The organism is Enterobacter sp. RCC_40, from assembly GCF_041360735.1.
Classification (GTDB): Bacteria; Pseudomonadota; Gammaproteobacteria; order Enterobacterales; family Enterobacteriaceae; genus Enterobacter; species Enterobacter ludwigii.
This window is the reverse complement of the sequence record NZ_JBFUPR010000003.1, coordinates 230,687-461,372: the sequence shown is the minus strand read 5'-3', so window position 1 is coordinate 461,372 and position 230,686 is coordinate 230,687. Positions and strand designations below refer to the sequence as shown.

The 230,686-nt window shown below is 55.3% G+C and carries 210 protein-coding genes, 3 tRNA genes, 1 pseudogene, 1 riboswitch and 1 other annotated feature (2 of these 216 cut by a window edge); of the genes and pseudogenes, 104 read left to right on the top strand and 110 right to left on the bottom strand.

What is annotated here, in order from left to right; all coding sequences use genetic code 11:
- The 3 genes in view from mtnN to AB6731_RS14410 are tightly spaced (at most 27 nt apart) and all read left to right on the top strand, a layout consistent with a single transcriptional unit that may run on beyond the window.
- Positions 1-382 carry the 3' portion of a 5'-methylthioadenosine/S-adenosylhomocysteine nucleosidase gene (mtnN, locus tag AB6731_RS14420; protein ID WP_040018658.1) on the top strand. Its footprint begins 317 nt before the window's first position, so the window shows 382 of its 699 coding nt (coding positions 318-699); its start codon lies beyond the left edge, outside the window; the stop codon is at positions 380-382.
- Positions 375-1,175, top strand: a complete 801-nt coding sequence (gene btuF / locus AB6731_RS14415; RefSeq protein ID WP_025205196.1) for a vitamin B12 ABC transporter substrate-binding protein BtuF — start codon at positions 375-377, stop codon at positions 1,173-1,175. Before mtnN ends, btuF begins: the two co-directional genes overlap by 8 nt.
- Before the next feature lie 27 nt (positions 1,176-1,202).
- Positions 1,203-1,826, top strand: a complete 624-nt coding sequence (locus AB6731_RS14410) for a TRIC cation channel family protein (protein ID WP_014168690.1) — start codon at positions 1,203-1,205, stop codon at positions 1,824-1,826.
- A gap of 56 nt (positions 1,827-1,882) precedes the next feature.
- On the opposite strand, the gene erpA is transcribed toward AB6731_RS14410, so the two are convergent.
- Together erpA and clcA are read right to left on the bottom strand one after the other, a co-directional pair.
- Positions 1,883-2,227: an iron-sulfur cluster insertion protein ErpA gene (gene erpA / locus AB6731_RS14405; RefSeq protein WP_013095643.1), complete on the bottom strand. Its 345-nt coding sequence runs from the start codon at positions 2,225-2,227 to the stop codon at positions 1,883-1,885.
- A gap of 85 nt (positions 2,228-2,312) precedes the next feature.
- Complete coding sequence (gene clcA / locus AB6731_RS14400) at positions 2,313-3,713, bottom strand: H(+)/Cl(-) exchange transporter ClcA (protein WP_371006496.1); 1,401 nt, start codon at positions 3,711-3,713, stop codon at positions 2,313-2,315.
- A 177-nt stretch (positions 3,714-3,890) separates the two neighbouring features.
- Here clcA and hemL point away from each other — a divergent pair, with 177 nt between their 5' ends.
- Positions 3,891-5,171, top strand: coding sequence for a glutamate-1-semialdehyde 2,1-aminomutase (gene hemL, locus AB6731_RS14395; protein ID WP_032681635.1), 1,281 nt, complete (start codon positions 3,891-3,893; stop codon positions 5,169-5,171).
- A gap of 56 nt (positions 5,172-5,227) precedes the next feature.
- Here hemL and fhuB read toward each other — a convergent pair whose 3' ends face one another.
- From fhuB to hrpB, 6 genes are all read right to left on the bottom strand, one after another.
- On the bottom strand, positions 5,228-7,210 hold the full coding sequence (gene fhuB / locus AB6731_RS14390; protein WP_371006495.1) for a Fe(3+)-hydroxamate ABC transporter permease FhuB: 1,983 nt from the start codon (positions 7,208-7,210) through the stop codon (positions 5,228-5,230).
- Positions 7,207-8,097: a Fe(3+)-hydroxamate ABC transporter substrate-binding protein FhuD gene (fhuD, locus tag AB6731_RS14385; protein ID WP_014168686.1), complete on the bottom strand. Its 891-nt coding sequence runs from the start codon at positions 8,095-8,097 to the stop codon at positions 7,207-7,209. Before fhuD ends, fhuB begins: the two co-directional genes overlap by 4 nt.
- Entirely contained in the window at positions 8,097-8,894 is a 798-nt protein-coding gene (gene fhuC / locus AB6731_RS14380) for a Fe3+-hydroxamate ABC transporter ATP-binding protein FhuC (RefSeq protein ID WP_041162431.1), read from the bottom strand. The genes fhuD and fhuC overlap by 1 nt, the downstream gene beginning before the upstream one ends.
- A 50-nt stretch (positions 8,895-8,944) precedes the next feature.
- On the bottom strand, positions 8,945-11,164 hold the full coding sequence (fhuA, locus tag AB6731_RS14375) for a ferrichrome porin FhuA (protein ID WP_014168684.1): 2,220 nt from the start codon (positions 11,162-11,164) through the stop codon (positions 8,945-8,947).
- A gap of 229 nt (positions 11,165-11,393) precedes the next feature.
- Entirely contained in the window at positions 11,394-13,919 is a 2,526-nt protein-coding gene (gene mrcB, locus AB6731_RS14370) for a bifunctional glycosyl transferase/transpeptidase (RefSeq protein ID WP_149376208.1), read from the bottom strand.
- A gap of 176 nt (positions 13,920-14,095) precedes the next feature.
- On the bottom strand, positions 14,096-16,525 hold the full coding sequence (gene hrpB, locus AB6731_RS14365; RefSeq protein WP_079231399.1) for an ATP-dependent helicase HrpB: 2,430 nt from the start codon (positions 16,523-16,525) through the stop codon (positions 14,096-14,098).
- A gap of 73 nt (positions 16,526-16,598) precedes the next feature.
- Here hrpB and thpR point away from each other — a divergent pair, with 73 nt between their 5' ends.
- From thpR to panD, 9 genes are all read left to right on the top strand, one after another.
- Positions 16,599-17,153 (top strand): RNA 2',3'-cyclic phosphodiesterase, encoded by a 555-nt coding sequence (gene thpR / locus AB6731_RS14360; protein WP_014168680.1) that lies wholly within the window; start codon positions 16,599-16,601, stop codon positions 17,151-17,153.
- The gene (gene sfsA, locus AB6731_RS14355; RefSeq protein ID WP_014168679.1) at positions 17,143-17,847 is read left to right on the top strand and encodes a DNA/RNA nuclease SfsA; all 705 of its coding nucleotides are present in this window, start codon (positions 17,143-17,145) and stop codon (positions 17,845-17,847) included. Before thpR ends, sfsA begins: the two co-directional genes overlap by 11 nt.
- A 176-nt stretch (positions 17,848-18,023) precedes the next feature.
- Positions 18,024-18,479 (top strand): RNA polymerase-binding protein DksA, encoded by a 456-nt coding sequence (gene dksA, locus AB6731_RS14350; RefSeq protein WP_001155232.1) that lies wholly within the window; start codon positions 18,024-18,026, stop codon positions 18,477-18,479.
- A 59-nt stretch (positions 18,480-18,538) separates the two neighbouring features.
- Complete coding sequence (gene gluQRS, locus AB6731_RS14345) at positions 18,539-19,429, top strand: tRNA glutamyl-Q(34) synthetase GluQRS (RefSeq protein ID WP_014168677.1); 891 nt, start codon at positions 18,539-18,541, stop codon at positions 19,427-19,429.
- A 42-nt stretch (positions 19,430-19,471) separates the two neighbouring features.
- Positions 19,472-20,869, top strand: a complete 1,398-nt coding sequence (gene pcnB / locus AB6731_RS14340; RefSeq protein WP_071605427.1) for a polynucleotide adenylyltransferase PcnB — start codon at positions 19,472-19,474, stop codon at positions 20,867-20,869.
- Positions 20,866-21,345, top strand: coding sequence for a 2-amino-4-hydroxy-6-hydroxymethyldihydropteridine diphosphokinase (folK, locus tag AB6731_RS14335; RefSeq protein ID WP_014168675.1), 480 nt, complete (start codon positions 20,866-20,868; stop codon positions 21,343-21,345). Before pcnB ends, folK begins: the two co-directional genes overlap by 4 nt.
- 122 nt (positions 21,346-21,467) lie before the next feature.
- Complete coding sequence (panB, locus tag AB6731_RS14330; RefSeq protein ID WP_020882599.1) at positions 21,468-22,259, top strand: 3-methyl-2-oxobutanoate hydroxymethyltransferase; 792 nt, start codon at positions 21,468-21,470, stop codon at positions 22,257-22,259.
- A gap of 11 nt (positions 22,260-22,270) precedes the next feature.
- Positions 22,271-23,122, top strand: coding sequence for a pantoate--beta-alanine ligase (gene panC / locus AB6731_RS14325; RefSeq protein ID WP_025205376.1), 852 nt, complete (start codon positions 22,271-22,273; stop codon positions 23,120-23,122).
- 56 nt (positions 23,123-23,178) lie between these two features.
- Positions 23,179-23,559 (top strand): aspartate 1-decarboxylase, encoded by a 381-nt coding sequence (panD, locus tag AB6731_RS14320; RefSeq protein ID WP_014168672.1) that lies wholly within the window; start codon positions 23,179-23,181, stop codon positions 23,557-23,559.
- A gap of 40 nt (positions 23,560-23,599) precedes the next feature.
- Here panD and AB6731_RS14315 read toward each other — a convergent pair whose 3' ends face one another.
- From AB6731_RS14315 to AB6731_RS14300, 4 genes are all read right to left on the bottom strand, one after another.
- The gene (locus AB6731_RS14315) at positions 23,600-24,847 is read right to left on the bottom strand and encodes a polysaccharide deacetylase family protein (protein ID WP_014168671.1); all 1,248 of its coding nucleotides are present in this window, start codon (positions 24,845-24,847) and stop codon (positions 23,600-23,602) included.
- A gap of 63 nt (positions 24,848-24,910) precedes the next feature.
- Positions 24,911-25,351, bottom strand: coding sequence for a PTS sugar transporter subunit IIA (locus AB6731_RS14310; protein WP_025205377.1), 441 nt, complete (start codon positions 25,349-25,351; stop codon positions 24,911-24,913).
- Positions 25,352-25,456: 105 nt separating this feature from the next.
- A complete protein-coding gene (locus AB6731_RS14305) occupies positions 25,457-26,227 on the bottom strand; it encodes an ABC transporter permease (RefSeq protein WP_014168669.1) in 771 nt (256 codons plus the stop codon).
- Positions 26,224-27,150: an ABC transporter ATP-binding protein gene (locus AB6731_RS14300; protein WP_014168668.1), complete on the bottom strand. Its 927-nt coding sequence runs from the start codon at positions 27,148-27,150 to the stop codon at positions 26,224-26,226. Before AB6731_RS14300 ends, AB6731_RS14305 begins: the two co-directional genes overlap by 4 nt.
- Positions 27,151-27,257: 107 nt before the next feature.
- On the opposite strand from AB6731_RS14300, the gene can reads away from it, so the two are divergent.
- Positions 27,258-27,920 carry a carbonate dehydratase gene (gene can / locus AB6731_RS14295; protein ID WP_020882596.1) on the top strand — a complete coding sequence of 221 codons (663 nt, stop codon included), beginning with the start codon at positions 27,258-27,260 and terminating at the stop codon, positions 27,918-27,920.
- 101 nt (positions 27,921-28,021) lie between these two features.
- Here can and hpt read toward each other — a convergent pair whose 3' ends face one another.
- Complete coding sequence (hpt, locus tag AB6731_RS14290) at positions 28,022-28,558, bottom strand: hypoxanthine phosphoribosyltransferase (protein ID WP_025205381.1); 537 nt, start codon at positions 28,556-28,558, stop codon at positions 28,022-28,024.
- 207 nt (positions 28,559-28,765) lie between these two features.
- Here hpt and AB6731_RS14285 point away from each other — a divergent pair, with 207 nt between their 5' ends.
- On the top strand, positions 28,766-31,156 hold the full coding sequence (locus AB6731_RS14285; protein WP_371006494.1) for a glucose/quinate/shikimate family membrane-bound PQQ-dependent dehydrogenase: 2,391 nt from the start codon (positions 28,766-28,768) through the stop codon (positions 31,154-31,156).
- Positions 31,157-31,252: 96 nt separating this feature from the next.
- Here the strand turns inward: AB6731_RS14285 and cueO are convergent, their stop codons facing one another.
- A complete protein-coding gene (gene cueO, locus AB6731_RS14280; RefSeq protein WP_032679633.1) occupies positions 31,253-32,812 on the bottom strand; it encodes a multicopper oxidase CueO in 1,560 nt (519 codons plus the stop codon).
- A gap of 145 nt (positions 32,813-32,957) precedes the next feature.
- On the opposite strand from cueO, the gene AB6731_RS14275 reads away from it, so the two are divergent.
- From AB6731_RS14275 to speD, 3 genes are all read left to right on the top strand, one after another.
- A complete protein-coding gene (locus AB6731_RS14275; protein WP_014882582.1) occupies positions 32,958-33,305 on the top strand; it encodes a YacC family pilotin-like protein in 348 nt (115 codons plus the stop codon).
- A 116-nt stretch (positions 33,306-33,421) separates the two neighbouring features.
- Complete coding sequence (gene speE / locus AB6731_RS14270; protein WP_014168661.1) at positions 33,422-34,291, top strand: polyamine aminopropyltransferase; 870 nt, start codon at positions 33,422-33,424, stop codon at positions 34,289-34,291.
- Positions 34,292-35,086, top strand: coding sequence for an adenosylmethionine decarboxylase (gene speD, locus AB6731_RS14265; RefSeq protein ID WP_014168660.1), 795 nt, complete (start codon positions 34,292-34,294; stop codon positions 35,084-35,086).
- 31 nt (positions 35,087-35,117) lie between these two features.
- Here the strand turns inward: speD and yacL are convergent, their stop codons facing one another.
- Entirely contained in the window at positions 35,118-35,480 is a 363-nt protein-coding gene (yacL, locus tag AB6731_RS14260) for a protein YacL (protein WP_014168659.1), read from the bottom strand.
- A 188-nt stretch (positions 35,481-35,668) separates the two neighbouring features.
- Positions 35,669-38,266 (bottom strand): bifunctional aconitate hydratase 2/2-methylisocitrate dehydratase, encoded by a 2,598-nt coding sequence (acnB, locus tag AB6731_RS14255; RefSeq protein ID WP_020882592.1) that lies wholly within the window; start codon positions 38,264-38,266, stop codon positions 35,669-35,671.
- Positions 38,267-38,678: 412 nt separating this feature from the next.
- Between acnB and AB6731_RS14250 the strand changes: the two genes are divergently transcribed.
- Both AB6731_RS14250 and AB6731_RS14245 read left to right on the top strand, forming a co-directional pair.
- Positions 38,679-40,208, top strand: coding sequence for a DUF3300 domain-containing protein (locus AB6731_RS14250; protein ID WP_371006493.1), 1,530 nt, complete (start codon positions 38,679-38,681; stop codon positions 40,206-40,208).
- 10 nt (positions 40,209-40,218) lie between these two features.
- Complete coding sequence (locus AB6731_RS14245; RefSeq protein WP_134179270.1) at positions 40,219-41,010, top strand: DUF2950 family protein; 792 nt, start codon at positions 40,219-40,221, stop codon at positions 41,008-41,010.
- A 54-nt stretch (positions 41,011-41,064) separates the two neighbouring features.
- Here the strand turns inward: AB6731_RS14245 and lpdA are convergent, their stop codons facing one another.
- The 4 genes from lpdA to pdhR all read right to left on the bottom strand — a co-directional run bounded on the left by lpdA (position 41,065) and on the right by pdhR (position 48,149).
- On the bottom strand, positions 41,065-42,489 hold the full coding sequence (lpdA, locus tag AB6731_RS14240; protein WP_020882589.1) for a dihydrolipoyl dehydrogenase: 1,425 nt from the start codon (positions 42,487-42,489) through the stop codon (positions 41,065-41,067).
- A 198-nt stretch (positions 42,490-42,687) separates the two neighbouring features.
- A complete protein-coding gene (aceF, locus tag AB6731_RS14235) occupies positions 42,688-44,583 on the bottom strand; it encodes a pyruvate dehydrogenase complex dihydrolipoyllysine-residue acetyltransferase (protein ID WP_014168654.1) in 1,896 nt (631 codons plus the stop codon).
- Positions 44,584-44,597: 14 nt separating this feature from the next.
- The gene (gene aceE / locus AB6731_RS14230; protein WP_014168653.1) at positions 44,598-47,261 is read right to left on the bottom strand and encodes a pyruvate dehydrogenase (acetyl-transferring), homodimeric type; all 2,664 of its coding nucleotides are present in this window, start codon (positions 47,259-47,261) and stop codon (positions 44,598-44,600) included.
- A 123-nt stretch (positions 47,262-47,384) separates the two neighbouring features.
- Positions 47,385-48,149 (bottom strand): pyruvate dehydrogenase complex transcriptional repressor PdhR, encoded by a 765-nt coding sequence (gene pdhR, locus AB6731_RS14225; protein WP_013095596.1) that lies wholly within the window; start codon positions 48,147-48,149, stop codon positions 47,385-47,387.
- Positions 48,150-48,686: 537 nt separating this feature from the next.
- Here pdhR and aroP point away from each other — a divergent pair.
- The 3 genes from aroP to AB6731_RS14210 all read left to right on the top strand — a co-directional run bounded on the left by aroP (position 48,687) and on the right by AB6731_RS14210 (position 52,580).
- Positions 48,687-50,057 (top strand): aromatic amino acid transporter AroP, encoded by a 1,371-nt coding sequence (gene aroP / locus AB6731_RS14220; RefSeq protein WP_014168651.1) that lies wholly within the window; start codon positions 48,687-48,689, stop codon positions 50,055-50,057.
- A 164-nt stretch (positions 50,058-50,221) separates the two neighbouring features.
- Complete coding sequence (locus tag AB6731_RS14215) at positions 50,222-51,619, top strand: MFS transporter (RefSeq protein ID WP_309163743.1); 1,398 nt, start codon at positions 50,222-50,224, stop codon at positions 51,617-51,619.
- A 10-nt stretch (positions 51,620-51,629) separates the two neighbouring features.
- Positions 51,630-52,580, top strand: a complete 951-nt coding sequence (locus AB6731_RS14210; protein ID WP_050737498.1) for a family 43 glycosylhydrolase — start codon at positions 51,630-51,632, stop codon at positions 52,578-52,580.
- A gap of 18 nt (positions 52,581-52,598) precedes the next feature.
- Here AB6731_RS14210 and ampE read toward each other — a convergent pair whose 3' ends face one another.
- Entirely contained in the window at positions 52,599-53,453 is an 855-nt protein-coding gene (gene ampE, locus AB6731_RS14205; protein ID WP_371006492.1) for a beta-lactamase regulator AmpE, read from the bottom strand.
- Between the two features lie 9 nt (positions 53,454-53,462).
- Positions 53,463-54,014 carry a 1,6-anhydro-N-acetylmuramyl-L-alanine amidase AmpD gene (gene ampD / locus AB6731_RS14200; protein WP_371006491.1) on the bottom strand — a complete coding sequence of 184 codons (552 nt, stop codon included), beginning with the start codon at positions 54,012-54,014 and terminating at the stop codon, positions 53,463-53,465.
- A gap of 87 nt (positions 54,015-54,101) precedes the next feature.
- Between ampD and nadC the strand changes: the two genes are divergently transcribed.
- The 4 genes from nadC to hofC all read left to right on the top strand — a co-directional run bounded on the left by nadC (position 54,102) and on the right by hofC (position 58,173).
- Positions 54,102-54,995, top strand: coding sequence for a carboxylating nicotinate-nucleotide diphosphorylase (nadC, locus tag AB6731_RS14195; protein ID WP_371006490.1), 894 nt, complete (start codon positions 54,102-54,104; stop codon positions 54,993-54,995).
- 173 nt (positions 54,996-55,168) lie between these two features.
- Positions 55,169-55,606: a prepilin peptidase-dependent pilin gene (gene ppdD / locus AB6731_RS14190; protein ID WP_014168644.1), complete on the top strand. Its 438-nt coding sequence runs from the start codon at positions 55,169-55,171 to the stop codon at positions 55,604-55,606.
- Positions 55,607-55,616: 10 nt separating this feature from the next.
- Positions 55,617-56,999: a type II secretion system protein GspE gene (gspE, locus tag AB6731_RS14185; protein ID WP_371006508.1), complete on the top strand. Its 1,383-nt coding sequence runs from the start codon at positions 55,617-55,619 to the stop codon at positions 56,997-56,999.
- Positions 56,989-58,173 (top strand): protein transport protein HofC, encoded by a 1,185-nt coding sequence (gene hofC / locus AB6731_RS14180; RefSeq protein WP_371006489.1) that lies wholly within the window; start codon positions 56,989-56,991, stop codon positions 58,171-58,173. Before gspE ends, hofC begins: the two co-directional genes overlap by 11 nt.
- A gap of 33 nt (positions 58,174-58,206) precedes the next feature.
- On the opposite strand, the gene AB6731_RS14175 is transcribed toward hofC, so the two are convergent.
- Positions 58,207-59,250, bottom strand: coding sequence for a GMP reductase (locus AB6731_RS14175; protein WP_014168641.1), 1,044 nt, complete (start codon positions 59,248-59,250; stop codon positions 58,207-58,209).
- A 228-nt stretch (positions 59,251-59,478) separates the two neighbouring features.
- Between AB6731_RS14175 and coaE the strand changes: the two genes are divergently transcribed.
- The 3 genes from coaE to yacG are packed head-to-tail and all read left to right on the top strand — an operon-like array spanning position 59,479 to position 61,046.
- Positions 59,479-60,099, top strand: a complete 621-nt coding sequence (coaE, locus tag AB6731_RS14170; RefSeq protein WP_014168640.1) for a dephospho-CoA kinase — start codon at positions 59,479-59,481, stop codon at positions 60,097-60,099.
- Positions 60,099-60,842 carry a cell division protein ZapD gene (gene zapD / locus AB6731_RS14165; protein ID WP_014168639.1) on the top strand — a complete coding sequence of 248 codons (744 nt, stop codon included), beginning with the start codon at positions 60,099-60,101 and terminating at the stop codon, positions 60,840-60,842. Before coaE ends, zapD begins: the two co-directional genes overlap by 1 nt.
- A 9-nt stretch (positions 60,843-60,851) precedes the next feature.
- Positions 60,852-61,046: a DNA gyrase inhibitor YacG gene (gene yacG, locus AB6731_RS14160; RefSeq protein ID WP_020882580.1), complete on the top strand. Its 195-nt coding sequence runs from the start codon at positions 60,852-60,854 to the stop codon at positions 61,044-61,046.
- Between the two features lies 1 nt (position 61,047).
- On the opposite strand, the gene mutT is transcribed toward yacG, so the two are convergent.
- The 23 genes from mutT to leuO all read right to left on the bottom strand — a co-directional run bounded on the left by mutT (position 61,048) and on the right by leuO (position 88,231).
- Positions 61,048-61,440 carry an 8-oxo-dGTP diphosphatase MutT gene (gene mutT / locus AB6731_RS14155; RefSeq protein WP_014168637.1) on the bottom strand — a complete coding sequence of 131 codons (393 nt, stop codon included), beginning with the start codon at positions 61,438-61,440 and terminating at the stop codon, positions 61,048-61,050.
- Positions 61,441-61,497: 57 nt separating this feature from the next.
- On the bottom strand, positions 61,498-64,203 hold the full coding sequence (gene secA, locus AB6731_RS14150; RefSeq protein ID WP_014168636.1) for a preprotein translocase subunit SecA: 2,706 nt from the start codon (positions 64,201-64,203) through the stop codon (positions 61,498-61,500).
- 60 nt (positions 64,204-64,263) lie between these two features.
- Positions 64,264-64,767: a secA translation cis-regulator SecM gene (secM, locus tag AB6731_RS14145; RefSeq protein ID WP_072126512.1), complete on the bottom strand. Its 504-nt coding sequence runs from the start codon at positions 64,765-64,767 to the stop codon at positions 64,264-64,266.
- A gap of 283 nt (positions 64,768-65,050) precedes the next feature.
- On the bottom strand, positions 65,051-65,968 hold the full coding sequence (gene lpxC, locus AB6731_RS14140) for a UDP-3-O-acyl-N-acetylglucosamine deacetylase (protein ID WP_014168633.1): 918 nt from the start codon (positions 65,966-65,968) through the stop codon (positions 65,051-65,053).
- A 101-nt stretch (positions 65,969-66,069) separates the two neighbouring features.
- Positions 66,070-67,221: a cell division protein FtsZ gene (ftsZ, locus tag AB6731_RS14135; protein ID WP_008501978.1), complete on the bottom strand. Its 1,152-nt coding sequence runs from the start codon at positions 67,219-67,221 to the stop codon at positions 66,070-66,072.
- A 63-nt stretch (positions 67,222-67,284) separates the two neighbouring features.
- Positions 67,285-68,541, bottom strand: a complete 1,257-nt coding sequence (gene ftsA / locus AB6731_RS14130; protein ID WP_006173845.1) for a cell division protein FtsA — start codon at positions 68,539-68,541, stop codon at positions 67,285-67,287.
- The gene (gene ftsQ / locus AB6731_RS14125; RefSeq protein ID WP_014168632.1) at positions 68,538-69,380 is read right to left on the bottom strand and encodes a cell division protein FtsQ; all 843 of its coding nucleotides are present in this window, start codon (positions 69,378-69,380) and stop codon (positions 68,538-68,540) included. The genes ftsA and ftsQ overlap by 4 nt, the downstream gene beginning before the upstream one ends.
- A 1-nt stretch (position 69,381) precedes the next feature.
- Entirely contained in the window at positions 69,382-70,302 is a 921-nt protein-coding gene (locus AB6731_RS14120; RefSeq protein ID WP_020882578.1) for a D-alanine--D-alanine ligase, read from the bottom strand.
- Positions 70,295-71,770, bottom strand: coding sequence for a UDP-N-acetylmuramate--L-alanine ligase (gene murC, locus AB6731_RS14115; RefSeq protein WP_151888034.1), 1,476 nt, complete (start codon positions 71,768-71,770; stop codon positions 70,295-70,297). The genes AB6731_RS14120 and murC overlap by 8 nt, the downstream gene beginning before the upstream one ends.
- A gap of 58 nt (positions 71,771-71,828) precedes the next feature.
- The gene (gene murG, locus AB6731_RS14110) at positions 71,829-72,893 is read right to left on the bottom strand and encodes an undecaprenyldiphospho-muramoylpentapeptide beta-N-acetylglucosaminyltransferase (protein WP_371006488.1); all 1,065 of its coding nucleotides are present in this window, start codon (positions 72,891-72,893) and stop codon (positions 71,829-71,831) included.
- Positions 72,890-74,134: a cell division protein FtsW gene (gene ftsW, locus AB6731_RS14105; RefSeq protein ID WP_014168628.1), complete on the bottom strand. Its 1,245-nt coding sequence runs from the start codon at positions 74,132-74,134 to the stop codon at positions 72,890-72,892. Before ftsW ends, murG begins: the two co-directional genes overlap by 4 nt.
- Complete coding sequence (gene murD, locus AB6731_RS14100; protein WP_047955044.1) at positions 74,134-75,450, bottom strand: UDP-N-acetylmuramoyl-L-alanine--D-glutamate ligase; 1,317 nt, start codon at positions 75,448-75,450, stop codon at positions 74,134-74,136. Before murD ends, ftsW begins: the two co-directional genes overlap by 1 nt.
- Before the next feature lie 2 nt (positions 75,451-75,452).
- Positions 75,453-76,535 carry a phospho-N-acetylmuramoyl-pentapeptide-transferase gene (mraY, locus tag AB6731_RS14095; RefSeq protein WP_008501985.1) on the bottom strand — a complete coding sequence of 361 codons (1,083 nt, stop codon included), beginning with the start codon at positions 76,533-76,535 and terminating at the stop codon, positions 75,453-75,455.
- Positions 76,529-77,887 carry a UDP-N-acetylmuramoyl-tripeptide--D-alanyl-D-alanine ligase gene (gene murF, locus AB6731_RS14090; RefSeq protein ID WP_371006487.1) on the bottom strand — a complete coding sequence of 453 codons (1,359 nt, stop codon included), beginning with the start codon at positions 77,885-77,887 and terminating at the stop codon, positions 76,529-76,531. The genes mraY and murF overlap by 7 nt, the downstream gene beginning before the upstream one ends.
- Complete coding sequence (gene murE, locus AB6731_RS14085) at positions 77,884-79,371, bottom strand: UDP-N-acetylmuramoyl-L-alanyl-D-glutamate--2,6-diaminopimelate ligase (RefSeq protein WP_223398439.1); 1,488 nt, start codon at positions 79,369-79,371, stop codon at positions 77,884-77,886. Before murE ends, murF begins: the two co-directional genes overlap by 4 nt.
- Positions 79,358-81,124 carry a peptidoglycan glycosyltransferase FtsI gene (locus AB6731_RS14080; protein WP_014168624.1) on the bottom strand — a complete coding sequence of 589 codons (1,767 nt, stop codon included), beginning with the start codon at positions 81,122-81,124 and terminating at the stop codon, positions 79,358-79,360. The genes murE and AB6731_RS14080 overlap by 14 nt, the downstream gene beginning before the upstream one ends.
- A gap of 15 nt (positions 81,125-81,139) precedes the next feature.
- Positions 81,140-81,505: a cell division protein FtsL gene (gene ftsL / locus AB6731_RS14075; protein WP_008501989.1), complete on the bottom strand. Its 366-nt coding sequence runs from the start codon at positions 81,503-81,505 to the stop codon at positions 81,140-81,142.
- On the bottom strand, positions 81,502-82,443 hold the full coding sequence (rsmH, locus tag AB6731_RS14070) for a 16S rRNA (cytosine(1402)-N(4))-methyltransferase RsmH (RefSeq protein ID WP_014168623.1): 942 nt from the start codon (positions 82,441-82,443) through the stop codon (positions 81,502-81,504). Before rsmH ends, ftsL begins: the two co-directional genes overlap by 4 nt.
- Positions 82,444-82,445: 2 nt before the next feature.
- On the bottom strand, positions 82,446-82,904 hold the full coding sequence (gene mraZ / locus AB6731_RS14065; RefSeq protein ID WP_025205427.1) for a division/cell wall cluster transcriptional repressor MraZ: 459 nt from the start codon (positions 82,902-82,904) through the stop codon (positions 82,446-82,448).
- A 598-nt stretch (positions 82,905-83,502) separates the two neighbouring features.
- Entirely contained in the window at positions 83,503-84,510 is a 1,008-nt protein-coding gene (cra, locus tag AB6731_RS14060; protein WP_014168621.1) for a catabolite repressor/activator, read from the bottom strand.
- Between the two features lie 178 nt (positions 84,511-84,688).
- Positions 84,689-85,180, bottom strand: coding sequence for an acetolactate synthase small subunit (gene ilvN, locus AB6731_RS14055; protein ID WP_003856371.1), 492 nt, complete (start codon positions 85,178-85,180; stop codon positions 84,689-84,691).
- Position 85,181: 1 nt separating this feature from the next.
- Positions 85,182-86,906: an acetolactate synthase 3 large subunit gene (gene ilvI / locus AB6731_RS14050; RefSeq protein WP_047356979.1), complete on the bottom strand. Its 1,725-nt coding sequence runs from the start codon at positions 86,904-86,906 to the stop codon at positions 85,182-85,184.
- A gap of 380 nt (positions 86,907-87,286) precedes the next feature.
- The gene (gene leuO, locus AB6731_RS14045) at positions 87,287-88,231 is read right to left on the bottom strand and encodes a transcriptional regulator LeuO (protein ID WP_032669418.1); all 945 of its coding nucleotides are present in this window, start codon (positions 88,229-88,231) and stop codon (positions 87,287-87,289) included.
- A 635-nt stretch (positions 88,232-88,866) separates the two neighbouring features.
- Here leuO and leuL point away from each other — a divergent pair.
- From leuL to leuD, 5 genes are all read left to right on the top strand, one after another.
- The gene (gene leuL / locus AB6731_RS14040) at positions 88,867-88,953 is read left to right on the top strand and encodes a leu operon leader peptide (RefSeq protein ID WP_134179374.1); all 87 of its coding nucleotides are present in this window, start codon (positions 88,867-88,869) and stop codon (positions 88,951-88,953) included.
- Between the two features lie 91 nt (positions 88,954-89,044).
- Positions 89,045-90,616 (top strand): 2-isopropylmalate synthase, encoded by a 1,572-nt coding sequence (gene leuA / locus AB6731_RS14035; RefSeq protein ID WP_014168617.1) that lies wholly within the window; start codon positions 89,045-89,047, stop codon positions 90,614-90,616.
- A complete protein-coding gene (gene leuB / locus AB6731_RS14030; protein ID WP_020882572.1) occupies positions 90,616-91,707 on the top strand; it encodes a 3-isopropylmalate dehydrogenase in 1,092 nt (363 codons plus the stop codon). The genes leuA and leuB overlap by 1 nt, the downstream gene beginning before the upstream one ends.
- Before the next feature lie 2 nt (positions 91,708-91,709).
- Complete coding sequence (leuC, locus tag AB6731_RS14025; RefSeq protein ID WP_020882571.1) at positions 91,710-93,110, top strand: 3-isopropylmalate dehydratase large subunit; 1,401 nt, start codon at positions 91,710-91,712, stop codon at positions 93,108-93,110.
- 10 nt (positions 93,111-93,120) lie between these two features.
- Positions 93,121-93,726, top strand: coding sequence for a 3-isopropylmalate dehydratase small subunit (gene leuD, locus AB6731_RS14020; protein ID WP_014168614.1), 606 nt, complete (start codon positions 93,121-93,123; stop codon positions 93,724-93,726).
- A gap of 201 nt (positions 93,727-93,927) precedes the next feature.
- Here leuD and AB6731_RS14015 read toward each other — a convergent pair whose 3' ends face one another.
- Complete coding sequence (locus AB6731_RS14015) at positions 93,928-95,106, bottom strand: sugar efflux transporter (protein ID WP_032679619.1); 1,179 nt, start codon at positions 95,104-95,106, stop codon at positions 93,928-93,930.
- A gap of 119 nt (positions 95,107-95,225) precedes the next feature.
- A complete protein-coding gene (gene sgrT / locus AB6731_RS14010) occupies positions 95,226-95,378 on the bottom strand; it encodes a glucose uptake inhibitor SgrT (RefSeq protein WP_014168612.1) in 153 nt (50 codons plus the stop codon).
- Between the two features lie 88 nt (positions 95,379-95,466).
- Between sgrT and sgrR the strand changes: the two genes are divergently transcribed.
- From sgrR to thiQ, 4 genes are all read left to right on the top strand, one after another.
- Positions 95,467-97,122, top strand: coding sequence for an HTH-type transcriptional regulator SgrR (sgrR, locus tag AB6731_RS14005; protein WP_113656586.1), 1,656 nt, complete (start codon positions 95,467-95,469; stop codon positions 97,120-97,122).
- Between the two features lie 36 nt (positions 97,123-97,158).
- Positions 97,159-97,259: riboswitch (TPP riboswitch) on the top strand.
- 31 nt (positions 97,260-97,290) lie between these two features.
- The gene (gene thiB, locus AB6731_RS14000; RefSeq protein WP_371006486.1) at positions 97,291-98,274 is read left to right on the top strand and encodes a thiamine ABC transporter substrate binding subunit; all 984 of its coding nucleotides are present in this window, start codon (positions 97,291-97,293) and stop codon (positions 98,272-98,274) included.
- Positions 98,250-99,860, top strand: coding sequence for a thiamine/thiamine pyrophosphate ABC transporter permease ThiP (gene thiP / locus AB6731_RS13995; protein ID WP_040018612.1), 1,611 nt, complete (start codon positions 98,250-98,252; stop codon positions 99,858-99,860). Before thiB ends, thiP begins: the two co-directional genes overlap by 25 nt.
- Entirely contained in the window at positions 99,844-100,545 is a 702-nt protein-coding gene (gene thiQ, locus AB6731_RS13990) for a thiamine ABC transporter ATP-binding protein ThiQ (RefSeq protein WP_020882567.1), read from the top strand. The genes thiP and thiQ overlap by 17 nt, the downstream gene beginning before the upstream one ends.
- Positions 100,546-100,572: 27 nt before the next feature.
- Here thiQ and AB6731_RS13985 read toward each other — a convergent pair whose 3' ends face one another.
- Together AB6731_RS13985 and araC are read right to left on the bottom strand one after the other, a co-directional pair.
- On the bottom strand, positions 100,573-101,340 hold the full coding sequence (locus AB6731_RS13985) for a DedA family protein (RefSeq protein ID WP_014168607.1): 768 nt from the start codon (positions 101,338-101,340) through the stop codon (positions 100,573-100,575).
- A gap of 128 nt (positions 101,341-101,468) precedes the next feature.
- Positions 101,469-102,314: an arabinose operon transcriptional regulator AraC gene (araC, locus tag AB6731_RS13980; RefSeq protein ID WP_025205437.1), complete on the bottom strand. Its 846-nt coding sequence runs from the start codon at positions 102,312-102,314 to the stop codon at positions 101,469-101,471.
- A 336-nt stretch (positions 102,315-102,650) separates the two neighbouring features.
- On the opposite strand from araC, the gene araB reads away from it, so the two are divergent.
- From araB to rluA, 6 genes are all read left to right on the top strand, one after another.
- The gene (araB, locus tag AB6731_RS13975; RefSeq protein ID WP_032681674.1) at positions 102,651-104,360 is read left to right on the top strand and encodes a ribulokinase; all 1,710 of its coding nucleotides are present in this window, start codon (positions 102,651-102,653) and stop codon (positions 104,358-104,360) included.
- A gap of 10 nt (positions 104,361-104,370) precedes the next feature.
- Positions 104,371-105,873, top strand: coding sequence for an L-arabinose isomerase (gene araA / locus AB6731_RS13970; RefSeq protein ID WP_014168604.1), 1,503 nt, complete (start codon positions 104,371-104,373; stop codon positions 105,871-105,873).
- A 52-nt stretch (positions 105,874-105,925) separates the two neighbouring features.
- Entirely contained in the window at positions 105,926-106,621 is a 696-nt protein-coding gene (gene araD / locus AB6731_RS13965; protein WP_032679615.1) for an L-ribulose-5-phosphate 4-epimerase, read from the top strand.
- 74 nt (positions 106,622-106,695) lie between these two features.
- Positions 106,696-109,053: a DNA polymerase II gene (gene polB / locus AB6731_RS13960; protein WP_371006485.1), complete on the top strand. Its 2,358-nt coding sequence runs from the start codon at positions 106,696-106,698 to the stop codon at positions 109,051-109,053.
- A gap of 128 nt (positions 109,054-109,181) precedes the next feature.
- Positions 109,182-112,088, top strand: coding sequence for an RNA polymerase-associated protein RapA (gene rapA / locus AB6731_RS13955; RefSeq protein WP_040018606.1), 2,907 nt, complete (start codon positions 109,182-109,184; stop codon positions 112,086-112,088).
- A 12-nt stretch (positions 112,089-112,100) separates the two neighbouring features.
- Positions 112,101-112,760, top strand: coding sequence for a bifunctional tRNA pseudouridine(32) synthase/23S rRNA pseudouridine(746) synthase RluA (gene rluA, locus AB6731_RS13950; protein ID WP_014168600.1), 660 nt, complete (start codon positions 112,101-112,103; stop codon positions 112,758-112,760).
- Between the two features lie 29 nt (positions 112,761-112,789).
- Here the strand turns inward: rluA and djlA are convergent, their stop codons facing one another.
- Positions 112,790-113,605, bottom strand: coding sequence for a co-chaperone DjlA (gene djlA, locus AB6731_RS13945; RefSeq protein ID WP_014168599.1), 816 nt, complete (start codon positions 113,603-113,605; stop codon positions 112,790-112,792).
- 239 nt (positions 113,606-113,844) lie between these two features.
- Here djlA and lptD point away from each other — a divergent pair, with 239 nt between their 5' ends.
- From lptD to apaH, 6 genes are read left to right on the top strand one after another with little or no spacing between them, the layout of a single operon-like run.
- Complete coding sequence (gene lptD / locus AB6731_RS13940) at positions 113,845-116,196, top strand: LPS assembly protein LptD (protein WP_252068518.1); 2,352 nt, start codon at positions 113,845-113,847, stop codon at positions 116,194-116,196.
- 53 nt (positions 116,197-116,249) lie between these two features.
- The gene (gene surA / locus AB6731_RS13935; protein ID WP_014168597.1) at positions 116,250-117,536 is read left to right on the top strand and encodes a peptidylprolyl isomerase SurA; all 1,287 of its coding nucleotides are present in this window, start codon (positions 116,250-116,252) and stop codon (positions 117,534-117,536) included.
- Positions 117,536-118,522, top strand: a complete 987-nt coding sequence (gene pdxA, locus AB6731_RS13930) for a 4-hydroxythreonine-4-phosphate dehydrogenase PdxA (RefSeq protein ID WP_020882559.1) — start codon at positions 117,536-117,538, stop codon at positions 118,520-118,522. Before surA ends, pdxA begins: the two co-directional genes overlap by 1 nt.
- Positions 118,519-119,340 (top strand): 16S rRNA (adenine(1518)-N(6)/adenine(1519)-N(6))-dimethyltransferase RsmA, encoded by an 822-nt coding sequence (gene rsmA, locus AB6731_RS13925; protein ID WP_014168595.1) that lies wholly within the window; start codon positions 118,519-118,521, stop codon positions 119,338-119,340. Before pdxA ends, rsmA begins: the two co-directional genes overlap by 4 nt.
- Positions 119,341-119,343: 3 nt before the next feature.
- The gene (apaG, locus tag AB6731_RS13920; protein WP_014168594.1) at positions 119,344-119,721 is read left to right on the top strand and encodes a Co2+/Mg2+ efflux protein ApaG; all 378 of its coding nucleotides are present in this window, start codon (positions 119,344-119,346) and stop codon (positions 119,719-119,721) included.
- A gap of 4 nt (positions 119,722-119,725) precedes the next feature.
- Positions 119,726-120,574, top strand: coding sequence for a bis(5'-nucleosyl)-tetraphosphatase (symmetrical) ApaH (gene apaH, locus AB6731_RS13915; RefSeq protein WP_025205445.1), 849 nt, complete (start codon positions 119,726-119,728; stop codon positions 120,572-120,574).
- A gap of 39 nt (positions 120,575-120,613) precedes the next feature.
- On the opposite strand, the gene folA is transcribed toward apaH, so the two are convergent.
- The 8 genes from folA to AB6731_RS13875 all read right to left on the bottom strand — a co-directional run bounded on the left by folA (position 120,614) and on the right by AB6731_RS13875 (position 130,882).
- Complete coding sequence (gene folA / locus AB6731_RS13910) at positions 120,614-121,093, bottom strand: type 3 dihydrofolate reductase (protein WP_008502023.1); 480 nt, start codon at positions 121,091-121,093, stop codon at positions 120,614-120,616.
- A 114-nt stretch (positions 121,094-121,207) separates the two neighbouring features.
- On the bottom strand, positions 121,208-123,073 hold the full coding sequence (kefC, locus tag AB6731_RS13905) for a glutathione-regulated potassium-efflux system protein KefC (protein ID WP_232947305.1): 1,866 nt from the start codon (positions 123,071-123,073) through the stop codon (positions 121,208-121,210).
- Positions 123,066-123,596, bottom strand: coding sequence for a glutathione-regulated potassium-efflux system oxidoreductase KefF (gene kefF / locus AB6731_RS13900; protein ID WP_020882557.1), 531 nt, complete (start codon positions 123,594-123,596; stop codon positions 123,066-123,068). Before kefF ends, kefC begins: the two co-directional genes overlap by 8 nt.
- 105 nt (positions 123,597-123,701) lie before the next feature.
- On the bottom strand, positions 123,702-123,935 hold the full coding sequence (locus tag AB6731_RS13895) for a YgdI/YgdR family lipoprotein (protein WP_010427047.1): 234 nt from the start codon (positions 123,933-123,935) through the stop codon (positions 123,702-123,704).
- A 138-nt stretch (positions 123,936-124,073) separates the two neighbouring features.
- On the bottom strand, positions 124,074-127,298 hold the full coding sequence (gene carB / locus AB6731_RS13890; RefSeq protein ID WP_014168589.1) for a carbamoyl-phosphate synthase large subunit: 3,225 nt from the start codon (positions 127,296-127,298) through the stop codon (positions 124,074-124,076).
- Between the two features lie 18 nt (positions 127,299-127,316).
- Positions 127,317-128,465, bottom strand: coding sequence for a glutamine-hydrolyzing carbamoyl-phosphate synthase small subunit (carA, locus tag AB6731_RS13885; RefSeq protein ID WP_020882556.1), 1,149 nt, complete (start codon positions 128,463-128,465; stop codon positions 127,317-127,319).
- Between the two features lie 454 nt (positions 128,466-128,919).
- Positions 128,920-129,741 carry a 4-hydroxy-tetrahydrodipicolinate reductase gene (gene dapB / locus AB6731_RS13880; protein WP_032679609.1) on the bottom strand — a complete coding sequence of 274 codons (822 nt, stop codon included), beginning with the start codon at positions 129,739-129,741 and terminating at the stop codon, positions 128,920-128,922.
- A gap of 133 nt (positions 129,742-129,874) precedes the next feature.
- Positions 129,875-130,882, bottom strand: a complete 1,008-nt coding sequence (locus AB6731_RS13875) for a LacI family DNA-binding transcriptional regulator (RefSeq protein WP_073397157.1) — start codon at positions 130,880-130,882, stop codon at positions 129,875-129,877.
- A 188-nt stretch (positions 130,883-131,070) separates the two neighbouring features.
- On the opposite strand from AB6731_RS13875, the gene AB6731_RS13870 reads away from it, so the two are divergent.
- The 5 genes from AB6731_RS13870 to AB6731_RS13850 are packed head-to-tail and all read left to right on the top strand — an operon-like array spanning position 131,071 to position 135,374.
- Positions 131,071-132,813, top strand: coding sequence for a class I mannose-6-phosphate isomerase (locus tag AB6731_RS13870; RefSeq protein ID WP_371006484.1), 1,743 nt, complete (start codon positions 131,071-131,073; stop codon positions 132,811-132,813).
- Between the two features lie 2 nt (positions 132,814-132,815).
- Positions 132,816-133,244 (top strand): PTS sugar transporter subunit IIA, encoded by a 429-nt coding sequence (locus AB6731_RS13865; protein ID WP_025205457.1) that lies wholly within the window; start codon positions 132,816-132,818, stop codon positions 133,242-133,244.
- 9 nt (positions 133,245-133,253) lie between these two features.
- Positions 133,254-133,748, top strand: a complete 495-nt coding sequence (locus AB6731_RS13860; protein ID WP_047743385.1) for a PTS sugar transporter subunit IIB — start codon at positions 133,254-133,256, stop codon at positions 133,746-133,748.
- Positions 133,749-133,758: 10 nt separating this feature from the next.
- Positions 133,759-134,556, top strand: a complete 798-nt coding sequence (locus tag AB6731_RS13855) for a PTS mannose/fructose/sorbose/N-acetylgalactosamine transporter subunit IIC (RefSeq protein ID WP_371006507.1) — start codon at positions 133,759-133,761, stop codon at positions 134,554-134,556.
- Positions 134,556-135,374 carry a PTS system mannose/fructose/sorbose family transporter subunit IID gene (locus tag AB6731_RS13850; RefSeq protein ID WP_059306837.1) on the top strand — a complete coding sequence of 273 codons (819 nt, stop codon included), beginning with the start codon at positions 134,556-134,558 and terminating at the stop codon, positions 135,372-135,374. The genes AB6731_RS13855 and AB6731_RS13850 overlap by 1 nt, the downstream gene beginning before the upstream one ends.
- A gap of 26 nt (positions 135,375-135,400) precedes the next feature.
- Here AB6731_RS13850 and AB6731_RS13845 read toward each other — a convergent pair whose 3' ends face one another.
- The 8 genes and pseudogenes from AB6731_RS13845 to AB6731_RS13810 all read right to left on the bottom strand — a co-directional run bounded on the left by AB6731_RS13845 (position 135,401) and on the right by AB6731_RS13810 (position 142,886).
- Positions 135,401-136,171: a glucose-6-phosphate isomerase family protein gene (locus AB6731_RS13845; RefSeq protein ID WP_371006483.1), complete on the bottom strand. Its 771-nt coding sequence runs from the start codon at positions 136,169-136,171 to the stop codon at positions 135,401-135,403.
- Positions 136,164-136,718, bottom strand: coding sequence for a glucose-6-phosphate isomerase family protein (locus AB6731_RS13840; RefSeq protein ID WP_050737508.1), 555 nt, complete (start codon positions 136,716-136,718; stop codon positions 136,164-136,166). The genes AB6731_RS13845 and AB6731_RS13840 overlap by 8 nt, the downstream gene beginning before the upstream one ends.
- Before the next feature lie 158 nt (positions 136,719-136,876).
- Positions 136,877-137,827 (bottom strand): 4-hydroxy-3-methylbut-2-enyl diphosphate reductase, encoded by a 951-nt coding sequence (gene ispH / locus AB6731_RS13835; RefSeq protein ID WP_020882547.1) that lies wholly within the window; start codon positions 137,825-137,827, stop codon positions 136,877-136,879.
- 1 nt (position 137,828) lies between these two features.
- Positions 137,829-138,278, bottom strand: coding sequence for an FKBP-type peptidyl-prolyl cis-trans isomerase (gene fkpB, locus AB6731_RS13830; protein WP_020882546.1), 450 nt, complete (start codon positions 138,276-138,278; stop codon positions 137,829-137,831).
- A 92-nt stretch (positions 138,279-138,370) separates the two neighbouring features.
- Complete coding sequence (lspA, locus tag AB6731_RS13825; RefSeq protein WP_020882545.1) at positions 138,371-138,871, bottom strand: signal peptidase II; 501 nt, start codon at positions 138,869-138,871, stop codon at positions 138,371-138,373.
- Entirely contained in the window at positions 138,871-141,687 is a 2,817-nt protein-coding gene (gene ileS / locus AB6731_RS13820; protein WP_106503718.1) for an isoleucine--tRNA ligase, read from the bottom strand. The genes lspA and ileS overlap by 1 nt, the downstream gene beginning before the upstream one ends.
- A gap of 34 nt (positions 141,688-141,721) precedes the next feature.
- Positions 141,722-142,660 carry a bifunctional riboflavin kinase/FAD synthetase gene (gene ribF / locus AB6731_RS13815; RefSeq protein WP_014168574.1) on the bottom strand — a complete coding sequence of 313 codons (939 nt, stop codon included), beginning with the start codon at positions 142,658-142,660 and terminating at the stop codon, positions 141,722-141,724.
- A 7-nt stretch (positions 142,661-142,667) separates the two neighbouring features.
- Positions 142,668-142,886: pseudogene (locus tag AB6731_RS13810) on the bottom strand (DUF2575 domain-containing protein).
- A gap of 102 nt (positions 142,887-142,988) precedes the next feature.
- Here AB6731_RS13810 and rpsT point away from each other — a divergent pair.
- Positions 142,989-143,252: a 30S ribosomal protein S20 gene (rpsT, locus tag AB6731_RS13805; protein ID WP_008502037.1), complete on the top strand. Its 264-nt coding sequence runs from the start codon at positions 142,989-142,991 to the stop codon at positions 143,250-143,252.
- A gap of 59 nt (positions 143,253-143,311) precedes the next feature.
- Here the strand turns inward: rpsT and nhaR are convergent, their stop codons facing one another.
- The 4 genes from nhaR to dnaK all read right to left on the bottom strand — a co-directional run bounded on the left by nhaR (position 143,312) and on the right by dnaK (position 148,772).
- The gene (nhaR, locus tag AB6731_RS13800) at positions 143,312-144,211 is read right to left on the bottom strand and encodes a transcriptional activator NhaR (protein WP_014168572.1); all 900 of its coding nucleotides are present in this window, start codon (positions 144,209-144,211) and stop codon (positions 143,312-143,314) included.
- Between the two features lie 57 nt (positions 144,212-144,268).
- Positions 144,269-145,444 (bottom strand): Na+/H+ antiporter NhaA, encoded by a 1,176-nt coding sequence (gene nhaA / locus AB6731_RS13795; protein ID WP_371006482.1) that lies wholly within the window; start codon positions 145,442-145,444, stop codon positions 144,269-144,271.
- A 181-nt stretch (positions 145,445-145,625) separates the two neighbouring features.
- Positions 145,626-146,771, bottom strand: coding sequence for a molecular chaperone DnaJ (gene dnaJ / locus AB6731_RS13790; RefSeq protein ID WP_020882543.1), 1,146 nt, complete (start codon positions 146,769-146,771; stop codon positions 145,626-145,628).
- Between the two features lie 87 nt (positions 146,772-146,858).
- On the bottom strand, positions 146,859-148,772 hold the full coding sequence (gene dnaK / locus AB6731_RS13785) for a molecular chaperone DnaK (protein WP_014168568.1): 1,914 nt from the start codon (positions 148,770-148,772) through the stop codon (positions 146,859-146,861).
- A gap of 297 nt (positions 148,773-149,069) precedes the next feature.
- Here dnaK and satP point away from each other — a divergent pair, with 297 nt between their 5' ends.
- Positions 149,070-149,636 carry an acetate uptake transporter gene (gene satP, locus AB6731_RS13780; RefSeq protein WP_020882542.1) on the top strand — a complete coding sequence of 189 codons (567 nt, stop codon included), beginning with the start codon at positions 149,070-149,072 and terminating at the stop codon, positions 149,634-149,636.
- On the opposite strand, the gene AB6731_RS13775 is transcribed toward satP, so the two are convergent.
- The 3 genes from AB6731_RS13775 to tal all read right to left on the bottom strand — a co-directional run bounded on the left by AB6731_RS13775 (position 149,613) and on the right by tal (position 152,710).
- Positions 149,613-150,935 (bottom strand): MFS transporter, encoded by a 1,323-nt coding sequence (locus AB6731_RS13775; RefSeq protein WP_148576542.1) that lies wholly within the window; start codon positions 150,933-150,935, stop codon positions 149,613-149,615. The genes satP and AB6731_RS13775 overlap by 24 nt on opposite strands.
- Positions 150,936-151,057: 122 nt before the next feature.
- Complete coding sequence (gene mog, locus AB6731_RS13770; RefSeq protein WP_020882540.1) at positions 151,058-151,645, bottom strand: molybdopterin adenylyltransferase; 588 nt, start codon at positions 151,643-151,645, stop codon at positions 151,058-151,060.
- Between the two features lie 111 nt (positions 151,646-151,756).
- Complete coding sequence (tal, locus tag AB6731_RS13765; protein WP_014168563.1) at positions 151,757-152,710, bottom strand: transaldolase; 954 nt, start codon at positions 152,708-152,710, stop codon at positions 151,757-151,759.
- 262 nt (positions 152,711-152,972) lie between these two features.
- Here tal and AB6731_RS13760 point away from each other — a divergent pair, with 262 nt between their 5' ends.
- The gene (locus AB6731_RS13760; protein WP_371006481.1) at positions 152,973-154,403 is read left to right on the top strand and encodes an alanine/glycine:cation symporter family protein; all 1,431 of its coding nucleotides are present in this window, start codon (positions 152,973-152,975) and stop codon (positions 154,401-154,403) included.
- Between the two features lie 66 nt (positions 154,404-154,469).
- Positions 154,470-155,243 (top strand): peroxide stress protein YaaA, encoded by a 774-nt coding sequence (gene yaaA, locus AB6731_RS13755; protein ID WP_025205476.1) that lies wholly within the window; start codon positions 154,470-154,472, stop codon positions 155,241-155,243.
- Positions 155,244-155,274: 31 nt separating this feature from the next.
- Here the strand turns inward: yaaA and AB6731_RS13750 are convergent, their stop codons facing one another.
- From AB6731_RS13750 to yjjY, 7 genes are all read right to left on the bottom strand, one after another.
- Complete coding sequence (locus AB6731_RS13750) at positions 155,275-155,574, bottom strand: DUF2502 domain-containing protein (RefSeq protein WP_020882537.1); 300 nt, start codon at positions 155,572-155,574, stop codon at positions 155,275-155,277.
- 211 nt (positions 155,575-155,785) lie between these two features.
- The gene (gene thrC, locus AB6731_RS13745) at positions 155,786-157,072 is read right to left on the bottom strand and encodes a threonine synthase (RefSeq protein ID WP_032679598.1); all 1,287 of its coding nucleotides are present in this window, start codon (positions 157,070-157,072) and stop codon (positions 155,786-155,788) included.
- 3 nt (positions 157,073-157,075) lie between these two features.
- Positions 157,076-158,005 carry a homoserine kinase gene (thrB, locus tag AB6731_RS13740; RefSeq protein ID WP_014168558.1) on the bottom strand — a complete coding sequence of 310 codons (930 nt, stop codon included), beginning with the start codon at positions 158,003-158,005 and terminating at the stop codon, positions 157,076-157,078.
- A 1-nt stretch (position 158,006) separates the two neighbouring features.
- Positions 158,007-160,469 (bottom strand): bifunctional aspartate kinase/homoserine dehydrogenase I, encoded by a 2,463-nt coding sequence (gene thrA / locus AB6731_RS13735; RefSeq protein WP_032679597.1) that lies wholly within the window; start codon positions 160,467-160,469, stop codon positions 158,007-158,009.
- Positions 160,470-160,493: 24 nt separating this feature from the next.
- Positions 160,494-160,611 (bottom strand) — a sequence feature (Thr leader region).
- Positions 160,550-160,618 (bottom strand): thr operon leader peptide, encoded by a 69-nt coding sequence (gene thrL, locus AB6731_RS13730; protein WP_015572623.1) that lies wholly within the window; start codon positions 160,616-160,618, stop codon positions 160,550-160,552. Its footprint overlaps the feature before it by 62 nt.
- Positions 160,619-160,829: 211 nt before the next feature.
- A complete protein-coding gene (locus tag AB6731_RS13725) occupies positions 160,830-161,516 on the bottom strand; it encodes a tRNA/rRNA methyltransferase (protein WP_032679596.1) in 687 nt (228 codons plus the stop codon).
- 399 nt (positions 161,517-161,915) lie between these two features.
- On the bottom strand, positions 161,916-162,056 hold the full coding sequence (gene yjjY / locus AB6731_RS13720; protein ID WP_001541509.1) for a protein YjjY: 141 nt from the start codon (positions 162,054-162,056) through the stop codon (positions 161,916-161,918).
- A gap of 95 nt (positions 162,057-162,151) precedes the next feature.
- Here yjjY and arcA point away from each other — a divergent pair, with 95 nt between their 5' ends.
- Entirely contained in the window at positions 162,152-162,868 is a 717-nt protein-coding gene (gene arcA, locus AB6731_RS13715; RefSeq protein WP_003856501.1) for a two-component system response regulator ArcA, read from the top strand.
- A 42-nt stretch (positions 162,869-162,910) separates the two neighbouring features.
- On the opposite strand, the gene creD is transcribed toward arcA, so the two are convergent.
- Genes creD through creA form a run of 4 tightly spaced genes read right to left on the bottom strand, consistent with a single transcriptional unit; the run spans position 162,911 to position 166,918 of the window.
- On the bottom strand, positions 162,911-164,263 hold the full coding sequence (gene creD / locus AB6731_RS13710) for a cell envelope integrity protein CreD (protein ID WP_059306844.1): 1,353 nt from the start codon (positions 164,261-164,263) through the stop codon (positions 162,911-162,913).
- 56 nt (positions 164,264-164,319) lie between these two features.
- Positions 164,320-165,744, bottom strand: a complete 1,425-nt coding sequence (gene creC / locus AB6731_RS13705; RefSeq protein WP_371006480.1) for a two-component system sensor histidine kinase CreC — start codon at positions 165,742-165,744, stop codon at positions 164,320-164,322.
- Entirely contained in the window at positions 165,744-166,433 is a 690-nt protein-coding gene (creB, locus tag AB6731_RS13700; RefSeq protein ID WP_014168553.1) for a two-component system response regulator CreB, read from the bottom strand. The genes creC and creB overlap by 1 nt, the downstream gene beginning before the upstream one ends.
- A 14-nt stretch (positions 166,434-166,447) precedes the next feature.
- Complete coding sequence (gene creA, locus AB6731_RS13695) at positions 166,448-166,918, bottom strand: protein CreA (protein ID WP_014168552.1); 471 nt, start codon at positions 166,916-166,918, stop codon at positions 166,448-166,450.
- A gap of 211 nt (positions 166,919-167,129) precedes the next feature.
- Here creA and robA point away from each other — a divergent pair, with 211 nt between their 5' ends.
- Complete coding sequence (gene robA, locus AB6731_RS13690) at positions 167,130-167,999, top strand: MDR efflux pump AcrAB transcriptional activator RobA (protein WP_014168551.1); 870 nt, start codon at positions 167,130-167,132, stop codon at positions 167,997-167,999.
- Here robA and gpmB read toward each other — a convergent pair.
- A complete protein-coding gene (gpmB, locus tag AB6731_RS13685; RefSeq protein ID WP_014168550.1) occupies positions 167,996-168,643 on the bottom strand; it encodes a 2,3-diphosphoglycerate-dependent phosphoglycerate mutase GpmB in 648 nt (215 codons plus the stop codon). The two genes, robA and gpmB, sit on opposite strands and share 4 nt — an antisense overlap.
- A 50-nt stretch (positions 168,644-168,693) precedes the next feature.
- Here gpmB and yjjX point away from each other — a divergent pair, with 50 nt between their 5' ends.
- Positions 168,694-169,209 carry an inosine/xanthosine triphosphatase gene (gene yjjX / locus AB6731_RS13680; RefSeq protein WP_014168549.1) on the top strand — a complete coding sequence of 172 codons (516 nt, stop codon included), beginning with the start codon at positions 168,694-168,696 and terminating at the stop codon, positions 169,207-169,209.
- On the opposite strand, the gene trpR is transcribed toward yjjX, so the two are convergent.
- Both trpR and sltY read right to left on the bottom strand, forming a co-directional pair.
- Positions 169,200-169,529, bottom strand: a complete 330-nt coding sequence (gene trpR / locus AB6731_RS13675; protein ID WP_020885267.1) for a trp operon repressor — start codon at positions 169,527-169,529, stop codon at positions 169,200-169,202. The genes yjjX and trpR overlap by 10 nt on opposite strands.
- 54 nt (positions 169,530-169,583) lie before the next feature.
- Complete coding sequence (sltY, locus tag AB6731_RS13670) at positions 169,584-171,521, bottom strand: murein transglycosylase (RefSeq protein ID WP_014168547.1); 1,938 nt, start codon at positions 171,519-171,521, stop codon at positions 169,584-169,586.
- A 227-nt stretch (positions 171,522-171,748) separates the two neighbouring features.
- On the opposite strand from sltY, the gene ettA reads away from it, so the two are divergent.
- Positions 171,749-173,416: an energy-dependent translational throttle protein EttA gene (gene ettA, locus AB6731_RS13665; RefSeq protein WP_014168546.1), complete on the top strand. Its 1,668-nt coding sequence runs from the start codon at positions 171,749-171,751 to the stop codon at positions 173,414-173,416.
- A 63-nt stretch (positions 173,417-173,479) separates the two neighbouring features.
- Here ettA and AB6731_RS13660 read toward each other — a convergent pair whose 3' ends face one another.
- A complete protein-coding gene (locus tag AB6731_RS13660) occupies positions 173,480-174,379 on the bottom strand; it encodes a LysR family transcriptional regulator (RefSeq protein ID WP_025205491.1) in 900 nt (299 codons plus the stop codon).
- 108 nt (positions 174,380-174,487) lie between these two features.
- Here AB6731_RS13660 and AB6731_RS13655 point away from each other — a divergent pair, with 108 nt between their 5' ends.
- Positions 174,488-175,489, top strand: coding sequence for a zinc-binding alcohol dehydrogenase family protein (locus AB6731_RS13655; RefSeq protein ID WP_020885270.1), 1,002 nt, complete (start codon positions 174,488-174,490; stop codon positions 175,487-175,489).
- Positions 175,490-175,547: 58 nt separating this feature from the next.
- Here the strand turns inward: AB6731_RS13655 and nadR are convergent, their stop codons facing one another.
- Genes nadR through serB form a run of 3 tightly spaced genes read right to left on the bottom strand, consistent with a single transcriptional unit; the run spans position 175,548 to position 179,181 of the window.
- Positions 175,548-176,780 (bottom strand): multifunctional transcriptional regulator/nicotinamide-nucleotide adenylyltransferase/ribosylnicotinamide kinase NadR, encoded by a 1,233-nt coding sequence (nadR, locus tag AB6731_RS13650; protein ID WP_014168543.1) that lies wholly within the window; start codon positions 176,778-176,780, stop codon positions 175,548-175,550.
- A 35-nt stretch (positions 176,781-176,815) separates the two neighbouring features.
- A complete protein-coding gene (gene radA, locus AB6731_RS13645; protein WP_014168542.1) occupies positions 176,816-178,201 on the bottom strand; it encodes a DNA repair protein RadA in 1,386 nt (461 codons plus the stop codon).
- Between the two features lie 11 nt (positions 178,202-178,212).
- Positions 178,213-179,181: a phosphoserine phosphatase gene (gene serB / locus AB6731_RS13640; protein WP_020885272.1), complete on the bottom strand. Its 969-nt coding sequence runs from the start codon at positions 179,179-179,181 to the stop codon at positions 178,213-178,215.
- 117 nt (positions 179,182-179,298) lie between these two features.
- Between serB and AB6731_RS13635 the strand changes: the two genes are divergently transcribed.
- The 9 genes from AB6731_RS13635 (at position 179,299) to AB6731_RS13595 (ending at position 188,644) form a co-directional block, all read left to right on the top strand.
- Positions 179,299-179,943 carry a YtjB family periplasmic protein gene (locus AB6731_RS13635; protein ID WP_020885273.1) on the top strand — a complete coding sequence of 215 codons (645 nt, stop codon included), beginning with the start codon at positions 179,299-179,301 and terminating at the stop codon, positions 179,941-179,943.
- A gap of 39 nt (positions 179,944-179,982) precedes the next feature.
- The gene (gene lplA / locus AB6731_RS13630) at positions 179,983-180,999 is read left to right on the top strand and encodes a lipoate--protein ligase LplA (RefSeq protein ID WP_059306847.1); all 1,017 of its coding nucleotides are present in this window, start codon (positions 179,983-179,985) and stop codon (positions 180,997-180,999) included.
- A 408-nt stretch (positions 181,000-181,407) separates the two neighbouring features.
- Positions 181,408-182,100 (top strand): DUF1120 domain-containing protein, encoded by a 693-nt coding sequence (locus AB6731_RS13625; protein WP_047356952.1) that lies wholly within the window; start codon positions 181,408-181,410, stop codon positions 182,098-182,100.
- Between the two features lie 271 nt (positions 182,101-182,371).
- Complete coding sequence (locus AB6731_RS13620; protein WP_020885275.1) at positions 182,372-183,082, top strand: DUF1120 domain-containing protein; 711 nt, start codon at positions 182,372-182,374, stop codon at positions 183,080-183,082.
- 251 nt (positions 183,083-183,333) lie between these two features.
- A complete protein-coding gene (locus tag AB6731_RS13615) occupies positions 183,334-184,050 on the top strand; it encodes a DUF1120 domain-containing protein (RefSeq protein ID WP_014168534.1) in 717 nt (238 codons plus the stop codon).
- Between the two features lie 71 nt (positions 184,051-184,121).
- Positions 184,122-184,826, top strand: coding sequence for a fimbria/pilus chaperone family protein (locus AB6731_RS13610; RefSeq protein WP_044867940.1), 705 nt, complete (start codon positions 184,122-184,124; stop codon positions 184,824-184,826).
- Between the two features lie 15 nt (positions 184,827-184,841).
- Positions 184,842-187,256 (top strand): fimbrial biogenesis usher protein, encoded by a 2,415-nt coding sequence (locus AB6731_RS13605; protein WP_371006479.1) that lies wholly within the window; start codon positions 184,842-184,844, stop codon positions 187,254-187,256.
- Positions 187,253-187,822: a hypothetical protein gene (locus AB6731_RS13600; RefSeq protein WP_371006478.1), complete on the top strand. Its 570-nt coding sequence runs from the start codon at positions 187,253-187,255 to the stop codon at positions 187,820-187,822. The genes AB6731_RS13605 and AB6731_RS13600 overlap by 4 nt, the downstream gene beginning before the upstream one ends.
- A gap of 117 nt (positions 187,823-187,939) precedes the next feature.
- Positions 187,940-188,644 (top strand): DUF1120 domain-containing protein, encoded by a 705-nt coding sequence (locus AB6731_RS13595; RefSeq protein ID WP_025205508.1) that lies wholly within the window; start codon positions 187,940-187,942, stop codon positions 188,642-188,644.
- Between the two features lie 46 nt (positions 188,645-188,690).
- Here AB6731_RS13595 and deoD read toward each other — a convergent pair whose 3' ends face one another.
- From deoD to deoC, 4 genes are all read right to left on the bottom strand, one after another.
- The gene (deoD, locus tag AB6731_RS13590) at positions 188,691-189,413 is read right to left on the bottom strand and encodes a purine-nucleoside phosphorylase (RefSeq protein WP_013095492.1); all 723 of its coding nucleotides are present in this window, start codon (positions 189,411-189,413) and stop codon (positions 188,691-188,693) included.
- Positions 189,414-189,517: 104 nt separating this feature from the next.
- Positions 189,518-190,741, bottom strand: coding sequence for a phosphopentomutase (gene deoB, locus AB6731_RS13585; RefSeq protein ID WP_020885280.1), 1,224 nt, complete (start codon positions 190,739-190,741; stop codon positions 189,518-189,520).
- A 53-nt stretch (positions 190,742-190,794) separates the two neighbouring features.
- Complete coding sequence (gene deoA / locus AB6731_RS13580) at positions 190,795-192,117, bottom strand: thymidine phosphorylase (protein ID WP_014168528.1); 1,323 nt, start codon at positions 192,115-192,117, stop codon at positions 190,795-190,797.
- A 56-nt stretch (positions 192,118-192,173) separates the two neighbouring features.
- A complete protein-coding gene (deoC, locus tag AB6731_RS13575) occupies positions 192,174-192,953 on the bottom strand; it encodes a deoxyribose-phosphate aldolase (protein WP_226778119.1) in 780 nt (259 codons plus the stop codon).
- Between the two features lie 261 nt (positions 192,954-193,214).
- On the opposite strand from deoC, the gene AB6731_RS13570 reads away from it, so the two are divergent.
- Complete coding sequence (locus AB6731_RS13570; RefSeq protein ID WP_371006477.1) at positions 193,215-194,762, top strand: YjjI family glycine radical enzyme; 1,548 nt, start codon at positions 193,215-193,217, stop codon at positions 194,760-194,762.
- Positions 194,737-195,597, top strand: coding sequence for a YjjW family glycine radical enzyme activase (locus tag AB6731_RS13565; RefSeq protein WP_044866206.1), 861 nt, complete (start codon positions 194,737-194,739; stop codon positions 195,595-195,597). The genes AB6731_RS13570 and AB6731_RS13565 overlap by 26 nt, the downstream gene beginning before the upstream one ends.
- Here AB6731_RS13565 and AB6731_RS13560 read toward each other — a convergent pair.
- The 8 genes from AB6731_RS13560 to AB6731_RS13525 all read right to left on the bottom strand — a co-directional run bounded on the left by AB6731_RS13560 (position 195,592) and on the right by AB6731_RS13525 (position 201,959).
- Positions 195,592-196,374 (bottom strand): TatD family hydrolase, encoded by a 783-nt coding sequence (locus tag AB6731_RS13560; RefSeq protein ID WP_040018573.1) that lies wholly within the window; start codon positions 196,372-196,374, stop codon positions 195,592-195,594. The two genes, AB6731_RS13565 and AB6731_RS13560, sit on opposite strands and share 6 nt — an antisense overlap.
- Entirely contained in the window at positions 196,371-197,423 is a 1,053-nt protein-coding gene (locus AB6731_RS13555; RefSeq protein WP_025205520.1) for a patatin family protein, read from the bottom strand. Before AB6731_RS13555 ends, AB6731_RS13560 begins: the two co-directional genes overlap by 4 nt.
- A gap of 120 nt (positions 197,424-197,543) precedes the next feature.
- Complete coding sequence (locus tag AB6731_RS13550) at positions 197,544-197,705, bottom strand: DUF1328 domain-containing protein (protein ID WP_003856556.1); 162 nt, start codon at positions 197,703-197,705, stop codon at positions 197,544-197,546.
- A 129-nt stretch (positions 197,706-197,834) separates the two neighbouring features.
- Entirely contained in the window at positions 197,835-198,452 is a 618-nt protein-coding gene (gene osmY, locus AB6731_RS13545) for a molecular chaperone OsmY (protein ID WP_020885287.1), read from the bottom strand.
- A 303-nt stretch (positions 198,453-198,755) separates the two neighbouring features.
- Positions 198,756-200,345, bottom strand: coding sequence for a peptide chain release factor 3 (gene prfC / locus AB6731_RS13540; protein ID WP_014168520.1), 1,590 nt, complete (start codon positions 200,343-200,345; stop codon positions 198,756-198,758).
- A gap of 91 nt (positions 200,346-200,436) precedes the next feature.
- Positions 200,437-201,114, bottom strand: coding sequence for a pyrimidine 5'-nucleotidase (gene yjjG / locus AB6731_RS13535; protein WP_014168519.1), 678 nt, complete (start codon positions 201,112-201,114; stop codon positions 200,437-200,439).
- Between the two features lie 19 nt (positions 201,115-201,133).
- Positions 201,134-201,577, bottom strand: a complete 444-nt coding sequence (gene rimI / locus AB6731_RS13530; RefSeq protein ID WP_228176078.1) for a ribosomal protein S18-alanine N-acetyltransferase — start codon at positions 201,575-201,577, stop codon at positions 201,134-201,136.
- The gene (locus tag AB6731_RS13525; RefSeq protein ID WP_040018571.1) at positions 201,546-201,959 is read right to left on the bottom strand and encodes a DNA polymerase III subunit psi; all 414 of its coding nucleotides are present in this window, start codon (positions 201,957-201,959) and stop codon (positions 201,546-201,548) included. The genes rimI and AB6731_RS13525 overlap by 32 nt, the downstream gene beginning before the upstream one ends.
- A gap of 102 nt (positions 201,960-202,061) precedes the next feature.
- On the opposite strand from AB6731_RS13525, the gene rsmC reads away from it, so the two are divergent.
- The 4 genes from rsmC (at position 202,062) to AB6731_RS13505 (ending at position 203,584) form a co-directional block, all read left to right on the top strand.
- Complete coding sequence (gene rsmC, locus AB6731_RS13520) at positions 202,062-203,090, top strand: 16S rRNA (guanine(1207)-N(2))-methyltransferase RsmC (protein ID WP_014168516.1); 1,029 nt, start codon at positions 202,062-202,064, stop codon at positions 203,088-203,090.
- Positions 203,091-203,263: 173 nt separating this feature from the next.
- Positions 203,264-203,350 (top strand) — tRNA-Leu (locus tag AB6731_RS13515).
- A 28-nt stretch (positions 203,351-203,378) separates the two neighbouring features.
- A tRNA-Leu gene (locus AB6731_RS13510) sits at positions 203,379-203,465 on the top strand.
- Between the two features lie 32 nt (positions 203,466-203,497).
- Positions 203,498-203,584 (top strand) — tRNA-Leu (locus AB6731_RS13505).
- Between the two features lie 40 nt (positions 203,585-203,624).
- On the opposite strand, the gene AB6731_RS13500 is transcribed toward AB6731_RS13505, so the two are convergent.
- Complete coding sequence (locus AB6731_RS13500) at positions 203,625-203,894, bottom strand: DUF1435 domain-containing protein (RefSeq protein ID WP_059306528.1); 270 nt, start codon at positions 203,892-203,894, stop codon at positions 203,625-203,627.
- A 215-nt stretch (positions 203,895-204,109) separates the two neighbouring features.
- Between AB6731_RS13500 and AB6731_RS13495 the strand changes: the two genes are divergently transcribed.
- Together AB6731_RS13495 and fhuF are read left to right on the top strand one after the other, a co-directional pair.
- Positions 204,110-205,174, top strand: a complete 1,065-nt coding sequence (locus AB6731_RS13495) for a GGDEF domain-containing protein (protein ID WP_020885291.1) — start codon at positions 204,110-204,112, stop codon at positions 205,172-205,174.
- A gap of 94 nt (positions 205,175-205,268) precedes the next feature.
- A complete protein-coding gene (gene fhuF, locus AB6731_RS13490; protein WP_014168513.1) occupies positions 205,269-206,057 on the top strand; it encodes a siderophore-iron reductase FhuF in 789 nt (262 codons plus the stop codon).
- 47 nt (positions 206,058-206,104) lie between these two features.
- On the opposite strand, the gene AB6731_RS13485 is transcribed toward fhuF, so the two are convergent.
- On the bottom strand, positions 206,105-207,451 hold the full coding sequence (locus AB6731_RS13485; protein WP_025205610.1) for a PTS sugar transporter subunit IIC: 1,347 nt from the start codon (positions 207,449-207,451) through the stop codon (positions 206,105-206,107).
- A gap of 328 nt (positions 207,452-207,779) precedes the next feature.
- Here AB6731_RS13485 and AB6731_RS13480 point away from each other — a divergent pair, with 328 nt between their 5' ends.
- Entirely contained in the window at positions 207,780-208,238 is a 459-nt protein-coding gene (locus AB6731_RS13480) for a YbaK/EbsC family protein (protein ID WP_014168511.1), read from the top strand.
- 38 nt (positions 208,239-208,276) lie between these two features.
- Here the strand turns inward: AB6731_RS13480 and bglJ are convergent, their stop codons facing one another.
- Entirely contained in the window at positions 208,277-208,912 is a 636-nt protein-coding gene (bglJ, locus tag AB6731_RS13475; RefSeq protein ID WP_032681707.1) for a DNA-binding transcriptional activator BglJ, read from the bottom strand.
- Positions 208,909-209,646: a LuxR C-terminal-related transcriptional regulator gene (locus tag AB6731_RS13470; protein ID WP_014168509.1), complete on the bottom strand. Its 738-nt coding sequence runs from the start codon at positions 209,644-209,646 to the stop codon at positions 208,909-208,911. The genes bglJ and AB6731_RS13470 overlap by 4 nt, the downstream gene beginning before the upstream one ends.
- 411 nt (positions 209,647-210,057) lie before the next feature.
- On the opposite strand from AB6731_RS13470, the gene AB6731_RS13465 reads away from it, so the two are divergent.
- The 13 genes from AB6731_RS13465 to AB6731_RS13405 all read left to right on the top strand — a co-directional run bounded on the left by AB6731_RS13465 (position 210,058) and on the right by AB6731_RS13405 (position 220,394).
- Positions 210,058-210,834 (top strand): threonine/serine exporter ThrE family protein, encoded by a 777-nt coding sequence (locus AB6731_RS13465; protein ID WP_014168508.1) that lies wholly within the window; start codon positions 210,058-210,060, stop codon positions 210,832-210,834.
- Positions 210,825-211,298: a threonine/serine exporter gene (locus tag AB6731_RS13460; protein ID WP_020885295.1), complete on the top strand. Its 474-nt coding sequence runs from the start codon at positions 210,825-210,827 to the stop codon at positions 211,296-211,298. The genes AB6731_RS13465 and AB6731_RS13460 overlap by 10 nt, the downstream gene beginning before the upstream one ends.
- A 67-nt stretch (positions 211,299-211,365) precedes the next feature.
- Entirely contained in the window at positions 211,366-212,007 is a 642-nt protein-coding gene (locus AB6731_RS13455; RefSeq protein ID WP_014168506.1) for a TetR family transcriptional regulator, read from the top strand.
- Between the two features lie 41 nt (positions 212,008-212,048).
- On the top strand, positions 212,049-212,501 hold the full coding sequence (locus tag AB6731_RS13450; protein ID WP_020885297.1) for a MarR family winged helix-turn-helix transcriptional regulator: 453 nt from the start codon (positions 212,049-212,051) through the stop codon (positions 212,499-212,501).
- 84 nt (positions 212,502-212,585) lie between these two features.
- Complete coding sequence (locus AB6731_RS13445) at positions 212,586-213,014, top strand: organic hydroperoxide resistance protein (RefSeq protein ID WP_006174091.1); 429 nt, start codon at positions 212,586-212,588, stop codon at positions 213,012-213,014.
- Positions 213,015-213,162: 148 nt separating this feature from the next.
- Positions 213,163-213,708 carry a primosomal protein DnaT gene (gene dnaT, locus AB6731_RS13440; protein WP_025205613.1) on the top strand — a complete coding sequence of 182 codons (546 nt, stop codon included), beginning with the start codon at positions 213,163-213,165 and terminating at the stop codon, positions 213,706-213,708.
- Entirely contained in the window at positions 213,705-214,442 is a 738-nt protein-coding gene (gene dnaC / locus AB6731_RS13435) for a DNA replication protein DnaC (protein WP_014168503.1), read from the top strand. Before dnaT ends, dnaC begins: the two co-directional genes overlap by 4 nt.
- A gap of 85 nt (positions 214,443-214,527) precedes the next feature.
- Entirely contained in the window at positions 214,528-215,010 is a 483-nt protein-coding gene (locus AB6731_RS13430) for a DUF2501 domain-containing protein (RefSeq protein ID WP_020885299.1), read from the top strand.
- Between the two features lie 269 nt (positions 215,011-215,279).
- A complete protein-coding gene (gene opgB, locus AB6731_RS13425; RefSeq protein ID WP_032679575.1) occupies positions 215,280-217,571 on the top strand; it encodes a phosphatidylglycerol--membrane-oligosaccharide glycerophosphotransferase in 2,292 nt (763 codons plus the stop codon).
- A gap of 261 nt (positions 217,572-217,832) precedes the next feature.
- Complete coding sequence (locus AB6731_RS13420) at positions 217,833-218,384, top strand: helix-turn-helix transcriptional regulator (protein WP_025205614.1); 552 nt, start codon at positions 217,833-217,835, stop codon at positions 218,382-218,384.
- 258 nt (positions 218,385-218,642) lie between these two features.
- On the top strand, positions 218,643-219,383 hold the full coding sequence (locus tag AB6731_RS13415; protein ID WP_049023606.1) for a winged helix-turn-helix domain-containing protein: 741 nt from the start codon (positions 218,643-218,645) through the stop codon (positions 219,381-219,383).
- A gap of 1 nt (position 219,384) precedes the next feature.
- On the top strand, positions 219,385-219,858 hold the full coding sequence (locus tag AB6731_RS13410; protein ID WP_020885303.1) for a hypothetical protein: 474 nt from the start codon (positions 219,385-219,387) through the stop codon (positions 219,856-219,858).
- Positions 219,859-219,887: 29 nt separating this feature from the next.
- Positions 219,888-220,394: a GNAT family N-acetyltransferase gene (locus AB6731_RS13405; protein ID WP_047955013.1), complete on the top strand. Its 507-nt coding sequence runs from the start codon at positions 219,888-219,890 to the stop codon at positions 220,392-220,394.
- Positions 220,395-220,463: 69 nt separating this feature from the next.
- Here the strand turns inward: AB6731_RS13405 and tsr are convergent, their stop codons facing one another.
- The gene (gene tsr / locus AB6731_RS13400; RefSeq protein ID WP_032682055.1) at positions 220,464-222,128 is read right to left on the bottom strand and encodes a methyl-accepting chemotaxis protein; all 1,665 of its coding nucleotides are present in this window, start codon (positions 222,126-222,128) and stop codon (positions 220,464-220,466) included.
- An 85-nt stretch (positions 222,129-222,213) separates the two neighbouring features.
- On the bottom strand, positions 222,214-222,654 hold the full coding sequence (gene hpaR / locus AB6731_RS13395) for a homoprotocatechuate degradation operon regulator HpaR (protein WP_014168494.1): 441 nt from the start codon (positions 222,652-222,654) through the stop codon (positions 222,214-222,216).
- Between the two features lie 269 nt (positions 222,655-222,923).
- Between hpaR and hpaG the strand changes: the two genes are divergently transcribed.
- From hpaG to hpaA, 8 genes are all read left to right on the top strand, one after another.
- Complete coding sequence (gene hpaG / locus AB6731_RS13390; RefSeq protein ID WP_025205621.1) at positions 222,924-224,201, top strand: 4-hydroxyphenylacetate degradation bifunctional isomerase/decarboxylase; 1,278 nt, start codon at positions 222,924-222,926, stop codon at positions 224,199-224,201.
- Positions 224,198-225,664 (top strand): 5-carboxymethyl-2-hydroxymuconate semialdehyde dehydrogenase, encoded by a 1,467-nt coding sequence (gene hpaE, locus AB6731_RS13385; RefSeq protein ID WP_219372662.1) that lies wholly within the window; start codon positions 224,198-224,200, stop codon positions 225,662-225,664. The genes hpaG and hpaE overlap by 4 nt, the downstream gene beginning before the upstream one ends.
- 2 nt (positions 225,665-225,666) lie before the next feature.
- Positions 225,667-226,524: a 3,4-dihydroxyphenylacetate 2,3-dioxygenase gene (hpaD, locus tag AB6731_RS13380; RefSeq protein WP_219372661.1), complete on the top strand. Its 858-nt coding sequence runs from the start codon at positions 225,667-225,669 to the stop codon at positions 226,522-226,524.
- A gap of 9 nt (positions 226,525-226,533) precedes the next feature.
- Positions 226,534-226,914, top strand: a complete 381-nt coding sequence (locus AB6731_RS13375) for a 5-carboxymethyl-2-hydroxymuconate Delta-isomerase (RefSeq protein WP_020885308.1) — start codon at positions 226,534-226,536, stop codon at positions 226,912-226,914.
- Positions 226,915-226,992: 78 nt separating this feature from the next.
- On the top strand, positions 226,993-227,796 hold the full coding sequence (hpaH, locus tag AB6731_RS13370) for a 2-oxo-hept-4-ene-1,7-dioate hydratase (RefSeq protein ID WP_020885309.1): 804 nt from the start codon (positions 226,993-226,995) through the stop codon (positions 227,794-227,796).
- A 9-nt stretch (positions 227,797-227,805) separates the two neighbouring features.
- A complete protein-coding gene (gene hpaI / locus AB6731_RS13365) occupies positions 227,806-228,603 on the top strand; it encodes a 4-hydroxy-2-oxoheptanedioate aldolase (RefSeq protein WP_371006474.1) in 798 nt (265 codons plus the stop codon).
- A 21-nt stretch (positions 228,604-228,624) separates the two neighbouring features.
- Complete coding sequence (hpaX, locus tag AB6731_RS13360; RefSeq protein ID WP_183516784.1) at positions 228,625-229,977, top strand: 4-hydroxyphenylacetate permease; 1,353 nt, start codon at positions 228,625-228,627, stop codon at positions 229,975-229,977.
- Positions 229,978-229,986: 9 nt separating this feature from the next.
- Positions 229,987-230,686 carry the 5' portion of a 4-hydroxyphenylacetate catabolism regulatory protein HpaA gene (hpaA, locus tag AB6731_RS13355; RefSeq protein WP_219372659.1) on the top strand. 212 nt of this gene lie beyond the right edge of the window, so 700 of the gene's 912 nt are visible here — the first part of the coding sequence; it begins with the start codon at positions 229,987-229,989; the stop codon falls past the right edge of the window.

Sequence of the window (230,686 nt, the reverse complement as noted above, 5' to 3'; positions counted from 1 at the left end):
CTACGAATACGGCCAGCTTCCGGGTTGCCCGGCCGGGTTTAAAGCCGATGACAAACTGATTGCGGCGGCTGAAAGCTGCATCGCTGAGCTGAACCTCAACGCGGTGCGCGGCCTGATCGTCAGCGGTGATGCGTTCATCAATGGCTCCGTCGGCCTGGCGAAAATTCGTCATAACTTCCCTCATGCCGTTGCTGTTGAGATGGAAGCGACCGCCATTGCTCACGTTTGCCATAACTTCAACGTTCCGTTCGTGGTGGTCCGCGCCATCTCCGACGTGGCAGACCAGCAGTCTCATATCAGCTTCGACGAGTTCCTGACCGTTGCGGCAAAACAGTCCACCGTGATGGTGGAGCGCCTGGTGCAGAAACTGGCTCGTGGGTAACCCATACATCAGGGCGCTGGTCGCCCTGCTTTTTCTCGCACCGGCATGGCTATTTGCCGCGCCGCGTGTGATTACGCTCTCTCCGGCAAACACCGAACTGGCCTTTGCCGCCGGGATCACGCCTGTCGGCGTGAGCAGCTTTTCGGATTACCCTCCGCAAGCGGCCCATATTGAACAGGTGGCGACCTGGCAAGGGATGAACATTGAGCGCATCGTGGCGCTTAAACCCGATCTCGTGCTCGCCTGGCGCGGCGGTAACGCCGAGCGGCAGGTCAACCAGCTCTCCTCGCTTGGGATCAAGGTGATGTGGATTGATGCGGTGAGCATTGAGCAGGTCGCTCAGGCACTGCGTTCTCTGGCCCCCTACAGCCCTACCCCAGCAAAAGCCGAGAATGCCGCGAAACAGATGCTCAGCGACTATGCCGCGCTGAAATCCCGCTACGATACCCCCGTCAAAAAACGCATCTTCCTGCAGTTTGGCAGCCAGCCGCTGTTCACCACCGGGAAAGGATCCATTCAGAATCAGGTGCTGGAAATCTGCGGCGGTGAAAACATCTTTGCAGCCAGCCGGGTGCCATGGCCTCAGGTCAGCCGGGAACAGGTGCTCGCACGCCAGCCACAGGCCATCGTGGTGGTCGGAAATGCGAGCGAGATTCCTAAAATTGAACAATTCTGGCAACGTCAGCTAAAAATACCGGTGATCCCCCTCACCAGTGACTGGTTTGAACGCGCCAGCCCGCGTATTATCCTCGCCGCAAAACAGCTCTGTGCCGCGCTGGCAGAGAGTCACTAACAACATACCCCGCTCGAGGATTTAACGATGCTCGTTTATTGGCTGGATATTCTTGGCACAGCCGTTTTTGCTATCTCCGGCGTTTTACTCGCCGGAAAACTGCGCATGGATCCGTTTGGCGTACTGGTGCTGGGCGTGGTCACCGCCGTGGGTGGCGGGACAATCCGTGATATGGCCCTGGCGAATGGCCCGGTATTTTGGGTAAAAGATCCAACCGATCTGGTGGTGGCGATGGTCACCTGTCTGTTGACCATCGTGTTGGTTCGCCAGCCCCGCCGGTTACCGAAATGGATACTCCCGGTACTGGATGCCGTCGGTCTGGCCGTCTTTGTGGGCATCGGGGTCAATAAAGCCTTCAATGCGGGAACGGGCCCGATGGTGGCCATCTGCATGGGCGTGTTAACCGGGGTCGGCGGCGGGATTATTCGCGACATTCTGGCGCGTGAAGTTCCCATGATCCTGCGTACCGAAATCTATGCCACGGCGTGTATTATTGGTGGGATTGTTCACGCGACGGCGTATTACACCTTTGCGATGCCGCTAGAAAATGCAGCCATGCTGGGTATGGTGGTCACGCTGGGGATACGGTTAGCGGCGATACGCTGGCATCTGAAGCTGCCGACGTTTGCGCTGGATGATAATGCACGATAAGCGTTGTTTATAAGCCCGGTGGCGCTACGCTTACCGGGCTTACGACTGCATCCCTGTCAGATGCTGAACGAAGAGCCACATCCACAGGTACTTGTCGCGTTCGGGTTAGTCACAACGAAGCGCGAACCTTCCAGGCCTTCAGTGTAATCCACCGAACCACCCACCAGGTACTGCAGGCTCATCGGGTCAACCACCAGCGCAACGCCCTGCTTCTCGATAGTCATATCGCCGTCATTGACCTGATCGTCAAAGGTAAAACCATACTGGAAGCCGCTGCAGCCGCCACCGGTAATATAGACACGCAGTTTCAGATCCGGATTGTCCTCGTCGGCAATCAGGGTTTTCACTTTGTTGGCTGCTGCTTCGGTAAATTCCAGCGGCAACGCTACGTCATCACTCATCTTATGCTCCCATGAATACTGCTACTGCTATTGGGTAAAATTCACCCAATTCTTTATGTCATTATCTAATACCCTGGTAATTCATTCAAGTATTCTGCGTCTGGGCCCGCTCGGCCTCTTGTTTTGCCAGGGTACGGGCAAGAATGGTGGAGTATAGCGGTTTTCCACCCAGGAATTGGGCTAATAGTGTCGCGCCGAGACAGGTAATGATCATTGGCAAAATGAGCTGGTAATTATCCGTCATCTCCAGAACCAGTACGATGCCGGTCAACGGCGCGCGCAGGGACGCCGCCAGCAGCGCGCCCATTCCGGCAATAGCAAAGGTCCCGGCGTCCAGATGATAGGCCGGGAATCCGGCAGCAGCGCCCATGCCAAACGCGGTTCCCAGAAGCGTACCCAGCGCCAGCATCGGGGCAAAAATACCGCCAGGCGCACCGGAGGAGAAGCACAATACGGTGGTAATCACCCGCGAAATAAACATGAACAGCAACAGACCAATGCTGAAATTACCCGCCGCGGCAATCGGTATCAGCCCGAAGCCACCGCCTGCGGCATTGGGCTCAATGAAGCCGAGCACGCCGCAGGCGCCGCCCAGCAGTCCGCCGATCAATACCCAGCGGGTGGTATTCCCACCGTGAATGCGCTGGAACATATCCTGGGCGCGTAAGATAAGCGTGTTAAACAGCGGGCCAACCACGCCAAAAATCATGCCGAGGATCAGGTACAGCCACAGCGTATTCACCGGCGCATTGGTCAGTTTCCCCACCTCAATCACCGCCCCTTCGCCATTAAAAATGCGAAAGACAATGCTCGACATAATGACGCCGGTGAATACCGCTTTTATCGAGATAAGGTTGTAGCGAAACTGTGCCCGCATCTCTTCAATAATGAACAGGATCCCCGCGAGCGGTGCGTTGAACGCCGCCGAAAGGCCGGCCGCCGCCCCCGTTGCCAGCAGTGTATGTCGCGCCTCCGCACTGCGCATGCGAAACAGATCGCCGACCATGCGCCCAACGTTTCCGCCCAGCTGCACCGTTGGTCCTTCGCGCCCGAGCACCATGCCTGCCCCGAGCGTTCCCATGCCACCGATAAATTTTACCGGGATGACGCGCCACCAGCGAACCGGCCTCAGCTCTTCCAGTGCGCCTTCTATTTCAGGGATCCCGGAACCGCCTGCTTCCGGCGCAAATTTACGGACCAGGAAATAGCCCACCATGGCAAACAGCGCAGATAAGCCAAAGGCCCACACCCATACCCATCCACCGCTATAGGCAAAACCCGCCACGGTTCCAATTCGCCAGTTCATTATCGCGTTAACCGCTTTTTCGAAGGCGATACCCACCAGCCCGGCAATTGCGCCGACCACGGCAGCGGCCAGCAGGATAGCCAGCGGCGTTTTATCACGATTAAGCAAGCGCCGGATGCTGATACGGTGCTGCGCACGTCTGAACTGCTGTTCAGTATAAGAATGAGTGTCTGCTTTCATTACCGTTTCTTTTCGTCATACAAATAACCGCAGGGATTTTACCAGAGTGCGTAATATCATCCCGTGAAAAATACTTAACAATTGTTTGGGCATGAAAGGGGGCAAAAATTTCATTACCTTCCGAGGATCACTTAGAATAGTGTGCTTAATCATTTTATACGAACCAGGAACGACGCCATGAGCAAGTCTGAAAACCTCTACAGTGCAGCCCGCGAGCTTATCCCAGGTGGCGTGAATTCGCCTGTTCGCGCCTTTACCGGCGTAGGCGGTACGCCGCTGTTTATCGAACGTGCTGACGGCGCGTATCTGTATGATGTCGATGGCAAAGCCTATATCGATTATGTCGGCTCCTGGGGTCCGATGGTGCTGGGTCACAACCATCCTGCTATCCGCAATGCGGTGATTGAAGCCGCCCAGCGCGGCCTGAGCTTCGGCGCGCCAACCGAGATGGAAGTGAAAATGGCGGAACTGGTCACCGAACTGGTCCCGACAATGGACATGGTGCGTATGGTGAACTCCGGTACCGAGGCCACCATGAGCGCGATCCGCCTGGCACGTGGCTTTACCGGCCGTGACAAGATCATCAAATTTGAAGGCTGCTACCACGGTCATGCGGACTGCCTGCTGGTAAAAGCCGGCTCCGGCGCGCTGACCCTCGGTCAGCCGAACTCACCGGGCGTACCGGCTGACTTTGCGAAGCATACCCTGACCTGCACCTATAACGATCTGAACACCGTTCGGGCAGCCTTCGAGCAGTATCCGCAGGAGATTGCCTGCATCATCGTTGAACCTGTCGCAGGCAACATGAACTGCATTCCTCCGCAGCCGGAGTTCCTGCCGGGTCTGCGCGCCCTGTGCGATGAGTTTGGCGCTCTGCTGATCATCGACGAAGTGATGACCGGCTTCCGCGTCGCGCTGGCGGGGGCACAGTCTTACTACGACGTAGAGCCGGACCTGACGTGCCTTGGCAAAATCATCGGCGGCGGCATGCCTGTCGGTGCATTCGGGGGACGTAAAGAGGTGATGGAAGCGCTGGCGCCGACTGGCCCGGTCTACCAGGCGGGCACCCTTTCCGGCAACCCCATTGCGATGGCCGCAGGTTTCGCCTGTCTGACCGAAGTCGCGCAGCCGGGTATTCACGAAACCCTGACCGACCTGACAACTCAACTGGCCAACGGCCTGCTGGAGGCCGCGCAAGAAACCGGTATTCCTCTGGTGGTAAACCACGTTGGCGGGATGTTCGGGATTTTCTTCACCGATGCGAAAACCGTGACCTGCTATCAGGATGTGGTGAAGTGTGACGTTGAACGCTTCAAGCGCTTCTTCCATCTGATGCTAGAAGAAGGTGTCTACCTGGCACCATCCGCGTTTGAAGCAGGCTTTATGTCCGTCGCGCACAGCGAAGACGATATCAATAAGACTATTGATGCTGCGCGCCGGGTCTTTGCGAAGTTGTAAGACAGAAACGTTCTGCTGCCCTCTCCACCCGGAGAGGGCAATACCCCACCGTCCTTCTACCTGCTTTGCTTTCTCAACAAATAGATAAAGTACGGCGCACCGATAAACGTCGACAGCAACCCGGCAGGTATCTGGTACGGGAACAACACCATCCGCCCCAGCCAGTCGGCAACCACCAGTATTACGCCCCCCGTCAGCGCCGACATCACAATGTGCGGCATCGTGCGACGAAAGCCCATCATTCTGGCAATGTGCGGCGCCATTAAGCCGACAAAGCTCAGCGGGCCGATGGTCATGGTGGCCGTTGCCGTGAGGCATGCGGCCAGCAGCAGTAACCCGATACGGGACGGCGCCAGGGCCATCCCCACCGCACGCGCGGTCTCGCCGCCCAGCGGCAGAATGGTCATCCAGCGACGACACAGCGGCACCATCGCCAGCAATACGATCATTGCAATCCCGGAATGCACGACCTGGCTGGCGGTGGCGCTGTACGTTGAACCGGAGATCCAGGTCAGGATCTTGGCCATACGCGGATCGCCACTCGCCTGCAGCATCATCAGCAGCATAGTAAATGCCGTGCTGAGCGCCATCCCGGCAAGCAGCATCCGGTGAGGGGAAAACCCGCCACGCCCGGAGGCAATGAGGATGATCAGCAGCGTCACCGCCGCGCCAACGCTCCCGGCAGGCATCAACCAGCCGAAGGCATTTCCCGGCACCAGGAACAGCATCAGGACCACGCCAAAGGCGGCACCAGAACTGATACCCAGAACCTCCGGGCTGGCCATCGGATTACCGGTCAGACGCTGGATAATACAGCCCGCCACCGCCAGCATAACCCCGGCGATTAACGCCGAGAGAATGCGCGGCCAGCGCCACTGCATGAGTTCGTTAAGCAGATCCCCAGACGCCCAGTGCCAGCCCACCGCATCGCGTCCGAAAGCGAGCGCGGCAAATGAGATAACAATCAGCACTGCCAGCCCGGCAAGGCTGAACCCCAGCACTGACTGGCGCTCAGCATAGACCTTATCGCCAGCATCCATCGCTGGCGCGCTGATACTGCGCAGACGCGGCAGCAGCCACAGCAGCAGCGGTGCACCGATAAGCGCCGTCATCGAACCGGTAGACACTTCCATCCAGACGCGTGCCAGCCAGAGAATGATTTGATCGGAAAGCCAGAGGATCAACGCGCCAATCAGCGGGGCTAACATCAGGCGCGCCAGCAGGCGGCGCGCACCGAGCATTTTTGCCAGCAGCGGCGCAAATAGCCCGATAAACCCGATGATGCCTACCGCATTTACCAGCAGGGCACTGAGCACAATTGCCAGCGTCAGCGCCCCCAGACGGGCCAGCGACAACGCCAGCCCCAGGTTACGCGCCACGCCATCGTCAAGACCCATCAACGTCAGCGGGCGCAAGAGCAGCAGCGTCAACACGACGCCACCGGCGAGCTGCGGCCACAGACGCTGCACGACGCTCCAGTCGGTCTGGGTGAGCGTACCGGTGCTCCAGAGGAACATGCTCTGCAGCTGATCGTGATGGAACAGCACCAGCAGCTGATTAATCGCGCCGCAGTACAGGCTTACCACCAGCCCCGCAAGAATAAGCGTGACGGGGGAGAGACGTTTGCCCCAGGCGACGCCGAATACCAGCGCGCCCACCACACACGCACCGGCGAGGGCAGCAAACTGCGAGGTCAATGCCCCAGGCAACGCCCAGAGTGTGGTAATCGTGATCCCAAGCTGTGCCCCGGTCGCCACGCCAAGCGTCGTCGGCTCGGCCAGAGGGTTACGCAGTACCTGCTGGAATAAAACGCCCACCAGCCCTAATCCCGCACCGACCAGCAGCGAAATCGAAAGGCGCGGCAACAGACTGTAGTGGAACAGCATTTGCTGAATATTATCGATATCTGGCGTCACCAGCGCCGCACGCCACTGGTCGCGCGGTAAGGCCGTCGACAGATTGAACCAGGTCAATGCCAGCGCGCACAGGAAAATGAGGCAAAGTAACAGTGCCGGGAAACGGGCAATACGCTTACTCATGCCTGGCCTCCCAGCGCGTTGTCCAGCACGCGGGCAAAGTGCATGGCAGAAAGCGTCGCGCCGTAGAACCATACCGCAGGTGCGCGCAGGAACCGTTTTTCACGCACAAACGGCATCGCCTGCCAGAGCGGCGTCGCCATCAGGGTTTGCATCTCCCGCTCGTTGCCGTGGTCAAAGCACAACACATCGACATCGCGAAATGCCGCAAGACGGTCAATCCCCACGGCGGTGCTGCCCCAGAAGGTCATCTCTCCTTCCCAGGCATTACGAATACCAAAACTGTCGAGCACGTCCTGGAACAGGCAGTTTTTCCCAAAGACCAGCATATGGCGGGCATCCAGCAGCGTCACCATCAGCAGCGGGCGATCGCCCCGGTGAGCAAAACGCGGCTTCAGGGCGTTAATCAGGGCATCAAAATCGTCGAGATGTTTTTTGGCCTCAACCTCACGGTTAAGGAACAGTGCCATCTCGTGGAGGGAGTTTTTCGCCATCGCCAGCGGATTTTTACCGTCGCTGAAGGAGAAACCACGGCCGGGCGCAATCCGTGCCATTGTCTCTTCTGACGGGCCGTAACCTGCAGACCAGAACAGGAATGACGGCTTCATCTGGGTGAGCAGTTCGAGATTTGGCTCGGTGCGCAGGCCGATGTCGATTACCGAGTCCGGTAGCCTCGGCTCATTCACCCATAGCCTGTAGTTGGGAATATCCGCCACACCATAGGGCGTAACGCCCAGCGCCATCATCAGCTCTACCGGCAACCATTCCAGCGCCACAATGCGGTGTGGATCGACCGCAGCCGCACGCGCGGTATTCATTTTTAACAGCAGCGGTGAAAGCGCCATTGCCGTCAGCAGACGACGGCGACTCATCAACATAGAATCCAGCATCAGTACACAAAGCTCACCGGTGCAGCCCCGGCAGGGTGAGGCAAAATCCCCATTGGAATACCGTAAATGTGTTCCAGCGTTTCACTGCGCATCAGTTCAGATGGCGTCCCCTGGGCGATCATCTCACCGCCGCGCAGGGCAACGAGGTAATCGCAGTAACGCGCGGCCATGTTGATATCATGCAGGACCGCGATAACCGTCAGACCGCGCTGCTGGCTTAAACGATGCACCAGCGCAAGCACGTCGACCTGATGGGCAATGTCCAGCGCAGAGGTCGGTTCGTCGAGCAGCAGGCAGCGGCTGTCCTGGGCCACCAGCATTGCTATCCACGCGCGCTGACGTTCCCCTCCTGACAGGCTGTCTACCAGACGGTGGGCCAGCGGTTTTAGCCCCACCAGCGCAATCGCCTCTTCCACTTTCTCTCTGTCGGCCACGCCGAAACGGCCAAGCGCGCCGTGCCACGGATAACGCCCAATCGCCACCAGTTCACGCACGGTCATCCCCTCCGCCTGCGGCAACTGCTGCGGCAGATACGCCACTTTGCGGGCAAAGGCTTTACTGCTCCAGCTCTCCAGCGGCTGACCGTCCAGCAGGATATCGCCTTCTGACGGCAGCTGATGGCGGCCAAGCATTTTGAGCAGCGTTGATTTACCAGAGCCGTTGTGACCAATCAGGCCTGTCACTTTACCTGCCGGGAAGGTCAAAGAGAGCGGATGCAGCAGGGTGCGTCCGGGCACGCGAAAGGAGAGATTATTGAGCGTGAAGGTGGTGTCGGATTGCGTTTGATTATCCTGCATATCGGCCAACTTAAATAAAAAGGGCACGGCGAACCGTGCCCGAAGAGAGATTAGAAGCGGAAGGTCGCGGTGGCGACAACCTGACGTTCAGCACCCCAGTAGCATGCATAATCCTTGTAGCAGCTGGAGACATATTCCCGATCGAACAGGTTATTCACGTTCACCGCCACAGATGACCCCGGCAGACCCAGACGGGCCAGATCGTATTTCACCATCGCATCGGCAAGGGTGTAGCTCGCGACGTTAAACGGCTGATCTTTTTTGTCGCCGCTTGAGTAGTAGCTCACCGTGTTACCGATGTAACGGGTACCGGCACCAATCGTCAGGCCGCTTAAGGCCGTGTCGGTGAAGGTGTAATCTGCCCACAATGACGCCTGATTACGCGGCACTTCCGCCGGACGTTTACCTTCAAAGGTGCTGTCATGGGTGTACTCAGCATCAATAAAGCTGTACGCCGCGGTCACGTTGATATTGGCGTTAACCGCTGCCTTCGCTTCCAGTTCGAAACCGCGAGAACGGATCTCACCGGTCTGGATACTGTGAGTATTCGTTGGATCGTTCGGATCCGCCGTCAGGTTTTTATCCTTCGTCAGTTGGAACAGCGACGCGGTGACCACAACCGGCAGGTCTTTCGGCGCGTATTTCACACCCGTTTCATACTGCTTACCGCGGGAGGGGTCGAACGGTGTGCCGTTACGATCGGCGCCCGATACCGGCTCAAACGACTCGCTGTAGCTGAAGTAAGGCGAGATACCGTTATCAAAGAGATAGTTAATCCCCCCGCGCCAGGTGAAAGCCTGGTCGTGGTTTTCAGCCAGCGAATCGGCCGTACCGCGCGTCAGCGTTGAAGCCATCACGTAGTCGTAGCGTCCGCCCAGCGTCAGCACCCACTTATCCCACTCCGCCTGATCCTGAGCATAGAGCCCGGTCTGTTCATTACGGTTAACGACGGAATAGTTAGACCATGGCAGGTTGGTGTTGATGTTCGCGTTGCCGTAATCCGGGTTCTGGATATCAATAGGGTCGGCGGAACCGTACAGCGCATTGATATCATTACGCATACGCGAGTAATCAACGCCCGTCAGCAACGTGTGGTCTACGGCGCCCGTCGCGAATGTCGACTGCAGCTGAGTATCCACGGTGAACATATTCAGATCTTCATCTGAACGCACGTAAGCACGGTTAATCTTGCCAGGCTCAGCGTAGCCATTGCCGTAAACAGAGCGGTAGAGCGTATGCACTTTTGCGTAACGCAGATTCTGACGCACGGTGAACGTGTCATCAAACTGATGCGAGAAGCTGTAACCAATCAACTGCTGGCGACGAGCCATCTTATTATCCGCTTCACCTTCGTTGAAATCGGTTGGGATCTTATGCTCATTGCCGTTTGCGTCACGGTATGGCACCACGGTCCCTTCCCGTGGCAACCAGCCGTAGTAGCCCGCTTCCGGATCGTTCTGGAAATTGCTCAGGAAGGTGAAATCGGTTTTGTCATCCGGACGCCAGCTAAAGGAGGGCGCAATCGCATAGCGGGTTGATTTTGACATCTCCTGCTGTGCGTTCTGACTACTGCCAAGACCGGTCAGGCGGTACGACCACACGCCATCTTCATCGATTGCATCACTGAAATCGAAGCCCGTTTGCCACAGGTTATTGGTCCCCATTTTAAACTGGACTTCTTTCAGCGGCTCGGTCAGTGGGCGTTTGCTCACCATACTGACGATACCGCCTGGATTGCTGTTGCCGTAGAGCACAGACGTAGGTCCGCGCATCACTTCTACGCGCTCAAGGAAGTACGGATCCATGGAAGCTTCGGAGTAGTTATTCCCCATCAGCTTCATGCCATCGAGATACTGGTTGGTGTTCACCGTCGAAGGCGCGGTAAAACCACGAATTGAGACCACATCATAGGTGGTGGAGCTGCCGCGGGTCGCAAACACGCTCGGCGTATAGCCCAGCGCCTCTTTTACGGTCGCTGGCTGGCGGCGTTCCATTTCATCACGCGTTACCACGGAAATAGACTGCGGGGTCTTTTCAATCGCGGTATCGGTTTTGGTCGCCGTTGCCGTGCGTTTTGCTGCGATCGTTGGCGCAGGCCCCCACGGACTTTCCTGGGCGGCAGGCGCGGCAGTGACGGTGATGGTTTCTTCTTTTTTCTGGGTTTCAGCCGCATGTGCATACGTAGACATGCCGGCAACCGCTGTGGCTACGACGACCGCGATTTTTCGCAGCGACGTGTGAATTGGCTGAGCAGTATTGGAAAGCGCCATGTTTATCTCTGATGGAAAAGTGAATGATAACGTAAACGAGAATTATTATTATGACCGCAGAATAATATGCGAAACGCTGGCTGCATAGCAAGCAGTAAGCAGCCCTACGAGAATTAAGGGTTTAAGAAATAAACAAGAGAAAACGAAGGGTTAATCAGAATGAAAACGAGGGTTATGGAAATGGAAAGTACAGGTAAAAAAATCCCCCCTTTCGGGGGGATGTGAAGCGTTAGTTACCGCCGAACATATCTTTAATCCAGCCCGCGACACCGTCGCTGTCTTTTTTCTCATTCTGCTGCTGCGGCTGTTGTTGCGGCTGCTGCTGAGGCTGAGAAGACTGCTCGAACGGGTTACCCGTCGGTTGCTCTGGCTGGCTTTGCTGGCACAGCGAATCCGGGTTGGTGGTCCAGACAGGCAAGGTACGAATACCGCCGCCACAGACAAAGTTACCGGAACCGTCCACGCCCATATCGACAATATCTTCCGGCGCCACCAGATTCAGCGGTACCGGAGACTGATTCGCCAGATAGCGCTGGTAAATCGACATCGCCCCGCTCGCACCGTACAGTTTGGTTGGCTGGTTGTTATCGCGGCCTACCCAGGTGATCACCACTTCACGGCCATCGATACCGGCGAACCAGGTATCCACGTTGTTGTTGGTGGTCCCAGTTTTACCTGCCAGATGCAGGCCCGGATACTTCGCACCCAGTTGACGTCCGGTCCCCCGCTGCACAACCTGCTGCATCGTCCACAACGTCATATAGGCCGCCTGCGCTGGCACGGCACGTTCCGCTTGCGGGAAGCTCTGATACAGCACGGAGCCGTCCTCAGCAATCACCGAACGCAGGGCAGAGAGCGGTGCACGGTTACCCCCGCTGGCAATGGTCTGGAAGGCCTGAGCCACTTCGATCGGCGTCAGGTTAAGCGCCCCCAGGATCATCGCCGGAACAGGATGGAGCTGATCTTTCGGCACACCCAGTTTCTGCCAGGTGTCGACAATCGCCGGCAGACCGAGCGCCATACCCAGGTTCACCGTTGGCACGTTCATCGAGCGGGTCAACGCATCCACCAGCATGACCTGGCCGCTGAACTGTTTATCGTCGTTCTGCGGAGACCATACCTGGCCGTTAGGCTGGCGCAGGGAAATCGGCGCATCGGCAATCCAGGTATTCAGGCGATACTGGTTAGGCTGACTCAGGGCGGTAAGATAGGTTGCCGGTTTTGCCAGTGAACCAATCGAACGTCGCGCCTGCATTGCACGGTTGTAGCCTGCGAACTGCGGCTCAGCACCGCCCACCATGGCGCGAACTTCGCCGGTGTTACGGTCAACCACCACCATCGCGGTTTCAAGATCGCTCAGCTTACGCTGTTTCTTCAGCGCCGGGATGCCTTCCACCGCAGCTTTTTCAGCGGCTTCCTGCGCCACGGAATCGAAGGTAGTAAAGATCTTCACGCCGGAGAGATCTTTCACCTTATCACCGAGCTTGCTTTGCAACTCCTGACGCACCAGCTGCATAAACGCAGGCTGAGGCGAAATCACGCCACCGCGCGGCTGAACGCCGAGTGGACGTGCGCTCAGCATGTCGTACAGCTCCTGGTCAATCACCTGCTGCTGTTGCAGCAGACGCAGCACCAGGTTACGACGTTCCAGTGCCAGTTTCGGGTTACGCCACGGGTTATAAATGGACGCCCCTTTCACCATGCCCACCAGCAGCGCCTGCTGGTCAAGGCTCAGCTCTTCCACCGGACGACCAAAGTAGTACAGACTTGCCAGCGGGAAGCCGCGGATTTCGTTATCCCCGCTCTGACCGAGGTACACCTCGTTCATGTACAGCTCAAGGATACGATCCTTGCTGTAACGCGCATCCATCAGTACGGCCATGTACGCTTCGTTGGCTTTACGCCAGTAAGAGCGTTCACTGGAGAGGAACAGGTTCTTCACCAGCTGCTGGGTCAGCGTACTCGCCCCCTGCACCGTCCGTCCGGCGGTCAGGTTAGCCAGCACCGCACGGCCAATCGAGTAAAGGCTGATGCCATCATGCTCATAGAAGTGACGGTCTTCGGTTGCCAGCAGGGTATCAACCAGCAGGTCCGGGAAGCCGTTACGGGCAACGAACAGACGTTGTTCGCCGTTCGCCGACGAGAGCATGGTGATCAGACGCGGATCGAGACGGAAGAAACCGAACTGACGGTTGTTATCCATGTTCTCGATGGTGTCCAGACGATCGCCGTCAAAGGTCAGACGCGCACGCACCTGGCCCTCTTTGCTGTCCGGGAAATCAAACGGACGGCGGATCATCTCAATGCTTTTCGCCTGCACGGTAAATTCGCCAGGACGCGTCATTTTCGACACCTGACGATACTGGGTGGCTTCCAGCAGTTTCACCATCTCGTTCTTGCTGATGGACATATCTGGCTCAAGGTTCACCATGCGGCCATACACCGCCGCAGGCAGTTGCCAGACTTTTCCGTCGATACGGCTACGGATCTTCTGATCCAGATAGACGCCGTAAATCGCCATCAGCACAACAAATACAATGAACAGCTTCAGCAGCAGCCAGAACCAGCCGCGCTTGCCCCGAGGCTTACGCCCTTTGCCTTTCCCTTTACGCGGCATCGGTTCTTCATCCTCATAATCGTCTTCATAGTCATCGTCATAATCCTCATCTCTGAGGCGACGACGGCTTACCTTTTCTTTCGCCGGACGCGTTGGTTTTCCCTTACGTCCTATTGGCTCGCGGTCATTCCCCGCCATGCTTTTTCTCCGCAACTTTCAGGCGCAAGGGCCCGATTCTCTTTTCTTCCACTGGCCTGTGAAAGAAGAAATCTCTCAAAGTAAACAGCAAGACCTTCCAGACAGGAACGTCTTTAGTATTTTCTCCCGCACCCTGCGGGTGAGGGCATCAAGCCGCACGTTCCCAGCCACCCCCGTCACGAATACTTCTTCGTCCGTCGTGTCGGTGCTGTATTTGCCGGATCGTCCGGCCAGACATGTTTGGGATACCGCCCCTTCATCTCTTTTTGCACGTCACGGTAGCTCCCCGCCCAGAATGCCCCCAGGTCGCGGGTAATCTGTAACGGGCGATGGGCTGGCGACAACAGCTCCAGCACCAGAGAGACGCGCCCTTGCGCCACAGAAGGCGTGGTGGCCTCTCCAAACATTTCCTGCATACGTACCGCCAGCGCCGGAGGATTATCCTCGTGATAACGAATGGCAATCCGGCTTCCGGTCGGCACAGTGTAATGCCCTGGCAGTTCACTATCCAGACGTTGACGTAATGACCAGTCCAGTAAATTCTGTAACGCGACCTTAACATCAAGCGCTTTTAGCGCACGCAGCGAGTGTACACCGTGCATTTGCGGCAGCAGCCAGCGTTCCAGCGAGCCCAACAATGTCTCATCATCGACCGCGGGCCAGTCATACTCCGGTAGCCAGCGTGCGGCACAGTGAAGACGAATACGGTACTGTTCCGCCTCTGGCGTCCAGTTCAACACCCCTAACCCTTTGTCCCGGATGCCGTTCAGCATGGCCAGATGCAGCACCTCTTCCGACGGTTTTGCCAGCGGCGTGGTGCCGAGGATCAGTTTACCTGTCTGGCTGCGACGAAACGCCTTCAGCGTGCCCTGAGCCTCATCCCATTCCACGGTATCGGATTGCTGGACCAACTGCGGACAGGCACGCGTCAGGGCATCAATATCCACTGCGATAGCCTGTAAAATACGCGCGTCCGGGGAGTGGCTACCCTGTAACAGTAACGGCGCAATCAGCCATTCGTGACGCGTCATGGCGTCATCGCTGTCCAGCATCGCACCCATGCCATTGGCCAGTTGATATCGCCCGTCCAGACCGCGACGACGTGCGATCCTGTCGGGAAACGCCTGCGCTAACAGAGGCGCGATAGCCGCGCTGTCTGGCGACCCGGCTTTGCCGTTAAGTCGCCGGCAAAGCTGCTGCGCCCGCTGCTGCCAGTTCCCCTGATTGCGGGAAAAGGCCTGCGCCAGATCGCTGCTGCCACCGCGTGGTGGTTCCTCAAGAATAGCCGCCAGTTTCGCCGCCGTAGCAATTTCATCTTCCCCCTGCGCGGCCACCAGCATCGCCGCCAGGCGAGGGTCATTGCCCAGCGCGGCCATTTTTTGCCCGCGGGATGACAATCGCTCACCATCAAGCGCCCCCAGGCGGTTCAGTAAGGCCCGGGCAGCAGCAAGGTTCGCGGCGGGTGGAGGATTAAGCCAGGTCAGCTGTGCCGGATCCGGGCATCCCCACTGCAGAAGATCCATCACCAGCCCCGCCAGATCGCTGTGTAAAATTTCCGGCGTGCTTTGCTGTGCAGCGCGTTCAGCCTGCTCCGCGCTGGTCAAATGCAGGCAGATACCGGGCTCAAGACGTCCCGCACGGCCTGCTCGCTGAACCATCGACGCCTGGCTTATGCGCTGCGTCAGCAGTTTAGTCAGCCCGGTGCGCGCGTCAAAGCTCGCCACCCTCTCCTGCGCACTGTCCACCACCAGGCGAATGCCTTCTATGGTTAAACTGGTTTCGGCAATATTGGTTGCCAGCACCACTTTACGCTGCCCCGCGGGCGCGGGCAGGATTGCTTTACGCTGATCCGCCAGCGACAGCGCGCCGTAGAGCGGGCAAAGCAGCACGTCACTTCCCACCCGGGAAGCCAGTTGGTCCTGCACGCGCTGGATCTCGCCCACGCCGGGCAAAAAAAGCAATAGCGATCCCGATTCCTGGCGGAGCAATTCGGCGGTTGCGATGGCTACCGCGTCGTCAAAACGCTGATGGGCAGGCAACGGTTGATAGCGACGCTCAACGGGAAATGCTCTGCCTTCGGAGGCGATAACCGGCGCGTCGGGCAACGTCTGCTGCAGTCGCTCGTTATCCAGCGTAGCGGACATGATAAGCAACCGGAGGTCGTCGCGTAGCCCTTGCTGAACATCAAGTAACAGCGCCAGTGCCAGATCTGCCTGCAGGCTACGCTCGTGGAATTCATCCAGAATCACCAGCCCGACGCCGTTTAACTCCGGATCGTTTTGCAGCATGCGGGTCAGGATCCCTTCGGTCACCACCTCAAGGCGCGTGGACGGGCCAACACAGGTTTCGGCGCGCATACGGTAACCCACCGTCTCGCCCGGCTTTTCACCAAGCAGTTCCGCCAGGCGCTGCGCCACGTTCCGTGCGGCCAGCCTGCGCGGCTCCAGCAGGATAATTTTCCCGCGGACAGTGCCCTCTTTGAGGATCTGCAGCGGCAGCCAGGTGGATTTACCTGCGCCCGTCGGGGCGTTAAGTAAAACCTGCGGGGCATGGTGTAAGGCAGCAAGAAGCTCAGGAAGGACGACGGCGACCGGCAATGAGGACACTAACAGCTCCAGAGGGTTAACATTAGTCGGCGTACATTGTAGCATCGGCGCATACCATTACCGAGTCCCCTGTATGTCTGAGTCGAAACGGCTGTTTTTTGCCATAGAATTGCCCTCCACGCTGCAGCGAAAAATCGTTCGCTGGCGAGCCAGCCATTTTCCCCAGGACGCAGGCCGTCCGATCGCGGCGGCAAACCTGCACCTGACGCTGGCCTTTCTGGGCGATGTCAGCGCCGAAAAACAGCGCGCGCTGGCAGCAATGGCTGGCCGCATTTCTCAGCCGGCGTTTACGCTGCACCTCGACGACGCGGGCCAGTGGCTGCGCTCACGCGTGGTCTGGCTGGGCACGCGCCAGCCGCCCCGCGGGCTTTTACAGCTTGCCAGCATGTTGCGCGCCCAGGCGGCTCGCAGCGGATGTTACCAGAGTCCGCAGCCGTTTCATCCGCATATCACCCTGCTACGCGATGCCGGTCAGGCCGTTGCCATTCCGCCACCCGGCTTTCACTGGGACGTTGAGGTCAATACTTTCGCGCTTTACGAATCGGTCTTTACCCAAGGACGCACCCGTTACACGCCGCTACAGCGCTGGTCGCTGGGCGATACCCTAAGGAATTCTGATGAAGTTTAGTCCTGCCCTGCAGCACGCCACGCTGGTTCAACGCTACAAACGCTTTCTCGCTGATGTGATCACCCCCGAAGGTGAACAGCTCACGCTGCACTGCCCGAACACCGGTGCCATGACCGGCTGTGCGACGCCGGGTGACACGGTCTGGTATTCCACTTCAGAAAATACTAAACGCAAATATGCCCATACCTGGGAAATGACCGAGACGCAAAACGGGGCATTTATTTGCGTGAATACCCTGCGCGCCAATCAATTAGTTAAGGAAGCATTGACCCTTGGCACCCTGCCCGAACTGGTGGGATATGGCACGCATAAAAGTGAAGTTAAATATGGCGATGAAAGCAGCAGAATTGACTTCATGTTACAGGCGGAAGACCGGCCCGAGTGCTATATTGAAGTAAAATCAGTGACGTTAGCGGAACAGGAAAACGGCTACTTCCCGGATGCGGTCACGCTACGGGGGCAGAAGCATCTGCGGGAGCTGATGAGTGTTGCGGCGGCGGGCAAACGCGCCGTATTGCTGTTTGCGGTTTTACATTCAGCCATTGAACGATTTTCTCCAGCCCGCCATATTGATCTCAAATACGCGCAATTGTTGAATGAGGCACAAAAGCAGGGGGTGGAGGTTTTGGCTTATAAAGCGGAACTTTCTGCCGATAATATGACTCTGAGATCCTCTCTTCCCATTGTCTTATAAGGGATTAGACGATTGACTATTAAGTGTTCTGGCCGCGTGCGCAAATACGCTTTTCCTCACAGGCTTGTCAAGTGTTACGTTTAGATAATTGCCATACGGAAAAGCATCTGCTATTTATAGCGACCTGATTTTTCCCCCAACACGGGGATCGATAGTGCGTGTTAAGGAGAAGCAACATGCAAGAAGGGCAAAACCGTAAAACATCGTCCCTGAGTATTCTCGCCATCGCTGGGGTGGAGCCGTATCAAGAGAAGCCGGGCGAAGAGTATATGAACGAAGCCCAGCTGTCGCACTTCAAGCGTATTCTTGAAGCATGGCGTAATCAACTCAGGGATGAAGTCGATCGCACCGTTACTCATATGCAGGATGAAGCTGCTAACTTCCCGGACCCGGTAGACCGTGCCGCTCAGGAAGAAGAGTTCAGCCTCGAACTGCGTAACCGTGACCGCGAACGCAAACTGATCAAAAAGATCGAAAAAACGCTGAAAAAAGTCGAAGACGAAGATTTTGGCTACTGCGAATCCTGCGGTGTTGAAATCGGAATTCGTCGCCTGGAAGCGCGTCCAACCGCCGATCTGTGCATCGACTGTAAAACGCTGGCAGAAATCCGCGAAAAACAGATGGCCGGTTAATACCAGCGCTGTTTACACACTCCAAAGGCGGGAGTTTCTCCCGCCTTGTTACTGTTGATATGTCTGAATCACACTATATTGGGCGCTTCGCGCCATCCCCTTCTGGTGAATTACACTTCGGCTCATTAATTGCCGCCCTCGGCAGCTACCTGCAGGCTCGCGCCCGTCACGGTAAATGGCTGGTCCGCATTGAAGATATTGATCCTCCGCGTGAAGTTCCCGGTGCAGCAGATACCATTCTGCGTCAGCTGGAACATTACGGTCTTCACTGGGACGGCGACGTCCTCTGGCAGTCAAGGCGACATGATGCCTACCGGGAACGCCTGGCGTGGCTCCACGCACAAGGGCTCTCCTACTACTGCACCTGCACCCGCGCGCGTATTCAGAGCGTGGGTGGCGTCTATGACGGCCACTGCCGCACGCGCAATAACGGCCCAGAACTGGCCGCCGTGCGCATAAAGCAGCATGCCCCGGTGACGCACTTTACTGATTTACTCTCCGGCGAGATCCATGCGGATGAACGTCTTGCACGCGAAGATTTTATTATCCACCGCCGTGACGGCTTGTTCGCCTATAACCTGGCGGTAGTGGTTGATGACCATTTCCAGGGCGTGACGGAAATTGTGCGCGGGGCTGACCTGGTGGAACCTACCGTGCGACAAATATCGCTCTATCACCAGTTTGGCTGGAACGCGCCGGATTACATTCATCTGCCGCTGGCGGTCAATGAACAGGGCTTTAAACTGTCAAAACAAAATCATGCGCCCGCCCTGCCAGACGGCGATCCGCGCCCTGTTTTGATCGACGCGCTGCGATTTCTCAACCAGAATGTAACCAACGAATGGCAGGATTTGCGAATTGACGAACTGCTGAAAATGGCGATCGCCAACTGGACGCTGACGACCGTGCCAAAAATCCAGCATTCTCAAATGCGTTGCGCTGAGCTATGATTAGCCGCTTTTTTCATAACAAAACACACTACGAGGTGTACTATTTTTACCCGAGTCGCTAATTTTTGCCGTAAAGTGCTAAGCCGCGAAGAGAGCATGGCGAACGACGCTATTGCGCAAAACCGCATGTCGGTTATTCCACGTGAGCAGCACAATATTTCCCGCAAAGATATCAGTGAAAATGCCCTCAAGGTGCTCTATCGTCTGAATAAAGCAGGCTACGAGGCCTATCTCGTTGGCGGTGGGGTGCGTGATTTACTGCTGGGAAAAAAACCAAAAGATTTCGACGTGACGACCAGCGCCACGCCAGAGCAGGTGCGCAAATTATTCCGTAACTGTCGCCTTGTTGGCCGTCGTTTTCGTCTTGCTCACGTCATGTTTGGGCCGGAAATTATTGAAGTGGCGACCTTCCGCGGTCACCACGAAGCGGGCGAATCCGATCGCACCACCTCCCAGCGCGGCCAGAACGGCATGCTGCTGCGTGATAATATCTTCGGTTCTATCGAAGAAGATGCCCAGCGTCGCGATTTCACGATCAACAGCCTTTACTACAGCGTGGCAGATTTCACCGTCCGTGATTACGTCGGCGGCATGCAGGACCTGAAAGACGGTCTGATTCGCCTGATCGGCACGCCAGAAACGCGTTATCGTGAAGACCCGGTGCGTATGCTGCGCGCCGTACGTTTCGCCGCCAAACTGTCAATGCGCATCAGCCCGGAAACCGCAGAGCCGATACCGCGTCTGGCGACGCTGATTAACGACGTGCCGCCAGCCCGTCTGTTTGAAGAGGCGCTGAAGCTGCTGCAGGCCGGTTACGGCTACGAAACCTACAAGCTGCTACGCGAATACAGCCTTTTCCAGCCCCTGTTCCCGACCATTACGCGCTGCTTTACCGAAAACGGTGACAGCCCAATGGAACGCATGATTGCGCAGGTGCTGAAGAATACCGATACCCGCATTCACAACGATATGCGTGTGAACCCGGCGTTCCTGTTTGCCGCGATGTTCTGGTATCCGCTGCTGGAAGCAGCGCAGAGAATTGCGCAGGAAAGCGGTCTGGCCTACTACGATGCGTTTGCGCTGGCCGCAAATGACGTGCTGGATGAAGCCTGCCGCACACTCGCCATTCCAAAACGTATTACGACGCTGGTGCGTGATATCTGGCAGCTTCAACTGCGCATGTCTCGTCGTCAGGGTAAACGCGCCTGGAAGCTGATGGAGCATCCTAAATTCCGCGCTGCGTTCGATTTACTGTCTCTGCGTGCTGAAATTGAACGGAACCAGGAACTGCAGCGTCTGGCGCAGTGGTGGGGCGAATTCCAGGTTTCAGCACCGCCAGAGCAGAAAGATATGCTCGTCGACCTCGATGACGAACCGACGCCGCGTCGTCGCCACCGTCGTCCGCGCAAACGTGCGCCGCGCCGTGAAGGTACGGCATGACCCTGGCGTACATTGCCATCGGCAGCAATCTGGCCTCTCCGCTGGAGCAGGTTAATGCTGCCGTTCAGGCGCTGGGTGAAATCCCACAAAGCCGTATTGTGGCGGTCTCTTCTTTCTACCGGACACCGCCGCTGGGGCCACAGGATCAGCCTGATTACCTGAATGCCGCCGTGGTGCTGGACACAGCGCTGGATGCCGACACGCTGCTGGATAATACTCAGCGAATCGAACTGCAGCAGGGCCGCGTACGCAAAGCCGAACGCTGGGGGCCGCGCACCCTCGATCTCGACATTATGCTGTTTGGCCACGAGGTGATTAACACCCCCCGTCTCACCGTTCCGCACTACGACATGAAAAATCGCGGCTTTATGCTCTGGCCGCTGTTCGACGTTGCCCCTGACCTCACCTTCCCTGACGGCCTCGCGCTGAAGGCAGTGCTGGAAAGCCTCGACGCAGAAAAACCGGCCCGCTGGTGATCCGCGTTTTTACCGGTTAACCCTCACTGAATTGTGGTTAATCGGTTGCCTAAAATCATTGTTCCCTCAAATGTTACTGTTAGAATGCGCAAAGATTCGCTTTTGGGCTATCAGGAAACAGTATGAAACCAACCACCATCTCCTTACTGCAGAAATGCAAACAGGAAAAGAGACGCTTCGCCACCATTACTGCGTATGACTACAGCTTCGCTAAGCTTTTTGCCGAAGAGGGTATCACTGTCATGCTGGTCGGAGATTCGTTAGGGATGACGGTACAAGGCCATGATTCCACCCTGCCGGTGACGGTCGAAGATATTGCCTACCATACCCGTGCCGTGCGCCGCGGAGCACCTGCCTGTCTGCTGCTTTCCGATCTGCCTTTTATGGCCTACGCGACGCCAGAGCAAGCGTTCGATAATGCGGCAACCGTCATGCGTGCCGGGGCCAATATGGTCAAAATCGAAGGCGGAGCCTGGCTTGCAGAGACCGTGAAAATGCTCACCGAACGTGCCGTGCCGGTCTGCGGCCACCTGGGTCTGACGCCGCAATCCGTCAATATTTTTGGCGGCTATAAGGTGCAGGGCCGCGGTGATGCAGCACAGACACTGTTTGAGGATGCCCTGGCGCTGGAAGCCGCTGGCGCACAGCTGCTGGTGCTGGAGTGTGTGCCGGTTGAACTGGCAAAACGCATCACCGAGGCGCTGTCGATTCCGGTGATTGGCATTGGCGCAGGCAACGTTACCGACGGTCAGATTTTAGTGATGCACGACGCTTTTGGTATTACCGGCGGTCATATCCCTAAATTCGCCAAAAATTTCCTGGCAGAAGCAGGCGACATGCGTGCTGCTGTGCGGCAGTATATTGCCGACGTTGAATCCGGTGTTTACCCGGGTGAAGAACACAGTTTCCATTAAGGAGTCTTGTTGTGCTAATCATTGAAACCCTGCCGCTGCTTCGCCAGCATATCCGTCGTGCACGTCAGGAAGGTAAACGTATCGCACTGGTTCCCACGATGGGTAACCTGCATGACGGCCATATGAAGCTTGTTGATGAAGCCAGAGCGCGTGCAGATATCGTGGTGGTCAGTATCTTCGTGAACCCCATGCAGTTTGACCGTGCCGACGACCTGGCGCGCTATCCGCGCACCCTGCAGGAAGATTGCGAAAAACTCAAAAAACGCCACGCCGACATTGTCTTCTCTCCGGCACCTGCAGACGTCTACCCGCAGGGGACCGAGGACGCGACCTACGTGGACGTGCCGGGCATTTCAACCATGCTGGAAGGTGCCAGCCGTCCGGGCCATTTCCGCGGCGTTTCAACCATCGTCAGCAAGCTGTTTAACCTGGTGCAGCCCGACGTTGCCTGCTTCGGTGAGAAGGACTTCCAGCAGCTGGCGTTGATCCGTAAGATGGTCGCCGACATGGGTTATGATATTGAGATCGTGGGCGTGCCGATTGTGCGTGCCAAAGACGGTCTGGCGCTCAGTTCCCGTAACGGGTACCTTACCGCGGATGAGCGTAAAATCGCGCCGGGATTGAGCAAGGTCATGAATACCATGGCGGAACAGCTTGTGGCTAAAGAGCTGAGTGCAGAAGAGATCGTTGCCCTCGCCGAACAGGCGCTGAACGACAAAGGCTTCCGCGCTGACGATATCCAAATCCGTGATGCCGATACGCTGCTTGAGCTGACCGATACCAGCAAGCGCGCGGTGCTTCTGGTGGCTGCATGGCTCGGTCAGGCACGCCTTATCGACAATAAAGTGGTTGAGCTGGCATAACTCTCTACCTCCCCTCGTTCGCGGGGGTTAACGCATGATGATTAAAGGTAAACGTAATGATTCGCAAAATGCTGCAAGGTAAGCTTCACCGTGTGAAAGTCACTCAGGCCGACCTGCACTATGAAGGCTCCTGCGCCATTGATCAGGATTTTCTTGATGCAGCGGGCATCCTTGAAAACGAAGCCATTGATATCTGGAACGTGAATAACGGTAAGCGCTTCTCTACCTATGCGATCGCGGCGGAACGCGGCTCCAGAATTATCTCTGTGAATGGCGCTGCCGCTCACTGTGCCGACGTCGGTGATATCGTCATCATCGCCAGCTTCGTGATGATGTCTGACGAAGAAGCCCGTCGCTGGCAGCCAAAAGTGGCGTACTTCGAAGGCGACAACGAAATGAAACGCACCGCGAAAGCCATTCCGGTCCAGGTTGCCTGATATCCTGAAGGCTGTGAACCGTTCACAGCCTTCTCTCACCTCATCCCTGCGGCTGATTACTGATAAGCCGCGACATCGTCTCCAGCGAATCCGTCCTTAGAATATACAGTCGCTTAAGCAGGAACGGATTGTCCCCGGGCTTCACTTTGCCTTTTACCGTTGTCACCGCCAGGTGGAACCCTGCGTCATTCGCTGCTTTTACCGCTTTGTCATCATAGGCGCCAAACGGATAAGAGAGATAGAGCACGTGCGGGTTAAATTGCGCCAGCGCCCGGCGTGAACGCGCGAAATCGAACAAAATCACGTGATGGCTACGGCTCAGTAAGATCGGGTGTTTATTGCCGTCCACCCGATGCAAGAAGTGGGTATGAGACTGGATATCAAACACATCCTGGATCTGCTCAAGCTCAGAGACACTCATAAACTGCAGGTATTTCGGCGCCCACTTCTGCGGATGACGTTTTATACGCGACGAGATGATAAACGCCGTCGCCTTGAATCCATACGCTTTGAGGACGGGATACGCATAGCGGCTCACCGACTTCAGCCCGTCATCAAAGGTGATCACCACAGACTTCGCCGGCAGGTTCATTTTGTTACGCACATACCCTTCAAGCTGAGCCATCGTCAGCGTGGTATAGCCCTGATCGCGAAGCCAGGTCATCTGGTTGCTGAACGCACGCACGCTGGTGGTCGTGGAGGTATGTCGGAAACGGGTGTTCTCTTCATCACGCAGGATATGGTGATAGGTCAGGACCGGGATGCCGTTATCTTCCTGCGCATCCAGGCTGCTGATCCACGCCAGACGATTGCCGATGCGGATCTGATACCAGGTCTGGTTCAGACGGTCTTTAAGTTTATTCAGAATGGGGTAGCGAAGGTTAGCGCTCATCGTGCCGAAAGGGGCGCTTCCGCTGCTGGGGGCGTTAAAGACAGGCGTGTCTTTCCAGGTTATCAGGTTCTGGTTACTCAGCGGTTTATTTAAATCGCCAAGGCTGTCTTCCACGCGCTGTTTGCCCTGCACGTCTTCCAGGTGCTCTTTATCAATAAAGCCCGTGCCGAAGCCAAAACGAAACTCGTAGTAATCAGCGGATGTGGGGACGACGGCCAGGATTTGCCCGGCACGAATATTGCCGACATTGACCACATTGTTACCTACTTGCGCCCAGATAGCCGCATCTTCGGTGGTTTGCATATATCGGGCGGGAAGCCCTTGCTGAGCGATCAGGCTGGCAGATGCGCCGCCGGAAACCAGCAGCAACAGAAGGAACACAACGCGCATGAACATGGAATATTAATCGACACGAAAAATCAGCCACCATTGTAACAAAAGCAGCATCAATACCAATGTTTAATTCTTATACAAATCATGGAGCAAGACAAAGGGAGGATTTTTTTGCTGCTGATGCCACAGGCTGCTGACGCCGGCCACTTTTTTGTCGACGATCGCATGACGGAATTCAGCGCTGCTTAAGGTTTCCCGGAAGGGATACATGGATTCCAGCAGCAAAAAGTTAATGCCTGATATCACTTCACAGTTGTCGTGCTTGTGGCTCAACAATGCCGCAGAGCGATAAGGTGCCGCGCCGGATTTATCGGTCAGGAAGATGACGCCGTCACCGGTGTCGGTTTCATGCAGGGCATCGCACATCATGCGGCTGAGCATGTTGGTGCTCAATCCACGCCAGTAGTTAACCGCACGGCATTGCGCCAGCGGACCAAATCTGGCCTCCAGTTTATCCAGCATATCCTGCGCCTGTTCATCATGGCAGGCGATCACCCATCCCAGCATCACTCTCTCCTTAGCAGGCAAGTAGTTTAGCGGAGTGAAGGTTAGCGTACGGTGATAACAATCAAAGAAAAGCGCCCGGCAAACAGAATGTCGCCGGGCGGAAGATTAGCTGCGCAGACCGCGTCCACGCTGAATCAGAGACCAGCACAGCAGGTAGAAGGCGATAATAAACACCACCAGCACCGCAACCGTGGTAATCAGTGGCACATCCGTAATGCCGAGGAAACCAAAGCGGAAGCCGCTGATCATATAAACAATCGGGTTCAGGTGTGACAGCGCCTGCCAGAACGGCGGCAGCAGCGTCAGGGAGTAGAACACCCCGCCAAGATAGGTCAGTGGCGTCAGCACAAAGGTCGGGATCAGGCTGATATCATCAAACGTTTTAGCAAACACCGCGTTCAGCAGACCGGCCAGCGAGAACAAGATGGCCGTCAACAGTAACGTGAGCGCCACGAACAGCCATGAATGCACCTGGAACGGCACAAAGAACAGGGAGATCGCGGTCACCAGAATCCCCACACAGAGACCGCGCGCCACGCCGCCGCCCACATAACCCGCAATGATCACATGCGTTGGTACCGGCGCGACCAGCAGCTCTTCAATGTTACGCTGGAACTTGGCGCTAAAGAATGATGATGCCACGTTAGCATAGGCGTTGGTGATCACCGCCATCATGATCAGGCCCGGCACAATAAACTGCATATAGGTAAAGCCGTGCATTTCACCAATGCGGGAACCGATGAGGTTACCGAAGATGATGAAGTAGAGCGTCATGGTGATCACCGGCGGTACCAGGGTTTGCACCCAGATACGCATAAAGCGGTTAATCTCTTTCGCCCAGATGCTTTTCAGCGCGACCCAGTAAAGATGCGTCATGCCTTGTCTCCTTGTTTATCCTGCACCAGAGAGACAAACAGCTCTTCCAGTCGGTTCGCTTTGTTACGCATACTTAATACCTGAACACCCTGCGCGCTCAGCTGTGAGAACACGCTGTTAATGCCCTGCTCGCGCAGCACTTCCACTTCCAGCGTTGAGGTATCCACCAGACGATAGTTATAGCCTTCCAGCGTCGGCAGCGGGCTTTTCGCCGCCAGGTCGAGAATGAAGGTTTCGGATTTCAGCTTGGCGAGCAGGCTCTTCATCGAGGTGTTTTCCACCAGCTCACCGTTCTGAATGATGCCGATATTGCGACACAGCATCTCCGCCTCTTCGAGGTAGTGCGTGGTCAAAATAATGGTCGTGCCTTTGTCGTTGAGGTCCTTCAGGAAGCCCCACATTGAACGACGCAGTTCGATATCCACGCCCGCGGTGGGCTCATCAAGGATCAGCAGCTTTGGCTCATGCATCAGCGCACGGGCAATCATCAGACGGCGCTTCATCCCGCCAGACAACATGCGCGCACGTTCATTGCGTTTTTCCCACAGATCGAGCTGTTTGAGGTACTTTTCGCTGCGCTCAACCGCTTCTTTGCGCTCAACACCATAGTAACCCGCCTGATTAACCACGATTTGCTGCACTGTCTCGAACGGGTTGAAGTTGAACTCCTGCGGTACCAGTCCGAGCTGGCGCTTGGCATTCACCACATCTTTTTGCAGGTCGTAACCAAACACGCTCACCCGGCCGGACGTTTTGTTGACCAGCGAACTGATAATGCCAATGGTGGTGGATTTCCCCGCCCCATTCGGCCCCAGAAGCGCGTAGAAATCCCCCGCTTCCACTTTGAGATCTATCCCACGCAGCGCCTGAACGCCGCCTGGATAGGTTTTTTTGAGCTGCTCAAGCTCCAGTGCAATCGCCATGAATTAAACTTACCTTAGGTTCTGACACACGTTGTGTGGTTTCATTAAAAGTCGAGTTACCCTATATTAGCGCAACGCAATCACTCGGTTACAGGTCGCTAACCTCCATGAACGACATAGATACACTCATCAGCAACAATGCACTATGGTCAAAAATGCTGGTGGAGGAAGACCCCGGATTTTTTGGAAAGCTCGCGCAGGCGCAAAACCCACGCTTTCTCTGGATTGGATGTTCCGACAGCCGCGTTCCGGCAGAGCGCCTGACAGGTCTCGAGCCTGGCGAACTGTTTGTGCACCGTAATGTTGCCAACCTGGTGATCCATACCGACCTCAACTGCCTTTCGGTTGTTCAGTACGCCGTTGACGTTCTGGAGGTCGAGCACATCATTATTTGTGGCCACTATGGCTGCGGCGGTGTGCAGGCCGCGATTGAAAATACCGAACTCGGGTTAATCGATAACTGGCTGCTGCATATCCGCGATATCTGGTTCAAACATAGCTCACTGTTGGGTGAAATGCCGCAGGAGCGTCGTCTCGATACCCTTTGCGAGCTGAACGTGATGGAGCAGGTTTATAACCTTGGCCATTCCACCATCATGCAATCGGCGTGGAAACGCGGGCAAAAAGTCTCGATCCACGGCTGGGCGTACGGTATTCACGATGGTCTGCTTCGTAACCTGGAAGTGACTGCCACCAACCGTGAAACGCTTGAGCAGCGTTATCGTTCCGGGATCGCCAACCTGAAGCTCAAGCACGTCAACCATAAATAGCTGCCTGTAAGCGGTTCAGATAAAAACAAAACGGCAACCCGGGTTGCCGTTTTTACTGTGTGTCCCCTCGTCAGAGGGCAACAGACCGCACGTCACAAACCTTACTCGTCGAGCAGGATCACTTTACCCACATACGGCAGATGACGGTAACGCTGCGCGTAGTCAATGCCATAGCCCACGACGAACTCGTCAGGGATAGAGAAGCCGACAAACTCTACCGGCACCTGCACTTCACGGCGGCTGGGTTTATCCAGCAGGGTGCAGATCGCCAGGGATTTTGGCTCACGCAGGCTCAGGATCTCGCGCACTTTAGAGAGCGTGTTGCCGGAGTCGATGATGTCCTCAACGATCAACACATCTTTGCCACGAATATCTTCATCCAGATCTTTCAGGATTTTCACATCACGGGTTGTGGACATGCCGCTGCCGTAGCTGGAGGCGGTCATAAAATCGACCTCATGGGACACCTGCACTTCACGGCACAGGTCTGCCATGAACATGAAAGAGCCACGTAAAAGACCGACCAGCACCATTTCGCTGCCGCTGTCCTTGTAATGTTCGGTGATTTGACGACCCAGTTCGGCGATACGCGCTTTGATCTCGGCTTCCGGGATCATCACTTCAACAGTATGTTTCATATTACTAACCATATGATTTTAATGAAAATCTCTCAATGCGGATGAATGTTACTCCGGCATCGATACGCAAGCCAGCCATTATATCAGTAAATGGATACACCTGGCGCATGAGTTATAAAAAGCAAATATTGTGATTCCGATCACACTTGTTAATACCTATAATTAGTTGCTAGCAAATAATTAACAAAACTGACGAGTACACTTTCTATGGCTGAAATAAAAACTCAACAGCCACGTCTACTGGTGACATTAACAGCGCTATTCGCCGCCTTCTGCGGCCTGTATCTGTTAATCGGTGGCGTCTGGCTGGCCGCAATTGGCGGCTCCTGGTACTACCCTATTGCGGGTCTGGTTATGCTTGGCGTAACCGTCCTGTTGTGGCGTAGAAAACAATCCGCGCTATGGCTTTATGCTGCTTTACTCCTCGCAACCATGATCTGGGGCGTCTGGGAAGTCGGTTTCGACTTCTGGGCACTGACGCCGCGCAGTGACATCCTGGTCTTCTTTGGTATCTGGCTGATCCTGCCGTTCGTGTGGCGTCGCCTGATTGTTCCTTCAAGCGGTGCCGTTGCGGCGCTGGTGGTTGCCCTGCTGATCAGCGGCGGCATTCTCACCTGGGCCGGTTTTAACGACCCGCAGGAGATTAACGGTACGCTGAATGCCGAATCCACCCCAGCTGCGGCTATCTCGCAGGTCGCGGATGGCGACTGGCCAGCTTATGGCCGTAATCAGGAAGGTCAGCGCTACTCCCCGCTCAAGCAGATCAACGCGGACAACGTTAAGAACCTGAAAGAAGCCTGGGTATTCCGTACCGGCGACCTGAAGATGCCAAACGATCCGGGTGAACTGACCAACGAAGTGACGCCGATTAAAGTCGGTAACATGCTTTATCTGTGTACCGCGCACCAGCGTCTGTTCGCGCTTGACGCGGCCACCGGTAAAGAGAAATGGCACTTCGATCCACAGCTGAACTCCAACCCGTCGTTCCAGCACATCACCTGCCGTGGCGTCTCTTACCACGAAGCGCGTGCTGATAATGCGAGTCCTGAAGTCATTGCCGACTGTCCTCGCCGCATCATGCTGCCGGTAAACGATGGCCGCCTGTTCGCGATCAATGCCGAAACCGGTAAGCTGTGTGAGACCTTTGCCAACAAAGGTATCCTGAATCTGCAGACCAACATGCCGGACACCACGCCGGGTCTGTATGAGCCAACCTCACCGCCGATCATCACCGATAAAACTATCGTGATTGCCGGCTCGGTAACCGATAACTTCTCCACCCGCGAAACCTCTGGCGTTATCCGTGGTTTTGACGTGAACACCGGTAAACTGCTGTGGGCCTTCGACCCGGGCGCGAAAGATCCAAATGCGATCCCATCGGACGAACACACCTTTACCTTTAACTCACCTAACTCCTGGGCACCGGCGGCGTATGACGCGAAGCTGGACCTGGTCTACCTGCCGATGGGCGTCACCACGCCAGATATCTGGGGAGGTAACCGTACGCCTGAGCAAGAGCGTTATGCCAGCTCTATCGTGGCGCTGAACGCGACCAACGGTAAACTGGCCTGGAGCTACCAGACTGTTCACCACGACCTGTGGGATATGGACATGCCGTCCCAGCCGACGCTGGCTGACATTACCGTTAACGGCAAAACCGTTCCGGTGATTTATGCACCCGCGAAAACGGGCAACATCTTTGTGCTGGATCGCAGCAACGGTAAGCTGGTTGTCCCGGCACCAGAGAAACCCGTTCCGCAGGGCGCTGCCAAAGGCGACTATGTCACCAAAACACAGCCGTTCTCTGACCTGAGCTTCCGTCCGAAGAAAGATCTCAGCGGTGCAGACATGTGGGGTGCCACAATGTTTGACCAGCTGGTGTGCCGCGTGATGTTCCATCAGCTGCGCTATGAAGGTATCTTCACGCCACCTTCTGAGCAGGGCACGCTGGTCTTCCCGGGTAACCTGGGCATGTTCGAATGGGGTGGGATCTCCGTTGACCCTAACCGTCAGGTGGCGATTGCCAACCCGATGGCCCTGCCGTTTGTTTCTAAGCTTATTCCACGCGGTCCAGGCAACCCAATGGAGCAGCCTAAAGATGCTAAAGGCAGCGGTACTGAAGCGGGTATTCAGCCGCAGTATGGCGTGCCATACGGCGTCACGCTGAACCCGTTCCTGTCGCCGTTTGGTCTGCCGTGTAAACAGCCTGCCTGGGGTTATATCTCCGGCCTGGATCTGAAAACTAACCAGATCGTCTGGAAAAAACGTATTGGTACGCCTCAGGACAGCATGCCGTTCCCGATGCCAGTTCCTGTCCCGTTCAATATGGGTATGCCAATGCTGGGTGGTCCAATTTCTACCGCCGGTAACGTGCTGTTCATCGCGGCAACCGCCGATAACTACCTGCGCGCGTACAACATGACCAACGGTGAAAAACTGTGGCAAGGCCGTCTGCCAGCAGGTGGACAGGCAACGCCGATGACCTATGAAGTGAATGGCAAGCAGTACGTTGTCATCTCTGCGGGTGGTCATGGTTCGTTTGGTACGAAGATGGGCGACTACATTGTGGCTTATGCTTTACCCGACGACGCTAAATAACTAACACCGCCAACGGTAAAAAAAACGGCAACTTCGGTTGCCGTTTTTATTGCTTATCCCCTCTGGACCGGGGTCTGGGCATCAGGCCACACGATATTAAACCGTGAACCCCAGCATCATGCCCGTATCTTCATGCTCCAGCAGATGGCAGTGCGCCATATAGGCAAACGCCTTCGGTGCCTCGTGGTCAAATTTCACCAGCACCTCACTGACGCCACCTTCAACCCTGACGGTGTCTTTCCATCCCGCGCGATGCGCCTGTGGCGCGTTACCGTTTTCAGAAAGGATGCGGAACTGGGTGCCGTGAATATGGAACGGATGCAGCATCATGTCGCCTTCGCCTGAAATCACCCAGCGTTCAAACTGCCCTTTTGTGGCAGCAAACATTGGCGTGTTCATGTCGAACGCTTTGCCGTTGATCATGTTGGCATTGTGGAAATCGAAATCATGGCCACCGTGCCCCATGCCGCCCATTTTACCGTGGTCCATATTCATATGGCCCATCATCTCTCCGTGGTGCATACCCGCCATCGCCTGATTGCCATATTTCGCCATCAGTGCCTGCATGCCCATCATATCGAGCATCGGGTTCATGGACAGTTGCAGCTTGCGTTGGGTCAGGCCCTCGAGAGAAGGTAGCGCCGGGAGCGTGGTCAGGGTATCCGGCAGCATGCCCGAGGCCGTGACCTGCAGCGGCTGGATCTGCAGCACCGGGTGCGGCTTATCAAAGGGTGCAACCGCCATTCCCATCTGACTGACCGGAAGCGTGACCAGGTCAAACGGTTTGCCGTCGCTGATATCCACCAGCACCTCAAAACGCTCCCCCATCAGCATCGGTAGCGTATCCACCTTCACCGGTTCAGGCAGCAGCCCCCCGTCGCTTGCGACCACGTACAGAGGGCGTTTATCGCTGGTGGCGAAATTCAGTGAGCGGGCGTTACAGCCGTTGAGCAGGCGTAAGCGCAGCCAGCCTTTCGGTGCCGCATGCTGCGGGTAAATGGCACCGTTGGTCAGCAGGGTGTCGCCAAACCAGCCTACCGCCGCGCTCATGACGTCCAGCTGGTAATCAATTTGCCCGTCAGCGGTGAATTTTTTGTCCTGCACAATGACCGGCACATCGTCGATGCCCCACTGTTTGGGCAGGCGCAGCAAACGGCTTTCGTCATCTTCGATCAGCACCAGCCCCGCCAGCCCCATCGCCACCTGATGGCCCGTTTTGCCATGCTGATGGGGGTGGAACCAGCAGGTCGCGGCGCGCTGGTCCGGGGTAAAGGTCACGCTTCGCTTACCGCCCGGTTTTATGATGCCCTGCGGCCCCCCGTCCACCTCGCCCGGCACTTCCAGTCCGTGCCAGTGCAACGTGGTCTCCTCTGCCAGCGTGTTATGGATATCCACCGTCACCGCTTTCCCTTTACGTAACTGAAGTGCCGGGCCGAGAAGATTGCCGTTATAACCCCACGTTGTCGCACTGTGTGCGCCAAAGGTCGTTTTACCGGACTGGACAACAAGCTGGATGCGGCTTCGGGCATCCGCGGTGAGTAAATCAGGGATCGGTAAGGCAGGTCTGTCGGCCGCAAAAGCCGCGCGGCTCCACAGCGGTAAAGCGCTGGCTACGCCAAGCGCAACGGAATATTTTAAAAAATCACGGCGTTGCATGTTCATTTCCTTATTTCCAGCAGGCGATCTTTTGAGCATAAACCCTCCCCTTACCGGAAGGTCAAGTAAAGCGGCAATAATAAAGATCGTCGGCCTGGCATCAAGTATGCTAACGTTAATTTTCCGTGATGCAGTGGTAGAAGCAATGAAGACGTTTTTCAGAACAATTTTGTTCGGTAGCCTGATGGCGATGTGTGCGAACAGTTACGCGCTGAGTGAAAATGAAGCGGAAGATATGGCCGATCTGACGGCAGTTTTTGTCTTTCTGAAAAACGATTGTGGTTACCAGAATTTGCCCAACGGGCAGATTCGTCGCGCACTGGTCTTTTTTGCCCAGCAAAACCAATGGGATCTCAGCAACTACGATAGCTTCGACATGAAGGCGCTCGGCGAAGACAGCTACCGCGATTTAAGCGGTATTGGTATCCCTACCGCCAAAAAATGCAAAGCGCTGGCTCGCGATTCACTCAGCCTGCTCGCCTACGTGAAATAACTTTCCCGACGCCCCCTTGTTGAGCCTATAGCCGTGCAACCACGGTTATAGTTAGCTATCATGTTTCGCTCATTTTTTGTGAGCGTAACGGATGTTAACAAAGGAGGAGTCCGCGTATGGCCGACCACACGTTGTGGCATGAAACACTGCATGACCAGTTTGGTCAGTACTTTGCCGTTGATAACGTGCTCTATCATGAGAAAACCGATCACCAGGATCTGATCATCTTCGAGAATGCCGCCTTTGGCCGCGTGATGGCGCTGGATGGTGTCGTGCAAACGACCGAGCGTGACGAGTTTATCTATCATGAGATGATGACCCACGTCCCACTGCTGGCACACGGGCATGCGAAGCATGTTCTGATTATCGGTGGTGGTGATGGCGCAATGCTGCGTGAAGTCTCCCGCCATCAATCCATCGAAACCATTACGATGGTGGAGATTGATGCCGGCGTGGTCTCTTTCTGTCGTCAGTACCTGCCGAACCATAACGCCGGTAGCTATGACGATCCGCGCTTCAGTCTGGTCATTGATGATGGGGTTAACTTCGTTAATCAGACGACCCAGACCTTCGACGTTATTATCTCCGACTGTACCGACCCGATCGGTCCCGGCGCATCGCTGTTTACCTCCGATTTCTACGAAGGCTGCAAGCGCTGCCTGAAGCCGGGCGGGATTTTCGTGGCACAAAACGGCGTCTGCTTCCTGCAGCAGGATGAAGCCCTCGACAGCCACCGCAAACTGAGCACCTATTTTGGCGATGTCAGCTTCTATCAGGCCGCTATTCCGACGTACTACGGCGGGATCATGACCTTTGCCTGGGCGACAGATAACGACGTACTGCGCCATCTTTCCACCGAAATTATTCAGGCCCGCTTCCACCAGGCCGGTCTTACGTGCCGTTACTACAATCCGGCAGTTCATACCGCAGCGTTTGCCTTACCGCAGTACCTGCAAGACGCATTATCCACTAAGGGGGTGAGCTAATTGAAAAAGCTTAAACTGCATGGCTTTAACAACCTGACCAAAAGCCTGAGTTTTTGTATTTACGATATCTGCTATGCCAAAACAGCGGAAGAACGCGATGGTTACATCGCCTATATCGATGAACTCTACAATGCCAACCGTCTGACCGAGATCCTGTCAGAAACCTGTTCGATTATCGGCGCGAATATCCTGAATATCGCCCGTCAGGATTATGAACCTCAGGGTGCCAGCGTCACGATTCTGGTCAGCGAAGAGCCGGTCGACCCTCAACTTATCGATAAAACAGAACATCCTGGCCCGCTGCCGGAAGTGGTCGTCGCCCATCTCGATAAAAGCCACATTTGCGTGCACACCTACCCGGAAAGCCATCCTGAAGGCGGTCTGTGTACCTTCCGTGCCGATATCGAAGTGTCGACCTGCGGCGTGATCTCCCCGCTGAACGCGCTGAACTATTTAATCCACCAGCTGGAATCCGATATCGTGACGATTGATTATCGCGTGCGAGGCTTTACCCGTGACATTAACGGCATGAAGCACTTTATCGATCACGAGATCAATTCCATTCAGAACTTTATGTCCGACGACATGAAGTCGCTGTATGACATGATGGATGTGAACGTGTATCAGGAAAATATCTTCCATACCAAGATGTTACTTAAGGAGTTCGACCTTAAGCACTACATGTTCCATACCCGACCAGAAGATTTAAGCGAAGAAGAGCGCAAGGCCATTACTGACCTGCTCTGGAAAGAGATGCGCGAAATCTACTACGGCCGCAATATTCCGACCGTGTAAGCCGCGCTGGGAGCAAGGACGCTCCGGTGTGCTATTTCTGTTTCATGAACGCCCGGTACGCCGTCACGACTTGTAAAAAGTCTTCTACGCCGCACAGCGACAGACTCTCTTCATCGTAGTAGCTCATCCCCTCTTCCATCTCATCACCGGAGAATTCAAGCTGGTTGGCACGCACCATCACCTCTTCGCCATCCATCCACAGCGTGTATTCGTGCCCGGCACGTTGCCAGGAGCGTTCACTGCCTTTCACCGTATTTGCCGCCTGTTCAACTTCGTCCAGAAGGGCGAGATTCTCTTTCACCTCTTCGTTGAACCAGTGTCCAACGGCTTCGTGGCCCATCGACATACGCACTTTCACCACTCCGGTGATGTCGCGCAGAAATTCGTAATCCATAGTATTTTCCTCTGCAAAGCCATTACGCTAATTATCGCAGCAGAGAAGAAGAAAAAAAGCGTGGGAGGCAGGAGGAATGAAAATAAAAAGGTGAGAGCAAGACCTTGCGGTCTGATGCCCTCACCCTGTCCCTCTCCACAGGAGAGGGTGCAAACACAAAACCGCCTCCGCGGAGACGGTTTAGCTGTTTATACCGCTGTCTGGAAGATAACCCCGTCAGCCTTCTCGGTGTACTGAGAGAGCTGGTCGAAGTTCAGATAGCGATAGGTATCTACCGCCGTCTTATCCACCTGAGCCACAAAGGTCTGGTACTCTTCCGGCGTTGGCAGTTTACCAATCAGTGCCGCAACCGCCGCCAGCTCCGCAGAGGCCAGGTAGACGTTAGCACCGGTACCTAAACGGTTCGGGAAGTTACGGGTAGAGGTGGAAACCACCGTCGCACCGTCAGCCACGCGCGCCTGGTTACCCATACACAGGGAACAGCCAGGAATTTCGATACGCGCACCGCTCTTACCGAACACGCTGTAGTAGCCCTCTTCGGTCAGCTGAGCCGCATCCATACGGGTTGGCGGAGCCACCCACAGACGCGTTGGCAGCTGGCCTTTGTGGGTATCCAGCAGCTTACCGGCAGCACGGAAGTGGCCGATGTTGGTCATACAGGATCCGATGAACACTTCGTCGATCTTGTCGCCCTGAACGTCGGAAAGCAGACGCGCGTCGTCCGGATCGTTTGGTGCACACAGGATTGGCTCTTTGATATCCGCCAGATCGATGTCGATCACTGCCGCGTATTCTGCGTCAGCATCGGCTTCCAGCAGCTGTGGATCCGCCAGCCATTTTTCCATGCCCTGGATACGGCGCTCCAGCGTACGACGGTCGCCGTAGCCTTCTGCAATCATCCACTTCAGCAGCACGATGTTAGAGGTCAGATACTCAATAATCGGTTCTTTGTTCAGCTTGATGGTACAGCCAGCAGCAGAACGCTCCGCGGACGCATCGGTCAGTTCGAATGCCTGCTCGACTTTCAGATCCGGCAGACCTTCAATTTCCAGAATACGGCCAGAGAAGATGTTTTTCTTCCCTTTCTTCTCAACGGTCAGCAGACCCTGTTTGATGGCATACAGAGGGATAGCATGCACGAGGTCACGCAGGGTGATACCCGGCTGCATTTTGCCCTTGAAGCGCACCAGAACCGATTCTGGCATATCCAGCGGCATCACGCCGGTCGCAGCAGCAAACGCCACCAGCCCCGAGCCCGCCGGGAAGGAGATACCGATTGGGAAACGGGTATGGGAATCACCACCGGTACCGACGGTATCAGGCAGCAGCATACGGTTCAGCCAGGAGTGAATAACACCATCACCCGGACGCAGCGACACACCGCCGCGGTTCATGATGAAGTCAGGCAGCGTGTGGTGCGTCGTCACGTCAACCGGCTTCGGATACGCGGCAGTGTGACAGAAGCTCTGCATCACCAGGTCAGAAGAGAAGCCCAGGCACGCCAGGTCTTTCAGTTCATCACGGGTCATTGGGCCAGTGGTGTCCTGAGACCCCACGGAGGTCATCTTCGGTTCGCAGTACGCGCCAGGACGGACACCGGCGACGCCGCAGGCGCGACCCACCATTTTCTGCGCCAGGGAGTAACCACGATTGCTTTCCGCCACATCTTTCGCATGACGGAACACGTCGCTGTGCGGCAGACCCAGCGCTTCACGCGCTTTGGTCGTCAGGCCACGACCGATGATCAGCGGAATGCGGCCACCGGCACGCACTTCGTCAATCAGCACGTCGGTTTTCAGCTCAAAACTCGCCAGCAGTTCGTTGGTTTCGTGGTTGCGCACTTCACCTTTGAACGGGTAAACGTCAATCACGTCGCCCATATTCAGGTTAGAGACATCCACTTCGATCGGCAGTGCGCCCGCATCTTCCATGGTGTTGAAGAAGATTGGCGCAATTTTGCCGCCCAGCACCAGGCCGCCGCCACGTTTGTTAGGCACATGAGGGATGTCATCGCCCATGAACCACAGTACGGAGTTGGTCGCAGACTTACGGGACGAACCGGTACCCACTACGTCACCGACGTATGCCAGCGGGAAACCTTTTTCCTGCAGGGCTTCGATCTGTTTGATCGGGCCAACGCTGCCCGGCTGATCCGGCTCAATACCTTCACGGGCGTTTTTCAGCATCGCCAGCGCGTGCAGAGGAATATCAGGACGAGACCACGCATCCGGTGCCGGAGAGAGGTCATCGGTGTTAGTTTCACCGGTCACTTTGAAGACGGTAACGGTGATTTTTTCAGCCAGTGCAGGACGGTTCAGGAACCATTCGGCATCGGCCCAGGATTGCATAACCTGTTTCGCGTAGGCGTTGCCGGCTTTGGCTTTTTCTTCCACATCGTAGAAGTTATCGAACATCAGCAGCGTTGAGGAGAGCGCTTTGGCGGCAATCGGTGCCAGCGTGTCGTTATCCAGTGCGTCAATCAGCGGATGAATGTTGTAGCCACCCTGCATGGTACCGAGCAGTTCAATAGCTTTTTCAGGAGTAACCAGTGGAGAGGTTGCTTCGCCTTTGGCGACGGCGGCAAGGAATCCGGCTTTTACGTAGGCAGCTTCATCTACGCCAGGCGGTACACGGTTGATCAACAGATCTAACAGGAATTCTTCTTCGCCCTTAGGCGGGTTCTTCAGCAGCTCGACGAGCGCGGCCATTTGGGTTGCATCTAAAGGTTTGGGTACAATTCCCTCGGCGGCACGTTCTGCTACGTGCTTACGGTATTCTTCTAGCACGACGGTTCTCCTCGCTCTCATTGTCATATGCGGCGGGCGTTCTCTTCACGCTCCTGTGAGACAGCAGTTTGTAGGGTAAATGCCCGATACCGCGTCGGGCAGCATAGCAGGATTTCTGCACAGTGTTAATCCGTTTACAAAAAAGCAACATTAAAAAATTTGCTGAATCGTTAAGCATGGTGTAGCGGGCAGGTGCAACGAATTCTGACTGCAAAAACCGTGAGTGCGACCTTCTGAATATTCCGGCGGCATTTCAGCCATCCGATATAATTGTGTAATAAATACTCACACTCTTTATCCGGACGTACCGGATGATTCCCCACAAAAGTCAAAACAGTAAAAGACGGGTGATTGATACTCACGCCAACCGTAACGCCTCACGGCACAGCGCTTGTCTCGTTGGAGTCATTTTATGAAGTTGCCCTTTAAGCCACAACTGCTTGTCCTTCTGTGCAGTGCCGGGCTGTTTGCCGCCTCAGGCGTCATGTTCGTTAAAAGCCGCGCAACGGAGCCTGTGGCTCCTGCCCCCGTCGCACAACAACCGGCTGCGCCGCCTGCCGCTCAGCCAGCACCGGTCGTCGCGCCAGCCTACACGGCCGCGCAAATTGATCAGTGGGTTGCCCCCATCGCGCTCTACCCGGATGCCCTGCTATCGCAAATTTTGATGGCTTCGACTTACCCGGCCAACGTCATCCAGGCGGCACAGTGGTCAAAAGACAACCCTAAACTGCAGGGCGATGCCGCCATTCAGGCCGTGGCGAATCAACCCTGGGATCCGAGCGTGAAATCACTGGTGGCGTTTCCTCAGCTGATGTCCCTGATGGGCGAAAATCCACCCTGGGTGCAGAGCCTGGGCGATGCGTTTCTCGCGCAGCCGAAAGATGTGATGGATTCCGTGCAACGTCTGCGTTTGCTGGCGCAGCAAACCGGTGCATTGCAATCAACACCGCAGCAAACGGTCACCACCGAGACAAAACCGGCCCCGGCGAAAACGGCCACCAGCCAGACAACAAGCACCGCCACGACGTCAGCCCCGACGGTCATTAAAATTGAGTCTGCCGACCCGCAGGTGGTTTACGTTCCCACCTACAACCCGAATACCGTGTATGGCACCTGGCCGAACACCGCTTATCCGCCCGTCTATTTACCGCCCTCCCCGGGAGAGCAGTTTACGGACAGTCTGGTCAAAGGCTTAGGGTTCAGCCTGGGCGTGGCGACCACCTACGCTATTTTCAGCAACATCGACTGGGATGATGACGATGACTGGGATCACCACCATGATGACGACTGGGATCACCACGGCGGCTATAACCGCAACGGTGATAACAACATCAATATCAACGTCGAGAACTTTAATAAAATCAGCGGCCAGCGCCTGACAGACGCCAACCGCACCTGGCAGCATAACCCGGCCTATCGTGAAGGAGTGCCCTATCCCACCAACACGCTCAACAATCGCTTCCACTCAACGAACACGGCAACGGGGCTAAGCGCGACGCAGCAAAAACCGGTCAACCGGGACAGCCAACGGCAGGCTGCGCTGAGCCAGATGGAGAAATCGACGGGAAAAACCTTCCCGCAAACCGCGCGTCCGGGCACCAAAGATGCACAGCGTCAGGCGTCAACCGCCCAGCTGAAGCAAATTTCCCAGCGCAACAACTACCGGGGCTACGACACCAAACCGCAAACGTCACAGCGGACAGCCGCTAAGACGCGAGACAGCCGCCCGACCACCACGCAAAGGCAAGAGAAACGGGTTTCGCAGCCTGCGCGGAGTAGCCAGCCGCGCGCCAATGCGCTCAGCGGTAACGACAGTCGTTCCGCCAACTGGCAAGCCCAGCAGCAGCGAGGCGCCCAGAGCAGGCAACAGGCTGCCCGCCATCAGCAACCGCGCCAGACGTCTACCGGGCGTGCTGAACACCGTGAATTCCGTCACCGTTAAGGAAGCCGACATGAAAAGCAAATTACTCAGTGGGATCGCGTTATTCATGCTGTCGGCCGCCGCAATGGCGCAGCAATCTTTCAGCACGCCAGACCAGGCAACCGATGCGCTGGCCAGCGCCATCAGTGAGCAAAATGAAAGCGCGATGAACACCCTGCTCGGTGAGAACTGGCGTGATTTCCTGCCGCCGGAAGGGGTGGATCCTGATGCCGTGGATCGCTTCCTGCGCGACTGGAAAGTGCGGCACAATACGGTCGTTGACGGGAATAAGGCACATCTGGTGGTCGGTGCCAGCGACTGGCAGCTACCGATTCCGGTGATCAAAACCGCCTCTGGCTGGCAATTTGATATCAAAGAAGGGGCTGAAGAGATCCTGACCCGCGAGATTGGCCGCAACGAACTCGCCGCCATCGAGGCGCTACACGCGTATGTGGATGCACAGCAAAGCTATTTTGCGCTGAACCAGAAATATGCGCAGAAGATTGTCAGCTCAGCCGGCAAAAAAGACGGCTTATACTGGCCGGCGTCGCCCGGCGAAGCCCCCAGCCCACTCGGCCCGGCCTTCAGCCCGAAAGAACCCGGCACTGGCTATCACGGCTACCGTTTTCGCATCCTGCCGGATAAAAACGGTTTTGCCATGGTGGCCTGGCCAGTCAGCTACGGCCAGACGGGCGTGATGAGCTTTGTAATAAACCAGACCGACAAGGTGTACCAGTCGGACCTCGGCAGCGAGTCAGAGAAGAAAGCGCAGGCGTTACCTGCTTATCACCTGGATCACACCTGGCAACCGGTCGCCCCATAACGCAGGCAAAAAAAAAACGCCTCCGGAGGAGGCGTTTCGCAATCATGAAGAAACTTATTTCTTCTTCGCTTTCGCGTTAGGCAGGTCGGTGATGCTACCTTCGAACACTTCTGCCGCCAGGCCAACAGACTCGTGCAGAGTCGGGTGAGCGTGGATAGTCAGCGCGATGTCTTCAGCGTCACAACCCATTTCGATAGCCAGACCGATTTCACCCAGCAGCTCGCCGCCGTTGGTACCGACAATCGCACCACCGATCACACGGTGAGTCTCTTTGTCGAAGATCAGTTTGGTCATACCGTCTGCGCAGTCGGAAGCGATAGCACGGCCAGAAGCAGCCCACGGGAAGGTGGCGGTTTCGTAGCTGATGCCTTTCTCTTTCGCTTCTTTCTCAGTCAGACCTACCCATGCCACTTCTGGCTCGGTGTAAGCGATAGATGGGATCACTTTCGGATCGAAGTAGTGTTTCATGCCGGCGATAACTTCAGCGGCAACGTGACCTTCGTGAACACCTTTGTGCGCCAGCATTGGCTGACCGACGATATCGCCGATAGCAAAGATGTGCGGCACGTTGGTGCGCAACTGTTTATCAACGCGGATGAAGCCACGGTCGTCCACTTCCACGCCTGCTTTGCCCGCGTCGAGGTTTTTACCGTTCGGCACACGGCCGATAGCCACCAGCACGGCGTCGTAACGCTGTGGTTCGGCAGGGGCTTTTTTGCCTTCCATGGAAACGTAAATACCGTCTTCTTTTGCTTCAACGGCAGTCACTTTGGTTTCCAGCATCAGGTTGAACTTCTTGCTGATACGTTTGGTGAAGACTTTAACGATGTCTTTATCGGCAGCCGGGATAACCTGGTCGAACATTTCAACCACGTCGATCTCTGAACCCAGCGCATGGTACACGGTACCCATTTCCAGACCGATGATACCGCCACCCATAACCAGCATACGCTTAGGTACGGATTTCAGCTCCAGCGCATCGGTGGAATCCCACACGCGTGGATCTTCATGTGGAATGAATGGCAGCTGAATTGGACGGGAGCCCGCAGCGATGATCGCGTTGTCGAAGTTGATAACGGTTTTGCCGTTTTCGCCTTCCACTTCCAGGGTGTTCGCGCCGGTGAATTTACCCAGACCGTTGACCACTTTCACTTTACGGCCTTTGGCCATACCTGCCAGACCACCGGTCAGCTGAGTGATAACTTTCTCTTTCCAGGTACGAATCTTGTCGATATCGGTTTTCGGCTCGCCGAAGACGATACCGTGTTCAGCCAGTGCTTTGGCTTCTTCGATAACTTTCGCAACGTGCAGCAGAGCTTTAGAAGGGATACAGCCTACGTTCAGGCAAACACCACCGAGGGTGTTGTAGCGTTCTACGATTACGGTTTCCAGACCTAAATCAGCGCAACGGAAGGCAGCAGAGTAACCCGCCGGGCCTGCCCCAAGTACCACGACCTGAGTTTTGATTTCAGTACTCATCATGACCTCTTATTGATTTCCGGCGGTCCAGGTACTTGTCGCCCTTCATCCACCGGGACGTTCTATCCGCCCGCAGTTTACAAAATTGTTAACAATTTTGAAACAACAAACGGCTCACGAATTGTCGCTTTTCGCCAATAACCTCACAGACCACATGAGATTAACAGAAAAAAGCCGGCCGACTGGCCGGCTTTTCGATTACATCACCAGGCGGCGAATGTCGCTCAGGGTGTTGTTGATGATGGTGATGAAACGCGCACCATCAGCACCGTCGATCACGCGGTGGTCGAAGGACAGAGAGATTGGCATCATCAGACGCGGCACGAACTCTTTGCCATTCCATACCGGTTCCATCGCGGACTTGGACACACCGAGGATAGCCACTTCCGGCGCGTTAACAATCGGTGCGAAGTGGGTAGTACCCAGGCCGCCGATGCTGGAGATAGTGAAGCAGCCGCCCTGCATTTCGCCGGCAGTCAGCTTACCATCACGCGCTTTTTTGGAGATGGTGGTCAGTTCACGGGACAGCTCAGTGATGCTCTTCTTGTTCACGTCTTTGAAGACCGGAACAACCAGACCATTTGGCGTATCAACCGCAACACCGATGTTGATATATTTCTTCAGCGTCAGCTTCTGGCCATCTTCGGACAGGGAGCTGTTGAAGCGTGGCATCTGCTCAAGCGCCGCAGCAACGGCTTTCATGATGAAGACGACTGGGGTGAATTTCACGTCCAGTTTACGCTTCTCAGCTTCAGCATTCTGCTGTTTACGGAACGCTTCCAGATCGGTGATATCCGTTTTGTCGAAGTGCGTAACGTGCGGGATCATCACCCAGTTACGGCTCAGGTTGGCACCAGAGATTTTCTGGATACGACCCAGTTCCACTTCTTCGATTTCACCGAACTTGCTGAAGTCCACTTTCGGCCATGGCAGCATGCCCGGGATACCGCCGCCAGCGGCAGCAGCAGGGGCAGCTTCAGCGCGTTTCACCGCGTCTTTCACATAGGCCTGAACGTCTTCGCGCAGGATACGACCTTTACGGCCAGTCCCTTTCACTTTCGCCAGGTTTACACCGAATTCGCGCGCCAGGCGACGAATCAGTGGCGTAGCGTGAACGTAAGCGTCGTTCTCAGCGAACTCAGATTTACCTTCTGCTTTTGCAGCAGGGGCAGCAGCAGGTTTAGCCGCCTGAGCCGGTGCAGCGGCAGGTGCTGGTGCAGCAGCGGCTGCCGGAGCAGCAGCTGGCGCAGCGCCTTCCACTTCGAAGACCATAATCAGAGAGCCCGTAGACACTTTGTCGCCGGTGCTGATTTTGATCTCTTTAACGGTACCCGCGAATGGCGCGGGTACTTCCATAGACGCTTTGTCGCCTTCAACGGTGATCAGTGACTGTTCAGCAGCAACTTTGTCGCCCACTTTTACCATCACTTCGGTGACTTCAACTTCGTCACCACCGATGTCAGGTACGTTGACATCTTTCGCACCGCCAGCAGCAGGTGCAGCGGCCGGTGCCGGCGCAGCAGCCTGAGCAGGCGCGGCAGCAGGTGCAGCACCTGCCACTTCGAAGATCATGATCAGAGAGCCGGTAGAAACTTTGTCACCGGTGTTGATCTTGATCTCTTTAACCGTACCCGCGAATGGCGCCGGCACTTCCATAGAGGCTTTGTCGCCTTCTACGGTGATCAGGGACTGCTCAGCCGTAACGCTATCGCCCACTTTCACCAGGATTTCAGTGACTTCTACTTCGTCACCGCCGATGTCAGGCACGTTGACTTCTTTTGCCGCAGCAGCTGCTGGTGCAGCCGCCGCAGGAGCAGCTTCTTTCTTCTCTTCCTGCGCAGGTGCAGCAGCTGCTGCACCGTCGGCGGAATCGAAAATCATGATCAGTTTGCCAGTCTCGGTTTTATCGCCAACAGAGACTTTGATCTCTTTAACGATGCCAGCCTGAGGAGACGGAACTTCCATAGAGGCTTTATCGCCTTCTACAGTGATCAGCGACTGTTCAGCTTCAACTTTGTCGCCCACTTTGACCAGGATCTCGGTGATTTCAACTTCATCAGCCCCGATGTCCGGTACTTTGATTTCGATAGCCATTCTTCTTTTACCTCTTACGCCAGACGCGGGTTAACTTTATCTGCATCGATGTTGAATTTGGTGATTGCGTCCGCAACCACTTTCTTATCGATTTCGCCACGTTTAGCCAGTTCGCCCAGTGCTGCTACAACCACGTAAGATGCATCCACTTCGAAGTGGTGACGCAGGTTTTCGCGGCTGTCAGAACGACCGAAGCCGTCAGTACCCAGTACGCGGTAATCATCAGCCGGTACGTAAGTACGAACCTGCTCAGCGAACAGTTTCATATAGTCAGTAGACGCAACCGCAGGCGCGTCGTTCATCACCTGAGCGATGTATGGAACGCGTGGCGTTTCCATTGGGTGCAGCATGTTCCAGCGCTCACAATCCTGGCCATCACGCGCCAGTTCAGTGAAGGACGTTACGCTGTACACGTCAGAGCCAACGCCGTAGTCGTTCGCCAGGATCTGTGCCGCTTCACGTACGTGACGCAGGATAGAACCGGAGCCCAGCAGCTGAACTTTACCTTTGCTACCTGCAACGGTTTCGAGTTTGTAGATACCTTTACGGATACCTTCCTCGGCACCTGCTGGCATGGCCGGCATGTGGTAGTTTTCGTTCAGCGTGGTGATGTAGTAGTAAATGTTCTCTTGCGCTTCACCGTACATGCGCTGCAGACCGTCATGCATGATGACTGCCACTTCGTACGCGTAAGACGGGTCGTAAGAGATACAGTTAGGGATAGTCAGAGACTGAATATGGCTGTGACCATCTTCGTGCTGCAGACCTTCACCGTTCAGGGTCGTACGACCAGAAGTACCACCGATCAGGAAGCCGCGAGCCTGCTGGTCGCCTGCCTGCCAGCACAGGTCACCGATACGCTGGAACCCGAACATGGAGTAGTAAATGTAGAACGGGATCATCGGCAGGTTGTTGGTGCTGTAAGAGGTCGCAGCAGCCAGCCAGGATGCGCCTGCGCCCAGCTCGTTGATACCTTCCTGCAGGATCTGACCTTTCTCGTCTTCTTTGTAGTAAGCAACCTGCTCACGGTCCTGCGGGGTGTACTGCTGGCCGTTCGGGCTGTAAATACCGATCTGACGGAACAGACCTTCCATACCGAAAGTACGCGCTTCGTCGGCAATGATTGGAACCAGACGATCTTTGATCGACTTGTTCTTCAGCATCACGTTCAGGGCACGAACGAAAGCGATAGTGGTAGAGATCTCTTTGTTCTGCTCTTCCAGCAGCTGAGAGAAATCTTCCAGCGCTGGCAGTTCCAGCTTCTCGGTGAAGTTAGGCTGACGAGCTGGCAGGTAGCCTTTCAGCGCCTGACGACGTTCGTGCAGGTACTTATGCTCTTCAGAACCTTCAGGGAAGGTGATGTAAGACAGGTTTTCTACCTGCTCATCGGTCACTGGAACGTTGAAACGGTCGCGGATATAACGCACGCCGTCCATGTTCATTTTCTTAACCTGGTGAGCGATGTTTTTACCTTCTGCGGTATCACCCATGCCGTAACCTTTGATGGTATGGGCCAGGATTACAGTCGCTTTACCTTTGGTTTCACGCGCTTTTTTCAGTGCAGCGTAAATTTTCTTCGGATCGTGGCCGCCACGGTTCAGAGCCCAGATCTGTTCGTCAGTCCAGTCTGCAACCAGTGCTGCGGTTTCAGGATATTTACCGAAGAAGTGCTCACGAACGTAGGCACCGTCTTTGGATTTGAAGGTCTGGTAGTCACCGTCAACGGTTTCGTTCATCAGCTGGATCAGTTTACCGCTGGTGTCTTTACGCAGCAGTTCGTCCCAACGGGAACCCCACATCACTTTGATCACGTTCCAGCCAGCACCTGCGAAGATGCCTTCCAGTTCGTTGATGATCTTGCCGTTACCGGTTACCGGACCATCCAGACGCTGCAGGTTACAGTTGATGATGAAGCACAGGTTGTCCAGTTTCTCACGGGTCGCAATGGTGATTGCGCCTTTCGATTCTGGCTCATCCATCTCGCCATCGCCCAGGAAGGCGTAGACGGTCTGTTCAGAGGTGTCTTTCAGACCACGGTGTTCCAGATATTTCAGGAATTTAGCCTGATAGATAGCACCGATTGGGCCCAGACCCATGGATACTGTCGGGAACTGCCAGAATTCTGGCATCAGTTTAGGGTGTGGGTAAGAAGACAGACCTTTACCGTGAACTTCCTGACGGAAGTTGTTCATCTGCTCTTCAGTCAGACGACCTTCCAGGAATGCACGTGCATAGATGCCCGGAGAGATGTGGCCCTGGAAGTACACCAGATCGCCGCCGTCTTTCTCGTTAGCTGCACGGAAGAAGTGGTTGAAACACACTTCGTAAACGGTCGCAGAAGACTGGAAGGACGCCATGTGGCCACCCAGCTCCAGGTCTTTCTTGGACGCGCGCAGAACGGTCATGATGGCGTTCCAGCGGATTGCAGAACGGATACGGCGTTCCAGATCCAGATTGCCCGGGTATTCCGGTTCGTCTTCAACGGCAATCGTGTTTACGTAGTTGCTAGCCCCTGCACCTGAAGCAACCTTCACACCGCCTTTGCGGGCTTCAGAAAGCAGCTGATCAATCAGATACTGAGCACGCTCAACACCTTCTTCACGGATGACCGATTCGATCGCCTGTAGCCAGTCGCGAGTTTCGATCGGATCCACGTCATTTTGGAGACGTTCTGACATGGGGGTATTCCTTATCTATCTAATACGTTGATTTGTCTGGAACCTGTCCCATTGTGCTCTTGGGCAAGAACACAATAAGACAGGTTCTGCGTTTAGTTGCCGCGCTCTAAAAAACCCTGGCGCTTAATCCTTTCGTTGCTGTATGCGGCGTAATGAACGTTCGCGACGCGATTGTTCACGGCTGCGGTCCAGCAAGATTTCCTCAATGAAAGCCAGATGTCGGTGCGACGCTTCGCGCGCCTGCTCCGGTTCCCCGGCCATTATCGCCTCGAATACTCGGGTGCGATGGTTGCTTACCAATGGGAGCATGTCCCGACGGGCATACAACAATTCAAAATTCTGACGAACGTTCTGGGCCAGCATCGGCTCCATGCAGCGTAGCAGATGGAGGAGCACAACATTGTGTGCAGCTTCGGTGACGGCGATTTGATACTGGACAACGGCATTGGACTCGGCGTCTAAATCGCCGGATTGCTGTGCCCGTTCAATGGCCTGATGAAGTTCGCGGATACGCACGCGATCTTCATCAGTGCTACGAAGTGCGGCGTAATAGGCCGCGATACCTTCTAGCGCGTGACGGGTCTCAAGCAGATCAAACTGGGATTCTGGGTGGTCAGAGAGAAGTTCTACCAGCGGATCGCTGAAGCTCTGCCACAGGCTGTTTTGCACAAAGGTTCCGCCGCCCTGGCGACGAAGCAGCAAGCCCTTTGCTTCGAGACGTTGAATCGCCTCACGCAGAGAGGGACGTGAAACGTCGAACTGTTTTGCCAGCTCGCGTTCTGGCGGAAGTTTCTCACCCGGGCGCAGTGTCCCTTCGAGGATTAAAAACTCCAGCTGCTGCTCAATCACATCAGATAGTTTTGGTTGGCGAATTTTGCTGTAGGCCATATTCCCTGTCTTACGCCTTTTTGCCCGGAGTCAATTGGTCTTACCAATTTCAAGTTCGTATCGCTAAAGTAACAAAGTATTCACCTTCTGTCCATATTGGTTTTGATTGAAATCAGTAAACCCTGCACATTTTAACAACCTTACAGAAATAACGTTTCAGAAATGTAACTTCGCACAAATGAGTTAGTTACTCCCTTAGTGGGGGTTTTAACCTTAATGAAACGAGGGTTTTTGCAATCTGAAGCGATTCAACAACGCAAAATATGAAATTTTGCCCACTTACGGAGCATTTCTATTCTATAGGTTGGGGTATGAAGGGTTAGCGGGGTGATTTACAAATGCTTTCTTTTTATTCAACTCGTCATCGCCCCGTCATAAAGCAGGTGCATTCGCTGGCGCTTACCACTATTCTGGCGCTTACGGAAGACATCTCCGCTTTTTTCGGTCTCATTGACTGTAAAGAAATAAATACAGAAAACGGATATTCATAATTACACACGCGTCGCGTGAACATAACAACCACACACGAGGTTTCAAATGGAAGCTCAACAGCACGGCGATCAGCTAAAGCGCGGTCTGAAGAACCGCCATATACAGCTAATTGCACTGGGCGGTGCTATTGGCACTGGACTGTTTCTGGGAAGTGCATCCGTTATCCAGTCTGCCGGTCCCGGCATTATTTTGGGTTACGCCATTGCCGGTTTTATCGCTTTTCTGATTATGCGCCAGTTAGGTGAAATGGTCGTTGAAGAGCCGGTTGCGGGCTCTTTCAGCCACTTTGCCTATAAGTACTGGGGCAGTTTCGCCGGTTTCGCGTCAGGCTGGAACTACTGGGTGTTGTACGTTCTGGTTGCCATGGCTGAACTGACCGCCGTCGGGAAATACATTCAGTTCTGGTACCCGGAGATCCCCACCTGGGCTTCTGCTGCAGCCTTCTTCGTCATTATTAACGCCATCAACCTCACCAACGTTAAAGTCTTCGGTGAGATGGAGTTCTGGTTTGCCATCATCAAAGTGGTTGCCGTCGTGGCGATGATTATCTTTGGCGGCTGGCTGCTGTTTAGCGGCAACGGTGGCCCGCAGGCCACGGTACGCAACCTCTGGGAACAGGGTGGCTTCCTGCCTCACGGCATGACGGGCCTCGTGATGATGATGGCAATCATTATGTTCTCCTTTGGTGGTCTGGAGCTGGTCGGCATCACCGCAGCTGAAGCCGACAACCCGGAACAGAGCATCCCGAAAGCGACCAACCAGGTTATCTACCGTATTCTGATTTTCTATGTGGGCTCACTGGCCGTTCTGCTCTCTCTGCTGCCGTGGACGCGCGTTACTGCAGACACCAGCCCGTTTGTCCTGATTTTCCACGAGCTGGGCGATACCGTCGTGGCGAATGCGCTCAACATCGTGGTGCTGACGGCGGCGCTGTCGGTCTATAACAGCTGCGTATACTGCAACAGCCGTATGCTGTTCGGCCTGGCCCAGCAGGGTAACGCGCCGAAGATGCTGCTCAACGTCGACAAGCGTGGCGTTCCGGTGAACACCATCATCGTTTCGGCGATCGTAACGGCGCTGTGTGTCCTGATTAACTATCTGGCCCCGGAATCGGCGTTTGGCCTGCTGATGGCGCTGGTGGTCTCTGCCCTGGTTATCAACTGGGCGATGATCAGCCTGGCACACATCAAGTTCCGCCGTGCCAAGCATCAGCAGGGCGTGAAGACTCGCTTCCCTGCCCTGCTCTATCCGCTGGGCAACTGGATCTGCCTGCTGTTTATGGCGGGAGTGCTGGTCATCATGCTGCTGACCCCGGGTATGGCAATCTCGGTGTACCTGATCCCAGTCTGGGTTGCCGTTCTTGGTATCGGCTATCTGTTTAGCCAGAAAAGCCGCAACGCCCTGAAAGCTCACTAAGTCTCCCCCGCGGTATCTGCGTTTTGCAGGTACCGCGTGTTGTTACCTCCCTCACAGTTTCACGCCAACAGCGTATTTATCCATATCACCGCCCTGATACTGCAACGCATATATTCGTTTGCCAGCAAATAATTCTCTCCATACCGTAACCCGGAGAGCAGTCTATGGATAACGCTAAACTGTCAGTAAAAGAAAAGATCGGCTATGGGATGGGCGATGCAGGTTGCAACATCATCTTTGGCGCCATCATGTTGTTTGTTAATTATTTTTATACCGATATTTTTGGCCTGGCGCCTGCACTGGTTGGCGTACTGCTGCTGTCTGTCCGCGTAATTGATGCCGTAACGGATCCGATTATGGGGGCCATCGCCGACCGTACCCGCAGTAAATATGGCCGGTTTCGTCCATGGCTGCTGTGGATTGCCTTTCCCTATGCGCTGTTCAGCATCCTGATGTTCACCACGCCAGAGTGGAGCTACAACAGCAAAGTTATCTATGCCTTCGTTACCTATTTCCTGCTCTCTTTAACCTATACGGCAATCAACATTCCTTACTGCTCGTTAGGCGGCGTGATTACCAACGATCCGCAGGAACGTGTTGCCTGCCAGTCCTATCGCTTTGTGCTGGTAGGTATCGCCACGCTGCTGCTGTCGCTGACGCTGTTACCGATGGCCGACTGGTTTGGTGGCGACAACAAAGCCAAAGGCTACCAGATGGCAATGACCGTGCTGGCGCTGATTGGTACCGGTATGTTCCTGTTCTGCTTCTATACCGTTCGCGAGCGTGTACGCCCGGCGGTACAGACTCATGACGAGCTGAAAAACGACCTGAAAGACGTGTGGAAGAACGACCAGTGGGTGCGCATTCTGCTGCTAACCCTGTGCAACGTGTGCCCGGGCTTTATCCGCATGGCGGCCACGATGTACTACGTGACCTGGGTTATGGGCCAGAGTACCCATTTCGCCACTCTGTTTATCAGCCTGGGCGTGGTTGGCATGATGCTCGGCAGTATGCTGGCGAAAGTCCTCACCGACCGCTGGTGTAAGCTGAAAGTGTTCTTCTGGACCAACATCGTGCTGGCGATTTTCTCCTGCGCCTTCTATTTCTTCGATCCGAAAGCCACGGTCACCATTGTGCTGCTCTACTTCCTGCTGAACATCCTGCACCAGATCCCGTCTCCGCTGCACTGGTCGCTGATGGCCGACGTCGATGACTACGGTGAGTGGAAAACCGGTAAGCGCATCACCGGGATCAGCTTCTCCGGTAACATCTTCTTCCTCAAACTGGGGCTGGCGATTGCCGGTGCGATGGTTGGTTTCCTGCTCTCCTGGTACGGTTATGACGCGGGGGCGAAAGCGCAAAGTCCGGATGCCATCAACGGCATTGTATTGCTGTTTACCGTGATTCCGGGCGTCGGGTATCTCATTACCGCAGGCGTGGTACGTCTGCTGAAGGTTGACCGCGAAACGATGAAGCAGATCCAGGAAGACCTCGAGAAGCGCCGCAACAATTATCGCGAGCTGAATAATTATCAGGAACTCAAAGCCGCTGAGACGAAATAAGGAAAGCCGAATGCACACCTGGCCAAACCCGTTTATTGAACAACGTGCCGACCCCTACATTCTGCACCACGAGGGGCTGTACTACTTTATCGCCTCCGTGCCGCAGTACGACAGGCTCGAGATCCGCCGCGCCGACTCCCTGGAAGGACTACGCGATGCCGAAGAGGTCGTGGTCTGGCGTAAACCGGAGACCGGGCCGATGAGCCAGTTGATCTGGGCACCGGAACTGCACCACATTGACGGTAAGTGGTATATCTATTTTGCCGCCACCCATACCCAGGCGCTGGACAGCCTCGGTATGTTCCAGCACCGTATGTTTGCGCTGGAGTGTGCGGACCACGATCCCCTCACCGGGACGTGGATCGAGAAAGGCCAGATTACCACCCCGTTCGACACCTTCGCACTGGACGCCACCACGTTCGTCCATCAGGGAAAACGCTGGTATTTGTGGGCACAAAAAGCCCCGGATATCTCCGGAAACTCCAACCTCTATCTGTGCGAAATGGCGAATCCGTGGACGCTCAAAGGCGAGCCGGTGATGCTCAGTAAACCGGAGTATGACTGGGAATGCCGCGGATTTTGGGTCAACGAAGGTCCGGCAGTGCTGTTTCACGAAGATAAGCTGTTTATCAGCTACTCCGCCAGCGCTACGGATGAGAACTATTGCATGGGGTTACTGTGGATAGACATGAACGCCGATCCGCAAAATCCGGCGAACTGGCATAAAGCGTCGCGTCCGGTTTTCCGAACCAGCGTCGAGAATCGTCAGTTTGGGCCCGGGCATAACAGCTTCACACAAACGCCGGAGGGAGAGGACGTGCTGGTCTACCACGCGCGAAACTACACCGAGATTGAAGGCGACCCGCTCTATGACCCGAATCGTCACACGCGTCTTAAATGCGTGCGCTGGGACGAAAACGGGATGCCTGACTTTGGCATCCCGCCTGCTGATACGCTCTGACCGGTACGGCGCGCTGGCTTAGACCAGCGTGCCGTAAATGGTCAGCAACGCCACGACCACGACCACCACAAACGACGTTTTCTTCGCCATGGAGACAGCCGCTTTCGGCGTTTCAATCTTGTCGGTATGCGGCTCACGCGCCAGCGAGAACTGCGCCAGACGTGTTAATACCTGATACTGAGACATGTGGCGGTCGGCAAGCGAAGCAAACCATGCTGGCAGCGCTTTTTCACCGTGGCCAATTAACGCATAAACGACGCCCACCAGACGTACCGGGAGCCAGTCCAGCACATGCAGAATGGCATCGATTCCCGACAATAAACGTTCATGCGGGGTAAGGTAACGGGCAAGCCAGGTCTGCCAGGCGCGCAGAAACGCATAGCCCATCAGCAGTACCGGCCCCCACGGACCGCCCACTACAAACCAGAACAGCGGTGCCAGGTAGTAACGGAAGTTGATCCACAGCAGCGCATTTTGCAGTTCGCGCAAAAATTCACGCTCATCGCAATCCGGCGGCACGCCGTGGATCATCGTCAGCTCGCTCGCCATGGCGCCCCGCGCATGGGCATCGTCACGGGATGCGGCTTTCAGATAGGCGTGGTAGTGCATACGCACCTTGCCCGCGCCAATACAGAGCACGCCGAGCAGGATCCACACCACCAGCAGCGGCACGTTGAAAAAGAGGCCGTAAAGCGAACGCAGCAGTAAAAACGTTATAACCATCACGCCAGCGGTCATCAGCAGCGTGCGCAGCATGGAAAAATGTTTAATCCGGCGGAAAAGCACCTCCAGCCGGTGATCCAGATGCCAGTGCTCACCGAGTTTGAACAGGCGTTCAGCGATGATAACCAGCAGCATGGTAAACAACGTCATGTTATCTCCTTATTCTGACGACGCGGTAAGCATGGCGCGAAACCGGGGCCAGTCAAAAGCCGGGCCGGGATCGGTTTTTCTCGCCGGGGCAATATCGCTGTGTCCCGTAATATTCCCGGCTATCGCGGGATAGAGCTCGATCAGCGTTTGGGTTACAGCCACCAACTGTTGATACTGTGAATCGGTGTAGGGGGTGGTGTCAGTGCCTTCCAGCTCAATCCCGATGGAAAAATCATTGCAGCGTTCGCGTCCCTGGTACATCGACACGCCGGCATGCCAGGCGCGCTTATCAAAAGGGACGTACTGAACCACTTCGCCGTCGCGACGGATCAGACAGTGAGCCGACACGCGCAGATGCGCAATCTCAGCAAAGAAAGGATGGGCATCAGGATCCAGGGTCCCCGTGAATAACGCGTCGATCCACGGGCCGCCAAACTCACCCGGCGGGAGACTGATATTATGAACAACCAGCAGTGTGGGCTTTTCATCCTCCGGGCGGCAGTCGTGGTGCGGCGAGGGCACATCCCGCGCATCCACCAGCCATCCGTTTTCTAACAACATGCTGGAACTCCTTATGTATGGTGCTGTTACTCGGTTCAGAGTAGCATGTTTCAATATTATGATTCGTTACCAATTTGGAGTTTTATCATGCCGCCTCGCCGTTACAACCCCGACAACCGACGTGAAGCGCTTCTGGAACGTATTAGTATGGATATTCCGGCAAGCGTTGCCCATGCCCTGAAAGAAGATCTGGGCGGTGACGTCAGCGCCGACAGGGATATTACCGCACAATTATTGCCAAAAGAGACTCGCTCACATGCGGTCATTATTACGCGCGAAGAGGGCATTTTTTGCGGTAAGCGTTGGGTTGAAGAGGTCTTTACCCAACTGGCAGGCGATGAGGTGCAGATCACCTGGCATGTCGACGACGGTGATGCGATTACGGCAAATCAGCCGCTGTTCGAACTTCATGGACCTTCCCGTGTACTGCTGACCGGCGAACGAACCGCGCTGAACTTCGTGCAGACGTTGTCCGGTGTGGCAAGCGAAGTGCGTCGCTACGTTGACCTGCTGGCGGGTACCCGCACGCAGTTGCTGGATACCCGCAAAACGCTACCGGGTCTGCGCACTGCGTTGAAATACGCGGTGCTCTGTGGCGGCGGTGCAAACCATCGTCTGGGGTTGTCTGACGCGTTCCTGATTAAAGAGAACCATATCATTGCCTCAGGATCCGTGCGTCAGGCGGTCGAAAAAGCCTTCTGGCTGCATCCGGATGTGCCCGTCGAAGTGGAAGTCGAAAACCTGGAGGAGCTGGAGCAGGCTATCAAGGCCGGCGCCGATATCATCATGCTTGATAACTTCGAAACCGGGCAGATGCGCGAGGCGGTAAAACTGACCAACGGCAAAGCCCAGCTTGAAGTATCCGGCAACGTGACGTTTGATACGATCCGTGAATTCGCCGAGACCGGCGTTGATTTCATCTCCGTTGGGGCGCTGACCAAGCACGTTCGCGCCCTCGACCTCTCGATGCGCTTCAAATAATGTCCCTCCCCTCTCGTTGCGGAGAGGGGAAATTCACTCCCGCTCGCAAAACCATTGCCCTACCCTGCAACACGCCACGAATTCCCTGAAAGCCCCTTCACGTTCTTTTTTTTGCCCCTCGTTTCTGCGCTGTCTCACTGCCAGAGTAGCCCTACTTAACGTAAGGAGCAGACATGGACAGACAACAAGGATTCACACTCATTGAGCTGATGGTGGTGATCGGCATTATTGCCATTCTGAGCGCCATCGGCGTTCCCGCATACCAGAACTACCTGCGAAAAGCAGCGTTGACCGATATGCTGCAAACCTTCATTCCCTACCGTACCGCCATTGAGCTTTGCGCCCTGGATCACGGCGGCGTGGAGAGCTGTGACGGAGGCAGTAATGGCATCCCGTCCCCCACCACTACCCGCTACGTTTCAGGCATGAACGTGGCGAAAGGCGTCGTGACCTTAACCGGCCAGGAGAGCCTTAACGGGCTGGAGGTGGTCATGACGCCACAATGGAGTGATGGCAACGGCATGACGGGGTGGACGCGTGACTGCAACATCGGTACCGACAGCGCGCTCAAGCAGGCCTGTGAAGACGTTTTCCGCTTCGACACCCACTGAGGAGCGGATGATGAATACCGATCAGCTTGTCGCACTTTGTCTGCGTCATCATGCCCTTCTGCTGAGCAGCGATAGCGACATGATTAGCATTGCCGTCGTGGGAAACCCCGGCCCTGAACTGATGGAAGCCCTGCGTTTCGCTACCCAGAAACGGATTGATATCGAGTGCTGGAGCGCCGAGCGCATGGAAAAGCACCGGCAGTTAACCACACAAACGCATCTGCCCGTCGTTACGCCGACACACTCAGCGGTGGATATTCTTAACCACACGCTGCAGCAGGCGATAAACCAACGCGCTTCTGATATTCATATTGAACCGATGGAGCAGACTTGCCAGATTCGCCTGCGCATCGACGGCGTGCTTTGCCCGCAGCCCCCACTTTCAGCCGCGCTGGCCACCATGCTCAGCGCCCGGTTAAAAGTGCTGGGTAACCTCGATATTGCGGAGCGCCGCTTACCGCAGGACGGTCAGTTTACGATTGAGCTGGCAAACGAGCCGGTCTCATTTCGCATCGCCACGCTTCCCTGCAGCGGCGGTGAAAAAATTGTACTGCGCCTGCTGCATCAGGTTCAGCAATCTCTTGAGCCAGAAACGTTGGGGATGAATACTAAACAGCTGGCCGGCTTTAGCGAAGTGCTCCACCAGCCGCAGGGGCTGATTCTGGTTACCGGCCCCACCGGCAGCGGTAAAACCGTAACGCTGTACAGCGCGCTGCAGGCTCGAAACACGCCGGATGTGAACATCTGCAGCGTGGAAGACCCGATAGAGATCCCGCTTGCAGGATTAAACCAGACGCAGATAAACCCGCGTGCGGGCCTTACCTTCCAGACGGTGCTGAGAGCGCTGCTACGTCAGGATCCTGACATCATTATGATCGGCGAAATTCGTGATGGCGAAACGGCAGAGATTGCCATTAATGCCGCACAAACCGGGCATCTGGTGTTGTCAACGCTACACACCAACTCGACGGCGGAAACCCTGATCCGCCTGCAGCAGATGGGGGTGGCGCGATGGATGATCTCTTCCGCCCTCTCGCTGGTCATCGCCCAGCGGCTGGTGCGCCGTTTATGCCCCCATTGCCGCCAGGAAACCGACATGCGGGCAGAACTGCCTCGCTCCGTTTGGCCCCGGCCGCTACCGCGCTGGCAACCCACCGGCTGTGAGCGCTGTTATCACGGTTTTTATGGTCGCGTCGCCATTTTTGAAGTGCTCGTCATTGACCAGACACTCCGGCAGGCCATTGCCAGCGGAGCGGGGTCAGAGGTGATTGAGGCCAGCGCCCGTCAGGCAGGAATGACATCCCTTTTCGAACATGGCTGTATGGCTGTTGAACAGGGACTGACCACGCTCGAAGAGTTGCTGCGTATCCTGGGAATGCCCGATGGCTGCTAATCACCTCTGGCGCTGGCGTGCGCTATCCGTTGAAGGAGAGCCCCGAAGCGGGGCTCTATGGGCAACTGACCGCAATGCGGCTTTCGACAGGCTGATGCGCAAAGCGCTGCATCCTCTGACAATCACCCGCTGCACGCAGAGGTATCGCTGGCGACCACATCACCGCTACGAGGTATTTCACCAGCTCGCCACGCTTTTGCAGGCGGGCCTGACACTGTCTGACAGCCTGCAGATGCTGGCGGACCAGCATCCGATAACACCCTGGCAGGCACTCCTGCAAAGCCTTGCCGATGAGCTGAGTGAAGGATGCCCTTTTTCTGAGGCGCTGAAGCGCTGGCCCGCGGTATTTAGCCCACTGTATGTGTCGATGGTGAAGACCGGCGAGCTAACCGGAAAACTGGAAACGTGCTGCCGTGAACTTGCCCAGCAACAAAAATCACAGCAGCAACTCAGTGCGAAAGTGAAAAAGGCACTGCGTTACCCGATGGTAATCCTGGCTCTGGCAGTACTCGTGGTGCTAGCCATGGTCACTCTGGTCTTGCCCGAGTTCGCCGCCATCTACAAAACGTTTAATACCCCGCTCCCGATGCTGACACAGATAGTCATGGGAATGGCAACGTTTATACAGTCCTATGCCCTCGCGCTGTTCGCGGGGCTACTTCTTCCCGTGAGCATCGCCTGGGGTTTGCGGCAGGATCCGCGCTGGCAACACGTACTGCTGCATATCCCCGTCATGGGCGCGCTGGCTAAAGGACAAAAGCTGGGGCAAATTTTTACCGTACTGTCGCTCACGCAGCAGGCGGGCATCGCTTTTTTAAAGGGTCTGGAGAGTGCAGAAGAGACGGTTGAGAGCAGGTACTGGCAGGGGATACTCCGCGCCATCCGGGAAGACATTGAAAAGGGTTATCCCCTTTGGGCATCCTTTCAAAAGGCGGCGGTTTTTACTCCGCTGTGTATTCAGCTATTGCGAACCGGCGAAACGTCAGGTGCGCTCGACATCATGCTGGTAAACCTGGCGCGTCACCACACGGAGCAAACCTTTCAGTCAGCAGATAACCTGGCTGCCGTGCTGGAGCCTGTGCTGCTGATCGTGACGGGTGTGATTATCGGCACGCTGGTGGTGGCAATGTATTTGCCTATCTTCCATCTCGGGGATGCGATGAGTGCGGGATAACGCTGGCACACGGATGTGCGCCAGCTTACGCGATTACAGGCTATTGAAAACGCGGTTTTCCTGTTCCTGAACGCGAATAAAGGTCGTGCGTTTCGTCAACTCTTTCAGGCGGGATGCCCCCACATAGGTGCAGGCCGAACGCAGGCCACCAAGAATGTCACGTGCGGTATTCTCAACCGGACCGCGCAGCGGCAGCTTCACGGTTTTGCCTTCTGCCGCACGGTATTTTGCAACGCCACCCACGTGACGGGTCATCGCCGATTCAGAGCTCATACCGTAGAACAGCATAAATTTCTCACCGTTCTCTTCCACCACGGTACCGCCACTCTCTTCGTGACCTGCCAGCATACCGCCAAGCATCACGAAGTCTGCGCCGCCGCCGAAAGCTTTCGCGACATCACCCGGGGTAGTACAACCGCCGTCACTGATGATCTGCCCGCCCAGGCCGTGCGCAGCATCGGCACATTCAATAACCGCAGAAAGCTGCGGATAACCGACACCGGTTTTCACACGCGTGGTGCACACGGAACCCGGGCCAATGCCCACTTTGACGATATCTGCGCCAGAGAGGATCAGCTCCTCACACATCTCGCCGGTCACTACGTTACCCGCAATGATGGTTTTGTTCGGCCAGGCTTCACGCGCCTTGCTCACGAACTGCACGAAATGTTCGGAATAACCATTCGCTACATCAATACAGACGAAGTTCAGCGCGGGGTTACTCTTGAGGATTTGTTTGGTCTTTTCGAAATCGGCATCTGAGGTTCCGGTAGAGACCATCACATGCTTCACGACCTCAGCAGAAGCGGATGCCACAAAGGCGTTCCACTCTTCAGGGCTGTAGTGTTTGTGAACTGCCGTGAGGATGTCGAACTGTGCCAGCGCGGTTGCCATCTCGAAGGTTCCCACGGTATCCATATTGGCAGCAATGATCGGCACGCCAGACCAGGTCTGACCGGAATGTTTAAAGGTGAATTGACGTTCGAGTTCAACGTCTGAGCGACTTTTCAGTGTAGAGCGTTTAGGGCGGATAAGAACGTCTTTGAAACCTAACTTCAGATCTTCTTCGATACGCATGTGCGGATTCCTGGGGTTAGAGGCAAATATGTTAAAAGCACAACTCCAGTGACGTTATCATACGCACTAATACCTGCTCCGCAAGACTGCGAAATTCTCTTTTTTTACGCTACAATCCTATAAATTTACCTGGTAAAAAGCCGGTAAAGAGAGCTAAACATTGGCTGGCACACGTTTGAATTTCAACCAACTGATCTTAATAATGAATAATTCCCAGGATTTGATTTAATGGGGTATACCGTCGCATTAACCGGCGGCATCGGTAGTGGCAAAAGTACCGTTGCGGACGCTTTCGCTCGCCTGGGTATCGCGATTATCGATGCCGATATCATTGCCCGTCAGGTGGTAGAACCGAATACACCCGCGTTAAAGGCCATTGAAGAACATTTTGGCCCGGCCATCATCAATGCGGACGGCACGCTAAATCGCCGGCAGCTTCGCGAATGCATTTTTTCCGATTCTGCGGAAAAGGTCTGGCTTAATGCCCTGCTCCACCCCATTATCCACCAGGAAACCCAGCGTCAGATTGCCGCCGCCCGCTCACCGTATGTGCTGTGGGTAGTTCCGTTGCTGGTAGAAAATCAGCTGCAGAAGAAAGCCGATCGGGTTCTGGTCATTGATGTCCTTCCCGAAACGCAAATCCAGCGAACCATGACGCGCGATCGCGTCTCGCGCGAACATGCCGAACAAATTCTTGCCGCTCAGGCCACGCGCGATCAGCGCCTGGCCGTTGCGGATGATGTTATTGATAATAACGGCGCACCAGATGCCATTGCATCGGATGTTGCCCGTCTGCACGCGCAGTATTTGACCTTCGCCGCGCAGGCCGTTGCACAGGAAAAACCATAATGTCGACTCACATCCTTTTTGAGCATCCGCTTAACGAAAAAATGCGTACCTGGCTGCGTATCGAATTTCTTATTCAACAACTCTCGCAACACCTGCCTGTCAACGATCACGCCACTGCGTTGCACTTCTTCCGCAATGTGGGCGACCTGCTGGATGTGATTGAGCGTGGAGATGTTCGCACCGAATTACTGAAAGAACTTGAGCGTCAGCAGCGTAAACTGCAGGCATGGGCGGAAGTCCCGGGTGTTGATCAAAGCCGTATCGATTCCCTGCGTCAGCAGTTAAAAAGCAGTAGCAGCACGTTAATGGCTGCCCCTCGCGTTGGCCAGTTTTTGCGTGAAGATCGCTTGATTGCCCTGGTACGCCAGCGCCTGAGTATACCCGGTGGATGCTGCAGCTTTGACCTGCCGACGCTTCATATGTGGCTGCACATGCCGCAAACGCAGCGTGATGCGCAGGTGAATATCTGGCTGGAAAGCCTGGAGCCGATGCACCGGACGTTATCGCTGATCCTCGATCTTATCCGTAACTCTGCGCCGTTCCGCAAGCAGACCAGCCTGAACGGTTTTTACCAGGATAACGGGGACGATGCCGATCTGCTGCGACTGAACCTTTCGCTCGACGTGCAGCTTTACCCGCAAATCTCCGGGCATAAGAGCCGTTTTGCGATTCGCTTTATGCCGCTGGACAGTGAAAATGGCACCGTGCCGGAACGCCTCGATTTTGAACTGGCCTGTTGTTAAGGAGTGCCAATGTCTGACGTAACCATCGTAAACTGCCCAACCTGTGGCAAAAGTGTTGTCTGGGGCGAAGTGAGCCCATACCGCCCATTCTGCTGTAAACGCTGTCAGTTAATTGACCTGGGCGAATGGGCGGCGGAAGAGAAACGCATTCCGAGTGAAGGCACTCTTTCGGACAGCGATGACTGGAGTGAAGAACAGCAGTAAATTAAACGCCCTGCACTAACCGGGTAATCACAGGCTCATTTGCCGGCGGGAATTTGTCGGCATCGCTTGCCTGCAGTTCAACCCAGTTACCCGGTTGCCCCTCTTTGCCCCAGGGATCCCCCTCCCAGTTTTCCACCAGCCAGAACCAAAGCGTAATGTGACGATCGGGAAACTGGTATTCGAGCTTGTCAAACAGCGTTGCGCCAAGCGGGGTGATCCCCACTTCTTCCTGAAGCTCACGGATCAGCGCCTGTTCCGGCGTTTCGCCTGATTCGATTTTCCCGCCCGGAAACTCCCATTTGTTCGCCATATGGGCGTCGGCGGCGCGCTGGGTGATAAAGAACTGGTTTTGCGGGTTGCGAATAATCCCGACGGCAATTTGCAGTATTTTCATATTGTCACTTCCATAAAAAAGGCGCAGATTTCTGCGCCTTTTTGTTTTGTTATGAATTTAGCTCAGACGACCGTGGCACGCCTTGTATTTTTTACCGGAACCACACGGGCACGGATCGTTGCGGCCAACTTTACGATCGCCAGTCTGGGCCGCGATCGCTGCAGCAGCTTCGCTCTCGTCAGTCTGGTGGCTCAGCTGTTGCATCTGTGCCAGACGCTCAGCTTCTTCACGGCGCTGTTGCTCCATTGCTTCCACTTCTTCCGGCATGCGTACCTGAACTTTGCTCAGGGTGCTGATCACTTCATACTTCAGTGACTCCAGCATGGACGCAAACATGGCGAAGGATTCACGCTTGTACTCCTGCTTCGGATCTTTCTGCGCGTAACCACGCAGGTGGATACCCTGACGCAGGTAGTCCATCGCCGCCAGGTGCTCTTTCCACAGGGAGTCCAGCGTTTGCAACATCACGCCTTTTTCAAAGTGACGCATCATCTCAGCGCCAACGACTTCTTCCTTACGCTTGTATACGTCCAGCGCGGTTTCGAAAATACGTTCACGCAGGGTCTCTTCGTGCAGCTCAGGCTCTTTGTCCAGCCACTCTTTGATTGGCAGTTCGAGGTCGAAGTCGTTTTTCAGGCGTTCCTGCAGACCTTCGATATCCCACATTTCTTCCAGAGACTGCGGTGGAATATGCGCGTCGATAGTCGCTTTGAATACGTCTTCGCGAATGCTGTTGATGGTGTCGCTCACGTCGGACACGTCCAGCAGCTCGTTACGCTGGGTATAGATGGCACGACGCTGGTCGTTGGCCACATCATCATATTCCAGCAGCTGCTTACGAATATCGAAGTTGCGGCTTTCCACTTTACGCTGAGCGTTAGCAATCGCTTTAGTGACCCACGGGTGTTCAATGGCTTCGCCAGGTTTCATACCCAGTTTACGCATCATGCCGGAAACACGGTCGGAGGCGAAAATACGCATCAGCGCATCTTCCATAGACAGGTAGAAGCGGGAAGAACCGGCATCACCCTGACGACCCGCACGGCCGCGCAGCTGGTTATCGATACGACGAGATTCGTGACGTTCGGTACCAATGATATGCAAACCACCGGATGCCAGCACCGCGTCATGGCGTACCTGCCAGTCCGCTTTAATCTGAGCAATCTGCTCCGGCGTTGGGTTTTCCAGCTCGGCAATCTCTGCCTGCCAGCTACCACCCAGCATAATGTCGGTACCACGACCCGCCATGTTGGTGGCGATTGTTACCGCTGCCGGGTAACCCGCCTGCGCAACGATATCCGCCTCTTTGGCGTGGAATTTCGCGTTAAGAACGTTGTGTTTGATGCCCGCTTTGGTCAACTCATTGGAAACCACTTCGGATTTCTCGATGGAGATTGTCCCCACCAGCACCGGCTGGCCATTAGCGGTACGATCGCGAATATCTTCAATGATTGCCTGAATTTTTTCCGCTTCGGTCATGTACACCAGGTCCGGCATATCCTTACGGATCATTGGACGGTTGGTTGGAACGACCACGGTATCCAGTTTGTAGATGGAGCTGAATTCAAATGCTTCGGTATCTGCAGTACCGGTCATCCCCGCCAGCTTCTCGTACAAACGGAAGTAGTTCTGGAAGGTAATAGAGGCCAGCGTCTGGTTTTCATTTTGAATATCAACGCCTTCTTTGGCCTCAACGGCCTGGTGCAGACCGTCAGACCAGCGACGACCCTGCATGGTACGGCCGGTGTGCTCATCAACGATGATAACTTCACCGTCTTTCACGATGTAGTCGACATCGCGGGTGAACAGCGCGTGGGCACGCAACGCGGCAGTGACGTGGTGCATCAGCATAATGTTCGTCGGAGAGTACAGAGACTCGCCCTCTTCCATGATGCCTTCAGCCACCAGCAGCTCTTCAATTTTCACCAGACCGCGTTCGGTCAGGTTCACCTGCCGCGCTTTTTCATCGACAGAGAAGTGACCTTCACCCTGGAAGGTGTCGGAATCTTCTTTCTCCTGACGCAGCAGGTGCGGAATGATTTTATCGACTTTACGGTACATCTCGGAGCTGTCTTCGGCCGGGCCGGAGATGATCAGCGGGGTACGCGCTTCATCGATCAGGATGGAGTCCACCTCATCCACCAGCGCATAGTGCAGTTTACGCTGCACGCGCTCTTCAGGGCTAAACGCCATGTTGTCACGCAGGTAGTCGAAGCCGTATTCGTTGTTGGTACCGTAGGTGATATCCGCGTTATAGGCTTCACGTTTGGCGGGTGCCGGCAGACCGGACATGTTGATGCCAACGGTCATGCCCAGGAATTCGAACAGGGGACGGTTGTTTTCGGCATCACGCTGTGCCAGATAGTCGTTGACGGTAACGACGTGAACGCCTTTACCGGTCAGTGCGTTCAGGTAGGCGGGCAGCGTTGCGGTCAGGGTTTTACCTTCACCGGTACGCATTTCCGCGATGCAGCGCTCGTTAAGCACCATACCACCCAGCAGCTGAACGTCGAAGTGACGCATGCCAAACACACGTTTACTGGCCTCACGCACAACGGCGAAGGCTTCAGGGATCAGGCTTTCCAGCGTTTCGCCTTTTTCAAGACGCGCGCGGAATTCTACGGTTTTCGCTTTCAGCTCGTCATCAGAGAGCTTCTCCATCGCCGGCTCCATGCCATTGATGACGGTAACAGCTTTGCGCATACGGCGCAGGGTACGATCGTTACGACTACCAAAAACTTTTGTTAACAATTTGATTAGCATAATAAATTCTCAAACGCCCCAGGTTGGGCAGATAAATTAAGGTATTGAAAAAAGGTTAATTTAGCTGAGGCGTTGAGGCCCGGCGCGGATGCCGTGGGCCTGGCTAATCCATGTCGAAACGGAGAAGGTCGCAGGAGGAACGTGCGCGATTTGCGTGGTCTGACGCACCATGACGGGTGGCTGACTGTCCTGCGTAAGCAGCGCGTTAAGCGTGTCCAGCAGAGCAAGATGCTGCGCCTGTACCGGCAGCGTCTCTTCAGCAACAGGCAGTGCCTGCGGAGCCATCGCAAATGACAGATGGCGAATAACGGTACGGATCGCATGCTGGTGCCAGTAATCCACCGAGAAATTCGGGCGGCGATTGGCTTCAAGCCACGCCAGGTTAGTAAAATTAACCCGCGTGTTGAGATCGTGTTTGGTTGTGGAGGTCTTCGTCGGCGTCGCCGCTTCCGCACTGTTGCTGAGCGCAGGCAAGCCGAAACTCGCCGCGACCATCCCCAATAAGAGATGCGGCCAGAAGTAACGTCTGCCAAATTGTCGCCAGCGCGTCAGTATTCCGCTCACTTGCTCCACCACATTAAGCCAGCCTTCAACAGGCTGAATTCAATTATTCTTTTAAGCGCCCAGATATTACCACTAAAGCCAATACACAGCAGCAGGAATGACGTATTGCTGCGGGGAAAAACGGTCAAGAATGCAGCTAACGCACAGATTTTCTGCACCGGGTAAACGAGAAGTGACGCTGGGGCAAATAAATGAAGAGGGGTAAAAATAAAAACGACTGGTCTCCCTGGTCGGAGAGAGTACCAAGTTAACCAGTCGATTTTTTACGAAACGGCTTTAACCGTTACGCCAGTACCGTGTTTGGTGCTTTGAAGGCCAGCGGCAGCTCAGCTTCGTCTTCAAAGGTCACATATTCCCAGGCTTCCTGTTTTGCCAGGACTGCCTGCAACAGTTTGTTGTTCAGTGCATGACCGGATTTAAACGCGGTAAATGCACCAATGATGTTGTGACCACACATAAACAGGTCGCCGATAGCATCCAGCATTTTGTGACGAACGAATTCATCTTCAAAACGCAGACCGTCTTCGTTCAGTACGCGATAATCGTCAACAACGATGGCACAATCGAAGCTGCCGCCCAGGCACAGGCCGCGGGACTGCAGATATTCGATATCACGCATGAAGCCAAACGTACGGGCACGGCTGATCTGGCGCATAAACGCATCAGCAGAGAAGTTCATCGCATAGCGTTGGGTGCTGGCATCAATCGCCGGATGGTTAAAATCGATGGTAAAGTCCAACGAGAAACCATTGTACGGTTTGAATTCAGCCCATTTGTCGCCATCTTCGACGCGAACGGTCTCTTTGATACGAACAAATTTTTTCGCGCAGTTCAGTTCTTCGATGCCGGCATCCAGCAACAGATAGACGAACGGAGCAGCACTACCATCCATGATCGGGATTTCTGGCGCATCGACTTCAACCATAATGTTGTCGATACCCAGACCCGCCAGGGCGGCGTTCAGGTGCTCTACGGTAGAAATCCGCACGTCATGCTCGTTCACCAGACAAGTACAGAGCATAGTATCACGCACAGATTTGGCATCGGCCGGAAAGTCTACCGGTGGATTCAAGTCGGTGCGACGATAGATGACCCCGGTATTGGCCGGCGCAGGGCGTAACGTCAGTGTGACTTTCTTGCCGGTATGTAAACCGACACCAGTCGCCTGAACGATACGTTTAAGTGTCCTTTGTTTGATCATCGTATAATCTCGCCAAATTAACTATCCAACCGAAAGTGTATATCACTGACGGTGGGCCAGTTTAGCACAAAGAGCGAAAATCCCCAAATTCCAGCCAATTCTTAGTCAGCTTGCTTGCGCAGGAACGCCGGGATATCCAGATAATCTGGCTCTTTCGCCGTTTGCGGAGTGGGGTCGTTAACCACTTTCGCGGCCGGTTTCTGCTCCTGAGTCAGAGGAGACATACCGTGCTGCTGGTAACGATCCATAACCGGCTGCTGAGTCTGTTTGTTGGTCACCAGGGTGATCTCAGGACGCTTGTCCATACCGATACCGGTAGCAACAACAGTAACACGCAGCTCGTCGTTCATTTCCGGGTCAAGGGAAGTACCGATTACCACGGTAGCGTTGTCAGAGGCGAACGCACGGATAGTGTTACCCACGGTTTCAAACTCATCCAGACGCAGGTCGAAGCCAGCGGTAATGTTGACCAGCACGCCGCGCGCACCAGACAGGTCGATATCTTCCAGCAGTGGAGAAGAGATAGCCATTTCAGCCGCTTCTTCTGCACGGTCTTCACCGCTTGCCACGCCAGAGCCCATCATCGCGTAGCCCATTTCGGACATCACGGTACGAACGTCTGCAAAGTCAACGTTCATCAGACCCGGACGGGTAATCAGTTCAGCGATACCCTGCACCGCGCCTTTCAGCACGTCGTTGGCTGCGCCAAAAGCGTCCAGCAGAGAGATACCGCGACCCAGAACTTTCAACAGTTTGTCGTTCGGGATGGTAATCAACGAGTCCACGTGCTTGGACAGTTCAGTGATACCCTGCTCCGCAAAAGCCATACGCTTCTTGCCTTCAAAGTTGAAAGGCTTGGTCACGACAGCAACGGTCAGGATACCTAAATCTTTCGCTACTTCAGCCACAACAGGTGCTGCGCCGGTACCCGTACCGCCACCCATACCTGCTGCGATAAAGACCATGTCCGCACCTTCCAGTGCAGCGCGCAGGGCCTCACGATCTTCTTCAGCCGCATTACGACCGACTTCCGGGTTAGCCCCAGCGCCCAGCCCTTTGGTGATGCCACCGCCGATCTGGATAGTCTGGCCTACAGCCGTCTTACGCAGTGCCTGTGCATCGGTGTTAACTGCAAAGAACTCAACACCTTCAATGCGTTCACGCACCATATGCTCTACGGCGTTACCGCCGCCGCCACCGACGCCGATGACTTTAATCACCGCGTCGTTGGTCAGTTCCATAGGTTCAAACATAATTTCTCTCTCCGTTGTGCCTGTCGCCCGAGACCGCTAATTCTCTCCGGTCTCTTAAAAAAATTAAAACTCTTTTCGCAACCAGTTGTTCAGTCGTTTGACCCACGACCCAACTGAGACGCGTTTTTCCACTTCTGCTTCACCACTGAGATGAGATTCTTTCCCGTAGTGGAGCAGGCCCACGGCCGTTGAATAGTACGGCTCCTGAGCATAATCCGTTAAACCGGTGATATTCAGCGGAGCACCGATACGCACTTGCGTATGGAACACGCGCTGAGCGCAGGCCGCAAGACCTTCAATTTGCGCTGCCCCGCCGGTTAATACAATCCCCGCTGCAAGATGATGTTTCACGCCCTGCTGGCGAAGCTGTTCCTGTAACTGCAAAATCTCTTCGTTGACCAGGTTAAGCAGCTCGGTATAACGCGGCTCAATGACCTCTGCCAACGTCTGGCGCTGCAGGCTGCGCGGTGGACGTCCGCCCACGCTCGGCACTTCAACGCTCTCATCTTTGCCAACGATAGACCCCAGCGCACAGCCGTGGCGTACTTTAATCGCTTCTGCATCACTCGGGGGCGTACCAAAAGCGTAAGCAATATCGCTGGTCACAACGTTCCCGGCATACGGGATCACTTTGGTGTGGCGCAGCGCACCGCCGGTATACACGGCCATGTCCATTGTACCACCACCAATATCGACCACACAGACACCCAGTTCACGTTCATCTTCGGTCAGCACGGAATAGCTCGCTGCAAGACCGGCGAAAATGAGTTGGTCAACTTTCAGGCCACAACGTTCAACGGCTTTTACAATGTTCTTCGCCATATCGTTGTGACATGTGATCAAGTGCACTTTTGCCTGCATACGTACGCCGGAGAGACCGACCGGGTTTTTGATCCCTTCCTGGTAGTCAATCGCATACTCCTGCGGGATCACGTGCAGCACGCGATGCTCATCGCGAACGCGCACGGATTTCGCCGTATGCACAACGTTTTCAACGTCTTCCTGCGTCACTTCTTCTTCGGAAATCGGCACCATGCCGATTTCGTTCTGGCAGCTAATGTGCTTACCCGAAAGCGCCAGATAAACAGAGGAAATCTGGCAATCTGCCATCAATTCAGCCTGATCGATGGCGCGCTGTACGCACTTCACCACCGACTCAAGATCGTTAACCCCACCTTTATCCATACCACGGGACGGGCAACTGCCCACGCCAATGATATTGACCATACCGTCGGGCAGAACTTCCCCTACTAAAGCGGCAACCTTCGCGGTGCCAATCTCCAGTCCAACTACCAGTTTTCTGTCCGTCGCCTTGATCATTGTTGTTCTGCCTGTACCTGTGCCTGATTCTGTTGCTGATTAGGTTCCTCGACCGGAGCCGGTTCCCAACCGACTGCTGCGCCTGAGTCATAGCGCAAATCAACGTAGCTTATCCGTTTGCCGTCAGTCTGTGCCTGCTGCTGTAAAACCGGGTAAAGTTCTACAAATCGCGCCAGACGTTTCATTGTGTCCCCGCGACCCAGGTTGAGCTTAATGCCGTTCGTTAACGTCAGTTGCCAGGAGCGGCGCGCCGTCATTGCAGCATCTTTTAGCGTAAACCTGTCCTTCGCCAGCACCTGACCCATTTCACGAAAACCTTGTAACACTTCATTTTCGCTACCTTCCGGGCCATACAACATCGGTAAATTTTGCTTGTTGACACGATCGGCCGGGACGCTGAAGGAATTTCCGTCTACGTCAACCATGTGCTGATCATTCCAACGCGCAATGGGCACATATTCAACCAGATGAATCTTCAATTCATCAGGCCATTGCTTTCTGACACTCGCCTGTTTTATCCATGGCAGACGTTCAATCTGACTCTGGATAATATTGACGTCCTGCGTCATAAAGGTGCCAGGCGATCCCAGCGCCAGAATTGTCTGGCGAATGTCATCGTTACGGGTGTAATGACGCTCACCGGTGACCACCAGCTTCGAAAGCGGCAACCGTTGCGCATCTTCCATCCAGCCCAGAACCATCCAGCCGCTGATAAACACGGTGCACAGCACCCCGAGCAGGAAAATAATACCTGCAAGACGCGTTCCATTACTCCGGCGTGAAGAAGAGTATTCTTCTTCGTCATCGCGGTTGCGCGTGTTCAATGCAGCCTGAGACATATCAGCCCGCCTGGTCCAGAATACGTACGACTAATTGCGAGAAGCTCATCCCCGCCTGACGCGCTGCCATCGGCACAAGGCTGTGGCTGGTCATTCCCGGAGAAGTATTTGCTTCTAGCAGATAAAATTGTCCATCACTGTCGAGCATCACGTCGATGCGGCCCCATCCACGGCAACCCAGAACATGCCAGGCTTTAACCACCAGGGACTGTAAATCGGTTTCACGCTCAGCTTCAAGACCACTTGGGCAGAAATATTGCGTCTCATCAGAGAGATACTTCGCCTCATAATCATAGAAGGTTCCGGCCGGTTGGATACGAATTGACGGTAAAATTTCTTCGCCAAGCATCGCGACGGTAAATTCCGGCCCGCTGAGCCATTTTTCAATCAGAACTTCTTCATCATGTTGAAATGCCAGGGCTAAAGCGGAAGATAAATCCTCAGCTTTCTCAACTTTGGACATGCCAACGCTCGACCCTTCGCGGCTGGGCTTTACAATAACCGGTAAGCCCAGCTCAGCAATGCGTGCATTAACGCTATCGGAGAGGCCCATTTCAAATTCGCGACGCGTCAGGGCAACCCAGGGGGCAACGGGTAAACCCGCGCCCTGCCACAGCAGTTTACTGCGCAGTTTATCCATAGAAATGGCGGAGGCCATCACACCGCTGCCGGTGTACGGCATGCCGGTGAGTTCCAGCAGCCCCTGAAGGGTGCCGTCTTCGCCACCACGGCCATGTAACGCGATAAAGACTTTATCGAAGCCCATCGCCTTTAACTGGGTTACGTCAGTCTCTTTCGGATCGACCAGGTGCGCATCCACACCACCTTCACGCAGGCCCGCCAGTACAGCGGCACCTGAATTCAGGGAAACCTCGCGCTCGGCGGATGTGCCGCCAGACAGGACAGCAATCTTATCAGCCATGATGCTCATCCTCCTGAGTTTGCGGCTTCAGTTTGATTTCAGCTAAGGTACGGGCGATTTTGCCGATATTTCCCGCGCCCTGAATCAGAATTAGATCGTTGCCGGTCAGCACCGGGGCCAGAATTTCAGCCACCTGGGCAGGATCGGAAACCAAAATAGGGTCTACTTTACCGCGTCCGCGGATGGTACGACATAAAGAACGGCTGTCTGCACCAGGAATAGGAGTTTCGCCCGCTGCATAAACATCCAGCATCAGGAGCGTATCCACCTGTGACAGGACGCTGGCGAAATCGTCATACAGGTCACGGGTACGCGTGAAACGGTGCGGCTGGAAGATCATGACCAGTTTTTTTTCTGGCCAGCCTGCACGCGCGGCTTTGATCGTTGCGTCCACTTCCGTCGGGTGGTGACCGTAGTCATCAACCAGCATGGCAGTACCGGGTTTACCGTTCACCGCCTCCAGCGGGTATTCACCGAGGAAGTCGAAGCGACGCCCGGTTCCCTGGAAGCTTTCCAGTGCACGAAGAATGGCTTCGTCATCAATGCCTTCTTCTGTCGCCACGGCCACTGCCGCTGCGGCATTCAGGGCGTTGTGACGCCCTGGTGCATTCAGGGTGACATGCAGCAGTTCTTTGTCCTGACGCGCCAGGGTGAAATGCCCCTGCGCACCCAGCTGTTTGTAATCTTCCACGCGGACATCAGCGTCTTCGCTGAAGCCGTAAGTCGTGATTTGACGTCCGACGCGCGGCAACAGCTCGCGAATCACCGGATCGTCTACACACATTACCGCGCGTCCATAGAACGGCAGGTTGTGCAGGAAATTAATAAAGGTCTGCTTTAAGTTCTCGAAGTCGCCCTGGTAAGTATCCATATGGTCGGCTTCGATATTGGTGACGATGGCGACCATCGGCTGCAGATGCAGGAACGACGCATCGCTCTCATCCGCTTCGGCAATTAAATAACGGCTGTGTCCGAGACGTGCATGCACGCCTGCCGCTTTTACCAGACCACCATTGACGAACGTCGGGTCGAGGCCCGCTTCTGCATAAATGCTGGAGACCATCGCCGTGGTGGTGGTTTTGCCGTGGGTTCCGGCAATCGCAATGCCATGACGAAAACGCATCAACTCCGCCAGCATTTCCGCACGGCGGATCACCGGAATACGCGCTTCGTGCGCGGCCACGATTTCCGGGTTATCAGAGGAGATGGCGCTCGACACGACCACCACACTCGCATCGCGCACGTTTTCCGGGCGATGATTGAAATAGATAGTCGCCCCAAGCGACGCCAGCTGCTGCGTAACAGGGTTTGGCGCCAGGTCAGACCCGCTGATCTGATAGCCTTCGTTAGCTAACACTTCGGCAATACCGCCCATGCCAGCACCACCGATGCCAACAAAGTGAATGTGCCGGACGCGACGCATCTCGGGCACGATAGAACGCAGTTTTGCCAGTTGTTGTGTATTCATTCTCTAAACGCCATCGACTACTTAAAAAATTCGTGCAGCGCAACACGCGCTGCGAGGGTTAAGCCTGGGCTGCCAGGCTCACTTCTTTTGCCACCCGTTCCGTTGCATCAGGAATAGCGGTCGCGCGTGCGCGTTGCGCCATCTCCAGTAATGCCTCTCTGTTCCAGCCCGCCAGGGTGGTGGCGACCGCATCGGCGGTAAATTGTGGCTGTTCAAATATTTTCGCGGCGCCGGCTTCCTCAAGCGGCAGCGCATTCCAGTACTGCTGTCTGTCTTTGTGCTGGAACGGCACAAACAGAGCCGGCAACCCGGCGGCGGCAATTTCGCTGACCGTCAATGCGCCAGAGCGGCAGACCACGACATCGGCCCAGGCATACGCTGCGGCCATGTCGTCGATAAATTCCGTCACTTTATGCTGCGGCTGGCCTTCATCGGCGTAAGCCTGCTCAACCATCTGCTGAGCACCTTTTCCGCTTTGGTGCCAGATTGTCACCGCATCACCCAGCTTTGCTGCAACCTGCGGCATCGTCTGGTTTAAAATGCGTGCGCCCTGAGAACCGCCAACGACCAGCACACGGACCGGCCCTTCACGACCAGGCAGGCGCGCATCCGGTAATGGCAGCGCCAGCACGTCTACGCGCACCGGGTTACCCACCACGTCCGCCTTCGGGAAGGCTCCCGGGAAAGCCTGCATCACTTTGGTGGCAATTTTCGCCAGCCATTTATTGGTCAGACCGGCAATGCCGTTCTGCTCATGCAGCACCACGGGGATGCCCAATGACCAGGCCGCCAGCCCACCCGGGCCAGAAACATAGCCGCCCATCCCCAGCACCACATCAGGCTTAAAACGCTTCATGATGGCGCGCGCCTGACGCCAGGCGTTGAAAATACGCACCGGTGCCAGAAGCTGGGCCTTAATGCCTTTTCCGCGTAAGCCGGAAATGCGAATAAAGTCGATCTCGATACCGTGCTTCGGTACCAGGTCGGCTTCCATGCGGTCCGCGGTTCCCAGCCAGCGTACCTGCCAGCCCTGATCCATTAAATGGTGCGCAACTGCGAGCCCCGGGAACACATGTCCACCGGTACCGCCTGCCATCACCATTAACCGCTTCGGTTGATTCATCGTGAACCTCGTGTAAACGCCTGGGCTTTTTCCAGACGCGTTTCATAATCTATGCGTAACAACATCATGATGGCCGTCGACATAATCAGCAGACTGGAACCACCATAACTGATCAACGGCAACGTCAGGCCTTTGGTCGGCAGCATACCCGCTGCGGCCCCGACGTTAACCAATGCCTGGAAACTAAACCAGATACCTATTGAGCAGGCTAAGAAACCTGAAAAGCGGTGATCGATCTCCAGCGCTTTCCGCCCAATCGACATGGCGCGGAAAGCGACGAAGAATACCATTAATAGCGCTAATACCACACCGATATAACCCAGTTCTTCCCCAATAATGGAGAAGATGAAGTCAGTGTGCGCTTCGGGTAAATACTCCAGTTTTTGTACCGAGTTGCCCAGGCCCTGACCCCAGACTTCACCGCGACCAAAAGCCATCAGCGACTGCGTCAGCTGATAACCGCTGCCAAACGGGTCTTCCCACGGGTTCCAGAATGAGGTCACACGGCGGATACGGTAAGGCTCGGCGAGGATCAGCAGCACAACCGCTGAGATACCCATTCCGATGATGGCGATGAACTGCCACAGCTTCGCCCCGGCCAGGAACAGCATTGCCAGCGTGGTGACAAACAGCACGACCACGGTACCAAGGTCAGGCTGCGCCAGCAGTAAGACCGCCAGCACCAGAATAACGCCCATGGGTTTTAAGAAGCCGCGCAGGTTATTACGCACTTCATCCACTTTACGTACCAGGTAGTTAGCCAGGTAGCAGAACAGGGAGAGCTTGGTAAATTCCGCGGGCTGAATACGCAGTGGGCCAAAGGCAATCCAGCGCGATGCCCCGTTTACGGAGCTCCCCACCACCAGCACGATCAGCAGCATAATGATGGAGGCGATCAGCATCGCGGTACTGTGCCGCTGCCAGAACTCCATCGGCAGACGTAATGTCACCAGCGCCAGACAGAACGCCAGGATGATGTACAGGCCATCACGTTTCGCAAACAGGAATGGATCGTTCGCCAGCCGCTGCCCGACAGGCATTGACGCCGAGGTCACCATGATAAAACCAACCGCCGCCAGTCCCAGCGTGAGCCAGAAGAGCGTACGGTCGTACATGACCAGGCTGTCGTTATCTTTTTGACGAGAGCCCATCACCCAGCCTTTGAGTGCCGCAAACACCCACGCCAGAACGCCAAATCCTGGCAGGCGCGGCATTTTCAGGCGAGGGAGAGATAAACGCATCAGCCTAACTCCTTCGCCAGACGGGTAAAGAGATCGCCACGCTGTTCGAAATTCTTGAATTGATCGAGACTGGCGCAGGCCGGAGAGAGCAGCACCATATCACCCGGCTTCACGCGAGGGGCAATCAGCCGCATCGCCTGCTCCATGGTCTCGGTTTGCTCGGCAATGTCAGGACGCAGCTCAGCCAGCTCACTGCCGTCGCGACCAAAGCAGTACAAGCGGATATTATTCCCGGCGAGATACGGTTTCAGCGTGGAGAAATCCGCCGATTTACCGTCGCCGCCCAGCAGTAAATGCAGGGTCCCTTCAACGTGCAGGCCGTTCAGGGCGGCCTCGGTACTGCCGACGTTGGTGGCTTTTGAGTCATTAATCCAGCGCACACCGTTATGCTCCAGCGCCAGCTGGAAACGGTGCGCCAGGCCGGTAAAGGTGGTCAATGCTTGCAGGCTGGACGAACGCGGCAGCCCTACGGCATCCGCCAGCGCCAGCGCCGCCAGAGCATTGGTGTAGTTATGCTGGCCGGTAAGCTTCATCTCTTTCACGTTCAGCACTTTCTCACCCTTCACGCGCAGCCAGGTTTCGCCCAGTTGACGGTTAAGATGATAGTCACCCATGGTGATGCCAAAGCTAATGCAGCGATCGTCCGCCCCGCGCACCGGCATGGTCAGGGCGTCATCCGCGTTGACGACGCAGACCTTCGCATTTTCATAAATGCGCAGTTTGGCGGCGCGGTACTGCTGCAGACCAAACGGATAGCGATCCATATGATCTTCAGTAACGTTAAGGATCGTCGCCGCGGCCGCACGAAGGCTGGAGGTCGTTTCCAGCTGGAAGCTGGAAAGCTCGAGGACGTACAATTCACAGCCCTTATCCAGCAACATCAGCGCAGGCAGGCCAATATTGCCTCCCACGCCCACGTTCATGCCCGCCGCTTTCGCCATCTCACCCACAAGGGTGGTGACGGTGCTTTTACCGTTAGAGCCGGTAATCGCGACAACGGGTGCCTGCGCTTCACGGCAGAACAACTCAATATCACCGACAATCTCAACGCCCGCATCGGCCGCGGCGCTGAGTGAAGGATGCGCCAGCGCCATACCGGGGCTGGCGACAATCAGATCGGCTGCCAGCAGCCAGTCATCATTCAGACCACCAAGGTGGCGTTCAACCTGTTCCGGCAGTTTATCCAGACCCGGCGGAGAAACACGCGTATCCATTACGCGAGGCGTCACGCCGCGCGCGAGGAAAAAGTCCACGCAGGAGAGGCCTGTCAGCCCCAACCCGATGATAACGACTTTTTTGCCCTGGTAATCTGCCATGATTAACGTACCTTCAGCGTTGCCAGGCCAATCAGCACCAGCATCAGCGAAATAATCCAGAAGCGCACAATCACGCGCGGTTCCGGCCAGCCTTTCAGTTCATAGTGATGGTGAATCGGTGCCATACGGAAGATGCGCTGTCCGCGCAGCTTGAAGGACCCGACCTGCAAAATCACTGAAAGGGTTTCAACCACAAACACCCCACCCATAATCACCAGCAGGAACTCCTGGCGCAGCAGTACGGCAATAATGCCCAGCGCGCCGCCCAGAGCCAGTGAACCGACGTCACCCATAAAGACCTGCGCCGGGTAGGTGTTGAACCACAGGAAGCCCAGTCCCGCCCCGACAATCGCCGTACAGACGATAACCAGTTCGCCCGCGTGTCGCAGGTATGGAATGTGCAGATAGTTAGCAAAGTTCATGTTACCGGTGGCCCACGCCACCAGCGCAAAACCGGCGGCGACAAAGACGGTTGGCATAATTGCCAGGCCATCCAGACCGTCGGTCAGGTTTACGGCGTTACCGGTGCCCACGATGACGAAGTAGGCCAGCAGAATGTAGAACAGCCCCAGTTGCGGCATCACATCTTTAAAGAACGGCACCACCAGCTCGGTGGCGGGTGTGTCTTTTCCTGCCAGATACAGCGCGAAGGCCACGCCCAGCGCAATCACCGACATCCAGAAGTATTTCCAGCGGGCGATCAGACCTTTGGTGTCTTTACGCACGACCTTGCGGTAATCATCAACAAACCCAATGATGCCGTAGCCCACCAGCACGGTAAGTACGCACCAGACGTACGGGTTAGAGGGATAAGCCCACAGCAGTACGGAAACAACGATCGCGGTCAGGATCATGATCCCGCCCATGGTCGGCGTACCCCGCTTGCTGAAGTGCGACTCCGGACCGTCGTTACGCACAACCTGACCGAAGGAGAGTTTTTGCAGACGGGCAATCATGCGCGGGCCCATCCACAAAGAGATGAACAGCGCAGTCAGCAGGCTGACAATGGCGCGAAACGTCAGATAGGAAAAGACGTTAAAGCCTGAATAATATTTGACCAAATGTTCGGCCAGCCAAACTAACATGTCCCGTTCTCCTGTAATGCGTGCACAACCTCTTCCATGGCGGCACTACGTGAACCTTTCACTAACACAGTCACAATTTGTTTTTCTGTCATCAATGCCTTAAGGCGTTCAGTCAGCGCGGCTTTATCGGCAAAGTGCTCGCCAACACCGCTGGCATGGCTAATCGCCTGGCTCAGTTTTCCAGCGCTCAGCACGCAATCAATACCTGCCGCTTTCGCCGCGTCCCCCACCTGGACATGACAGGCTTCGCTTTCATCACCCAGCTCAGCCATATCGCCCACCACCAGCACGCGATAACCTGGCATCTCAGACAACACCTGCACCGCCGCGGTCATTGAGCCGACGTTCGCGTTATAGGAGTCATCCAGAAGCAGTTTGTTTTCCGCAAGCTGGATCGGGAACAGACGCCCCGGCACGGCTTTTAAATTTGCCAGACCGGTTTTAATCGCCTGATGCGACGCACCAACCGCCATCGACAGCGCCGCTGCCGCGAGCGCATTGGCGATATTATGACGACCCGGCAATGGCAGAAGCACCTCAATGCCACCGGTTGGGGTATTAAGGGTGAATTCCGTGCCATGCGAAGTCACATGAATATTGGTCGCGGTAAAATCACTGTTGGCCGCATTCGGCGAGAAGCGCCAGGTCTTGCGGGAACCAATGATCTGTTGCCAGTTCAGCCAGTCATTGTTGTCGGCATTCATAATGGCGATACCGTCTTCCGGCAGGCCGGTATAGATCTCGCCTTTAGCTTTCGCCACGCCTTCCAGCGAACCAAAACCTTCCAGATGTGCAGCGGCCAGGTTATTCACCAGCGCTGCTTCCGGGCGCGTCAGGCTCACGGTCCAGGCGATTTCGCCCTGGTGGTTTGCCCCTAACTCGATCACGGCAAATTCATGCTCTTTGGTCAGGCGAAGTAATGTCATCGGCACGCCGATATCATTGTTAAGGTTGCCTGCCGTATAAAGCGTATTTCCGCACTGGCTCAGGATGGCCGCAGTCATCTCTTTCACAGAGGTTTTACCTGATGAACCGGTCAGCGCGACGACGCGCGTCGGCACCTGCCGACGAACCCAGGCCGCCAGCTCGCCGAATGCCAGACGGGTATCTTTCACCACGATCTGCGGCAGATCGACAGCGAGTTTACGGCTGACCAGCAGCGCCCCTGCACCATTCTCCCTGGCCTGTTGTGCAAAATCATGCGCGTCAAAACGTTCGCCCTTCAGCGCCACAAACAGACAACCCGGGGTCACTTTGCGGGTATCGGTCGTTACGGCATCGATGGTCAAATCGTGACCCAGCAGCTCGCCCTGCAGTACCGCAGCGGCCTGACTTAAGGTGATGCTAATCATGCCACGACTCCCAGCAGACGCGCGGCCGTGACGCGGTCCGAATAATCGAGACGACGGTTGCCAACAATCTGATAATCCTCATGGCCTTTCCCGGCCAGCAGCACAACGTCGTTTTCCTGAGCCTGCATGATGGCGTTGGTCACGGCTTCCGCACGGCCTTCCACCACGCGGGCGCGGCCTGCATCCAGCATGCCCGACAGAATGTCGTTAATAATGGCGCGCGGCTCTTCAGTACGCGGGTTGTCATCGGTTACAACCGAAATATCCGCGAACTGTTCAGCAATGGCACCCATCAGTGGACGTTTGCCCTTATCACGGTCGCCACCGCAGCCAAACACACACCAGAGCTTACCGGTGCAGTGCAGACGCGCCGCTTCAAGTGCTTTTTCCAGTGCGTCCGGCGTGTGGGCATAATCGACCACCACGGTCGGTTTGCCCGGTGCGCTGAACACTTCCATACGGCCACATACCGGCTGCAGACGCTCGGCCGTTTCCAGCAGCGCGTTCATCGGATAACCCAGCGCCAGCAGCGTCGCCAGCGCCAGCAGCAGGTTGCTGACGTTAAACGCACCCATCAGACGGCTTTCAATTTCACCGTCACCCCATGAGGAGGTAAAACGAATGGTGGCGCCACTGTCGTGATAATCCACCGCAACCGCCTTCAGCCAGCGGCCGTGGCAGTTCGGGTTGATATGGTCTTCCATCGACACCGCAACCGCATCCGGCAGCTTCGCCAGCCAGCGGCGACCGACTTCGTCGTCAGCGTTGATGATGGCCTGTCCGCTATGGTGGGTGGAGTAGAGCAGCCATTTCGCTGCTTCGTAATGCTCCATATCACCATGATAATCAAGGTGATCGCGGCTCAGGTTAGTGAATACTGAGGCGGCAAACTTCAGCGCCGCCACGCGGTGCTGCACCAGACCGTGGGAAGAGACTTCCATGGCGGCAAAGGTTGCCCCCTGCCCTGCCAGGCCGGCCAGCACGTGCTGTACGTCGACCGCGGAGCCGGTGGTGTTTTCGGTCGGGCTCACTTTGCCCAACAGACCGTTACCAACAGTTCCCATGACCGCACCGGTTTCACCCAGCAGCTGCGCCCACTGCGCCATGAGCTGCGTGGTTGTGGTTTTGCCGTTTGTACCTGTCACGCCCACCAGACGCAGCCGATCGGACGGTTCGTGATAGAAACGTCCGGCCAGCGCAGAGAGACGCTCGTTTAACTGACTGAGATAGATGACCGGTACCCCGTGCATTTCACGGATTTCACCGTCAGTTGCCTCATCTTTAGCCTCAGCAATAATGGCAGCAACACCTTGCGCAATCGCCTGCGGGATATAACGACGCCCGTCCGCCTGATGACCGACCACCGCCACAAAAAGATCGCCAGAAGCAGCCGCACGGCTGTCCAGTACCATCTCTCGCAGTGCTCGCTCCGGTGCATTAGGCACCCACGGAGCGAGAAGGTCGCGCAAATTACGATCTGCCACCTGTACCCTCGCCTTGATTAATTACAAATTCACTTTTCTCGCCCGTTGCCAGCGCATCCGGTTCGATGTTCATGGTGCGCAACACGCCGCCCATGATGGCCCCGAACACAGGCGCGGAAACGGCGCCGCCGTAGTATTTACCCGCCTGTGGATCGTTAATGACGACCACCAGCGCAAAACGCGGATTACTGGCAGGCGCAACGCCTGCGGTATAGGCAATGTATTTGTTGATGTAACGGCCGTCTGGCCCCACTTTTTTCGCGGTACCGGTTTTGATGGCGATGCGATAGCCTTTGATCGCCGCCTTCACGCCGCCGCCGCCAGGCAGCGCCACGCTTTCCATCATATGAACGACGGTACGAACGATGGATTCCGGGAAGATACGCTCACCCGGAACCGGTGGATCAACTTTGGTAATGGACAGCGGACGATAGACGCCATAGCTGCCAATCGTTGCGTAGACTCGCGCTAACTGTAACGGCGTTACCATTAGCCCGTAGCCGAAAGAGAAGGTGGCCCTCTCTATGTCAGACCACCGTTGTTTTTGAGGATATAAGCCACTGCGTTCTCCGACCAACCCCAAATTGGTCGCCTTTCCAAGCCCAAAACGTGAGTAAGTCTCTACTAACGCTGAGGACGGCATCGCTAACGCCAGCTTTGAAACGCCAACGTTACTCGACTTCTGTAAAACCCCGGTCAGGGTCAATTCGCTGTAGCGCGCCACGTCTTTAATCTCGTGGCCGTTAATACGGTAAGGGATCGTGTTCAGAACCGTGTTTTCATTGACGATGCCACGCTGGAGCGCCGTCATGACCACCATCGGTTTCACCGTGGAGCCCGGTTCGAACACGTCGGTAATCGCCCGGTTACGCATCGCATCTTTTGCGGTGCCGGTAAAGTTGTTCGGGTTATAGGACGGGCTGTTGGCCATCGCCAGCACTTCGCCCGTACTGACGTCCACCAGCACGGCGCTGCCGGATTCCGCCTTGTTGAAGGCGACAGCGTTGTTCAGCTCGCGGTAGACCAATGCCTGCAGACGCTCATCAATACTCAACGCCAGGTTGTGTGCCGCCTGACTGTCCGTGGAAGAGATATCTTCGATAACGCGGCCGTAGCGGTCTTTACGAACAATTCGCTCGCCAGGCTGGCCGGTGAGCCACTTATCGAAGCTTTTTTCAACGCCCTCAATCCCCTGGCTATCAACGTTGGTAAAGCCAATGAGGTGAGCGGTTACTTCGCCGGAAGGATAGTAGCGGCGGGATTCTTCACGAAGGTGAATACCCGGCAGCTTCAGCTTACGAATGTAGTCCGCCATGTCAGGATTGACCTGACGCGCCAGATAGATAAAACGCCCTTTTGGATTGGCGTTGACGCGGGAAGCGAGCTGATCCAGCGGCATTTTCAGGGCATCCGAGAGCGCCTTCCAGCGGTTATCAAGCGTAATGCCACCCGCATCGTGCAGCTCTTTCGGATCGGCCCAGATGGCTTTAACCGGTACGCTCACGGCCAGTGGACGGCCTGAGCGGTCGGTGATCATCCCGCGGGACGTCGACACTTCCTGAACGCGAAGGGAACGCATGTCGCCCTGTCGAACCAGCATGTCAGGGGCGATGATTTGCAACCATGCCACGCGTCCCAGCAGGAAACCCAGCGCCAGTAAAATGCAGCCGCAAAGCAACGCAAAACGCCAACTGATAAAGTTGGCCTGTTCTTCCTGACGTTTTGGTTTAAGCGTTTTTGCCGCTGCTCTCATGCGTCGCGTTTTCCCTTATTTTTGTACTACAATATTTTCCTGAGAAGGATCAACATGCTGCAATTGCAGCTTTTCCGTTGCGATCCGTTCAACCCGGCTGTGATCGCCGAGCGCATTTTCTTCAAGGATCAGGTTTCGCCATTCAATATCCAGCGCATCGCGTTCCAGTACCATCTGCTCGCGTTGCGCAGTTAACAAGCGTGTGTGGTGGGCAGTCGTGACCACCGTGACGGCCGTGACAATGATGCAAATGAACAGACAGAGTGGCAGTTTCCCAAACCGCAAAAGATCGTCGCCGATCACGCCAGGCAAGGCATGGCGCTCGTTGCTTCCTAACGAATCCTTAACTTTGCTTAGGGTCTCTGTCACTCTGCCGATCATGCGTTCGTCCTCTCTGCAACACGCAGCACTGAACTACGGGCGCGTGGATTCTGTGCCACTTCTTCTTCGCCCGGCATCAACTTGCCTAATGCTCGCAACTGACGGCCACCCAGCTTCCTGAGTTGTTCTTCCGTCATCGGCAGCCCCGCTGGAACCTGTGGACCGCGGCTTTGTTCACGCATAAAACGCTTCACAATGCGGTCTTCCAGCGAATGGAAGCTGATGATGGATAACCGCCCACCCGGGGCCAGCACGTCGAGCGAGCTTTTTAGCGCCAGCTCTATTTCCTCCAGTTCACTGTTTACCCAGATGCGAACCGCCTGGAAGGTACGGGTCGCGGGATGTTTGTGCTTATCCTTCACCGGCGTCGCCGCCGCGATCACCTCGGCAAGCTCTTTCGTGCGGGTCATCGGCTCAATGCGGTTACGCTCAACGATGGCGCGCGCGATACGCTTGCCAAAACGCTCTTCGCCGAAGGTTTTGATCACCCAGGCAATATCCGCTTCGTCCGCGGTCTGTAACCACTCGGCGGCAGACTGACCGCGAGTAGGATCCATGCGCATGTCCAGTGGACCATCGCGCATAAAGGAGAAGCCGCGTTCAGCATCATCAAGCTGGGGTGAAGAGACGCCAAGATCGAGAAGGATTCCGTCGATCTTGCCCGTCAGGCCGCGCTCGGCAACATAATCAGCGAGCGCAGAGAAAGGTCCATGCACGATGGAAAAGCGTGGGTCATCGATGGTTTGCGCAACGGCAATCGCCTGCGGATCGCGATCGATTGCCAGCAGACGCCCTTCCGCTCCAAGCTGGGAGAGGATTAAGCGCGAGTGGCCACCGCGACCAAAAGTGCCATCAATGTAGATGCCGTCCGGACGAATATTCAGGCCGTTAACGGCCTCATCCAGCAGCACCGTTTTATGTTTGTAATTTTCCATCATATTTATAGAGACAAGTCCTGCAGCCGTTCCGATAATGTCGCGGAATCAGACTGCTCAGCGTCGATATCTTCCTTGACCTGTTGATACCAGGTCGTTTCATCCCACAGTTCAAACTTGTTGAACTGCCCGACCAGCATCACTTCTTTGGTCAGACCGGCATGTTGCCGTAACACAGGGGCAATCAGTAACCGGCCTGCGCTATCCATCTGACATTCACTGGCATGTCCCAATAACAACCGCTGCACGCGGCGTTCCTGCGGGTTCATGCTCGACAGTCGCGACAGCTTTTGCTCAATAATTTCCCATTCAGGTAAGGGGTAAAGCAGCAGGCAGGGGGAGTTGATGTCAATGGTGCAAACCATTTGACCCGTAGCGTTCTCAATCAGCTGGTCGCGGTATCGGGTTGGTACCGATAAACGCCCTTTGCTGTCGAGATTGACTAACGTAGCTCCACGGAACATGCCAGTCTCACCCCTCCTCACCACTTTAACCCACAAATTCCCACCTAAAGGAGTTTACGGAGCGAGGGAAAAGCTTGTCAAGCCAGGACTCTCCCTATACAGGCCCGAAAGGCCTCTATTTACAGAGATAAACAGTCCTGGTTAATAACTGCACAACTGGCGAGGCAAAATTAACGTTATGAATATTTGTAAGAAAAAAACCGAATATGCACACTAGCGTTAAGGCTCACTCAATATCATCGCAGATAAATATAAAGTGTCAGTTTGCGACGCGGGCAGCATTTTATGACAGATTCTCAGGGGATAACAGCGCCAGATTCACCCCAGGGCTCGCGAAACGCGGCGGTTGCCGTGCAAGCTGGCACAGGAGAAGGAAAAACGTCTGAATATTCATCGCCGGAAGAGGGTTTGTAACAAAATAATACAAAGACAGGCATTTAAAATCGTTTAAACGTCCTTTAAAGGAACCATTAAACGCCAAAATGAATTAAGAAAAATAGCAGAAGGTAAATTCGCAAGAATTATCCTAATTTCTCTACGGGAATTATCCCGGCGAATTATTTCGTCAAAAGGGGGCAGATTTCTCCGCCCCGTCATTTCATTTATGGCGGCTCAAAATTCCGCGATGGTAAAGATTACGTTTAATACGCGTCAGACCCGGCTTCGGTTTACGCGGCTCGTCCAGACTTGCCAGCACAATTTCCAGCACGCGTTCAGCCACATCACGATGGCGTTGAGCCACCGCCAGAACCGGGCACTGGAGGAAGTCGAGCAGCTCGTTATCACCGAAGGTCGCGATGGCCAGGTCGGAAGGCAGTTTACCCTCACGGCGTAAGGTCACATCCATCACCCCCTGCAGCAGAGCAAATGAGGTGGTGAATAGCGCCTGCGGCATCGGGTGCGTTTCCAGCCATTTCTCGAAAAGCTGTGCGGCCGCTTCACGTTCATAGCTGTTGGCATAGAGGTAGTGCACCTCACGGGGATCGTCTTTCCAGGCGGTTCTGAACCCCTGTTCACGCAGGAAGCTGACTGACAGTTCAGGCAGCGCCCCCAGATACAGCACCGTTTCAGCCGGGAAGGTTCTCAGCTCTGCCGCCAGCATCTCGGCATCATCCTGATCGGCACCGACGACGCTCGTGAAATGTTCCCTGTCGAGCGCACGATCCAGCGCCACAATCGGGAATGGGTCGTTCGCCCAGCGCTGATAAAACGGGTGTTCAGGCGGTAAAGAGGTGGAGACGATGATGGCATCGACCTGACGCTGGAGCAGATGCTCAATACAGCGCATCTCGTTGTCGGGCTGGTCTTCCGAGCAGGCAATCAGCAACTGATAGCCACGCTGGCGCGCCTGACGTTCAAGATAGTTGGCGATACGGGTATAGCTGGTGTTTTCCAGATCCGGGATCACCAGGCCAATAGAGCGGGTGCGTCCGGCACGCAGGCCAGCTGCGACAGCATTCGGATGGTAGTTATGTTCACGAACCACCGCCATAACTTTTTCAACGGTCTTATCGCTGACACGGTACTGCTTTGCTTTACCGTTAATCACATAGCTGGCCGTTGTTCGTGACACGCCGGCTAGCCGGGCGATTTCATCCAGTTTCACAATTGCCCCTTAAAAAATGAAAAGAGTCCATGGCCTTGGCAAGGTTATGGTTAAATCTTTTAACATCTAAACGCAGAATAGCCTTCACGGCAACCGCTTTTATCTCTGTTGTCGGCTGATTACACAAAAAAAGCCCGGCTTTGGTGACCGGGCAGAAAGAGGCGAACCTTTTAGACAACTAACGCATGATCTTATCGCCGCGTGACAGGCCAACAACACCCGATCTCGCAACCTCAACAATTTTTGCCACATCCCGTACAGATGCCAGGAAGGCATCCAGCTTGTCACTCGTTCCGGCCAGCTGAACCGTATATATAGAAGGCGTGACGTCTATAATCTGCCCACGGAAGATATCCGTATTACGTTTCACTTCCTCGCGCCCGTAACCGCTGGCCTGGATTTTCACCAGCATGACCTCTCGCTCAACGTAGGCACCCTGCCCCAGCTCGCTGACGCGCAGAACATCGACTAGCTTATGCAGCTGTTTCTCGATCTGCTCAAGCACTTTGGCATCGCCGACGGTCTGGATGGTCATGCGCGACAGCGTCGGATCGTCAGTCGGCGCAACGGTCAGGCTTTCAATGTTATAGCCGCGCTGTGCAAAAAGGCCAATGACGCGCGACAGTGCGCCAGACTCGTTTTCCAGTAAAACAGATAATATCCGGCGCATATCAGGTTCTCTCCGTTTTGCTTAACCACATTTCATCCATACCACCACCGCGAATATGCATCGGGTATACGTGCTCGGTGCCATCAACAATGACATCCATAAAAACGAGGCGGTTATTTTTAACGTGCTCAAGCGCTTCACCGAGCTTCGTTTCGAGCTCTGCCGGATCGGTCACTCGCATCCCAATATGGCCGTAGGCTTCAGCCAGACGAACAAAGTCAGGCAGTGACGTCATGTAGGACTGAGAGTGACGACCAGAGTAGATCATGTCCTGCCACTGCTTCACCATCCCGAGATAACCGTTATTCAGGTTCAGCACCAGTACCGGCAGCTCATACTGAAGGGCCGTCGACAGCTCCTGGATGTTCATCTGAATACTGCCGTCTCCCGTCACGCAGACGACGGTTTCGTCAGGCAGAGCCAGCTTGACGCCCAGTGCGGCAGGCAAGCCAAAGCCCATCGTTCCTAACCCTCCGGAGTTAATCCAGTGGCGCGGTTTATCAAACGGATAATAAAGGGCGGCAAACATCTGATGCTGACCCACGTCAGACGTCACGTATGCCTCGCCTTTCGTCAGCCGCCAGATAGTTTCGATCACCGCCTGCGGCTTAATGCTGTCGCTTTGCGTGTCATACTTCAGGCACTGACGCGCGCGCCATTGTTCGATCTGCTGCCACCAGTCACGGATCTCATCCAGCGGCTGGGAAGGCGGCTCCTGTGCCAGCAGATCCAGCATTTGCTCCAGCACCTGGCGGGCATCACCGACGATCGGCACATCCGCAGACACCGTTTTCGAAATAGAGGTGGGATCGATATCAATATGAAGCACGGTGGCGTTCGGGCAGTATTTCGCCAGATTGTTGGTGGTGCGATCGTCAAAGCGCACGCCGACGGCAAAGATCACATCGGAATGGTGCATCGTCATGTTGGCTTCATAGGTACCGTGCATACCCAGCATCCCCAGAGCCTGACGGTGAGTTGCCGGGAAAGCGCCCAGCCCCATCAGCGACGACGCAACGGGAAGATTGAGTTTCTCGATAAGCTCCCGAAGCTGCCCTTCACAGGCAGAATTGATTGCCCCACCACCGACATAGACTACCGGTTTTTTGGCGGCCAGCAGCGTTTGCAAGGCACGTTTGATCTGCCCCTTGTGGCCCTGCGTCGTTGGGTTGTATGAGCGCATGCTCACCGACTCCGGCCAGACATAAGGAAGCTTGTTCGCCGGGTTCAAGATATCTTTCGGCAGATCGACCACCACCGGGCCGGGACGCCCGCTTGCTGCCAGCCAGAAGGCTTTTTTCAATACCCCCGGGATGTCTTCAGTTTGCTTAACCAGGAAGCTGTGCTTCACAACGGGACGCGAAATCCCCACCATGTCGCACTCCTGAAACGCGTCGTAGCCAATCAGTGACGTCGCCACCTGGCCGGAAAGAATAACCAGCGGGATAGAGTCCATATACGCCGTGGCAATGCCGGTGATGGCGTTTGTCGCGCCGGGACCGGACGTCACTAATACCACGCCTACTTCACCTGTCGCCCGGGCCAGCCCGTCAGCCATATGCACCGCCGCCTGCTCGTGGCGTACTAAAACATGGTCAATGCCGCCTACCGTATGAAGCGCATCATAAATATCCAGGACTGCGCCTCCGGGATAACCGAACACTTGCTTCACGCCCTGATCGATTAACGATCGGACGACCATTTCCGCGCCAGACAACATCTCCATGCTTTGCCTCCAGGCATTTTGTTATAGACGAGCTGCAGAATTCATTTCCGCACCGTCTTACGACTGGGTTAAACCAATCTTATATTTTGCAGAGTGATCGTTACCTTAACCGCTCGTTATGAGGCAGGCAATTAGCAGACCGGGTGAGCTAAACGGTTCGCAAAGCAGAAAAAACAGGTATTAACGAAGGATATGGTCAATTCATCTGGTATTAGAGGATGAGATGATTAATCATCGCTGAAAAGCGCGTCGATTCAGGAAATCATCTATTTTTGCGAGCCAGAGAGCAGTAAGAAAAAATTCACAACAGAATAAAATAACAATAACAGAGAAAAAACCAGGATAAATCACACGCGAAGATGCAATTTATCCTGATACGCTTATCGACGGCAAATACTGATCAGCAACTCTTCCATCCACTGATGCCCTTTATCCCGACCGGCGGCTTCATGCCAGGAGAGATAGCAGGTACGGCTATTCAGCTTGAGCGGCAACGGCAACATTTGCAGTTGTAGTTGACCGGAAAACTCCTCAGCCAGCCAGCGTGGTGCAATAGCCACCAGATGTGTCTGCGAGACCACGTTCAATACGCTGACCATTGCCATTCCCTGATAAGCAACGCTTGCCTGTTTATCCGCCGTGTCATACCACGGCAGGCTAAAGGAAGCATATCTGTCGAGCGCAACAACAGCATGCTGCTCGCTATAAACGTCACTTTCCCGAAGCGGAGAATTGAGTCGGGGGTGTTTTTTACTGGCGACCAACACCATTTCATCTTTAAACAGCGGAACGCAAGAAAATTCAGGACGTCGAAATTCTTCATATCCCAGAACGAACTCGGTCTCCTGGTAGCGTAACTGATGCTCAGTGTTTTGATTTAAGGATGATTTAAAAACCAGATGGATATTGGGAGCGATCTCTTCAACTTTATTATAAATAATCGACGTCAAATAATTATCTAACGGACTGCAAACACAAAGATTGAATACACGCTCACTGCTTAAAGGTTCAAAGCCTGACCCTGGCAGCTCGTTCTGAACCAGCTGCAACGCCTGACGGATAGAGCCGAATAACTGGAATGCCCGTGCGGTAGGCTGTATTCCTCTCCCGTAACGAACGAATAACTCGTCGTTAAACATAACCTTAAGTCTGGCGACGGCATTACTGACCGCGGGCTGAGACATCCCCAACGTATGTGCCGCCCGGGTGATATTCTGCTCCTGCATGACAGCATCAAATACCGTGAGCAGATTAAGGTCCACCGTACGTAACTGCGGTTTAATCCCATCAGTAGTTTGAGGTTGTTTAATATTAATTTCTGGCACTTCTGACTCCACTGTCACGCTACACTCCCTTTGCCAACGTACTGTAATAATTCCGAAGAATATGATTTACCATGCATATACGATCAGCGAAAGAGAATTATTTTAAATTCGGAAAATATAAAGAACAGTTTAGCGAAAATGACTTTTCGCCGCTGACAAACGATAAAATAAACACCACTGCAAATGATATGATTCACTTTAGGATTTGAATGAAACCATAAACTAGACCAATATACAATCGTCAGCGGGTTAATGATGTCTTAAGTATTATTAAACTGTTATTGCAACCCCGATTAAATAAGTTAACAATCTGTAATAACCATAAGACATCCGAAGTGATAAAAAACATTCACCGCATTTATAACTTAATGATATCAAACCCATTTGCGCCCCACACAATTGAGTAGCGAACTTTTAAGTTATTCATCACAATTATATTCAATTATTTCTGCAACCTTTTTCTCAGTCCAAAATTAGACAATTTGTATGGTCGGAAAAGCAAAACCCAGCACAATTAGCTAAAGCACATATCCTGTCAACCTGGCCAGCCGGGTGCGTTTTTGCCTGCAGGGGTTGACATGCACAGTCGTATCCAGTACCACTAAAAGCATATTGAATTTAACGGAGCACGATTCATGATTCGCACCATTCGTTTCACCGGTCTACTACTACTAAACGCATCCACTTTGCGCGGTAGACTGGCGGGCGAAATTCAGCGTTGAATCGTCACCAGTAAGACTAAAAACCCGCGCCACTGCGCGGGTTTTTTTATGCTCGTAGCAAGGCGCCCTAAGACTGACAAGGACCTAACCCATGAGCCAGCAAGTCATTATTTTCGATACAACTTTACGTGACGGTGAACAGGCATTACAGGCAAGCCTGAGTGTGAAAGAGAAACTGCAGATCGCGCTGGCTCTCGAACGTATGGGTGTCGACGTGATGGAGGTCGGTTTCCCTGTCTCTTCTCCGGGTGACTTCGAATCCGTGCAGACCATTGCGCGTACCATTAAGAACAGCCGCGTCTGTGGCCTGGCACGCTGTGTGGAAAAAGATATCGATGTTGCAGCCGAGTCGTTGAAGGTTGCCGAAGCATTCCGTATTCATACCTTTATTGCTACCTCTCCTATGCACATTGCCACCAAGCTGCGCAGCACGCTGGATGAGGTCATTGAGCGCGCGGTCTACATGGTCAAACGTGCCCGTAACTACACGGATGACGTTGAATTCTCCTGTGAAGATGCTGGCCGTACGCCGATTGAAGATTTGGCGCGCGTTGTGGAAGCTGCCATCAATGCGGGCGCTAAAACCATCAATATCCCGGACACTGTCGGCTACACCATGCCGTTTGAGTTCTCCAACATCATTACCGGCCTGTATGAACGCGTACCAAACATTGATCAAGCGATTATCTCCGTACATACCCACGATGACCTGGGGCTGGCCGTTGGCAACGCCATCGCTGCGGTGCACGCCGGTGCACGTCAGGTAGAAGGCGCGATGAACGGCATCGGTGAACGTGCAGGTAACTGTTCACTGGAAGAAGTGATCATGGCGATCAAAGTGCGCAAAGACATCATGAATGTGCATACCCGCATCAATCACAACGAAATCTGGCGTACCAGCCAGACCGTCAGCCAGATCTGCAACATGCCCATCCCGGCTAACAAGGCGATTGTGGGTACCGGCGCCTTTGCGCACTCCTCCGGTATTCATCAGGATGGCGTGCTGAAAAACCGTGAAAACTACGAAATCATGACCCCGGAATCCATCGGCCTGAACCAGGTTCAGTTGAACCTGACCTCCCGTTCCGGTCGTGCGGCGGTGAAACACCGTATGGAAGAGATGGGTTATAAGGACAGCGATTACAACATGGATCAGCTGTACGACGCCTTCCTGAAGCTGGCCGATAAAAAAGGTCAGGTATTCGACTATGACCTGGAAGCGCTGGCCTTCATCAATAAACAGCAGGAAGAGCCTGAGCACTTCCGCCTCGATTACTTCAGCGTGCAGTCAGGCTCCAGCGACATTGCGACTGCCTCGGTCAAACTGGCCTGTGGCGAAGACATTAAGGCCGAAGCGGCAAACGGCAATGGCCCGGTTGATGCCATTTACCGCGCAATTAACCGCGTCACCGAGTACGACGTAGAGCTGGTGAAATATGACCTGACGGCCAAGGGCCACGGTGAGAATGCCCTGGGTCAGGTTGATATCGTGGTCACCCACAATGGCCGTCGTTTCCACGGTGTGGGCCTGGCGACGGATATTGTTGAATCCTCCGCGAAGGCGATGGTCCACGTGCTGAACAACATCTGGCGCGCCGCTGAAGTTGAAAAAGAGTTGCAACGCAAAGCTCAGAATAAAGAGAACAACAAGGAAACCGTGTAATGTCGAAGAATTACCATATTGCTGTGTTACCGGGTGACGGTATTGGCCCGGAAGTGATGGCACAGGCGCTGAAAGTACTGGAAGCCGTTCGTTCACGTTTTGCGATGAAAATCTCCACCAGCCACTATGATGTGGGCGGTATCGCCATCGATAATCACGGTACTCCGCTGCCAAAAGCGACCGTTGAAGGGTGTGAAAATGCGGATGCAGTGCTGTTTGGCTCCGTGGGTGGCCCTAAATGGGAACACCTGCCGCCCGCCGGGCAGCCTGAGCGCGGCGCGCTGCTGCCACTGCGTAAACATTTTAAATTGTTCAGCAACCTGCGTCCGGCGAAGCTGTACCAGGGGCTGGAAACGTTCTGTCCGCTGCGTGCAGATATCGCGGCTAACGGCTTTGACATCCTGTGCGTGCGTGAACTGACCGGCGGGATCTACTTCGGGCAGCCTAAAGGGCGCGAAGGCAGCGGTCAGCATGAAAAAGCCTTTGATACTGAGGTCTATCACCGTTTTGAAATTGAACGTATCGCCCATATCGCCTTTGAGTCGGCGCGCAAACGCCGCCATAAAGTGACGTCTATCGATAAAGCGAACGTTCTGCAGTCTTCTATTTTGTGGCGTGAAATCGTCAGTGAAGTCGCGAAACAGTATCCGGATGTCGAACTGTCCCATATGTACATCGACAACGCGACCATGCAGCTGATTAAAGATCCGTCGCAGTTTGACGTTCTGCTGTGTTCCAACCTGTTCGGCGATATTCTCTCGGACGAGTGCGCAATGATCACAGGCTCTATGGGGATGTTGCCATCAGCCAGCCTCAATGAAGAGGGATTTGGCCTGTACGAACCTGCAGGCGGCTCCGCGCCCGATATCGCCGGCAAAAACATTGCCAACCCGATTGCGCAGATCCTCTCCCTGGCCTTGCTGTTGCGCTACAGCCTTGATGCCGGTGATGCAGCAACCGCAATTGAAAACGCCATTAACCGTGCGTTAGAAGAAGGTGTCCGTACCGGTGATTTAGCACGCGGCACGGCGGCAGTCAGTACCGATGAAATGGGCGACATTATTGCCCGCTATGTCGCTGAAGGGGTGTAATCATGGCGAAAACGTTATATGAAAAATTGTTTGATGCGCACGTAGTTTACGAGGCACCAAACGAAACCCCACTGTTGTATATCGATCGCCATCTGGTGCACGAGGTTACCTCCCCTCAGGCATTCGACGGACTGCGTGCGCATAAGCGCCCGGTGCGCCAGCCAGGTAAAACCTTCGCGACAATGGATCACAACGTCTCCACGCAAACCAAAGATATCAATGCGTCGGGCGAAATGGCGCGTATCCAGATGCAGGAGCTGATCAAAAACTGCAACGAATTTGGCGTCGAGCTCTACGATCTGAACCACCCGTATCAGGGTATCGTCCACGTGATGGGGCCAGAACAAGGCATCACCCTGCCAGGCATGACCATTGTCTGCGGTGACTCCCACACGGCCACCCACGGCGCGTTTGGGGCCCTGGCGTTCGGTATTGGTACCTCTGAAGTCGAACATGTTCTGGCGACGCAGACCCTGAAACAGGGCCGCGCCAAAACCATGAAGATTGAAGTGAAAGGCAAAGCGGCCCCGGGCATTACCGCCAAAGACATCGTGCTGGCCATCATCGGTAAAACCGGCAGCGCAGGCGGCACCGGTCACGTGGTGGAATTCTGCGGTGAAGCCATCCAGGCACTGAGCATGGAGGGCCGAATGACGCTCTGCAACATGGCCATTGAGATGGGGGCAAAAGCGGGCCTGGTTGCGCCAGACGAAACAACCTTCAGCTATGTGAAGGGCCGTCTGCACGCGCCGAAAGACCAGGATTTTATTGAGGCAGTTGCGTACTGGAAAACCCTGAAAACCGACGATGGTGCGACGTTTGACACCGTGGTTACGCTGCAGGCGGAAGACATTGCACCACAGGTCACCTGGGGAACCAACCCGGGCCAGGTGATTTCCGTTAACGATAATATTCCTGACCCGGCCTCTTTCAGCGATCCGGTCGAGCGCGCCAGTGCGGAAAAAGCGCTGGCCTATATGGGTCTGAAGCCAGGCATTCCGTTGACTGACGTGACCATTGATAAAGTGTTTATCGGCTCCTGCACCAACTCCCGTATCGAAGATTTACGCGCGGCGGCCGAGATTGCCAAAGGCCGTAAAGTGGCACCGGGCGTTCAGGCGCTGGTTGTGCCGGGCTCTGGCCCGGTGAAAGCCCAGGCGGAAGCTGAAGGCCTGGATAAGATCTTTATCGAAGCGGGCTTCGAGTGGCGCCTGCCTGGCTGCTCCATGTGCCTGGCCATGAACAATGACCGCCTGAATCCTGGCGAGCGGTGTGCCTCCACCAGTAACCGTAACTTTGAAGGCCGTCAGGGCCGTGGTGGGCGTACTCACCTGGTCAGCCCGGCAATGGCCGCCGCTGCGGCAGTGACCGGTCATTTCGCCGATATTCGCAGCCTGAAATAAGGAGACAATCATGGCAGAGAAATTTACCCAACATACGGGCCGGGTTGTCCCACTGGACGCCGCTAACGTCGACACTGACGCCATCATTCCAAAGCAGTTTTTGCAGAAGGTGACCCGTACCGGGTTTGGCGCGCATCTGTTTAACGACTGGCGCTTCCTGGACGACAAAGGCGAAGTGCCCAATCCCGAGTTCGTGCTGAACTTCCCGGAATTTAAAGGCGCATCGATTCTGCTGGCGCGTGAAAACTTTGGCTGCGGCTCTTCCCGTGAACATGCCCCCTGGGCGCTCACCGACTACGGGTTTAAAGTGGTTATCGCCCCAAGCTTTGCCGATATCTTCTACGGCAACAGCTTCAATAACCAGCTGCTGCCGGTGACGCTGAGTGATGCGCAGGTGGACGAATTGTTCGCCCTGGTGAAGGCAAATCCTGGGATTTCGTTTGAAGTGGATCTGGAAGCGGAAGTGGTGAAAGCGGGTGATAAATCCTACAGCTTCAGCATTGACGCCTTTCGTCGTCACTGCATGCTGAATGGCCTGGACAGTATTGGCCTGACGCTGCAGCACGAAGATGCCATCTCCGCCTATGAGCAAAAACAGCCTGCGTTTATGGGGTAGGCTGCGTACCATCCCGGTGAAGATCAACATCGTCCAACAAAATGGTGCAGTACACCATCAGTGTTAATTGATGTGGGCCTCATCACTGTTTGCCTCTTGCGTCAGCCTGAGGCAAACAGCCTCGGCTGACGCCACGCGCGCTATGCGCCTTCTCAGACCCTGTCAGAAAATCGTTTTATTTCGTGAAGCCGCCTTCCAGAATCACACATCTTTTACCCGGCAGGTTAGCACCAGCGTCACCACGGAAATGGCCGCAATCATCCAGTACACTGACGCGTGACCGTAGGTTTGTGACAACGCCCCCTGAATCACCCCTGCCAGAATAACGCCCGTTGAAATGCTGTTGGTAAAGAGCGTAGTGGCAGAGCCTGCCCGCCCCGGCATTAAGTCCTGGAACCAGAGCATCCCAATCCCGGCCACGATGCCAATAAACACGGCGTTAAACAGCTGAAGCGCAAGCAGTGCTTCGCGCGAATGGAAGACGATCAGCCCCAGATAAAAAAGCACTCCCGCCGCCACGGCGACGATCATCATGCGACGCTTTCCAAAACGCTTAACGTAATAACCCGCCAGGATCATCGCCGGAATTTCCAGGCCGGCAGCCGTCCCCATCAGGATCCCCGCAAGCTTGTCCGGCAACCCCAGATCGCTGCTGATCCACAGCGGCATATCAATGATGTACATGGTGTTGCAGGTCCACATCAGCATGGACGCGATAAACAGCATGCGGACGTTTTTATCCTGCCAGCCGCTCACCTGGGTGATGGGTTTATCCGTCGTCAGCTCCACTCGCGCCACTGAGGGTAGCGCAAAGGCAATCAGTATCAGGCTGATGACAAAAATGCCGGCAGCGATGGAAAACATGGTGGTAAAGCCATAGTTCAGCGCCAGCATAAACGCCAGCGGCGGGCCGATCACCCAGGCCAGAGAGAGCTGCGCACGCATGACCGAGCTGAACATCACCACTTCCCGCGCCGAGTTATCCGCGTATTCACGGGCCAGCGCGAACAGCTGCGGCATGGCGGTATTGGCGAGCGACGCCAGAAGCACGCCGCAGGTAATCAGCGTCAGGTAATGGCGATTGAAGGCAAACAGCAGCGCGTTACCCACGGCCATGGCGCAGCAAAAGAGGATCAGTTTGCGACGATCGCCCCGATTGTCCGATCGTTTTGCCAGTGCCAGACTGACCAGGATCCCGGCGATGGCGTTCACGGTATAAAACAGCCCCACCCAAAACGGCTGCGCCCCCACCTCACGGCTGAGAAACAGACTCAGCGTCGGAGCCTGCAATGCCCCCGCCACGCCCATCATAAAGGCCACCAGCATAAAAGCGGCATACACGCCGTTCAGGCGTCGCCCCATCGTCATCAACCAGAGCATGCGCAAGTCCTTGTGAAAGCGAATCGAAAGTGGGTGAATAGTAAACGAAAAAAGCCAGCAAAAACATTTTGCTGGCGGGTGATAAGCACCAATACTCAGTCACACATGATCGAGGCGAGTTAGCAAGAAGAGGTCGGTTTCGTAACGTCCCACTGCATCAGATCTTCCAGGATTTTCAACCGTTGCTCTGCACACTGGCGGGCCAGCCAGGACGCTCCCTGCGTCGCTGAAAAATAACGCTGATAAAACTGACGTGCGGTAGACCTCTTCATAATTTACCTCCTCACTTCATCGGGAAGAATTATTGGCCTAATATAGGGATTAATAAATTGCTGATTTTTTGTCAGGAGTTCCCCTTTTATGCCCTCTGGTCGTCTGCAACAACAATTTATCCGCCTCTGGCAATGCTGCGAGGGGCGATCGCAGGAGACCACGCTGAACGAGCTGGCGGACCTGCTCAGCTGTTCGCGCCGGCACATGCGCACGCTGCTTAATACCATGCAGCAGCAGGGCTGGCTCAACTGGGAGGCCGAGGCGGGTCGCGGAAAACGCTCGCGCCTGACCTTCCTGTATACCGGGCTGGCGTTGCAGCAGCAGCGGGCGGAAGACCTGCTGGAACAGGACCGCATCGACCAGCTGGTGCAGCTGGTGGGGGACAAAGCGGCAGTACGCCAGATGCTGGTGTCACATCTCGGGCGCAGCTTTCGTCAGGGTCGCCACATTCTGCGGGTGCTCTACTATCGACCAATGAAAAACCTGTTACCCGGCACGGCGTTACGCCGCTCTGAAACCCATATGGCCCGACAAATATTCAGCGGCCTGACGCGCATAAATGAGGAAAATGGGGAACTGGAAGCGGATATTGCGCACCACTGGCAGCAACTTTCTCCTCTTCACTGGCGCTTCTTTCTACGTCCTGGTATTCATTTCCACCACGGCCGCGAGCTGGAGATGGTCGATGTGATTGCCTCTTTAGAGCGCGCCTGCACGCTCCCGCTCTATTCCCATATTTCACGCGTTCACTCCCCTACGGCATGGACACTGGATGTTGAACTGTCTCAGCCGGACAAATGGCTTCCGTGGCTGCTGGGCTATGTGCCGTCGATGATTTTGCCCGGTGAATGGGAATCGATGAATAATTTTGCCAGCCTGCCGATCGGCACCGGCCCCTACTCTGTATCGCGCAATAACAACAACCAGCTGAAAATCCGTGCCTTTGATGACTATTTTGGCTACCGGGCGCTGATCGACGAAGTGAACGTGTGGGTATTACCGGATCTCAATGAAGAGCTGAGCGCCGGGCTGACGCTGGAAGGGCCTACCACGGGCGAAAAGGCCGTGGAGAGCCGGCTCGAAGAAGGGTGTTACTACCTGCTGTTCGACGGCCGTACCCATCGCGGGGCAAACCATGAGGTGCGCAAATGGATAAGCCACGTGTTGTCGCCCTCCAGCCTGATTTATCATGCGGAGGAGCAGTACCAAACCTACTGGTTCCCGGCGTATGGTCTGCTTCCTCGCTGGCATCACGCCCGTCCGACATACTGCGACAAGCCCGCCGGGCTGGAGTCCATCACCCTGACCTACTATCGCGAGCACGTTGAACACCGCTTTATCGCCAGAATCATGACCCGACTGCTGGCCGCCGTTGGGGTGAGGCTGGATGTCAAAGAGGTGGATTACGATGAATGGCATCAGGGGGAGATCGTCAGCGACATCTGGCTCAACAGCGCCAACTTTACCCTGCCGCTTGATTTCTCGCTCTTCTCTCACCTGTATGAGGTCCCGCTTATCCAGCACTGCATAGACCGGGACTGGCAGCAGGACGCGACCCGCTGGCGCGCTGGCGACATGAATCTGGCCTCATGGTGCCAGCAGTTGCTGGCTGAACAAGCGATCGTGCCGTTGATCCATCACTGGCTGATGATCCAGGGGCAGCGTAGTATGCGCGGTGTCAGAATGAATACGCTGGGCTGGTTTGATTTTAAATCCGCCTGGTTTTCCCCGCCGGAGCCATAACACTTTCGTAATATTTGCCAAATCATTACAATAGCGCCGTTCTCAACGGGGTGCTGCATCACTGATGTGCGCTGAGATAATACCCGTCGAACCTGATCCGGATAACGCCGGCGAAGGGATTTGAGGCTGTCACTCAAAATCCTTTGCCACTCAACCTTGAGGTGCAAAGTGTTAAAAAAAGTTCTCCCCCTTCTGGCGCTGTTTGCGCTGCCTGCTGTCGCGAAGCCCGTCCTGACGGTCTACACCTACGACTCCTTCTCAGCCGACTGGGGCCCGGGTCCGGTGGTGAAAAAAGCCTTTGAAGCTGATTGTCAGTGCGAACTGAAGTTCGTGGCGCTGGAAGATGGCGTCTCGCTGCTTAACCGCCTGCGCATGGAAGGCAAAAACAGTAAAGCCGATGTGGTGCTTGGGCTGGATAACAACCTGCTGGAGGCCGCCTCGAAAACCAGACTGTTTGCCAAAAGCGGCGTCGCCACCGATGCCGTCAGCGTCCCGGGCGGCTGGCAGAACGACACCTTTGTGCCGTTCGATTACGGTTACTTCGCGTTTGTTTACGACAAAAACAAGCTTAAAAATCCGCCGAAAAGTCTGAAGGAACTGGTCGAAAGCGAGCAAAAATGGCGCGTTATTTATGAAGATCCTCGCACCAGTACGCCAGGCCTGGGGCTGCTGCTGTGGATGCAGAAAGTCTACGGCGATGACGCTCCGCAAGCGTGGCAGAAGCTGGCCGCCAAAACCGTCACCGTGACAAAAGGCTGGAGCGAAGCCTACGGTCTGTTCCTGAAAGGGGAAAGTGATCTGGTTCTGAGCTACACCACCTCCCCGGCTTACCACATCATCGCCGAGAAGAAAGACAATTACGCCGCCGCCAGTTTTGCTGAAGGGCACTATCTGCAGGTCGAAGTGGCAGCCCGCACGGCATTCAGCAAACAGCCCGAACTGGCCGAGAAGTTCCTGAAATTTATGGTCTCCCCGGCATTCCAGAACGCGATTCCAGCGGGTAACTGGATGTACCCCGTGACCAGCGTGACGTTGCCAGCGGGCTTTGAGAAACTGACCAAACCGCAAACCTCGCTGGAGTTTACGCCTCAGCAGGTTGCCGCGCAGCGAGCAGCATGGGTAAGTGAATGGCAACGCGCCGTCAGCCGTTAATTCCCGGCTGGTTAATTCCTGGGCTGCTCGCCGCCGTATTGATGGTGGCGGTCAGTCTGGGCGCATTCCTTGCCTTGTGGTTTAACGCGCCAGAGAGCGACCTGTTCGCGCTCTGGCACGACAGCTATCTCTGGCACGTTATCCGTTTCTCTTTCTGGCAGGCCTTTCTCTCTGCGCTGCTGTCGGTTATCCCCGCCATTTTCCTGGCACGCGCGCTTTATCGCCGCCGTTTCCCCGGCAGGCAGGCCCTGCTGCGCCTGTGCGCCATGACGCTGATCCTGCCGGTCCTGGTGGCCGTGTTTGGCATCCTGAGCGTCTATGGTCGTCAGGGGTGGCTAGCTTCACTATTCGGCCTGCTGGGTCTGGAGTGGCGCTTCTCGCCCTACGGACTGAAGGGCATTCTGCTGGCGCACGTCTTTTTCAATATGCCGATGGCGACCAGACTCTTTTTACAGGCACTGGAAAACATCCCCGGTGAACAGCGCCAGCTTGCCGCCCAGTTGGGCATGCGCGGTATGTCCTTCTTCCGCCTGGTCGAATGGCCGTGGCTGCGTCGTCAGATCCCGCCGGTTGCGGCTCTGATCTTTATGCTCTGTTTCGCCAGTTTTGCCACCGTGCTTTCACTCGGCGGCGGCCCGCAGGCCACCACCATCGAACTGGCAATTTACCAGGCGCTCAGTTACGACTATGACCCCGGCCGCGCCGCGCTGCTGGCGATGGTGCAGATGGTTTGCTGCTTGTGCCTTGTGCTGCTGAGCCAGCGTCTGAGCAAAGCCATCCCGCCGGGCAGTAATCAGATAACCGGCTGGCGCGACCCGCAGGACAGCATGCATAGCCGAATCGCTGACCTGCTGCTTATCACGCTGGCGCTGCTGCTGCTGCTTCCGCCACTGATGGCCGTCATCGTCGATGGCCTGAACCTGAATCTCGTTACCGTGATGCAGCAGCCCGTTCTCTGGCAGGCAACGTGGACTTCGTTACGGATCGCGCTCGCCGCCGGGCTGCTGTGTGTCATGCTGACCATGATGCTTTTATGGAGCAGCCGCGAGCTTTACGCGCGTCAGGCCCGTAAAGCCGGGCACGCCCTGGAGCTGACAGGCATGCTGATCCTGGCGATGCCCGGCATTGTACTGGCGACGGGGTTCTTTTTACTGTTCAACAGCACCATTGGCCTGCCGGAAAACGCCGACGGCATCGTGATTTTCACCAATGCCCTGATGGCGATCCCCTACGCGCTGAAGGTGCTGGAAAATCCGATGCGAGACATCAACAGCCGCTACGCGCTGCTGTGCCAGTCGCTCGGTCTGCAGGGCTGGCAGCGGCTAAAGATTATCGAACTGCGTGCGCTGAAACGCCCGCTGGCCCAGGCCCTGGCCTTCGCCTGTGTGCTCTCAATTGGTGATTTTGGTGTCGTGGCGCTCTTCGGTAATGAAGATTTCCGCACCCTGCCGTACTGGCTGTACCAGCAAATTGGCTCCTATCGTAGCCAGGAGGGAGCCGTCACGGCGCTGCTGTTACTGGTGCTCTGCTTTGCCTTATTTACCGTTATCGAAAAACTTCCGGGGCGTAATGTTAAAACTGACTGATGTAACCTGGCTCTACCAGCATCTGCCAATGCGCTTCTCCCTTTCGGTTCGTCAGGGAGAGATGATTGCGGTTCTGGGTCCGAGCGGGGCCGGAAAGAGTACTTTGCTCAATCTGATTGCCGGTTTTCTGCAACCGGCGAGCGGGTCGATAGTGATTGAAAACCGCGACCATACGCGCACGCCACCCGCCCGACGTCCGGTGTCGATGCTGTTCCAGGAAAACAATCTGTTCATGCATCTGACGGTGCGGCAAAACATCGCCCTGGGTATGGATCCTGGCCTGAAACTCAACGACGGTCAGCGCCAGAAGCTGGAGCTGATTGCCGCTCAGATGGGCATTACCGCGTTTATTGATCGCCTCCCCGAAGCCCTCTCCGGCGGGCAGCGTCAGCGGGTGGCGCTGGCGCGCTGCCTGGTGCGCGAGCAGCCCATACTGCTTCTGGATGAGCCCTTCTCTGCACTCGATCCTGCCTTGCGCCAGGAGATGCTTACCCTGGTGCAGGACGTGTGCCAGCGTCAGCAACTGACAATGCTGATGGTTTCGCACAGCATTGAGGATGCCGCGCGGATTGCGCCACGATCGGTGGTCATTGCAGAAGGGCGAATTGCCTGGGATGGCGGCACAGAGGAACTGCTCAGCGGTCACGCAGGGGCGTCTTCATTGTTAGGCATCAGTGCGGGCTGACCCTCTCCCACGGGAGAGGGAAACAGATTAACGGCTCACCACCTTCAAGAGGATTTCACCGTACACCGGCATCAGCGGGTGGCGAATCAGGGCGACCAGCGCCACCACGGCAACCCCCAGCATTAACGGCGCGAGCCACAGCAGGCGCGAGCGTGGCAGATAACGCGTCAGGCGATCAACATTCGCTTTCGCGCTGCGCCACAGTCGCCAGCACAGCCAGGCAGCGATCCACAACAGCAGGGCCGTAGCCAGCAACAACCACTTAAATTCACCGCTTTGCATTCCGTCAGGAATATCAACGGTGGCCCCTGCCAGGATCCCCGGCAGAAAATAGAACGGCGGCCAGAAAACACAGCCGATGATGTTCGGCACCACGAATTTCGCAACAGGCAGATCCAGCATCCCCGCGACCATCGGCACCAGCGGACGCGTTGGTCCAACAAAGCGACCGACGAGGATCGTGAACATGCTGTGCTGATGCAGCGCATGTTCGGTTTTATCCAGCAAGGCTTTGTTCTTTTTCATGAACGACCAGCGGTGCAGCGGTTTCTTAAAGCGCCAGCCCAGCCAGAAGGAGATCCAGTCGCCGAGTAAACAGCCGATAATCCCCGCCATCCACGCCTGCCAGAAATTCACTTCACCGCTGCCAATCAACGCGCCCAGCCCCGCCATCATCACCGTGCCGGGGAGGATCAACCCAACAAGTGCAAGCGATTCCAGAAACGCCACCAGCGCAACGGCGATAAGCGAATACATAACGGACTGGGTGATAAAATGTTCCAGCAATGCCTGCATAACTATTCCGGTCAGAAAACGAATCAGGGATTCTGCTTAGCGCCCTGCACCGCGTCAAGACAACAATTGTCTGAATAGTTTACAGGTTGCTTCCACAGTTCACCTGCTTGTTTATCTTTTTTTACCGTTTATTCACATCCTGCCCGGAATTCACTGGGGCTGGCACCGGTGCATTTTTTAAATACCCGGGAGAAATAGAGCTGGTCTTCAAAGCCCACATTGCGCCCCACGGTGGCAATGGGCATGCGGGTGGTGCTGAGCAGGAGCTTCGCCTGGCTGATACGCTGGTCCTCACGCCAGCTCAGGACGCTAACGCCCAGCTGCTGACGGAACAGATGTGACAGCCGCGACGGTGAGAGACACACATGCTGGGCGACGCTGGCGATATCGAACTGGCTGTCGGCCAGATGGTCGCTGATGTACTGGCAGGCGTCGCGCACGCGGTTGTCCAGCGGAGGATTAAGTGACGCGTTTATCGCCTCCATCCGGCGCAACAGCACCTGTTCAAGCAGGTTAATCGCCAGCAGTTCGGCATACCGGCCACCCGCCTGCCCCGCTTCAATAATTTGGGCAAAGAGTTCGCGGAACTGAGCCAGATGAACCTCGTCCGGGCGATAAAAACCGGTGTGCGCAAAAATAGCCGGCCACGAGAGCCACTCCTGCCAGTAGGCGCGCGGGCGGAAGTAGACCCACTGGTGATACCACTCTTTGGCCTCCGGGTGACGCCCGTAGTGGTGGATCTCTCCCGGCGGAAACAGCAGCATATCGCCCGGACGGCAGACAAACTGCTGATCGTTATTTTTGATAATCCCTTCCCCACGCACCGTCAGGTTCAGAATATACCCTTTCATCCCGAGCGGTCGGTCGACGTAAAAATCGAGATATCCCTCAGCCTCGATAGGGGTCAGCCCCGCCACCAGGTGAGCATTAAACGAGTAGCCCGGTAATAAGGGATCGTTTTGCGTTTCGGCCATAGATTCAATTCTCCCAAGGGTCCTGAAGGAAACCAATTGTCCATATCGATAAAAGCAGTATAAAAATGGCCCGCGAAAAGATCCAAAAAGCATCACGCCTCTTTTACGTCCGCCATGTTTCAGCCTTTCCCCCTGATTTGTCCGCCCACGGGGGCAGATCAGCAGTAACAAAAGTGTCTATAAGTGCGGCAGAAATGTCCACATTGATTATTTGCACGGCGTCACACTTTCTATTGCAACAGCAATTTAGTCCATAAGATTAGCGGATCCTGCCTGACGATTTTCGCCTCCAGTCTCTAATGTTCTCTCATACCTGTTTTTTGATGGAGCAACACCATGGCAATTGCGATTGGCCTCGATTTTGGCAGCGACTCGGTTCGCGCTCTGGCAGTGGACTGTACAAGCGGCCAGGAAATAGCAACCAGCGTTGAGTGGTACCCGCGCTGGCAAGAGGGGCGCTACTGCGATGCGCCAAATAACCAGTTCCGTCACCATCCACGTGACTACATTGAGTCAATGGAAGCGGCAATCAAAACCGTGCTGGCTGAACTGACCGACGCCCAGCGGGCAGAAATCGTCGGGATTGGCGTCGACAGTACCGGCTCAACGCCTGCCCCTGTGGATGCCGAAGGCCATGTTCTGGCGCTGCGTCCGGAGTTTGCTGATAACCCAAACGCCATGTTCGTGCTGTGGAAAGATCACACCGCCGTTGAAGAGGCCGAGGCCATTACCCGCTTGTGTCACCAGCCAGGGAAAACGGACTACTCGCGCTACATCGGCGGTATTTACTCCAGTGAATGGTTCTGGGCCAAGATCCTCCACGTAACCCGCGCGGACGCATCCGTTGCGCAGGCCGCGGTATCCTGGATTGAACTGTGTGACTGGGTACCAGCCCTGCTCTCCGGTACCACGCGTCCGCAGGATATCCGCCGCGGACGCTGCAGCGCCGGACACAAATCCCTGTGGCATGAGAGCTGGGGTGGCCTGCCACCGGCGGCGTTCTTCGATGAACTCGATCCCGTCATCAACAAGAGTCTGCAATACCCGCTGTTCACCGACACTTTCACCGCCGATATTCCGGTGGGTACGCTTTGTGAAGAGTGGGCGACGCGCCTGGGTCTGCCGCAAAACGTGGCCATCTCCGGCGGGGCATTTGACTGTCACATGGGCGCGGTGGGTGCCGGTGCCCAGCCAAACACGCTGGTGAAGGTTATCGGCACCTCCACCTGCGACATTCTCACCGCGGATAAAGCCAGCGTAGGCGATCGGGCGGTAAAAGGCATCTGCGGCCAGGTTGACGGCAGCGTCGTACCGGAGTTTATCGGTCTGGAAGCGGGTCAGTCCGCCTTTGGCGATATCTACGCCTGGTTTGGCCGCGTGCTGGGCTGGCCGCTGGATCAGCTGGCCGCGGCGCATCCTGAGCTGAAGACCCAGATTGCCGAAAGTAAAAAGCAGCTTTTGCCGCAGCTCACCGCCGCGTGGGCAAAGAATCCTTCTCTCGATCACCTGCCGGTGGTGCTCGACTGGTTCAACGGTCGCCGTACGCCATTTGCCAACCAGCGCCTGAAAGGGGTGATCACCGATCTTAACCTCGCCACCGACGCGCCAGCGCTGTTTGGCGGCCTGATTGCCGCAACTGCCTTTGGGGCGCGCGCCATTATGGAGTGCTTCACCGAGCAGGGCATCGACGTCAACAACGTGATGGCACTGGGCGGCATCGCCCGTAAAAACCCGGTAATCATGCAGGCCTGTTGTGACGTGCTGAACCGTCCGCTGCAGATTGTCGCCTCCGATCAGTGTTGTGCCCTCGGTGCAGCGATCTTCGCGGCCGTTGCGGCAGGCGTTCATGCCGATATCCCGACCGCGCAGCAGCACATGGCGAGCGCTGTCGAAAATACCCTCCAGCCGCGTGCTCAGCAGGCGCAGCGTTTTGAACAGCTTTATCAGCGCTATCAGCAATGGGCAAAAAGCGCCGAACTTCACTATCTCCCTGTCGCCGCCCCGGCCAAACACACCGCGGACACTACGGCAACCCTGACACATTAAGGACACAATAATGACCATTTTTAATAATTATGAAGTGTGGTTTGTCATTGGCAGCCAACATCTGTACGGGCCGGAAGCGCTGCAACAGGTGACGAAACATGCTGAGCACGTGGTCAACGCGCTCAATGCAGAGGCTAAACTGCCGTGCAAACTGGTGCTCAAACCGCTCGGCACGACCCCGGATGAGATCACGAACATCTGCCGCGACGCGAACTACGACGATAAATGCGCCGGCATGGTGGTGTGGCTGCACACCTTCTCGCCGGCCAAAATGTGGATCAACGGTCTGGCCATCCTCAATAAACCACTGATGCAGTTCCATACCCAGTTCAACGCGTCCCTGCCGTGGGACAGCATTGATATGGACTTTATGAACCTGAACCAGACCGCGCACGGCGGCCGCGAGTTCGGCTTTATCGGCGCACGTATGCGCCAGCAACATGCGGTCGTCACCGGCCACTGGCAGGATCAGCATGCGCAAAAACGTATCGGCTCCTGGATGCGCCAGGCGGTGTCCCGACAAGATACTCGCCACCTGAAAGTGGTGCGCTTCGGCGACAACATGCGTGAAGTGGCGGTCACCGACGGCGATAAAGTTGCCGCACAAATTAAATTTGGTTTCTCGGTGAATACCTGGGCCGTGGGCGACCTGGTGCAGGTGGTGAATGAAATCAGCGATGGCGACGTAAGCGCGCTGGTCGACGAATACGAAAGCAGCTACCGTCTGACCCCTGCGGCACAAATTCACGGTGACAAACGCCAGAACGTGCTGGATGCAGCACGTATCGAACTGGGCATGAAACGCTTCCTGGAACAGGGTGGCTTCCATGCTTTTACCACCACCTTTGAAGACCTCCACGGTCTGAAACAACTGCCCGGCCTGGCGGTACAACGTCTGATGCAGCAGGGCTACGGCTTTGCCGGCGAAGGCGACTGGAAAACTGCCGCTCTGCTTCGCATTATGAAAGTGATGTCAACCGGTCTGCAGGGCGGCACCTCCTTTATGGAGGACTACACCTACCACTTTGAAAACGGCAACGACCTGGTACTGGGCTCGCATATGCTGGAAGTGTGTCCTTCCATTGCCGTTGAAGAGAAACCGATCCTCGACGTGCAGTACCTTGGCATTGGCGGAAAAGCCGACCCGGCACGTCTGATCTTCAACACCCGTACCGGTCCTGCCATCAACGCCAGCCTGATTGACCTTGGCGACCGTTTCCGCCTGCTGGTGAACTGTGTGGATGCAGTTGAAACCCCGCATTCTCTGCCAAAACTGCCGGTCGCCAACGCCCTGTGGAAAGCGCAGCCTGACCTGCCAACCGCCTCGGAAGCCTGGATCCTGGCCGGTGGCGCGCACCACACCGTCTTCAGCCACGCGCTGGATCTGAACGACATGCGTCAGTTCGCCGAACTGCACGACATCGAACTGACCGTTATTGATAACGATACCCGCCTGCCCGCGTTCAAAGACGCGCTGCGCTGGAACGAAGTCTATTACGGTTCAAAACGTTAACAGGGGAACCTTTGGCCTGCCGCAGGGCGGGCCTCTTTTCCTGGAGGATTGCATGTTAGAAGATCTCAAACGTCAGGTACTTGAAGCCAACCTGGCGCTGCCCAAACACAATCTGGTGACGCTGACCTGGGGCAACGTCAGCGCCGTTGACCGCGAGCACGGCGTCTTCGTGATAAAGCCGTCAGGGGTGGATTACACGGTAATGACCGCAGAAGATATGGTTGTCGTCAGCATCGCCACGGGCGAAGTGGTGGAAGGAAAGAAAAAACCCTCCTCCGACACGCCAACGCATCGCCTGCTCTACCAGGCCTTTCCGACCATTGGCGGTATTGTGCATACCCATTCGCGTCATGCGACCATCTGGGCGCAGGCCGGCCAGTCCATTCCGGCGACCGGAACCACGCACGCAGACTACTTTTACGGCACCATTCCCTGCACCCGTTTGATGACTGATGAAGAGATCAACGGCGAGTATGAGTGGGAAACCGGCAACGTTATCGTCGAAACGTTTGAAAAACAGGGTATCGACGCTGCGCAAATGCCCGGCGTGCTGGTGCACTCCCATGGACCTTTTGCCTGGGGTAAAAACGCCGAAGATGCGGTACATAACGCGATTGTGCTGGAAGAGGTCGCGTATATGGGCATCTTCTGCCGCCAGCTGGCACCGCAGCTTCCGGATATGCAGCCAACCCTGCTGGATAAACACTACCTGCGTAAACATGGCGCAAAAGCCTATTACGGGCAGTAAACTGTATATATACCCAGCGTAAAATATTCGACCAGGCTATAATCAAGCCTGGTTTTGTTTTATGGGATAGCGGCGTGGCGCAGGCGCAAGAAGGTTTTTTACTTACCCGACACTGGCGGGATACTCCTCAGGGCACCGAGGTGGCATTCTGGCTGGCGACGGACAACGGCCCGCTGCACGTGACCCTGCCGCCGCAGGAGTCCGTGGCTTTTATCCCGAACGATCATGTTGAGAAAGTAAAGCAACTGCTGCGCGGTGAAAATGGCTGGCGCCTGACGCCGCTTGAACTGAAAGATTTCCACCGTCAGCCCGTACATGGCCTCTACTGCCGCGCCCATCGCCAGCTGATGCGTTATGAAAAACTGCTGCGCGACGCTGGCGTGACGCTGTACGAAGCCGATATCCGCCCGCCAGAACGTTTTCTGATGGAGCGGTTTATTACTGCCCCCGTCTGGGTCGACGGCACCGCGCAAAACGGCAGCCTTATTAACGCCCGTCTCAAACCCAACCCTACCTACCGGCCGCCGTTGAAATGGGTCTCGCTGGATATCGAAACCACTCGCCACGGTGAGCTGTACTGTATCGGCCTGGAAGGCTGCGGGGATCGGGTTGTTTATATGCTTGGCCCCGCGAATGGCAAGGCGTCCGCGCTGGATTTCCGGCTGGAGTATGTCAACAGCCGGCCACAGCTTCTGGAAAAGCTTAACCAGTGGTTTGCCGATCGCGATCCCGATGTGTTGATCGGCTGGAACGTGGTGCAGTTCGATCTGCGCGTGCTGCAAAAACATGCTGAACGTTACCGCATCCCCCTGATGCTGGGGCGCAGAAACAGCGAGCTGGAATGGCGCGAGCACGGTTTTAAAAACGGTGTGTTTTTCGCGCAGGCCAATGGCCGCCTGATTATCGACGGCATTGAGGCGCTCAAATCTGCCTTCTGGAATTTTTCCTCTTTCTCTCTGGAAGCGGTGGCACAGGAGCTGCTTGGCGAAGGGAAATCCATCGACAACCCGTGGGACAGAATGGATGAAATCGACCGGCGTTTTAACGAAGACAAACCGGCGCTCGCCACCTACAACCTGAAAGATTGTGAACTGGTGACGCAGATTTTCCATAAAACGGAGATCATGCCCTTCCTGCTCGAGCGCGCGACGGTGAACGGCCTCGCCGCTGACCGGCACGGTGGCTCCGTGGCCGCCTTTAGCCACCTCTATTTCCCGCGTATGCACCGGGCGGGCTATGTCGCCCCCAACCTCGGTGACGTGCCGCCGCAGGCAAGCCCGGGCGGTTACGTGATGGATTCCCGGCCCGGGTTGTATGACTCCGTGCTGGTGCTGGACTACAAAAGCCTCTATCCGTCCATTATTCGCACCTTCCTGATCGATCCCGTCGGGCTGGTGGAAGGGATGGAGCAGCCTGACGATTTGCACAGCACAGAAGGTTTTCTTGGGGCCCGCTTCTCACGGGAAAAGCACTGTCTGCCGGAAATCGTGGGAAACATCTGGCACGGTCGCGACGAGGCTAAGCGTCATGGCAACAAGCCCCTTTCTCAGGCGCTGAAAATTATCATGAACGCGTTTTACGGGGTTCTGGGGACCAGCGCCTGCCGCTTCTTCGACCCACGACTGGCGTCATCTATCACCATGCGCGGGCACGACATCATGTGCCAGACCAAAGCGTTGATTGAATCCCAGGGTTATGACGTTATTTATGGCGATACGGATTCCACCTTTGTCTGGCTTAAGGGCGCGCATTCAGAAGAGGATGCCGCGCGAATCGGCAAATCACTGGTGACTTTTGTGAACGCCTGGTGGCAGGAAAGTTTGCAAAAAGAGCGGTTAAGCAGCGCGTTAGAACTGGAGTTTGAAACCCATTTCAGCCGCTTTTTAATGCCCACCATTCGCGGTACCGACCAGGGCAGTAAGAAGCGCTACGCCGGTCTTATTCAGGAAGGTGACAAGCAGCGAATGGTCTTTAAAGGGCTGGAAACCGTACGCACCGACTGGACGCCGCTGGCGCAGCAGTTTCAGCAAACGCTTTATCTGCGTATCTTTCGCAACGAGCCTTATCAGGACTACGTGCGTGAAACAATTGCCAGCCTGATGGCCGGTGAACTCGACGCCCAGCTGGTGTACCGCAAGCGCCTGCGCCGCCCGCTGGCGGAATACCAGCGCAACGTTCCGCCGCACGTCCGCGCCGCGCGCCTGGCAGATGAGGAGAACGTGCGCCGGGGGCGTGCCCCGCAGTATCAGAACCGGGGAACCATCAAATACCTCTGGACCACCAGCGGCCCGGAACCCGTGGATTACCAGCACTCGCCTCTGGATTACGAGCACTATCTTACGCGTCAGCTTCAGCCGGTCGCGGACGGAATTTTGCCCTTCATCGACGACGACTTTGCTACACTAGTGACAGGGCAACTTGGCCTATTTTGACACGTGACGAAATGGCTGCCATCCAGTACCATAGCGCCCTTTCCATTCCCGGACCCATTTTTCAATGACTGTCTTTTTTGACGGTGGTTGAACTATTGCCTGCAATTTACGATTAGAGCCGAACAAATATGCCTTTTACACTTGGTCAACGCTGGATCAGCGATACAGAAAGCGAACTTGGATTAGGAACCGTGGTTGCCGTGGATGCACGAATGGTTACCCTCCTTTTCCCTGCTACCGGTGAAAACCGCCTGTACGCCCGCAATGATTCCCCTGTGACCCGCGTGATGTTCAACCCGGGTGACACCGTGACCAGCCACGACGGCTGGCAGCTAAAGGTCGAAGACGTAAAAGAAGAGAATGGACTGCTCGCCTACATCGGGACTCGCCTGGACACCGACGAGGCCAATGTCATCCTGCGTGAGGTGCTGCTCGACAGCAAACTGGTATTCAGTAAGCCGCAGGATCGCCTGTTTGCCGGGCAAATCGACCGTATGGATCGCTTCTCCCTGCGCTATCGCGCGCGCAAGTTCCAGAGTGAACAGTACCGTATGCCGTGGAGCGGCCTGCGCGGTCAGCGTACCAGCCTTATTCCCCACCAGCTGAACATCGCCCATGACGTGGGCCGCCGTCACGCACCTCGCGTTCTGCTGGCAGATGAAGTGGGCCTGGGGAAAACCATTGAAGCGGGCATGATCCTGCATCAACAGCTGCTTTCCGGCGCAGCCGAGCGCGTGCTGATTGTGGTACCGGAAACCCTGCAGCATCAATGGCTGGTCGAGATGCTGCGCCGCTTTAACCTGCGTTTCGCTCTGTTTGATGACGAGCGCTATGCAGAAGCCCAGCACGATGCGGACAACCCGTTTGAAACGGAACAGCTGGTGATCTGCTCTCTGGATTTCGTACGCCGCAGCAAGCAACGTCTTGAGCATCTGTGCGACGCCGAATGGGACCTGATGGTGGTCGATGAAGCGCACCATCTGGTCTGGAGCGAAGATGCACCAAGCCGGGAATACATGGCTATCGAACAGCTTGCCGAGCGCGTGCCAGGCGTCCTGCTGCTGACCGCAACGCCGGAGCAATTAGGTCTTGAGAGCCACTTCGCCCGTTTGCGCCTGCTCGATCCAAACCGCTTCCATGACTTTGAGCAGTTCGTTGAAGAGCAGAATAACTACCGTCCGGTCGCCGATGCCGTTGCCCTGCTGCTGGCGGGTAAACATCTCTCGAATGACGAGCTCAACACCCTGAGCGATCTGATTGGCGAGCAGGATATTGAGCCTCTGCTGCAGGCGGCCAACAGCGACAGTGACAACGCGGATTCCGCGCGTAAAGAACTGATCGATATGCTGATGGATCGCCACGGCACCAGCCGCGTCCTGTTCCGTAACACCCGTAACGGGGTGAAAGGTTTCCCGAAACGCGAACTGCATACCATCAAATTGCCACTGCCGACGCAGTACCAGACGGCCATTAAAGTTTCCGGCATTATGGGCGCGCGCAAAACTGCAGAAGAGCGTGCACGCGACATGCTCTACCCGGAACAGATTTACCAGGAATTTGAAGGCGATACCGGCACCTGGTGGAACTTCGACCCGCGTGTTGAGTGGCTGATGGGCTATTTGACCGCGCACCGTTCTCAGAAAGTGCTGGTGATCTGCGCCAAAGCAGCCACCGCACTGCAGCTGGAGCAGGTCCTGCGCGAACGCGAAGGTATTCGTGCCGCCGTGTTCCACGAAGGGATGTCCATCGTCGAGCGTGACCGTGCCGCGGCATGGTTTGCAGAAGAGGACAGCGGTGCCCAGGTTCTGCTGTGCTCTGAAATCGGGTCTGAAGGCCGTAACTTCCAGTTTGCCAGCAACCTGGTGATGTTCGATTTGCCGTTCAACCCGGATCTGCTGGAACAGCGTATCGGCCGTCTGGATCGTATTGGCCAGGCGCATGATATTCAGATCCACGTTCCTTATCTGGAAAAAACCGCCCAGTCCGTACTGGTGCGTTGGTTCCACGAAGGTCTGGATGCGTTTGAGCATACCTGTCCGACCGGCCGCCCGATTTACGATCAGGTGCACGCCGATCTGATCGGCTATCTGGCCGCGCCAGAGAACACCGACGGGTTTGATGAACTGATCAAAGCCTGCCGTGATAAGCATGAAGCGCTGAAATCTCAGCTGGAACAGGGCCGTGACCGCCTGCTGGAGATCCACTCCAACGGCGGTGAAAAAGCCCAGGCGCTCGCTGAAAGCATTGAAGAGCAGGATGATGACACCAGCCTGATCAGCTTCTCCATGAACCTGTTCGACATCGTTGGCATAAATCAGGACGATCGTGGCGAGAATTTGATTGTCCTGACCCCATCCGACCATATGCTGGTCCCGGATTTCCCTGGCCTGCCGGAAGATGGATGCACCATCACCTTTGAACGTGATGTGGCGCTGTCGCGCGAAGATGCGCAGTTCATCACCTGGGAGCACCCGCTGATCCGCAACGGTCTGGATTTGATCCTCTCAGGCGATACCGGCAGTAGCACCATCTCGTTGTTGAAAAACAAAGCGCTGCCAGTGGGTACCCTGTTGCTGGAACTGATTTACGTTGTCGAAGCGCAGGCGCCGAAACAGCTGCAGCTCAACCGCTTCCTGCCGTCAACGCCTGTGCGTCTGCTGCTGGACAAAAACGGCACGAACCTCGCCGCTCAGGTTGAATTCGAGAGCTTTAACCGCCAGCTGAGTGCGGTGAACCGCCATACCGGCAGTAAGCTGGTCAACGCGGTACAGCAGGATGTGCACGCTATTCTACAGCTGGGTGAAACGCAGATCGAAAAAGCGGCCCGGGCGCTGATTGATGCCGCACGTCAAGAAGCCGACGACAAACTGTCCGCGGAACTCTCCCGTCTGGAAGCGTTGAAAGCGGTAAACCCAAACATCCGCGATGACGAGCTGGCAGCGATCGAGAGCAACCGTCAGCAGGTGCTGGAAAGCCTTAATCAGGCAGGCTGGCGTCTGGATGCCCTGCGTCTTATCGTTGTGACGCATCAGTAAACGGAGCGCAAGATGGTGATGGAGCCTTACAATCCACCTCAGGATCCCTGGCTGGTGGTGCTTTATCAGGATGAGCACATTATGGTGGTCAACAAGCCCAGCGGCTTGTTGTCCGTGCCAGGGCGTCTGGATGAGCACAAAGACAGTGTGATGACGCGTATTCAGCGCGATTATCCTCAGGCGGAGTCTGTCCATCGTCTGGACATGGCCACCAGCGGTGTGATTGTAGTGGCGCTGAATAAAGCGGCGGAACGCGAGCTGAAACGCCAGTTCCGCGATCGCGAGCCGAAAAAGCAGTATGTCGCACGTGTCTGGGGGCATCCTCAGCCGGCGGAAGGGCTGGTGGATTTACCGCTGATCTGCGACTGGCCGAACCGACCAAAACAAAAGGTCTGTTACGAAACCGGCAAAGCAGCACAAACCGAGTATGAAGTGCTGGAGTACGCGCCAGATAATACTGCGCGCGTGCTGCTTAAACCGATTACCGGGCGCTCGCACCAGCTGCGTGTCCATATGCTTGCGCTGGGGCACCCGATACTGGGGGACAGATTTTACGCGCCGCCCGATGCACTGGCGCTGGCGCCACGCCTGCAGCTGCATGCGCAGACGCTCACCATCACCCATCCGGTTTTTGGCAATGCAATGACGTTTAAAGCCCCGGTCGACTTCTGAAAAAAAGGCCCGACAGTGTCGGGCCTTTTTTATTTGAAACTTTTCTTCTCTTTAATCAACTCGTACGCTTTCTGAATTTCCTGCGCTTTTTGCTTCGCCATCTCCATCATCTCCGGCGGTAAGCCTTTCGCGACCAGTTTGTCCGGGTGGTGCTCACTCATCAGCTTACGATAGGCACGCTTGATGGTGGTTACATCGTCCGATGGCTTCACCCCAAGCACGTTACAGGCATCCTCCAGCGTCGGACCCCGCTGCGCCTGCTGCCAGGCACCGCCAGAAGACTGCTGGTGATAGCCGCCGCCAAACTGCGCACCGCCCTGCATCATGCGCAGGAACTGGTCGAACTGCATACGGGAGATGCCCAGTTCTTCCGCAATAACGTATAAAACATCGCGTTCATTCGGATGAAGTGAACCATCGGCAAACGCCGCCTGGATTTGGATCTCCAGAAACATCCGAATTAAATCAAAACGGCCGAAGCAGATGCTGCGGAACTGACGCATTTTATCGCGCAGCGGATAGTTATCCGCTTTGCCGATGCGAAACGCATTTTGTGCCGCGAGACGGGAGTCACCATGCAGATTCATGCGGTCCATAAAGACGCTGGCTATCTGAATATCGGCTTCCGTCACACGCCCTTTTGATTTGGTTAAGTGCCCCATCACCTCAAACGTGGTGGAGAAAAAGAGGGACTGACGCTCACGCTGATTGGCAAACCAGGCCATTTTGCGGCTGCGAGCCTTATCAAACATATGGCCGATAATAAGCCCCAGTACGATCCCCCAGAACCCGGCACCCATGATGATGGCGAACGCAACGCCGATTATTTTACCCCAATACTGCATATACTCCCCGGTTAGTCATGTTCCTGGCCGACGCAACGTCATCATCACAGTGTTCAAGCCACGGTCAATTGAAGGACATCGCCTATAATTTGCTTTATCATACTCGTCATTCGATAGCGAGCCTAACACTCTGGCGCGCAAACGGGCAGGATTAACGCTGGTACTGCGCTGATGAGTAAGATAGTCTCTGAGCGTTTGTAAGCCGTAGCCACTGATGACGGAACAATAAAATACAACGTATGAAAAAACGTATCCCCACCCTCCTGGCCACAATGATTGGCACCGCCCTGTACAGCCAACAGGGACTGGCGGCCGATCTCGCCTCGCAGTGTATGCTTGGCGTCCCAAGTTATAATCGTCCACTGGTAAAGGGCGATACAAATAGCTTGCCGGTAACCATTACTGCCGATAGCTCTAAAGGCACATATCCTGAAAATGCGACATTTACTGGCAATGTGGATATTAACCAGGGCAACAGCCGTCTGCAGGCAGATGAAGTGCAATTACACCAGAAGCAGCCGGAAGGTGCGGCCGAGCCGGTACGAACGGTGGATGCGCTGGGTAATGTGCACTATGACGACAATCAGGTCATCCTGAAAGGTCCGAAAGCCTGGTCAAACCTGAATACCAAAGACACTAACGTCTGGGAAGGTGATTACCAGATGGTAGGTCGCCAGGGGCGCGGTGATGCGGACCTGATGAAACAGCGCGGTGAAAACCGCTATACGATTCTCGAAAACGGCTCCTTCACGTCCTGTCTGCCCGGGTCTAATACCTGGAGCGTGGTCGGAAGTGAAGTCATCCATGACCGTGAAGAGCAGGTTGCCGAGATCTGGAACGCCCGCTTCAAGCTCGGTCCGGTACCCGTTTTCTACAGCCCTTACCTGCAGCTTCCTGTGGGTGACAAACGCCGCTCAGGTTTCCTGATCCCGAATGCCAAATACAGCACCACGAACTACTTTGAGTTCTATCTGCCGTATTACTGGAACATCGCGCCCAACATGGACGCCACGATCACGCCGCACTATATCCATAAGCGCGGCAACGTTATGTGGGAAAACGAGTTCCGCTACCTGACGCAGGCGGGTACTGGCCTGATGGAACTGGATTATCTGCCGTCGGATAAAGTCTTCCAGGATGAGCATCCAACAGAAGGTGATAAACATCGCTGGTTGTTCTACTGGAAACATGCCGGGGTGATGGACCAGGTCTGGCGGTTTAACGTCGACTACACCAAAGTCAGCGACCCTTACTATTTCAACGACTTTGACTCTAAATACGGGTCCAGTACCGATGGCTACGCCACGCAGAAATTCAGCGTGGGATACGCTATTGAGAACTTCAACGCCACGGTCTCTACCAAGCAATTCCAGGTCTTTGATACCCAGACGAGAAGCACTTATGGTGCAGAACCGCAGCTGGACGTTAACTGGTACCAGAACGATGTTGGCCCGTTTGACACCCACGTGTACGCCCAGGCCGTGCACTTCGTTAACACCAACTCGGATATGCCGGAATCCACGCGTGTTCACCTCGAGCCAACCATCAATTTGCCGGTGTCAAATGACTGGTCGAGCCTGAATACCGAGGCCAAACTGATGGCCACCCATTACCAGCAGAAGAATCTCGACTGGTATAACAACCGTTACGGCACCGATCTCGAAGAATCCGTGAACCGCGTCCTGCCGCAGTTCAAAATGGACGGCAAACTGATCTTCGAACGCGATATGGGTCTTCTGGCGGAGGGTTATACCCAGACGCTTGAGCCACGTATGCAGTATCTGTACGTCCCGTATCGCGATCAGAGCAACATTCAGAACTATGACTCCTCATTCCTGCAGTCTGACTACAGCGGTCTGTTCCGCGACCGTACCTACGGTGGCCTCGACCGTATTGCGTCAGCAAACCAGTTAACGACCGGCGTCACAACGCGCGTTTATGATGATGCCGCCGTTGAACGTTTTAACGTTTCTGTTGGTCAAATCTACTATTTCACCGAGTCCCGGACCGGTGATGACGACATTAACTGGGAAAAAGACAACAAAACGGGTTCTCTGGTGTGGGCGGGTGATACTTACTGGCGTATGACCGATCGCTGGGGTTTACGCGGGGGTGTGCAGTACGATACGCGTCTCAACAACGTTGCGACAAGCAGTGCGGCGATTGAATACCGTCGTGATGAAGACCGTATGCTGCAGTTGACCTATCGTTACGCCAGCCCGGAATATATTCAGGCCACGTTGCCAAACTATGCGAATACGGATCAGTACAAAGACGGCATCTCGCAGGTGGGTGGCGCAGCGAGCTGGCCAATCGCCGATCGCTGGTCAATCGTCGGTGCTTACTACTTTGACACCAACACCAGTAAACCTGCTGACCAGATGGTTGGTCTGCAATATAACTCCTGCTGCTACGCGCTACGTGTCGGTTACGAACGTAAGCTTAACGGCTGGGATACCAAGAATGAACAGGGCAAATACGATAACGTGATTGGCTTTAATGTCGAACTGCGCGGCCTGAGCTCCAACTACGGCCTGGGCACGCAGCAGATGCTGCGCTCGAACATTCTGCCGTACCGCAGTTCCTTGTAATGTGCTTAATTTGCAACGTAATCCGCTTTGCGGTTAATTGAAATGGAAAAAGTATGAAGAACTGGAAAACGCTGCTGCTCGGTGTCGCTATGGTTGCGAATACCAGCTTCGCGGCCCCCCAGGTTGTTGATAAGGTCGCCGCTGTGGTTAACAACGGCGTCGTGCTCGAAAGCGACGTTGACGGTTTGATGAAATCTGTGAAGCTCAATTCGGGTGAAGCAGGTCAGCAACTTCCGGATGACGCTACCCTGCGCCATCAGATCCTGGAACGTCTGATCATGGATCAGATTGTCCTGCAAATGGGTCAGAAAATGGGTGTGAAGGTCACTGACGAGCAGCTCGATCAGGCCATTGCTAACATCGCGAAGCAGAACAACATGAGCCTGGACCAGATGCGCAGCCGTCTGGCCTATGATGGCATCAGCTATGCAACGTACCGTAATCAGATCCGTAAAGAGATGCTGATTTCGGAAGTGCGTAACAATGAAGTCCGTCGCCGCGTCACGATCCTGCCTCAGGAAGTGGACGCGCTGGCAAAACAGGTGGGTAACCAGAACGACGCCAGCACCGAACTGAACCTGAGCCACATTCTGATCCCGCTGCCAGAGAACCCAACCTCCGACCAGGCTGCGGAAGCTGAAAGCCAGGCGCGTTCGATTGTCGAGCAGGCACGTAACGGCGGTGACTTTGGCAAACTGGCCATCACCTACTCCGCTGACCAACAGGCGCTGAAAGGCGGCCAGATGGGCTGGGGACGTATCCAGGAGCTGCCTTCCATCTTTGCCCAGGCGCTGAGCACGGCGAAGAAAGGTGACATCGTGGGTCCCATCCGTTCAGGCGTGGGCTTCCACATCCTGAAAGTGAACGATCTGCGCGGTCAGAGTCAGAACATTTCGGTTACCGAAGTTCACGCTCGCCATATTCTCCTCAAGCCGTCACCTATCATGACTGACGATCAGGCGCGCGTGAAACTGCAACAGATTGCTGCAGACATCAAGAGCGGAAAAACCTCGTTTGCGAATGCCGCGAAAGAGTTCTCTCAGGATCCCGGCTCTGCTAATCAGGGCGGCGATCTGGGCTGGGCGGCCGCGGATATCTACGATCCTGCGTTCCGAGACGCACTGATGAAGCTGAACAAAGGCCAGATGAGCGCCCCGGTGCACTCCTCCTTCGGCTGGCATCTGATCGAACTGTTGGATACCCGCAATGTTGATAAAACGGACGCGGCGCAGAAAGACAGAGCCTACCGCATGCTGTTTAACCGTAAGTTCTCTGAAGAAGCAGCAACCTGGATGCAGGAACAACGCGCCAGCGCTTATGTGAAAGTACTGAGCAACTAATGAAACAGCATCGTGTTGTGATCACTCCCGGCGAACCTGCCGGGATTGGGCCTGACCTCGTTGTCCAGCTCGCCCAGCGCAGCTGGCCGGTGGAACTGGTTGTCTGCGCGGATGCAACACTGTTACAAGACCGGGCAACGCTGCTCGGTCTGCCTTTAACGCTCATCCCCTACGTTGAAGGCCAGCAGCCTGCACCACAGCAAGCCGGCACGCTTACGCTTCTTCCTGTTCCACTTCGTACTCCCGTCATCCCGGGTCAGCTCAGTACCGAAAACGGCCACTATGTTGTAGAGACGCTGGCGCGTGCCTGCGACGGTTGCCTGAAGGGTGAATTTGCCGCCCTGATCACCGGTCCCGTGCACAAAGGCGTTATCAACGAGGCGGGGATACCGTTTACCGGGCACACGGAGTTCTTTGAAGAGCGCTCGCACAGCCCGAAAGTGGTCATGATGCTGGCGACAGAAGCAATGCGCGTTGCCCTCGTGACGACCCATTTGCCCATCAGGGCCATTCCGGATGCCATTACTCCGTCTCTTTTACGGGAGATCATCGGGATCCTGCATCACGACCTGCAAACCAAATTCGGCATCAAACAGCCGCATGTGCTGGTCTGCGGGCTGAACCCGCACGCCGGTGAAGGCGGACATATGGGAACCGAAGAGATCGACACCATTATTCCGGTGCTTGAAGAAATGCGGGCAAAAGGGATGAACTTAAGCGGGCCGTTGCCTGCCGATACCCTTTTCCAGCCAAAATACCTGGATAATGCGGACGCCGTGCTCGCGATGTACCACGATCAAGGCCTGCCCGTGCTAAAATACCAGGGCTTTGGCCGCGGGGTGAATATCACCCTCGGTTTACCTTTTATTCGAACGTCCGTTGACCACGGTACTGCGCTGGATCTGGCAGGCCAGGGGAAAGCGGATGTCGGCAGTTTTATTACGGCGCTTAATCTCGCCATCAAAATGATTGTTAATACTCAATGACTAATCGAGTCCATCAGGGCCACTTAGCCCGAAAACGCTTCGGGCAAAACTTCCTCAACGATCAGTTCGTGATCGACAGTATCGTGTCTGCCATTAATCCGCAGAAAGGTCAGGCTATGGTCGAAATCGGCCCGGGTCTTGCCGCTCTGACTGAACCCGTAGGCGAACGCCTGGACGAACTGACCGTTATCGAACTCGATCGCGATCTCGCCGCACGCCTGCAAACTCATCCGTTCCTGGGGCCAAAGCTGACGATTTATCAGCAGGATGCCATGACCATGAACTTTGGTGAGCTGTCGGAAAAAATGGGCCAACCGCTGCGCGTGTTCGGTAACCTGCCGTACAACATTTCCACACCGCTAATGTTCCACCTGTTTAGCTATACTGATGCCATTGCCGACATGCACTTCATGTTGCAAAAAGAGGTGGTTAACCGTCTGGTTGCAGGGCCGAACAGTAAAGCGTATGGTCGTTTGAGCGTGATGGCGCAATATTTCTGCAACGTGATCCCGGTGCTCGAAGTACCGCCAACCGCCTTTACGCCGCCACCAAAAGTGGACTCTGCGGTAGTGCGTCTTGTACCGCATAAAATAATGCCGTACCCGGTGAAAGACCTGCGCGTGCTGAGCCGCATTACTACGGAAGCGTTTAACCAGCGCCGTAAAACGATCCGTAACAGCCTGGGCAATCTGTTTACCGTTGAAGTGCTGACTGAGTTGGGTATTGACCCGGCAATGCGTGCAGAAAATATTTCCGTAGAACAGTACTGCAAGCTGGCTAATTACATCAGCGAAAATGCGCCGCCGAAGGAGAGTTAAGCCATGATTGATTCGCCCCGCGTATGTGTCCATGTACAAAGCGTTTATGTTGAATCCCAGTCCTCACCGGATGAAGAACGTTTTGTCTTCGCTTACACCGTGACCATTCGCAATCTGGGGCGGATGCCTGTGCAACTGCTTGGGCGCTACTGGCTTATCACCAACGGCAACGGCCGCGAAATCGAAGTTCAGGGTGAAGGTGTGGTTGGTGAACAGCCCCACATCGACCCTGGCGAAGAGTATCAATATACCAGCGGTGCCGTGATCGAAACGCCGCTGGGCACCATGCAGGGCCATTACGAAATGGTCGACGTCGATGGCAATGTGTTCCGCGTTGCTATTCCTGTGTTCCGTCTCGCCGTTACAACACTCATTCATTAATCTAATGTCTACATATCTGATTGGCGACGTTCACGGTTGCTACGATGAACTGATCGCATTGTTAAAACAGGTCGACTTTACGCCTGGACAAGATACGCTCTGGCTGACGGGCGATTTAGTGGCGCGTGGCCCTGGCTCGCTGGACGTTCTACGCTTCGTCAAATCACTGGGCGACAGCGTGCGCATGGTACTGGGCAATCACGATCTGCATTTGCTGGCCGTCTTTGCCGGGATCAGTCGCAACAAACCCAAAGATCGTCTCTCGCCTTTGCTGGAAGCCCCGGACGCGGATGTTCTCATCAACTGGCTACGCCGCCAGCCGCTGCTGCAGATCGATGAAGAGAAAAAACTGGTCATGGCGCATGCCGGGATCACCCCTCAGTGGGATCTTGAGACGGCGAAAACCTGTGCGCGTGACGTTGAAGCGGTGCTGGCAAGCGACTCGTATCCTTTCTTCCTCGACGCGATGTACGGCGATATGCCGAATCACTGGAGCGAAGATCTTAGCGGTCTGGCCCGCCTGCGCTTTATTACGAACGCTTTCACCCGCATGCGTTTTTGCTTCCCGAACGGGCAGTTGGATATGTATTGCAAAGAGACACCGGAAAGCGCCCCTGCGCCTCTTAAACCGTGGTTTGCCATTCCCGGTCCGGTGACCAACGCCTATAACGTGGTGTTTGGCCACTGGGCGTCGCTTGAAGGGAAAGGTACACCGGAGGGGATCTACGGTCTCGATACCGGCTGCTGCTGGGGTGGAGAGTTAACCTGCTTGCGCTGGGAAGATAAAACGTACTTTGTTCAGCCATCCAACCGACAGCTGGACTTAGGGGAAGACGAGGCCGTTGCCTCCTGATGATGATTTCCCTCCCCCGGAAGGGAGAGGGACATTCACTTAGCGACGTTCCAGAATTTCGAAGCAGTAGCTGTGGGAGTTCTGCGCATCCGCGTCGTGGAATTCACTGAAGACAGATTCCCACTCATCAGGATCGTAGTCCGGGAAATGCGTATCCCCTTCCACTTCCGCATCAATATGGGTCAGATACAGCTTCTGTGCTTTCGGCAGGAACTGTTCGTACACACGCCCACCGCCAATCACCATGATCTCCTCGGCATTACCGCATGCGGCAATGGCCTCGTCTACGGACTTCACCCATTCGACGCGATCGTCAGTGCCAGGCTGGCTACTGATAACGATATTTTTACGGCCCGGTAATGGACGACCAATCGACTCCCAGGTCAGGCGGCCCATCACTACCGGCTTGTTTAACGTAGTACGTTTAAACCATGCGAGATCGGCAGGCAGGTTCCACGGCATGGCATTTTCCATACCGATAACACGGTCCACCGCCAGCGCTGCAATCAGACTGATCATTGAAAATTTCCCGGATGCAAAAAATTGCCGCCACTATACGGAAAGCTTAATCTTTCGTCGACTGGCGGCTGAGTAAAGATAGAGAAATTTTTTAATATTGCTGGCAACTCCACTTCACGCGGAAGGTTTACTCTCCGGTTCGTCCGCCGGATCGCCAGTATGCTTGCCCTCTTCCGTGCCCTGCCAGCCGTGACGCTGGATAAGCGACAGGTGATTGCGGTCCTCGTTAATGATTTCCGTCAGCATCGCGCTGGTGCGTTTAAACACCGCTGCACGCTCGGTGGCCGTGCTGCCCGCCATCGCCGCCATCTCTTCCACCATCTCGGTGTTAAAGCGGCGGAACAGGTCCGCACGTTCACGGGCTTCATAGGCCCCTAGTCCCAGATTTTCCAGCGCCATCCGGCCAGACTTGAGCGCACCTTCGAACGTTTCACGCTCTGGCGCCTCCACACCTGCCTGACGCAGCCGGATGTAGTGATCCACATCGCGGGCGCGGGAGATAATGGTCAGCTCGGGGAAGTGTTCCTTGACCAGCTCCACCATCTGCATGCTGGTCTCCGGATCGTCGATCGCGTTAATCAACACTTCCGCTTTCGCCGCCCCGGCGGACTCCAGCAGATCGACACGCGTTGCATCCCCGTAAAACACTTTCATGTCGAATTTCCGCAGGGTCTCAACATGGTCGGGATCGTGGTCGAGGATCACCATTTTGACCCCGCTCGACAACAGCAAACGGCCCACGATCTGCCCGAAGCGACCAAACCCGGCGATGATCACCCGTGGCTGCTCCTCGTCGATCTCGTCGGCTTCGCGTTCTTGCTCGCTCCCCGTTTTTTCCAGACGCGCCAGCACCACCAGCAGAACAGGCGTTGCGGCCATCGACAGTGCGACGGCAAGCGTCAGCGCTTTCGCCCACTCAGCATCCAGTACGTTGGCCATCTGCGCCGCGCCAAAGACCACGAATGCAAACTCACTCCCCTGCCCCAGCAGTACGGCAAACCAACGACGCTGCTTGTTGGGCACCTTTAATGGACGCGCTATCAGCCACAGCATGCCCATCTTAATGACCAGGAAACCGACCAGCAGGATGAGGATCCGCAGCGGATGCGTTACCAGCGTGCCAAAGTCGATAGACATCCCCACGCCGATGAAAAACAGCCCCAGCAGCAATCCCTTAAACGGCTCGATATCACTTTCCAGCGCATGGCGATATTCAGAACTGGCCAGCAGCACCCCTGCCAGGAACGCCCCCATAGCCATCGATAAGCCGGCTTCCTCGAGCAGCAGACCAAAGCCAAACACCAGGAACAGCGCAACGGCACTGAAAACTTCACGCAGGCCGGAGCGAGCGACAAAGCGCAGCAACGGACGGGTCACGTAGCGGCCAAGCAGAATAACCAGCGCCAGGGCACCAACCACTTTCAGCGCGGAAAGCGCAAAAGCTCCCATGGTCGTTGAGGCACCGCTTGCGGCCAGCAGCGGGATCATCGCCACCAGCGGGATGGCGGCAATATCCTGGAACAGCAGCACCGAAAACGCGCTGCGCCCCATCTGAGAGACCGTCAGGTTGCGCTCGTTCATTGCCTGCATGGCAATGGCCGTTGAGGAGAGTGCCAGCGTCAGGCCGATGAGTGTCGCGACTTTCCAGTCCATGCCCAGCAGGATACAGAACCCACCCAGCAGCAGACCACAGGCCACCATCTGCAACGCTCCCCCACCAAATACCGAAGCGCGCAGTTTCCATAACCGCCGGGGATCCAGCTCCAGGCCAATTACAAACAGCATCAGCACGACGCCGATCTCAGCGAAATGGAGAATCGCCTCGGCATCGGTCACCAGACGGAAGCCCCACGGTCCAATGACACAGCCGGCAATGAGGTAACCCAGCACCGAACCCAGCCCCAGACGTACCGCCACGGGTACAATCAGCGCAGCCGCGCCGAGGTAAATCAGCGCCTGTATCAGCGTATGGCTATCCATTGTTCGCCTCCTGCCACTCAAGTAACCGTTGTTTATAATGGCGTGCCTGCGCCTGCAACGTCTCATCATCGCAAACGAACGTACAGTGCATCGCAAAAGGAGGGAGCCAGTTCAGCCCACAATAGAGCGCCGTCGCCTGCAGCGGCTGTGACAGCACCTCAAAGCCCGGGAAAGCACCAATATCGAAGTGGCTTTCTCCCCCGCCGGTGGTCACGGCCCACATCAGGCTTTTGCCTTTAAGCGCGTGACCGTTGTGGCCATACGCCCAGCCGTGGGAAAAGACTTTATCGATCCACAGTTTGAGGAGCGGAGGGGTGCTGTACCATTGCATCGGATGCTGCCAGATAATTAAATCGGCACGAGAGAGCGCCTCCTGTTCGGCGGCGATATCGATATTAAAATCGGGATAAAGTTGATAGAGGGAACGTATCTCTACGTTATCAAGCGTCCTTACCTGCTCAAGCATCCGTTTATTTGCATGCGAGTGATGCGGATACGGATGTGCGTAAATTATCAGAATCATTAATTAGCCTGTTGTTTTACTGCCTTCTTTTACCAAAAGAGTGTAGTCAGTAATTCAACAGGCTAATAGTGAATATTATTGACGGGCTAACGTCAGAAATCTGAACTAGTTATCCAGTTCGCCCATGGATTTCACCTGGTCACGGTTGATCTGTTCAGTTTGACCCGTTTCGGCGTTTTTATAGGAAACCAGACCGGTGTCATCATCGACCTGCGGCTTACCGTCAGTCACTATCGTACGGCCATCCGTGGTTTTTACTGCCTGATTAGATGAACAGCCCGCAACGGTAAACATGGCGGTGGCAGCCAGAACGGACGCGATCAGAAGTTTATTTTGCATGGTGTTTTCCCCTGCTCTCAGTTGAATTTCGTTATCGACCTAACCATTTTAGGCTAACTGACTGAATGCGGTTGGAAAACCAGAAGGTTCTGAAGGTGGGAATAATACCCGGCAGCGAATACTGCCGGGTATGTTGGCTTACTTGTTAATCTGAGCGTGCATTTCCTGAACGGAAATCACCTTCTCGGTGGCATCAGCGTTCAGTGCCATCGCGGTGGCAAAACCACCGTTCAGGGTGGTGTCGTAATGCACTTTGTACTGCAGCGCGCTGCGGCGAATCAGCTTGGAGTCTTCAATCGCCTGACGACCTGCGGTGGTGTTAATGATGTAGGTGTATTCGCCATTCTTGATGCGATCCTGAATGTGCGGACGACCTTCATGCACCTTGTTCACCAGACGCGGATTAATGCCCGCTTCACCCAGCACAATGGCCGTGCCGTGGGTTGCATCCAGCTCGAAGCCCTGTTTCAGCAGCTTAGCCGCCAGGTCAACCACGCGCTCTTTATCGCCTTCGCGAACTGAGAGCAGCGCACGGCCAGATTTTTTCATGGTGGAGTTACTGCCTAACTGCGCCTTCGCGAACGCTTCTGCGAAGGTGCGGCCCACGCCCATCACTTCCCCGGTAGAACGCATTTCTGGCCCTAACAGCGGGTCGACGCCCGGGAATTTGTTGAACGGTAGCACCACTTCTTTCACCGAGTAGTACGGTGGGATAATTTCTTTCGTCACGCCCTGCTGTGCCAGCGTCTGGCCCGCCATCACGCGCGCCGCCACTTTCGCCAGCGGAACACCGGTAGCTTTGGAGACGAACGGTACGGTACGTGCTGCGCGCGGGTTCACTTCAATCAGGTAGACTTCGTTGTCTTTGACAGCGAACTGGACGTTCATCAGACCGCGAACCTGCAGTTCGAAGGCCAGCTTCTGCACCTGCTGGCGCATCACGTCCTGAATTTCCTGGCTCAGGGTGTACGCTGGCAGGGAACATGCGGAGTCACCGGAGTGAACGCCTGCCTGTTCGATGTGCTCCATGATACCGCCAATCAGCACCATTTCGCCGTCACAGATGGCATCCACATCCACTTCGACGGCATCGTCGAGGAAGCGGTCAAGCAGAACCGGCGCATCGTTGGACACGCTCACTGCCGTCTGGAAGTAGCGACGCAGGTCAGCTTCGTCGTAGACGATTTCCATCGCGCGGCCGCCCAGCACGTACGAAGGGCGTACCACCAGCGGGTAGCCAATCTCTTTCGCCTTCTCAACAGCCATCTCGATAGCGGTGACGGTGGCATTGGCCGGCTGTTTCAGCTTCAGACGGTCAACCGCCTGCTGGAAACGTTCACGGTCTTCTGCACGGTCGATTGCATCCGGGCTGGTACCGATAACCGGCACACCAGCGGCTTCCAGCGCGCGCGCCAGTTTCAGTGGGGTCTGGCCACCGTATTGCACGATAACGCCTTTAGGCTTCTCGATACGCACGATTTCCAGCACATCTTCCAGCGTTACCGGCTCAAAGTAGAGGCGGTCGGAGGTATCGTAGTCGGTCGACACGGTTTCCGGGTTACAGTTGACCATGATGGTCTCGTAACCGTCTTCGCGCAGTGCCAGGGAGGCGTGAACGCAGCAGTAGTCAAACTCGATGCCCTGGCCGATACGGTTAGGACCGCCGCCCAGCACCATAATCTTGTCGCGGTCGACGGACGGATTCGCTTCACACTCATCTTCATACGTGGAGTACATGTAAGCCGTGTCGGTCGCGAACTCCGCTGCACAGGTATCCACGCGTTTGTAGACCGGGTGCAGGTCATACTGGTCACGCAGCTTGCGGATTTCCGCTTCACGTACGCCCGCCAGTTTGGCCAGACGCGCATCGGCGAAGCCTTTACGCTTCAGTACGCGCAGGAAGTCAGCGTCCAGGCCATTGATGCCCAGGTCCGCGACTCTTTCTTCCAGACGTACCAGCTCTTCAATCTGCACCAGGAACCAGCGGTCGATGTTGGTCAGGTTGAACACGCCATCAACAGAGAGGCCAGCACGGAACGCATCGGCGATGTACCAGATACGCTCTGCGCCTGCGTCCTTCAGCTCGCGGCGAATTTTGGTCAGCGCTTCAGGGTCTTCCAGGCTCACTTTCGGGTCAAAACCCGTGGCCCCCACTTCCAGGCCGCGCAGCGCTTTCTGCAGGGATTCCTGCTGAGTACGCCCAATCGCCATCACTTCGCCAACAGATTTCATCTGCGTGGTCAGACGGTCGTTTGCGCCGGCAAACTTCTCGAAGTTAAAGCGAGGGATCTTGGTCACAACGTAGTCGATGGACGGCTCGAAGGACGCTGGAGTGCGGCCACCGGTGATATCGTTCATCAGCTCATCGAGGGTATATCCCACCGCCAGTTTCGCGGCCACTTTCGCAATCGGGAAGCCGGTGGCTTTCGAGGCCAGCGCGGAGGAGCGAGAAACACGCGGGTTCATTTCGATAACAATCAGGCGACCGTTTTTCGGGTTCACGGCAAACTGAACGTTAGAGCCACCCGTTTCTACGCCGATTTCACGCAGTACCGCCATCGAGGCGTTACGCATGATTTGATACTCTTTGTCGGTCAGCGTCTGGGCTGGCGCTACGGTGATGGAGTCGCCGGTGTGGATACCCATCGCATCGAAGTTTTCGATGGAGCAGACGATGATGCAGTTGTCGTTTTTATCACGCACCACTTCCATCTCGTACTCTTTCCAGCCAATCAGCGATTCATCAATCAGCAGCTCTTTGGTGGGGGAGAGATCCAGACCGCGTTCACAAATCTCTTCGAACTCTTCGCGGTTGTAGGCGATACCGCCGCCGGTGCCACCCATGGTGAAGGATGGACGGATGATGCACGGATAACCAACGTCAGCCGCCACGGCCAGCGCTTCTTCCATGGTATGTGCGATACCGGAACGCGCGGTGTCGAGGCCGATTTTCTTCATCGCCACGTCGAAGCGACGACGGTCTTCAGCTTTATCAATGGCATCGGCTGTCGCACCAATCATGGTCACGCCGAACTCTTCCAGCACGCCCTGACGTTCCAGCTCCAGCGCGCAGTTCAGCGCCGTCTGGCCGCCCATGGTAGGCAGAACCGCGTCCGGACGCTCTTTTTCGATGATTTTGCGTACCACTTCCCAGTGAATCGGCTCGATGTAGGTTGCATCTGCCATTTCCGGGTCAGTCATGATGGTGGCCGGGTTAGAGTTCACCAGGATAACGCGGTAACCCTCTTCGCGCAGGGCTTTACACGCCTGGGCACCGGAGTAGTCGAATTCGCAGGCCTGGCCGATCACAATCGGGCCAGCGCCAAGGATCAGGATGCTTTTTATGTCTGTACGTTTTGGCATGGTCTTCTCGGCTCCTGATTATTTAGCGGTCTTACGGTATTGCTCAATAAGTTCGATGAAGTGATCGAACAGCGGCGCGGCATCGTGCGGGCCCGGGCTGGCTTCAGGGTGGCCCTGGAAGCTGAACGCTGGCTTATCGGTACGATGAATCCCCTGCAGGGTGCCATCGAACAGAGACTTGTGGGTCACGCGCAGGTTAGCAGGCATTGACGCCTCATCCACTGCGAAGCCGTGGTTCTGTGCCGTAATCATTACCGTGTTGTTATCAATATCTTTCACCGGGTGGTTCCCACCGTGGTGACCGAACTTCATCTTCACTGTGTTAGCACCGCTCGCCAGCGCCAGCAGCTGATGACCCAGACAGATGCCGAATACCGGGATATCGGTTTCCAGGAAGGATTTGATGGCGTCGATAGCGTAATCGCACGGTGCCGGGTCGCCAGGACCGTTGGACAGGAAGATACCGTCCGGATTCATCTTCAGTACCTCTTCAGCAGAGGTTTTCGCCGGGACAACCGTCAGGCGGCAGCCGCGGTCGACCAGCATACGCAGGATGTTGCGCTTGGCACCAAAATCGTACGCCACCACGTGGAATGGCAGGTCGCTCTCTTTTTTCGCTTCCGGCAGGTCTCCCGCCAGCGTCCAGCTTCCCTGCGTCCAGCTGTAGGCTTCTGCTGTGGTCACTTCTTTCGCCAGGTCCATGCCGTTCAGACCCGGGAAAGCTTTCGCTTTTTCCAGCGCCAGGGCTGCATCGAGGTTATCTCCTGCGATGATACAACCGTTTTGTGCACCCTTCTCGCGCAGCAGACGCGTCAGCTTACGGGTATCGATATCAGCAATCGCCACGATGTTATGGCGCTTCAGGTAGGAAGAGAGGTCCTCGGTATTGCGGTAGTTGCTGGCAATCAGCGGCAGGTCGCGAATGACCAGGCCTTGCGCATGTACCTGAGAGGATTCTTCGTCAGCAGCATTGGTGCCGACATTGCCGATATGAGGATAAGTAAGAGTAACGATTTGGCGAGAATAGGAAGGATCAGTGAGGATTTCTTGATAACCGGTCATTGAAGTATTGAAAACGACTTCCCCAACCGCCGAACCCGTTGCCCCTATGGCCCGACCGATAAACTGGGTTCCGTCTTCCAGAACCAATAGCGCTGACTTAATCAAAACACCCTCCAGAGAATATTCACTCACTTTATTTGCATATTAATTCATAACCGCGTCATGAATCAATGCAAATGTGTTGCCAGCGGATTTTTGGCAAACGGCGGCATTCTGGGGATTTGGTGGCTAAAAGTCAACTTAAAACGGAGATTTGTCATATTCTTTTGCGAGCCTGAGAGAGCCAGGAGAGCTTAAGCGGCAAAAAGATCAGGTAAATCACTGCGGGAAACGCTTGCGCGGCAAGTTTAATGGGAAAGACAGCTTCGTGGCATCAAAAAGTGGACCAGACGGTCAAAATTTACATTCAGATAACACAAAACACGAAGAAGAGATGAACTTTAGTGTGTAAATTCATGAAATGATGATGAAAGACATAAAATAAAAGGGCAATAAAATATTGCCCTATGCAATCAAAGCATTACGACTGCAATAACCACATCACGATGGGTAATAACGGTTACAAATTGTTGAGATCGAGCACATCTCGCATATCAAAAAGACCATTTCCCTTGCCTTTTAACCACAAGGCGGAGCGTACAGCGCCATTTGCAAACGTCATCCGGCTGGATGCCTTATGCGTAATCTCGACGCGTTCCCCAATATCGGCGAACATCGCCGTATGTTCGCCGACGATATCGCCCGCGCGGACGGTAGCAAAACCAATCGTGCCGGGAACACGTTCACCGGTGTGCCCTTCACGGGTGTAGACCGCGCAGTCTTTCAAATCTTTATCCAGTGCATGAGCAATCGCTTCCCCCATCGCCAGCGCCGTACCGGATGGCGCGTCGACTTTATAACGATGGTGCGCTTCAACAATCTCAATGTCGGTATAACTGCCCATGACCTTCGCTGCCTTCTCCAGCAGCTTCAGCATGACGTTCACCCCCACGCTAAAGTTTGCGGCGAAGACAATCGCAATCTCGTGTGAGGCATCCTGAATGGCCTGCTTCCCGGCATCATCAAAACCGGTGGTGCCGATCACCATTCCTTTACCGTGCTGACGGCAAAATGCCAGATGCGTGAGCGTGCCTTCCGGACGGGTAAAATCGATGAACACATCAAAGTCATCTTTTACCGCCTCCAGGCTGCTCTGCACGATAACGCCTGTCTTACCCGCACCCGCCAGCTCACCCGCGTCAGCGCCAAGCAACGATGAGCCGTCACGCTCCAGCGCCGCGCCCAGTGCCACGCCATCCATCTGTAGTGCCGCCTGAATCAGCTGGCGACCCATACGTCCACCCGCGCCCGCAATGGCGACACGGATCTGTGCATCATGCATAGTTATTCTCTTACGTTAAAATGATGTAAACCGTTTTCAGATTAACCAGCCTTTGCAGATGCTGCCAACTGAAAACGACGATAATTAGAATTTAATGATAAACAGGAAGAAATATCAGCAAAAGGCATAATCTTCAGCGAAAACCGCACGATTCGCGGACCACCAGCGCGGGCGGTAAAATAATGCGTTTCGCCGGCTCCCGGTTCCCCTGTATCCGGCTGAAAAGCAACTCGCCGGCCTTACGTCCTATCTCCTTCGCGGCAACGGAGACGGTAGTCAGTGCAGGCTGTACCAGCCCGGCCTCGGTAATATCGTCAAAGCCCACCAGGGCAAAATGACGTCCCGGCTCGCGTCCCATTTTGCGTAAACACTGCATAACGCCAAGGGCAACAATGTCCTGGTAACATACTGCCGCGGTAATCTGCGGATGGTTCATCAACAACGCTTCCGCCACGCGCGCGCCATCACTCTGGCTTGCCTGTGAGGTGACGATCCATTCGGGATTCGGCGTCACACCATACTCCAGTAATTTACTGGTAAATCCGCCGATACGCTGAGCGCGAGACCCCGAATTCAGGCTACCGCCGATAAAGGCAATCTGACGATGCCCCATCCTCAGAAGATGCTCTGTCGCCATTTGCGTGCCAAGGAAGTTATCGGTTCCCACAAAATCAAAGTCCGGATCGCTTAGCGGTCGCACGACCATAATTGCCGGAATATTGCGTCGCTTAAGACCATCGAAAAAGGCCTGCGGGGTTTCTCGCGCGGCACACAGCACCATGCCACAGACGTTGTTACGCATCAGCGAATCCACAAACTTTTGCTGTCGCTCGGACGACTCTTCGCTGTTTGCCAGAAACAGCAGAAGGTCGTGGCGTTCCATCTCATGGCTTAGACCTGCCGTCATTTCGCCATAAAAAGGGTTCGTGATGTCATGCAACAGGAGCCCCACCTGATTACTGCTGCGGTTTCGCAGGTTGGCTGCCGTCTGATTGTAAACATAGCCCGATTCATCCAGCGCCTGAAGTACGCGCTCCCGGGTCCGTTGCGAGATCCGCCCTTTATTACACAGCACCATTGATACGGTGGCGGTTGAAACCCCGGCGCGTTTTGCCACATCAGCCAGCGTGATACCCGTCATGATCGCTCCTTGTCGTTCACATCAGATTAATCGAATAACCTCAATTTTGCACTTTTGCGCGTGAGCCCCTTCACATAATGGCCGCCTTTTCGCCACTTATCGCCAGAACTGGCGGGTTAATCGCGTTAATCACCCTTCCCAAACAAGGTTAATCGAATAACCTTAAGCAACGAAGACGGAGAGAAAAGATGGCAACTTACGATAAATTCCCGGAAGTCGCAGTAGAGGGGTATGACGATTGTGCCTGGCAGGGCTGGGACGCGGTTGTGCGCGAGCTTAACCACAGAGCGGGTCAATATACACGAACCGTGCTGGTCATTGACTGCTACCCCGGCGTCAGGCTGGAGGAACTGGAGACAAAACTGCTGCCAGCATTGGGGGCCACGCTGACGCTCAATGCCGAACAGATGCGTCTCGACGAACATGCTTTAAGCGGGTTGCTGGCCCGACATCTCACTGACGACCGCGTCTTCGGCGTGCTCTCCTGCCACCAGCTCGAGGAATTCATCGACCCGGTGAAACGCGAGGCGTTGCAGGCGCAGGTCGAACGGTGCCGCGAAGGGATAATCGTTATTTACGGGCCGGGTGCCGCGCTGGTTAATGCAGGCGATATTCTGGTCTACGCCGATTTACCGCGCTGGGAGATCCAGCAGCGCATGCGCAGCGGTGAACTGGCTAACTGGGGCGCGGCGAACCAACACGAGGATATTTTGCGTCGCTACAAACGCGCCTTTTTCATTGAATGGCGCGTATTCGATCGTCACAAAACCCCGCTGCTACGGCGTACTGATTATCTCCTGGATACCACCCAGGCGGATAATCCGGCGATGGTCGGCGGCGATGCGCTGCGCGCCGGGTTGCAACACACCACCCAACGTCCTTTTCGTGTAGTGCCCTTTTTCGACCCCGGCATCTGGGGCGGACAATGGATGAAACAGAAATTCGATCTCGATCCCTCTGCGCCTAACTACGCATGGTGTTTTGACTGCGTGCCCGAGGAAAACAGCCTGTTGCTTCGTTACGGCGCGGTGCGGATCGAGATCCCCTCTCAGGATTTGGTGCTGCTGCACCCCCGGGCGCTGCTGGGTGAAAAAGTGCATGCCCGTTTTGGCGCGGAATTTCCCATCCGCTTTGACCTGCTTGATACCCTCGGCGGGCAGAACCTGAGTTTTCAGGTACATCCGACCACGGAGTACATACAGCAGCATTTTGGTATGCATTACACCCAGGATGAGAGCTATTACATCCTTGAGGCAGAGCCAGGGGCTCAGGTGTATCTGGGGACCCGAACGGGTACCCGGCCCGAAGCGATGATGGACGACCTCAGACGGGCCAGCCGCGGTGAAAAGCCGTTCGACGACGCCCGCTTCGTCAATCATCTTGCGGCGAACAAGCACGATCATTTTTTGATCCCCGCCGGTACGGTTCACTGTTCTGGAGCAGGAACCGTGGTACTTGAGATCAGCGCCACGCCTTACATTTTCACCTTCAAGCTCTGGGACTGGGGACGACTGGGAATGGATGGGCAGCCCCGCCCGGTTCATCTGGCGCATGGCGAAAAGGTGATCGACTGGCAACGCGATACGAAGTGGGTCGAACAGCATCTTGTGAATCAGTGTGAACCCCTCGGCGAAGGCACCGGCTGGCGCGAAGAGCGGACCGGGCTTCACGAGCGTGAATTCATCGAAACGCGTCGCCACTGGTTCAGTGAACCGGTGACGCACTCCCCCCACGGAGGCGTGAATGTCCTTAATCTTGTTGAAGGTGAAGAGGCGACGGTAGACAGCCCCGGCGGCGCATTCGCCCCGTTCGTCGTGCACTACGCAGAAACGTTTATCGTCCCCGCTGACGCAGGCGAATACCGTATTTCTCCGTCAGGGCCGAGCTGCGGTAAATCCATTGCCACCATTAAAGCCTGGGTAAGAGGTTAACCATGATTCACATTATTGTGGCGACACACGGCCCGCTGGCCACCGCCCTGCTGGAAAGCGGAAAAATGGTGTATGGCGATCTTCCTCATCGACAGGCGGTATGTCTGAACGCACAGGCTGGCATAGCGGGGTTTCGCCGTGATTTCGCTGCGGCATACCACCGCGCAGGTGCGGGCGCAGACGGCATCGTCGTCCTGTGCGATATGCAGAGCGGAACGCCGTGGAATGTGGCCTGTGAATACGCGTTTAATCCCCAGACGCATCCGCCGGTCGCCGTGGTGGCAGGAGTCAACTTCCCCATGCTCTTGCTCACCGACGACATTCTGATGGCCCGGGATGTCCATGCCGCCGCGGCGCAGCTCATCGAATTAACGCAGCCCACCCTGGTTCAGGCAAAACGGGTGGAATCCGCCCAGAACGACGATTTCTAAGGAGCTTATATGAGCATTTCGTTTGTACGTATTGACGACCGGGTGATTCACGGGCAGCTCGTCACGCGCTGGGCCAAAGAGCTGCCCTGTGATGGCATCGTGGCAATTGACGATGCCGTCGCGGCCGATCCGCTGCTCTCGTCGGTAATGAAAGGCGCGGTGTCAGATACCAGAGTGTGGCTGTTCGATACCCTGACCGCCATCGAAAAGCTGCCGAAAGTGATTGCCAGCGATAAGCGCTACTTCGTGATTGGCAAATCGCCTGTCACCCTGCAACGTCTTGAACAGGCAGGCATAAGCCTGAAGAGCGGCAATGGCAAAATTAACGTCGGGCCAATGAGTGCCCGCGCCAACACCACCACCATTGGCCCTAATCAGTCCGTAACGCCAGAGGAGGCAGCAGCCTTTGACTGGCTGACTGAACAGGGGCATGCCATCGAGTTTCGTCTGGTGCCCGATGCCAGTTTTTACAGCTGGCAGGACGCCCGGCAAAAACTGAAATAAGGAGCGCATGATGATTTTCGAAGCTTCTCTCATCGGTCTGCTTTGCTATCTCGGTGCACTCAGTAGTCCCTGGCTGTTTGGCCTGACGGGCGGCTGGTATCTCATCTCCCGTCCGCTGGTTTCGGGGATGCTGGTGGGCCTGATTCTGGGCGACGTTAAAACCGGGATCATGATTGGTGTGGCGGTGCAGGCCGTTTATATCGCGATGGTCACCCCCGGCGGTTCAATGCCTGCCGATCTCAATTTTGTCGCTTATCCTGCTATCGCGCTGGGGATTCTGTCGGGCAAAGGGCCAGAGGTGGCCGTGGCGCTGGCGGCGACCATTGGCATTGCCGGAACGATACTGTTTAACGCCATGATGGTATTGAACTCGTTCTGGAACCACCGCGCCGACGTGGCGCTTGAGCGCGGGGATGAGCGCGGAATTTATCTTAACAGCGCGGTCTGGCCGCAGGTGATGAACTTTGCTCTGCGCTTTGTGCCGACGTTCATCGCCGTCTATTTTGGCGCGCAGTACATCAGCGGGTTTATGGACAGTCTGCCCGGCATCGTGCTTTCGACCATGAACGTGCTGGGGGGCATCTTACCGGCCGTTGGGATCGCCATCCTGCTTAAGCAGATCATCAAAAGCTACAGCATGCTGATCTACTTCCTGGTGGGATTCATATGCATTGTGTTCCTGAAGCTCAACATGGTGGCGCTGGTGATTGTGGGCGCCCTGCTGGCGTTAATTCATTACAACTACAAGCCGGAAGCGCCGCAGGCTGTCACGCCGGGTAGGCCCGCCGACGATGAGGATGAATTCTGATGGAAGACCGTAAACTGACCCGAAAAGATCTGCGCCGCTGCTGGCGAGCGTGGATGATGCATAACCTCTCTTCGATGAGCTTCGAGCGTCTGGAATCGTTCGGCTTCTGTCTGAGCATGTTACCGGTCGCCCAAAAACTCTACCCGGATGCCGCCCAGCGCACCGAGATGCTGCGCCGCCACGCCTCGTTTTACAACACGGAGCCGCAGATCGGTGCCATCGTAAACGGTATGGCGCTTGGGCTGGAAGAGAAAAAAGCCAACGGCGAGCCCATTGATGGCGAAACGATCAATACCCTGAAGGTGGGGCTGATGGGACCAATCGCGGGGATTGGTGACTCAATGATCCCCGGCATGCTGATCCCCATTTTGCTGAGCATCGGTATGGCGCTTGCCGCCGGAGGAAATGTTCTTGGCCCGTTGTTCTACACCGTCGCCTGGCTGGCCATCATTATCCCGGGATCCTGGTTTCTGTTTCTGAAAGGCTATCAGATGGGCTCAGGGTCGGTCGAGATGCTGGTGAGCAGCAAGTCAACGCGACTGCGCGAAGCTTTGTCTCTGCTGGGTGTATTTGTGATGGGCGGCGTGGCGGCAAGCTACGTTAAGCTGGGCACCGGACTGGAATTTATCACCCGTGACGGGGTTAACATCCATGTTCAGCAGATGCTTGACGGTATCTTCCCGCAGCTATTACCGCTTCTGGTGGTTCTGGGCACCTGGTATCTGATGGCAAAACGTGGCGTCTCCCCGGTCAGGGCCATGATTGTGCTGCTTGCGCTGGCGGCGCTGGGCGTCGCGTCAGGTCTGTTTGCCGGATAAGACAGCCGGGGCAATGCCCCGGTTTTTTATGGGTGGAAGTTATGCCACAGTTCGGCCACTTTATCCGGGCGAGAGATAAACTGAAAGCGAGCAGGATCGGCAATAAATTGCGTATAGACAGGCTCATCCGTCAGGCCGAATTCGCTGTAGCGACGCGGTGTGATCATCTGTAGCCGCCCCGGCAGATAATGCGTGTTGTGCTGCCAGATGATATGGCTCCCCTGCAGCAGCGGATACCAGGCCAGTCCTTTACGCGCCCGCACGGCTTCATATTCAAAACCATATTCCCTGTCGCACCACGCACCGAAGGTCAGCGGTTCATCCGGCGAGGCAGAGATAGTGGCATGCCCCCAGCCAGGCGGAACCAGCACCTTTTCACCCGGCCCGGCCAGTACGGCGAAACAGCGCCCGGGATCGTCCGCAACATACTCCTGCATATAGATAATGGCGCGCCCCTGCCAGATTTCATACAGCTCGGGCGGAGACCAGCCGCTGTGACGGCTTTTACGGTGAACATGCCCCTGGCTGCGGATCGGCTCTTCACCCAGCGTTCCCGTCGCGTAGGTCACGACCCCAAACAGCAGCATGCGTTTTTTCAGCTCCTGCCGGTCTGCCAGACGGGCGACATCCATCGCAATAGCATAAACGTCTTCCGGGCCTGAGCAGTCAGGATCCCGTAACGACGCGCGGATCTCATCAAGCGTACGGATCTCTGGCATCGGGCCAGTGACGTCCTCACCGTAGCTGAACCCCAGCGGGTGCTGGCTGATGGTCATGTCCAGCCCAAAGTTATCCATTCTGAACCTCCCAGCCACCGTCAGTGGCCAATACCCGCACGGCAAAACCATCGGGTAACGCGGCATAGTCGTGTCCGGCGACGGCGGGCCAGACCGCGAGTGAAGAGAGCGTGGTCTCACCGGTATTGATTAAACGGTGGGCGGTAAAAGGCGCAATAATATGGACGGATCCCGGCATCACGCACTCCAGACGGGTTTCGCCGGATGTCGTCTGGAGTAAAAGCAGGCCACTTCCCCGCAGTCCAAAATAGACTTCGCCCTGTTCACGACGTTGATGAAAATGGCCGCGGGTCATAAAAAATTCCCGGCCAATTTTACCTGCATGTAAATGGGTAACGCCGACAAACAACGCCCCTTCCTGTGCAGGCGATTCCAGCATTTCGACGTCATACACCGTCTGATGCGGATCGCATTGTGCCCAGGCGTCTCGATCGGCAAACAAACCATTGAGATCGGCAAGGCGTGTGGATTTAAGAATAAGTGCGCCGCGGGCAAGTGTACCACTGGCCCAGGCCACCAGAGGCGGCAGGATAATATCTGAAGTCATCGTCTTCTCCGGCCCGAGGAGAACAACCCGCCCAGCATAACAATTTAAACGATTAACCTGCGCATCAAAGGCGCAATGTGTCAGGTGAATCACAGTTAATCAGCGATAAAAATGCCGGCCACTGACGTGGCCGGCATTCGGGTCATGCGCGAGGAAACTTACTCGACTTCGCGTGCGTCGATACGCAGCTCTTTCGGGACCTCGAAAACAATATTCTCTTCGCGTCCTTCCAGCGGGACCGCTTCGCCGCCGCCCAGTTCCTGCAGACGGGAAATCACGTTCTGCACCAGGATATCCGGAGCCGAGGCGCCGGCGGTTACCCCGACACAGGCCACGTTTTTCACCCACGCTTCCTGGATATCGCTGGAATCATCAATCAGATAGGCCGCTTTCCCCATTCGCTGCGCAAGTTCAGCCAGACGGTTGGAGTTAGAGGAATTTTTCGAACCGACAACCAGCACCACGTCCGCCTGTTCAGCCAGAGCACGCACCGCTTCCTGGCGATTGGTGGTGGCGTAGCAAATGTCGTCCTTACGCGGGCCGACGATTTTCGGGAAGCGCTGGCGCAGGGCGTCAATCACGTCCGACGTATCGTCAACGGAGAGCGTCGTCTGGGTCATAAACGAGAGACGCGTTTCATTTTTGACGTTCAGCGTAAACACATCTTCCGGCGACTCCACCAGGTACATCCCCCCTTCCGGGTTGCTGTACTGGCCCATGGTACCTTCGACTTCCGGGTGGCCGGCATGGCCAATCAGGATCGACTCTTCACCACGACGGCTGGCGCGCGCCACTTCCATGTGCACTTTGGTCACTAATGGGCAGGTGGCGTCGAACACGGTCAGATCGCGGCTTTTCGCTTCATTACGCACCGCCTGAGAAACCCCGTGCGCGGAGAAAATCAGGATCGCGCCGTCAGGCACTTCGCTGATCTGCTCAATGAAGATCGCGCCACGCTCGCGCAGGCTGTCGACGACATAACGGTTATGCACCACTTCGTGACGCACATAAATCGGCGCGCCGTAAATCTCGAGCGCGTTTTCAACAATGCTGATAGCGCGGTCTACACCGGCGCAAAAGCCGCGCGGGTTAGCCAACAGGATCTGCATTTCAGGCCTCCAGTACCGGATCGATCTCCAGCACTTCAATATCAAAATGGACGGTGCGCCCGGCAAGCGGATGGTTGAAGTCAACGGTGATGGAGTCACCATTGATTTCGCGGATCACGCCAGGCATTTCGCTGCCATCCATAGCGGTAAAGAGCATGATCGCCCCGATTTCCGGCTCACCTGCATCCATAAACTCGCGGCGCGAGAAGTACTGAACAAGGTCCGGGCTTGGCACGCCAAACGCGGCATCCGGCTCCAGCGAAAATGCCTTTTTCTCGCCTTCTTTCAGGCCAAGCAGCTGTTGCTCAAGACCTTCAGACAGGGAGGTGTCGCCGAGACGAAACAGGGCGGGTTTGCCGTTATTGCGGGTGGATTCAGCCGTGGAGCCATCATCCAGTTTCAGCGTGAAATGAACGAGAACCGCGCTGTTGCTCTGTACGGATTTAGACATGCAAATTGCTCGCTTGTTTTGACCCACCGGTAAGAGACGGCAGGCCAGACATTCTGTAGGCCGGGGGCGCATGCGCCACCCGGCATTTACATTTAAGCCTGTTTCTTCGCGGCCGCGTTCGGCAAGAAGCCTTCCAGCACGATTAACGCCGCGCCGATGCAAATTGCGCTGTCGGCGAGGTTAAAGGTCGCGAAGTGCCAGTCGCCGACATAGAAGTCGATCATATCGACCACAAAGCCATGCCACAGGCGATCAAACAGGTTGCCCAGCGCGCCACCGATAATCAGCGCATAGGCGATGTTATTTAGCTTTTGTGTTGCCTTCGAACGGTACATCAGCAGCGATAGCACCACACAGATACCGATAGCGATACCTGCAAAGAACCAGCGCTGCCAGCCACCGCTGTCAGCAAGGAAACTAAACGCCGCACCGTAGTTACGTGCGTAATGCAGGTTAAGCGACGGGAACAGCGACACCGTCTCCCCCAGAGCAAAATTCTGGAGGATCAGGAACTTGCTGCCCAGATCGATAATCAGCACTACCACCACCAGCCACAGCCAGCGCAGTCCTGTTGAACAGAGAGTTTTACTCATCAGGCAAACTTACGTTTCTCGCCGTCACCGGCGACGTTGCTGACACAGCGTCCGCAGATATCTGCGTGTTCCGCCACCTGGCCGACATCAGTGGTGTAATGCCAGCAACGCGGGCATTTATCACCTTCGGCTTTGCTCAGTGCGACTTTCAGTCCTTTGAGCAGTTCGCTCTGCTGTGCATCAGCAGACGCCTGGGCATAATCCGCAACTTTCGCACCGGAGGTCAACAGGACAAATCGTAATTCATCGCCCAGCGCCGTCAGTTTCGCCGCCAGCTCTGGCTCGGCGTACAGGGTAACTGCCGCTTCCAGCGAGCCGCCGACTTTCTTGTCTGCACGCGCCTGCTCGATAACCTTGTTCACTTCGCCACGCACTTTCAGCAGCTCGTCCCAGAAGGCATCGTTCATCGCTTCGGTGCTGGAGAGATCGAACAGACCTTCATACCACTCGCCGGTGAAGACATACTTCTCACGGTCGCCTGGCAGGTAACCCCAGATTTCATCTGCGGTGAAGGACATGATCGGTGCCATCCAGCGAACCAGCGCTTCTGCGATGTGGAACAGCGCAGTCTGGCAGCTACGACGCGCCACGCTGTCCGCTTTCGCGGTGTACTGGCGGTCTTTGATGATGTCGAGGTAGAACGAGCCCATCTCGATGGAGCAAAAGCGCATCAGGCGCTGCACCACTTCGTGGAAATCGTAAGATTCGTAAGCCTTCAGGATATCTTCCTGTGCCGCTTTCGCGCAGCCTACCGCCCAGCGATCCAGCACCACCATCTCTTCTGGTTTCACCATATCTTTTAGCGGATCGAACCCGTTCAGGTTCGCCAGCAGGAAGCGCGCGGTGTTACGGATACGACGATAGCTGTCGGCAGCACGTTTCAGGATCTCGTCCGACACCGCCATTTCGCCGGTATAGTCGGTAGAAGCAACCCACAGACGCAGAATGTCCGCGCCCAGTTTGTTCATCACGTCCTGCGGAGAGACGGTGTTACCGATCGATTTAGACATCTTACGGCCCTGACCATCCACGGTGAAACCGTGGGTCAGCACCTGGCGATACGGTGCTTTACCTTTCATGGCGGTGGAAATCATCAGCGATGACATGAACCAGCCACGGTGTTGGTCAGAACCTTCCAGATACATATCTGCCGCGTGGCCGGCAAATTCCGGGCGCACGTCAACAACAGACGCGTGCGTTGAACCGGAGTCAAACCACACGTCCAGGGTATCAGGCACTTTCTCGTAGTTGTCTGCATCAGCGCCCAGGATGTCGCGGGAATCGAGATCCCACCATGCCTGAATGCCGTCAACTTCTACACGCTTCGCGACTTCCTCCATCAGTGCCAGAGTGTTCGGGTGCAGTTCCTGTGTCTCTTTGTGCACGAACAGAGACATTGGCACGCCCCAGGTACGCTGACGGGAGATACACCAGTCAGGACGGTTAGCGACCATGGATTCGATACGCGCCTGACCCCAGTCCGGGATCCACTGCACGCCTTTGATCTCTTTCAGGGACTGCTCGCGCAGGCCTTTCTGATCCATGCTGATGAACCACTGTGGGGTCGCACGGAAGATGATCGGTGATTTGTGACGCCAGCAGCACGGATAGCTGTGCTGCATTTTCTCAACGTGCAGCAGCGCGCCGCTGGTGCGCAGCATGTCAACGATGATGTCGTTCGCTTTGAAGACGTTGATACCGTCCAGCGCCGGGTAGGTGCCAGGCAGGTAAGAGCCGTCAGGACCAACCGGGTTAGCGATTTCAAGACCGTATTTCAGGCTGATGCTGTAGTCGTCAGGACCGTGGCCACCGGCGGTATGTACCGCACCGGTACCCGCATCCAGCGTCACGTGATCGCCCAGAATCGCTGGCACATCGAAGTCCAGGAACGGGTGTTTGAAGCGCATCAGCTCCAGCGCGTCACCTTTCACGGTGCCCAGCACGGTGTAGTCGGCGATGTCCGCGCGTTTCAGCACGCTTTCGACCAGATCTTTCGCCAGGATCAGCGCCTGACCGTCAACCTGCACCAGCGCGTACTCGAACTCACCGGACAGGGAGATCGCGCGGTTTGCTGGCAGCGTCCACGGGGTGGTAGTCCAGATAACCAGCGAGATGGGGCCGTTGACAGAGGTCACGCCAAATTTGGCTTTCACCGCCTCCTGATCGACCGCGTGGAAGGCCACGTCGATAGACGGAGAGGTTTTGTCGTAATACTCCACTTCCGCTTCTGCCAGCGCAGAACGGCAGTCCACGCACCAGTGCACCGGCTTCGCGCCTTTGTGCAGATGGCCGTTACCGATGATTTTACCCAGCGCACGGATGATGTTGGCTTCGGTTTTGAAGTCCATGGTCAGGTACGGACGTGACCAGTCACCCAGCACGCCCAGGCGGATAAAGTCCTGGCGCTGACCGTCAACCTGCGTAGCCGCGTATTCGCGACATTTTGCGCGGAATTCTGCCGCGGTAAACTTCTCACCCGGCTTACCAAACTCTTGCTCAACTTTCAGTTCAATTGGCAGACCATGGCAGTCCCAGCCCGGAACGTAAGGCGAGTCATATCCCGCGAGGCCTTTGGACTTCACGATAATGTCTTTCAGAATCTTGTTTACAGAGTGACCAATATGAATGCTGCCATTCGCATATGGAGGGCCATCATGCAGAATGAAGGTTTTTTTGCCTTTTTTGGCTGCACGGATGATGCCGTACAGGTCATCATCGGTCCAACGCGCCAGCATTCCCGGTTCGCGCTTGGCGAGATCGCCGCGCATCGGGAACCCTGTTTCCGGCAAATTCAGGGTTGATTTATAGTCACTCATCAGATTCTCGGTTCCGTATTTTTCACGTAGGCATTTAAGCCGGGTTTACTCGCCCAAAAAACTCGCGGGCCGTTAATTCATCTCGCGCGATTTGCGCCTTTAGTTCATCCAGCGAAGCAAATCGCTGCTCATTGCGTATTTTTTTACGCAGTATCACATCTATATGGCGACCATAAAGGTCCATTACAACGTCCAGCAGGTGCACTTCTAATTGTTGACGGACACCGGCGACTGTAGGACGCGTGCCAATATTGGCGACACCGAAATACGGTTTATCGCCCAGACCAGCCACTTCCACCGCATATACCCCTTTAACCGGGGAGACCTGACGACGTAGCGGTATATTCGCCGTCGGGAAACCTATGGTGCGGCCCAGCGCATCGCCATGGACCACACGGCCTGAAATGCTAAACGGATGCCCCAGCAGCGTTTCCGCCGTATCCAGTTCATCGTTGGCCAGCGCCTGACGCACCGCAGTGCTGCTAACCCGGACGCCGCCTTCGCAAAAGGTCATTGCGCTGGTGACATCAAAGCCGTACTCAAGGCCAGCCTTCTGTAATAGCAAGAAATCGCCCTGACGACCAGCGCCAAAGCGGAAATCATCCCCCACGGCCAAAAACTGCACGCCAAGGCGCCTGACCAGCAGGTCACTGACGAAATTTTGTGCTGTGAGCGCGGCAAAGCGGCGATCGAAACGCACGCACAATACGTAGTCCACCCCGGACTCTGCAAGGTAGCGCAACTTCTCGCGCAGGCGAGTGAGGCGAGCCGGTGATTTATCGCCGGCAAACAGCTCCAGCGGCTGCGGCTCAAAAATCATCACTACAACGGGCAGGCCACGCGCCTCCCCTTCTTTACGCAATCCCTGCAGCAGCGCCTGATGACCACGATGCACGCCGTCGAAATTACCAATGGTCAGCACGCACCCGTGCGGTGCTCTGCTGAGATTATGTATGCCGCGTATCAGCTTCATGTCTGGCTCAAAACAGTGAAAATCGCCAAAGTATACCTTGTACAGCGGTTAAGGTTAACCGGCGATTGTTCGCGCAAAACAGAAAGCCGTAATGATTTCATCAGGCTGACCTTTCACAGCAAAAAAATCTGCCCGTGAACTGCGTTTTTTGTGCCGAAAAGCTGTATTCACGAGCGACAAGCTGGTAGAATCCTGCGCCATCACTACGTAACGTAGCGTCGCCAATCAACGGCGCTTATTTGCACAAATCCATTGACAAAAGAAGGTATAGAGGGCATATTCCTCGGCCTTTGAATTGTCCACATAGATCATATTTGGGAGTTGGACCTTGGCTAATATCAAATCAGCTAAGAAACGTGCTATCCAGTCTGAAAAGGCTCGTAAGCACAATGCAAGCCGTCGCTCTATGATGCGTACTTTCATCAAGAAAGTATACGCAGCTATCGAAGCTGGCGACAAAGCTGCTGCGCAGAACGCATTTAATGAAATGCAACCAATCGTGGATCGTCAGGCTGCTAAAGGTCTGATCCACAAAAACAAAGCAGCGCGTCATAAAGCAAACCTGACCGCGCAGATCAACAAACTGGCTTAATCGCCACTTGTTGTTGCTTGTTTTAAAAGAACCCGCTTAACGCGGGTTTTTTTATATCTTCAGATTGCCGGTGGCGTAAACAGCGCCGAGTAGTCGCGGTTACAGATGCGCTGTACCGCCGGGTGTTGAATCATCCTTTCTGCAAATATCGCGTGATACTCCTCCATCACGTTATCGACCCGGCCAATCTCCGTAATCTTGTTATCTGAATAGAGATCGTGCACGTACAGCGTCGGTGCAACGAAGATGGCGTTATGCGCCTCACCAAAGGCTTTCATTAGCGCAGCATCGTCAAACTCGCCGAGGATCTCCACCTTCAGTCCCTGAGAGTTAAACCAGTTCAGCAGTTTACGCCCAAGCATGGAGCGCCGGCCTGGCACCAGCAAACGACGCTCCTCCAGACAGGCAGGAAACGGTTTTTCCGGCGGCGGGTTAATGCACCAGAAGCTGACCCCGCATTCGCCAATCTTCACCGAGAACAGCCCTTCCTGCTGCGTAGAGTCGATCGGGCAGTCCGAGATAATCATATCCAGCTTATGCTGGCTCAGCTGCTCCAGCAGCATCTCGTGCGTGGATTCAAAACAGCGCAGGTGGATTTGCTCATCTTCGACCACCGCCGCATCCAGCACGCCGCTGACCAGCCGTTTTGACAACGCATCCGCCACGCCGACGTCAAAGAGCAGGTTTGACTCTTTGCGGTAGTTAACGATATCCAGCATCTCCTGGCTTAAGGTGAACATTTTATCCGCATAGCGGAAAACCAGTTCGCCCAGCTCACTTGGCTCAATCCCACGGCCCTTGCGCTTAAAGAGCTTGCCCTGTAGCCGCTCTTCCAGCGCCTTGATTTGCCCGGTGATGGTCTGCGGCGTCAGGTAGAGCGCCTCTGCCGCCCCCACGACCGAGCCCTGCTTATAGACGTGCCAGAAGTAGTAAAGGTGGTTGTAATTCAAATGAGACATCGTGTCTTCGCTCCCTGATCGTGTAGCGGGAGAAGGTGTTCTTCTCCCGGTTTCCTGTTATGCCTGAACGACCGGTCCGGACAGTTTGACCTTCAATAAGGTATAGCCAGTGACTGCGGCCAGTAACGATCCGATAAGGATACCCAGCTTCGCCCAGACGATAAGCTCAGGCGCATGGGCACCAAAAGCCAGCGTTGAGATAAAGATCGACATGGTAAACCCAATGCCGCACAGCACGCCCACCGCCATGATCTGCTTAAACGTGGTACCGTGCGGCAGTGACGCCAGCTTCAGCTTCAGCGCCAGCCAGCAGAACAGGCTAATACCCAGCGGCTTACCAATAAACAGTCCGGCAATAATGCCCAGCGGCAGCATTGAGGTCAGTCCCTCAAGGGTTACCCCTTCCAGCGAAACGCCTGCATTAGCGAAAGCAAACAGCGGCAGGATCATAAAGGCGACCCACGGGTGCAGTACATGCTCCAGCTGTTTGGCAGGCGATTTCCCCTCCTGCGGCTTAAGCGGAACGAAGAAGCCGACGATGACCCCAGCGAGCGTAGCGTGCACGCCTGATTTCAGTACCGCGGTCCACAGCACCATCCCCACCAGCACGTAGATCCCGATGCGGCGCACGTTGCAAATGTTCAACAGCGCCAGTACCGCAATCGCTCCTGCGGCAACGCTCAACGACAGGATCGACAGGTCGCTGGTGTAGAACAGCGCAATAATGACAATCGCGCCCAGGTCATCAATGATCGCCAGCGCCATCAGGAAGATTTTCAGTGCCACCGGCACGCGGCTTCCCAGCAAGGCCAGCACACCCAGGGCAAACGCGATATCCGTTGCCGCCGGAATGGCCCAGCCATGACGCGATACCGGATCCTGCCAGGTGAACGCCAGGAAGAGCAACGCCGGAATGACCATCCCCCCGAATGCGGCAATCACCGGGAACACGGCACGCTGACGGCTGGCAAGCGAGCCCAGGACCAGCTCACGCTTAACCTCCAGCCCTACCAGCAGGAAAAACACGGCCATCAGTGCATCGTTGATCCACAGCAGCATGTTCTTGTTAATTTCCAGCGCCCCGACTTTCAGCTCGACGGGAGTTTCCAGAAACGCGTGGTAAAAGTCGCGTGTGAAACCCATATTGGCCAGCGCCATCGCGGCCGCAGCGGCAATAATCAGGATGATGCCGCCTGATGCTTCACTGCTAAAAAAACGGTGTATTAATTTCACGTAGGCTCTCTCTTACAGCAATACTTCGGTAAAACCATAATACCAGGCCAAACAGCTCGGCAAAAGCAGATTAATGTTGAGTATATATTCAGTTTTACCGAATGATAGCCATGAGGACAGCTACAAAAAGAAAAAGCCCGAAATCGCTTCCGGGCTTTTGAGATGAACACCAGCTAACGGATCAGCGGGTCAAATCGTCGAAGAATTTTTTGACGCCATCGAAGAAGCTTTTGGAGCGCGGGCTGTTTTTCTCACCCGTCGGGCCGCCAAAACTTTCCTGCAGCTCTTTCAGCAGCTGTTTCTGCTTGTCGTTCAGGCCAACCGGGGTTTCAACCACCACGCGGCACAGCAGGTCGCCCTGCGCACCACCGCGAACGGATTTAACACCTTTACCACGCATGCGGAACAGCTTGCCGGTCTGGGTTTCGCCTGGAACCTTCAGATTGACGCGACCATCAAGCGTTGGCACTTCAATTTCGCCACCGAGTGCCGCCATGGCGAAGTTGATGGGCACTTCACAGTACAGGTTGTTGCCTTCACGCTCAAAGATGGCGTGCTGCTTGACCTGAACCTGAACGTACAGATCGCCTGCCGGTGCACCGTGCTCGCCGGCCTCACCTTCACCTGCCAGACGGATACGGTCGCCCGTGTCCACGCCTGCCGGGATTTTAACGGACAGCGTCTTGGTTTTCTCAACGCGACCATGACCGTGGCATTTTGTGCAGGGGTCTTTAATCAGCGTACCGCGACCATGACAGTGCGGACACGCCTGCTGCACGGCGAAGAAGCCCTGACGCATCTGTACCTGGCCGGAACCGTGACAGGTTGGACAGGTTTGCGGCTGGGTGCCTGCTTTCGCGCCGCTGCCGTGGCAAACGTCACACTCTTCCAGCGTCGGAATACGGATCTCTTTGGTGACGCCACGTACGGCCTCTTCCAGCGTCAGATCCATGTTGTAGCGCAGGTCGGCGCCGCGCGCCGCGCGCTGACGGCCACGACCGCCGCCAAAAATGTCGCCGAAAACATCGCCAAAGATATCGCTGAAGTCAGCGCCGCCGCCAAAGCCGCCGCCACCGAATCCACCGCCGCCCATGCCGCCTTGTTCGAAGGCTGCGTGGCCGTACTGGTCATAGGCCGCACGTTTCTGTGCATCGGTCAGGACTTCGTAGGCTTCTTTGATCTCTTTAAATTTGGCTTCAGCCTCTTTGTCACCCTGGTTGCGGTCCGGGTGGAATTTCATGGCCAGGCGCTTATACGCCTTTTTGATTTCACGCTCTTCCGCAGTTTTCGGAACGCCTAAAATCTCGTAATAGTCTTGCTTTGCCATTGGTTTTTTTAAGCCCCTTAACATGCGAGCACGGGCGTGGAGAGTTCTCCTACGCCCGTGCCGATTAATTACCCTGCATCAGGGCGATTATTTTTTGTCTTTCACTTCTTCGAACTCAGCGTCGACAACGTCGTCGTCTTTCGCGTTGTTCTGAGAAGCGTCAGCGCCAGCCTGCTGTTGGGCGTGCTGCTGCTGAGCGATTTCCATCAGCTTCTGAGAAGCCTGTGCCAGCTCCTGCATCTTCGCTTCGATATCCGCTTTATCTTCGCCTTTCAGAGACGTTTCCAGCGCGCTCAGTGCAGCTTCGATAGCCGTTTTGTCTTCAGCTGGCAGTTTATCGCCGGCTTCTTCAACCTGCTTACGGGTGCTGTGCAGCAGATGGTCGCCCTGGTTACGGGTCTGAACCAGCTCTTCGAACTTACGGTCAGATTCCGCGTTCGCTTCTGCTTCACGAACCATTTTCTGGATCTCTTCTTCGTTCAGACCGGAAGAGGCCTTAATGGTGATCTTCTGCTCTTTACCGCTGTTTTTGTCTTTCGCGGAAACGTGCAGGATACCGTCAGCATCGATATCGAAGGTTACTTCGATCTGCGGCATACCGCGTGGCGCCGGGTTGATGCCATCCAGGTTGAACTGACCCAGTGACTTGTTATCCGCCGCACGCTTACGCTCACCCTGCAGCACATGGATGGTTACTGCAGACTGGTTGTCTTCAGCAGTAGAGAACACCTGGCTGTGCTTAGTAGGGATAGTGGTGTTTTTGGTGATAAGCGCCGTCATCACACCGCCCATGGTTTCGATACCCAGAGACAGCGGGGTAACGTCCAGCAGCAGAACGTCTTTCACATCACCCGTCAACACACCACCCTGAACGGCAGCACCGATAGCCACTGCTTCGTCCGGGTTAACGTCTTTACGTGGCTCTTTACCAAAGAATTCAGCCACTTTCTTCTGAACCATTGGCATACGGGTCTGGCCACCGACAAGGATAACGTCGTTGATATCAGACACGGACAGGCCAGCATCCTGCAGAGCGACTTTCAGTGGCTCGATGGAACGGTTCACCAGGTCTTCTACCAGGCTTTCCAGTTTCGCACGGGTCACTTTAATGTTCATGTGTTTAGGACCGGTCGCGTCTGCAGTGATATACGGCAGGTTCACGTCGGTCTGCTGAGCGGAAGACAGTTCGATCTTCGCTTTCTCAGCGGCTTCTTTCAGGCGCTGCATTGCCAGCGGGTCGTTACGCAGGTCAATGCCCTGATCTTTCTTGAACTCGTCAACGAGGTAGTTGATCAGACGGGTATCGAAGTCTTCACCACCCAGGTGGGTATCACCGTTGGTTGCCAGAACTTCGAAGGTTTTTTCGCCATCAACTTCGTCGATTTCGATAATAGAGATATCGAAAGTACCACCACCCAGGTCGTAAACCGCGATAGTACGGTTGCCAACTTCTTTATCCAGACCGTAAGCCAGTGCCGCTGCGGTTGGTTCGTTGATGATACGTTTTACTTCCAGACCTGCGATACGGCCAGCATCTTTCGTTGCCTGACGCTGAGCATCGTTGAAGTAGGCAGGAACGGTGATAACAGCTTCAGTTACCGGTTCACCCAGGTAATCTTCTGCGGTTTTCTTCATTTTTTTCAGCACTTCAGCAGAGATCTGCGGTGGTGCCGTTTTGGTGCCTTTCACATCAAGCCATGCATCGCCGTTATCTGCTGCGATGATTTTGTAAGGCATGATAGAAACGTCACGCTGAACTTCTTCGTCCTGGAAGCGGCGGCCAATCAGGCGTTTAATCGCAAACAGGGTATTTTGCGGGTTTGTCACTGCCTGACGTTTAGCCGGCTGACCAACCAGAGTTTCACCATCCTGGGTATAAGCAATGATAGAAGGCGTGGTGCGATCGCCCTCGGCGTTCTCCAGCACGCGTGCGGTAGTGCCATCCATAATCGCTACACAAGAGTTGGTAGTACCCAGGTCGATACCAATAATTTTACCCATCTAAACGTCTCCACTTAAAATTCAGTCAACATGTGGTTGTGTACCTGTAATAAGGGCAGAACGTGCTTTTTCAACTGCCCACAATTGATTTTTTTCAGGTCCACACACTGCGGTTGACTACAAGATGGGGTCGCGCCAGCGTCCATCAAGGGGGAACGGTAAAAAAAATTTTTAATTTCACCCTGATGAGATCATAGACGGCATTGATTGCGCCCATTATGATGCCGCGCCCCGTCAGGGAGAACTGACGCGGGTTTAACCATTTCACCATATTAATGATGATTTTTTTGAGGACTTATGGGCAACACTAAGTTGGCTAATCCGGCTCCGCTGGGCCTGATGGGTTTTGGCATGACCACTATCCTGCTGAACCTGCACAACATCGGGATGTTCCCGATGGATGGCATTATCCTGGCGATGGGCATTTTTTACGGCGGTATCGCGCAAATCTTCGCGGGCCTGCTGGAATATAAGAAAGGCAACACCTTCGGCTTAACCGCATTCACCTCTTATGGTTCTTTCTGGCTGACCCTGGTCGCGATCCTGCTGATGCCTAAAATGGGCCTGGCAGACGCGGCAAACGCACATTTCCTGGGCGTTTACCTCGGTCTGTGGGGCGTCTTCACGCTGTTTATGTTCTTCGGCACCCTGAAAGGCAACCGCGCACTGCAGTTTGTTTTCCTGAGCCTGACCGTGCTGTTCGCCCTGCTGGCGATCGGCCACCTCGTGGATAACGAAAGCATCGTGCATATTGCCGGCTGGATTGGTCTGGTGTGCGGCGCAAGCGCTATCTACCTGGCAATGGGTGAAGTGCTGAACGAGCAGTTTGACCGCACCATTCTACCGATTGGTGAAAAACACTGATCCATCTGTCGTGTCCGCCTCGCGGGCACGACATCCCTGTTTCTGCCGAAGCCAAATGCCTAACACCAGCCCCATCACCGACAGCGCGAGCACATACCAGGCAGGTGCCATCGGGGATACTCCCATCAACACCGTGACCGCAATCGGCGTCAGCCCGCCAAAGATGGCGTAAGAGACGTTATAGGAGAAAGAGATCCCGGTGAAGCGGACCTCTGGCGGAAAAGCTCGCACCATCACATACGGCACTGCACCGACAACCCCCACGCACAGCCCGACCGTACCGTAGAGCAGGAACAGCTGTTCAGGATGGCTGCCTGCCAGGTGGTAAAACGCCCAGCTCGACGCAGCCAGCAGCAGACTGCCGATGATGAAAGTCAGGCCGGCACCGATACGATCAACGGCCAGCCCCGCGGCCAGACAGCCAAAGCAGAGCATAATGGTGGCGATACTGTTTGCCTGCAACGTTACCGCCGGCGCAAAACCGTACTGCTTTTGCAGCCATACCGGAGACATCAAGATAACGACCACGATGCCCGCCGACAGCAGCCAGGTGAGCAGCATCGACACCACAACCGCGCTCCGGTGGCGCACCACCACGGCTTTTACCGGCAACTCCTGTGCCAGCGCCTTGCGCTGCTGCATCTCAAGGAAAACAGGTGTCTCCTGCAGCCAGCGGCGAAGATACATCGCCACCAGGCCAAACGCCCCGCCGAGCAGGAACGGTACGCGCCATCCCCAGTCGTGAACCGCCTGTTGCGTCATGCTGGTATTCACGATAGTGGCCACCACTGAACCGAGGAGGATACCGACAGTCAGCCCCGCCGTTAAGGTTCCACAGGCGATGCCGATGCGGCGCGCCGGCACATGCTCCGCCACAAACACCCAGGCCCCCGGCACTTCGCCGCCAATCGCCGCGCCCTGAAGAATGCGCATCAGCAACAGCAGCAGCGGAGCAACAATGCCCATTGAGGCGTAAGTGGGCAGCAGACCAATGGCCAGCGTCGGCACGGCCATCAGTAAAATGCTGAGCGTGAACATCTTCTTACGCCCGACCAGGTCACCAAAGTGGGCCATCACAATGCCACCCAGCGGTCGTGCCAGATACCCGGCGGCAAAAATGCCGAAGGTTTGCACCTGGCGCAACCACTCCGGGATATCTGCCGGGAAGAAAAGCTCCCCCACCACGGCGGCGAAGAAGACGAAGATGATAAAGTCGTAAAACTCCAGCGCACCGCCTAAGGCCGCGAGCGTGAGGGTTTTATAGTCCTGTCGATTCAGAGGTCGGGTGTTATGTGACATAGCGAACCATTTGGCTTGTGTTGTGGATTTATTTTTACAGCAAACGTAAAGAAAAAATTACTATACCGTAAAACCCTTACCACGCCACCGTCGCTTCAGCTAATGTCACATATTGATTAATTTCAGGAGATTGTCTCGCGACGGGCGTTTTTCGGACGAAAAGCTGCTACCACTTTCTCATCGGTTTCTACATACGGGCCGTCAAGTAACTGTATACAATACGGTACACTTGCAAAAATCCCATGCACGATCACGCTGCCATCTTCCGCTTTCAGTCCTTCAAGCGTCTCTTTGATGGACTTCGGCTGGCCCGGCAAATTCAGAATCAATGCCTGCTTGCGGATCACCCCGACCTGACGGGAGAGGATCGCCGTCGGGACAAAGTGTAGACTGATCTGGCGCATCTGCTCACCGAAGCCAGGCATCTCACGATCGGCAACCGCCAGCGTGGCATCCGGAGTGACGTCCCGGCGCGCAGGCCCGGTGCCTCCCGTGGTCAATACCAGGTGGCAGCTCATCTCATCCACCAGCTCACAGAGTGTCTGTTCGATAATTGGCTGTTCGTCAGGGATCAGGCGGGTCTGGATCTCAAAGGGGGTTGTCAACGCACTGCCCAGCCATTCTTCCAGCGCGGGGATGCCTTTATCCTGATAAACACCGCTGGAGGCGCGGTCAGAAATCGACACTAAGCCGATGCGTAAGGTATTCATATCCATTCCATTCAAAAAAGTACTGATTAAAGGGAATGATACACGCAGAGGGGAAATTCAGACAGAGTACGAAAGAAGTAGCGTGACCGGGAACCCGGTCACGCAGAATGATTACAGCAGGTCGCCGATCATTTTTTCCAGTTTTTCCTGGTCGATAGCAAACTTACGGATACCGTCCGCCAGTTTATCTACAGCCATTGGATCCTGGTTATGCTGCCACAGGAACTCAGATTCAGTGATGCGCTCCGGACGCGCTTTCACTTCACCGGTGTAGGACAGTTTACGCTCGATAGCACCTTCGCTTTCAGCCAGCTCTTTCAGCAGTGCCGGGGCGATGGTCAGGCGGTCACAGCCAGCCAGTTCGATGATTTCACCTACGTTACGGAAGCTTGCGCCCATCACCACAGTCTCATAACCGTGCTGTTTGTAGTATTCGTAGATTTCGGTCACGGAAACGACGCCTGGATCTTCAGATGCCGCGTACTCTTTCTTATCCGTGTTGGCTTTGTACCAGTCCAGAATACGGCCAACGAATGGAGAAATCAGGTATACGCCGGCTTCCGCACATGCACGCGCCTGTGCGAAGGAGAACAGCAGCGTCAGGTTACAGTTGATACCGTCTTTTTCCAGCTGTTCAGCTGCACGAATACCCTGCCAGGTTGACGCCAGTTTGATCAGGATGCGGTCATTGCTGATACCAGCATCGTTGTACATTTTGATCAGACGTTTTGCTTTGGCGATAGACGCTTCGGTGTCGTAGGAGAGACGTGCGTCAACTTCGGTAGAGATGCGGCCAGGAACCAGTTTCAGAATTTCCAGACCAATGTTCACGGCCAGTTTATCAGTGGCATCAACAACCTGCTGCGCGCGGTCGTTGCTCTGTGCTTTCGCCCAGGTCACTGCGTCGTCAATCAGTTTGCGATACTCAGGGATCTGTGCGGCGTTAAGGATCAGAGAAGGGTTGGTGGTGGCATCCTGCGGCTGGTACAGCTTCATTGCCGCGATATCTCCGGTGTCAGCTACGACAGTGGTGAACTGACGAAGGGAGGTCAATTTATCCGTCATGATAGTGTTTCTCTTTTAACGTGCCCTGGATAATTCACGCTACCGACAGCATGCCTGCAGCGGAAAAATGACAGGTTTACTTGTTAGGGGGATGTAACCGGTCTGCCCTGATGATAACACGACGGAGGGGTAGCGCAACCGCAGACAGTGCGCTTAGACAGAGTATGATAAACTCAGAATATTAACAGGCTGCTAAGTAACAGCATGTCCAATCAGTGGTAGCGCTTACATATTCATTTTGGCATCAACAAGAGGGACGTTAATGCCTGATTTCCTTTTCTTTATTAATGAAGTCCTTTGGGGTTCGATAATGATATACCTGCTGCTGGGTGCAGGTATTTGGTTTACGCTACGCAGCGGGTTTATCCAGTTTCGTTATATTCGCAAATTTGGCAGAAGTCTGAAAAACAGCGTCACGCCCCAGCCGGGCGGATTAACCTCTTTCCAGGCCCTCTGCACCAGCATTGCCGCACGCCTCGGCAGCGGTAATATGGCGGGGGTGGCACTGGCCATCAGCGCTGGTGGCCCGGGCGCCGTTTTCTGGATGTGGGTCACGGCGCTTATCGGGATGGCCACCTCCTTTGCCGAAAGCGCCCTCGCCCAACTCTACAAAGAAAAAGATAAAAACGGACAGTTTCGCGGCGGCCCGGCCTGGTACATGGCGCGTGGCTTAGGAATGCGCTGGATGGGCGTGCTGTTTTCGCTGTTTTTACTGCTCGCGTACGGTCTGATTTTTAATACCGTTCAGGCGAATTCTGTCGCCCATGCCTTGCGCTATGCCTTTGCGTATCCGGAGTGGATCACCGGGCTTGTTTTAGCCCTCTGTATCCTGCTGACCATTTCGACCGGCCTAAAAGGTGTCGCCCGCCTGATGCAGTGGCTGGTGCCGGTCATGGCGCTGCTGTGGGTTGCCGCCAGCCTGTTCGTCGCCGCACGGCATATCGAGCAGGTGCCGGAAGTGATTGCAACCATCTTCAAAAGCGCATTTGGCTGGCGCGAGGCGGCATCAGGCGCACTGGGCTATACCTTCAGCCAGGCGCTGATGTCGGGCTTTCAGCGCGGAATGTTCTCCAATGAAGCCGGTATGGGATCAACGCCCAATGCCGCAGCCGCCGCCGCGTCCTGGCCGCCCCACCCGGCGGCACAAGGCATTGTTCAGATGATTGGCGTTTTTACGGACACCATTATTATCTGTTCCGCCAGCGCCATGATCCTGCTGCTGGCCGGTCCGGTACCTCACTCATCGGAAACAGCCGGCATACAACTGCTTCAGCAGGCACTGGTGAATCTGACGGGCGGCTGGGGAGCCGGGTTTGTCTCGCTCATCCTGCTGTTATTCGCCTTCAGCTCGATTGTTGTGAATTACCTCTACGCCGAAAATAACCTTATTTTCCTGAAAGTGGACTCCCGCCGTATGATCACGCTGCTGCGCCTCGGGGTGATACTGATGGTGTTAGCAGGTTCGCTGCTCAGCATGCCGCTGGTCTGGCAACTGGCGGATGTCTTTATGGCGCTCATGGCCATCACTAACCTGACGGCGATCCTGCTGCTCTCACCCGTGGTTACGCTTATCGCACGGGACTATCTTCGTCAGCGCAAACTGGGCGTACCGCCGGTCTTTGATGCCTCGCGCTATCCCGACATCCAGGCGCAAATTGCGCCCGGCACCTGGGATGATTTGCCACGGCAATAACAGCTATCGATCAATTGAGGGCGATTTTTTGCTAAAGTCGCTCTAAATTTCCTGCAAGGAGTGGATATGCTGATTCTGATTTCACCTGCTAAAACGCTCGATTACCAGAGCCCGCTCGCCACCGAGCGCTATACCCAGCCTGAACTGCTGGACTATTCGCAACAGCTGATTCACGTCGCGCGTAAGCTCTCTGCGCCACAAATTGCCTCGCTGATGAGCATCAGCGACAAACTGGCGGATCTTAACGCGACCCGTTTCCACGAGTGGCACCCGGACTTCACGCCGAACAACGCCCGCCAGGCGCTTCTGGCGTTTAAAGGTGATGTGTATACCGGCCTGCAGGCGGAAGATTTTAGCGAAGCCGATTTCGACTTCGCCCAGCAGCATCTGCGCATGTTGTCAGGTCTGTACGGCGTGCTGCGCCCGTTGGACCTGATGCAGCCGTATCGTCTGGAGATGGGTATCCGCCTGGAAAACCCTAAAGGCAAAGATCTGTACCATTTCTGGGGCGATATCATCACCGACAAACTGAACGCTGCGCTGCGTGCTCAGGGCGATAATGTGGTGATCAATCTGGCCTCCGATGAATACTACAAATCGGTGAAGCCGAAAAAGCTGGATGCGGAAATTATCAAGCCCGTTTTCCTCGATGAGAAAAACGGCAAGTTCAAGGTCATCAGCTTCTACGCCAAAAAAGCGCGTGGGCTGATGAGCCGCTACATCATTCAGAACCGCCTGACGAAGCCGGAGCAACTGACTGGCTTCAACAGCGAAGGCTACTTCTTCGATGAAGAAGCGTCGGGAAAAGGCGAACTGGTGTTTAAGCGCCACGAGCAGTAAAACAAACCCCGCCAGATGGCGGGGTTTTGCATTAATGGTGTTTCCAGTCCGGGCCAGGACGCGGGTCGTCGTGACGATCGTGATGGTGGTCATCATGATGACGATCGTGATGCTCGTCATGTGGGCGCCAGTGATTATCGCGCCAGTCATAGTGAGCCTTCCACCAGTCATGGTCGCGCCAGCGGCCACCATCCCAGTAGTGACCACGATTATCCTGATCGCCAATCTGCAGTTTTACCGCAGGGACGAGGGTGATTTCAGAGGCCTGAACCGCCATCGGAGCGACCAGCATCATTGAAAGCACCAGCAGAGCAGGTTTCAGTTTAGACATAGGTGACTCCTTATTCATTTACCCGATGTGGGCCGATGTAAGGAGAATACGTGAGGAGGACGGGGGATGTTATTCTCTGCAATCCTAATCGCTAAGTGACCGCATTTATTGGGAATTTCTGCTTTTTTACTGCTATTTTCCTCCTTAATTTCTCCATAAAAAAAGCCGGGTAAGTTTCACCTTACCCGGCCTGCATAGGGTGACAGAACCGTTATCCGCGCGTCATCATCAACTTACGCAGCGCGGCGAAATCCGCGGGCAGTTCATGCGAAAGCAGCGGCAGGTCCGCACGCTCGGCCAGCTCTTTTGGCAGCGGCAGCGTTTCACCCAGAATCACTTCCACGCTCTCTTTGAACTTCGCCGGATGAGCCGTTCCCAGGAACAGGCCATACTCCCCCGGATTCAGCTGATCGCGCAGCGCACGGTAAGCGATCGCCGCATGCGGTTCAGAGGTGTACCCCGCCGCTTTCAGCTCACGCATAGTGGCTTTGGTGGTCTCATCCGTCACCGCGGCGTAACCCAGATCGCCCAGACGCCAGACCTTACGGCGGAACAGCTCTTCCACACGCGGCCAGTTGTTCGGCTGGCTTACGTCCATCGCATTCGAAAGCGTCGCCTGCGTGGCGTTCGGTGCCCATTTACCGTCTTTCAGGAAGCGCGGCACGGTGTCGTTGGCGTTGGTGGCGGCGATAAAGCGTTTTACCGGCAGGCCGAGCGATTTCGCCAGCAGGCCCGCCGTCAGGTCACCAAAGTTGCCGCTTGGTACGGAGACGACCAGCTGATTGCGCGCCTCCTGTGGCAGCTGTGCAACCGCTTCGAAGTAGTAGCAGATCTGCGCCAGCAGACGGCTGATGTTAATGGAGTTCGCCGAGTTCAGACCCAGCGCCACTTTCAGCTCTTCATCATCGAAGGCCTGCTTGACCAGCGCCTGACAGGCATCGAAATCGCCGTCAATCGCCACGGTTTCAATGTTGCCCCCGAGCGTACAGAACAGTTTTTCCTGCAGCGGACTGATTTTGCCTTTCGGGTAGAGGATCACCACGCGAACGTTCTTCAGACCATAGAACGCATGGGCAACGGCCGCACCGGTATCACCGGAGGTCGCCGTCAGAATCGTTACCGGTTTGTCGCCGCTGATGTGGGTCAGCATCTGCGCCATAAAGCGGCCACCGAAGTCTTTAAACGCCAGGGTTGGACCATGGAACAGCTCAAGGCAGCCGACATCCGGCTCAACCTGCTTAACCGGTGCCGGGAAAGCGAACGCTGCACGCACGCGCTCTTCCAGCAGCTCCTGCGGGATTTCATCGCCGATAAAGGCAGAGAGAATTTTAGTGCTGCGGGTGACAAAGTCCTGCTTCAGCAGTTCATCAATGTCGGTCAGCTGAAATTCCGGCAGGTCATGGGGGAAGAACAGCCCCTGATTTTTGCCCAGTCCCTGAGTCACCGCCTGCGCGAAGCTGACCTGCTCGTTATGATCTTTAAGGTTGTAGAGTTTCATTCGTTATCCCAGTACTCGTGCGCCAGCCGTGTCCAGACGGCAAATATGAACAAAGCCTTCCTGATTTTGCAGGTAGTGTTTAGAGAGCCAGTCCGCCACGCGCTGCGCCGTGTCTGGCTTATCGCACAGGGCGAACAGCGTCGGGCCGGAGCCGGAGATACCGCACGCCAGTGCGCCGGTATCCATTGACGCCTGTCGCGCCTCGTTAAAGCCAGGCAACAGCTTAGTGCGGTACGGCTCGGCGATAACGTCTTTCATTAATTTTGCTGCCAGCTGCGGCTGACGGGTGTAGCAGGCGTGTATAAAGCCGGCCAGATGACGTCCGTGAGCGATACAGTCCTGACGACGATACTGCGCAGGCAGGATCGCACGCGCTTCAGCAGTAGATACCTTAATGCCGGGATAGGCCAGCACCCACAGCCACTCATCAAACCCTGGCACCTGCTGGCTGATGATGCCATTTTCTTCAATCATCAGTTGCATACCACCGAGGAAGCAGGGGGCGACGTTGTCATAATGAATGCTGCCGGAGATGCGCCCTTCCAGCTCGCCCATTAACCCGAGCAGACGGTTATTATTCAGTGGCTTGCCGCAGTGCTCATTCATGGCCACCAGTCCGGCGACCACGGAGCAAGCGCTGGAACCCAGGCCAGAGCCAATCGGCATACTTTTTTCCAGCGTCATGGCGACCGGCACATTTTTGCCAATCTCCTGACAGAACCGCTCCCAGCACTGATAAACGATATTCTCGCGCGGGTCTGTCGGCAGTTTGCTGGCGAAGCGGCCCACGTTATTCAGGCTAAAGCTCTCTGCCGCTTCAACCGTTACCGTATCGCCCAGCAGCGAACCATCCACCGGCGTCACCGCCGCACCCAGCACATCAAATCCGACGCTCATGTTGGCGCTGGAAGCCGGGGCATAAACTTTCACCATGTTAAACTCCTAACTTCCATGACAGGGTACGCAGCAAATCGGCAAATACACCCGCCGCGGTAACATCATTCCCTGCGCCATAGCCGCGAAGCACCAGCGGCAGTGGCTGATAATAGTGGCTGTAAAACGCGAGGGCGTTTTCGCCGTTTTTTACTTTGAACAGCGGGTCGTTGCCATCCACTTCAGCAATCTTCACGCGGCACATACCATCGTCTTCAATATTGCCAACATAGCGCAATACCTTACCTTCATCACGGGCTTTCGCAACGCGTGCGGCAAAGGCGTCGTCTAGCTGCGCTAAATTGGCCATAAAGGTGTTCACGTCACCGCTGTCGTCAAACCCGGCAGGCAGAACAGGCTCAATCACGATATCGGAAAGCTCCAGCTCACGGCCCGTTTCACGCACCAGTATGAGCAACTTACGCGCCACATCCATACCGGAGAGATCGTCTCGCGGATCCGGCTCGGTGTACCCCAGTTCACGCGCGGCACGGGTCGCTTCCGACAGGCTCATGCCCTCATCCAGCTTGCCGAAGATAAACGACAGCGAGCCGGAAAGAATGCCGGAGAAACGCTGCAGTTCATCCCCCGCGTTCAGCAGGTTTTGCAGGTTCTCGATCACCGGCAGGCCCGCGCCCACGTTGGTGTCGTAGAGGAACTTACGCCGTGACTTGCTCGCCGCCAGACGTAGCTGGTGATAGTAATCCATCGACGAGGTGTTGGCCTTTTTGTTTGGCGTCACCACGTGGAAACCTTCGCGCAGGAAATCGGCGTACTGATCGGCCACCGCCTGGTTCGAGGTACAGTCGACAATGACCGGGTTAAGCAGGTGATACTCTTTCACCAGGCGGATCAACCGGCCCAGATTAAAGGGCTCTTTGGCATCATTCAGCTCAGTCTGCCAGTTTTCCAGGTTCAGACCATGAACGTTGGTCAGCAGCGCTTTTGAGTTCGCGATACCGCACACGCGCAGATCAATGTGCTTTTTCTTCAACCACTCCTGCTGACGCTTCACCTGCTCCAGCAGCGCGCCACCCACACCGCCCACGCCAATCAGGAACAGCTCAATCACCTGATCGGTGTTGAACAGCATCTGATGAACCACGCGAACGCCGGTTGTTGCATCGTCGTTATCAACAACCACCGAGATTGAACGCTCAGATGATCCCTGGGCAATGGCCACAATGTTGATGTTGGCCCTGGCCAGCGCGGCAAAGAATTTGGCCGAGATACCGCGCAGCGTACGCATACCGTCGCCCACTACCGAGATGACTGCCAGGCGTTCCTGGATAGAAAGCGGCTCCAGCAACTCTTCTTTCAGCTCAAGGTAAAACTCTTCTTCCAGCGCACGACGGGCGCGCAGGCAATCCCCCTGCGGTACGCAGAAGCTGATGCTGTATTCAGAAGAGGACTGAGTGATCAGCACAACCGAGATACCGTTGCGGGACATGGCCGCGAAAACGCGGGCCGCCATACCGACCATGCCTTTCATTCCCGGGCCGGAAACGCTGAACATGGCCATATTGTTCAGGTTAGAAATGCCTTTCACCGGCAGGCCGTCTTCATCGGTACTGGCGCCAATCAGCGTGCCCGGCGCTTGCGGGTTACCGGTGTTTTTAATCAGGCAAGGGATCTGGAACTGGGCAATGGGAGAGATGGTGCGAGGGTGAAGAACTTTAGCGCCGAAGTAGGAAAGCTCCATCGCTTCCTGATATGACATCGACTTCAGCAGCCTGGCGTCCGGTACCTGGCGCGGATCGCAGGTATATACACCGTCGACGTCAGTCCAGATCTCACAACAGTCGGCGCGCAAACAGGCTGCCAGCACGGCAGCAGAGTAGTCGGAGCCGTTGCGGCCCAGTACGACAAGTTCACCCTTCTCGTTTCCGGCGGTGAAGCCCGCCATCAGGATCATATGGTCAGACGGAATTTTGCTCGCGGCAATGCGACGGGTTGATTCGGCTATATCAACGGTAGACTCGAGGTAGTGACCCACTGCCAGCAGTTTTTCAACGGGATCGATAACCGACACATTGTGGCCACGCGCTTCCAGCAGGCCCGCCATGATGGCAATCGACAATTTTTCACCACGGCAGATTAACGCCGCGTTGATGCTGTCCGGGCACTGACCTAAAAGGCTGATACCGTGCAGCACGTGTTTGATTTGGGCGAACTCTTGCTCAACAAAGGATTTCAGCTGTGCGAGCGGGAAACCCGGCTGCGCCTCCGCCAGTCCCTGCAGCAGCTCAGCGAAGATACGCTCGGCGTCGCTCAAGTTCGGGAGTGCATCCTGGCCACCGATGGTCTTTTCAATCATCGCCACCAGGTGGTTGGTGATTTTTGCCGGGGCAGAGAGCACGGTCGCGACCTGCCCCTGCCTGGCGTTGCTCTCCAGGATATCGGCAACACGCAGAAAACGTTCTGCATTTGCCACTGATGTACCGCCGAACTTCAACACTCGCATGGTTCTACCTCGTTTCCTTTAGCCGAAAAAAAAGCCCGCACTGTTTGGGTGCGGGCTTTTTTCTGTTTTTCCTGTACGCGTCAGCCCGCATCATTTCCTGTGGTAATGATGATGGTTGTTGTAATGGTGGTGATGCTGATGCGTTTCATGGATGTTGTGTACTCTGTCATTATTATCTGTCTGTGCTGTATTCTTTTAGGGTTAAAGGATTGGGCACCTTAAGTCAATGAATTTTTAATTTGATCACAATTCGGGACGCTCTCACGTCCCGCTGCTTGCAGATTTATTTTCATCCGATTCCCCCAGACGCACCCCACCCAGACAGACGGATACGCCATAGTAAAAACTTATGACAGCATTTTACTCGGCCAATTTTTTTTCAATATCATGCAGCAAACGGTGCAACATTGCCGTGTCTCGCTGCTCAAGACGCCCAAGTCGCTGATGCAGCCAGTCCGCCATTTTTTGATCTTCCGCGACACCGAGTTGTAATAACAGATGGTCAACGCGAGCGCGCAGCGCGGCCAGCTGGTTTTCATCTGCCCCTTCAGCCTGGGGTTGAGGAATTTGTATTAGGGAGGCTAATTGATAGCAATACACCATTACCGCCTGGCCTAAATTCAGCGACGGATAATCCGCCACCATCGGCGCACCGGTCAGGACGTCCGCCAACGCCAGCTCCTCGTTCGTCAGACCGGAATCTTCCCGCCCAAAGACCAGCGCGGCCTTCGTCAGCCACTGGCTTTTCTCCGTTAACATCGGCACCAGTTCCGCCGGCGTGGCGTAATAGTGGAACTTTGCCCGGCTGCGTGCCGTGGTCGCCACGGTAAAAGAAATGTCGTGCAGCGCAGCGGCGAGCGTGTCGTAAGTGGTTATATTATCGAGAATATCCCCTGAACCGTGCGCCACCCAACGGGCCGCGGGCTCGAGGTGCGCCTGGCTGTCCACGATGCGAAGATCGGTAAACCCCATGGTCTTCATGGCACGCGCCGCAGCGCCTATATTTTCGGCTCTGGCTGGGGCGACCAGTACAATCGACAGATGCATTTATGCTCTCTTTTTAATCAGTTAGCGGGTAAAAATGTGATGCACTTCAACATATTACGCGGCGCGAATTTACAAAAATGCAACACAAATCACCGAAATAGCGTTTCAGAACAAATTAAAAACGCTAAACTATTTTGTGGCTGAACAATCAGTTAGAATGTTAACAGAAGGCTATTATCCTTATGTTTTATAATGGTAATGACCTCATGAATACTCTTTTCTGATTGGATTCGTATCGTTTATAAATCAAGGTACGCAACTAGTTGGTTTATTGAAAAATTGTGACAAAGGCTAGCATTCGGCTACGATGATTTCATCAAACTGTTAACGTGCTACAATTGAACTTGATATATGTCAACGAAGCGTAGTTTTATTGGGTGTCTGGTGTCACTTAGCCTGTTATGTTGCTGTTAAAATGGTTAGGATGACAGCCGTTTTTGACACTGTCGGGTCCAAAGGGAAAGTACCCACGACCAAGCTAATGATGTTGTTGACGTTGATGGAAAGTGCATCAAGAACGCAATTACGTACTTTAGTCACGTTAGGCCGGTCATGTTAATTTGCGACATGCATCAGGCAGGTCAGGGACTTTTGTACTTCCTGTTTCGATTTAGTTGGCAATTTAGGTAGCAAACATGCAGACCCCGCACATTCTTATCGTTGAAGACGAGTTGGTAACACGCAACACGTTAAAGAGCATTTTCGAAGCAGAAGGCTACGATGTCTTTGAAGCGACCGATGGCGCAGAGATGCATCAGATCCTTTCTGAAAATGATATCAACCTGGTGATCATGGATATCAACCTGCCGGGCAAAAACGGCCTTCTTCTGGCGCGCGAACTGCGTGAACAGGCGAACGTCGCGTTAATGTTCCTGACAGGCCGTGATAACGAAGTTGATAAAATCCTTGGCCTGGAAATCGGTGCGGATGACTACATCACTAAACCGTTTAATCCACGCGAGTTAACCATTCGTGCACGCAACCTGCTGTCCCGCACCATGAACCTGGGCACGGTCAGCGAAGAGCGTCGTAGCGTAGACAGCTACAAGTTCAACGGCTGGGAACTTGATATCAATAGCCGTTCACTGATTAGCCCGAACGGTGAGCAGTATAAACTGCCGCGCAGTGAATTCCGCGCGATGCTGCACTTCTGTGAAAATCCGGGCAAAATTCAGTCCCGTGCAGAACTGCTGAAGAAAATGACCGGCCGTGAGCTGAAGCCGCACGACCGTACCGTAGACGTGACCATCCGTCGTATCCGTAAACATTTCGAATCTACGCCTGATACGCCGGAAATTATCGCCACTATTCACGGTGAAGGTTATCGTTTCTGCGGCGACCTGCAGGAGTAATCCGGCAACTGAAGTAAAAAAACGGCGCTTTCGCGCCGTTTTTTATTTCCAGACTCGCATCGTATCCGCATCAGGTTCTACGGGGGGGACGGGACGCTTCGGCTGAGAGAGCGAATACCAGTCAAGGTGACGCGTCAGGTACATGACCGCAAACAGTGCCATCGCCAGTACGGCAGCTCCCAGCAGCAACGCGCTGTCCTCAGAACGCAGCAGGAACCACATCACGACATCCAGCCCCAGCAGCGCCAGAATAAACACCCCGCTTCGCCTCCAGCTTTTCAGTACCGCCTGCAGGTACACACCATTCATCATCGCGCCGACAAGGCTTGCAATAATCCAGGCCGGCGTAAACCCGACATGCTCAGACAGGGCAAGTAAGACGAGATAGAACAGGACCAGCGACAACCCTACCAGCAGATACTGCATTGGGTGCAGACGCAATCCGGTGAGGGTTTCGAACACGAAGAAGGCCATAAACGTCAGGGCAATCAGTAAAATAGCGTACTTGATCGCGCGGTCTGTCAGCTGGTACTGATCCGCTGGCGTGGCAACCGTCACGCTAAAGGCTGGGATTGAACTCCACTCCGGTGACTCGCCCTCGGCGAACCAGCTTTGCATGTTGTTAGCAAACCAGCTGCTCTGCCAGTTTGCCTGGAAACCAGACTCGCTAATCTGATGCTTAACAGGCAGATAGTATCCCATAAATCCCGGGTGCGGCCAGTTACTGCTCAGCGTCATTTCGCTGTTACGCCCGACCGGCACCACCGCAAAACTGCCCGTCCCCGCCAGGTTAAACGACATATCAAGGGCGAGCGTTTTCGGCTCAAGGGCTTTATCACTCAGCGGAATATGAATACCGGCAAGTGTGCCATACACGCCGGTTCCAGGTTCTACGCTGAGCGCCTCACCGTTGATTTTTGCGACCTTCACCGTACCAATGCCCCGGGCATCACCCACGCCAATCACCAGGAATGGCTGCCCCAGCGTCATGGTTTCGCCCTTCAGCTGCGCCATTTTCTCCGTCGAAAACTGCGCTTTTATTTTGAGATCGGTGTTCCAGATTTGCCCGTCATAAATACCGATGCTTCTGGACTCCACGCGCTGATTTCCCTCAACGAGCAGAGATTCCGGCAGGATAAAGTGCAGGTAGCTTTTTTTGTATTCGACCTTTTTCTCATCCTCAAGTTTGTAAAAAACCTCGGTGACAGGAATGGCAATCAGCGGTCCTACCAGCTTTTGCGGCCCGCTGGTGCTTTGGCGAAGCGAGTGTTCAACATCGTTACGGTAGCTCTCACGCTCCGAAATCAGGTTACTGACCATAAAGAGCGGGACTAACAACAGCAGAATGCACCCCAGCAGGGTGCTTACTTTCCAGAACAGGGGGGATTTCATCATTACGTCTCCTTTGTGATGAGGAGAGCGTACCGGGGCTATGTGGGGCCAGTTTGAAGTTATGTGAAGTGACGGTGAAGTGTCAGCGTGGCTTTCACGCCGCCTTCTGGTTGGTTATGCAGAGCAATGTCCCCCTGATGCAGACGCGCCACCTCCTGCACGAATGCCAGACCCAGCCCGCTGCTTTTCAACCCGTTCTCGCGGGGGAGCGAGTAAAAACGTTCAAAAATACGCGCCATGGCATAGTCCGGGATCCCGCTTCCGCTGTCGCTTACGGTAAGCCGGAGCTCGGTTGGCGTCTCCTCGGCAGCCAGCTGAAGCGTCCCGCCCTGCGGGGTAAAATCGATGGCATTATCCAGCAAATTGCCCAGCGCCTGTTCAAGCAGCTCAGGGTCGCCCTGCACCTGCAGCGAAGTGGGCTGGCAGGTCAGGATGATATTTTTCGCCGTGATAACGGCGGAGCGTGAATCCGCAAGCCGTGAAAACAGCGTGCTGATACTCACGCTCACCGGCTCTATCTCTACCCGGTTTTCAAGACGCGCCTGAGAGAGCAGTTTTTCCACCAGCGACTGCATACGCGCGTTTTGCACCAGAATATTATCGATAAACCGCGCGGCCACCGCCGGCGGCGGCTGCTCATTAAGGATCTCTGCCGCGCCGCGGATTGCCGCCAGCGGGCTTTTGAGTTCGTGAGTAAGCGCATGCACATAATGCTCGATGTAATTCTTACCCTCGAGGCGAATGCGCATATTTTCCAGCGCCTGCGCCAGCTTTCGTAGCTCACTGCTGCCGGGGTTAGGCAGCGGGAGAGGCGTGTCTGTGGTCACCGCATCGGCGTAGCGCGACAATCTGCCAATGGAACGATTGATCCATCCCGCCACCAGCAGACCAATCAGCAGGGCAATGCCGAGCAGCGCCCCACCCGCCCACAGGATCCGCCGCTCGCTACGGTGAATAACCGGCGCCATGGCGCTGTTAGGTTTTCCGACCGACAGCACGCCGATAATGTTGCCCCTGTCCATTACCGGTGCGGCAACATACATCACCGTACTTTCCGGATCGTCAGGATTGCTCTGGGTGCTGCGCGCGCCATATTCCCCGCGAAGCGTCAGCCAGACATCATTCCAGCGGGAGTAGTCTTTTCCTACCGCCAGGCCCGCCGAATCAAACACCACCTTGCCCGTGGCATCGGTCATGTAGACGTGGTATTCGTTGCGGACTTTATGAATGCCGCCAATGTTGGCGCGAAACGGCCGCTGATGGAGCCGTGAAAAGGCCTGCGCCAGCTGGCCCTGCTGCGGATTGCCTGCGAGCAGGTCGTCTCGCCCCACTTCCGCCAGCAGGGTCGCGGTGTCAATCAGCGTGCCTTCGGTGGCTCTGCGCACGCCGGGCTTGACCTCCTGCACGAAGATAGACAGCACAAACCACGCGGCGATAGCGACAATCAGGAAATAGCCCAGCAGCAGACGCATGCCAATACGCATTAATAAAGCCCCAGACTGTAACCCATCCCGCGATGGGTACTGATGGGCGAAAGCCCGTCGTTGACCGCGCGCAGCTTGGCGCGCAAGGTTTTGATATGCGTATCCACGGTACGATCGAAGCTATCGCCGTCTTCGCCCCACACTTTGTCCATAAGCTGCTGGCGAGAAAAGACCCGGCCCGGCGCCTGCAACAATGTTTTGAGCAGCAGGAATTCATAGCGCGTGAGCGGTAAAGGCTCCCCATACCAGCTGATTCTGGCGGCGGGTTCGTTCAGTTCAAACTGCCCGATACGCACGATCTCGGCGGGGGCGGTAGATTTTTGTAACCGCCGTAGAATAGTCCTCACCCGGGCACAGACTTCACGCGGGGAGAAGGGTTTAGCGACATAATCATCCGCGCCCATCTCCAGTCCGAGCAGCTTATCCACCTCGTCACTTCGCGCCGTCAGAAACAGGATCGGCAGTGACGGATGCTGCGCCAGAAGCTGGCGGCAGAGTTCAAAGCCGCTGATGTCAGGCAACCCGACATCCAGAATCGCCAGCGCGGGAACCTGCCGCCGCGCCTCTTCCAGTACCGGTAACCCACGCCCGAAAGCCTTCACCGCAAACCCCTCCTGCTGAAGCATGTAGAGTAGCGTGTCGGCAATACTGATTTCGTCCTCAACCAGCCAGACCAGAGGTTGCTGCATGATTCATCCCTGAATTAGTGCCATGGCATGATCGGCACGGCGCTGATGGCGTTTTTCGGTGAGCCTTCAACCACTTTGTCGGAATAGGCCAGATAGGCGAGCGTGTTGCGTTTGGCGTCATAAAAACGCACCACCTGCAGCTTTTTAAACACCAGCGAGGTCCGTTTCTGGAACACAACGTCGCCCTGCGCTTTGCCGTTTTTGATTTTGTCACTCAGCTCCACAGGGCCGACCTGCTGGCAGGAGATTGCCGCATCTGAGGTATCTTCAGCCAGCCCAAGCCCGCCTTTAATGCCCCCGGTTTTCGCCCGACTAACGTAGCAGGTGACGTTTTTCACGTCCGGATCGTCAAACGCCTCCACCACAATCTTGTGGTCCGGGCCGAACACTTTGAAAACGGTATCGACAGAACCAATCTGTTCCGCCTGCGCGGCGTGCCCCACCGTCAACATCAGGGCAGTGAAGATCAAAGTCTTGTATTTCATATTGTTACCATTTTTAAGAATTACGCTGAGCGATTATTCAACACTGTAGACAAAAATGTAGCAAGATCACAGGATTAGAATATATTCACCCAAAACGAGGAACAAAAGGCATTAATGAGCAAAAAAAACACTGAATGCTAAAACATCAAAAAATGCTATTATCCGCTAACCTGTTATCAGGCACCTGCTGTTTTAAGGATGAGGATAGTATATGGATCAGGCTGGAATTATTCGCGACCTGCTCACCTGGCTGGAAGGTCACCTCGACCAGCCTTTGTCACTGGATAATGTGGCGGCTAAAGCAGGCTATTCCAAGTGGCATCTGCAAAGGATGTTCAAGGATGTCACCGGTCATGCTATCGGGGCCTATATCCGCGCACGTCGTCTGTCAAAATCAGCGGTGGCATTACGCCTGACCGCGCGGCCGATTCTGGATATTGCACTGCAATATCGTTTTGACTCGCAGCAAACCTTTACCCGCGCCTTTAAAAAACAGTTCTCGTTAACGCCAGCGCTCTATCGCCGCTCGCCTGACTGGAGCTCGTTTGGCATGCGTCCGCCGCTGCGTCTGGGTGAGTTTGCAATGCCGAAATATGAATTTATCACCCTGCCAGAAACGCACCTGATTGGTACGACGCAAAGCTACTCCTGTTCGCTGGAGCAGATTTCAGAATTCCGTCATCAGATGCGCGTTCAGTTCTGGCGCGACTTCCTGAGCCATGCACCGGCGATCCCGCCCATCCTGTATGGTCTCAACGAAACGCACCCAAGCCAGGAAAAAGACGACGAGCAGGAGGTGTTCTACACCACCGCGTTAACGCCAGAGCTGGCGAATGGCTATATTCAGGGTTCAAAGCCCGTGGTGCTGGAAGGCGGCGAATACGTGATGTTCGCTTATGAAGGGCTGGGAACGGGTGTACAGGAATTTATCCTGACCGTTTACGGAACCTGCATGCCAATGCTGAACCTGAATCGCCGTAAAGGTCAGGATATTGAGCGCTACTATCCGGCAAGCGATGCTAAACCGGAAGAAGGCCCCATCAATCTGCGTATGGAATTCTTAATTCCGATACGTCGTTAACGCTGAAGTTCGTCAAGTGCAGGGGCATCAAGATGCGAAATGTCCCCTGCCATCTCTACGACCCAACCTGACGCCAGCCACGCGCTTTCCTGATAGTCGATACGGGAAATAGAGCAGTTGCGCAGACGCAAACGGCGCTCTGCATACGCAGGTAACCCCAGAATCGTGCTCACCAGGCAGCCCAGCGCAATACCGTGACTCACCAGCAGCGGACGGCTCCCGGCCGGAAGCTTCAGGCATTCCGCCAGCGCGGCATGCATGCGCACGCTCAGCTCCTGCATGGATTCGCCTTCCGGAATACGGCCATCTTCGGTGCCGTTGACCAGCGTGCGACGCCAGCCCTCTTCCGTTTCCGTCAGCGTATCGATATGCCGTTTTTCCAGCACGCCCATATCCAGCTCGCGCAGACGCGGCTCGATCATGACATCACAACCACAGGCATCGGCAATGATGCGCGCCGTCTGCTGTGTGCGACCTAAGTCGCTGGTGATAACATGCGTAATGCCCAGCGTTCTGGCGCGTTCTGCCACCTGCCACGCCTGCTGCACACCCTTTTCAGTAAGAGGACTGTCTGACTGGCCTTGAATACGTCGCTCGGCGTTCCACTGCGTCTCACCGTGGCGAACAAGGTATACCTGTAACATGCTTTTTTTCCGTTATACTGCGATGAGTTTTTTTTGAATCGAGCTTAATTATGCACCATGTTGTCTCTGCTACCACCAATCCTGCCAAAATTCAGGCAATTCTAAGGGCATTCGAAGAGATTTTCGGCGAAGGATCCTGCCATATTGATGCCATCGGCGTCGAGAGCGGCGTGCCTGAACAGCCGTTTGGCAGCGAGGAAACGCGCGCTGGCGCACGAAATCGCGTGGCAAACGCCAGGGCTGCCGCACCGGATGCTGACTTCTGGGTGGCAATTGAAGCGGGTATCGACGAAGGCGCGACGTTCAGCTGGGTGGTCATCGAGAACCGTGAACAGCGTGGAGAAGCGCGTTCAGCAACTCTGCCGCTGCCAAAAATCATTCTGGAAAAAGTGTCCGCGGGTGAAGCGCTCGGGCCGGTGATGTCTCAGTACACCGGCATCGATGAAATTGGCCGCAAAGAAGGCGCGATTGGCGTCTTTACCGCTGGCGCGCTGACGCGTTCAGGCGTTTACCACCAGGCGGTGATTCTGGCCCTGAGCCCGTTCCATAACGCGATTTATCGCTGAGCGCCCAGCAGCACAGACTCCAGCCACTGACGCAGTTCCACCGGCGCGGATTTCAGGCTGTTCGATCCGCGGGTGATCGTCGCGATACCCGCGCCCAGCTCATTTTTGAGCTCACGCTGACTCATCTCACCGCGCAACAGCTCTTCGATGATCCGCACGCGTGTGCCCAGGGCTTCACGCTCATCCGGCGTCAGCATCAGCTGCAATAAAGGCAAATGCAGATCCTGGTCGTAAGACTGGCGGAGCAACTCCACAAAACGAAGCCACTCCTGATGACGTTGTTCGGCCATTGCCGAGGAATACGGGGAATGCTGGGTCATGTTATGCCGCCTGTTGTACTCATTAACGAGTACAGCATAACACAACCCGCTCCATCAGTAACGTCTCTGCCACTCAGCATCGCTCATCAGGGTATCTTTTTGTCCCATGAAATAGCGATAGTAGGCGTCATAAGCCAATACGTTCTTCACATAGCCGCGGGTTTCCGAGAACGGAATACTTTCCACAAACGCGACGGCGTCAATGCGCCCGGCGCTGTTGCCAAGCCAGGTGCGCACGCGGCCCGGGCCTGCGTTATACGCCGCCGAGGAGAAGATGCGGTTATTGCCGAACTGCTGATAAACATACTGCAGGTAGCTGGTACCGATATTGATGTTGGTCTCCGGATCCAGCAGCTGTGACGGGCTGCTGTATCCCGGGATGTTAAACATCTTCACCGTGTGCGTCGCGGTTCCCGGCATCACCTGCATCAGGCCGCTGGCCCCGACCGGGGAACGGACTTTCGGGTTCCACGCACTCTCCTGACGGGCAATGGCCATGGCGTAGCTTTGCGGAATGTCTTTACCGCTGGTGTAGCGCTCGAACAGATCTTTATAGGCCAGCGGGAAACGCTCTTCGAGATGATCCCACAGCTTGCCGGCGATCGTTGCCTGCACGCTCAGATCCCACCAGTGGTTATCAAAGGCATAGCGGGCAAGCTGTGCCTTCTCATCGGTCGTACGGCTGGTCACCAGATTCGCCCATTCGCTACGGGCGGTATTGTCCATGTTCCAGTACATCAGCTCGCGAACGCGCGCCATTTCTGGCCCCTGAGTCAACGCCGGGTTGGCGTTAGCAGGGGCTTTATCAATGCGGAACGTGTACTCCTCACCCAGACGCTGCGCGGCCGCCATCGGATAGAACCCACGCTGCTGCATCAGCGCATGAAGGATCTCTTTGGCTTCATCGTCACGCCCGCGCTCCATCAGCAGATCCGCCTGCCAGTAACGCCATTCGTCTTTCTCTTTGGCGTCCATTGGCAGACGCGCAAGCCAGGTATTCAGCCCCCGGCGATCGCCCGTCCCCAGCGCCATACGCACGCGGCGCTCCACCAGCGATGTGGAGTTCGAACGCATAATCGCATCGTCTCGCCAGCGCGCCTGCTCGTCGGTTACATCGGTGCTCATCAGTCGCCACGCCACAATGTCGCGCAGCTCCTGAGTTTGATCTTCATTGAGCTGCTGCGCCTGCACCAGCTGCGGGATCATCAGCCGCGCATTTTCCACGTCGTCACGCGCCACGCTGGCAAAAGCCACCGCGGCCATCTGGCGGGTAAAATCGGTCGCGCCGGTGCTGCGGGCAAAGGTCAGTACGCTGTTCGGATCGTTCGCCAGGGCGATGACGGCGGTTGAGATCGTCTGATAATCAGACGGCATTTGTCCCGCAAGCGTGGTAACCAGCCGCGTGTTTCCGGCTTTCATCGCCAGGCGAATACGTTCAAGGTACGCCAGCGGATCCTGCTTACCTGACGCACGCCATGCGCCAAAGAGGGAATCACAGGCATTTGGCTGGCTTTTTCCGGTCAACCACAGATCCTTCGCGCCCGCCCAGGCCTCTTCCTGCTGTCCGGTAACCCACTTCGCATAGTAATAGTTACACTGGGCTTCGGTGGTGTTCGGTTTTTCCGGGCTAAACGCCAGCAGCCCACGCCAGTCTTCACGACGTGCCAGTTCGTTCACAAAACGAGACTGCAGCGTCCGCGCGGGTGGCAGCGTCGGGTTCGCCTGAATAAAGTTATTCACGGTGACCGTGGGTTGATTCATGAGATCGTCAGTGATCTGCCGATACTCCAGATACGGATAGAGAGGATACGCTTTTAAGGTCGGCATCAGCGCCTGCACGGTATCCATCTGCTTATTGTCCCACGCCTGTTTAATCTGGGCGTAGCGATTACGTTGTTCATCCAGTGAATCGGCATGCACCGCCTGGCTTGCCGCCATCACGCATACGCTGGCAGCCAGCAGACGCCAGACCACCTGTTTGGCTTTTCCCACAAGCTCTTCCTCATTGTTTTTTCGTCAATTGCAGCGTCTTGCCACGTCAAAGTCTAATTAACTTATGCTAACCAGGCATCCTGCAACGCGCCACGTCGCGGACACTTTTTTACCTTTCTTGCGCGTTTTAACACTCCCGACGTTCCTGGCTGGGATTAGGACGGGAAAAAGGCTACACTTCGAGGCTGATATTCTTTCTCATCACGATAAAAGAGGCGAAGTCCAACGTGGCTCAATTCGTTTATACCATGCATCGTGTCGGCAAAGTTGTCCCGCCGAAACGTCATATTCTTAAAAATATCTCGCTGAGCTTCTTCCCGGGCGCAAAAATCGGTGTTCTGGGTCTCAACGGTGCCGGTAAGTCCACCCTGCTGCGCATCATGGCCGGCATCGATACAGACATCGAAGGTGAAGCCCGTCCGCAGCCTGGCATCAAAATTGGCTACCTGCCGCAGGAGCCTCAGCTCAACCCGGAACACACCGTTCGTGAATCCGTTGAAGAGGCGGTTTCTGACGTCGTTAACGCACTGAAAGGTCTGGATGAAGTGTATGCCAAATACGCTGAACCGGATGCGGACTTCGATAAACTGGCCGCTCAGCAAGGCAAGTTTGAAGAGATTATCCAGGCGCATGACGGCCACAACCTGAACGTGCAGCTCGAGCGCGCCGCTGACGCCCTGCGTTTGCCAGACTGGGATGCGAAAATCGCGAACCTCTCCGGGGGTGAACGCCGCCGCGTGGCGCTGTGCCGTCTGCTGCTGGAAAAACCAGACATGCTGCTGCTCGACGAACCGACCAACCACCTGGATGCGGAATCCGTGGCATGGCTGGAGCGTTTCCTGCACGACTTCGAAGGTACCGTTGTGGCGATCACCCACGACCGTTACTTCCTCGACAACGTTGCAGGCTGGATCCTGGAGCTTGACCGTGGTGAAGGCATTCCATGGGAAGGCAACTACTCCTCCTGGCTGGAGCAGAAAGACCAGCGTCTGGCGCAGGAAGCCTCTCAGGAAGCCGCGCGTCGTAAGTCTATCGAGAAAGAGCTGGAGTGGGTTCGTCAGGGCGCTAAAGGCCGTCAGTCTAAGGGCAAAGCCCGTCTGGCACGCTTTGAAGAGCTGAACAACACCGAATACCAGAAACGTAACGAGACCAACGAACTGTTTATTCCGCCTGGTGCACGTCTGGGGGATAAAGTGGTTGAAGTCACCAATCTGCGTAAGTCTTATGGCGATCGCCTGCTGATTGACGACCTGACCTTCTCCGTACCGAAAGGTGCCATCGTGGGGATCATCGGTCCGAACGGCGCGGGTAAATCCACCCTGTTCCGCATGATGTCCGGTCAGGAACAGCCAGACAGTGGTTCAATCACTCTGGGTGAAACCGTGAAACTGGCTTCCGTTGACCAGTTCCGTGACGCCATGGATAACAGCAAAACCGTGTGGGAAGAAGTGTCCGGCGGACTGGATATCATGCGTATCGGTAACACCGAAATGCCAAGCCGCGCTTACGTTGGCCGCTTTAACTTCAAAGGCACCGACCAGGGTAAACGCGTGGGCGAGCTCTCCGGTGGTGAACGTGGTCGTCTGCACCTGGCCAAACTGCTGCAGGTTGGCGGTAACGTGCTGCTGCTCGATGAACCGACCAACGACCTGGACATTGAAACCCTGCGCGCACTGGAAAACGCCCTGCTGGAGTTCCCGGGCTGTGCAATGGTTATCTCGCACGACCGTTGGTTCCTTGACCGTATCGCAACCCACATCCTGGACTACCAGGACGAGGGGAAAGTGGAGTTCTTCGAAGGTAACTTCACCGAATACGAAGAGTACAAGAAACGTACGCTGGGCGCGGATGCGCTGGAGCCGAAACGTATTAAGTACAAACGTATCGCGAAATAAATGTAAAACGGCAACGTCAGTTGCCGTTTTTTTTGTTCCTACACCCTGTGAGTGACGCACCGTTCACCCACCCACGTAAAACCGCTTCACCTCATCACACTGCATCGCAAAGTCGATATAACGCATCAGCGCCGGCGAGTTCAGCTTGCGGCTCGGGTAAGCCAGCCACAGATCGTTCCCCTCGACGTTCCACTCCGGCAGCACCTTCACCAGCGCGCCCTTTTCAACCTTATCCTCAAGCAAAAAAGCGGGAAGCAGCGTGATCCCGGCGCCAGCGATGGCACATTCGCGCGCATACACCAGATTATCCGTCAGATGGGCGTTATCCGGCAGATAACGGTAATCCTCACTTTCGCTTTGCAGCAGCCACTCAGACCACGCCTTGTGGGTAATACAGCGGTGATCCACCAGCTGCCGGGGATGCGTCAGCGGCTCCCGGCGCGCCAGGTAAGTCGGTGAGGCCAGCATATAACGCGGGCAATGACCGATCATACGGCCAATCAGGGAGGAGTCCTGCGGCTTACCGGTACGCAGCGCCACGTCAAAACCTGACTCGACCAGGTCGAGCACGTCGTCAGAAATGGACACGTCAAGCGAAACGTCCGGATAGCGGAGCTGGAACTCCGCATTCAAATGCGCCAGCAGCGTCGCGCCGATCCCGGCCGGGCAGGTGATGCGCAGTCGACCGCTGGGGTTTTCACGCAGCCGCTGAATGGCGTACTCCGCCCGTTCACTTGCCGCCAGCATCTCGCGGCAGTGAACCAGATAGTGCTCGCCAGCGAACGTCAGGTTCAGCCTGCGCGTAGTACGATTGAGCAAGCGGATCCCCACCTGCTGCTCAAGCTGGCTGATTCGCTGGCTGACGCTGGATTTCGGCAGCTCAGCTTTCTGTGCCGCCGCGGTAAAGCTGCCCAACTCTGCCACCAGCGCAAACAGCGCCATATCCTGAAGTTGTTTAAACATGATTGTTCATCCTGTACGAACACTTCGTTCTTAATTGTCCATCTTATCACGCGGCTGTGCACTTAATAGACTAGTCTCAACAACACGCTTTCCATTAAGGAGCTCACCATGTCAGTTAAAGCCATTGCCGTTAATCCAGACAGTCCTGCTGATTTCATTGAAATTACCCAACCGATGCCGCAGCCCGGCGAGCACGATCTGCTGGTTGAGGTAAAAGCCGTTTCCATCAACCCGGTCGATACCAAAGTTCACGCGGGCATCGTCAGAAGCGGCCTGACAGAACCACGCGTTCTCGGCTGGGACGCCAGCGGCATTGTGAAAGCCGTGGGTGCAGGCGTTAGCGGTTTTAAACCGGGGGATGAAGTGTGGTACGCGGGCGATATTACCCGCCCGGGCAGCAATACCACCCATCAGCTGATCGATGCGCGCATTGTCGGGCATAAGCCGGTAAGCCTCGGCTGGGCTGCCGCGGCCGCCTTGCCGTTAACCGCCCTCACCGCCTGGGAAGGATTGTTTGAACGGCTGAATATCCAGGATGCCGGCCCGGACAAAACGCTGCTCATTATTGGCGGCGCGGGCGGCGTAGGATCGCTGGCGATCCCGTTTGCGAAACATCGCAGCAACGTGAAGATCGTCGCGACCGCCTCGCGGGAAGATTCTGCTCAGTGGTGTCGCGATCGCGGTGCCGATCACGTGGTGAATTACCGGGACCTGAAAGGTGAACTGGCTAAACAAGGCCTGACGTTTGTGGATTACATTTTCATTCTCAATGATACCGACGGCCACTGGGATGCCGTCAGTGAACTGATCGCACCGCAGGGGCATATCTGCTCCATCGTTGAGAACGCACATCCGCTGAACCAGGATAAGCTGAAATCCAAATCCGCCGCGCTGCACTGGGAGTTTATGTACACCCGCAGCATGTACCAGACTGCCGACATGGCGCGTCAGGGCGAGATCTTAAACGAGGTTGCGAAGCTGGTGGATAACGGCGTGGTGGAAAGCTCACTGAGCGAAACGCTGCACGGGCTGAGCGTCGAAAGCATCACCGAAGCGCACCGTAAAGTGCTGGACGGCCATATGCGTGGCAAAGTGGTGGTGGAATATTGAGGGGGGTGTTCCCCCTCACACCGGCCCTCTCCCTCAGGAGAGGGTTAGGATGAGGGAATTACCCCTGCTCTCCCATCATCTCTTTCACCAGCTCTACGCAGCGCAGGAAACGGCTGTCGTAATCTGACTCCTCCACATGCACAAACTCCACGTTATTTTCGTGCAGCATGTCGATGAGCATGCTCTGGAACTCTTTTCTGTCGACGGAACTGCCGAGGCTGCGGATCCCGTCGGCAACCCACGGGGTGTTGTTTTCGAGCAAAATCACCAGGTCAAAGCGGTATTCGTCTATCAGCGCCTGCACAAACGGATGCTCGCGTCCCTCGTATTTTTTGCAAAACGCCTGGGTGGTGACGAAATCGGTATCAATGAAGGCCACTTTATTGGCGTATTTCACCGCGAAATCAATGTACTGCGCATGACCCAGCGCGATTTTATCGTAGTCGGAGTACTGCAACGCCATCTCGTCACCGCCCAGATGAGAGAAGACGTAATCACGCCCGTACTCCCACGCACTGGTGGTGTTAAAGATGTTGGCCAGCTTGTTGACCAGCGTCGATTTCCCGCTCGACTCGCCGCCCAGAATCGCAACGGTGCGCACAAAGAACGGTTTTACCTCGGTTGGGATGTAATCCCAGTAGCGGAACGGGTTTTCGCGGATCAGCGCCCCGCTGATGTTCATAAAGGTACGCTTTGGATCGATCAGCACGGTTTCAATGCCCAGATGCTCGCGGAACTGCGGCGCATCGGACTCTTCAGAGGTGTAGATCCAGTTCGGGGTGATCCCCTTTTCGTCCATGAACGCTTTGACGCCATTGCTCCACACATCCCAGCCGTGCGGATACGGCTCCATGCCCTCTTCATTAAAAGCATGAATACGAATGTTTTTCTGGTACTTAAAGGTCTGCAGCAGCCAGCGCAGGCGATCCGGCACGGTTGGCTGCTGCGACATGGCGCTGTCCTCGAACAGCTGACGGTCGCGGGTTTCATCGTAACCCATGATGATATGCAGCTCGTCCACCTGGCTACAGGCACGCTGGATCAGATAGATGTGCCCGGTATGCAGCGGGTAAAACTTACCAAATACCACGCCGACGTTCTTTTGCATACGCGGGAATTCAAGCCCCAGAAAGCGGTGCAACGCTTCCAGCTTTTGTGCGCTGGGGCTTTTGATTTTGGCGTTCAGCAGTTGGCTCAGGTAGCCTTTGGTCATGCCGCTGGCATCCGCCACCTGCTGCAGCGTGCAGCCTTTCTGGCGGATTGCGGTCTTGATGTAGTCAAATGATGACATAAATTACGGTGCCTCCTGCAAAATCGAATACGTAATTATAAGTCGTCAAAGACATTTAACGCATCTGCGAGTTTCTTCACGCCAAAGACCTGCATCCCTTCGGGGATTTTTTTCGGCACGTTGGCGGCGGGCACAATGGCGCGGCGAAAGCCGTGCTTCGCCGCCTCGGAGATGCGCTCCTGGCCGCTTGGCACCGGGCGGATCTCCCCGGCCAGACCCACTTCACCAAACACCACCAGGTCCTGCGGCAGCGGTCTGTCACGCAGGCTGGAGACCATTGCCAGCAGCAGCGCCAGATCCGCACTGGTCTCAGTGACTTTGACCCCGCCGACCACGTTGACGAACACGTCCTGATCCGCCATCTGCAGGCCGCCGTGGCGGTGCAGTACGGCCAACAGGATCGCCAGGCGGTTTTGTTCCAGGCCAACGGCCACACGCCGTGGGTTACCCATCATTGAGTGATCCACCAGCGCCTGAATTTCCACGAGCAGCGGACGCGTCCCTTCCCAGAGCACCATCACCGAGCTACCGGAGGTCACTTCATCGCCCCGGCTGAGGAAGATGGCAGACGGGTTGCTGACTTCACGCAGCCCCTGCTCGGTCATGGCAAACACGCCCAACTCGTTCACCGCACCAAAACGGTTTTTGTGGCTGCGCAACGTACGGAAACGGGAATCGGCATCGCCGTCGAGCATGACGGAGCAGTCGATACAGTGCTCCAGCACTTTCGGCCCCGCCAGCGAGCCATCTTTCGTGACGTGGCCGACCATCACAATCGCCACACCGCGCGTTTTGGCAAAGCGCGTGAGATAGGCGGCGGTTTCACGCACCTGCGCCACGCTCCCCGGTGAAGACTGGATATCCGCCATGTGCATCACCTGAATGGAGTCGATAACCATCAGCTTCGGCTGCTCTTCTTCGGCAATCATGCAGATTTGCTCGATGCTGGTTTCCGAAAGCATGTTGAGGTTGCCGGTTGGCAGGCCAAGACGGTGCGCACGCATCGCCACCTGCTGCAGGGACTCTTCACCGGTGACGTACAGGGTTTTCATCTGTTCGGCGAGCTTGCAGAGCGTTTGCAACAGCAGTGTTGATTTACCCGCTCCCGGGTTACCGCCGATCAGGATCGCACTGCCCGGCACCACTCCCCCGCCGAGCACACGGTCAAACTCTTTGAATCCGGTCGAGAAACGCGGCAGCTCTTCGAGGCTAATATCCGAGAGCTTTTGCACTTTCGCGACACCGGCGTTGCCGGCATAACCGCTCAGGCGTTCATTGCGGGCCACGCTCGGCGAAGCCGCCACACCACGCACTTCGGTGATGGTGTTCCAGGCATGACAGGCGCTACATTGCCCCTGCCAGCGCGGATAATCCGCACCACATTCATTACAGACAAATGCGCGTTTTGGAGCTTTCGCCACGGTTTACCTCGTTATTTCTGATTCACGCTGCCGGAGAGAATGCAAAACACCCCCATCAGGTCAGCATGACGGATGGTGACTTCCGTCTTTTCATTCACTTTAGGCTTGGCATGGTAGGCAATGCCAAGGCCTGCCGCTTTGATCATCGGCAGGTCGTTCGCGCCATCACCGATGGCAACGGTCTGGACGACAGGAATTTCATATTTTTCCGCCAGACGGGTCAGGGTATTGGCTTTGTACTGGGCATCCACGATATCGCCGATCACCTGGCCGGTCAGCTTGCCGTCCATGATTTCCAGCTCATTTGCCACCACGGTGGTCAGGCGCAACGTGTCGCGAAGGTAGTCGGCGAAGAAGGTGAACCCGCCCGAGGCGATAGCCACTTTCCAGCCCAGCGTTTCTAACTTCAGCACCAACTGCGTCAGCCCCGGCATTAACGGCAGCTCATCACGCACCTGGCGCAGGATGTTCGCATCCGCCCCTTTCAGGGTCGCCACGCGCTGTCTCAGACTGGCGGTGAAATCCAGCTCGCCGCGCATTGCCCGTTCGGTCACATCGGCCACCAGCTCGCCGCTGCCGGCAAGCCTGGCGATCTCGTCGATGCACTCGATCTGGATGGCGGTGGAATCCATGTCCATCACCAGCAGACCCGGCGTTTTCAGGTGTGGAATTTTGCCGAGAGGCGCCACGTCCAGGCCGGCATCATGCGCCAGGCGGGTCGCGCGCTGCGTCAGGGAACCTGCCAGGCGGATGACCTGATAATCCTCTACGCACCAGGCCGCCACGATGACCATCGCTGCACCCAGTTTGGTTTGATATTGGGTCAGGCGTTGCTTGTCCAGGCCGCGTCCGTACAGCAGCCAGCCGCTACGGCCAGCGTGGTAATCCAGAGGCATCACCTCATCACCACTTAAAGAGAGCGGCAATCCTGGCCATAAAGAGACATCCGTAGGCAGGTCGCACCAGGTAATGTTCGGCATTGAAGCTCCTGTGAATTCGTTCGCGCCGGAAGGTTCCAGAGGGAAAATAACGCATGAGGCTACCTTGTAACCATCACTTCTGGCAACATTAAGCCGTAAATTTTCAGCAGGTGGAATATGGCTCGCGCAAAACTGAAATTCCGACTTCATCGTGCCGTGATTGTCCTGATATGTCTCGCACTCTTGGTCGCGCTGATGCAAGGAGCATCGTGGTTCAGCCAGAATCACCAGCGGCAACGTAACCCGCAGTTTGAGGAACTGGCGCGTACTCTGGCGCGTCAGGTCACGCTCAACATCGCCCCGGCGATGCGCACCGAAACGCCGGACGAGAAGCGCATAGGTCAGATATTACGCCAGTTAACCGAAAACAGCCGCATTCTTGATGCCGGTGTCTACGACGAACAGGGCGACTTGATCGCCCGTGCCGGTGAGCACGTTGACGTCCGTGACAGGCTGGCGCTGGACGGCAAAAAAGCCGGCGGCTATTTCAATCAGCAGATCGTCGAACCCGTGCAGGGGAAAAATGGTCCGCTCGGGTATTTGCGCCTGACGCTCGACACCCACACCCTGCCCACCGAAGCAAAACAGGTGGACAATACCACCAATATTTTGCGCCTGATGCTGCTGCTCTCGTTGGCCATCGGTGTGGTGCTGGCACGCACGCTGCTGCAGGGTAAACGCACCCGCTGGCAGCAATCGCCTTTCCTCCTGACCGCCAGTAAATCGGTGCCCGAAGAGGACGAGGGCGATAAGAAAGAATAGTGATAAAGTAGGCTTACGATTCGGAAAAGGAACTTTGCCATGACGACGTTACGCCTGCTTATCTCTGACTCTCACGATCCCTGGTTCAATCTCGCGGTAGAAGAGTGCATCTTCCGTCAGATGCCAGCCACTCAACGGGTGTTATTTTTATGGCGCAACGCCGATACGGTGGTGATTGGCCGTGCGCAGAATCCGTGGAAAGAGTGTAATACCCGGCGTATGGAAGAGGATAACGTCCGCCTGGCGCGACGCAGCAGCGGCGGCGGCGCGGTATTTCACGACCTCGGCAATACCTGCTTTACCTTTATGGCGGGCAAACCTGAATACGATAAAACCATTTCCACCGCGATTGTGCTTAACGCCCTGACATCGCTGGGCGTGACTGCCGAAGCGTCAGGCCGCAACGATCTGGTCGTCAAAACCCCCGACGGGGATCGCAAAGTCTCCGGCTCCGCCTACCGTGAAACCCTGGACCGGGGGTTCCATCACGGTACATTGTTGCTGAATGCCGACCTCAGCCGTCTTGCGAATTACCTTAATCCCGATAAGAAAAAGCTGCAGGCCAAAGGTATCACCTCCGTGCGAGGCCGCGTCGCCAACCTGATCGAATTACTGCCGGGCATCACCCACGAACAGATCTGCGATGCTATCCGCGAAGCGTTTTTCGATCACTACGGTGAGCGGATCGAAGCCGAAGTGATCTCCCCGGATAACACCCCTGACCTGCCAAACTTTGCGGAAACCTTTGCCCGTCAGAGCAGCTGGGAGTGGAACTTTGGTCAGGCGCCGGCCTTCTCGCACCTGCTGGACGAGCGCTTCACCTGGGGCGGCGTGGAGCTTCATTTTGACGTGGAAAAAGGCCACATTACCCGGGCACAGGTCTTTACGGACAGCCTGAACCCTGCGCCGCTGGAGGCGCTGGCCAGCCGCTTACAGGGCTGCCTGTATCGTGCCGACACGGTGCAGCTGACATGTGAGGCGTTACGTGGCGAGTTCCCCGATCAGGCAATTGAGCTGGGCGAGCTTTCTGCCTGGCTTTCGCAGGCCGTACGCTAAACTATGTTGCCCGGCGTGCTTCGCCGGGTGAGTGATGTAACCTGTTTACGCGATAACCTCTTATTCTTATTTTTTAAGCAGGCTTCAGGGATCCAGCCTGCCCCATCTTATTAAAAAATATTATATTATCGTCGGGAAGGGCATTGAATGCTTCCCGGCCTTACGAAAACCGCTAATAACTTTCAATAATAAATTGAACAATAAAAGCGGAAATATGCCCGTAAAATGCGTGAAAATATTCACACCATCTATGCTTTTATATTTTCATTACTGCCCGTTTAGAAATTCTAAATACACCATTTAGAGCAGCCACAATATACTACCGCCCGTGGTTACACCCATATATAAAACCTATTGATTACATTACTAGTCGACAGCTCTATAATTTCTCTTCGTTAAGGAACAACAATGAAAAAAATTCTTCTTGTCGCGGCCATCGCTGCGGCAACGTCCATGACCGCAGCCCATGCGGCTAACACCGCCGTCATGAAAGTGCAAGGCAAACTGACCAACGCGTCATGTACTCCTACAATGAGCAACGGCGGTGCAGTAGATTATGGCAAAATATCAATGGGCTCACTGAGCGCGACTGAGGATAACCAGCTCGGCCAGCGTGATATCACCATGACAATTACCTGTAATTCTGCGACCAAAGTCGGCTGGACAATGTACGACAACCGCAAAGACAGTCTGGCTGACGGCCATTATATTGAAGTCGATGATTCTGCCGTTGATGGCAGCTCGACATTCAGCCCTCAGTACACAAGCGGTTTAGGTTTTACCAAAGAAGGTCAGAAGATTGGCGGATGGTCAGTGTATACCAACCTGCCATATGTCACGGTAGACGGCGCACCTGCTGATGCGATTACCGCGGGAGGCACTAATCTGACTAAATGGAAAAAAAATACGACGGGTCGTCTTGTTCTGGATGACTACGAAACCATGTCCGTCGCCAAACCAGGTGAACTCGTGCCGATGGCCTTTACCCAGGCCGTATTCCCAATGAAAGTCTCCATGGCAATCAGAAATACCGACAGACTGAGCATTACCGAAGATACCGAACTGGATGGTCAGGCGACCATTACGCTGAAATATCTCTAATTAAATTATCGCTCAGGCGATAACGTATCTCTGACGGCGAATTTAATTCGCCGTTTTTTATTCCTTTATTCATACTGCATCCATCATATTATTCGCAAGACGTAAATACATACATGATTGTATTTACATCCCTTAATTAAACTCACAACCGAGTGTAGAATTTCTCATTTCACAAATAACTCTGCCCATTAATAGAATTCCCGCGCTTGTGAATCAATACGTTAATTACACGCACACAAGAAAATGTCCACTTTTTGGTTAAGGAATAACAGTGAAAAAACTTCTTCTCGCCACTCTGATTGCCGTGGCTTCTCACGCTGCGCTCGCCGACTCTACCGTTGTGATGAAGGTGAAAGGCAAAATGAATAATGCGTCCTGTACGCCTGAATTAAGCAATGGCGGTTCTATCGATTTTGGCACCATCGCCCTGGATCAACTTTCTCCTACCCAGACGAATCAGATGGGTCAAAAGGACATGTCGTTAACCATTACCTGCCCTTCAGCGACCAAAGTGGCCTGGAGCATCGCGGACAATAAAGAAGATACCAATGCGGCAAATGACCTGACGTCCAGCCAGTTCTACATCCGCGATGCGGCGGATAACGGGGGTGATGCCTGGGGCGCTGGTACGACCTATGGCGTTGGCACCACGGCGGCGGGCGAAAAGATTGGGGCGTATGCCATCGCAACGCGCGTGAATGAAGTTACCGCCAATGGTCTTCCGGCTCAGGCTATTTATGCCCCGGCGTACGTCAACAGCAATGGCGAATACATGTGGCGTAACCTGAGTACCGGTATTATTGCCAACGGTAACGCAGAAATTATGACGGCGACCACCCCAGGCAAATCTTCTCCGCTGGCGATTACCAACGTCGTCTTCCCGTTTAAAGTCTCGATGGCCATTGTGAATACCGATCGCCTGACCACGACCGATGAAGCTCAGCTGAGCGGCGAAACCACCATTACGCTGGTTTATCTCTGATACGTTAAGGTCATGTTTTCTTTTCTCCGGCGGGATATTCCGCCGTTTTAAAGCAGAATATAAATCCATTCATATATGATTGTAATGACTTAATAAAATCTCAATGTGCTCGTTAGAAAATCTAATTATTGCATTCTGTGAATCATTAATAGAATCAGCGGCGCTTGTTATTTAACACGTGTATTCATGCAAGCACTTTGCGGACTAAAAATATCTTTTTTAGTCACTCTCTTTCAGGTTAAGGAATAACAATGAAAAAGCTTCTTCTTGCCACCGTGCTATCCATGGCGGCAACAGCCGTTTGCGCAGAACCGACCGCCATGCTCAAAGTACAGGGCTCACTGACCAGCGCAGGCTGCGTGCCGGAAATCAGCAACGGGGGTCTGGCCAACTTCGGTGAAATCGGTCTGGACTCCCTCTCCTCCAGCGTGCCATATCAGGCAGGTCATAAAGATGTCACCCTGACCATCAAGTGCCAGTCCGCCACACGCGTGGGCTGGACGCTTCACGACGATCGTGCGGACTCCAACGCCGGTGCCAGCCTGCCAGCCAACCAGTTCCACGTGGATAACGCTACCGCAAACGGTGGCCAGGCATCTGGCTCCAGTCAACTGAACGGCGTAGGTAAAACCAGCGCCGGCGAGAACATTGGTGCGTATGCCATTTCTACCTACCTGACCTCCGTTACCGCAGACGGCGCGGCGGTACAGCCTATCGCGGCTACCCTCTATACCGGCGGCACGATCAGCAGCAGAAGCTGGATGAACATGTGGACCAGCGGCATCCTCTCCAACGATGGCACCGACGTCATGACCGTTTCCAAAAGCGGCCAGCGTGCGCCTTTAGCCTTCATGAGCGCGGCATTCCCGCTGAAGATTGCGCTGGCCGTAGCCCCAAGCGACAAGCTGACCCTGACCGACAAAACCGAGCTTGAAGGCCAGTCAACGATCACCCTAGTTTACCTCTAATCCAGCCCCCTGACGCAAAACTCTCCAGTTACATGGGGAGTTTTTTTCCTGACCAGCGAATGAAACCCACTATGTCTACGATCCACACATCAACACGTTTGATCTGCTCACTGTGCCTCGCCCTTCCGGCTTCGCTTTTTGCCGCCGGAATGGTGCCTGAAACCACCCTGCTGCTGATTGACGAAGCGAACCACGGCGGTGTCATGAGCGTGAAAAACACCGACAGCATTCCCACCCTGCTTTACACCTCCATCCGGGATATCGGGGGCGACCAGGGGGTAAAACTCAACGTCACCCAACCGGTGGTGCGCCTCGAGCCAGGCCAGGAGCAACAGGTTCGCTTTATTCTTGAAACCGACAAACCGCTTAGCGTTGAACAGTACAAACGCGTGGTGTTCGAAGGTATTCCGCCCAAGAGCACGGATAAAAACGTGAAGGTCGGGATCAACCTGCGTCAGGATTTACCGGTCCTGATCCATCCCAAAGATCTGCCGGTGGTCACCGACGCCTGGAAATTACTGACCTGGTCAGTCACCGGGAAAGAGGTCAAGGTGCAGAATCCGTCCGCCTACGTGGTCCGTTTCTCCACCTCTGTCACCTTACTGCCTTCGCATACGGAAGGTCTGGTCAACAAGACGTTTATCCTGCCGGGAGAGACCATGACGGTGCAGACCGACACCCCGGTTAATGGCACCGATAACGCCATTGAGTTCAATCCGGCCAGCCGTTACGGGATTGAAGTTGAGAGCTTTACCGCTTCCCTGACGCGCCAGTAAGACAGGGATGTTTTGGTGATTGAGTTCTCTTTGCGTAATCAGACGCTTCGCGCCGCCATACTGGGGGCTTTGACGTTGCCCGCCCAGTCGGTATTGGCGGCCGGTATGGATTTTAATACCGATATTCTGGCGACCCGCGGTATCAGCACCAACCTCGCCCACTACTTCTCCCAGGCCCAGCGATACCTGCCGGGGCCGCATGCCGTGCAGGTAAAAATTAACGGCGTCGATAAAGGTACGCTTGCGATCCGCGTGGGAGAGGAAGGGCAACTGTGTCTGGATGATGACTTTACCCGTGCGGCAGGTCTTCTTCCGCTGAATATCGATGCAAAAGAGCCCTGCCATAGTCTTCTGCAAGATTACCCGACGGCCACCGTCACTCTGCTACCCAACGCGGAGTCGCTTGAGATTTATGTTCCCGCAGAGGCGATGGACAATGGTTTCTATGCCGCGAAATACTACGCGCACGGCGGTGCGGCGGGTCTTATCAATTACAGTGCGTTCAGCAACTACAACGAGTACGGCAGCGGTGGAAACAGTACCTTTTCCCAGGGCAATATTGGCGCCGGTCTCAACGTGGCGAACTGGACGCTGCGCAGCAACTTTATCCTGACCGACGATAACGGAACCCGCAGCACAGAGAATCTCTATACCTACGCGGAACACGTCTTCGAAGAACGGAAACTTCGCATTCAGGCGGGGCAGATTAACGTCAACTCGGCGCTGTTCAGTGGCGCACAAATTAATGGCGTTCAGTTCCTGCCGGAAACGGGCCTGCAACCGAATATTCCGGCGACGACCATTTCCGGCATCGCCCGCACCAACCAGGCGCGCGTTGACGTTCGTCAGTCCGGGCAGGTTATCTATTCCTCGCTGGTGAATGCCGGTCCGTTTACTCTGACCGATGTCCCGGTGGTGCGTGGCAACGTGGATTTGGACATCAGCGTGGTCGAAACCGACGGTTCCACCACGACGTTTACGGTTCCCTCCTCCTCACTGAACGTGAGCGGGATGACGCGCACCGAAGGGCTCAGCGTCTCGTTGGGTAAAGTTCGCGATACCGGGGATGAACAAGGGTCGCCCTGGGTATTTAATTTTTCTGACGGAACCCGGTTTACGCCCCAGCTCACCGGCGTCACGGCGGGCGTGCTGGCAGAGCAGTATCAGGCCCTCGGGGCGATGCTGGAATGGTCGCCAGCCGAGTACTGGCTCCTTTCTCCCAGCGTTCAGATGAGCCGCGCGCAGTTCTACGGTCAACAAAATGGCCGCAAGATAGAATTGCAAAGTCACCTTTCCCTGCCCGAGCAACTCACGCTTGGGGTCAGCGCATCAACCTACAGCACCGGCTACCGGGAGTTAAACGAGGCGATGGACGCTGAATCCCAGCGCTATCAAAGCGCCTGGAATACCAGCCTCAACTGGAACAACGCATGGGTTGGCTCGCTTTCTTTCCAGTACAGCGAGAATGCTGGCGATGAAGAGAGCAGTAGCTCCCGCTACCTGATGGTCTCCTGGGGCAAGAGTCTGGGGCACACGTCGCTCTCAGTGAACTGGCAGCACGCCCTCAGCAGCAGTGAGACGGAGAAGGGCGGCACAAGTGATGGCGACCTGCTCTATCTTAATCTGGTCATTCCGTTTGGTACTGAGCGCATCAGTACCTATATGCGCAGCCAGGGTGAAAAACAAAACCTCGGTATTCAGGACAGCGGATCGTGGGGTCAAAACACCAATTACAACCTCTCGGTCGATCGCGACAATCAGGACAAGACCCCGTCGTTTAACGGCAATGTCAGCACCAACCTGCACTACACACAGTTGGGCATGGCCGCAGGGCTGAACGACGGGAACCAGCATAATTACAGCACCTCCCTCAGTGGCGGCATCGCCCTGCATGGTCATGGCATTACGTTTGCACCCTACCCGATTAAAGACACCTTTGGCATTGCGCGATTAAGCGAGCCGGAAAGCGGTATTCAAATCGCCACGCCTGATGGAACCGTCTGGACCGATGCGTGGGGACAAGCCGTGGTGCCGGGTCTGCGCGAGTGGCAAACCTCTCAGATTGTCATTGATGCCAGCTCCCTGCCACAGGGAATGGATTTATCGAACGGGATACAGACCGTTTCCGCAGCTTACGGCTCATTCGCGCAGGTGGATTTCCACGTGCTGAACACGCGTCGTCTAATGCTTAGCGTGAAACGCCCTGACGGGTCATGGCTCGCCAGAGGGCTTAGCGTGGTGGATAAAGACAGTCGTTATATCGTGAGCGTAATGGATAACGGCAGCGTGTTTATTCCCGACGCCACGGATGCGCCCGCCCTGTATGTGGTGGACGACAACATGGCAAAAATTTGCCACATCACGTATTCGCTCAGCGAAGAAAAAAATACCGAGTCCTATTACGAAAAAGCAGAAGGAATGTGCCAGTGAAAACCTGTTATTCCCTTTTATTCGCGGCGTTTGCCAGCATGATTTTGCTCTTCTCCGCACGCGCGTCCAGTGAAGAGTGTCAGGTTACGTTTTCGCAGCCTGTTGTCTCGTTTGGAAAACTCAAACCGTCGGATATCGCCGCCTCGCAGAAGAACTGGAACCGGATGCCGGCCAAAGAAATCACAGCCAACGTCTTCTGCCCGGAGCCGAGAGTGATGGCGCTGTTTCTGCAGTCCACTGCGGGCGTCAATGGGGGGGTTCTCTTTGGTCAGGACGGGCGACTGGCCATTATTGCCGACAATATGGTGGTTGACGGGCATGCCTGCACGCTGGCGAAAACGACGGACCGTATCGGTTTTACGCCCTCCTCCAGCCCGACGCAACGCGCGTTTATCAAAAATAATGAAGGTCTCGTTGCCCGGCAAAATGCCGTGCCGGTGCGGGGTAAACACATGAGCTTCACCCTTAAGATTGTTCCCGTCATTAATAACAACCAGCTTCGTCATGTTGCTGACAATACCCTTCTTGAGAGCAATATGGCCTGGGAATTATTAACACAGGAATAACCCCATTCACGCGTCAGGTACCTGCCTGCGTGAAGCGTAGAAAAGTACTACCGTTACAAATACTGACGGGTTAATACCCCGCAATGTCATGCTTTTTATTTATGTTAAGGATTAACAATGAAAAAATGTTTACTCGTTGTCGCGCTGGCCCTGGCGGCCACATCCGCACACGCGGGCGATACCGCCGTGCTGAAAGTCAAAGCCTCGCTTGCCGGTGCCTCGTGTGTACCGGAGCTGAGCAATAATGGCGTGATCGATTTTGGCAGGATTCATATTGGCGATTTGTCGCAAACCCAGGCTACGCAGCTGGGCGAAAAAGGGGTGATGCTGACGATCAACTGCCCAACGCCAACAAAGGTGGGCTGGAGCATTGCGGATAACCGTACCGATTCCAACGCCAGCACGGGCAGCAGCAGTAACCTGAAGGTGAAAAACGCCAATGCTAACGGCGGTGAACTTCGCGGTGCGATGAGCACCTTTGGGCTGGGCAAAACGCACGATGGTAAAAACATCGGCGCGTACTCCATTTACACCACGCCAGGCGATGTGACGGCGAACGGCAATAACGCTGAGCCTATCCGTACGGCCGTGACCGCGGGAGCGGGCGTGAGCCGCTGGCAGAAAGCCAACGGTGGTACCATCGCCAATAAGGATTTGGGTCTGATGAGCGTTGCACCGGCGGGCAAAAACGACCCGATGGCGGTCACCAGCGTCTCTTTCCCGCTGAACGTGTCGCTGGCGGTCGAGAATCTGAAGAATCTGTCTTTAACAGAAGATACGGAGTTTGACGGTCAGGCGACCATCAGCGTGGTGTATTTGTAACCGGGAAGAGCATGCCGGGCAGCGAACGCCGCCCGGCAGTACAACATTACTCTTTGTCGCCCAGCAGAACGGATTCCAGCGCGATTTTGATCATGTCGTTGAAGGTGGTCTGACGCTCAGCAGCGGTCGTCTGCTCGTGCGTACGGATATGGTCAGACACGGTGCAGATGGTCAGTGCTTTCGCGCCAAACTCAGCCGCGACACCGTAGATCCCTGCCGCTTCCATTTCCACACCCAGGATGCCGTACTTTTCCATCACGTCGAACATCTCGCCGCCGTCTGGTGCATAGAACAGGTCAGCTGAGAACAGGTTACCCACGCGTGCGTCTACGCCCAGCGCTTTTGCGGCGTCAACCGCGTTACGCACCATGCCGAAGTCAGCGATGGCGGCAAAGTCATGGTCTTTGAAACGCATACGGTTAACTTTAGAGTCCGTGCACGCGCCCATGCCGATAACCACATCACGCAGCTTAACGTCCATACGTACTGCACCGCAGGAGCCTACGCGAATGATTTTCTTCACGCCAAAATCGGTGATCAGCTCTTTAGTGTAGATAGAGCAGGATGGGATACCCATACCGTGACCCATCACGGAGATTTTGCGGCCTTTGTACGTACCGGTGAAGCCCAGCATGCCGCGAACGTTGTTCACTTCACGCACGTCTTCGAGGAAAGTTTCTGCAATGTGCTTCGCGCGCAGCGGGTCACCCGGCATCAATACGACGTCAGCGAAATCACCCATTTCGGCATTAATGTGAGGAGTTGCCATCTTCAGTTCCTTTTATCGTGTTTTTGCCGGGTGGCGGCGGCGCCTGCCCGGCCTGCATGGTGTTCTCCCTCTCCCGAAGGGAGAGGGGATACGCCCGGATGTGTTTAGAACATGGCCTTGCCATATTCCATGTCGGACGTACCAAAGTATTTCGCAATAGTCTGACCGATATCGGCGAAGGTTTCACGGTGGCCCAGTGAGCCAGGTTTCACTTTCGGGCCGTACACCAGCACAGGAATGTGCTCGCGTGTGTGGTCGGTACCGGTCCAGGTTGGGTCGCAGCCGTGGTCGGCGGTCAGGATCAGAATGTCATCTTCACCCACCAGCTCCATCAGCTCCGGCAGACGGCGGTCAAACAGTTCCAGTCCCGCGGCATAACCGGCCACGTCACGACGGTGGCCCCAGGAGGAGTCGAAGTCCACGAAGTTGGTGAAGACGATAGTCTTGTCACCCGCTTCTTTCATCTCTTTGATGGTGGCGTCAAACAGCGCATCCAGACCGGTGGCTTTCACTTTTTTGGTGATACCGCAGTTGGCATAGATGTCTGCAATTTTCCCCACGGACACCACGTGGCCGTCTTTCTCGTCAACCAGCTTCTGCAGTACGGTCGGTGCCGGTGGCTCAACGGCCAGGTCATGACGGTTACCGGTACGCTGGAAGTTACCCGCTTTATCACCGATAAACGGACGTGCAATCACGCGCCCGATGTTATAGCCGCCTTCGGTCAGCTCTTCACGTGCGATTTCGCACAGCTCGTAAAGCTTATCCAGGCCAAAGGTCTCTTCGTGGCAGGCAATCTGGAACACGGAGTCGGCAGAGGTGTAGAAAATCGGCTTGCCGGTTTTCATGTGCTCTTCACCGAGTTCGTCCAGAATCACGGTACCGGAAGAGTGACAGTTACCGAGGTAGCCCGGCAGATTGGCACGCTTAACCAGCTTGTCCAGCAGCTCCTGCGGGAAGCTGTTCTCGTGATCGGAGAAGTAACCCCAGTCGAAGAGAACCGGCACGCCGGCGATTTCCCAGTGGCCAGACGGGGTATCTTTACCGGAAGAGAGCTCGTGCGCCCAGGCGTACGCGCCTACCACTTCCGCATTGCCGTCCATACCGGCTGCAATTTTACCGGTAGAACCTTCATGGGCTTTTACCAGACCCAGACGGGTCAGGTTTGGCAGAGTCAGAGGGCCTTTACGACCGTTGTCCGCTTCGCCTTTCGCACAGGCTTCAGCGATGTGACCCATGGTATCGGAACCCACGTCACCAAAACGTTCTGCATCTTCGGTTGCGCCGATGCCGAATGAGTCCAGCACCATAATAAATGCACGTTTCATAATTGTTCTCCGTACGTAGTGCTTCAAAAATTATCGATCAGATCAGTATACCGCTATTCGGTGATACGGCGATAGACAGTCGGTGTGCTTTGCGGTGCTTTATCATCAAGCGTAATGGCCGCTTTCACCGCCTTCGCTGCTTCCTGCCAGCTGGCTTCATCTTTCGCGTGGATCACGGCCAGCGGACGTTGACCATCGACGCTGTCACCCAGACGCGCCATATCGGTAAAGCCGACGCTGTAATCAATGGTGTCCGAGGCCTGACGACGACCGCCGCCCATCGACACGACCGCCATGCCGAGCGCGCGCGTATCCATCGCCGAGACAAAGCCTTCGGTATCGGCGTAGACCGCTTTGCTGAGCGTCGCCGTTGGCAGGTATTTCGCGTAGTGTTCCACGAAGTCGGTCGGGCCTTTCTGCGCCGCTACCATGCGGCCGAAGATCTCTGCCGCTTTGCCGTTATCCAGCACCGCCTGAAGTTTGGCGCGTGCATCGGCATCATCGCTGGCGAGCTTGCCGGAGATCAGCATCTCCACGCACAGGGCCATGGTGACATCGAGCAGACGAGGGTTCCGGTATTCACCGGTGAGGAACTGCACGGCTTCACGCACTTCCACGGCGTTGCCTGCGCTGGACGCCAGCACCTGGTTCATGTCCGTCAGCAGGGCGGTAGTACGCACGCCCGCACCGTTGGAGACGCCCACAATGGCTTCTGCCAGCGCCGCGGAAAGCTCATAGGTCGGCATAAAGGCGCCGCTGCCCACTTTCACATCCATGACCAGCGCATCCAGGCCTTCCGCCAGTTTCTTGGCGAGGATAGAGGCGGTAATCAGGGGAATAGAGTCAACGGTCGCGGTGATATCGCGGGTCGCGTAGAAGCGCTTGTCTGCAGGAGCAAGAGAGCTGGTCTGGCCGATAATCGCCACACCAACGTCTTTAATAATGTCGCGGAAGCGATGGTCATCCGGGAAGATATCGAAGCCCGGGATGGCTTCCAGTTTGTCGAGCGTACCGCCGGTATGTCCCAGGCCACGCCCGGAGATCATGGGGATATAACCACCACAGGCCGCCACCATTGGGCCCAGCATCAGTGACGTCACGTCACCTACACCGCCGGTTGAGTGTTTATCCACAATCGGGCCGTTTAGGTTCAGGCTTTTCCAGTCCAGAACGGTTCCTGAATCTCGCATCGCCATGGTCAGCGATACACGCTCAGGCATCGACATATCGTGGAAGAAAATGGTCATCGCCAGAGCAGCAATCTGCCCTTCAGAGATGGTGTTATCACGAATGCCATTGATAAAGAAGCGGATCTCTTCGTCGCTTAATGCATGACCATCACGTTTTTTACGAATAATTTCTTGTGCGAGAAACACGGTAACCCCCGAGAAAACAGGTTAAATGCGGCGGATGGCCCGCCGCAGGATAAAAATCAGTAGCTGCTTGCGCTCTTACCGTCGCCGTGACCCAGCGCTTTCAGCAGGCTCGCCAGCAGGCTGGATGCACCAAAGCGATAGTGACGGGAATCCGCCCACGCCGGGCCGAACAATTCGTCGGCAATCGCCAGGAACTGCTGCGCATCTTCAGCCGTGCGCACGCCGCCCGCAGGTTTGAAGCCTACGGTTTTTTCCACGCCCATATCACGGATCACTTCCATCATGATGCGCGCGCTTTCCGGCGTTGCGTTCACCGGCACTTTACCGGTAGAGGTTTTGATGAAATCTGCACCCGCGTTGATGGAGATTTCAGACGCTTTACGGATCAGCGCTTCTTCTTTCAGCTCACCGGTTTCGATGATCACTTTCAGCAGCACGTTTGCCGCAGCACAAGCGTCTTTACACGCTTTCACCAGGTCAAAACCAACCTGCTCGTTACCGGCGATCAGCGCACGGTACGGGAATACCACGTCCACTTCGTCAGCGCCGTACGCGATGGCCGCGCGGGTTTCAGCCAGCGCAATCTCGATGTCGTCATTGCCGTGCGGGAAGTTAGTCACGGTTGCAATGCGTACATCCGACGTGCCCTGCTCTTTCAGCGTCTTACGGGCAATGGGGATAAAGCGCGGGTAGATACAGACGGCTGCAGTGTTCCCGACGGGCGTTTTCGCCTGATGGCACAGGGCGATGACTTTCTCATTGGTGTCGTCATCATTCAGGGTGGTCAGGTCCATCAGTTTCAACGCGCGCAGGCTGCTTGCAGTTAAATCGGTCATAACATTCTCCAACGGCATCGCCGTATAAATTTCACCTTGCGGTCTGTGACTATTCTAACATCCAGCCGCACTTACACTTCGACATTCATCACAGTTAATGAAAACTGCGTACAAATTTGCATTACTGTAATGAGATGAACTTCAAATTTTACTGCTGTCGCTGCTGATTAAAGCAGCGATACCCGGTGTGGGATCAAAAGTCCCCCCGGGATGACTTCCTACAATTCGGTCATCATCCGCAGAACCATAAAGGAAGCGAATATGTCCCACGCCAGCCCTCACGCACTGCAACAACGTTGCCAGCAAATTGTGACAAGCCCGGTATTGACCCCCGAGCAAAAACGTCATTTTCTGGCGCTGGAGGCGGAGAACCATCTTCCCTACCCCGCGCTGCCTCAGGCCGCTCGCACCGCGCTGGAAGAGGGATTTATCTGCGACATGTTCGAAGGCCATGCGCCTTATAAACCGCGCTATGTTCTGCCTGATTACGCCAGATTCCTCGCCAACGGCTCGGCATGGCTGGAACTGGAAGGGGCAAAGGATCTGGATGACGCGCTCTCACTGCTGACCATCCTGTACCACCATGTTCCTTCTGTCACATCGATGCCGGTCTTCCTCGGTCATCTTGATGCATTACTGCAACCGTATGTTAATATTCTAACACAAGAAGAAATCGATAGCCGAATAAAACGTTTCTGGCGCTATCTCGACAGAACGCTTCCGGATGCGTTTATGCATGCCAATATTGGTCCGGCGGACACGCCCGTTACCCGCGCGATTTTACGCGCTGATGCAGAGCTGAAGCAGGTCGCACCGAATCTGACCTTTATTTATGATCCCGATATCACGCCAGATTCGCTGCTGCTCAGGGTGGCCGAAAATCTCTGTGAATGCAGCAAACCCCATATTTCTAACGGCCCAGTGAATGATAAAATTTTCACAAAAGGCCGTTATGGTATCGTGAGTTGTTACAACTCCCTGCCGCTGGCAGGCGGTGGCAGCACGCTGGTGCGCCTTAACCTGAAGGCCATTGCCGAACACAGCGACTCGCCCGAAGACTTTTTTACCCGTACGTTGCCCCACTACTGCCAGCAGCAACTGGCCGTCATCAATGCCCGCTGCGAGTTCCTGTATCAAAAATCCGGCTTCTTTGAGAATAGCTTCCTCGTCAAAGAGGGGCTGATTGATCCCGACCGCTTTGTGCCGATGTTCGGCATGTACGGCCTGGCCGAAGCGGTGAACGTGCTGTGCGAGAAAGCGGGGTCACCGGGCCGTTACGGTAAAGACGACCAGGCCAACGCGCTGGGGTATCGCATCAGCGAGCAGCTCGCGGCGTTTGTTGAAAGCACACCGGTGAAATACGGCTGGAAACAGCGTGCGATGCTGCATGCCCAGTCCGGAATAAGCTCTGATATCGGTACGACGCCGGGCGCGCGGTTGCCTTACGGGGAGGAGCCGGACCCGATTAGCCACCTGCTGAGCGTGGCGCCTCACCACAAGCACTATCACGCCGGGATTAGCGACATCCTGACGCTGGACGAGACGGTCAAACGCAACCCGCAGGCCGTGGTGCAACTGTGTCTGGGTGCGTTCAATGCCGGAATGCGGGAGTTCACCGCCAACGTGGCCGGTAACGATCTGGTACGCGTGACCGGATATATGGTGCGGTTGTCCGACCTGGAGAAATACCGTGAAGCAGGGTCACGCACTAACACCACCTGGCTTGGAGAAGAAGCCGCCCGACATACCCGCATCCTGGAGCGCCAGCCACGCGTGATAAGCCATGAACAGCAGATGCGCTTTAGTTAGTCAGGTGATCCCCTTCTCCTGCGTGGACGGGCCGGGCAGCCGCCTGGCTCTGTTTCTCCAGGGCTGCAACCTGCGCTGCAAAACCTGCCACAATCCGTGGACCATCGGACGCTGCAATGACTGTGGCGACTGCGTACCCCACTGCCCGCACGATGCGCTGAACATACAGGCCGGGCGGGTCTGGTGGCAGGAGAGTCAGTGTCAGCAGTGTGATACCTGCCTGCAGTTGTGCCAGCAGCAGGCAACACCAATGGCACACCGTTTTAGCGTCGACGAGATCCTCATTCAGCTCTCTAAATCCGCGCCCTTTATTGAAGGTATTACCGTGAGCGGCGGTGAAGCGACAACGCAGCTACCGTTCCTGGTAGCGCTCTTCACGGCGATCAAAGCCGATCCCGCCCTGCAACACCTGACGTGCCTGGTGGACAGCAACGGTCTGTTAGGGGAAACCGGCTGGCAAAAACTGCTGCCGGTATTCGACGGGGCAATGGTGGATTTGAAGGCCTGGGGGAACGAACACCATCGCTTCCTGACCGGACGCGAAAATCCGCAGATTAAGCACAGTATCCGCTGGCTGGCACACCACCAGCGGCTGGCGGAACTGCGATTACTGGTGATCCCGGAGCAGTGTGATTATCTGGAGCATCTCAAAGCGCTGACGGCGTTTATCCACGCGTTGGGCAATGTCCCGGTACGCATTAACGCCTTTCATGCTCACGGCGTTTACGGTGAAGCGGCGTCCTGGCGCAGCGCCACGCCAGAAGATATTGAGCCGCTGGCGCGGGCACTGGAACAACAGCAGATCGTGGTGATCCGACCGGCGCTTTATCTATAACGTAATACCAAATACCGCGCGGGTATTCTCCAGCAGGGCATGCGCAATCACCTCTTCCGGCTCCTCGCGCAGCTCACAGAGCGTGTCAAAGACCCGAGCGGCCTGCTCCGGGCGATTTGGCTGCCCCTGAAAACCGCTGAGCGGCATATCCGGTGCGTCGGTTTCCAGTAATAATGCTTCGAGCGGCAGCTGCGCCATCACATCGCGGGTTTTACTGGCGCGTGGATAGGTGATGGTACCCCCGACGCCAATTTTATAGCCCAGCGCAATAAAGCGCTGCGCCTGCTGCAGGCTCCCTGAAAAACCGTGCACAACGCCCCTTCGCGGAAGATCGATACGCTTCAGATGCATTGCCAGTTTGTCATGGGTTCGGCGGGAGTGAAGGATCACCGGCAGATCGTGGCGCTTCGCCAGCCGCAGCTGCGCATCAAGGATCGTCTGCTGGCGCGCAAACTGCGGATCGTCGCGATAGAGATCGAGGCCGATCTCACCGATGGCGACAAGTTTGTCGCCAGCCGTCTGCACAATGGCGTCCAGCGCGTCGATATGCTCATCAAGATGGTGTTCAATCACAATGGGATGCAGGCCGAGCGCGGCATACAGCGCCTGGTGCCGCCTTGAGAGATCCAGTACTCGCTCAAAGTATGCCGCTTCAACCGCCGGCACAATTATCGCCTCTACGCCGGCTTGTGCAGCTCGCGTGATGCTTTGCTCTTCATCCCCCGTAAACGGTGGAAAATCAAAATGACAGTGGGTATCGATAAACCGGTACGTCACGCCAGATCCTCATTATCTAACAATGCGTCATTCGCCTGCGGAGCATCCACCAGCGGCATCGCCAGCGCATCATTCGCCACCACTGCCGGTGGGGTAATAATGGCTTTATGACGATGTATAGGCGGTTGTTCAGCCAGCAGTTTGCCTATTGTCGCCAGGAAGTAACGCCCGCACAGACGCCCCGTTTTGTAATCGGTACGCAGCGCAGGAACGCGGCTGCCCAGCGCCATGCTGACCAGCGGTTTAGGCGGATAAATTTCAAATATACGCAGCTTACCCGGCGGTTTTTCAATAAAGCGCTGCATGGCGCCGTAGGTCGTTTCATGCTGCTTCGCGATATTGACCAGATGTTGCAGGCTGCTGTCGCCTAACCAGCGCTCCATGCGTTTAAACCATTGCGGGGTATAGTACATTTGCGACGGGACGGTGCGGATCACCACAATGGTTTTTGCCCCGCGTCGCGCAGCTTCCTGTACCGGCACCGCGTCACTGATGCCGCCGTCCAGATAGCTGATGCCGTCCAGCAGCGCGCCGGAACGATAGAAACCGGGAATGGCGCTGGAGGCGCGAATGATATCCAGCCAGTTCTCTTTTTGAGGAGAGAAATATCCCGGCGTGTAGTCATCACCACGGCTGGCGCACATCCAGAACTCTTTTCCGCTGTCGAACAGGCGCGCCGCCGTATCCATTGCCAGCGGCATCTGGCTTGAGGTCGAATCCAGCAGCCAGTCAAGGTCAATCAGGTTCCCGCCACGCACAAAGCGCACCGGGTTGAAAAATTCTTTCGCCGTGGTGTAGCGCATGATCACTTTTCGCGCGTAGCCGGGCTGGTTACAGACATAAGCAGAGAGGTTTTGCGCCCCGGCAGAGGTCCCGAAGTACAGGTCAAACGGGTTGAATTGCGCGCGCATAAACTCGTCCAGCACACCGGCCGTAAAAATGCCGCGCTGTCCGCCACCTTCACACACCAGCGCAAGCGGGCCTGCGCGAAACGGCTTTAACGCCAGCGGCGCAATATTGCCGAGCGTAACGGGAATTCGTTGCCCCACCTCTGCTTTCCTGTTTTCATTTTTCTGTTATGACACAGTAGCGCACCCGACCAGCGACTGAAACAAGAAAAAGCCAGTCACGAGGACTGGCTTTTTTTTGTTGAAGGAATATTGCGTTTGCTACGGACGTCGACGACCCGTAAACAGGCTGACCAGGAACAGAATAATACCCACGACGAAGACAATTTTTGCTGCCCATGCCGCTGTACCTGCCAGACCACCAAAGCCCAATGCGGCGGCAATTAACGCGATAACCAGAAATATAATGCCCCAACGAAACATAAGCTTCTCCTTTACCATAGTTAATGTCGGCCGCTAAATGTGAGCGCGCTCAGGTCACTCACCGGCGATTTTCCAGAGTCATTTTTATTTCGCCCGCTGACGTTAGCCAGACGGGCGAATGGTGCAGATTTACTTCGTTTTCAGATCGTTTTTAACGCTTTTAACACCATCGATCGCTTTCGCGATGGACTCGGCGCGCTCACTTTGCGCCTGAGAATCGACCGTACCGGAAAGCTGAACCACACCATCGGTGGTTTCCACTTTCACTTTACGAGATGGCACGATGTCATCTGCTAAAAGTTTAGCTTTGATTTCGCTGGTGGTGGCTGCATCTCCGGCATACCCTTTCACCGACGCGTTTTTGCTGTCCCGAACGTGCAGTTTGTCGCTCACGGACGCTACACCTTCAACACCCTTCGCCACTTTTACCGCCTGTTCGGCCTGGGCCTGGCTTTCTACAAAACCACTCAGGGTGACAACTTTCTTGTCAGTTTTAACGGAAATATCGGTGCTCTTGATAGCTTCATCATCCACCAGTGCGGCTTTCACTTTTGCTGTGATTGAGCTGTCATCCATGAAATTACCGACTTTATTCATAGAGCTATCGATTTTTTGCCCTGCGGTATCGGCGGTGGACTGCGCTTTATCCATAGTGCTGGTTTCAGCCAGAGCAGAACCACTTACCAGGATGCTACCCAGTGTCACAGCCAGCAGAGTTTTAGAAATCTTCAGTCTTGTCATATTCATCGATGTATTCCTGTGTATACCCGTCATTCGGGCGACATACTTCCCTAATTGCTAGTTTTATATATTGCGAATAAACACACGGGCAAAATGGAGAACCCAAAGTCATGCATTGAACAGTTAATTCATCCACACCCGGTGTTAAACACTGAGTTAAATATAGATCACTCTCACAGTGCCGCTTTCAGATTTGGGTAAAAAACGAGCAAAAGACGCGAAATAATGTTGAATTAAGAACATTCCGCAAGAGATTAATAAGACAGGAAATAAAGAAGAGCACGGCGATTGCCGTGCTCTGAGAGGGGATCAGTGTTCGCGCGTTTTGCGGAACTGGACATCAGGATAACGTTCCTGCGTCAGGTTAAGATTGACCATGGTTGGAGCGATATACGTCAGGTTATCACCACCATCCAGCGCCAGCTGCACTTCGTTCTTACGTTTAAATTCTTCGAATTTCTTCACGTCAGAACACTCTACCCAGCGCGCGGTCGCCACGTTAACCGATTCATAGATCGCTTCCACGTTGTACTCACTCTTCAGACGCGCAACGACCACGTCGAACTGCAGCACACCGACAGCGCCCACGATCAGATCGTTGTTAGCGATAGGGCGGAACACCTGGACAGCGCCCTCTTCGGAAAGCTGAACCAGCCCTTTCAGCAGCTGTTTCTGCTTCAGCGGATCGCGCAGGCGAATACGACGGAACAGTTCCGGTGCGAAGTTCGGAATACCGGTGAACTTCATCATTTCACCCTGGGTGAAGGTATCGCCGATCTGAATCGTACCGTGGTTGTGCAGACCGATGATGTCGCCCGGATAGGCTTCTTCAACGTGCGAACGGTCGCCCGCCATAAAGGTCAGCGCATCGGAGATCACCACATCTTTACCGATACGTACCTGACGCAGCTTCATGCCCTTTTCATACTTACCGGACACCACGCGCATAAAGGCGACGCGGTCACGGTGTTTCGGGTCCATGTTGGCCTGAATTTTAAAGACGAAACCGGTGAACTTCTCTTCTTTCGCTTCCACTTCACGGGTGTCAGTTTTACGTGACATCGGTTGTGGCGCCCACTCCACCAGGCCGTCAAGCATATGGTCAACGCCGAAGTTACCCAGCGCGGTACCAAAGAAGACCGGGGTGATTTCACCGCTCAGGAACAGCTCTCTGTCGAATTCGTGAGATGCACCTTGAACCAGCTCCAGCTCGTCACGCAGCTGCGCGGCCAGCTCTTCACCCACAGCCGCATCCAGCTCCGGGTTATCCAGACCTTTTACGATACGGACTTCCTGAATGGTATGGCCTTTACCGGTCTGGTAAAGATAGGTTTCGTCTTTATAAAGGTGATAGACACCCTTGAACAGCTTGCCGCAGCCAATGGGCCAGGTGATAGGCGCACAGGCAATTTTCAGCTCGTTTTCCACTTCATCCATCAGCTCCATCGGGTCGCGGATGTCACGGTCGAGTTTGTTCATAAAGGTGAGGATCGGCGTATCGCGCAGACGGGTAACTTCCATCAGCTTACGGGTACGATCTTCAACCCCTTTCGCGGCGTCGATGACCATCAGACAGCAGTCCACCGCCGTCAGCGTACGGTAGGTATCTTCCGAGAAGTCTTCGTGCCCTGGGGTATCCAGCAGGTTGACCAGGCAATCATGATACGGGAACTGCATCACGGAGGTGGTAATGGAAATACCACGCTGCTTTTCCATCTCCATCCAGTCAGATTTTGCATGCTGGTTGGAACCACGGCCTTTTACGGTACCCGCAGTCTGAATCGCCTGTCCGAACAGCAACACCTTCTCGGTGATGGTCGTTTTACCGGCATCCGGGTGAGAGATAATGGCAAAAGTACGGCGCCTGGCCACCTCTTGCAGATAAGGAGACAACGTCATAATGAAATCTTCTATATAAGCGCGGCGTCAGGCCGCGCATCATGGGATACGAAAAATGCGGCTATTTTACCCATCAATGGGGGGCAGGCAATCATTGTTTACACAGGAGCTGCTCCAGTTCGTTCAATGACGTGACGGTCCAGGTCGGCTGGATACCTTCCGGCAACGTGCGACCGTGTGCATTCAGCCAGACGGTCGACAGGCCGGCGTTCATCCCGCCACGAATATCCGACTCCGCGGTGTCCCCGACCATCAGCACACGTTCACGATCGGGATTGCCCGCTTGTTCCAGCGCATAATCAAAAATACGCGGATCCGGCTTAGGTACGCCCACCTCTTCAGAGATCACCAGCGCGTCAAAATGATCGCGCAGGCCCGTACGCTCAAGGCGGATCTGCTGCAGGGCGGTAAACCCGTTGGTAATAATGCCCAGCTTCGCCTTGCCCTTCAGGGCGTCCAGCAGGGAAACCGCGCCCGGCAACGGCGCGCAGATATCCGCCATGGCATTAAGGAAGGCATCGTTAAGCGCACCCGGGCTGACGTTTAACCGCTCGGCCCAGACATCAAAGCGCTGGTGCTGCAGCTGTAACGCGGTGATGGCACCGTTCTGGTAATCCACCCACAGCGGTTTGTTTACCGCCTGATAGTCCTGAAAGTCTTCAGCGGTGAAGGTAACGCTATAATCGAGAAACATCCGCTGTAGGCCGCCAAACGAGTCAAACGTAAACAGCGTTTCGTCGGCATCAAAGAAAATCCAGTCCCATTTCATCGTTACAACCTTATTTTAGTTATCCAAGCGGCAGAGCCATTATGATGGCGTCTTCACGTCCCTCTGCGGTGGGGTAGTAGTTACGGCGGATAGTCGCCTCGTTAAAGCCTAAGCTTTCATAGAGTGCGATGGCGGCGACATTCGACGCGCGCACCTCCAGCCACAGGGTGAAAACGTCACGGGTTTCGAGCTCGCGAATGAGATACTCAAGCAGTTCTCTTCCCAGCCCCCGGCGCTGATACGCGGGATCAACCGCGATATTAAACAGCGTCGCTTCGTCCAGAACGACCTGCGTGATGGCAAAAGCGGCCATCGTGCCGTCGACGTCCAGACGGTAATTCAGATACCGCTCGCCCTGATTGCTGGCGAGGTTTTTTTCGCTCCATGGAAAAGCATGGGCGCGCGTTTCAATCGCGTACGCCGCGGTCAGATCAGGCGTCGTGAGGGAAGAAATCGTGTTCATATTCGCAGATTTGTTGCCATAGCGCGCTGCGCGCTTTTGGGTTGGCTTTCAGTTCGTCCAGCGCTGGCGAGCAGATCTGGCTCCCTTCCAGGGAGACCTCATCGATGTCTCCCATACGCCAGCTGTTGCAGCGGCTGTCGGATGGCAGCATGGTGACCCTATCTGGCGTAAGCTGTAAAACCTGTTCAGTGGTCAGCTCCAGGCTACGAAGGACATCACCAATAAGGGGTTCATTCAGGGCAGGCAGTTCCTCCGCCACCATCACCAGCCGGACGTGCGCAGGGATGGAGATGGCGATTTCGCCCTGCAACGCCGTCGGGCGACGCAAGGCCCACTGGGTGATGCCCAGTTGCTGCAACTGCCAGTCTCGTCGGGATGTCATAGGGAAAACTCCTGTCTCTCAGGCGCGCAAATATAGCAAATGTGTCGAAACTGCGCCATCTACCTACTATAATCCCCGCCTGAGTTAATTGAGGAACAATTCATGTCTGCATTTACCCCGGCAAGTGAAGTCTTGCTGCGTCACAGTGATGATTTCGAAGAAAGCCGTATTCTGTTTGCCGGAGATATGCAGGATGACCTGCCCGCACGTTTCGACTGTGCTGAAAGCCGTGCCCACACCCAATACTACCACCACTGGCAGGTACTGAGCCGCCAGATGGACGACCGCGCGCGCTTTAGCCTGGTCGCTGAACAGAGCGACATCGCCGACTGCGACACGCTCATCTACTACTGGCCGAAGAACAAGCCAGAAGCCCAGTTCCAGCTGATGAACCTGCTTTCTCTGCTGCCCGTTGGCTGCGATATTTTCGTGGTCGGTGAGAACCGCAGCGGCGTTCGTAGCGCAGAACAGATGCTGGAAGGCTATGCGCAGCTGAATAAAATCGACAGCGCCCGTCGCTGTGGCCTGTATCACGGCCGTCTGGAAAAACAGGCGACCTTTGATGCTGAGAAATTCTGGGATGAGTATCAGCTTGACGGTCTGACCATTAAAACTCTGCCTGGCGTCTTCAGCCGCGACGGTCTGGACGTGGGCAGCCAGCTGCTGCTCTCCACCCTGACGCCACATACGAAAGGCAAAGTGCTGGATGTCGGCTGTGGCGCGGGTGTACTGGCGACCGTACTGGCGAGCCATTCGCCAAAAGTGCGCTTAACCCTGTGCGATGTGAGCGCCCCGGCGGTTGAAGCAAGCCGCGCAACGCTTGCTGCAAACGGCCTGGAAGGCGACGTGTTTGCCAGCAACGTCTTCTCTGACGTGAATGGCCGTTTCGACATGATCATCTCCAACCCGCCGTTCCACGATGGCATGGAAACCAGCCTTGAAGCGGCGCAAACGCTGATCCGTGGTGCAGTACGTCATCTGAACAGCGGGGGTGAACTGCGTATCGTGGCTAACGCCTTCTTACCGTACCCGAAAGTGCTGGATGAAACCTTTGGCTTCCATGAAGTCATCGCCCAGACGGGTCGCTTTAAGGTTTACCGCACCGTGATGACGCGTCAGGCTAAGAAGTAATCCCCTTATCTGGCAGGCCGGATACGCGTAACCGCTATCCGGCAAAACCGGGCGCTACCATCGGCCATTTTTGCAGCAATCAAAACAGCGTGCGCATTTTTCTGTTGACGTAAAGCTGAAAACATCTAGAATGCGCCTCCGTGGTTACGATACTTTTACAGTGTCGATGGTATGCGAAGGTGGCGGAATTGGTAGACGCGCTAGCTTCAGGTGTTAGTGTCCTTACGGACGTGGGGGTTCAAGTCCCCCCCCTCGCACCATAAATCACGTTGATATTGCTCGCACTGGGCGAAGGTGGCGGAATTGGTAGACGCGCTAGCTTCAGGTGTTAGTGTTCTTACGGACGTGGGGGTTCAAGTCCCCCCCCTCGCACCAACGAGGCGATATCAAAAAAGTAAGATGACTGTGCGAAGGTGGCGGAATTGGTAGACGCGCTAGCTTCAGGTGTTAGTGTCCTTACGGACGTGGGGGTTCAAGTCCCCCCCCTCGCACCAATTATCTTACATCCTTTCTGACGTTCTTCTCACTTTCCGCTTATTTCAAACTCATCAGTATCACCAGAATTCCACTGACCAGTGCTACGCATGACGGCAGTAACACAAAGTGGCGCAGCTGTTTATGCCAGATCATCCCTGACGTCACTAACAGTCCTGACACAATGAGCGCTTTCCAGACATCAATGGAGAGATCGGCAAACATCAGACCGCCAAGAATCGCCCCCGGCAGTAACACTCCCCAACCACTTCCCAGCGCCCTGTTCAACATGGTTCGACCTTTCACATTGATAATGATAACCAATATCATATGATATCAATTATCATTTGTCAGTACGATTAATCAAAAACTCTCCCCCTTTACCTTTCCTGTAATGACAGGAAATGCCTAAGGTGATAAATTGCTCACCTGTTAACTAGACCTAAAGTTTTTCTGATAATTACTCTTTGAGTTTTTTGCATCTTTCATTGCGAAACAACACCTATTTACCTGTTTTAATTAAATATTAATAAAAACGCACTACTATGACATCACAATCCTGGCGGTCTTTGGTCCACAGTAAATATCAATTATCGTTACGTTTATTTTTATTTTTGAACGCGACCTCAGCTGTGTTCTCGGTAACAAACCCGCTCTATTCTATTCGCCTGTTATCAGTCCCTCTGATTTCTATTTTTGTTATCAGCATCGGGCTACTCGTCTGGCACTGGAAAAAGAGAACCCGCAAGGTAAATATTCCTGCCGTTTCAGCGATCTTCGGTATTTTATGGGCGTGGCAGGTGGCCTCGAAATTTTCGTTAATTACCCACGATCAGGCGACCTATTTGATCATGGCATTATTAACGGTACTGTTTATTGGTACGCTGGCCTTCGCCAGTAATATCAAAGCATTTACGCTGCACTCCTTCCCCACCTTTATTGTCTGCCTGTGGTTAAGTAATCATGATATATGGCTGAGAATGACCTATTCTTTCGCACTTCCTGTGGTAGCAATTGCGATTCATAACATTTTGCAAAGACGTAACGATCGCTTCGCGCAGGAACTGCTTTCCCGTTTGCTGGAGGAGCGTGAGACCCTCACCGATCTGAGCATGATGGACCCGCTTACCGGCCTTTATAACCGTCGCGGACTGCAAAGCCGGCTGGAGAATCTTCCGGCAGTGGAGAACGGCGAGCACTTTGTCCTGCTGATGGATATCGACCACTTTAAGGCCTACAACGACCACTACGGCCATATGATGGGCGACCAGGCGCTGATCCGGGTCTCTGCTGCCATCCGTGATGCCGTGCGTTCACGCGATATTGTGGCGCGCTTCGGCGGGGAAGAATTTATGGTTCTGCTGACCAATATTTCTCTCGAGCATGCCCGCCAGACGGCAGAGCGGATCCGCCAGAAAGTCTACGATTTAAAAATCCCGCATATGTTCAATGAAAGCGTGGCGACAAACGTCACCATCAGCATTGGGATTGCCATTTTTGAGGATGAAGATGCCGAAGGCGCACTGGAGAAAGCGGACAAAGCCCTCTACGAAGCAAAGCATATGGGGCGCAATAACATCCTGCTGAGCGAAGAGCTTCAGACCGCGTAAGCGCGGCGTCATATAACGAGGACAAAAGTCTTGCCATCGGTATGAGCAATAGTTAGGATTGGCAATCATTATCATTTAGATTTGTATCTATACTATGGCCACTCATACCGCACAAATCGTTGAACCACTTCTCTGGAGAGCCCGCCTCCCCACCGGGAATGTTTCGCTTGCGGATGCCATCAGGGATAAGATCGCTAAAACCCGCGCCCACCTGCTGGACTTTATCAGGCTGGATGAAGCGCACCCGCACCACGCCATGACGCTGGAAGAGTGGCGACAGCCGTCGACACTGCAGTCGTTGCTGGCAACCTATTCCGACCATATCTATCGCAATCAACCGACCCTTACGCGGGAAAACAAACCCCTGCTCTCCCTCTGGGCGCAGTGGTATATCGGGCTGATGGTGCCCCCACTCATGCTGGCGCTGCTCACTCAAGAGGGCATGCTGGAACTCTCCCCGGAATATTTTCATGTCGAGTTCCACGAGACCGGCCGTGCGGCCTGTTTCTGGATTGATCTCCACGAAGACCAGAACGCGGAGCACCTCTCTGCTCAGGAACGTATGGAGCAGCTCATAACTCGCGCCCTGATCCCGGTGGTGGATGCGCTGGAAGAGACGGGGGAAATCAACGGGAAGCTTATCTGGAGCAATACCGGGTATTTAATCCACTGGTATTTGACGGAAATGAAACCTCTGCTCGGTGATGAGAAGGTCGAGGCCCTGCGCCAGTCCTGTTTCTTTGCAAAACAGCTTTCCGATGGTCGCGATAACCCGTTATTCCGCACCGTGGTCCTTCGTGACGGGCTTCTGGTTCGTCGCACCTGCTGCCAGCGTTATCGCCTGCCGGACGTTCAGCAGTGTGGAGATTGTACGCTCAAGTAAGGTCAGGTGTTGCCGGGCCGCATTAACGCTGACCCGGCATCCGTTTCTCACGCTACCTGCTGATTTTCCTCTTCCGCATTACGTTGCGCTTCTTCCGCTTCCTGCTCCAGCAGTTGCTTCTCGTACACTTTAAAGAACGGGAAGTAGATGATGGCCGATACGCACGCCAGGACCACCACCAGAATGGCTGCACGGAAATCCCAGCCCAGCGCCCATGCGGCACCTACCGGTGCAGGTGCCGTCCACGGCACAACGGAGATCACGCGGCCAATCAGATCGAACTTCATCGCCGACCAGGCCAGCACGGCGTTAACCATGGGTGCCAGCAGGAACGGAATAAAGAACACCGGGTTCATGACAATCGGCGTACCGAAAATAACGGGTTCGTTGATGTTAAAGAGGCTTGGCACCACGCTCAGACGGCCGATAGAACGCAGATGAGCGGAGCGGCTGCGCAGGTAGCAGAACACCAGCCCCATCGTGGCACCTGACCCCCCGATGACGATAAAGAATGTCCAGAACGCTTCCATAAAAATATGCGGCAGCGGCTGGCTGGCGGCCAGCGCGGTCTGGTTAGCGCCCAGGTTGGTCAGCCAGAACATCTGCAACATCCCGGAGACAATCGCGGCGCCGTGGATCCCGGCGAACCACAGCAAATGCCCAATCAACACCGCCAGCAGGATTGCCGGCAGGGAGTCTGCGGCGGAAACCAGCGGTTTGAAGACAGACATAATCGCCTGCGGGATCAGCATGCCAAACTCAGACTGAATCACCAGACTCAGCGGGTAAAGCGTCAACACCACCACCAGCACCGGGATCAACAGGTCAAAGGAGTTTTTGATCATCGGCGGAACCTGGTCCGGCAGACGGATCCCGATGTTATGCGCTTTGAGAAAACGCATCATCTCAACGCAGTAGATAGCCACCAGAATCGCGGTAAAAATGCCAGTCCCGCCGAGGCTGTCGACCGGAAGCGTGCCTTTGGTTTTCGGCGCCGCAACCAGCAGAAACGCCATCAGCGACAGCATGGCGCACATAAACGGGTCTAACTGATGCGATTTGACATAGTGTTTGCCAAGGTTATAGGCAATGGCCGCGCAGATATACAGGGACATAACGCCCATCGTCATATCAAACGGCGTGAGGATCTGACCTTCAAATTGCTTCGCCATGTCCAGCCAGGCGCGCGCGAAACCCCAGGTGGTATCAGGCGAAAACGGTGGATACGCGAAGACGAGTAAAAATGAACCCACAATCATGAACGGCATCGCGGAGATAAAGCCATCACGAATAGCCATAACATGACGCTGGGAGGAGATCCGCCCGGCAATCGGGCTGACGTAATTTTCTACAAAACGAAATATCAGATTAAACGCAGCATGGTTGGCAGACATAGCAGATCTCCTTTCAGACGTTTATGACGGGCGCATGTACGCCATACGTTGGTCCATACATCACCTTCACAACCTTGCCGGCGCGTTTACCAGCGGTACTGCTCAGACGGAATGGTTTCATATTTAGCTCTTATTATTGGATACAGGGGACGTTACATAGTCAGTATTAATCTCTCACTCACGGTCTGCAACCGGTTACTGTAACCGGTTTCCGTGAATGTGAAGGCGATCCAGAAATCGGCCGTGTGGGATATTTGTTACTGAAGAGATATTTACAGAGCATAAATTCTTATGACAGATTACGCGGGATATTTGTCAGGAGGAAACAATGAGTTTGCAGTCTGTACAGCAGTTTTTTGCCGACAACGCTCCGGATATAGAGGTTATTGAACTTAGCCAGAGTACCGCAACCGTTGCGTTGGCTGCTGCCGCCCATCGTGTTGAGCCGGGACAAATCGCCAAAACGCTGTCGTTGAAGGTTAAAAATGACGTCATTCTGGTGGTCGCGAAAGGTGATGCGCGTCTGGATAATAAAAAACTGAAAGACACGTTTGGCGCAAAAGCACGCATGCTCAGTTGTGATGAAGTGGTCACCATCACGGGTCATCCTGTTGGCGGCGTGTGCCCGTTTGGGCTGGAAAATCCGCTCGCGGTTTATTGCGATATTTCACTGAAACAGTATGCTGAAGTGCTGCCGGCCGCGGGTGCAATTCACAGTGCCGTGCGTATTTCACCAGACAGAATGGCAGAACTGACGTCCGCAAAATGGGTGGATGTGTGCATCTGAATGAGGCGCCAGAGCCTGTCTGGCGCACAGATATCAGTTTATAAAAATGTCGGCTGGCTTAATACAGATGTTCGCGGATCCCGGGCCGGGAGATGAGTCAGAATATCTGCCGCATCAAGCAGCCCCACGTCAGAATTGACCCCAAGCTTCACCATCGCATTAAACTTGTGCGCCCGGATGGTCTTAATATTGCGCTCAAGCTGCGCGGCGATTTCAGGAATAGAAAACCCGCAGGACATATACCGCAAAATCGCCCGCTCCGTTGGGCTTAACATCCTGTTTTGACTCTTGTACCAGTGGTTGAGCATATTGTCATTGATGTGCAGCGTTTCACTCAGTAACACCAGCAGTTCCTCCTGCAGGCGGTCGAGCGACACCGATTTACTGACGACACCGTGAAGGCGTGAAGGGGAAAGATGGCTGATTAACCGCGCTTCCATTTCATCTGCCGCCAGGATGATGCGCTGAATATGATTATGCGTAAACGCGAGATCCCGCAGGGATGCCAGGCAGTTTCGACGCTCTTCTCGCGCATCAGAAAGTGAATAGATCAGCGAGAAAAAAGAGACATGAGGAAGCGCCTTCTTAAAGCTGTCAAATTCACTGAACATGTGCAGTTGATAATGGCTGAGCGTGGGCAGTGCAAACAGGTGCTCCAGCCCGACGGCACTCATCGCGCAATTTTCGATGACGGCAATATGTCTTGTTGAACCGGTTTTATCCATTCCTCGAACTCTCCATAGGCTGACATTAAACTCAGCTCTCTCAATCCCTGAGTACTGTTGATCCAGGCGTACAGATCGGCATTACTCCGTAATGACAACCGTCGCATCGCACTGTTTTTCTGTGCACTGATCGTTTTATTGCTCTTCTTGAGCAAGGTGGCAATTTGGTTAATCCCCCAGCCCTTGCCTAACAGACGCAATACCTTGCGTTCAGAGTGGGTGAGCGCAATGACGCGGTCGTCTTCATCATCGTTACAGGCAGGCTCGGGCGTTAATAACGTCTGGCTTATCCGCTCTGCCCGTTCACTGCCTGCACGGATGGCGTTAATTACGCCTTCTATCGGCTCCATATCAGAAAGCAACGTGCTTTCCGGACGCATCAGCAGCTCAACGGCAATAGGGTAAAGCGGCCGGGAGACTAAAAAAATCCAGTGAATATCCCGATATTGATTTAATAAACCGTAATATTCTTCGAGCGTGCCCCGGGGATTCCTGTATTCACCTGAAATATCAGCGATAATGACGTCTGCACGCCGTAACTGCAGCAGGGTTAATTCCTGCAGCGAACGGCAAAACGTTAAATCAAAATCGGCAAAATGGCGTGTCATCACGCCCCCCAACCCGTTTTGCATTACGGGTATTCTGCTAATGACGACGCCATGTTTACCATTCAATGACGACATAGACCCTCCGTGTCCATTTTCATATGATGAGTAACGTTAAAACGCATCAAGGTATAAGTGTATTCGTCCCTGAGTGTAAAACTGATTAATACAAGCAGAAGATGAGATGTGTGCTTCATTTAAGAAATGCCTAAAACAGCGGTAATATCTCACAAAGCACAGATAAATTTAATTATAAAGGCATTAAAATAATTAAAATATAAACTTAGTAAAACTAAATATAAATATCTTATATTTCTCAATTAATAATTCATCATATTTATGGCCCAAAACCGCATCCCGCCGCCAGACAGCCCGCAACTGTTTGCATAAATCTTGATCTGACCCACAGCTAGAGGCACTGCAGTTTGTGCTAAAAGTAAGCATGACGGGCCATCAGGCAAGCTATTCACCTTCTCTTCAGGACATGACATGCAGGCAGATCGATCAACGCAGCGTGCCATCACGCGGCTCTGTATTCAGTGCGGTCTTTTTCTGCTCCAGCACGGGGCGGAAAGCGCGCTGGTCGAGGAACTCTCCACCCGGTTGGGGCTGGCGCTGGGTATGGATAGCGTTGAGAGCGCCATTTCATCCAATGCTATCGTGTTGACCACCATAAAAGACGGTCAGTGCCTGACCTCCACCCGCAAAAACCACGACCGCGGCATCAATATGCACGTTGTAACCGAGGTTCAGCATATCGTCATTCTTGCTGAGCATAAGCTTCTCGACCTGCACGACATTGAAAAACGGTTCAACCAGATTAAGCCCTTACGTTATCCCCGCTGGCTGGTGGTGTTAATGGTCGGGCTGTCCTGCGCCTGTTTTTGTAAGCTCAACAAAGGCGGCTGGGACGGCGCGGTCATCACCTTTTTCGCCAGCAGCATCGCCATGTACGTGCGCCAGCTCCTGACGCACCGCCAACTCCACCCGCAAATTAATTTCTGCATTACCGCTTTTGTCGCCACCACGGTTTCTGGCCTGCTGCTTCGTCTGCCGCAGTTTGCCAACACGCCGACGATTGCCATGGCGGCCAGCGTGCTTCTGCTGGTGCCCGGCTTCCCGTTGATTAACGCCGTAGCCGATATGTTTAAGGGGCACATCAATACCGGTCTGGCACGCTGGGCGATTGCCAGCCTGCTGACGCTTGCAACCTGCATTGGTGTGGTAATGGCCATGACACTCTGGGGGTTACGCGGATGGGCGTGATCGATTTTCTGCTGGCGCTGGCGCAGGATATGCTGCTGGCCGCGATCCCTGCCGTCGGTTTTGCGATGGTCTTTAACGTTCCGCAACGCGCGTTACCGTGGTGCGCGCTATTGGGTGCTATTGGTCATGGCTCGCGAATGGTGATGATGACGGCGGGATTCAACATTGAATGGTCAACATTTATGGCCTCAATGCTGGTCGGTAGCATCGGCATTCAGTGGTCGCGCTGGTATCTGGCGCATCCAAAGGTATTCACCGTCGCCGCCGTTATCCCGATGTTCCCCGGCATATCTGCCTATACGGCCATGATTTCCGCGGTGAAAATCAGCCATTTCGGCTACACCGAACCGCAAATGATCCTCCTTCTGAGCAACTTTCTTAAGGCTTCGTCCATTGTCGGTGCGCTCTCTATCGGACTGTCGATCCCCGGACTGTGGCTGTACCGCAAACGTCCACGGGTTTGAGATTTGTGTTATTACGCTGCCGTGAGGATAATCACTCCCATCCGTTTGGTGACGATAAGGAAAGGATGTGGCTAACCCAGGCAGCGAACTCCCCGAGCACAATGAAGAATCCAGCCTGAAAGAGAAAATCTTTCAGAGCGCTATCACACTGTTTGCCGAATACGGGTTGAACGGTGCCCGCATGGAACAAATTGCGGAGAAAGCCGGCACCACCAAACGCATGGTTGTTTACCACTTCAAAAACAAAGAGAACCTGTATCTTCTCGTACTGGAGTATGTTTACACCCAGATCCGCGCCAGTGAACAGGCGCTCAGCCTGGCGGGAATGCCCCCTGTCGAAGCGCTGGTTCATCTGGTTGAAGCCACCTTTGACTACCATGCCGACCACCCGGATTACATCCGCATTATCTGCATGGAAAACATGCAGCGTGGCCGTTTTATGCAGCAGTCCAGCGACCTCCGCCAGGTCAACCGCAGCGCACTTGATCTGCTGGAAGCGATCCTCCGTCGCGGGAAAGAAAAGCAGTTGTTCAATCAGACGGTTGAAGCCCGCGATCTGCATCGTTTGATCAGCAGTTTCAGCTTCCACTACGTTGCCAACAGCTACACCTTCACCCTGCTGTTTGAAGAAGGTGCGGACGAACAGGCACAGCGCCAGCACTACCGCAAAATGGCCGTTCAGGTGGCGCTCCGTTATACTTGTCCATAAAATAGCTTGCAATTAAATCGCACACTATCTATATTCATCTCATGAACGCGAAAACGAACGACACGACCGCTGCGCTCCTGCTGGATAACCAGCTCTGCTTTGCTCTCTATTCAGCAAATCTGGCGCTGAACAAGCTGTACCGGCAACTGCTGGCACCGCTGAACCTGACTTACCCGCAATACCTGGTGATGCTGGTGCTGTGGGAGCAGGATGACATTACGGTGTCGGACATCGGTGAACGGTTGTTCCTTGACTCTGCCACGCTGACGCCGCTGTTGAAGCGTCTGGAAAGCGCGGGGCTGATAAACCGCCACCGCTCACGTAAAGACGAGCGTCAGGTTGCCGTCACCCTGAGCGATGCGGGACGTCATCTCCAGCTGCAGGCTTCCGGGATCCCCCATGCAGTGGGATGCGCCGCCCAGTGTGATACTGAGACCATGCTGTCACTTAAGCAGCAGCTGGAACGTTTGCGACAACAGATCCAACGCGCGTAAGGCTATACTTTACGCGTATTTATTTACCCATATATATCGCACGCTATTTAATAGCGCACATTAATGTAAGATGAGGAATCTGCCATGTCTTTAGAAAAAGTTGTCTACACTGCCAAAGCAAAAGCAACCGGAGGCCGTGATGGCCGTGCGACCTCTTCCGACGGCGTACTGGACGTTAAACTCGGCGTGCCAAAAGAGATGGGCGGCATGGGCGGTGACGTCACCAACCCTGAGCAGCTGTTTGCTGCCGGCTACTCTGCCTGCTTCCTGGGTGCCATGAAGTTTGTAGCCGCTCGCGACAAATTTACCCTGCCGAAAGAGGCCTTTATTGAAGGCGAAGTGGGGATTGGGCCGCTGCCAACCGGTTTTGGTATCGAAGCAAAACTGAACATCCACGTTGAAGGTATGGATCCTGCTGAAGCCAAAAAACTGGTCGATGCAGCACACATTGTGTGTCCGTACTCTAACGCGACCCGCGGTAACATCGACGTAACGCTGAACATTATCGCCTGATAACTGCCTGATGGCGTTACGCTTATCAGGCCAGCCGTTGACGCCCCGGCAGGCATCGCGCCGCCGGGGAAAACCCCTCCTTCCCTTCCCGCTCTCTGTGCTACCATAAGCCCATATCACGCCCGTAGTTATCAGTAGAGTAAGCGTTATGTCCTCCAGAATTCTGACCACCAGCATTGCTGGTATTGATGCCTTTATGCGCGATCCCCGCGGTGTGCTGACCCACGCCGAAGGCGGCACGGTTGCGGTATTTGCTGACAACGCTCCGGCGTTTTATGCCATCACACCGGAACGTCTGGCACAGCTTCTGGAGATTGAAGCGCAGTTGTCCCGCCCGGCGAGCGACGTAACCCTCGATAACCAGTTCTTTGACGAGCCGGTTAACGTCCCCATGGCCGTTCCCATGGGAAAATTTGCCCTGTATGCGGGCTGGCAACCTGATGCTGATTTTCAACGGCAGGCGGCATTGTGGGGCATAGCGTTAACGCAACCGGCTACCCCCGAAGAGCTGGCCGCGTTTACCGCCTGGTGGCAGGCGGAAGGCAAAGTATTCACCCATATTCAGTGGCAACAGAAGCTCGCGCGTCATCTGCAAATTAATCGCGCCAGCAATAACGGCCAGCCAAAACGTGATATCAACGCGTTTTCCGAACCGGATAAACAGATCCCTAATGGATTCCGAGGTGCGAAATGAAGAACGTCGGCGACCTGATGAAACGTCTGCAAAAGATGATGCCAGCCAACGTGAAGCCCGCCTTCACGACGGGTGAAGAACTCCTGGCGTGGCAAAAAGAACAGGGTAAGATCCGCGCCGCCGCGCTGGCCCGCGAAAACCGGGCGATGAAAATGCAGCGCACCTTTAACCGTTCCGGTATTCGCCCCCTGCACCAGAACTGCTCATTTGATAACTATAAAATTGAGACCAACGGGCAGATGAATGCACTCGCTGCCGCGCGTCAGTACGTGGATGAATTCGACGGCAATATCGCCAGCTTCATTTTTAGCGGCAAGCCTGGCACGGGGAAAAACCACCTGGCGGCCGCTATCTGTAACGAGCTGCTGCTGCGCGGGAAATCGGTGCTGATCATCACCGTGGCCGATATCATGTCCGCCATGAAAGACACCTTCAGCAACCGCGAAACCAGCGAAGAGCAACTGCTTAACGACCTGAGTAATGTCGATTTACTGGTTATTGATGAGATTGGCGTCCAGACCGAATCCCGCTATGAAAAAGTGATCATTAACCAGATTGTCGATCGCCGCTCTTCCTCCAAACGCCCCACCGGCATGCTGACTAACCACAACATCGACGAAATGACCCGCTTGCTGGGCGAACGCGTCATGGATCGCATGAAGCTCGGGAACAGTCTGTATGTCATCTTCGACTGGGAAAGTTACCGCAGCCGTGTCACCGGTAAAGAGTATTAAGATATTTCCAGGAAAGACCGGTGGCCCGGAGGTATATACTGACTCCACTTTCGCCCCAAAACGGACCTTTTTTGAGTAAGCCATTATGAAAAAACAGTTTCTTTTCAGCACTGTATTAGGCGCCCTGCTGGTTACCGGCGCGGCACAGGCCGCATCCTGGCAGGATTCGCTGTCCAGCGCAGCGAGCGAACTGACCAAAGAGAGCAGCAGCACCCAGGGCGGGCTGTCAGCCTCTTCCCTTACCGGCCTGCTGGGTAACAGCACCCAGAGCCTGAGCGCAGGCACAATGAACAACGCCGCGGGGATTCTGGAATATTGCGCGAAGCAAAAACTGGCCTCCGTGACCGACGCGCAAAACGTGAAAAATCAGGTGCTGGGCAAACTCGGTCTGGATACACAGGAGCAGAAACAGGACACCAACTATATGGATGGTATTCAGGGCCTGCTGAATGCGCAAAACGGTCAACAGCTCAACCTGAGCACCATCGGCAACTCCTCGCTGGCGAAACAGGTGAAAACCAAAGCCTGCGATCTGGTGCTGAAACAAGGCGTTAATTTCATCTCCTGATCCCCGCCTGTATTGCCATTACACGCCGCGTTTAAGACGTTACTCTTTTAACGCGGCGTTAAAGCCGTCTTTTTCCTGCCTGCCACCGTCTGAGCGTCCGTATGTCAGGATGCGACCCCCTTCAAAAAAACGATTTTCTAAACCAAATCCTAACAACAGCACACTTTCGTGACACTAAAATTGCAGCTACACGACAACGCAATTACATTGTATAACCCAAAAAATAATCAGTTAGCCAGCTAAGCGCCTGGCGTCATGAGGATAGACTGTTGTCAGAGTTAATGTCCCTTGTCCTTTTTCTGGCCTCTGTCGGCGTTTACGCCTGCAAAGCGGGCCGTAACACCTGGTGGTTTATCGCCACGCTGGTGGTGCTCGGCATTTTTATTATTTTAAACATTACCTTATACGCCAGCGATTACTTTACCGGTGACGGCATTAACGATGCGGTGCTCTACACGCTGACGAATAGCCTGACGGGCGCGGGCGTGGGTAAATACATTCTTCCCGGGCTTGGCCTAATTGCGGCGCTGGTGATTATTTTTGGTGCCCTGGCCTGGGTGCTGCGCCGCCGTCGACATCTTCCGCATCATGGCGGCTACAGCCTGCTGGCACTCTGTCTGGCGCTGGCGTCCGTGGATGCCAGCCCGGCATTTCATCAGATAACCGAGCTGGTAAAGTCACAGTCGCGCGACGGCGACCCGGATTTCATGGCCTGGTATAAAGAGCCGTCCAAAAAAATAGCCAACCCGAAGCTTAACCTGGTATATATCTACGGCGAGAGTCTGGAACGCACCTGGTTTGATAACAATGCTTTCCCGAACCTGACGCCGGAGCTGGGCGCGGTGAAAAACGAAAGCCTTGATTTCAGCCATACCGCGCAGCTGCCCGGTACGGATTACACCATCGCCGGGATGGTTGCCTCGCAGTGCGGTATCCCGCTCTTCGCCCCCTTTGAGGGTAATGCCTCGGCCTCAATGTCGAGCTTCTTCCCGCAGAACGTTTGCCTCGGCGATATCCTGAAAAACTCCGGCTACGAAAACTACTTCGTGCAGGGTGCCAACCTGCGCTTTGCCGGAAAAGACGTGTTCCTGAAATCCCACGGTTTTGACCATCTGTATGGCTCAGAAGAGTTAAAAACGACCGTTGCCGATCCGCATTACCGCAACGACTGGGGCTTTTACGATGACACGGTACTGGACGAAACCTGGAAAAAGTTCGAGGAACTGTCCCGCGCCGGCAAGCGTTTCTCCCTCTTTGCCCTGACGGTAGATACCCACCATCCGGACGGGTTTGTCTCGCGCACCTGTAAGCGAAAACGCTATGAGATTGACGGCAAAAACAACACGTCGTTCAGCGCGGTAACCTGCAGTCAGGAGCATATCGCCGCCCTGGTCGAGAAAATCAAAGCCTCGCCGTATTTTAAAAACACGGTCATCGTCGTCTCATCTGACCATCTGGCGATGAAAAACAGCGCCTGGGATCAGCTCAGCAAACAGGATCGCAGCAATCTGTTCTTCATTCTGCGCGGCGACCAGCCGCAACAGGATGTGATCGCCACCAAACGCAACTCCATGGATAACGGCGCAACCGTGCTGGACATTCTGGGCGGGGATAACTTTATTGGCCTTGGCCGCAGTACGCTCTCGGGGCAGTCACTGTCGGAAGTGTTCCTCAACATGAAGGAGAAAATCCTTGCGTGGAAGCCGGACATCATCCGCCTGTGGAACTTCCCGAAAGAGATGAAAGACTTCACCATCGATCAGGATAAAAACACGATTGCCTTCTCCGGCAGCCATTTCCGTCTGCCGCTGCTGCTGCGCGTGTCGGATACGCGCGTCGAACCGCTGCCGGAAAGCGAATACTCTGCGCCGCTGCGTTTCCAGCTGGCCGACTTCGCCCCGCGCGATAATTTTGTCTGGGTCGACAGGTGCTACAAAATGGGCCAGCTCTGGTCCCAGCCACTGGCGCTCTCAACCGACTGGTGCGTTTCTCAGGGACAGCTTGGCGGGGAGCAAACCGTGCAGCATGTCGATAAAGCGCAGTGGAAAGGCAAAACCGCATTCAACGATACGGTCATCGATACCGCGCGCTATCAGCGAAATGTCGACATGCTGAAAATCGTGGATAACGATATTCGCTATAAAGCAGACAGCTTTATCTTCAACGTGGCCGGGGCACCGGAAGAGGTCAAACAGTTCAGCGGCATCTCGCGTCCGGAATCCTGGGGGCGCTGGTCTAATGCGCAGCTGGGCAGTGAAGTGAAGATTGAGTACGCGCATCCTCTGCCGGAAAAATTCGACCTGGTGATCACCGCCCGGGCCTATGGTCCAAACGCGAACCGTCCCATCCCGGTGCGTGTGGGCGATAAAGAGCAAACGCTGACGCTGGGAAATGACGTCACCACCACCACGCTGCATTTTGATAATCCTTCCCGCAGCAATACGCTGGTGATTGTTCCGCCGGACCCGCAGCCGACGAATGAGGGAAATATTCTTGGCCATTCACCGCGCGAGCTCGGCATCGGGATGGTAGAGATAAAAATTGTCAGTAAAGAGAGCTGATCCCTTCTGCGCCCGGCGTTCTGCCGGGCGCTTTATGTAAATATATAATCCTATAAAACCATTAAAAATAAGACAGAGACACCATATATCCATCATTTCTATTTATAAATTCACCAGAAAGAAATCATATCTCAGAATGTGTAACTCCTTACACCCTGAGAGAGTTACCCACTTTTTATCATGCTAACCGGCAATACGTTCGAATCCACCCTGGCACAGCGCAGCGGAGTACGACCAGCGCTACCAGGGGAAAAAACCCTGATGCCGCAGACACTGAATGCCGACTATAAGGTCATCGTTTTAAGCGGCAATGCCTTCTTGTGGCTGGGCCTGAAGACGTTCATCTCGCAGAGTGTGGACCCCTGCCCTGAAATTTTCTGGATTAACGACGTGAGCCCTGAGGGGATCCTGCCCCTGCGGCAACTGATGTTGAATATCCGCGTCAAAAAAGGGTGGCTGGTATTCACCGATGCGTCCCGCGTCAACGATATTAAAATCATTCTGGGGGGTGAGCGTGTCCACGTGGTGGCGGGAAACCTGTCACTCGCGCAGCTCAGCCGCTGTTTTCAGAACACGCCGTTCGCAAGCGTAAAAAACGCCACGCTCACCTGCCAGGAGCTTCGGGTTTGCATGCTGTTCCGCAACGGGTTCAGCCCGGTTCGCATCGCGCAGATCCTGAATAAATCCCCGAAAACGATCTACACCCACAAGCGTAACGCGATGAACAAATTTCACTGCCAGAACCTGGCGGAATTCCATCGCAAACTCTTCCTGCTCGACTACCCGGCATCGTGTTTGTCACTGCACGGCTAATCACGTCGGGAAATAAGATCATGCGGCGTCATCTTCCCTGTCTCATTCTCTGGCTGTTGATGCTGGCGCTGCTGTCTCGCTATGCCCTTCCCGCCACGTTGGGATGACGTGGTAATCCGACTGCACGAGTAAATTGCTTTAAATCTTGTCTGGATCAATGTTATCGGTAACAATGGCGCTAAAATAGCCAGCGTGTTATGTCCGACAAGGCACAGCCTTATCTTCTTTTTTGTTATTTTTTCTGTATTACAATAACTTATGAAATACCTGCTTGCTGACGCCATCGTCTATAACGACGAAGACGGTTCTGTTTCTCTTATCAATGCACCCGATCTGGACAGACAAATCCTCACCTGTACCGCCAACGCCATCATGAAGCTGCTGGTTCAGCATCACGGCAACGTCGTCGAACGTGACACCTTTCTGAGTGATGTCTGGGATCAACGTGGGCTCCAGGGGTCCAACAATTCGTTAAATCAATACATCAGTATTGTGCGCAAAATGCTGTCGAGCCTGCTGCCCGACACCCTGTTTATCGTCACCGTACCGAAAACGGGCTTTATGCTCAGTGCTGATATCGCGGTAACGCCCCTGGAGGACGATTTTCCCGTCGAGGAGGCGGTCCCGGCCTCACGACGCATTCAGCCAGAATGGCTATTCTGCGGTGTACTTACGCTGATGGTCGTGGCGCTGTGCATCGGCGCCTGTTTGACGAAACAGGCGCACCAGTACAGTGACACTCATCTGCTCACCCACATTGGCACCTGTCCGGTCTACACCTTCGCCCCGCTGGCAGATGTGTTTCACTCTAAGGCCATGGCGCTGGCGCAGACGCTTCAGCGCGAAGGTAATCTGCCCTGCCTGAAAAACTCTATTTTCTATATGCACATCCAGAGAACACTTTTCTATGGCCACGAAGGGCGGCTGGTCCTTTCCCAGTGTTCTCTCACGGACGGTAAAGCCAGCGCCTGCCGAACGCTTTACTTTTACGAGTGGTGATATGAAACAAAAAAAAGTGTGGCTTATTCTGGCGCTCAATCTGTTGCTGATTGGCGTGACGCTGGCGTGGTACGTCTACACGCCTCCGCTGTCCGGAACCTGTGCAGGAAACCTGACATTTTCAGCCCGACATGACGATCATGATTTCTCCTTTGAAGGGGAGGTTACGCTGCGCTTTCAGCCCGACAACACAGGGTACCTTACGCTTAACGGCGACGTGGTTAACGAGCCACATCACTGGGATGTTTCCCGCCAGGAGATGTTCACGTGGCGGCACGTTGAGGGCTCACTCTATGAAATATTCATACAAAGCGTGGCGCGCTTTAGCCATGACACCCTGCCACCGGGGGTCTTTGAAAAGTACGTCGCCGGCCTGACGCCGGGGAACAAAAGACTTCTGAAGATTGAACGCACGCCGGAAGACGCGCTGGTGATCAGCAATTTCTATGCGCCGGTCCTGATTTGTTCAGAATAGGCACGGCTGGTCAGGGTATACTTTCCGCCATGAACATTCTCTTTCGATCGACGACGCCCAAAGATGTTGCTGCCCTGCCCGCCATCGAGCGCGCGGCAGGCGAGCGTTTTCGGGACGTCCCCGAACTGGCCTGGCTTGCTGACGCCGACGTCATTTGCGCGGAACATCATCTTGATTACGCGAAACGCGGGTTAAGCTGGCTGGCGCTGGCAAACGACCTGCCCGTCGGGTTTATTCTTGCAGAAGCCCATCCGTCATCGCTGTTTATTGTCGAACTCTCGGTTCATCGGGAGTGGCAGGGAAGAGGAATAGGTCGGCGACTTATCGCCTGCGCCGCAGACCATGCCCGCACGCTGGGGCTGACATCGCTGACGCTGACCACCTTTTGCGAGGTGCCGTGGAATGCGCCGTTTTATGCGCGACTCGGGTTTGAAACGGTGACGATGCTAACGCCTGAACTGCGTCAGAAAAGAGAGGAAGAAGCGGCGCACGGTTTCGCGTATGACTCCCGCTGTGCCATGCGCCTGCCTCTGTGATATCGGCCTGCAAAACGCCCCATTACAGGCCGGGTCAGGCGTAGCCGCCCCCCCGGCACTGTGGCAGGATTAAAACGTTTCCCAGTTTTCGCCCGCATCGGTAGTCGCGGCTTTACGCGCCATCATAGGGGCTGCAGCGGTTTTCGCTGAGGCCTGCTCGCGGGCTTTCATCTGCTCCTGCTGAATGCGGAACACGGCCACGGCCTGAGTCAGACGGCTCGCCTGCTCTTCCAGTGCCGCTGCCGCCGCGGCAGACTCTTCCACCAGCGAGGCGTTCTGCTGGGTCACGCGATCCATCTCAGCCACCGCCAGACCCACCTGATCGATACCGCGGCTCTGCTCATCAGACGCAGAGGCGATTTCGCCCATGATGTCCGTCACGCGGGTTACCGCATTAACGATTTCACCCATGGTTTCGCCGGCGCTTTCTACCAGGGTAGACCCGACTTCCACGCGGCCAACAGAGTCTTCAATCAGGCTCTTGATCTCACGTGCTGCCTGGGCGCTGCGCTGTGCCAGGTTACGGACTTCACCCGCAACAACGGCAAATCCGCGGCCCTGCTCGCCCGCACGTGCCGCTTCTACTGCAGCGTTCAGTGCCAGGATGTTGGTCTGGAACGCGATGCCGTCGATCACGCTGATAATGTCGGCAATTTTCTGCGAACTGCCCGCGATGTCACGCATGGTTTGCACCACGTTATCCACCACTTTACCGCCCTTCTGCGCGGTTTCAGACGCGCTCAACGCCAGGTTGCTCGCCTGACGGGCGTTCTCGGCGTTCTGCTTAACGGTCGCCGTCAGCTGCTCCATGCTGGCAGCGGTCTCTTCCAGGGATGCGGCCTGCTGTTCCGTACGGGAAGAGAGATCGTTGTTACCCATCGCGATTTCGCTCGCGCCGCTGTAGATGGCATTAGCACCGTTACGCACATCGCCAACGGTACGGACCAGCTCGCCCTGCATATGACGCAGCGAGTCGGCCAGTTCACCCATCTCGTTAGCGCCCTGCACCTCGATGCGCTTCACCAGATCGCCGCTGGCGATATGACGAATATTGTCGATAAGACGGGTAAGTGGCGAAATCAGCGCCTGCTTGATACCCAGCCACACGGCCACGATCACCACCAGCACCGCAATCAGTACGCTAATCAGCACCCAGATTGCCTGGCTGTAGGAGCTATTGCTGTTTTCCACCGCCATCTGATACAGCTTGTCGTTCTGCTGCAGATAGTTCACGTACTGCTTCTCAAAACCATCCTGATAGCTCTGGGTAGGTTGATCGAAGAAGGCGTTGATTTTGCCCGCGCCCAGCAGCTGGATCAGCTCCGCCAGTGCACCGTGGTAGATATCGTAGTTACGTTTGATCTCCGTCGCGTCGGCGTCGTTTTGACGCGGATCGCGTGGCAGGGCTTCGTATTCAGCCCAGTTTTTTTCTGCCTGTTTCAGAGAAGCCGCCGCAATTTGCATCAGATCGTTCACGGTCGCGCCGCTGCCGATATTGCTCTGATCCATCATGTAGCGAATACCCGCACGGTTCAGGGTATTACGGGTTTGCAGCAGGGCAACCCAGCTGGCGTTCAGCGTGGACTGTTGCTGGCGAATGGTTTGCAGGACGGTGAAATTCTCTTTGTCATGCTTGAGGGCATTGAAGAAAAGACCACCGGATGTGAGTTGTAAAAGGCCAAATATCGCTAATACCAGCATTAAGCTGGTGACAATCTTGATACGGTTTAACATGTTTTCGCTTTCCATCAGACAGATAACAGGATTTTCGGCCTGGAAAGGGAAAACTTTACGAAAATCATCCTTAAATTTGTGGTTTTTACTCTTCTTCGCGCGCTGTGATATGCCGGTTCCCCAGTTCAATAAACTCTTCCAGCAGCGCTGTCAGCTGTTGCATCTTCGCCGGCGTATATTCGGCCTCGATTTGCTGATACGCCTCTTCCACCTGCGCCTGGGCACGCTCGTATAGCCTGTTCCCCTCTTTGGTCAGCGACACGTACAGCTTTCGCTGATCGTTTACGGGCTTAAGGCGCAGCACCAGACCGTCACGCTCCATGCGCGTCAGAATGCCCGTCAGGCTGGGACGCAAGATACAGGTGCGAAACGCCAGATCGTGAAAATCCATCGACGGATGTTCGGCCAGCACGCGCACGATGCGCCACTGCTGCTCGGTCAGGTTATGCCGTTTCACAATCGGGCGGAAGTAAGACATCGCCGCTTCCCGCGCCTGTAACAGGGCGATAGTTAATGAATCATGCATAGCCTCTCCCGGTAATCATTAACACATGAACAATTCAGTTCTGCTGGTTTTACACACAACGCGTTTTACGACAAAAAGTCTAACAGAAACAAGCTTGATTTATTAACGCAATGATAAATATAGCCTTTAATCTCTTTATGTAAATTTATTGTTATTCATATCACAAATTATTCACTTCTGGTTGCGAAATAAACAGCAAAGGCATACAACCAGATCATTAACATATTAATGAAATCACAGGCCGGACGTCCGGCCTGAGGAGTAAGTGAATGAAAGGTACTGTTTTTGCCGTAGCGCTGAACCACCAGAGCCAGCGCGATGCCTGGCGCGACGCGTTTGAAAAAGCCCCCTACAACACGCCACCAAAAACCGCCGTGTGGTTTATCAAACCGCATAACACCGTGATCCGCACGGGCGACCCCATTCCCTTCCCGCAGGGAGAAACCGTGTTAAGCGGTGCCACGGTAGCGCTGGTTGTGGGCAAAACGGCGCGTAACGTTCCCGTGGACGAGGCGGCGGAGTACATCGCCGGTTACGCGCTTGCCAACGAAGTGAGCCTGCCGGAAGAGAGTTTTTATCGCCCGGCGATCAAGGCCAAATGCCGCGACGGCTTTTGTCCGCTGGGAGAGCTGGCTGCCGTCGACCACGTTGATAACCTGACCATCGTCACCGAAATTAACGGCCGGGAAGCGGACCACTGGAACACCGCTGACCTGCAGCGCAATGCCGCCGAATTGCTGAGCGCCCTGAGCGAGTTCGCCACCCTCAGTCCGGGCGATGCCATTCTGCTCGGCACCCCACACTCGCGCGTCCCGCTGCAGCCGGGCGATCGCGTACGCATTCTGGCGAAAGGCTTCCCGTCCCTGGAAAACCCGGTGGTTGATGAACGCGAGGTCGCCCATGCGCAAGGCCCACATCCGCACGCCACGCTGTTCGCGCTTGGTCTGAACTACGCCGATCACGCCAGTGAGCTGGCGTTTACGCCGCCAACGGAACCGCTGGTGTTTATCAAAGCCCCCAACACCGTGACCGGCGATAACCAGACCTCGGTCCGCCCGAACAACATTGAGTACATGCACTACGAGGCGGAGCTGGTGGTGGTCATCGGCAAAACGGCGCACAAGGTCAGTGAACGCGAGGCGATGGACTATGTCGCGGGCTATACCGTCTGCAACGATTACGCCATCCGTGATTACCTGGAGAACTACTACCGCCCGAACCTGCGGGTGAAAAGCCGCGACGGGTTGACCCCCCTCAGCCCGCATATCGTGCCGAAAGAGGCCATTCCCGACCCGCATAACTTAACCCTGCGCACCTTCGTGAACGGTGAATTGCGCCAGCAAGGGACCACTGCCGATCTGATCTTCAGCATCCCGTTCCTGATTGCCTATCTCAGCGAGTTTATGACCCTGCAGCCCGGCGACATGATTGCCACCGGCACGCCAAAGGGTCTGTCTGACGTACAGCCAGGCGACGAAGTGGTCGTGGAAGTGGAGGGCGTGGGCCGCCTGGTGAACCGCATTGTCAGTGAGGAGACTGCAAAATGAAAAAAATAAACCATTGGATTAACGGCAAGAACGTCGCAGGAAGTGATTACTTCCACACCACTAACCCGGCCACCGGAGAGGTGCTGGCGGAGGTCGCGTCCGGCGGTGAAGCTGAAATTCATCAGGCCGTGGCGGCGGCCAAAGAGGCATTCCCGAGGTGGGCTAACCTGCCGATGAAAGAGCGCGCACGCCTGATGCGTCGCCTCGGGGATCTTATCGATCAACACGTTCCGGAGATTGCGGCCCTCGAGACCGCCGACACCGGCCTGCCGATCCACCAGACCAAAAACGTGCTTATTCCACGCGCGTCGCACAACTTCGCGTTCTTCGCCGAAGTGTGCCAGCAGATGAACGGTAAAACCTACCCGGTCGACGACAAGATGCTCAACTACACCCTGGTGCAGCCGGTGGGGGTCTGCGCGCTGGTGTCGCCGTGGAACGTGCCGTTTATGACCGCCACCTGGAAGGTTGCGCCGTGCCTGGCGCTGGGCAACACCGCAGTGCTGAAGATGTCTGAGCTCTCCCCGCTGACCGCCGACCGTCTGGGCGAGCTGGCGCTGGAGGCCGGTATTCCGGCGGGCGTGCTGAACGTGGTGCAGGGCTATGGCGCAACGGCGGGCGATGCGCTGGTACGTCACCACGACGTGCGCGCCGTCTCCTTTACCGGCGGCACCGCCACCGGGCGCAACATCATGAAAAACGCCGGACTGAAGAAATACTCCATGGAGCTGGGAGGGAAATCTCCGGTGCTGATTTTTGAAGATGCGGATATCGAACGCGCGCTGGATGCCGCCCTGTTCACCATCTTCTCCATCAACGGCGAGCGTTGCACCGCTGGCTCACGCATTTTCATTCAGCAGAGCATCTACCCGGAATTCGTCAGGCGCTTTGCCGAGCGCGCGAACCGTCTGCGCGTGGGTGACCCGACCGATCCGAACACTCAGGTTGGCGCGCTGATCAGCCAGCAGCACTGGGAAAAAGTCTCCGGCTATATCCGTCTTGGCATTGAAGAGGGTGCGACCCTGCTGGCGGGCGGCCCTGACAAACCCACCGATCTCCCTGCTCACCTGAAAAACGGCAACTTCCTGCGCCCGACCGTGCTGGCAGACGTCGACAACCGGATGCGCGTGGCCCAGGAAGAGATCTTCGGGCCGGTTGCCTGCCTGCTGCCGTTTAAGGACGAAGCCGAAGGGTTGCGTCTGGCTAACGACGTGGAGTACGGCCTGGCGTCATACATCTGGACCCAGGACGTCAGCAAAGTGCTGCGCCTGGCGCGCAATATCGAAGCCGGAATGGTGTTTGTAAACACCCAGAACGTGCGCGACCTGCGTCAGCCGTTTGGCGGCGTGAAGGCTTCCGGTACCGGGCGCGAAGGGGGCGAATACAGCTTCGAGGTGTTCGCTGAAATGAAAAACGTCTGCATCTCCATGGGCGACCATCCGATTCCAAAATGGGGGATCTGAGTATGGGCAAGTTAGCGTTAGCGGCAAAAATTACCCACGTTCCGTCAATGTACCTCTCTGAGTTGCCGGGAAAAAACCACGGCTGCCGCCAGTCCGCCATCGACGGACATAAAGAAATCAGCAAGCGTTGTCGGGAGCTGGGCGTCGATACCATTATTGTGTTCGATACCCACTGGCTGGTGAACAGCGCCTACCACATCAACTGCGCGGATCATTTCTCCGGCATCTACACCAGCAACGAGCTGCCGCATTTTATCCGCGACATGACCTACGACTACGACGGCAACCCGCCGCTCGGCCAGCTTATCGCCGACGAAGCGGTGAAACTCGGCGTACGTGCCAAAGCGCACAACATCCCGAGCCTCAAGCTGGAGTACGGCACGCTGGTACCGATGCGCTACATGAACAGCGATAAGCACTTCAAAGTGATCTCTATCGCCGCGTTCTGCACCGTCCACGACTTCGCCGACAGCCGCAGGCTGGGCGAGGCCATCGTCAGCGCGATTCAGAAATACGACGGCACCGTGGCGGTGCTCGCCAGCGGTTCGCTGTCGCACCGTTTTATCGACGACCAGCGCGCCGAAGAGGGAATGAACAGCTACACCCGCGAGTTCGACCGTCAGATGGACGAACGCGTGGTGAAGCTGTGGCGTGAAGGCAAGTTCAGGGAGTTCTGCAGCATGCTGCCGGAGTATGCCCACTACTGCTACGGCGAGGGCAATATGCACGACACGGTGATGCTGCTGGGGATGCTCGGCTGGGACACATACGACGGCAAGGTGGAGTTCCTCACCGAGCTGTTCCCCAGCTCCGGCACCGGCCAGGTTAACGCCGTTTTCCCCCTGCCCGCGTCCGCGTAAGGAGCCAGCATGCCGCACTTTATTGCTGAATGCACTGACAACATCCGCGAGCAGGCGGACCTGCCAGCACTGTTCGCCAAAGTGAACGACGCGCTTGCCGCCACGGGAATCTTCCCACTCGGCGGTATCCGTAGCCGCGCGCACTGGCTGGACACCTGGCAGATGGCCGACGGTAAGCACGATTACGCCTTTGTGCATATGACGCTGAAGATTGGCGCCGGGCGCAGTCTGGAGAGCCGGGAGGCGGTGGGAAAGGCACTGTTTGAGCTGATTAAAACCCACTTCGCCGACCTGATGGCATCGCGCTATCTGGCGCTCTCTTTTGAAATAGACGAGCTGCACCCGACGCTCAATTACAAACAAAACAACGTGCACGCTTTGTTTAAGTAGCGCCCTTACCGGGCCGACAACGGCTTTGAACGCAAGCCGGGTGAGCAGCACGCCACCCGGCAACAACAGGAAATCGCCATGCTCGATAAACACACCCATACCCTGATCGCCCATCGTCTGCATCAGGCGGAGCAGTCCCGGGAGCAGATCCGCCAGATCTCGCTCGACTACCCGACGATCACCCTTGATGACGCCTACGCCGTACAGCGCGAATGGGTGAGCCTGAAAATCGCCGAAGGTCGCGTGCTGAAAGGCCACAAGATTGGCCTCACCTCCAAAGCGATGCAGGCCAGCTCGCAGATTAGCGAGCCGGACTACGGCGCTCTGCTCGACGACATGTTCTTCCACGACGGCGGCGATATCCCTGCCGACCGCTTTATCGTCCCGCGCATCGAAGTGGAGCTGGCCTTCGTGCTGGCAAAACCCCTGCGCGGCCCAAACTGCACCCTGTTCGATGTCTACAACGCCACGGATTACGTCATCCCCGCGCTGGAGCTGATCGACGCCCGCTGCCACAACATCGATCCCGAGACCCAGCGTCCACGCAAGGTGTTCGATACCATCTCCGATAACGCCGCCAACGCAGGTGTGATCCTTGGCGGTCGCCCGATTAAACCCGACGAGCTGGATCTGCGCTGGATCTCCGCGCTGCTCTACCGCAACGGCGTCATTGAAGAGACCGGGGTCGCCGCGGGCGTGCTCAACCACCCGGCCAACGGTGTGGCATGGCTTGCCAATAAACTCGCGCCGTACGACGTTCAGCTGGAGCCTGGCCAAATCATCCTCGGCGGTTCGTTTACCCGCCCGGTGCCGGCCAGCAAGGGCGATACCTTCCACGTGGACTACGGCAAGATGGGCTCCATCAGCTGCCGTTTTGTTTAGGAGACCACCATGGAAAACAGATTCAAAGCGGCGCTCAGCGCCGGAAAACCGCAAATCGGCCTCTGGCTGGGGCTGACCAGCAGTTACAGCGCCGAGCTGCTGGCCGGTGCGGGTTTCGACTGGCTGCTGATCGACGCAGAGCACGCGCCCAATAACGTGCAAACCGTCCTGACCCAGCTGCAAGCGATCGCGCCTTACGCCAGCCAGCCGGTGGTACGCCCGTCGTGGAACGATCCGGTCCAGATCAAACAGCTGCTAGACGTCGGGGCGCAAACCCTGCTGGTGCCGATGGTACAAAACGCCGATGAAGCCCGGCTGGCGGTGCGCGCCACGCGTTATCCACCGGCGGGGATCCGCGGCGTGGGCAGCGCGCTGGCTCGCGCCTCGCGCTGGAACCGCACGCCTGATTACCTGCAGCGCGCTAACGATGCCATGTGCGTGCTGGTGCAGATTGAAACGCGCGAGGCGCTGAAAAATCTGCCGCACATCCTCGACGTGGAAGGCGTGGACGGGGTGTTTATTGGCCCGGCGGATTTGAGCGCCGACATGGGCTTTGCCGGAAATCCGCAACACCCGGAAGTCCAGGCCGCCATCGAGAAGGCCATTGCGCAGATCCGTGCGGCAGGCAAAGCGCCCGGCATCCTGATGGCTAACGAGCCGCTGGCAAAACGCTACCTCGAGCATGGCGCGCTGTTTGTCGCCGTCGGGGTCGACACCACCCTGCTTGCACGCAGCGCCGAGGCGCTGGCGGCACGTTTTATCGATATCCCGGTTACGTCAGTAAATAACAATAAATCCGTCTACTAAACGTACGATGTGGAGCGCAACATGACGACCTCTACCCTGCAAACCCATGATAATAAAGCTGTAGAACACCGCGTTATTCAGAAGCTGTTTCGTCGTTTGATCGTGTTTCTCTTTATCCTGTTTGTCTTCTCGTTTCTTGACCGCATTAATATCGGCTTTGCCGGGCTGACGATGGGCAAAGATCTGGGCCTCACCTCGACCATGTTTGGCCTGGCCGCCACCCTGTTTTACGTCACCTACGTGATATGTGGGATCCCCAGCAATATCATGCTGGCGAAGGTCGGCGCCCGGCGCTGGATCGCCGGGATCATGGTGGTGTGGGGCATCGCTTCCACCTGCACCATGTTCGCCACCAGCCCGCAAACGCTCTATGTGCTGCGCATGCTGGTGGGCATTGCCGAGGCCGGATTCCTGCCGGGGATCCTCGTCTATCTCACCTGGTGGTTCCCTGCCTACCACCGCGCCCGCGCCAATGCGTTGTTTATGATCGCCATGCCGGTGACCATGATGCTTGGCTCGATCCTCTCCGGTTATATTCTGGCCATGGACGGGCTGTGGAACCTGAAAGGCTGGCAGTGGTTGTTCCTGCTGGAGGGGCTACCGTCCGTGGTGCTCGGCGTAGTGACGTGGTTCTACCTGAACGACACGCCGGATCAGGCCAGCTGGCTGGATGACGACGAAAAGCAGGCGCTTAAAACAATGATCGCCCGCGAGCAGGAGTCGGCCATCGCCCGTCCCGTCACGCCGCGTTCGACGCTGCGCGAAGTGTTTACCCCGGCCGTGCTGCTCTATACCCTGGCCTATTTCTGCCTCACGAACACCCTGAGCGCGATAAATATCTGGACGCCGCAGATCCTGCAGAGCTTCAACACCGGCAGCAGCAACATTGTGATTGGCCTGCTGGCGGCGATCCCGCAGTTTTGCACCATCCTCGGGATGATCTGGTGGAGCCGCCGCTCCGACAGGCTGAAAGAGCGAAAAAAGCACACCATTCTGCCGTATCTCTTTGCGGCGGCAGGATGGTTACTGGCCTCGGCGACCCACCACAGCCTGATCCAGCTGCTTGGCATCATCATGGCCTCAACCGGATCGTTTACCGCCATGGCGATCTTCTGGACCACGCCGGATCGGGTTATTAGCCTGCAGTCGCGGGCGGTCGCACTGGCGGTGATCAATGCCATCGGTAACGTCGGATCCGCCGTCAGCCCGCTGTTGATCGGCATTCTGCGTGACAGCACCGGCAGCTTCAGCTCCGGGTTGTGGTTTGTTGCCGGCTTGCTGGTGGTCGGCGCGCTGGTGCTGACACGTATCCCGATGACGCAGCGGGAAAGCCTTGAGCACGAGCCGGGTATGGCGGCGCAGAAAATCCCGTAAGGAGCGGCTATGTGCCAGAGCCCGATCGCGAATATCGACATCAGCAAAGAGTACGACGAAAGTCTGGGAACGGATGATGTTCACTATCAGTCGTTCGCCCGCATGGCGGCCTTTTTTGGCCGCGACATGCAGGCTCACCGTCACGACCAGTATTTTCAGATGCACTTTCTGGATACCGGACAGATCGAACTGCAGCTCGACGATCACCGCTACTCGGTGCAGGCTCCGCTGTTTGTGCTCACACCTCCGTCAGTGCCGCACGCGTTTATTACCGAATCCGACAGCGACGGGCACGTTCTGACGGTGCGCGAGGATCTGATCTGGCCGCTGCTGGAAGTGCTCTACCCCGGCACGCGGGAAGCCTTTGGCCTGCCGGGGATCTGCCTGTCGCTGGCCGATAAGCCGGACGAACTGGCGGCGCTGAAGCACTACTGGCCGCTGATTGCCCGGGAATCGACGGAACAACTGCCCGGGCGCGAACACACGCTGGTTCTGTTAGCCCAGGCGGTGTTCACCCTGCTGCTGCGCAACGCGAAGCTCGACGATCACGCCGCCAGCGGCATGCGCGGCGAGCTGAAACTGTTCCAGCGCTTTACCCAGTTGATTGACGTCCATTTTCATGAGCACTGGACGGTACCGGAATATGCCAGCGAACTGCACCTGACCGAATCGCGTCTGACCGATATCTGCCGGCGCTTCGCCAACCGCC

What these genes read in the sequence shown, in the direction of transcription:
- AB6731_RS14410 (WP_014168690.1), top strand. Translation starts at nt 1,203, where the DNA reads ATGCTCGTTTATTGGCTGGATATTCTTGGCACAGCCGTTTTTGCTATC.
- erpA (WP_013095643.1), bottom strand. Translation starts at nt 2,227, where the DNA reads ATGAGTGATGACGTAGCGTTGCCGCTGGAATTTACCGAAGCAGCAGCC.
- clcA (WP_371006496.1), bottom strand. Translation starts at nt 3,713, where the DNA reads ATGAAAGCAGACACTCATTCTTATACTGAACAGCAGTTCAGACGTGCG.
- hemL (WP_032681635.1), top strand. Translation starts at nt 3,891, where the DNA reads ATGAGCAAGTCTGAAAACCTCTACAGTGCAGCCCGCGAGCTTATCCCA.
- fhuB (WP_371006495.1), bottom strand. Translation starts at nt 7,210, where the DNA reads ATGAGTAAGCGTATTGCCCGTTTCCCGGCACTGTTACTTTGCCTCATT.
- fhuD (WP_014168686.1), bottom strand. Translation starts at nt 8,097, where the DNA reads ATGCTGGATTCTATGTTGATGAGTCGCCGTCGTCTGCTGACGGCAATG.
- fhuC (WP_041162431.1), bottom strand. Translation starts at nt 8,894, where the DNA reads ATGCAGGATAATCAAACGCAATCCGACACCACCTTCACGCTCAATAAT.
- fhuA (WP_014168684.1), bottom strand. Translation starts at nt 11,164, where the DNA reads ATGGCGCTTTCCAATACTGCTCAGCCAATTCACACGTCGCTGCGAAAA.
- mrcB (WP_149376208.1), bottom strand. Translation starts at nt 13,919, where the DNA reads ATGGCGGGGAATGACCGCGAGCCAATAGGACGTAAGGGAAAACCAACG.
- thpR (WP_014168680.1), top strand. Translation starts at nt 16,599, where the DNA reads ATGTCTGAGTCGAAACGGCTGTTTTTTGCCATAGAATTGCCCTCCACG.
- sfsA (WP_014168679.1), top strand. Translation starts at nt 17,143, where the DNA reads ATGAAGTTTAGTCCTGCCCTGCAGCACGCCACGCTGGTTCAACGCTAC.
- dksA (WP_001155232.1), top strand. Translation starts at nt 18,024, where the DNA reads ATGCAAGAAGGGCAAAACCGTAAAACATCGTCCCTGAGTATTCTCGCC.
- gluQRS (WP_014168677.1), top strand. Translation starts at nt 18,539, where the DNA reads ATGTCTGAATCACACTATATTGGGCGCTTCGCGCCATCCCCTTCTGGT.
- folK (WP_014168675.1), top strand. Translation starts at nt 20,866, where the DNA reads ATGACCCTGGCGTACATTGCCATCGGCAGCAATCTGGCCTCTCCGCTG.
- panB (WP_020882599.1), top strand. Translation starts at nt 21,468, where the DNA reads ATGAAACCAACCACCATCTCCTTACTGCAGAAATGCAAACAGGAAAAG.
- panD (WP_014168672.1), top strand. Translation starts at nt 23,179, where the DNA reads ATGATTCGCAAAATGCTGCAAGGTAAGCTTCACCGTGTGAAAGTCACT.
- AB6731_RS14315 (WP_014168671.1), bottom strand. Translation starts at nt 24,847, where the DNA reads ATGTTCATGCGCGTTGTGTTCCTTCTGTTGCTGCTGGTTTCCGGCGGC.
- AB6731_RS14310 (WP_025205377.1), bottom strand. Translation starts at nt 25,351, where the DNA reads ATGCTGGGATGGGTGATCGCCTGCCATGATGAACAGGCGCAGGATATG.
- AB6731_RS14305 (WP_014168669.1), bottom strand. Translation starts at nt 26,227, where the DNA reads ATGACGCATCTTTACTGGGTCGCGCTGAAAAGCATCTGGGCGAAAGAG.
- AB6731_RS14300 (WP_014168668.1), bottom strand. Translation starts at nt 27,150, where the DNA reads ATGGCGATTGCACTGGAGCTTGAGCAGCTCAAAAAAACCTATCCAGGC.
- can (WP_020882596.1), top strand. Translation starts at nt 27,258, where the DNA reads ATGAACGACATAGATACACTCATCAGCAACAATGCACTATGGTCAAAA.
- hpt (WP_025205381.1), bottom strand. Translation starts at nt 28,558, where the DNA reads ATGAAACATACTGTTGAAGTGATGATCCCGGAAGCCGAGATCAAAGCG.
- AB6731_RS14285 (WP_371006494.1), top strand. Translation starts at nt 28,766, where the DNA reads ATGGCTGAAATAAAAACTCAACAGCCACGTCTACTGGTGACATTAACA.
- cueO (WP_032679633.1), bottom strand. Translation starts at nt 32,812, where the DNA reads ATGCAACGCCGTGATTTTTTAAAATATTCCGTTGCGCTTGGCGTAGCC.
- AB6731_RS14275 (WP_014882582.1), top strand. Translation starts at nt 32,958, where the DNA reads ATGAAGACGTTTTTCAGAACAATTTTGTTCGGTAGCCTGATGGCGATG.
- speE (WP_014168661.1), top strand. Translation starts at nt 33,422, where the DNA reads ATGGCCGACCACACGTTGTGGCATGAAACACTGCATGACCAGTTTGGT.
- yacL (WP_014168659.1), bottom strand. Translation starts at nt 35,480, where the DNA reads ATGGATTACGAATTTCTGCGCGACATCACCGGAGTGGTGAAAGTGCGT.
- AB6731_RS14250 (WP_371006493.1), top strand. Translation starts at nt 38,679, where the DNA reads ATGAAGTTGCCCTTTAAGCCACAACTGCTTGTCCTTCTGTGCAGTGCC.
- AB6731_RS14245 (WP_134179270.1), top strand. Translation starts at nt 40,219, where the DNA reads ATGAAAAGCAAATTACTCAGTGGGATCGCGTTATTCATGCTGTCGGCC.
- lpdA (WP_020882589.1), bottom strand. Translation starts at nt 42,489, where the DNA reads ATGAGTACTGAAATCAAAACTCAGGTCGTGGTACTTGGGGCAGGCCCG.
- aceF (WP_014168654.1), bottom strand. Translation starts at nt 44,583, where the DNA reads ATGGCTATCGAAATCAAAGTACCGGACATCGGGGCTGATGAAGTTGAA.
- aceE (WP_014168653.1), bottom strand. Translation starts at nt 47,261, where the DNA reads ATGTCAGAACGTCTCCAAAATGACGTGGATCCGATCGAAACTCGCGAC.
- pdhR (WP_013095596.1), bottom strand. Translation starts at nt 48,149, where the DNA reads ATGGCCTACAGCAAAATTCGCCAACCAAAACTATCTGATGTGATTGAG.
- aroP (WP_014168651.1), top strand. Translation starts at nt 48,687, where the DNA reads ATGGAAGCTCAACAGCACGGCGATCAGCTAAAGCGCGGTCTGAAGAAC.
- AB6731_RS14215 (WP_309163743.1), top strand. Translation starts at nt 50,222, where the DNA reads ATGGATAACGCTAAACTGTCAGTAAAAGAAAAGATCGGCTATGGGATG.
- AB6731_RS14210 (WP_050737498.1), top strand. Translation starts at nt 51,630, where the DNA reads ATGCACACCTGGCCAAACCCGTTTATTGAACAACGTGCCGACCCCTAC.
- ampE (WP_371006492.1), bottom strand. Translation starts at nt 53,453, where the DNA reads ATGACGTTGTTTACCATGCTGCTGGTTATCATCGCTGAACGCCTGTTC.
- ampD (WP_371006491.1), bottom strand. Translation starts at nt 54,014, where the DNA reads ATGTTGTTAGAAAACGGATGGCTGGTGGATGCGCGGGATGTGCCCTCG.
- nadC (WP_371006490.1), top strand. Translation starts at nt 54,102, where the DNA reads ATGCCGCCTCGCCGTTACAACCCCGACAACCGACGTGAAGCGCTTCTG.
- ppdD (WP_014168644.1), top strand. Translation starts at nt 55,169, where the DNA reads ATGGACAGACAACAAGGATTCACACTCATTGAGCTGATGGTGGTGATC.
- gspE (WP_371006508.1), top strand. Translation starts at nt 55,617, where the DNA reads ATGAATACCGATCAGCTTGTCGCACTTTGTCTGCGTCATCATGCCCTT.
- hofC (WP_371006489.1), top strand. Translation starts at nt 56,989, where the DNA reads ATGGCTGCTAATCACCTCTGGCGCTGGCGTGCGCTATCCGTTGAAGGA.
- AB6731_RS14175 (WP_014168641.1), bottom strand. Translation starts at nt 59,250, where the DNA reads ATGCGTATCGAAGAAGATCTGAAGTTAGGTTTCAAAGACGTTCTTATC.
- coaE (WP_014168640.1), top strand. Translation starts at nt 59,479, where the DNA reads ATGGGGTATACCGTCGCATTAACCGGCGGCATCGGTAGTGGCAAAAGT.
- zapD (WP_014168639.1), top strand. Translation starts at nt 60,099, where the DNA reads ATGTCGACTCACATCCTTTTTGAGCATCCGCTTAACGAAAAAATGCGT.
- yacG (WP_020882580.1), top strand. Translation starts at nt 60,852, where the DNA reads ATGTCTGACGTAACCATCGTAAACTGCCCAACCTGTGGCAAAAGTGTT.
- mutT (WP_014168637.1), bottom strand. Translation starts at nt 61,440, where the DNA reads ATGAAAATACTGCAAATTGCCGTCGGGATTATTCGCAACCCGCAAAAC.
- secA (WP_014168636.1), bottom strand. Translation starts at nt 64,203, where the DNA reads ATGCTAATCAAATTGTTAACAAAAGTTTTTGGTAGTCGTAACGATCGT.
- lpxC (WP_014168633.1), bottom strand. Translation starts at nt 65,968, where the DNA reads ATGATCAAACAAAGGACACTTAAACGTATCGTTCAGGCGACTGGTGTC.
- ftsZ (WP_008501978.1), bottom strand. Translation starts at nt 67,221, where the DNA reads ATGTTTGAACCTATGGAACTGACCAACGACGCGGTGATTAAAGTCATC.
- ftsA (WP_006173845.1), bottom strand. Translation starts at nt 68,541, where the DNA reads ATGATCAAGGCGACGGACAGAAAACTGGTAGTTGGACTGGAGATTGGC.
- ftsQ (WP_014168632.1), bottom strand. Translation starts at nt 69,380, where the DNA reads ATGTCTCAGGCTGCATTGAACACGCGCAACCGCGATGACGAAGAAGAA.
- AB6731_RS14120 (WP_020882578.1), bottom strand. Translation starts at nt 70,302, where the DNA reads ATGGCTGATAAGATTGCTGTCCTGTCTGGCGGCACATCCGCCGAGCGC.
- murC (WP_151888034.1), bottom strand. Translation starts at nt 71,770, where the DNA reads ATGAATACACAACAACTGGCAAAACTGCGTTCTATCGTGCCCGAGATG.
- murG (WP_371006488.1), bottom strand. Translation starts at nt 72,893, where the DNA reads ATGAATCAACCGAAGCGGTTAATGGTGATGGCAGGCGGTACCGGTGGA.
- ftsW (WP_014168628.1), bottom strand. Translation starts at nt 74,134, where the DNA reads ATGCGTTTATCTCTCCCTCGCCTGAAAATGCCGCGCCTGCCAGGATTT.
- murD (WP_047955044.1), bottom strand. Translation starts at nt 75,450, where the DNA reads ATGGCAGATTACCAGGGCAAAAAAGTCGTTATCATCGGGTTGGGGCTG.
- mraY (WP_008501985.1), bottom strand. Translation starts at nt 76,535, where the DNA reads ATGTTAGTTTGGCTGGCCGAACATTTGGTCAAATATTATTCAGGCTTT.
- murF (WP_371006487.1), bottom strand. Translation starts at nt 77,887, where the DNA reads ATGATTAGCATCACCTTAAGTCAGGCCGCTGCGGTACTGCAGGGCGAG.
- AB6731_RS14080 (WP_014168624.1), bottom strand. Translation starts at nt 81,124, where the DNA reads ATGAGAGCAGCGGCAAAAACGCTTAAACCAAAACGTCAGGAAGAACAG.
- ftsL (WP_008501989.1), bottom strand. Translation starts at nt 81,505, where the DNA reads ATGATCGGCAGAGTGACAGAGACCCTAAGCAAAGTTAAGGATTCGTTA.
- rsmH (WP_014168623.1), bottom strand. Translation starts at nt 82,443, where the DNA reads ATGATGGAAAATTACAAACATAAAACGGTGCTGCTGGATGAGGCCGTT.
- mraZ (WP_025205427.1), bottom strand. Translation starts at nt 82,904, where the DNA reads ATGTTCCGTGGAGCTACGTTAGTCAATCTCGACAGCAAAGGGCGTTTA.
- ilvN (WP_003856371.1), bottom strand. Translation starts at nt 85,180, where the DNA reads ATGCGCCGGATATTATCTGTTTTACTGGAAAACGAGTCTGGCGCACTG.
- ilvI (WP_047356979.1), bottom strand. Translation starts at nt 86,906, where the DNA reads ATGGAGATGTTGTCTGGCGCGGAAATGGTCGTCCGATCGTTAATCGAT.
- leuL (WP_134179374.1), top strand. Translation starts at nt 88,867, where the DNA reads ATGATTCGCACCATTCGTTTCACCGGTCTACTACTACTAAACGCATCC.
- leuA (WP_014168617.1), top strand. Translation starts at nt 89,045, where the DNA reads ATGAGCCAGCAAGTCATTATTTTCGATACAACTTTACGTGACGGTGAA.
- leuB (WP_020882572.1), top strand. Translation starts at nt 90,616, where the DNA reads ATGTCGAAGAATTACCATATTGCTGTGTTACCGGGTGACGGTATTGGC.
- leuC (WP_020882571.1), top strand. Translation starts at nt 91,710, where the DNA reads ATGGCGAAAACGTTATATGAAAAATTGTTTGATGCGCACGTAGTTTAC.
- leuD (WP_014168614.1), top strand. Translation starts at nt 93,121, where the DNA reads ATGGCAGAGAAATTTACCCAACATACGGGCCGGGTTGTCCCACTGGAC.
- AB6731_RS14015 (WP_032679619.1), bottom strand. Translation starts at nt 95,106, where the DNA reads ATGCTCTGGTTGATGACGATGGGGCGACGCCTGAACGGCGTGTATGCC.
- sgrT (WP_014168612.1), bottom strand. Translation starts at nt 95,378, where the DNA reads ATGAAGAGGTCTACCGCACGTCAGTTTTATCAGCGTTATTTTTCAGCG.
- sgrR (WP_113656586.1), top strand. Translation starts at nt 95,467, where the DNA reads ATGCCCTCTGGTCGTCTGCAACAACAATTTATCCGCCTCTGGCAATGC.
- thiP (WP_040018612.1), top strand. Translation starts at nt 98,250, where the DNA reads ATGGCAACGCGCCGTCAGCCGTTAATTCCCGGCTGGTTAATTCCTGGG.
- thiQ (WP_020882567.1), top strand. Translation starts at nt 99,844, where the DNA reads ATGTTAAAACTGACTGATGTAACCTGGCTCTACCAGCATCTGCCAATG.
- AB6731_RS13985 (WP_014168607.1), bottom strand. Translation starts at nt 101,340, where the DNA reads ATGCAGGCATTGCTGGAACATTTTATCACCCAGTCCGTTATGTATTCG.
- araC (WP_025205437.1), bottom strand. Translation starts at nt 102,314, where the DNA reads ATGGCCGAAACGCAAAACGATCCCTTATTACCGGGCTACTCGTTTAAT.
- araB (WP_032681674.1), top strand. Translation starts at nt 102,651, where the DNA reads ATGGCAATTGCGATTGGCCTCGATTTTGGCAGCGACTCGGTTCGCGCT.
- araA (WP_014168604.1), top strand. Translation starts at nt 104,371, where the DNA reads ATGACCATTTTTAATAATTATGAAGTGTGGTTTGTCATTGGCAGCCAA.
- araD (WP_032679615.1), top strand. Translation starts at nt 105,926, where the DNA reads ATGTTAGAAGATCTCAAACGTCAGGTACTTGAAGCCAACCTGGCGCTG.
- rapA (WP_040018606.1), top strand. Translation starts at nt 109,182, where the DNA reads ATGCCTTTTACACTTGGTCAACGCTGGATCAGCGATACAGAAAGCGAA.
- rluA (WP_014168600.1), top strand. Translation starts at nt 112,101, where the DNA reads ATGGTGATGGAGCCTTACAATCCACCTCAGGATCCCTGGCTGGTGGTG.
- djlA (WP_014168599.1), bottom strand. Translation starts at nt 113,605, where the DNA reads ATGCAGTATTGGGGTAAAATAATCGGCGTTGCGTTCGCCATCATCATG.
- lptD (WP_252068518.1), top strand. Translation starts at nt 113,845, where the DNA reads ATGAAAAAACGTATCCCCACCCTCCTGGCCACAATGATTGGCACCGCC.
- surA (WP_014168597.1), top strand. Translation starts at nt 116,250, where the DNA reads ATGAAGAACTGGAAAACGCTGCTGCTCGGTGTCGCTATGGTTGCGAAT.
- pdxA (WP_020882559.1), top strand. Translation starts at nt 117,536, where the DNA reads ATGAAACAGCATCGTGTTGTGATCACTCCCGGCGAACCTGCCGGGATT.
- rsmA (WP_014168595.1), top strand. Translation starts at nt 118,519, where the DNA reads ATGACTAATCGAGTCCATCAGGGCCACTTAGCCCGAAAACGCTTCGGG.
- apaG (WP_014168594.1), top strand. Translation starts at nt 119,344, where the DNA reads ATGATTGATTCGCCCCGCGTATGTGTCCATGTACAAAGCGTTTATGTT.
- apaH (WP_025205445.1), top strand. Translation starts at nt 119,726, where the DNA reads ATGTCTACATATCTGATTGGCGACGTTCACGGTTGCTACGATGAACTG.
- folA (WP_008502023.1), bottom strand. Translation starts at nt 121,093, where the DNA reads ATGATCAGTCTGATTGCAGCGCTGGCGGTGGACCGTGTTATCGGTATG.
- kefC (WP_232947305.1), bottom strand. Translation starts at nt 123,073, where the DNA reads ATGGATAGCCATACGCTGATACAGGCGCTGATTTACCTCGGCGCGGCT.
- kefF (WP_020882557.1), bottom strand. Translation starts at nt 123,596, where the DNA reads ATGATTCTGATAATTTACGCACATCCGTATCCGCATCACTCGCATGCA.
- AB6731_RS13895 (WP_010427047.1), bottom strand. Translation starts at nt 123,935, where the DNA reads ATGCAAAATAAACTTCTGATCGCGTCCGTTCTGGCTGCCACCGCCATG.
- carB (WP_014168589.1), bottom strand. Translation starts at nt 127,298, where the DNA reads ATGCCAAAACGTACAGACATAAAAAGCATCCTGATCCTTGGCGCTGGC.
- dapB (WP_032679609.1), bottom strand. Translation starts at nt 129,741, where the DNA reads ATGCATGATGCACAGATCCGTGTCGCCATTGCGGGCGCGGGTGGACGT.
- AB6731_RS13875 (WP_073397157.1), bottom strand. Translation starts at nt 130,882, where the DNA reads ATGACGGGTATCACGCTGGCTGATGTGGCAAAACGCGCCGGGGTTTCA.
- AB6731_RS13870 (WP_371006484.1), top strand. Translation starts at nt 131,071, where the DNA reads ATGGCAACTTACGATAAATTCCCGGAAGTCGCAGTAGAGGGGTATGAC.
- AB6731_RS13865 (WP_025205457.1), top strand. Translation starts at nt 132,816, where the DNA reads ATGATTCACATTATTGTGGCGACACACGGCCCGCTGGCCACCGCCCTG.
- AB6731_RS13860 (WP_047743385.1), top strand. Translation starts at nt 133,254, where the DNA reads ATGAGCATTTCGTTTGTACGTATTGACGACCGGGTGATTCACGGGCAG.
- AB6731_RS13855 (WP_371006507.1), top strand. Translation starts at nt 133,759, where the DNA reads ATGATTTTCGAAGCTTCTCTCATCGGTCTGCTTTGCTATCTCGGTGCA.
- AB6731_RS13850 (WP_059306837.1), top strand. Translation starts at nt 134,556, where the DNA reads ATGGAAGACCGTAAACTGACCCGAAAAGATCTGCGCCGCTGCTGGCGA.
- AB6731_RS13845 (WP_371006483.1), bottom strand. Translation starts at nt 136,171, where the DNA reads ATGGATAACTTTGGGCTGGACATGACCATCAGCCAGCACCCGCTGGGG.
- AB6731_RS13840 (WP_050737508.1), bottom strand. Translation starts at nt 136,718, where the DNA reads ATGACTTCAGATATTATCCTGCCGCCTCTGGTGGCCTGGGCCAGTGGT.
- ispH (WP_020882547.1), bottom strand. Translation starts at nt 137,827, where the DNA reads ATGCAGATCCTGTTGGCTAACCCGCGCGGCTTTTGCGCCGGTGTAGAC.
- fkpB (WP_020882546.1), bottom strand. Translation starts at nt 138,278, where the DNA reads ATGTCTAAATCCGTACAGAGCAACAGCGCGGTTCTCGTTCATTTCACG.
- lspA (WP_020882545.1), bottom strand. Translation starts at nt 138,871, where the DNA reads ATGAGTAAAACTCTCTGTTCAACAGGACTGCGCTGGCTGTGGCTGGTG.
- ileS (WP_106503718.1), bottom strand. Translation starts at nt 141,687, where the DNA reads ATGAGTGACTATAAATCAACCCTGAATTTGCCGGAAACAGGGTTCCCG.
- ribF (WP_014168574.1), bottom strand. Translation starts at nt 142,660, where the DNA reads ATGAAGCTGATACGCGGCATACATAATCTCAGCAGAGCACCGCACGGG.
- nhaR (WP_014168572.1), bottom strand. Translation starts at nt 144,211, where the DNA reads ATGTCTCATTTGAATTACAACCACCTTTACTACTTCTGGCACGTCTAT.
- dnaJ (WP_020882543.1), bottom strand. Translation starts at nt 146,771, where the DNA reads ATGGCAAAGCAAGACTATTACGAGATTTTAGGCGTTCCGAAAACTGCG.
- dnaK (WP_014168568.1), bottom strand. Translation starts at nt 148,772, where the DNA reads ATGGGTAAAATTATTGGTATCGACCTGGGTACTACCAACTCTTGTGTA.
- satP (WP_020882542.1), top strand. Translation starts at nt 149,070, where the DNA reads ATGGGCAACACTAAGTTGGCTAATCCGGCTCCGCTGGGCCTGATGGGT.
- AB6731_RS13775 (WP_148576542.1), bottom strand. Translation starts at nt 150,935, where the DNA reads ATGTCACATAACACCCGACCTCTGAATCGACAGGACTATAAAACCCTC.
- mog (WP_020882540.1), bottom strand. Translation starts at nt 151,645, where the DNA reads ATGAATACCTTACGCATCGGCTTAGTGTCGATTTCTGACCGCGCCTCC.
- tal (WP_014168563.1), bottom strand. Translation starts at nt 152,710, where the DNA reads ATGACGGATAAATTGACCTCCCTTCGTCAGTTCACCACTGTCGTAGCT.
- AB6731_RS13760 (WP_371006481.1), top strand. Translation starts at nt 152,973, where the DNA reads ATGCCTGATTTCCTTTTCTTTATTAATGAAGTCCTTTGGGGTTCGATA.
- yaaA (WP_025205476.1), top strand. Translation starts at nt 154,470, where the DNA reads ATGCTGATTCTGATTTCACCTGCTAAAACGCTCGATTACCAGAGCCCG.
- AB6731_RS13750 (WP_020882537.1), bottom strand. Translation starts at nt 155,574, where the DNA reads ATGTCTAAACTGAAACCTGCTCTGCTGGTGCTTTCAATGATGCTGGTC.
- thrC (WP_032679598.1), bottom strand. Translation starts at nt 157,072, where the DNA reads ATGAAACTCTACAACCTTAAAGATCATAACGAGCAGGTCAGCTTCGCG.
- thrB (WP_014168558.1), bottom strand. Translation starts at nt 158,005, where the DNA reads ATGGTGAAAGTTTATGCCCCGGCTTCCAGCGCCAACATGAGCGTCGGA.
- thrA (WP_032679597.1), bottom strand. Translation starts at nt 160,469, where the DNA reads ATGCGAGTGTTGAAGTTCGGCGGTACATCAGTGGCAAATGCAGAACGT.
- AB6731_RS13725 (WP_032679596.1), bottom strand. Translation starts at nt 161,516, where the DNA reads ATGCATCTGTCGATTGTACTGGTCGCCCCAGCCAGAGCCGAAAATATA.
- arcA (WP_003856501.1), top strand. Translation starts at nt 162,152, where the DNA reads ATGCAGACCCCGCACATTCTTATCGTTGAAGACGAGTTGGTAACACGC.
- creD (WP_059306844.1), bottom strand. Translation starts at nt 164,263, where the DNA reads ATGATGAAATCCCCCCTGTTCTGGAAAGTAAGCACCCTGCTGGGGTGC.
- creC (WP_371006480.1), bottom strand. Translation starts at nt 165,744, where the DNA reads ATGCGTATTGGCATGCGTCTGCTGCTGGGCTATTTCCTGATTGTCGCT.
- creB (WP_014168553.1), bottom strand. Translation starts at nt 166,433, where the DNA reads ATGCAGCAACCTCTGGTCTGGCTGGTTGAGGACGAAATCAGTATTGCC.
- creA (WP_014168552.1), bottom strand. Translation starts at nt 166,918, where the DNA reads ATGAAATACAAGACTTTGATCTTCACTGCCCTGATGTTGACGGTGGGG.
- robA (WP_014168551.1), top strand. Translation starts at nt 167,130, where the DNA reads ATGGATCAGGCTGGAATTATTCGCGACCTGCTCACCTGGCTGGAAGGT.
- gpmB (WP_014168550.1), bottom strand. Translation starts at nt 168,643, where the DNA reads ATGTTACAGGTATACCTTGTTCGCCACGGTGAGACGCAGTGGAACGCC.
- yjjX (WP_014168549.1), top strand. Translation starts at nt 168,694, where the DNA reads ATGCACCATGTTGTCTCTGCTACCACCAATCCTGCCAAAATTCAGGCA.
- trpR (WP_020885267.1), bottom strand. Translation starts at nt 169,529, where the DNA reads ATGACCCAGCATTCCCCGTATTCCTCGGCAATGGCCGAACAACGTCAT.
- AB6731_RS13660 (WP_025205491.1), bottom strand. Translation starts at nt 174,379, where the DNA reads ATGTTTAAACAACTTCAGGATATGGCGCTGTTTGCGCTGGTGGCAGAG.
- AB6731_RS13655 (WP_020885270.1), top strand. Translation starts at nt 174,488, where the DNA reads ATGTCAGTTAAAGCCATTGCCGTTAATCCAGACAGTCCTGCTGATTTC.
- nadR (WP_014168543.1), bottom strand. Translation starts at nt 176,780, where the DNA reads ATGTCATCATTTGACTACATCAAGACCGCAATCCGCCAGAAAGGCTGC.
- serB (WP_020885272.1), bottom strand. Translation starts at nt 179,181, where the DNA reads ATGCCGAACATTACCTGGTGCGACCTGCCTACGGATGTCTCTTTATGG.
- AB6731_RS13635 (WP_020885273.1), top strand. Translation starts at nt 179,299, where the DNA reads ATGGCTCGCGCAAAACTGAAATTCCGACTTCATCGTGCCGTGATTGTC.
- lplA (WP_059306847.1), top strand. Translation starts at nt 179,983, where the DNA reads ATGACGACGTTACGCCTGCTTATCTCTGACTCTCACGATCCCTGGTTC.
- AB6731_RS13625 (WP_047356952.1), top strand. Translation starts at nt 181,408, where the DNA reads ATGAAAAAAATTCTTCTTGTCGCGGCCATCGCTGCGGCAACGTCCATG.
- AB6731_RS13615 (WP_014168534.1), top strand. Translation starts at nt 183,334, where the DNA reads ATGAAAAAGCTTCTTCTTGCCACCGTGCTATCCATGGCGGCAACAGCC.
- AB6731_RS13610 (WP_044867940.1), top strand. Translation starts at nt 184,122, where the DNA reads ATGTCTACGATCCACACATCAACACGTTTGATCTGCTCACTGTGCCTC.
- AB6731_RS13595 (WP_025205508.1), top strand. Translation starts at nt 187,940, where the DNA reads ATGAAAAAATGTTTACTCGTTGTCGCGCTGGCCCTGGCGGCCACATCC.
- deoD (WP_013095492.1), bottom strand. Translation starts at nt 189,413, where the DNA reads ATGGCAACTCCTCACATTAATGCCGAAATGGGTGATTTCGCTGACGTC.
- deoB (WP_020885280.1), bottom strand. Translation starts at nt 190,741, where the DNA reads ATGAAACGTGCATTTATTATGGTGCTGGACTCATTCGGCATCGGCGCA.
- deoC (WP_226778119.1), bottom strand. Translation starts at nt 192,953, where the DNA reads ATGACCGATTTAACTGCAAGCAGCCTGCGCGCGTTGAAACTGATGGAC.
- AB6731_RS13570 (WP_371006477.1), top strand. Translation starts at nt 193,215, where the DNA reads ATGTCCCACGCCAGCCCTCACGCACTGCAACAACGTTGCCAGCAAATT.
- AB6731_RS13565 (WP_044866206.1), top strand. Translation starts at nt 194,737, where the DNA reads ATGAACAGCAGATGCGCTTTAGTTAGTCAGGTGATCCCCTTCTCCTGC.
- AB6731_RS13550 (WP_003856556.1), bottom strand. Translation starts at nt 197,705, where the DNA reads ATGTTTCGTTGGGGCATTATATTTCTGGTTATCGCGTTAATTGCCGCC.
- osmY (WP_020885287.1), bottom strand. Translation starts at nt 198,452, where the DNA reads ATGAATATGACAAGACTGAAGATTTCTAAAACTCTGCTGGCTGTGACA.
- prfC (WP_014168520.1), bottom strand. Translation starts at nt 200,345, where the DNA reads ATGACGTTGTCTCCTTATCTGCAAGAGGTGGCCAGGCGCCGTACTTTT.
- yjjG (WP_014168519.1), bottom strand. Translation starts at nt 201,114, where the DNA reads ATGAAATGGGACTGGATTTTCTTTGATGCCGACGAAACGCTGTTTACG.
- rimI (WP_228176078.1), bottom strand. Translation starts at nt 201,577, where the DNA reads ATGAACACGATTTCTTCCCTCACGACGCCTGATCTGACCGCGGCGTAC.
- AB6731_RS13525 (WP_040018571.1), bottom strand. Translation starts at nt 201,959, where the DNA reads ATGACATCCCGACGAGACTGGCAGTTGCAGCAACTGGGCATCACCCAG.
- rsmC (WP_014168516.1), top strand. Translation starts at nt 202,062, where the DNA reads ATGTCTGCATTTACCCCGGCAAGTGAAGTCTTGCTGCGTCACAGTGAT.
- AB6731_RS13500 (WP_059306528.1), bottom strand. Translation starts at nt 203,894, where the DNA reads ATGATATTGGTTATCATTATCAATGTGAAAGGTCGAACCATGTTGAAC.
- AB6731_RS13495 (WP_020885291.1), top strand. Translation starts at nt 204,110, where the DNA reads ATGACATCACAATCCTGGCGGTCTTTGGTCCACAGTAAATATCAATTA.
- fhuF (WP_014168513.1), top strand. Translation starts at nt 205,269, where the DNA reads ATGGCCACTCATACCGCACAAATCGTTGAACCACTTCTCTGGAGAGCC.
- AB6731_RS13485 (WP_025205610.1), bottom strand. Translation starts at nt 207,451, where the DNA reads ATGTCTGCCAACCATGCTGCGTTTAATCTGATATTTCGTTTTGTAGAA.
- AB6731_RS13480 (WP_014168511.1), top strand. Translation starts at nt 207,780, where the DNA reads ATGAGTTTGCAGTCTGTACAGCAGTTTTTTGCCGACAACGCTCCGGAT.
- bglJ (WP_032681707.1), bottom strand. Translation starts at nt 208,912, where the DNA reads ATGAGTGCCGTCGGGCTGGAGCACCTGTTTGCACTGCCCACGCTCAGC.
- AB6731_RS13470 (WP_014168509.1), bottom strand. Translation starts at nt 209,646, where the DNA reads ATGTCGTCATTGAATGGTAAACATGGCGTCGTCATTAGCAGAATACCC.
- AB6731_RS13465 (WP_014168508.1), top strand. Translation starts at nt 210,058, where the DNA reads ATGCAGGCAGATCGATCAACGCAGCGTGCCATCACGCGGCTCTGTATT.
- AB6731_RS13460 (WP_020885295.1), top strand. Translation starts at nt 210,825, where the DNA reads ATGGGCGTGATCGATTTTCTGCTGGCGCTGGCGCAGGATATGCTGCTG.
- AB6731_RS13450 (WP_020885297.1), top strand. Translation starts at nt 212,049, where the DNA reads ATGAACGCGAAAACGAACGACACGACCGCTGCGCTCCTGCTGGATAAC.
- AB6731_RS13445 (WP_006174091.1), top strand. Translation starts at nt 212,586, where the DNA reads ATGTCTTTAGAAAAAGTTGTCTACACTGCCAAAGCAAAAGCAACCGGA.
- dnaT (WP_025205613.1), top strand. Translation starts at nt 213,163, where the DNA reads ATGTCCTCCAGAATTCTGACCACCAGCATTGCTGGTATTGATGCCTTT.
- dnaC (WP_014168503.1), top strand. Translation starts at nt 213,705, where the DNA reads ATGAAGAACGTCGGCGACCTGATGAAACGTCTGCAAAAGATGATGCCA.
- AB6731_RS13430 (WP_020885299.1), top strand. Translation starts at nt 214,528, where the DNA reads ATGAAAAAACAGTTTCTTTTCAGCACTGTATTAGGCGCCCTGCTGGTT.
- AB6731_RS13420 (WP_025205614.1), top strand. Translation starts at nt 217,833, where the DNA reads ATGCCGCAGACACTGAATGCCGACTATAAGGTCATCGTTTTAAGCGGC.
- AB6731_RS13415 (WP_049023606.1), top strand. Translation starts at nt 218,643, where the DNA reads ATGAAATACCTGCTTGCTGACGCCATCGTCTATAACGACGAAGACGGT.
- AB6731_RS13410 (WP_020885303.1), top strand. Translation starts at nt 219,385, where the DNA reads ATGAAACAAAAAAAAGTGTGGCTTATTCTGGCGCTCAATCTGTTGCTG.
- AB6731_RS13405 (WP_047955013.1), top strand. Translation starts at nt 219,888, where the DNA reads ATGAACATTCTCTTTCGATCGACGACGCCCAAAGATGTTGCTGCCCTG.
- tsr (WP_032682055.1), bottom strand. Translation starts at nt 222,128, where the DNA reads ATGTTAAACCGTATCAAGATTGTCACCAGCTTAATGCTGGTATTAGCG.
- hpaR (WP_014168494.1), bottom strand. Translation starts at nt 222,654, where the DNA reads ATGCATGATTCATTAACTATCGCCCTGTTACAGGCGCGGGAAGCGGCG.
- hpaG (WP_025205621.1), top strand. Translation starts at nt 222,924, where the DNA reads ATGAAAGGTACTGTTTTTGCCGTAGCGCTGAACCACCAGAGCCAGCGC.
- hpaE (WP_219372662.1), top strand. Translation starts at nt 224,198, where the DNA reads ATGAAAAAAATAAACCATTGGATTAACGGCAAGAACGTCGCAGGAAGT.
- hpaD (WP_219372661.1), top strand. Translation starts at nt 225,667, where the DNA reads ATGGGCAAGTTAGCGTTAGCGGCAAAAATTACCCACGTTCCGTCAATG.
- AB6731_RS13375 (WP_020885308.1), top strand. Translation starts at nt 226,534, where the DNA reads ATGCCGCACTTTATTGCTGAATGCACTGACAACATCCGCGAGCAGGCG.
- hpaH (WP_020885309.1), top strand. Translation starts at nt 226,993, where the DNA reads ATGCTCGATAAACACACCCATACCCTGATCGCCCATCGTCTGCATCAG.
- hpaI (WP_371006474.1), top strand. Translation starts at nt 227,806, where the DNA reads ATGGAAAACAGATTCAAAGCGGCGCTCAGCGCCGGAAAACCGCAAATC.
- hpaX (WP_183516784.1), top strand. Translation starts at nt 228,625, where the DNA reads ATGACGACCTCTACCCTGCAAACCCATGATAATAAAGCTGTAGAACAC.